The 230,686-nt window shown below is 47.2% G+C and carries 214 protein-coding genes, 4 tRNA genes and 3 pseudogenes (2 of these 221 running past the window's edge); 129 read left to right on the forward strand and 92 right to left on the reverse strand.

The window, feature by feature from the left end:
• The 10 genes from hemN to ccoN form a co-directional block, all read right to left on the reverse strand.
• Positions 1 to 625, reverse strand: partial view of an oxygen-independent coproporphyrinogen III oxidase gene (hemN, locus tag XMD579_RS04780; RefSeq protein ID WP_371815184.1) — the start only. It extends 761 nt beyond the left edge of the window; only the first 625 of its 1,386 coding nucleotides appear in the window; its start codon is at positions 623 to 625; the stop codon falls past the left edge of the window.
• 75 nt (positions 626 to 700) lie between these two features.
• Positions 701 to 1,354: a sulfite exporter TauE/SafE family protein gene (locus XMD579_RS04785; protein WP_173505956.1), complete on the reverse strand. Its 654-nt coding sequence runs from the start codon at positions 1,352 to 1,354 to the stop codon at positions 701 to 703.
• Positions 1,355 to 1,356: 2 nt separating this feature from the next.
• Positions 1,357 to 1,569, reverse strand: coding sequence for a cbb3-type cytochrome oxidase assembly protein CcoS (ccoS, locus tag XMD579_RS04790; RefSeq protein ID WP_173480781.1), 213 nt, complete (start codon positions 1,567 to 1,569; stop codon positions 1,357 to 1,359).
• Positions 1,570 to 1,575: 6 nt separating this feature from the next.
• A complete protein-coding gene (locus XMD579_RS04795) occupies positions 1,576 to 3,981 on the reverse strand; it encodes a heavy metal translocating P-type ATPase (RefSeq protein WP_173505957.1) in 2,406 nt (801 codons plus the stop codon).
• Positions 3,982 to 3,990: 9 nt separating this feature from the next.
• The gene (locus XMD579_RS04800; RefSeq protein WP_173482395.1) at positions 3,991 to 4,500 is read right to left on the reverse strand and encodes a FixH family protein; all 510 of its coding nucleotides are present in this window, start codon (positions 4,498 to 4,500) and stop codon (positions 3,991 to 3,993) included.
• Between the two features lie 90 nt (positions 4,501 to 4,590).
• Positions 4,591 to 6,012: a cytochrome c oxidase accessory protein CcoG gene (gene ccoG, locus XMD579_RS04805; protein WP_173505958.1), complete on the reverse strand. Its 1,422-nt coding sequence runs from the start codon at positions 6,010 to 6,012 to the stop codon at positions 4,591 to 4,593.
• Positions 6,013 to 6,120: 108 nt separating this feature from the next.
• Positions 6,121 to 7,014, reverse strand: coding sequence for a cytochrome-c oxidase, cbb3-type subunit III (gene ccoP / locus XMD579_RS04810; RefSeq protein WP_173505959.1), 894 nt, complete (start codon positions 7,012 to 7,014; stop codon positions 6,121 to 6,123).
• Positions 7,015 to 7,025: 11 nt separating this feature from the next.
• Positions 7,026 to 7,205: a cbb3-type cytochrome c oxidase subunit 3 gene (locus XMD579_RS04815; protein ID WP_173480786.1), complete on the reverse strand. Its 180-nt coding sequence runs from the start codon at positions 7,203 to 7,205 to the stop codon at positions 7,026 to 7,028.
• 6 nt (positions 7,206 to 7,211) lie between these two features.
• On the reverse strand, positions 7,212 to 7,832 hold the full coding sequence (gene ccoO, locus XMD579_RS04820) for a cytochrome-c oxidase, cbb3-type subunit II (protein ID WP_173505960.1): 621 nt from the start codon (positions 7,830 to 7,832) through the stop codon (positions 7,212 to 7,214).
• 20 nt (positions 7,833 to 7,852) lie between these two features.
• Positions 7,853 to 9,292, reverse strand: coding sequence for a cytochrome-c oxidase, cbb3-type subunit I (gene ccoN / locus XMD579_RS04825; RefSeq protein WP_173480788.1), 1,440 nt, complete (start codon positions 9,290 to 9,292; stop codon positions 7,853 to 7,855).
• A 392-nt stretch (positions 9,293 to 9,684) separates the two neighbouring features.
• Between ccoN and rlmM the strand changes: the two genes are divergently transcribed.
• Positions 9,685 to 10,749, forward strand: coding sequence for a 23S rRNA (cytidine(2498)-2'-O)-methyltransferase RlmM (gene rlmM, locus XMD579_RS04830; RefSeq protein WP_173505961.1), 1,065 nt, complete (start codon positions 9,685 to 9,687; stop codon positions 10,747 to 10,749).
• On the opposite strand, the gene XMD579_RS04835 is transcribed toward rlmM, so the two are convergent.
• On the reverse strand, positions 10,750 to 11,031 hold the full coding sequence (locus XMD579_RS04835; protein ID WP_173480790.1) for an antibiotic biosynthesis monooxygenase: 282 nt from the start codon (positions 11,029 to 11,031) through the stop codon (positions 10,750 to 10,752).
• 139 nt (positions 11,032 to 11,170) lie between these two features.
• On the opposite strand from XMD579_RS04835, the gene tusA reads away from it, so the two are divergent.
• From tusA to trxC, 3 genes are all read left to right on the forward strand, one after another.
• Entirely contained in the window at positions 11,171 to 11,410 is a 240-nt protein-coding gene (gene tusA / locus XMD579_RS04840; RefSeq protein ID WP_173480791.1) for a sulfurtransferase TusA, read from the forward strand.
• A complete protein-coding gene (locus XMD579_RS04845) occupies positions 11,407 to 11,967 on the forward strand; it encodes a ProQ/FINO family protein (RefSeq protein WP_173505962.1) in 561 nt (186 codons plus the stop codon). The genes tusA and XMD579_RS04845 overlap by 4 nt, the downstream gene beginning before the upstream one ends.
• Positions 11,968 to 12,067: 100 nt before the next feature.
• Positions 12,068 to 12,493, forward strand: a complete 426-nt coding sequence (gene trxC, locus XMD579_RS04850) for a thioredoxin TrxC (RefSeq protein ID WP_173505963.1) — start codon at positions 12,068 to 12,070, stop codon at positions 12,491 to 12,493.
• 1 nt (position 12,494) lies between these two features.
• Here trxC and XMD579_RS04855 read toward each other — a convergent pair whose 3' ends face one another.
• The 4 genes from XMD579_RS04855 to XMD579_RS04870 form a co-directional block, all read right to left on the reverse strand.
• Positions 12,495 to 13,550 (reverse strand): DUF3080 family protein, encoded by a 1,056-nt coding sequence (locus tag XMD579_RS04855; protein ID WP_173482400.1) that lies wholly within the window; start codon positions 13,548 to 13,550, stop codon positions 12,495 to 12,497.
• Complete coding sequence (locus tag XMD579_RS04860) at positions 13,516 to 14,883, reverse strand: MATE family efflux transporter (RefSeq protein WP_173505964.1); 1,368 nt, start codon at positions 14,881 to 14,883, stop codon at positions 13,516 to 13,518. The genes XMD579_RS04855 and XMD579_RS04860 overlap by 35 nt, the downstream gene beginning before the upstream one ends.
• Before the next feature lie 23 nt (positions 14,884 to 14,906).
• Entirely contained in the window at positions 14,907 to 15,284 is a 378-nt protein-coding gene (locus XMD579_RS04865; RefSeq protein WP_173480796.1) for a carboxymuconolactone decarboxylase family protein, read from the reverse strand.
• A 78-nt stretch (positions 15,285 to 15,362) separates the two neighbouring features.
• Positions 15,363 to 17,105 (reverse strand): alpha/beta hydrolase, encoded by a 1,743-nt coding sequence (locus XMD579_RS04870; protein WP_173505965.1) that lies wholly within the window; start codon positions 17,103 to 17,105, stop codon positions 15,363 to 15,365.
• Between the two features lie 142 nt (positions 17,106 to 17,247).
• Here XMD579_RS04870 and XMD579_RS04875 point away from each other — a divergent pair, with 142 nt between their 5' ends.
• Positions 17,248 to 17,496, forward strand: coding sequence for a glutaredoxin family protein (locus tag XMD579_RS04875; protein WP_371815186.1), 249 nt, complete (start codon positions 17,248 to 17,250; stop codon positions 17,494 to 17,496).
• Positions 17,497 to 17,539: 43 nt separating this feature from the next.
• Here the strand turns inward: XMD579_RS04875 and XMD579_RS04880 are convergent, their stop codons facing one another.
• Positions 17,540 to 19,342: a transglycosylase SLT domain-containing protein gene (locus tag XMD579_RS04880; RefSeq protein WP_173505966.1), complete on the reverse strand. Its 1,803-nt coding sequence runs from the start codon at positions 19,340 to 19,342 to the stop codon at positions 17,540 to 17,542.
• Positions 19,343 to 19,543: 201 nt separating this feature from the next.
• On the opposite strand from XMD579_RS04880, the gene XMD579_RS04885 reads away from it, so the two are divergent.
• Positions 19,544 to 21,433 (forward strand): ATP-binding cassette domain-containing protein, encoded by a 1,890-nt coding sequence (locus XMD579_RS04885; protein WP_173505967.1) that lies wholly within the window; start codon positions 19,544 to 19,546, stop codon positions 21,431 to 21,433.
• Here XMD579_RS04885 and XMD579_RS04890 read toward each other — a convergent pair.
• Positions 21,430 to 21,864 carry a universal stress protein gene (locus tag XMD579_RS04890; protein ID WP_173480801.1) on the reverse strand — a complete coding sequence of 145 codons (435 nt, stop codon included), beginning with the start codon at positions 21,862 to 21,864 and terminating at the stop codon, positions 21,430 to 21,432. The genes XMD579_RS04885 and XMD579_RS04890 overlap by 4 nt on opposite strands.
• Positions 21,865 to 21,924: 60 nt before the next feature.
• Between XMD579_RS04890 and XMD579_RS04895 the strand changes: the two genes are divergently transcribed.
• The 4 genes from XMD579_RS04895 (at position 21,925) to XMD579_RS04910 (ending at position 25,952) form a co-directional block, all read left to right on the forward strand.
• The gene (locus tag XMD579_RS04895; RefSeq protein WP_173480802.1) at positions 21,925 to 22,431 is read left to right on the forward strand and encodes a hypothetical protein; all 507 of its coding nucleotides are present in this window, start codon (positions 21,925 to 21,927) and stop codon (positions 22,429 to 22,431) included.
• Positions 22,431 to 22,646, forward strand: coding sequence for a DUF1653 domain-containing protein (locus tag XMD579_RS04900; RefSeq protein ID WP_173505968.1), 216 nt, complete (start codon positions 22,431 to 22,433; stop codon positions 22,644 to 22,646). The genes XMD579_RS04895 and XMD579_RS04900 overlap by 1 nt, the downstream gene beginning before the upstream one ends.
• 157 nt (positions 22,647 to 22,803) lie before the next feature.
• Complete coding sequence (topA, locus tag XMD579_RS04905; RefSeq protein ID WP_173505969.1) at positions 22,804 to 25,443, forward strand: type I DNA topoisomerase; 2,640 nt, start codon at positions 22,804 to 22,806, stop codon at positions 25,441 to 25,443.
• Positions 25,443 to 25,952, forward strand: coding sequence for a DUF6586 family protein (locus tag XMD579_RS04910; protein ID WP_173495446.1), 510 nt, complete (start codon positions 25,443 to 25,445; stop codon positions 25,950 to 25,952). Before topA ends, XMD579_RS04910 begins: the two co-directional genes overlap by 1 nt.
• 2 nt (positions 25,953 to 25,954) lie before the next feature.
• On the opposite strand, the gene XMD579_RS04915 is transcribed toward XMD579_RS04910, so the two are convergent.
• The 3 genes from XMD579_RS04915 to lexA all read right to left on the reverse strand — a co-directional run bounded on the left by XMD579_RS04915 (position 25,955) and on the right by lexA (position 27,579).
• Positions 25,955 to 26,422, reverse strand: a complete 468-nt coding sequence (locus XMD579_RS04915; RefSeq protein WP_173482408.1) for a thioesterase family protein — start codon at positions 26,420 to 26,422, stop codon at positions 25,955 to 25,957.
• A 129-nt stretch (positions 26,423 to 26,551) separates the two neighbouring features.
• Positions 26,552 to 26,956, reverse strand: a complete 405-nt coding sequence (locus tag XMD579_RS04920; protein ID WP_173505970.1) for a SulA-like leucine-rich domain-containing protein — start codon at positions 26,954 to 26,956, stop codon at positions 26,552 to 26,554.
• 11 nt (positions 26,957 to 26,967) lie between these two features.
• The gene (lexA, locus tag XMD579_RS04925) at positions 26,968 to 27,579 is read right to left on the reverse strand and encodes a transcriptional repressor LexA (protein ID WP_173480808.1); all 612 of its coding nucleotides are present in this window, start codon (positions 27,577 to 27,579) and stop codon (positions 26,968 to 26,970) included.
• Between the two features lie 151 nt (positions 27,580 to 27,730).
• Here lexA and dinG point away from each other — a divergent pair, with 151 nt between their 5' ends.
• The 7 genes and pseudogenes from dinG to XMD579_RS04960 all read left to right on the forward strand — a co-directional run bounded on the left by dinG (position 27,731) and on the right by XMD579_RS04960 (position 34,886).
• Positions 27,731 to 29,848 (forward strand): ATP-dependent DNA helicase DinG, encoded by a 2,118-nt coding sequence (dinG, locus tag XMD579_RS04930; RefSeq protein WP_173482410.1) that lies wholly within the window; start codon positions 27,731 to 27,733, stop codon positions 29,846 to 29,848.
• Positions 29,849 to 29,872: 24 nt separating this feature from the next.
• Positions 29,873 to 31,186 (forward strand): annotated as a pseudogene (locus tag XMD579_RS04935) (DEAD/DEAH box helicase); the annotation flags it as partial.
• A 269-nt stretch (positions 31,187 to 31,455) separates the two neighbouring features.
• Complete coding sequence (locus tag XMD579_RS04940) at positions 31,456 to 31,665, forward strand: hypothetical protein (protein ID WP_173505971.1); 210 nt, start codon at positions 31,456 to 31,458, stop codon at positions 31,663 to 31,665.
• 14 nt (positions 31,666 to 31,679) lie between these two features.
• Positions 31,680 to 32,702: an NAD(P)H-dependent glycerol-3-phosphate dehydrogenase gene (locus XMD579_RS04945; protein ID WP_173505972.1), complete on the forward strand. Its 1,023-nt coding sequence runs from the start codon at positions 31,680 to 31,682 to the stop codon at positions 32,700 to 32,702.
• A gap of 2 nt (positions 32,703 to 32,704) precedes the next feature.
• Positions 32,705 to 33,160, forward strand: a complete 456-nt coding sequence (locus XMD579_RS04950) for a histidine phosphatase family protein (RefSeq protein ID WP_173480813.1) — start codon at positions 32,705 to 32,707, stop codon at positions 33,158 to 33,160.
• Positions 33,161 to 33,190: 30 nt separating this feature from the next.
• Complete coding sequence (locus XMD579_RS04955) at positions 33,191 to 34,039, forward strand: alpha/beta fold hydrolase (RefSeq protein WP_173505973.1); 849 nt, start codon at positions 33,191 to 33,193, stop codon at positions 34,037 to 34,039.
• 25 nt (positions 34,040 to 34,064) lie between these two features.
• A complete protein-coding gene (locus tag XMD579_RS04960) occupies positions 34,065 to 34,886 on the forward strand; it encodes a DUF4892 domain-containing protein (protein WP_173480815.1) in 822 nt (273 codons plus the stop codon).
• Between the two features lie 52 nt (positions 34,887 to 34,938).
• Here the strand turns inward: XMD579_RS04960 and folE are convergent, their stop codons facing one another.
• Together folE and XMD579_RS04970 are read right to left on the reverse strand one after the other, a co-directional pair.
• Positions 34,939 to 35,478 carry a GTP cyclohydrolase I FolE gene (gene folE / locus XMD579_RS04965; protein WP_173480816.1) on the reverse strand — a complete coding sequence of 180 codons (540 nt, stop codon included), beginning with the start codon at positions 35,476 to 35,478 and terminating at the stop codon, positions 34,939 to 34,941.
• A gap of 84 nt (positions 35,479 to 35,562) precedes the next feature.
• A complete protein-coding gene (locus XMD579_RS04970; RefSeq protein WP_173505974.1) occupies positions 35,563 to 36,138 on the reverse strand; it encodes a Smr/MutS family protein in 576 nt (191 codons plus the stop codon).
• 54 nt (positions 36,139 to 36,192) lie between these two features.
• Between XMD579_RS04970 and prmB the strand changes: the two genes are divergently transcribed.
• From prmB to phaR, 8 genes are all read left to right on the forward strand, one after another.
• The gene (gene prmB, locus XMD579_RS04975) at positions 36,193 to 37,107 is read left to right on the forward strand and encodes a 50S ribosomal protein L3 N(5)-glutamine methyltransferase (protein WP_173482416.1); all 915 of its coding nucleotides are present in this window, start codon (positions 36,193 to 36,195) and stop codon (positions 37,105 to 37,107) included.
• Positions 37,108 to 37,143: 36 nt separating this feature from the next.
• Positions 37,144 to 38,241 (forward strand): chorismate synthase, encoded by a 1,098-nt coding sequence (aroC, locus tag XMD579_RS04980; protein ID WP_173505975.1) that lies wholly within the window; start codon positions 37,144 to 37,146, stop codon positions 38,239 to 38,241.
• Between the two features lies 1 nt (position 38,242).
• On the forward strand, positions 38,243 to 39,340 hold the full coding sequence (nspC, locus tag XMD579_RS04985; RefSeq protein ID WP_173484481.1) for a carboxynorspermidine decarboxylase: 1,098 nt from the start codon (positions 38,243 to 38,245) through the stop codon (positions 39,338 to 39,340).
• Positions 39,341 to 39,374: 34 nt separating this feature from the next.
• Positions 39,375 to 40,616, forward strand: a complete 1,242-nt coding sequence (locus tag XMD579_RS04990; RefSeq protein ID WP_173482419.1) for a saccharopine dehydrogenase family protein — start codon at positions 39,375 to 39,377, stop codon at positions 40,614 to 40,616.
• 66 nt (positions 40,617 to 40,682) lie between these two features.
• The gene (locus XMD579_RS04995; RefSeq protein WP_173482420.1) at positions 40,683 to 41,312 is read left to right on the forward strand and encodes a LysE family translocator; all 630 of its coding nucleotides are present in this window, start codon (positions 40,683 to 40,685) and stop codon (positions 41,310 to 41,312) included.
• Between the two features lie 2 nt (positions 41,313 to 41,314).
• Complete coding sequence (locus tag XMD579_RS05000; RefSeq protein ID WP_173505976.1) at positions 41,315 to 42,469, forward strand: MFS transporter; 1,155 nt, start codon at positions 41,315 to 41,317, stop codon at positions 42,467 to 42,469.
• A gap of 80 nt (positions 42,470 to 42,549) precedes the next feature.
• Positions 42,550 to 42,801, forward strand: a complete 252-nt coding sequence (locus XMD579_RS05005; protein WP_173480824.1) for a DUF6489 family protein — start codon at positions 42,550 to 42,552, stop codon at positions 42,799 to 42,801.
• Between the two features lie 16 nt (positions 42,802 to 42,817).
• A complete protein-coding gene (gene phaR, locus XMD579_RS05010; RefSeq protein WP_173505977.1) occupies positions 42,818 to 43,270 on the forward strand; it encodes a polyhydroxyalkanoate synthesis repressor PhaR in 453 nt (150 codons plus the stop codon).
• A 69-nt stretch (positions 43,271 to 43,339) separates the two neighbouring features.
• Here phaR and XMD579_RS05015 read toward each other — a convergent pair whose 3' ends face one another.
• The 4 genes from XMD579_RS05015 to XMD579_RS05030 form a co-directional block, all read right to left on the reverse strand.
• Complete coding sequence (locus XMD579_RS05015; RefSeq protein WP_173505978.1) at positions 43,340 to 44,383, reverse strand: alpha/beta fold hydrolase; 1,044 nt, start codon at positions 44,381 to 44,383, stop codon at positions 43,340 to 43,342.
• Entirely contained in the window at positions 44,376 to 45,209 is an 834-nt protein-coding gene (locus tag XMD579_RS05020; protein ID WP_173505979.1) for a hypothetical protein, read from the reverse strand. The genes XMD579_RS05015 and XMD579_RS05020 overlap by 8 nt, the downstream gene beginning before the upstream one ends.
• Positions 45,210 to 45,258: 49 nt before the next feature.
• Entirely contained in the window at positions 45,259 to 46,140 is an 882-nt protein-coding gene (locus tag XMD579_RS05025) for a LysR family transcriptional regulator (RefSeq protein ID WP_173482426.1), read from the reverse strand.
• Positions 46,141 to 46,220: 80 nt separating this feature from the next.
• Positions 46,221 to 46,382, reverse strand: a complete 162-nt coding sequence (locus tag XMD579_RS05030; protein WP_173480830.1) for a carbon storage regulator — start codon at positions 46,380 to 46,382, stop codon at positions 46,221 to 46,223.
• Between the two features lie 229 nt (positions 46,383 to 46,611).
• Between XMD579_RS05030 and leuC the strand changes: the two genes are divergently transcribed.
• The 17 genes from leuC to XMD579_RS05115 all read left to right on the forward strand — a co-directional run bounded on the left by leuC (position 46,612) and on the right by XMD579_RS05115 (position 65,585).
• On the forward strand, positions 46,612 to 48,036 hold the full coding sequence (gene leuC, locus XMD579_RS05035; RefSeq protein ID WP_173482427.1) for a 3-isopropylmalate dehydratase large subunit: 1,425 nt from the start codon (positions 46,612 to 46,614) through the stop codon (positions 48,034 to 48,036).
• A 20-nt stretch (positions 48,037 to 48,056) separates the two neighbouring features.
• The gene (leuD, locus tag XMD579_RS05040; protein WP_173505980.1) at positions 48,057 to 48,704 is read left to right on the forward strand and encodes a 3-isopropylmalate dehydratase small subunit; all 648 of its coding nucleotides are present in this window, start codon (positions 48,057 to 48,059) and stop codon (positions 48,702 to 48,704) included.
• Positions 48,705 to 48,839: 135 nt separating this feature from the next.
• Positions 48,840 to 49,925: a 3-isopropylmalate dehydrogenase gene (gene leuB / locus XMD579_RS05045; protein WP_173480833.1), complete on the forward strand. Its 1,086-nt coding sequence runs from the start codon at positions 48,840 to 48,842 to the stop codon at positions 49,923 to 49,925.
• An 84-nt stretch (positions 49,926 to 50,009) separates the two neighbouring features.
• Complete coding sequence (gene asd, locus XMD579_RS05050) at positions 50,010 to 51,122, forward strand: aspartate-semialdehyde dehydrogenase (protein WP_173482429.1); 1,113 nt, start codon at positions 50,010 to 50,012, stop codon at positions 51,120 to 51,122.
• A gap of 57 nt (positions 51,123 to 51,179) precedes the next feature.
• Positions 51,180 to 52,145 (forward strand): Asd/ArgC dimerization domain-containing protein, encoded by a 966-nt coding sequence (locus XMD579_RS05055; RefSeq protein WP_173494410.1) that lies wholly within the window; start codon positions 51,180 to 51,182, stop codon positions 52,143 to 52,145.
• A 108-nt stretch (positions 52,146 to 52,253) separates the two neighbouring features.
• The gene (locus XMD579_RS05060) at positions 52,254 to 54,902 is read left to right on the forward strand and encodes a FimV/HubP family polar landmark protein (protein WP_173482430.1); all 2,649 of its coding nucleotides are present in this window, start codon (positions 52,254 to 52,256) and stop codon (positions 54,900 to 54,902) included.
• A gap of 3 nt (positions 54,903 to 54,905) precedes the next feature.
• Entirely contained in the window at positions 54,906 to 55,742 is an 837-nt protein-coding gene (gene truA / locus XMD579_RS05065) for a tRNA pseudouridine(38-40) synthase TruA (protein ID WP_173480837.1), read from the forward strand.
• 94 nt (positions 55,743 to 55,836) lie between these two features.
• The gene (locus tag XMD579_RS05070; RefSeq protein WP_371731704.1) at positions 55,837 to 56,463 is read left to right on the forward strand and encodes a phosphoribosylanthranilate isomerase; all 627 of its coding nucleotides are present in this window, start codon (positions 55,837 to 55,839) and stop codon (positions 56,461 to 56,463) included.
• A complete protein-coding gene (gene trpB, locus XMD579_RS05075; protein ID WP_173482431.1) occupies positions 56,447 to 57,661 on the forward strand; it encodes a tryptophan synthase subunit beta in 1,215 nt (404 codons plus the stop codon). The genes XMD579_RS05070 and trpB overlap by 17 nt, the downstream gene beginning before the upstream one ends.
• Positions 57,662 to 57,673: 12 nt before the next feature.
• A complete protein-coding gene (gene trpA, locus XMD579_RS05080) occupies positions 57,674 to 58,477 on the forward strand; it encodes a tryptophan synthase subunit alpha (RefSeq protein ID WP_173484486.1) in 804 nt (267 codons plus the stop codon).
• A gap of 21 nt (positions 58,478 to 58,498) precedes the next feature.
• The gene (gene accD, locus XMD579_RS05085; protein WP_173480840.1) at positions 58,499 to 59,374 is read left to right on the forward strand and encodes an acetyl-CoA carboxylase, carboxyltransferase subunit beta; all 876 of its coding nucleotides are present in this window, start codon (positions 58,499 to 58,501) and stop codon (positions 59,372 to 59,374) included.
• Between the two features lie 22 nt (positions 59,375 to 59,396).
• A complete protein-coding gene (gene folC / locus XMD579_RS05090) occupies positions 59,397 to 60,668 on the forward strand; it encodes a bifunctional tetrahydrofolate synthase/dihydrofolate synthase (protein WP_173505981.1) in 1,272 nt (423 codons plus the stop codon).
• Positions 60,650 to 61,240, forward strand: coding sequence for an SPOR domain-containing protein (locus XMD579_RS05095; protein ID WP_217363888.1), 591 nt, complete (start codon positions 60,650 to 60,652; stop codon positions 61,238 to 61,240). The genes folC and XMD579_RS05095 overlap by 19 nt, the downstream gene beginning before the upstream one ends.
• Before the next feature lie 84 nt (positions 61,241 to 61,324).
• Positions 61,325 to 61,846, forward strand: a complete 522-nt coding sequence (locus XMD579_RS05100; protein WP_173480842.1) for a CvpA family protein — start codon at positions 61,325 to 61,327, stop codon at positions 61,844 to 61,846.
• A gap of 19 nt (positions 61,847 to 61,865) precedes the next feature.
• Entirely contained in the window at positions 61,866 to 63,386 is a 1,521-nt protein-coding gene (purF, locus tag XMD579_RS05105; protein ID WP_173495526.1) for an amidophosphoribosyltransferase, read from the forward strand.
• Positions 63,387 to 63,395: 9 nt separating this feature from the next.
• Positions 63,396 to 64,625 (forward strand): O-succinylhomoserine sulfhydrylase, encoded by a 1,230-nt coding sequence (locus XMD579_RS05110; protein ID WP_173495527.1) that lies wholly within the window; start codon positions 63,396 to 63,398, stop codon positions 64,623 to 64,625.
• A gap of 12 nt (positions 64,626 to 64,637) precedes the next feature.
• Entirely contained in the window at positions 64,638 to 65,585 is a 948-nt protein-coding gene (locus XMD579_RS05115; protein ID WP_173482435.1) for a tRNA-dihydrouridine synthase, read from the forward strand.
• A 205-nt stretch (positions 65,586 to 65,790) separates the two neighbouring features.
• Here XMD579_RS05115 and XMD579_RS05120 read toward each other — a convergent pair whose 3' ends face one another.
• From XMD579_RS05120 to cysD, 11 genes are all read right to left on the reverse strand, one after another.
• Positions 65,791 to 66,204, reverse strand: coding sequence for an Hsp20 family protein (locus tag XMD579_RS05120; protein WP_173480846.1), 414 nt, complete (start codon positions 66,202 to 66,204; stop codon positions 65,791 to 65,793).
• Positions 66,205 to 66,400: 196 nt separating this feature from the next.
• Positions 66,401 to 66,811 (reverse strand): DUF2185 domain-containing protein, encoded by a 411-nt coding sequence (locus XMD579_RS05125; protein ID WP_173480847.1) that lies wholly within the window; start codon positions 66,809 to 66,811, stop codon positions 66,401 to 66,403.
• 8 nt (positions 66,812 to 66,819) lie between these two features.
• Positions 66,820 to 67,455, reverse strand: coding sequence for an endonuclease III (nth, locus tag XMD579_RS05130; protein WP_173480848.1), 636 nt, complete (start codon positions 67,453 to 67,455; stop codon positions 66,820 to 66,822).
• A gap of 3 nt (positions 67,456 to 67,458) precedes the next feature.
• The gene (locus XMD579_RS05135) at positions 67,459 to 68,169 is read right to left on the reverse strand and encodes an electron transport complex subunit E (protein ID WP_173480849.1); all 711 of its coding nucleotides are present in this window, start codon (positions 68,167 to 68,169) and stop codon (positions 67,459 to 67,461) included.
• Complete coding sequence (rsxG, locus tag XMD579_RS05140; RefSeq protein WP_173480850.1) at positions 68,159 to 68,815, reverse strand: electron transport complex subunit RsxG; 657 nt, start codon at positions 68,813 to 68,815, stop codon at positions 68,159 to 68,161. Before rsxG ends, XMD579_RS05135 begins: the two co-directional genes overlap by 11 nt.
• 2 nt (positions 68,816 to 68,817) lie before the next feature.
• Entirely contained in the window at positions 68,818 to 69,870 is a 1,053-nt protein-coding gene (locus XMD579_RS05145; RefSeq protein WP_173505982.1) for an RnfABCDGE type electron transport complex subunit D, read from the reverse strand.
• A gap of 9 nt (positions 69,871 to 69,879) precedes the next feature.
• Positions 69,880 to 71,952: an electron transport complex subunit RsxC gene (gene rsxC / locus XMD579_RS05150; protein WP_371815187.1), complete on the reverse strand. Its 2,073-nt coding sequence runs from the start codon at positions 71,950 to 71,952 to the stop codon at positions 69,880 to 69,882.
• Positions 71,949 to 72,542, reverse strand: a complete 594-nt coding sequence (rsxB, locus tag XMD579_RS05155; RefSeq protein ID WP_173505983.1) for an electron transport complex subunit RsxB — start codon at positions 72,540 to 72,542, stop codon at positions 71,949 to 71,951. The genes rsxC and rsxB overlap by 4 nt, the downstream gene beginning before the upstream one ends.
• A gap of 9 nt (positions 72,543 to 72,551) precedes the next feature.
• Entirely contained in the window at positions 72,552 to 73,133 is a 582-nt protein-coding gene (gene rsxA / locus XMD579_RS05160) for an electron transport complex subunit RsxA (RefSeq protein ID WP_173480853.1), read from the reverse strand.
• A 116-nt stretch (positions 73,134 to 73,249) separates the two neighbouring features.
• Positions 73,250 to 74,905 carry a sulfate adenylyltransferase subunit CysN gene (cysN, locus tag XMD579_RS05165; RefSeq protein WP_173505984.1) on the reverse strand — a complete coding sequence of 552 codons (1,656 nt, stop codon included), beginning with the start codon at positions 74,903 to 74,905 and terminating at the stop codon, positions 73,250 to 73,252.
• A gap of 10 nt (positions 74,906 to 74,915) precedes the next feature.
• Positions 74,916 to 75,833 (reverse strand): sulfate adenylyltransferase subunit CysD, encoded by a 918-nt coding sequence (cysD, locus tag XMD579_RS05170; protein ID WP_173498938.1) that lies wholly within the window; start codon positions 75,831 to 75,833, stop codon positions 74,916 to 74,918.
• A 230-nt stretch (positions 75,834 to 76,063) separates the two neighbouring features.
• Here cysD and XMD579_RS05175 point away from each other — a divergent pair, with 230 nt between their 5' ends.
• From XMD579_RS05175 to XMD579_RS05205, 7 genes are all read left to right on the forward strand, one after another.
• Positions 76,064 to 76,849 carry a sulfite exporter TauE/SafE family protein gene (locus tag XMD579_RS05175; RefSeq protein ID WP_173488908.1) on the forward strand — a complete coding sequence of 262 codons (786 nt, stop codon included), beginning with the start codon at positions 76,064 to 76,066 and terminating at the stop codon, positions 76,847 to 76,849.
• 32 nt (positions 76,850 to 76,881) lie between these two features.
• A complete protein-coding gene (locus XMD579_RS05180) occupies positions 76,882 to 78,537 on the forward strand; it encodes a nitrite/sulfite reductase (protein WP_173505985.1) in 1,656 nt (551 codons plus the stop codon).
• Positions 78,524 to 79,003, forward strand: a complete 480-nt coding sequence (locus XMD579_RS05185) for a DUF934 domain-containing protein (protein ID WP_173498935.1) — start codon at positions 78,524 to 78,526, stop codon at positions 79,001 to 79,003. Before XMD579_RS05180 ends, XMD579_RS05185 begins: the two co-directional genes overlap by 14 nt.
• The gene (locus tag XMD579_RS05190; RefSeq protein ID WP_173482440.1) at positions 79,000 to 79,623 is read left to right on the forward strand and encodes a phosphoadenosine phosphosulfate reductase family protein; all 624 of its coding nucleotides are present in this window, start codon (positions 79,000 to 79,002) and stop codon (positions 79,621 to 79,623) included. Before XMD579_RS05185 ends, XMD579_RS05190 begins: the two co-directional genes overlap by 4 nt.
• Positions 79,624 to 79,633: 10 nt before the next feature.
• Positions 79,634 to 81,067 carry a siroheme synthase CysG gene (cysG, locus tag XMD579_RS05195; RefSeq protein ID WP_173505986.1) on the forward strand — a complete coding sequence of 478 codons (1,434 nt, stop codon included), beginning with the start codon at positions 79,634 to 79,636 and terminating at the stop codon, positions 81,065 to 81,067.
• Between the two features lie 163 nt (positions 81,068 to 81,230).
• The gene (locus tag XMD579_RS05200; RefSeq protein ID WP_173505987.1) at positions 81,231 to 84,209 is read left to right on the forward strand and encodes a hybrid sensor histidine kinase/response regulator; all 2,979 of its coding nucleotides are present in this window, start codon (positions 81,231 to 81,233) and stop codon (positions 84,207 to 84,209) included.
• A gap of 38 nt (positions 84,210 to 84,247) precedes the next feature.
• The gene (locus XMD579_RS05205) at positions 84,248 to 84,511 is read left to right on the forward strand and encodes a GIY-YIG nuclease family protein (RefSeq protein ID WP_173505988.1); all 264 of its coding nucleotides are present in this window, start codon (positions 84,248 to 84,250) and stop codon (positions 84,509 to 84,511) included.
• A 218-nt stretch (positions 84,512 to 84,729) separates the two neighbouring features.
• Here the strand turns inward: XMD579_RS05205 and nhaD are convergent, their stop codons facing one another.
• The 4 genes from nhaD to XMD579_RS05225 all read right to left on the reverse strand — a co-directional run bounded on the left by nhaD (position 84,730) and on the right by XMD579_RS05225 (position 89,567).
• Positions 84,730 to 85,974: a sodium:proton antiporter NhaD gene (nhaD, locus tag XMD579_RS05210; RefSeq protein ID WP_173505989.1), complete on the reverse strand. Its 1,245-nt coding sequence runs from the start codon at positions 85,972 to 85,974 to the stop codon at positions 84,730 to 84,732.
• Between the two features lie 181 nt (positions 85,975 to 86,155).
• Entirely contained in the window at positions 86,156 to 87,913 is a 1,758-nt protein-coding gene (locus XMD579_RS05215) for a DEAD/DEAH box helicase (RefSeq protein ID WP_173480864.1), read from the reverse strand.
• Positions 87,914 to 88,075: 162 nt separating this feature from the next.
• The gene (locus XMD579_RS05220) at positions 88,076 to 88,696 is read right to left on the reverse strand and encodes a glutathione S-transferase family protein (protein WP_173480865.1); all 621 of its coding nucleotides are present in this window, start codon (positions 88,694 to 88,696) and stop codon (positions 88,076 to 88,078) included.
• A gap of 4 nt (positions 88,697 to 88,700) precedes the next feature.
• Positions 88,701 to 89,567 carry a hypothetical protein gene (locus XMD579_RS05225; protein ID WP_173480866.1) on the reverse strand — a complete coding sequence of 289 codons (867 nt, stop codon included), beginning with the start codon at positions 89,565 to 89,567 and terminating at the stop codon, positions 88,701 to 88,703.
• A gap of 118 nt (positions 89,568 to 89,685) precedes the next feature.
• On the opposite strand from XMD579_RS05225, the gene smrA reads away from it, so the two are divergent.
• Both smrA and XMD579_RS05235 read left to right on the forward strand, forming a co-directional pair.
• Complete coding sequence (gene smrA, locus XMD579_RS05230) at positions 89,686 to 90,261, forward strand: DNA endonuclease SmrA (RefSeq protein ID WP_217364085.1); 576 nt, start codon at positions 89,686 to 89,688, stop codon at positions 90,259 to 90,261.
• The gene (locus tag XMD579_RS05235) at positions 90,261 to 92,189 is read left to right on the forward strand and encodes a GNAT family N-acetyltransferase (protein WP_173480868.1); all 1,929 of its coding nucleotides are present in this window, start codon (positions 90,261 to 90,263) and stop codon (positions 92,187 to 92,189) included. Before smrA ends, XMD579_RS05235 begins: the two co-directional genes overlap by 1 nt.
• On the opposite strand, the gene XMD579_RS05240 is transcribed toward XMD579_RS05235, so the two are convergent.
• Both XMD579_RS05240 and XMD579_RS05245 read right to left on the reverse strand, forming a co-directional pair.
• Positions 92,157 to 92,960, reverse strand: coding sequence for an MOSC domain-containing protein (locus XMD579_RS05240; RefSeq protein ID WP_173480869.1), 804 nt, complete (start codon positions 92,958 to 92,960; stop codon positions 92,157 to 92,159). The genes XMD579_RS05235 and XMD579_RS05240 overlap by 33 nt on opposite strands.
• 6 nt (positions 92,961 to 92,966) lie before the next feature.
• Positions 92,967 to 93,428 (reverse strand): DnaJ domain-containing protein, encoded by a 462-nt coding sequence (locus XMD579_RS05245; protein WP_173480870.1) that lies wholly within the window; start codon positions 93,426 to 93,428, stop codon positions 92,967 to 92,969.
• A gap of 105 nt (positions 93,429 to 93,533) precedes the next feature.
• Here XMD579_RS05245 and XMD579_RS05250 point away from each other — a divergent pair, with 105 nt between their 5' ends.
• On the forward strand, positions 93,534 to 93,845 hold the full coding sequence (locus XMD579_RS05250; RefSeq protein WP_173480871.1) for a DUF6482 family protein: 312 nt from the start codon (positions 93,534 to 93,536) through the stop codon (positions 93,843 to 93,845).
• 43 nt (positions 93,846 to 93,888) lie between these two features.
• Here XMD579_RS05250 and XMD579_RS05255 read toward each other — a convergent pair whose 3' ends face one another.
• From XMD579_RS05255 to metG, 3 genes are all read right to left on the reverse strand, one after another.
• Positions 93,889 to 95,283: an NAD(P)(+) transhydrogenase (Re/Si-specific) subunit beta gene (locus XMD579_RS05255; RefSeq protein ID WP_173480872.1), complete on the reverse strand. Its 1,395-nt coding sequence runs from the start codon at positions 95,281 to 95,283 to the stop codon at positions 93,889 to 93,891.
• Between the two features lie 11 nt (positions 95,284 to 95,294).
• Positions 95,295 to 96,860, reverse strand: coding sequence for a Re/Si-specific NAD(P)(+) transhydrogenase subunit alpha (locus tag XMD579_RS05260; protein ID WP_173480873.1), 1,566 nt, complete (start codon positions 96,858 to 96,860; stop codon positions 95,295 to 95,297).
• A gap of 310 nt (positions 96,861 to 97,170) precedes the next feature.
• A complete protein-coding gene (gene metG, locus XMD579_RS05265) occupies positions 97,171 to 99,195 on the reverse strand; it encodes a methionine--tRNA ligase (protein WP_173505991.1) in 2,025 nt (674 codons plus the stop codon).
• 151 nt (positions 99,196 to 99,346) lie between these two features.
• Here metG and trmA point away from each other — a divergent pair, with 151 nt between their 5' ends.
• From trmA to XMD579_RS05290, 5 genes are all read left to right on the forward strand, one after another.
• Entirely contained in the window at positions 99,347 to 100,441 is a 1,095-nt protein-coding gene (gene trmA / locus XMD579_RS05270; protein WP_173480875.1) for a tRNA (uridine(54)-C5)-methyltransferase TrmA, read from the forward strand.
• 64 nt (positions 100,442 to 100,505) lie between these two features.
• On the forward strand, positions 100,506 to 101,333 hold the full coding sequence (gene apbC / locus XMD579_RS05275) for an iron-sulfur cluster carrier protein ApbC (protein ID WP_371731518.1): 828 nt from the start codon (positions 100,506 to 100,508) through the stop codon (positions 101,331 to 101,333).
• A gap of 74 nt (positions 101,334 to 101,407) precedes the next feature.
• Positions 101,408 to 101,974, forward strand: a complete 567-nt coding sequence (gene dcd, locus XMD579_RS05280; RefSeq protein WP_173480876.1) for a dCTP deaminase — start codon at positions 101,408 to 101,410, stop codon at positions 101,972 to 101,974.
• A 1-nt stretch (position 101,975) separates the two neighbouring features.
• On the forward strand, positions 101,976 to 102,620 hold the full coding sequence (locus XMD579_RS05285; RefSeq protein ID WP_173480877.1) for a hypothetical protein: 645 nt from the start codon (positions 101,976 to 101,978) through the stop codon (positions 102,618 to 102,620).
• A gap of 1 nt (position 102,621) precedes the next feature.
• Positions 102,622 to 103,410: a hypothetical protein gene (locus XMD579_RS05290; protein WP_173505992.1), complete on the forward strand. Its 789-nt coding sequence runs from the start codon at positions 102,622 to 102,624 to the stop codon at positions 103,408 to 103,410.
• Positions 103,411 to 103,420: 10 nt separating this feature from the next.
• Here XMD579_RS05290 and arsJ read toward each other — a convergent pair whose 3' ends face one another.
• The 3 genes from arsJ to XMD579_RS05305 form a co-directional block, all read right to left on the reverse strand.
• Positions 103,421 to 104,620, reverse strand: a complete 1,200-nt coding sequence (gene arsJ, locus XMD579_RS05295; RefSeq protein WP_173494418.1) for an organoarsenical effux MFS transporter ArsJ — start codon at positions 104,618 to 104,620, stop codon at positions 103,421 to 103,423.
• 4 nt (positions 104,621 to 104,624) lie between these two features.
• Positions 104,625 to 105,908: a TolC family outer membrane protein gene (locus XMD579_RS05300; protein ID WP_173494419.1), complete on the reverse strand. Its 1,284-nt coding sequence runs from the start codon at positions 105,906 to 105,908 to the stop codon at positions 104,625 to 104,627.
• Positions 105,909 to 106,037: 129 nt separating this feature from the next.
• Positions 106,038 to 107,222, reverse strand: a complete 1,185-nt coding sequence (locus tag XMD579_RS05305) for a pyridoxal phosphate-dependent aminotransferase (RefSeq protein WP_173484498.1) — start codon at positions 107,220 to 107,222, stop codon at positions 106,038 to 106,040.
• Positions 107,223 to 107,356: 134 nt separating this feature from the next.
• Here XMD579_RS05305 and uvrB point away from each other — a divergent pair, with 134 nt between their 5' ends.
• Complete coding sequence (gene uvrB, locus XMD579_RS05310; RefSeq protein ID WP_173505993.1) at positions 107,357 to 109,387, forward strand: excinuclease ABC subunit UvrB; 2,031 nt, start codon at positions 107,357 to 107,359, stop codon at positions 109,385 to 109,387.
• A gap of 135 nt (positions 109,388 to 109,522) precedes the next feature.
• Here uvrB and XMD579_RS05315 read toward each other — a convergent pair whose 3' ends face one another.
• On the reverse strand, positions 109,523 to 110,494 hold the full coding sequence (locus XMD579_RS05315) for a TauD/TfdA family dioxygenase (protein WP_173495540.1): 972 nt from the start codon (positions 110,492 to 110,494) through the stop codon (positions 109,523 to 109,525).
• A gap of 245 nt (positions 110,495 to 110,739) precedes the next feature.
• Positions 110,740 to 110,816: transfer RNA gene (locus tag XMD579_RS05320), tRNA-Val, on the reverse strand.
• Between the two features lie 148 nt (positions 110,817 to 110,964).
• Here XMD579_RS05320 and XMD579_RS05325 point away from each other — a divergent pair.
• The 7 genes from XMD579_RS05325 (at position 110,965) to recD (ending at position 125,207) form a co-directional block, all read left to right on the forward strand.
• Positions 110,965 to 113,850, forward strand: coding sequence for a chemotaxis protein CheB (locus tag XMD579_RS05325; RefSeq protein ID WP_173505994.1), 2,886 nt, complete (start codon positions 110,965 to 110,967; stop codon positions 113,848 to 113,850).
• A gap of 88 nt (positions 113,851 to 113,938) precedes the next feature.
• Positions 113,939 to 114,355, forward strand: a complete 417-nt coding sequence (locus XMD579_RS05330; protein ID WP_173484500.1) for a DsrE family protein — start codon at positions 113,939 to 113,941, stop codon at positions 114,353 to 114,355.
• A 36-nt stretch (positions 114,356 to 114,391) separates the two neighbouring features.
• Positions 114,392 to 115,528 carry a sensor histidine kinase gene (locus tag XMD579_RS05335; protein ID WP_173480886.1) on the forward strand — a complete coding sequence of 379 codons (1,137 nt, stop codon included), beginning with the start codon at positions 114,392 to 114,394 and terminating at the stop codon, positions 115,526 to 115,528.
• Positions 115,518 to 116,255, forward strand: a complete 738-nt coding sequence (locus XMD579_RS05340) for a spermidine synthase (RefSeq protein ID WP_173505995.1) — start codon at positions 115,518 to 115,520, stop codon at positions 116,253 to 116,255. Before XMD579_RS05335 ends, XMD579_RS05340 begins: the two co-directional genes overlap by 11 nt.
• Before the next feature lie 57 nt (positions 116,256 to 116,312).
• A complete protein-coding gene (gene recC / locus XMD579_RS05345; protein ID WP_173505996.1) occupies positions 116,313 to 119,711 on the forward strand; it encodes an exodeoxyribonuclease V subunit gamma in 3,399 nt (1,132 codons plus the stop codon).
• Entirely contained in the window at positions 119,708 to 123,376 is a 3,669-nt protein-coding gene (recB, locus tag XMD579_RS05350; protein ID WP_173505997.1) for an exodeoxyribonuclease V subunit beta, read from the forward strand. Before recC ends, recB begins: the two co-directional genes overlap by 4 nt.
• Positions 123,363 to 125,207: an exodeoxyribonuclease V subunit alpha gene (recD, locus tag XMD579_RS05355; protein WP_173494424.1), complete on the forward strand. Its 1,845-nt coding sequence runs from the start codon at positions 123,363 to 123,365 to the stop codon at positions 125,205 to 125,207. The genes recB and recD overlap by 14 nt, the downstream gene beginning before the upstream one ends.
• Here the strand turns inward: recD and XMD579_RS05360 are convergent.
• Positions 125,204 to 126,070: a ribokinase gene (locus tag XMD579_RS05360; protein WP_173484506.1), complete on the reverse strand. Its 867-nt coding sequence runs from the start codon at positions 126,068 to 126,070 to the stop codon at positions 125,204 to 125,206. The two genes, recD and XMD579_RS05360, sit on opposite strands and share 4 nt — an antisense overlap.
• 41 nt (positions 126,071 to 126,111) lie before the next feature.
• Complete coding sequence (locus tag XMD579_RS05365) at positions 126,112 to 126,336, reverse strand: DUF2798 domain-containing protein (RefSeq protein ID WP_173488886.1); 225 nt, start codon at positions 126,334 to 126,336, stop codon at positions 126,112 to 126,114.
• A gap of 183 nt (positions 126,337 to 126,519) precedes the next feature.
• Between XMD579_RS05365 and XMD579_RS05370 the strand changes: the two genes are divergently transcribed.
• Entirely contained in the window at positions 126,520 to 127,185 is a 666-nt protein-coding gene (locus XMD579_RS05370; RefSeq protein WP_173488885.1) for a GntR family transcriptional regulator, read from the forward strand.
• A 180-nt stretch (positions 127,186 to 127,365) separates the two neighbouring features.
• Here XMD579_RS05370 and XMD579_RS05375 read toward each other — a convergent pair whose 3' ends face one another.
• From XMD579_RS05375 to XMD579_RS05400, 6 genes are read right to left on the reverse strand one after another with little or no spacing between them, the layout of a single operon-like run.
• Positions 127,366 to 128,208 carry a class III extradiol dioxygenase family protein gene (locus tag XMD579_RS05375; protein WP_173480894.1) on the reverse strand — a complete coding sequence of 281 codons (843 nt, stop codon included), beginning with the start codon at positions 128,206 to 128,208 and terminating at the stop codon, positions 127,366 to 127,368.
• Positions 128,201 to 128,557, reverse strand: a complete 357-nt coding sequence (locus XMD579_RS05380; protein WP_173480895.1) for a protocatechuate 3,4-dioxygenase — start codon at positions 128,555 to 128,557, stop codon at positions 128,201 to 128,203. The genes XMD579_RS05375 and XMD579_RS05380 overlap by 8 nt, the downstream gene beginning before the upstream one ends.
• A 9-nt stretch (positions 128,558 to 128,566) precedes the next feature.
• On the reverse strand, positions 128,567 to 129,439 hold the full coding sequence (locus tag XMD579_RS05385) for an amidohydrolase family protein (protein WP_173480896.1): 873 nt from the start codon (positions 129,437 to 129,439) through the stop codon (positions 128,567 to 128,569).
• Between the two features lie 15 nt (positions 129,440 to 129,454).
• Positions 129,455 to 130,513, reverse strand: a complete 1,059-nt coding sequence (locus tag XMD579_RS05390; protein WP_173494425.1) for a 4-oxalomesaconate tautomerase — start codon at positions 130,511 to 130,513, stop codon at positions 129,455 to 129,457.
• Entirely contained in the window at positions 130,506 to 131,183 is a 678-nt protein-coding gene (locus XMD579_RS05395) for a 4-carboxy-4-hydroxy-2-oxoadipate aldolase/oxaloacetate decarboxylase (protein WP_173480898.1), read from the reverse strand. The genes XMD579_RS05390 and XMD579_RS05395 overlap by 8 nt, the downstream gene beginning before the upstream one ends.
• A gap of 10 nt (positions 131,184 to 131,193) precedes the next feature.
• Positions 131,194 to 132,201, reverse strand: coding sequence for an amidohydrolase family protein (locus tag XMD579_RS05400; protein WP_173480899.1), 1,008 nt, complete (start codon positions 132,199 to 132,201; stop codon positions 131,194 to 131,196).
• A gap of 143 nt (positions 132,202 to 132,344) precedes the next feature.
• Between XMD579_RS05400 and XMD579_RS05405 the strand changes: the two genes are divergently transcribed.
• Positions 132,345 to 133,556, forward strand: a complete 1,212-nt coding sequence (locus XMD579_RS05405; RefSeq protein WP_173505998.1) for a LysR family transcriptional regulator — start codon at positions 132,345 to 132,347, stop codon at positions 133,554 to 133,556.
• Positions 133,557 to 133,682: 126 nt separating this feature from the next.
• Positions 133,683 to 134,627: a Gfo/Idh/MocA family oxidoreductase gene (locus XMD579_RS05410; RefSeq protein WP_173480901.1), complete on the forward strand. Its 945-nt coding sequence runs from the start codon at positions 133,683 to 133,685 to the stop codon at positions 134,625 to 134,627.
• Positions 134,628 to 134,800: 173 nt separating this feature from the next.
• Here XMD579_RS05410 and XMD579_RS05415 read toward each other — a convergent pair whose 3' ends face one another.
• Complete coding sequence (locus XMD579_RS05415) at positions 134,801 to 135,736, reverse strand: AEC family transporter (RefSeq protein WP_173505999.1); 936 nt, start codon at positions 135,734 to 135,736, stop codon at positions 134,801 to 134,803.
• A gap of 110 nt (positions 135,737 to 135,846) precedes the next feature.
• Here XMD579_RS05415 and XMD579_RS05420 point away from each other — a divergent pair, with 110 nt between their 5' ends.
• Together XMD579_RS05420 and XMD579_RS05425 are read left to right on the forward strand one after the other, a co-directional pair.
• The gene (locus XMD579_RS05420; RefSeq protein ID WP_173506000.1) at positions 135,847 to 137,652 is read left to right on the forward strand and encodes an EAL domain-containing protein; all 1,806 of its coding nucleotides are present in this window, start codon (positions 135,847 to 135,849) and stop codon (positions 137,650 to 137,652) included.
• Between the two features lie 80 nt (positions 137,653 to 137,732).
• Positions 137,733 to 139,358 (forward strand): alpha-D-glucose phosphate-specific phosphoglucomutase, encoded by a 1,626-nt coding sequence (locus XMD579_RS05425; RefSeq protein ID WP_173506001.1) that lies wholly within the window; start codon positions 137,733 to 137,735, stop codon positions 139,356 to 139,358.
• 189 nt (positions 139,359 to 139,547) lie between these two features.
• On the opposite strand, the gene XMD579_RS05430 is transcribed toward XMD579_RS05425, so the two are convergent.
• On the reverse strand, positions 139,548 to 140,126 hold the full coding sequence (locus XMD579_RS05430) for a 2-hydroxychromene-2-carboxylate isomerase (RefSeq protein WP_173506002.1): 579 nt from the start codon (positions 140,124 to 140,126) through the stop codon (positions 139,548 to 139,550).
• A 63-nt stretch (positions 140,127 to 140,189) separates the two neighbouring features.
• Positions 140,190 to 141,398, reverse strand: a complete 1,209-nt coding sequence (locus XMD579_RS05435; RefSeq protein WP_173506003.1) for an MFS transporter — start codon at positions 141,396 to 141,398, stop codon at positions 140,190 to 140,192.
• A gap of 96 nt (positions 141,399 to 141,494) precedes the next feature.
• On the opposite strand from XMD579_RS05435, the gene XMD579_RS05440 reads away from it, so the two are divergent.
• The 3 genes from XMD579_RS05440 to purK all read left to right on the forward strand — a co-directional run bounded on the left by XMD579_RS05440 (position 141,495) and on the right by purK (position 144,053).
• On the forward strand, positions 141,495 to 142,388 hold the full coding sequence (locus XMD579_RS05440; RefSeq protein ID WP_173506004.1) for an AEC family transporter: 894 nt from the start codon (positions 141,495 to 141,497) through the stop codon (positions 142,386 to 142,388).
• 103 nt (positions 142,389 to 142,491) lie between these two features.
• Complete coding sequence (gene purE / locus XMD579_RS05445) at positions 142,492 to 142,980, forward strand: 5-(carboxyamino)imidazole ribonucleotide mutase (protein WP_173506005.1); 489 nt, start codon at positions 142,492 to 142,494, stop codon at positions 142,978 to 142,980.
• 2 nt (positions 142,981 to 142,982) lie between these two features.
• Entirely contained in the window at positions 142,983 to 144,053 is a 1,071-nt protein-coding gene (gene purK / locus XMD579_RS05450; protein ID WP_217364086.1) for a 5-(carboxyamino)imidazole ribonucleotide synthase, read from the forward strand.
• A gap of 74 nt (positions 144,054 to 144,127) precedes the next feature.
• Here the strand turns inward: purK and XMD579_RS05455 are convergent, their stop codons facing one another.
• Positions 144,128 to 144,625 (reverse strand): phasin family protein, encoded by a 498-nt coding sequence (locus XMD579_RS05455; RefSeq protein WP_173480909.1) that lies wholly within the window; start codon positions 144,623 to 144,625, stop codon positions 144,128 to 144,130.
• Between the two features lie 189 nt (positions 144,626 to 144,814).
• Here XMD579_RS05455 and murI point away from each other — a divergent pair, with 189 nt between their 5' ends.
• Positions 144,815 to 145,627, forward strand: a complete 813-nt coding sequence (gene murI, locus XMD579_RS05460) for a glutamate racemase (protein WP_173506006.1) — start codon at positions 144,815 to 144,817, stop codon at positions 145,625 to 145,627.
• On the forward strand, positions 145,624 to 145,917 hold the full coding sequence (locus tag XMD579_RS05465; protein WP_173506007.1) for an HlyU family transcriptional regulator: 294 nt from the start codon (positions 145,624 to 145,626) through the stop codon (positions 145,915 to 145,917). The genes murI and XMD579_RS05465 overlap by 4 nt, the downstream gene beginning before the upstream one ends.
• Here XMD579_RS05465 and XMD579_RS05470 read toward each other — a convergent pair.
• Positions 145,895 to 146,875 carry a diguanylate cyclase gene (locus XMD579_RS05470; RefSeq protein ID WP_173506008.1) on the reverse strand — a complete coding sequence of 327 codons (981 nt, stop codon included), beginning with the start codon at positions 146,873 to 146,875 and terminating at the stop codon, positions 145,895 to 145,897. The genes XMD579_RS05465 and XMD579_RS05470 overlap by 23 nt on opposite strands.
• 142 nt (positions 146,876 to 147,017) lie before the next feature.
• On the opposite strand from XMD579_RS05470, the gene XMD579_RS05475 reads away from it, so the two are divergent.
• The 3 genes from XMD579_RS05475 to XMD579_RS05485 all read left to right on the forward strand — a co-directional run bounded on the left by XMD579_RS05475 (position 147,018) and on the right by XMD579_RS05485 (position 151,637).
• Positions 147,018 to 148,073 carry an efflux RND transporter periplasmic adaptor subunit gene (locus XMD579_RS05475; protein WP_173506009.1) on the forward strand — a complete coding sequence of 352 codons (1,056 nt, stop codon included), beginning with the start codon at positions 147,018 to 147,020 and terminating at the stop codon, positions 148,071 to 148,073.
• Positions 148,063 to 151,278: an efflux RND transporter permease subunit gene (locus tag XMD579_RS05480; protein ID WP_173506010.1), complete on the forward strand. Its 3,216-nt coding sequence runs from the start codon at positions 148,063 to 148,065 to the stop codon at positions 151,276 to 151,278. The genes XMD579_RS05475 and XMD579_RS05480 overlap by 11 nt, the downstream gene beginning before the upstream one ends.
• Before the next feature lie 110 nt (positions 151,279 to 151,388).
• Positions 151,389 to 151,637 carry a hypothetical protein gene (locus XMD579_RS05485; RefSeq protein ID WP_173480915.1) on the forward strand — a complete coding sequence of 83 codons (249 nt, stop codon included), beginning with the start codon at positions 151,389 to 151,391 and terminating at the stop codon, positions 151,635 to 151,637.
• A gap of 183 nt (positions 151,638 to 151,820) precedes the next feature.
• Here the strand turns inward: XMD579_RS05485 and XMD579_RS05490 are convergent, their stop codons facing one another.
• Both XMD579_RS05490 and XMD579_RS05495 read right to left on the reverse strand, forming a co-directional pair.
• Complete coding sequence (locus XMD579_RS05490) at positions 151,821 to 153,002, reverse strand: Fic family protein (protein WP_217364087.1); 1,182 nt, start codon at positions 153,000 to 153,002, stop codon at positions 151,821 to 151,823.
• 152 nt (positions 153,003 to 153,154) lie between these two features.
• The gene (locus XMD579_RS05495) at positions 153,155 to 153,775 is read right to left on the reverse strand and encodes a tyrosine-type recombinase/integrase (protein WP_173506011.1); all 621 of its coding nucleotides are present in this window, start codon (positions 153,773 to 153,775) and stop codon (positions 153,155 to 153,157) included.
• Between the two features lie 243 nt (positions 153,776 to 154,018).
• On the opposite strand from XMD579_RS05495, the gene XMD579_RS05500 reads away from it, so the two are divergent.
• The 7 genes from XMD579_RS05500 (at position 154,019) to XMD579_RS05530 (ending at position 160,556) form a co-directional block, all read left to right on the forward strand.
• Entirely contained in the window at positions 154,019 to 154,324 is a 306-nt protein-coding gene (locus XMD579_RS05500) for a helix-turn-helix domain-containing protein (protein WP_173506012.1), read from the forward strand.
• Positions 154,325 to 154,637: 313 nt separating this feature from the next.
• On the forward strand, positions 154,638 to 155,858 hold the full coding sequence (locus XMD579_RS05505) for an HlyD family efflux transporter periplasmic adaptor subunit (RefSeq protein WP_173506013.1): 1,221 nt from the start codon (positions 154,638 to 154,640) through the stop codon (positions 155,856 to 155,858).
• Positions 155,855 to 157,027: an FtsX-like permease family protein gene (locus XMD579_RS05510; protein WP_173506014.1), complete on the forward strand. Its 1,173-nt coding sequence runs from the start codon at positions 155,855 to 155,857 to the stop codon at positions 157,025 to 157,027. Before XMD579_RS05505 ends, XMD579_RS05510 begins: the two co-directional genes overlap by 4 nt.
• Positions 157,028 to 157,039: 12 nt before the next feature.
• On the forward strand, positions 157,040 to 157,723 hold the full coding sequence (locus tag XMD579_RS05515) for an ATP-binding cassette domain-containing protein (protein WP_173484693.1): 684 nt from the start codon (positions 157,040 to 157,042) through the stop codon (positions 157,721 to 157,723).
• Between the two features lie 113 nt (positions 157,724 to 157,836).
• Entirely contained in the window at positions 157,837 to 158,424 is a 588-nt protein-coding gene (locus XMD579_RS05520) for a GNAT family N-acetyltransferase (protein ID WP_173506015.1), read from the forward strand.
• 378 nt (positions 158,425 to 158,802) lie between these two features.
• The gene (locus XMD579_RS05525; protein WP_173506016.1) at positions 158,803 to 160,131 is read left to right on the forward strand and encodes a patatin-like phospholipase family protein; all 1,329 of its coding nucleotides are present in this window, start codon (positions 158,803 to 158,805) and stop codon (positions 160,129 to 160,131) included.
• Positions 160,132 to 160,394: 263 nt separating this feature from the next.
• Positions 160,395 to 160,556, forward strand: coding sequence for a hypothetical protein (locus XMD579_RS05530; protein ID WP_173506017.1), 162 nt, complete (start codon positions 160,395 to 160,397; stop codon positions 160,554 to 160,556).
• Positions 160,557 to 160,702: 146 nt separating this feature from the next.
• Here XMD579_RS05530 and XMD579_RS05535 read toward each other — a convergent pair whose 3' ends face one another.
• Positions 160,703 to 161,059 (reverse strand): phasin family protein, encoded by a 357-nt coding sequence (locus XMD579_RS05535; RefSeq protein WP_173482481.1) that lies wholly within the window; start codon positions 161,057 to 161,059, stop codon positions 160,703 to 160,705.
• Positions 161,060 to 161,226: 167 nt separating this feature from the next.
• Here XMD579_RS05535 and XMD579_RS05540 point away from each other — a divergent pair.
• Both XMD579_RS05540 and mtnN read left to right on the forward strand, forming a co-directional pair.
• A pseudogene (locus XMD579_RS05540) lies at positions 161,227 to 161,958 on the forward strand (RluA family pseudouridine synthase); the annotation flags it as partial.
• A gap of 51 nt (positions 161,959 to 162,009) precedes the next feature.
• Positions 162,010 to 162,798: a 5'-methylthioadenosine/S-adenosylhomocysteine nucleosidase gene (gene mtnN / locus XMD579_RS05545; protein WP_173480920.1), complete on the forward strand. Its 789-nt coding sequence runs from the start codon at positions 162,010 to 162,012 to the stop codon at positions 162,796 to 162,798.
• Positions 162,799 to 162,817: 19 nt separating this feature from the next.
• On the opposite strand, the gene XMD579_RS05550 is transcribed toward mtnN, so the two are convergent.
• Positions 162,818 to 163,309 carry a TlpA disulfide reductase family protein gene (locus XMD579_RS05550; RefSeq protein ID WP_173506018.1) on the reverse strand — a complete coding sequence of 164 codons (492 nt, stop codon included), beginning with the start codon at positions 163,307 to 163,309 and terminating at the stop codon, positions 162,818 to 162,820.
• Positions 163,310 to 163,349: 40 nt separating this feature from the next.
• Here XMD579_RS05550 and XMD579_RS05555 point away from each other — a divergent pair, with 40 nt between their 5' ends.
• Positions 163,350 to 164,225, forward strand: a complete 876-nt coding sequence (locus XMD579_RS05555; protein WP_173506019.1) for an NAD(P)-dependent oxidoreductase — start codon at positions 163,350 to 163,352, stop codon at positions 164,223 to 164,225.
• An 81-nt stretch (positions 164,226 to 164,306) separates the two neighbouring features.
• Complete coding sequence (locus tag XMD579_RS05560) at positions 164,307 to 164,447, forward strand: hypothetical protein (protein ID WP_173480923.1); 141 nt, start codon at positions 164,307 to 164,309, stop codon at positions 164,445 to 164,447.
• Between the two features lie 39 nt (positions 164,448 to 164,486).
• Here the strand turns inward: XMD579_RS05560 and XMD579_RS05565 are convergent, their stop codons facing one another.
• A complete protein-coding gene (locus XMD579_RS05565; protein ID WP_173506020.1) occupies positions 164,487 to 165,353 on the reverse strand; it encodes a DUF1853 family protein in 867 nt (288 codons plus the stop codon).
• Between the two features lie 98 nt (positions 165,354 to 165,451).
• On the opposite strand from XMD579_RS05565, the gene XMD579_RS05570 reads away from it, so the two are divergent.
• From XMD579_RS05570 to XMD579_RS05600, 7 genes are all read left to right on the forward strand, one after another.
• A complete protein-coding gene (locus XMD579_RS05570; RefSeq protein ID WP_254443754.1) occupies positions 165,452 to 165,772 on the forward strand; it encodes a high mobility group family protein in 321 nt (106 codons plus the stop codon).
• A gap of 4 nt (positions 165,773 to 165,776) precedes the next feature.
• Positions 165,777 to 167,600, forward strand: coding sequence for an excinuclease ABC subunit UvrC (uvrC, locus tag XMD579_RS05575; RefSeq protein ID WP_173480925.1), 1,824 nt, complete (start codon positions 165,777 to 165,779; stop codon positions 167,598 to 167,600).
• Positions 167,601 to 167,614: 14 nt separating this feature from the next.
• Positions 167,615 to 168,181 carry a CDP-diacylglycerol--glycerol-3-phosphate 3-phosphatidyltransferase gene (gene pgsA, locus XMD579_RS05580; protein WP_173480926.1) on the forward strand — a complete coding sequence of 189 codons (567 nt, stop codon included), beginning with the start codon at positions 167,615 to 167,617 and terminating at the stop codon, positions 168,179 to 168,181.
• A 109-nt stretch (positions 168,182 to 168,290) separates the two neighbouring features.
• Positions 168,291 to 168,366: transfer RNA gene (locus XMD579_RS05585), tRNA-Gly, on the forward strand.
• Between the two features lie 4 nt (positions 168,367 to 168,370).
• Positions 168,371 to 168,445 (forward strand) — tRNA-Cys (locus XMD579_RS05590).
• A gap of 57 nt (positions 168,446 to 168,502) precedes the next feature.
• Positions 168,503 to 168,589 (forward strand) — tRNA-Leu (locus XMD579_RS05595).
• Between the two features lie 82 nt (positions 168,590 to 168,671).
• On the forward strand, positions 168,672 to 169,043 hold the full coding sequence (locus XMD579_RS05600; protein WP_173498043.1) for a response regulator: 372 nt from the start codon (positions 168,672 to 168,674) through the stop codon (positions 169,041 to 169,043).
• 22 nt (positions 169,044 to 169,065) lie between these two features.
• On the opposite strand, the gene XMD579_RS05605 is transcribed toward XMD579_RS05600, so the two are convergent.
• The 3 genes from XMD579_RS05605 to XMD579_RS05615 all read right to left on the reverse strand — a co-directional run bounded on the left by XMD579_RS05605 (position 169,066) and on the right by XMD579_RS05615 (position 175,296).
• Positions 169,066 to 170,787: a GGDEF domain-containing phosphodiesterase gene (locus XMD579_RS05605; RefSeq protein WP_173506021.1), complete on the reverse strand. Its 1,722-nt coding sequence runs from the start codon at positions 170,785 to 170,787 to the stop codon at positions 169,066 to 169,068.
• Positions 170,788 to 170,853: 66 nt separating this feature from the next.
• On the reverse strand, positions 170,854 to 172,626 hold the full coding sequence (locus XMD579_RS05610) for an EAL domain-containing protein (RefSeq protein WP_173506022.1): 1,773 nt from the start codon (positions 172,624 to 172,626) through the stop codon (positions 170,854 to 170,856).
• A complete protein-coding gene (locus tag XMD579_RS05615) occupies positions 172,627 to 175,296 on the reverse strand; it encodes an ATP-binding protein (RefSeq protein WP_173506023.1) in 2,670 nt (889 codons plus the stop codon).
• Positions 175,297 to 175,420: 124 nt separating this feature from the next.
• On the opposite strand from XMD579_RS05615, the gene XMD579_RS11495 reads away from it, so the two are divergent.
• The 6 genes from XMD579_RS11495 to XMD579_RS05645 all read left to right on the forward strand — a co-directional run bounded on the left by XMD579_RS11495 (position 175,421) and on the right by XMD579_RS05645 (position 180,312).
• Positions 175,421 to 176,290, forward strand: coding sequence for an NAD(P)-dependent oxidoreductase (locus XMD579_RS11495; RefSeq protein ID WP_173506024.1), 870 nt, complete (start codon positions 175,421 to 175,423; stop codon positions 176,288 to 176,290).
• 30 nt (positions 176,291 to 176,320) lie between these two features.
• Positions 176,321 to 176,656: a hypothetical protein gene (locus XMD579_RS05625; protein ID WP_173506025.1), complete on the forward strand. Its 336-nt coding sequence runs from the start codon at positions 176,321 to 176,323 to the stop codon at positions 176,654 to 176,656.
• 57 nt (positions 176,657 to 176,713) lie between these two features.
• Complete coding sequence (locus tag XMD579_RS05630; RefSeq protein WP_173506026.1) at positions 176,714 to 178,204, forward strand: hybrid sensor histidine kinase/response regulator; 1,491 nt, start codon at positions 176,714 to 176,716, stop codon at positions 178,202 to 178,204.
• Positions 178,205 to 178,246: 42 nt separating this feature from the next.
• Positions 178,247 to 178,894 carry a DNA-binding protein gene (locus XMD579_RS05635; protein ID WP_173506027.1) on the forward strand — a complete coding sequence of 216 codons (648 nt, stop codon included), beginning with the start codon at positions 178,247 to 178,249 and terminating at the stop codon, positions 178,892 to 178,894.
• A 14-nt stretch (positions 178,895 to 178,908) separates the two neighbouring features.
• Complete coding sequence (locus tag XMD579_RS05640) at positions 178,909 to 179,340, forward strand: response regulator (protein ID WP_173506028.1); 432 nt, start codon at positions 178,909 to 178,911, stop codon at positions 179,338 to 179,340.
• Between the two features lie 648 nt (positions 179,341 to 179,988).
• Positions 179,989 to 180,312: a zinc ribbon domain-containing protein YjdM gene (locus XMD579_RS05645; protein ID WP_173488863.1), complete on the forward strand. Its 324-nt coding sequence runs from the start codon at positions 179,989 to 179,991 to the stop codon at positions 180,310 to 180,312.
• A 46-nt stretch (positions 180,313 to 180,358) separates the two neighbouring features.
• On the opposite strand, the gene XMD579_RS05650 is transcribed toward XMD579_RS05645, so the two are convergent.
• Positions 180,359 to 181,210: a sulfurtransferase gene (locus XMD579_RS05650; protein ID WP_173488862.1), complete on the reverse strand. Its 852-nt coding sequence runs from the start codon at positions 181,208 to 181,210 to the stop codon at positions 180,359 to 180,361.
• A 92-nt stretch (positions 181,211 to 181,302) separates the two neighbouring features.
• On the opposite strand from XMD579_RS05650, the gene XMD579_RS05655 reads away from it, so the two are divergent.
• Together XMD579_RS05655 and XMD579_RS05660 are read left to right on the forward strand one after the other, a co-directional pair.
• Entirely contained in the window at positions 181,303 to 182,829 is a 1,527-nt protein-coding gene (locus XMD579_RS05655) for an FMN-binding glutamate synthase family protein (protein WP_173488861.1), read from the forward strand.
• Between the two features lie 87 nt (positions 182,830 to 182,916).
• Positions 182,917 to 184,314, forward strand: a complete 1,398-nt coding sequence (locus tag XMD579_RS05660) for a dihydrolipoyl dehydrogenase (RefSeq protein ID WP_173480939.1) — start codon at positions 182,917 to 182,919, stop codon at positions 184,312 to 184,314.
• On the opposite strand, the gene XMD579_RS05665 is transcribed toward XMD579_RS05660, so the two are convergent.
• Positions 184,311 to 184,703 (reverse strand): hypothetical protein, encoded by a 393-nt coding sequence (locus tag XMD579_RS05665; protein ID WP_173480940.1) that lies wholly within the window; start codon positions 184,701 to 184,703, stop codon positions 184,311 to 184,313. The genes XMD579_RS05660 and XMD579_RS05665 overlap by 4 nt on opposite strands.
• A 157-nt stretch (positions 184,704 to 184,860) precedes the next feature.
• On the opposite strand from XMD579_RS05665, the gene XMD579_RS05670 reads away from it, so the two are divergent.
• The 5 genes from XMD579_RS05670 (at position 184,861) to XMD579_RS05690 (ending at position 188,076) form a co-directional block, all read left to right on the forward strand.
• Positions 184,861 to 185,478: a TetR/AcrR family transcriptional regulator gene (locus XMD579_RS05670; RefSeq protein WP_173480941.1), complete on the forward strand. Its 618-nt coding sequence runs from the start codon at positions 184,861 to 184,863 to the stop codon at positions 185,476 to 185,478.
• Positions 185,459 to 186,436: an MDR family oxidoreductase gene (locus XMD579_RS05675; protein ID WP_173480942.1), complete on the forward strand. Its 978-nt coding sequence runs from the start codon at positions 185,459 to 185,461 to the stop codon at positions 186,434 to 186,436. Before XMD579_RS05670 ends, XMD579_RS05675 begins: the two co-directional genes overlap by 20 nt.
• Positions 186,437 to 186,439: 3 nt before the next feature.
• Positions 186,440 to 187,054, forward strand: a complete 615-nt coding sequence (locus tag XMD579_RS05680) for a DsbA family protein (protein ID WP_173483959.1) — start codon at positions 186,440 to 186,442, stop codon at positions 187,052 to 187,054.
• Between the two features lie 111 nt (positions 187,055 to 187,165).
• Entirely contained in the window at positions 187,166 to 187,606 is a 441-nt protein-coding gene (locus tag XMD579_RS05685) for a YeeE/YedE family protein (protein ID WP_173480944.1), read from the forward strand.
• A complete protein-coding gene (locus tag XMD579_RS05690) occupies positions 187,606 to 188,076 on the forward strand; it encodes a YeeE/YedE family protein (protein WP_173480945.1) in 471 nt (156 codons plus the stop codon). Before XMD579_RS05685 ends, XMD579_RS05690 begins: the two co-directional genes overlap by 1 nt.
• A gap of 7 nt (positions 188,077 to 188,083) precedes the next feature.
• Here XMD579_RS05690 and XMD579_RS05695 read toward each other — a convergent pair whose 3' ends face one another.
• The gene (locus tag XMD579_RS05695) at positions 188,084 to 189,913 is read right to left on the reverse strand and encodes an ABC transporter ATP-binding protein (protein WP_173506029.1); all 1,830 of its coding nucleotides are present in this window, start codon (positions 189,911 to 189,913) and stop codon (positions 188,084 to 188,086) included.
• Between the two features lie 122 nt (positions 189,914 to 190,035).
• Between XMD579_RS05695 and XMD579_RS05700 the strand changes: the two genes are divergently transcribed.
• The 3 genes from XMD579_RS05700 to XMD579_RS11500 all read left to right on the forward strand — a co-directional run bounded on the left by XMD579_RS05700 (position 190,036) and on the right by XMD579_RS11500 (position 192,755).
• Entirely contained in the window at positions 190,036 to 190,662 is a 627-nt protein-coding gene (locus XMD579_RS05700) for a TetR family transcriptional regulator C-terminal domain-containing protein (RefSeq protein ID WP_173482499.1), read from the forward strand.
• 76 nt (positions 190,663 to 190,738) lie between these two features.
• Positions 190,739 to 191,395, forward strand: a complete 657-nt coding sequence (locus XMD579_RS05705) for a response regulator transcription factor (RefSeq protein WP_173480948.1) — start codon at positions 190,739 to 190,741, stop codon at positions 191,393 to 191,395.
• A 1-nt stretch (position 191,396) separates the two neighbouring features.
• Positions 191,397 to 192,755, forward strand: a complete 1,359-nt coding sequence (locus XMD579_RS11500) for an ATP-binding protein (RefSeq protein ID WP_173482500.1) — start codon at positions 191,397 to 191,399, stop codon at positions 192,753 to 192,755.
• A 1-nt stretch (position 192,756) separates the two neighbouring features.
• On the opposite strand, the gene guaD is transcribed toward XMD579_RS11500, so the two are convergent.
• Genes guaD through xdhA form a run of 4 tightly spaced genes read right to left on the reverse strand, consistent with a single transcriptional unit; the run spans position 192,757 to position 198,480 of the window.
• Entirely contained in the window at positions 192,757 to 194,043 is a 1,287-nt protein-coding gene (gene guaD / locus XMD579_RS05715) for a guanine deaminase (RefSeq protein WP_173482501.1), read from the reverse strand.
• A complete protein-coding gene (gene xdhC, locus XMD579_RS05720) occupies positions 194,040 to 194,819 on the reverse strand; it encodes a xanthine dehydrogenase accessory protein XdhC (RefSeq protein WP_173480951.1) in 780 nt (259 codons plus the stop codon). The genes guaD and xdhC overlap by 4 nt, the downstream gene beginning before the upstream one ends.
• Positions 194,816 to 197,092, reverse strand: a complete 2,277-nt coding sequence (gene xdhB, locus XMD579_RS05725) for a xanthine dehydrogenase molybdopterin binding subunit (RefSeq protein ID WP_173506030.1) — start codon at positions 197,090 to 197,092, stop codon at positions 194,816 to 194,818. Before xdhB ends, xdhC begins: the two co-directional genes overlap by 4 nt.
• Positions 197,089 to 198,480, reverse strand: a complete 1,392-nt coding sequence (gene xdhA, locus XMD579_RS05730; protein ID WP_173506031.1) for a xanthine dehydrogenase small subunit — start codon at positions 198,478 to 198,480, stop codon at positions 197,089 to 197,091. The genes xdhB and xdhA overlap by 4 nt, the downstream gene beginning before the upstream one ends.
• 174 nt (positions 198,481 to 198,654) lie before the next feature.
• On the opposite strand from xdhA, the gene XMD579_RS05735 reads away from it, so the two are divergent.
• From XMD579_RS05735 to XMD579_RS05745, 3 genes are all read left to right on the forward strand, one after another.
• Positions 198,655 to 200,019 (forward strand): 8-oxoguanine deaminase, encoded by a 1,365-nt coding sequence (locus XMD579_RS05735; RefSeq protein WP_173506032.1) that lies wholly within the window; start codon positions 198,655 to 198,657, stop codon positions 200,017 to 200,019.
• Between the two features lie 9 nt (positions 200,020 to 200,028).
• On the forward strand, positions 200,029 to 200,523 hold the full coding sequence (gene gpt / locus XMD579_RS05740) for a xanthine phosphoribosyltransferase (RefSeq protein ID WP_173506033.1): 495 nt from the start codon (positions 200,029 to 200,031) through the stop codon (positions 200,521 to 200,523).
• Positions 200,524 to 200,729: 206 nt separating this feature from the next.
• Positions 200,730 to 201,764, forward strand: coding sequence for a diguanylate cyclase (locus tag XMD579_RS05745; RefSeq protein ID WP_173506034.1), 1,035 nt, complete (start codon positions 200,730 to 200,732; stop codon positions 201,762 to 201,764).
• Here the strand turns inward: XMD579_RS05745 and XMD579_RS05750 are convergent.
• Together XMD579_RS05750 and XMD579_RS05755 are read right to left on the reverse strand one after the other, a co-directional pair.
• Positions 201,761 to 203,191 carry a sigma-54 dependent transcriptional regulator gene (locus tag XMD579_RS05750; RefSeq protein WP_173506035.1) on the reverse strand — a complete coding sequence of 477 codons (1,431 nt, stop codon included), beginning with the start codon at positions 203,189 to 203,191 and terminating at the stop codon, positions 201,761 to 201,763. The genes XMD579_RS05745 and XMD579_RS05750 overlap by 4 nt on opposite strands.
• A gap of 24 nt (positions 203,192 to 203,215) precedes the next feature.
• A complete protein-coding gene (locus XMD579_RS05755; protein ID WP_173480958.1) occupies positions 203,216 to 203,614 on the reverse strand; it encodes an Hpt domain-containing protein in 399 nt (132 codons plus the stop codon).
• Positions 203,615 to 203,820: 206 nt separating this feature from the next.
• On the opposite strand from XMD579_RS05755, the gene XMD579_RS05760 reads away from it, so the two are divergent.
• From XMD579_RS05760 to XMD579_RS05785, 6 genes are all read left to right on the forward strand, one after another.
• Entirely contained in the window at positions 203,821 to 205,485 is a 1,665-nt protein-coding gene (locus XMD579_RS05760; protein ID WP_173498028.1) for a SpoIIE family protein phosphatase, read from the forward strand.
• A 97-nt stretch (positions 205,486 to 205,582) separates the two neighbouring features.
• Complete coding sequence (locus tag XMD579_RS05765; RefSeq protein ID WP_173506036.1) at positions 205,583 to 206,176, forward strand: AAA family ATPase; 594 nt, start codon at positions 205,583 to 205,585, stop codon at positions 206,174 to 206,176.
• A 73-nt stretch (positions 206,177 to 206,249) separates the two neighbouring features.
• Entirely contained in the window at positions 206,250 to 206,594 is a 345-nt protein-coding gene (locus XMD579_RS05770) for an STAS domain-containing protein (protein ID WP_173488850.1), read from the forward strand.
• A 3-nt stretch (positions 206,595 to 206,597) separates the two neighbouring features.
• Positions 206,598 to 207,104 (forward strand): hypothetical protein, encoded by a 507-nt coding sequence (locus XMD579_RS05775; protein ID WP_173506037.1) that lies wholly within the window; start codon positions 206,598 to 206,600, stop codon positions 207,102 to 207,104.
• Positions 207,105 to 207,112: 8 nt separating this feature from the next.
• Entirely contained in the window at positions 207,113 to 207,595 is a 483-nt protein-coding gene (locus XMD579_RS05780) for an OmpA family protein (protein ID WP_173480963.1), read from the forward strand.
• A gap of 12 nt (positions 207,596 to 207,607) precedes the next feature.
• On the forward strand, positions 207,608 to 208,771 hold the full coding sequence (locus XMD579_RS05785) for a WecB/TagA/CpsF family glycosyltransferase (RefSeq protein ID WP_173506038.1): 1,164 nt from the start codon (positions 207,608 to 207,610) through the stop codon (positions 208,769 to 208,771).
• Here the strand turns inward: XMD579_RS05785 and XMD579_RS05790 are convergent.
• The gene (locus XMD579_RS05790; RefSeq protein ID WP_173506039.1) at positions 208,716 to 209,270 is read right to left on the reverse strand and encodes a hypothetical protein; all 555 of its coding nucleotides are present in this window, start codon (positions 209,268 to 209,270) and stop codon (positions 208,716 to 208,718) included. The genes XMD579_RS05785 and XMD579_RS05790 overlap by 56 nt on opposite strands.
• 102 nt (positions 209,271 to 209,372) lie before the next feature.
• Here XMD579_RS05790 and XMD579_RS05795 point away from each other — a divergent pair, with 102 nt between their 5' ends.
• The 3 genes from XMD579_RS05795 to XMD579_RS11505 all read left to right on the forward strand — a co-directional run bounded on the left by XMD579_RS05795 (position 209,373) and on the right by XMD579_RS11505 (position 212,804).
• On the forward strand, positions 209,373 to 210,569 hold the full coding sequence (locus tag XMD579_RS05795) for a glycosyltransferase (RefSeq protein WP_173498025.1): 1,197 nt from the start codon (positions 209,373 to 209,375) through the stop codon (positions 210,567 to 210,569).
• A gap of 89 nt (positions 210,570 to 210,658) precedes the next feature.
• Positions 210,659 to 211,819: an O-antigen ligase gene (locus XMD579_RS05800; protein WP_173506040.1), complete on the forward strand. Its 1,161-nt coding sequence runs from the start codon at positions 210,659 to 210,661 to the stop codon at positions 211,817 to 211,819.
• Complete coding sequence (locus XMD579_RS11505; RefSeq protein WP_173506041.1) at positions 211,809 to 212,804, forward strand: acyltransferase; 996 nt, start codon at positions 211,809 to 211,811, stop codon at positions 212,802 to 212,804. Before XMD579_RS05800 ends, XMD579_RS11505 begins: the two co-directional genes overlap by 11 nt.
• A 41-nt stretch (positions 212,805 to 212,845) precedes the next feature.
• Here the strand turns inward: XMD579_RS11505 and XMD579_RS05810 are convergent, their stop codons facing one another.
• Positions 212,846 to 213,802 carry a hypothetical protein gene (locus XMD579_RS05810; RefSeq protein WP_173506042.1) on the reverse strand — a complete coding sequence of 319 codons (957 nt, stop codon included), beginning with the start codon at positions 213,800 to 213,802 and terminating at the stop codon, positions 212,846 to 212,848.
• A gap of 144 nt (positions 213,803 to 213,946) precedes the next feature.
• Here XMD579_RS05810 and XMD579_RS11510 point away from each other — a divergent pair, with 144 nt between their 5' ends.
• A complete protein-coding gene (locus XMD579_RS11510; protein ID WP_371815197.1) occupies positions 213,947 to 214,084 on the forward strand; it encodes a hypothetical protein in 138 nt (45 codons plus the stop codon).
• 389 nt (positions 214,085 to 214,473) lie between these two features.
• Here the strand turns inward: XMD579_RS11510 and XMD579_RS05815 are convergent.
• From XMD579_RS05815 to XMD579_RS05835, 5 genes and pseudogenes are all read right to left on the reverse strand, one after another.
• Positions 214,474 to 216,675 (reverse strand): annotated as a pseudogene (locus tag XMD579_RS05815) (SLBB domain-containing protein); the annotation flags it as partial.
• Positions 216,629 to 217,552, reverse strand: coding sequence for a hypothetical protein (locus XMD579_RS05820; protein WP_173480971.1), 924 nt, complete (start codon positions 217,550 to 217,552; stop codon positions 216,629 to 216,631). The pseudogene XMD579_RS05815 and the gene XMD579_RS05820, both read right to left, overlap by 47 nt.
• The gene (locus XMD579_RS05825) at positions 217,542 to 218,021 is read right to left on the reverse strand and encodes a hypothetical protein (RefSeq protein WP_173480972.1); all 480 of its coding nucleotides are present in this window, start codon (positions 218,019 to 218,021) and stop codon (positions 217,542 to 217,544) included. Before XMD579_RS05825 ends, XMD579_RS05820 begins: the two co-directional genes overlap by 11 nt.
• A gap of 68 nt (positions 218,022 to 218,089) precedes the next feature.
• Positions 218,090 to 219,289 carry a glycosyltransferase family 4 protein gene (locus XMD579_RS05830; RefSeq protein ID WP_173506044.1) on the reverse strand — a complete coding sequence of 400 codons (1,200 nt, stop codon included), beginning with the start codon at positions 219,287 to 219,289 and terminating at the stop codon, positions 218,090 to 218,092.
• A gap of 15 nt (positions 219,290 to 219,304) precedes the next feature.
• Positions 219,305 to 220,567 carry a lipopolysaccharide biosynthesis protein gene (locus tag XMD579_RS05835; protein ID WP_173506045.1) on the reverse strand — a complete coding sequence of 421 codons (1,263 nt, stop codon included), beginning with the start codon at positions 220,565 to 220,567 and terminating at the stop codon, positions 219,305 to 219,307.
• Between the two features lie 127 nt (positions 220,568 to 220,694).
• Here XMD579_RS05835 and XMD579_RS05840 point away from each other — a divergent pair, with 127 nt between their 5' ends.
• Genes XMD579_RS05840 through XMD579_RS05850 form a run of 3 tightly spaced genes read left to right on the forward strand, consistent with a single transcriptional unit; the run spans position 220,695 to position 224,300 of the window.
• The gene (locus XMD579_RS05840) at positions 220,695 to 221,585 is read left to right on the forward strand and encodes a DUF6492 family protein (RefSeq protein WP_173506046.1); all 891 of its coding nucleotides are present in this window, start codon (positions 220,695 to 220,697) and stop codon (positions 221,583 to 221,585) included.
• A gap of 1 nt (position 221,586) precedes the next feature.
• On the forward strand, positions 221,587 to 222,987 hold the full coding sequence (locus XMD579_RS05845) for a sugar transferase (protein WP_173506047.1): 1,401 nt from the start codon (positions 221,587 to 221,589) through the stop codon (positions 222,985 to 222,987).
• Positions 222,987 to 224,300: a hypothetical protein gene (locus XMD579_RS05850; RefSeq protein ID WP_173506048.1), complete on the forward strand. Its 1,314-nt coding sequence runs from the start codon at positions 222,987 to 222,989 to the stop codon at positions 224,298 to 224,300. Before XMD579_RS05845 ends, XMD579_RS05850 begins: the two co-directional genes overlap by 1 nt.
• A gap of 83 nt (positions 224,301 to 224,383) precedes the next feature.
• Here the strand turns inward: XMD579_RS05850 and XMD579_RS05855 are convergent, their stop codons facing one another.
• The 3 genes from XMD579_RS05855 to XMD579_RS05865 all read right to left on the reverse strand — a co-directional run bounded on the left by XMD579_RS05855 (position 224,384) and on the right by XMD579_RS05865 (position 228,583).
• A complete protein-coding gene (locus XMD579_RS05855; RefSeq protein ID WP_173506049.1) occupies positions 224,384 to 225,556 on the reverse strand; it encodes a nucleotide sugar dehydrogenase in 1,173 nt (390 codons plus the stop codon).
• A gap of 74 nt (positions 225,557 to 225,630) precedes the next feature.
• Positions 225,631 to 227,028, reverse strand: coding sequence for a mannose-1-phosphate guanylyltransferase/mannose-6-phosphate isomerase (locus tag XMD579_RS05860; RefSeq protein ID WP_173506050.1), 1,398 nt, complete (start codon positions 227,026 to 227,028; stop codon positions 225,631 to 225,633).
• Between the two features lie 55 nt (positions 227,029 to 227,083).
• Positions 227,084 to 228,583, reverse strand: coding sequence for a trehalase family glycosidase (locus tag XMD579_RS05865; protein WP_173506051.1), 1,500 nt, complete (start codon positions 228,581 to 228,583; stop codon positions 227,084 to 227,086).
• Positions 228,584 to 228,694: 111 nt separating this feature from the next.
• Here XMD579_RS05865 and XMD579_RS05870 point away from each other — a divergent pair, with 111 nt between their 5' ends.
• On the forward strand, positions 228,695 to 230,266 hold the full coding sequence (locus XMD579_RS05870) for a bifunctional GNAT family N-acetyltransferase/carbon-nitrogen hydrolase family protein (protein ID WP_173483982.1): 1,572 nt from the start codon (positions 228,695 to 228,697) through the stop codon (positions 230,264 to 230,266).
• A gap of 238 nt (positions 230,267 to 230,504) precedes the next feature.
• Here the strand turns inward: XMD579_RS05870 and XMD579_RS05875 are convergent, their stop codons facing one another.
• A protein-coding gene (locus tag XMD579_RS05875) for a HopJ type III effector protein (RefSeq protein ID WP_371815189.1) crosses the window boundary here: on the reverse strand, positions 230,505 to 230,686 show its 3' portion. The gene runs 157 nt beyond the window's last position; the window shows 182 of its 339 coding nt (coding positions 158-339); its start codon lies beyond the right edge, outside the window; its stop codon occupies positions 230,505 to 230,507.

Consider the following 230,686-nt stretch of genomic DNA (forward strand, 5'->3'; position numbering starts at 1 on the left):
AGCCCAGTTCACGCGCCTCTTTAAGAAGGTCCGTTGTCATCTCTAGAGATTGCACGCGGTTTACCTTGATTTGAACCGCTTCGTTAACATCCTGAACCCCTATGCTGATGCGGTTGAAACCTAATTCACGCAGCAGTTTTAAGCGGCCAGGTGTCATCTCACGAGGGTCGATCTCGATGGCGTAGTCACCCTGATCATCATCACGCAGTTTGAAGGCCTCTTTAAGTGCCTGCATTAAGCGAGCGGTCTGCTCATCATCGATAAAGGTGGGTGTACCACCGCCCCAGTGAAGCTGATCCACTTGTACGTCACTGCCCAGTTCAGAGCTGCGCAGTTTAATCTCTTTTAACAGCGTCTGAAGGTAGGGTTCTGCGCGGGAACGATCTTTTGTGACCACCTTGTTGCATCCGCAGTAGTAGCAGACGTGTGCACAGAAGGGGATGTGAATATAGAGTGATAAAGGCTTACGACTGTCGCGCTCACTGATCGCTTTAGAGAGCGTTTTGACACTGTCTGGAGTGTCAGTAAATTGCAGTGCGGTTGGGTAAGAGGTGTAGCGTGGACCTGCTAAATCATAACGGCGAATCAGGTCGGTATCCCACTGGATGTTGGTCTGTTGCAGCACAGTAATATTCCTTAATCATCAGATGTAAGAATATTAGGCAATAATAGAGGTTTATGTGTTGATACGGGTCAACCGCTACGCGCTTAGCAGTGTCCAAATGCCCATCATTATCAACAGCAGCCCCGAGAGTTTGCGTACCAAAGTGTGGGCGACCAGCTCGCGTAGTTGTTTAGCCAGTAGTCCAGTGGCGAGCATGGCTGGTAATGTACCCAAGCCAAAGCCCAGCATGAGTAGAGTGCTTTCTGTAACGCTCCCGGCGGCTGATGACCAGATCAAGGTGCTGTAGACCAGACCGCAAGGTAGCCAGCCCCAGCCAATGCCCAGTACTAGGGCTTTAAACGGGGTATCGGCAGGCATAAAGGGTTTAAGGAGAGGCGCTATCTGTTTCCACAATAGCGAACCAGCCTGTTCCAGTTTGGTTAAACCAAACCACCACTGTGCGATGTAGAGGCCCATGCTGATCAGTAGAAGGCCTGCAATCCAGCGAAGCGCAAAGGCTATCTCTGTCTGTTGTAGGGTTGCACCTAACAGACCAAGAATGGCACCCGCTGCACAGTAGCTAGCGATACGTCCAAGATTGTAGCTAAACAGACCTAATAGGGAGTTGGCTCGACCTGTTCCACCTATACTGAGACTCGAGGCAAGTCCACCACACATGGCTAGGCAGTGTGTTGTGCCAAGAAGGCCAATGATGAATGCCGAGGTGAAGCTAAGAGAGGCGGGCAGCATGCTCAATCTTTTGGTGTTTCAGAGGATGGAGCTTCAGGCTCTTTTTTGACGCGCGCGTCTTCAGGAATCATATCTTCATCATCGTCGTATAGAATGCGATGAGCAGGGGACTCTAGGTCATCAAATTGACCAGAATTAACGCTGTAGAAGAAAGCCCAGGTCGCAAAGGCTACCAAGATGATCGCGACAGGGATAAGTAAATAGACGATTTCCATAAAAACCTACAGCTGTTTGGTTAGACGAAGGGCATTGCCGACAACAATCAGCGAGCTAAGGGACATGCCAATAGCCGCCATCCAGGGGGCAATAAAACCACTTGCTGCTAAGGGTAGCGCGATTAGGTTGTATAACAAAGCCCAGCCAATATTTTGACGAATGATGTTTCGTGTTTTACGAGCCATGTTAAGGGAGCCAGGGATGCGTCTTAGATCAGAGCTGACCAACACAGCATCAGAGGATGTTTTGGCAAGGTCTGTCGCGCCGTTCATCGCAATAGAGGTCTGCGCACCGGACAGAACGGGAATGTCGTTGATACCATCGCCAATCATCAGGATGCGTTCACCGTCGTTTTGCATCGCCTTTACACGAGCTAGCTTATCTTCTGGCGACAAGTGCGCTTCAACATGATCGATCCCTAACTCAGAGGCGATGCGTTGTGCATTCGCTTCGCGATCACCGGTTAGCATGCCAACAGGTAATCCCAATGCTTGGATCTGCTTAACCGCTTCAATAGCCTCAGGTCGAAGTTGATCGTCAATCGAAAACCAGGCGAGAGGGCCGGAGCTATTACCCATCAGAAGAAAAATCCCAGTCCCTTCTGGGTGAGTGGGAGGTTGGTTTCCAAAGAGTTCGGATACAAACCCGGGTTTACCAATACGATAGGTGTTTCCGTTAATCCTTCCCTCTACGCCTCTACCCACATGGTTAGTGGCCTCTTCAACAGAGTATTCAAAGTAGGGAGCAAAAGCGGACGCGATGGGGTGCTCTGAGCGGCTCTCAATTGCTGCCGCTAGTTGATTGAGCTCATCAACGGACTGCTCACAGAGAGGGGTGGTCTCACGCAACGTCAGTTTGCCGGTGGTCAGTGTGCCGGTTTTATCAAAGTAGACGGCCGTGCACTGTGCCAAACTCTCTAATACATGCCCGCGAGTAACCAGCAGTCCCATTTTACGCAGAGAACCTATGGCTGCTGTTAAAGCCGTCGGTGTAGCCAAGGATAGTGCGCAAGGGCAGGTAACTACTAGGACAGAGAGTGTCACCCAGAAAGCGTCTGAAGGGGATATCTGCCACCAGATAAGACTGACAACGACAGCCGTTAGAAGAACACCAGCGACAAAATAGCTCGCAACCTTGTCGGCAATCTGAGCCGCCTTGGGTTTATCAGCCTGAGCACGATCCAATAGATTCAAAATGGAGGACATGCGCGACTGTTCAGCACTGCTGGTGATCTCCATCTCAATCGCTTGCTCCATATTGATGGTACCGCCTACTAAAGGGTCGCCAAGCGCTTTGCTGACGGGCAGAGGCTCACCGGTGAGGGCCGATTCATCAATGCTGGTGTGTTGCGTAAAGAGTATGCCATCAGCCGGTATGGAGTGACCGGGCTTAACCAGTACGCGATCCCCTGGATTGAGTTCCGATACAGGGACAAGCTGTTCGCCGGTCTCGGTCAATCGCGTAGCGCTGGCTGGAAGAATATTGGCCAACTCATTGCCAGCCATACCCGTTCTGTGGCGAGCTTTCATCTCGAAGAAGCGGCCAATCAACAGGAAGAAGGTGAACATCGAGACCGAGTCGTAGTAGACCTCGCCGCTCTGTGTGATCGTAGCCCATACGCTGGCTATATAAGCGCCACCAATAGCGATAGATACCGGCACATCCATACTGAGGTGTCGGGTGCGAAGATCCCGTCGGGCCGCGTTGAAGAAGGGGCGCGCGGCATAAAATACAACAGGGGTGGCAACAATGAAGCTGGTCCAGCGAATAAAGTTCTGGATGTGCTCCTCCATGAAGAAGGCGTCACCTAGGTAGAGTGCCGATGACATCATCATCACCTGCATCATGCCGACACCGGCCACACCGAGTCGGCGCATCGCCTTTTTTTGCTCCTGTTCGTAGAGCTTCTCTTCTTGGTTGGGCGTAAACGGGTGAGGTGTGTAACCGATCGAAATGATGGCGGCCATCAGTTCACTTAAGGGTTTCTCTGACGGGTTCCAAACGAGTCGAGCGCGGTGGTTGGTTAGGTTAACGGTAAAGCTAGTGACACCAACCTGTTCGGTCAGATGCTTCTCTAAAAGCCAAACACAGGCAGCACAGTGGATCCCTTCAATGACAAAGAGGGCCTCTTTGCGATCGGAGTCTATGGTTCTGACGAAGGGTGCTTGAATGGATTCATTATCATAGAGTGCGAGTTGATCTTCGGACTCTATTTCAGTGGGGCGTTCTTGCTGTTGATTGCCGCGGTGCTGGTAGTACTTCTCTAGACCTGATCCCAGTATTGTTTGGGTGACCGCGCGGCAGGCGGGGCAACAAAATGACTCTTGCTTTCCATCAATTGAAAGCTCAACCTTCACCCCCTTAGGAATAGGGGTGGCACAGTGAAAACAAGAGTCTTTTGGATTACTCATTTTGGTCTGTTAGAACTTACCCACCTTGAAGGTATTTTGATCGTAAGGGGGCAATATTTCGCGACGTAGACGCCAGTTACCCTCAGTGTTGGTAATGATCAGGTAGCGTTTGCCGGTTAGTGTGCTCTGTAAGTTGCCAACGTAGACGCCTGTACCGCCCACTGAGCGAACCGTTAGGCTTTGATCATACTTCTGGTGGGTAGGGTGAACCAGGTCAACGGATAGTTGATCACCCAAAAAACTGTTCGATTTAAGATCCAAGCGAATATCACCGGTCAGTGTGTCCAACAATACTTCACCATGAATGCCTAAGCGATCCGCTTCATCTGAACGGCTGGTGTCGACATTAGTACCACGTGCCTCTTTGTAGTAATCGTCTTTAACCACGCCATCCATAGTCGTAATAGCAAGATAGAGGAAGGTTGTTCCATAGATAACCACAGCGATCAACGGCGCCAATACAAACCATAGCCATTTCTGCTTGTACCAAGGGCCAATGTCGTGAGTCTGTTCAGTCATGTAAACCTCAAAATAGTGACTAAAATAAAGCGCGGATACCCCTAAGAATATCCGCGCGCGAGTATATCACAGATTCTCTGTGACACTGTCTTAACGCTTAGGCGCAGGACCTATGAAACGACTTTCTGATTCAGCTTCAACGCCTGAGCCATCAGTCGCTGTTACGATAAAATCGATCTCATAGTTTGCTCGCTCCATAGCGCGAGGATCCAGAATGATCGACAGGTTGTGATCGAGTAGTTCACCAACGGCTACGTTTACAAGGGTATCACCTTTGATGATGGCATCCTCTAACCCTTCAACACGGATCTCGTACTGGTAATCACGTTGTGATTTGTTTGCCAGTTTTAGTGTGTAGGTGTTACGGATCAACCCATCATTAGTAGTGCTGTAGAGCTGACCGCGTTCACGAATAACGTCCACCTCAAGCGGCACTCGTGTAAAGAGTACATAACTGAAGGCGATGAACATGGCACAGATCGCGACGAAGTAACCGATCAAGCGAGGGCGGAAGATATGGGTTTTTTTACCGTTAAGCTCATGCTCGGTGGTGTAGCGAACCAGACCTTTCTCATAGCCCATCTTCTCCATGATGTTGTCACAGGCATCGACACAGGCACCACAAGCGACACACTCATACTGAAGACCATCACGGATATCGATACCGACAGGGCAGACGTGCACACAGTGACCACAGTCGATACAGTCACCCAGGCCTTCAGCCTTGTGATCGATGTGGCGTTTACGAGCACCACGATTCTCACCGCGTTTCTCATCGTAAGAGATGATCAAGGTATCTTGGTCAAACATAACACTCTGGAAACGAGCGTATGGGCACATGTAGATACAGACCTGTTCGCGTAACCAGCCAGCCGCACCGTAGGTACCAACCGTAAAGAACGCCAACCACCAAAGTTCCCAAGGTCCAAGATTGAAGCTCAGAATGTTTGGAACCAGTTCGCGTACCGGTGAGAAATAGCCAACAAATGCAACGGCTGAAACGGCACCTATAGCAAGCCAGATAAGGTGCTTAGCCAGTTTGCGCAGAACCTTGTTCGCACTCCAAGGCGCTTTGTCCAGCTTCATGCGAGCGTTGCGATCACCCTCAGTTAGTTGCTCGATACGAATGAACAACCAAGTCCAGACAAACTGTGGGCAGGCATAGCCACACCAGAGACGACCGGCAAACACCGTAACAAAGAAGAGGGTGAAGGCCAGAATGATCAGCAGCCACGAAAGCAGCATGAAATCTTGTGGCCAAAACGTGAAGTTAAAGACATGGAACTGGCGGTTTGGCAGATCAAATAGCACGGCCTGTTTGCCATCGTATTGGATCCAAGAGAAACCGTAGAACATCAGCAGCATGATCGCACTTGAGATGTTTCGTAGATTCTTGAATAGGCCGGTCGTGTACTTGACGTAGATCTCTTCACGCTTCGCGTACAGATCGTAGGTTTCAGTAGCGCCAGAGCCCTTTTTTGGGGTGACATCTTTAACTGGGATATTAGACATGCAACTCGCCTGTGCTTATATGACTTGATTTAATTGTCTATTATAAATGGAATAAAAAAAAGGCGACTTGATATATATCAGGTCGCCTTTTCTTCTGCGGGGGGTCTATTAGTTGTTAGACAAGCTGTAGACGTATGCAGAGATCAGTTTGATCTTATCTTCTGAAAGAAGATCTTTGTGCGCTGGCATTACGCCTGCACGGCCTGCACGGATAGTGTGAGCGATCTGCTCAAACTTACCACCGTAAAGCCATACATCGTCAGTTAGGTTAGGTGCACCCAGTGCCGTCATACCTTTACCTGTTGGCATGTGACATGCCGCACAAAGTGTATTGAACTGAGTTTGACCACGTTCAGCGGCTGCTGCGTCGTGCTCTGAACCACTCATGCTAAGAACATAGTTAGTTACGTCTTGAACACCATCTTCACCCAGTACCGCACCCCAAGCAGGCATTGCACCGCGACGACCGTTAACAATCGTCATCATAATGGTTTGTGGCTCGCCACCGTACAACCAATCTTTGTCGGTTAGGTTAGGGAAGCCGTAAGCACCCTGACCGCCAGTACCGTGACAAACAGAACAGTTGTTGGCAAACATGCGCTGACCCATTTTTAGGCCTGCTTCGTTACCTGGTTGGTTTAGCTCTTCAATTGATAGCGAAGCGTATTTAGCGAAAACAGGTTTGTAGACCTCTTCTGCGTGTGCCACTTCCTCTTCCCACTGGTTAGCCGACGTCCAACCAAGCATGCCTTTGAAGTTACCAAGGCCTGGGTAAAGCGCTAGGTAACCGAGTGAGAAGATAACCGTACCAATGAATAGTTGGAACCACCAGCGTGGTAGTGGGTTATCAAGCTCTTCGATGCCATCGAATTCGTGGCCCGTAGTCGCTTCAGTTGTTTCTTTGTGTGTTTCACTTTTGCGCGTTGCTAGAAGCAGCCAAGTACAGCCGATAATAACGGCTAGAGTGATGACTGTGATCCATGCGCTCCAAAAAGCACTCATCTTTCTACTCCTTACTCGACGTCTTTGTCAGTTTTTCTGGTGCGTTCATCAATCTCCTCATCCTGGAAGGGGAGGTTGGCTGCATCGTCAAACCGTTTGCGGTTTTTCGGATTCAGTACCCAGATGAACAGAGCCAGAAACGTTACCAGCATTACTACTGGAATGTATGGACCGTAGACGTCGTAGCTCACTATTAATTACCGCTTGTTGTTGTACACAGTATGCATCTTGCCTAGCGCTTGTAGGTAAGCAACTAGAGCATCGATCTCATATTTGCCTTCTACGTTTTCACGCGCTGAAGCGATTGTTGCATCGTCAAATGGAACACCTAGCTTACGAAGAGCTTCCATCTTAGCTGCAGTGTCTTTACCAGTTACCTTGTTCTCAAACAACCATGGGTAAGCAGGCATTTTTGATTCAGGTACAACGTCACGTGGGTTGTATAGGTGAGCACGCTGCCAGTCATCTGAGTAACGACCGCCGACACGAGCTAGGTCTGGACCTGTACGCTTAGAACCCCAAAGGAATGGGTGCTCGTAAACGTGCTCGTTAGCAGTAGAGAAGTGACCGTAACGCTCAGTCTCCGCACGGAAAGGACGGATCATCTGAGTGTGACATACGTGACAGCCTTCACGGATGTAGATATCGCGACCTTCAAGCTCTAGAGCTGAGTAGGTGCGAAGACCTTCGATTGGCTTAGTCGTAGAGCTCTGGAAGAACAGAGGTACGATCTCAGCCAAACCACCACCACTGATCACGATGATGATCAGTAGGGCAAGGAGGCCGACGTTCTTTTCAATAGTATCGTGTTTAATCATCTTAATGTCTCCGGTACTAATTACGCAGTAGCTGCTGATGGATCTGGGTTTTCAGCTTTAGCTACTGTGCTGCCTGCACGTACGGTCTGCCATACGTTGTAAGCCATTAGAAGCATACCGGTTACGAAGAAGACACCGCCTAGGAAACGTACAAAGTAACCTGGGTGGCTCGCTTCTAGGGCTTCTACGAAGCTGTAAGTAAGCGTGCCGTCTTCGTTAACTGCGCGCCACATTAGACCCTGTAGGATACCGTTAACCCACATTGCACAGATGTAAAGAACTGTACCGATTGTTGCCAACCAGAAGTGAGTGTTGATTAGGCCGACGCTGTACATCTGAGCCTTACCAAACAGCTTAGGAATCATGTGGTAAACCGCGCCGATAGAGATCATTGCAACCCAACCTAGAGCACCAGCGTGTACGTGGCCGATAGTCCAGTCAGTGTTGTGAGACAGTGCGTTGACTGTCTTGATTGCCATCATTGGGCCTTCGAATGTTGACATACCGTAGAAGGATAGAGAGACAACAAGGAAGCGAAGAACTGGGTCTGTGCGAAGCTTATGCCAAGCGCCAGATAGCGTCATCATACCGTTGATCATACCGCCCCAAGAAGGTGCAAGAAGGATCAAAGACATAACCATACCGACTGACTGAGTCCAATCTGGAAGCGCAGAGTAGTGTAGGTGGTGACCACCAGCCCACATGTACGTCGCGATCAGTGCCCAGAAGTGAACGATCGATAGACGGTATGAGTAGATTGGACGCTCTGCTTGCTTAGGTACGAAGTAGTACATCATGCCTAGGAAGCCTGCCGTTAGGAAGAAGCCTACTGCGTTGTGTCCGTACCACCACTGTACCATCGCGTCGACAACGCCAGGGTAGACTGAGTAAGACTTCCAAAGTGTAACAGGCATAGAGATGCTGTTAACGATGTGAAGCACTGCAACAGTGATAATAAATGCCATGTAGAACCAGTTGCCCACGTAGATGTGCGACGTTTTACGGTTCTTAACGGTACCTAGGAACACGATTGCGTATGAGATCCATACGACCGCGATCAAGATATCGATAGGCCATTCAAGTTCAGCGTACTCTTTAGTGGTTGTCAGACCCATCGGCAGCGTGATTGCTGCTGCGACGATGACTGCTTGCCAACCCCAGAAAGTGAACGATGCTAAACCGTCAGAGATTAGACGCGTCTGACAGGTGCGCTGTACAACGTAGTAAGACGTTGCAAATAGTGCACATCCGCCAAAGGCGAAGATAACTGCGTTGGTATGCAACGGACGAAGACGTCCGAAAGAGAACCATGCAGTGTCGAAGTTAAGTGCCGGCCAGACTAGTTGTGCGGCGATGAGTACACCCATCGTCATACCAACTATGCCCCAGACTACAGTCATGATGGCGAACTGGCGTACAACTTTGTAGTTGTAGGTCGTGTTTGCTGTTGCAGTGCTCATTTCATGCTCTCATCAAAGCTAAGTGAATTGATAGTTTTTGAAACCGTTGCGAATTATCAGTTATGAGGCAAGATTTTTCAATGCAAAACGCCCTTAAATAGGGCGTTGTAGCTATCCATTAGTATTATCTAATAAGGCTATTGTCGTGAATTTTAAAAAGGCGGATATGATTCTTGGTTAGTATAAGTTACTGATATTTATTGATTTAATTGTTTATTACGATTGGTTCAAACTATATATCTGTTTATTATTTGTTCGATTTTAGTCAATTTGTTGATTCATCAAAAATAACGCTTTTTTGATATGTATCAATTTTCATGAATGTGACTGATTTTTGCTATTACGACGGCTAACTCGTTAAACTGTCGCCTCTGTTTTAGGGAGAGGTTCCTTTGAATCACATTATTATCTATTGTCGCAGTGGCTTTGAGAGTGAAGCCGCCAGTGAAATATCAGTGAAAGCGGCGGAGGTTGGAGTTTACGGTTATCCGAAGTTTGATGATTTGGCGGGTTATATAGAGTTTGTGATCAATTCCCCTCACAACGCACTGCAGTTGATGAGTAAGTTGCGCTTTCGCGACCTCATCTTTGCACGTCAATGGATCGCCTGTGAGCCTATGCTACAGGGCGTTTCGTCAAAAGATCGTTTAACACCCATCAGTGAAGCGGTTGCTAAGCTGCCCAAAGCCTCTGAGTTGTTGGTTGAGAGTGCTGATACTACTGATGGCCGCAACCTTAATGGTTTGGCTAAAAAACTCGGTAGTGCTGCAGCAGGCTTTTTACGACAGCAGGATCTTTTATTGCCGAGAAAATCGAAAGCGGATTATCGCCTACATATCTTCCTGCTCGAAAATAATCAGATTTGGGTCGGTGTCAGTCCGATCAATAACAGTTCCAAATGGGAGCAGGGGATTAAACGTCTTAAATTCCCAGCCGATGCACCGAGCCGCTCTACATTAAAACTTGAAGAGGCGTGGCACTACTTTATCCCACAAAAAGCCTGGGATGAGAGGTTGCAGCGCGGTATGAAAGCAGTGGATTTGGGGGCGGCCCCCGGTGGTTGGACCTATCAGCTGGTTAAACGCGGCATGTTTGTCACAGCGGTTGATAATGGGCCCATGAAGGGTGATCTAATGGAGACCGGTCAGGTTGATCACCAACGCGAGGATGCCTTTACCTTTGCCCCCGCTAAGCCAGTGGATCTGATGGTGTGTGATGTCGTTGATAAACCGACACGTGTCATTGAGTTGATGGCAAAGTGGGCCATTAATGGCTGGGCTGATCGTTTGATCTTCAACTTAAAGTTGCCAATGAAAAAGCGCTACATTGAAGTATCAGATCGAATAGAGCAGTTGGAGATGATTCTTCAGGAGCATGAAAAACCCTACCGTCTGGTCAGCAAGCATCTCTACCACGACCGTGAAGAGATCACTTGCTACCTGGAGTTAGACGTCTAATCAGTGCTCGTAGATTTTGATCAGCTCGTCACGCTCTAACATAGGGCGGAGTTTGTTCATCAGTTCAAGACGTTCTTGAGATTGATACCAACGCTCCCAGTCAGCCAGTGTGCTGTAAGTGGCAATGACTAAGCGGTGCTCTGGGTCATTGATGTCATGCATGACCTCACCTTTGATAAAGCCTGGTGAGCGCATAGACGCTTGCAGAGTCTCTTTAGCAATGGCCGTGTATTGTGGCTCTAGTTCGGCAGGAACCTTGCGGTTTATAAAAACCTTGATCATCGATTTGTCCTCTAACTACTTGTTATACCTTGAGAATAGCGCTCGGATTTGTCTAGGTAAAGGTGAATCGGGCTTAAACTCGTTGGAGTTTTTAAAAACTATTTGCGACAATGCGCGACTTGATTGAAAGGATAGTGCAATGAGCATTGAAAAACCCATTGAACAGCTGGATGCGCGCGGCCTCTACTGCCCAGAGCCAGTGATGATGTTGCATGGTAAAATTGCTCAACTTCAAACGGGTGATCTCTTTGAAGTGATCGCGACGGACCCCTCTACAGAGCGTGATATCCCAAAGTTTTGTAACTTCTTAGGGCACGAGTTGGTCAGTCATGAAGTGAAGGATGATCTTTTCATCTATCGAATACGGAAAGGTGGATGAGTAAAATCATTCAACAGATAGCCTCTGATACAGAGCGTCTTCTGCAAGAGGCAGAAGAGATTTTAATCAGAGTTGAACAACAAGTTGATCGAACTGAACCTCGTCAACTTCAAGAGAATAAAACAGTGACAGAACAGAACACAGCTAAGCCTCGCAATAAAAACCGTGAAGCTAACCAAGCCGCAGTCGAACTGCTTATTGCCGCTTACCCCAACACATTTAGCCTGGAAGAACCCAAGCCTCTGAAAATTGGTATTCAAGAGGACTTAGTGGCGGATGAAAAAGTAAGTCGCGGTAAGATTAAGCGTGCGCTAGCGACTTATGTTCGTAACCCACGTTACCTTCAGTCAATGGTTGTTGGCGCTCAGCGTGTCGATTTGACCGGTGCTGAAGTAGCTGAAGTGACTTCTGAAGACGAAAAACACGCTAAAGCTAAGCTAGACGAATACAAGCAGCGCCGTAAAGAGCGCCATCAAGAGGCTCGTAAACAACAACGCGTTGCTCAAAAAGAGGAGCGTCTTACCTCTAAACTAGAAGCTCTCGTTAAGAAGTTCTAATCGCTTAGCCAGGGCAGCGGTGCTCGCTGCTCTGTCTTGCTCTCCCCTTGAACTCTGAATTTCTGCCTATATATTAGTAGTTAATGATATAGGAGATGTTATGAGTCAATCAGTTAATCTCAGCTGCCCCCACTGTTTAGCAACCAATCGAGTGCCTAAAGATAAGCTCGATAGAGGGCCTGCCTGCGGTAAATGCCGAAAAGCGATTTTTACTCAGCAACCGATCGCCCTGAGCGAAGAGAATTTCGCTAAGTTTATTCGCAATACGGATATTCCCGTTATTGTTGATTTCTGGGCAGGTTGGTGTGGACCCTGTCGAATGATGGCACCCGCGTTTGCCGAAGTGGCAAAACGCACTGAACCAAACGTGCGCTTCGTTAAAGTTGATACCGAAGCCAATCAACAGTTGGCCGCTCGCTATAACATCAGAAGCCTACCAACCGTTGTCCGTTTTGAGGGCGGTAAAGAGGTTAAGCGTCAGTCGGGCGCAATGAACATCAGCCAGCTGCAGCAGTGGGTGGGTTAATTCAGTTCTGATTACCCGGACGAAGTCCACACTGATCCAAAATATTCTGCCAAGATTGGGTGTGGTTCTCTCGAGCTTTTAGATACCTAGACCAGACCTCTCCTTCGGGATGGGTATAGGTGTCTAGCCATCGGCTTTGAGGGAGGTTGAGTGACGCGATGATGGCTTGATGAAGGTTACTCCATTGGCGGCCTGTACGTTCAACCTGAGCGATGTAGGGTTGCAAACTGTTGACGTAAAACTTCATAAAGACGTTCCAGAGTATCTCTGACTTCTGGTTTTGCCTCTGATTAAAGCAGATCGGTCTGTCATTGAGTCTTTGGTTAATCGCTTCTGAGGTCTGCTCTAAAACCTGAGTTAACAGTGCCATGCTGGCGAGCCACTCTGATCCGAAATTGGATCGATAGAGCGTTTCGTAGTCACGCTCTAGCTCATTGGCAAAAGAGGGTGTTTGCCAGTCTGTATTGTTTTGGGTTTCAGCGATCTCAGCAAAGCGCTGCATTGTCAGCATTAACTCTGAGGTTGAGTAGTCTGCATCGGGTAACAGTGGTGCAGCCCCCAGTGAGAAGTGTTGTTCCATCTCTGGGCTGCTGTATAGGCTGTTCCATATCTGCTTTGGCCAGTTATCGCTCTTGATCTGATTGATCTCTTGAACACGCGCTAACACATCAGTTTGACTACTGTCACCTGTGAGCAGCTTCTGACAGCTGCGTAATTTTGGGATGAACCCCAGTTCGTAAATCAGTCGTTGTGAGCCACCGGCCAATTTGCCAAGGCTGGTGTTTCTCTGTGCGATTAGATCGATCAGCCCGCACTGCTTAAGATCGAGAACATCGATCAGGCCTTCGGTAATGGGTCTCAGGGTTTCAGTTCGCTCTCTTCGATCGGGAAGAATGGGGTAGAGCTTAGAGGTTTTGTTCAGTTGAAGATCAAAATCGATATCTATGGCTCGACTGGTCCGCTCGGCATAGGTCTCAACCAGGGACTGGGCTGGATCGGTATCGATACAGCCCGCGATAAAACTAGTTGAAATTAGGAGGGTTAACCAGTGCTTCATTGGATAGCTTATAGAGTCGTTTTATCAGTAGTACGGCGGCAAAGCTTAAGCCGATGAGTATGCCTAACCAGTAACCAACAGCCCCCATCTCTAAATGTTCGGCAATGATATACCCACTGGGTAGCCCAAGTATCCAGTAAGCGATAAACGCGATCAGCAGTGGGATTCGAGTATCCTTGTATCCGCGCAGTGCGCCATTCGCGGTCAGCTGGAGCGCATCGGAGAATTGGTAGAGTGCAGCGTAGCTAAGCAGGGTTGAGGCGATGGCGATGAGTTCAGCATCTTTAGAGAAGAGTGCAGCAATGCCATCGGACAGGATAAACAGAATCGTTGAGCTGAAGCAGGCGATCAAAAGGGCGATGCGCAGTCCCAGGAATCCTACTTGCTGGGCGTCAGCAAAGCGTTTAGCGCCATTGAGCTGGCCAACCCTAATGGTGACGGCCAAGCAGAGTGAGAGCGGCATCATAAAGATCAGGCTCGATATCGAGAGTGTGATCTGGTGAGCAGAGATCACCGTTGCACCGTAATCGGCCAAATAGAGCGCAATCAGGCAGAACATGGTGGTCTCAACACCAAGGCTCGCGGCAATCGGTATGCCAATAGAGAGCTGATGTTTGATCTTCTCTCTGTTCGGTTTGAGGGTCTGTTTGAAGAGGTTCAACGGTTTGAAATAGCGGCTGTAGATCAGATAAGCAGCACCGGCTATGAACATGTACCAGAATACAATCGTTGTCGCCCATCCACAGCCCACGCCGCCCATTTTAGGCATACCCAGTTTGCCGAAGATGAGTATGTAGTTGAGAGGTAGATTGAGCAGTACAGCGCTGATGCCAATTTTCATGACGATCTTTGTCTGCCCATGTCCCTCAGCAAAAGCCCTGATCGATTGATAGAGCAGCATGCCTGGTATGCCCCAGCTGATCGCAAACAGATAGTCATTGGCTGTGGATTTCAGAGCCGGTTCTACAGACAGTAGGGTAAGAATCCAGTCAGAGGCGCCATTGATGAAAAGCCAGCTGAGCACGCCGATCGCAAGTGTGATCAGAAGATTGTTAAACAATTCTGAGGCGGTCTCCTCTTCACGTTTTCCGCCAACATGATGTGCCACGATCGGAGTCAATGCCATCATAGCGCCTGCTAAGGATAGCGAGAGTGGCGTCCATATACTGGAGCCCAGAGCGATAGCTGCCAGCTCTTCAGCGCCCGCCCAAGAGGCCATCAGAGTATCGGATAGACTCATCGCTGTTTGCGAGGACTGAGCCAGCAGCATGGGCCAGGCAAGGTGTAGTAGCTGCTTGATCTCTACTCTGGAGTTGGGCGGAAAAAATGACATGCTATTTCTTGTATCAGGGGCGCTTAAAGCTCTCCTGCCTCCTCAAGCACTGTCCGTGCAATACGAAAGCACTCAACGGCTGCAGGCACACCGGCATAGATGCCGACGGCATGAATAGCTGCTCGAATCTCGTCAACACTGCAACCATTATTCAATGCGCCCTTGCAGTGGGTTGCCCATTCGTGACTTTTGCCCATGGCGCCAAGCATCGCTAGATTCATTAACGAACGTGTTTTGGGATCAATGGCATCATCGCCCCAACCAAATCCCCAGCACCAAGCGGTCATCGCCTCCTGAAAGGGGCGGTTAAAGTCATCAGCAGCGGCTAGGTTTTTATCAACGTATTCAGCACCCAGTGTGCTGCGACGCATCTCTAAACCCTTATCAAAAAAGTTATCCATGTTGATCTCCTGATCGTTTCAGTCACACATAAAAAAACCGGGCACACAGTGTCCGGTTTTTTACATCGATTTGGAAGATTAATCGATACGAACTTTTACATAGCTACCAGGTGCGGCTTCAAGCGGTTTGTTCTCTTTGCTACCCAGAGTTTTCGGTGCATCCACTTTTTTACCAGCACGACGACGAACCCACTCAGCCCAGTTTGGCCACCAAGAACCTTCAACTTTTTCAGAGGTTTCAAACCAGTGGTCAGCGCCTTGGCCCTGCTCACCTTTAACCCAGTAGTTGCGACGGTTTTTAGAAGCTGGGTTGATTACGCCGGCAACGTGACCGCTTGCGCCAAGGACGAACTCGATCTCTGAACCAAAGGTCTCTGTCGCTTTGAAGGTCGCTTTCCAAGGGGCAATGTGGTCTTCAATGGTCGATAGGAAGTAACAAGGGATCTTGATCTCGCCAAGATCGATCTTTTCACCACAGATCTCCAGTGCATTCGGCTCAACCAGTTTGTTCTCTAGGTACATCTTATTGATGTAGTAGGTGTACATGGCCGCTGGCAGATTGGTGCTGTCCGAGTTCCAGTAGAGGATATCAAACGGCGGTGGTGTCTGACCTTTTAGGTAGTTGTTAACAACGTAAGACCAGATGAGATCGTTCGAGCGCAGCATGTTGAACGACGTCGCCATTTCGCGTCCGTTTAGGAAGCCTGCTTGGCTCACTTTCTGCTCCAGCTGTTTGACTTGATAGTCATCAATGAAGACGCAGAGATCACCTGGATCAGAGAAGTCAGTCAGCGTAGTTAAGAAGGTCGCGCTTGCGATACTGGTGTCTTTACGCTTCGCCATTACTGCTAGTGCAGTTGCTGTTAATGTGCCACCGACACACCAGCTCACCGTGTTGATCTTATCGCTGCCAGAGACCTCTTTGGTCACACGAACGGCTTCGAAGATACCCTCTGATACAAGATCATCCCAGCTGAGGTTTGACTGTTCGGAGGTTGGGTTGCGCCAAGAGACTAGGAACGTATTTTGGCCCTGTTCAACACAGTACTTAACGAATGAGTTGTGTGGCTGAAGATCAAGGATGTAGAACTTGTTGATGCTCGGTGGAATGATCAAAGTCGGGCGAGTGTAAACCTGTTCACCCTCTGGTTTGTAGTGAATCAGCTGAATGACATCGTTCTGGAAGATAACAGAGCCTTCGGTTGTCGCAAGGTTCTCGCCCAGCGTAAACGCGCTCTCGTCAGTCATTGAGATGCGACCTTTCTCAAAGTCGGCTAGCAGGTTTTTCATACCATCAAGCAGTGACTGACCCTTAGTATCAAGTGCCTGTTGAAGAACTTCAGGGTTGGTTGCTGCAAAGTTGGTTGGCGACATAGCATCGATGAACTGGCGTGTGTAGAACTCCAGCTTGTTCTGCTCTTGATCCGATAGGTTCGCGCTCTCAGCCATCTGAGTCAGCATCTTAGAGCTCAACAGGTAAGACTGCTTGATGTAGTCGTAGATAGGGTTCGTTGACCACTCTTCAGCCTGGAAACGACGATCGCCACGCTCTGGCTCAGCAACCGGTGCTTCAGTAGTATTACCGGTTAACAAGTTGCGCCATAGGTTAAACTGCGCAGTCTGGTAGTCGGCGATTGCTCGCATCCACAGTGTTGGATCTTGCAGTGAACGCGTCGCAAGTTCAGTCCATGACTTGGTGAATTGAGAGAACATATCCTCAGCACCCTTGCCAGAGAAGTTTTCAAGCATCTTGCTTGTCTCTTGACTTACGTAGTTGATGAACTCTTGAGGATCAGTAGGTCCGTTACCTTTATTCGCCATGGTAAAACTCCAGTGTGAATGACGTTTAATGCAGTCAATGTTGCACCGCAAAATATTATCGTAGAATAACCCCAAGATTCGTAGGGAACAAGTTAGAGGTTAGTCTTACTCTATGGCTTTAATGTTAAGGGATTTTTAAATCGTGAAATTGTTGGAACTAATGACGACAGAGGGGTGCCATCTGTGTGATCAAGCACTCCCTCTGTTGGTCTCGGGTATCGATCCGTCAAAGTACGAAGTGGATCTGGTCGATATAGCCTTTGATGATGAGTTGATGAATCAATACGCCACCCGGATACCGGTATTGGTCGATCCTCAATCTAAGCAGTCACTCGATTGGCCGTTTGATGCTGAGCAGTTGAGTCAGTTTATTCAATCAGTTGAGTGCTAGTAGAGCCTGTTCGGTCGGTGTAAGCATCTGTCGTGGTTGGCCTTTACGCTGTGCGTAGATGACAGAGAAGCTGAGAACATTCTGCACAATAGGTACGCGTCTCATCAAAGGGGATGAGCTCTATGAATATCTCCAACGGCAAATCCTCACGGCCCTTTAGCCATCGGCTGACACGATGAGGCCCCGCATTATAGGCTGCCGTTGCATAGATCCGGTTCTTATCAAATTGACGATACATCTGCGCTAGGTAGGCCGTACCCAGCTGTACATTAAAATCGGGATCGTAGAGGCGGTTACTACTTTTATACTTCACCTTGATTGATTTGGCAGTTCGCTTAGCCGTTCTCGGCATAAGCTGCATGAGCCCTCTAGCACCAACACTGGATCGAGCCCAGGGGAATAGGGCGCTCTCCTGTCTAGCAAGAGCCTGTGCCCAGATAGGGTCTATATTTCGCTTATTGGCATGTTTGATAAAGAGACTCTCAAACCCCTCTGGGAAGCGAAGGTCCATATCATTCCAAAACTCATGGTAAGCGGCGGCTAGAATTCCCTGTTGGTACCAACCTAGCTCATTCATCAAGTGCGCGGCGTGTTGGATCTCATTCGAAGACATCGTCTCTATCCAACGATTAAACTCAGATCGTGAAACTGTATAGCGATCAAGCGCTGTCAGCTCTTTAATGCGCAGATAGTGTTTGGAGTCTCTTAATTTAGCTAGCAGGGTTGGATCAAGCGTGATCGGTTCATGATTCAAATCAGCGGGTTGCCCAAGATGATCAGCTGCTAGAAATCCGTAAAAACTGCGTTTGGTACGAAGTGTATCTAATATCTCTGTTCGCATTGGATTATTGGGGAGTGCGGCTAGCCAATATTGCCAACGAGGGGAGTCTTGCAGCTCTTTAGGGAGCTTGGCAATCAGGGTGGCGACCTCCTGCCAGTCCTGTTCAAGCAGGGCTAAGCGTATGCGCCATTCAGTGAGTTCAGCACTGGCAAAGGTTGGATCAAGCTTGGCGAGTTTGATTCGATCATGTGCATCAAGCTCCTTAGCGACCCTTACACCAACACGCGTGAGCTCTTGTAAATTATCCGCCAGACTCAGATCAAATCCTTTGCCCAGTTTTAGCAACAGATTTAACGCTTCATATGGGTCGTGACGATACGCACGTTCAATCGCAATGCGTTGAATTTTGGCGAGCTGCTTAGCTGAGTAACCGCTGCCCATTCGAAGGACTTTAAAGGGTGATCGATAGACCGATCGAGCCGCATCAGCAATGCGACGATCAGACTCTGACTTAACAAAGCGCAGCGCATAACCCGACAGTCCCCATTTGTTGGCATCCAACGCATTGAGAACCCGTTTGAGTGCGACATCGCTGGTCAGATCACCATTGGCTCTAAACAGTCTGAATAGATCATCACAACTGTCTGGCTGAGAGCGGCCCACACTCCAGAGTGATGCCGCAAGTTTAGAGGCTTCAGTTGTGCGCTTTTGTCGATAGAGAGCTTCGGCATAGCGACACTGCATCTCAGTATTAGGGGAATCGATCTCAGTGTAGTGGCTGAGGAATGCCCCCCAATCTCTCTTTTCCCCTAGATGCTCTGTGTAGTTGAAACGCAATAGCCCCTCTAAGTGTGAATCAGGGTACCGGTTGGCAAACTGTTGAATATCCTCTGGCTTGAGTCGATTCAGTTCGGCACTGTACTGATTGAAGACTAGGTAGGGGTAGAGAGGGTAAGACTCGAGCTGTTTAGCGGCGGGGTCATCAAGATCTAAGCGACCCAGTTTGGCGAGTCTCTCGGCTTTTAGAAATGCGAGTTGCTCTGCACTCTCTTTACCTTTGGCCATGGATTCTATGCTGATGGCAAAAGTGCTAAAGAGAATGGGGGCTAAGTATTTGTTCAATTTATTCGTTGTTAACAAAGCTCGCACTCAAATAAGTCTCTGCACTAACTATGGTTTAAATCTGCAAAAATTTCACCCCTTGTCAGGTTAATTTTTAGCAACTGAGTTAAACTACGCGACCAGTTTTACAATTAAGCGACTCACATGGCATTTATTCGATTTGATCAGGTCTCTCTGGCCTTTGGTACCCGAGCAATTTTAGACAACGCAAACCTGCAAATTGAGGCGGGTGAGCGAGTAGCGCTGGTCGGTATTAACGGTACGGGTAAATCAACCCTACTAAAAATCGTTTCGGGTGAAATGGACGTTGATAGCGGTGTCATTTGGCGCAGCCCAACCGCTCGAATTGCTCAGTTACCACAGAGCCTACCCGCGGCCGATGAACGATCGGTTCGCAGTGTTGTAGAAGCAGGTTTGGCTGATCTGGTTGAGTTGCGAGATCGCTACGAGACATTACTGGCTAACAGTAATGCTTCGCTCGATGAGTTGGAGCGTCTTCAGCATGATCTGGAAGCCCGTGATGCTTGGTCACTTGAGACGCGTGTGGATCGCATTCTTAGTCAACTTCAGCTACCTGGCGAAAAGCTGATGTCTGAACTCTCAGGTGGCTGGCGCCGTCGAGCTGCCTTAGGGGCTGCACTGGTTCAAAGCCCTGATCTGTTGCTGCTGGATGAGCCAACCAACCACTTGGATATTGAGACCATCGAGTGGTTAGAAGAGGTATTAGCCGCTTACAAAGGCGGGCTTCTATTTATCTCGCACGACCGTGCTCTAGTCGAGCGTTTAGCAACCCGTATTATTGAGTTAGACCGAGGTCAGTTGGTCGACTTTCCAGGCAGTTATGCAACCTACCTTACGCAAAAAGAGAAATTGCTCGAGGAGGAGGCCAAGCAGGCTGCTCTGTTTGATAAAAAATTGGCGCAGGAAGAGGCGTGGATACGTCAAGGTATCAAAGCTCGTCGTACCCGTAACGAGGGACGTGTTCGTGCTCTGAAGCAGCTGCGTGTTGAGCGATCCGAACGCCGTGAACGTCAGGGTAAAGCCAAGTTCGATGTGGAAGAGGCGGTTCGCTCGGGTAAGTTGGTGGCCGAGCTGCAGAATGTCTCGCTGAGTTATGCGGGACAGCCAGTCGTTAAGGATCTGTCAGTGCGTATTCAGCGAGGCGATCGCATCGGTCTGATTGGTCCGAACGGTATTGGTAAGAGTTCGCTGCTTAAGTTGATTTTAGGGGAGCAGGCTCCGGATCAGGGGGATGTGCGCCTTGGTAGCCAACTGGTGGTGGGTTATTTCGATCAGCTGCGTGGCCAAGTGGACCCCGAGAAGAGCATCATCGATAACGTCTCAGGCGGTCGTGAAAGTATCGATATTAACGGTCGATCACGTCATATCATCAGTTATCTTCAAGATTTCCTGTTCACACCAGAGCGTGCGCGCACACCGGTTAAAGCCCTGTCCGGCGGCGAGACTAACCGCGTGATGTTGGCTAAGTTGTTCAGTCAGCCCTCGAACCTGTTGGTGCTCGATGAGCCGACCAATGACTTGGATGTCGAGACACTGGAGCTGCTCGAAGAGATTCTGCTCGACTATCAAGGGACTCTTTTGTTGGTGAGCCATGATCGTCAATTCCTCGATAACATCGTCACCAGCACGCTTGCGTTTGAGGGTGAGGGTGTCATTCGTGAATATGTGGGCGGTTACAACGACTGGTTACGTCAGCGACCTAAAAATGTAGTGACTCAGAGTGTTGTACCAAAATCTGAGCCAGCTAAACCGGGTAAAAAGGAAGCTGCAGAGGCTAAAAAGCCCGTTAAACTCACCTATAAACTGCAGCGAGAGTTGGACATGCTTCCAGAACAGATGGAGCAGACTGAAGCGGCCGTTGAAGCGCAGCAGGCCGTTTGTGGTTCAGCGGACTTTTATCAGCGACCTCATGAAGAGGTCACCGCTGAACTTGAAAAGTTAAGCACTCTAGAAGCCCAGCTGGAGACGCAGATGGAGCGCTGGATGGAGTTAGAGGCGATGGCTGAGGGTTAATGCCCCAATCGTACGGCCAGAATATCGCACTCTGCGCCGTGCAGAACGCCATTGGAGGTGGACCCAAGTAACAGCGATAGACCATGGCGACCGTGAGAGCCAATCACGATGAGATCAGTTTTAAGATCTTTCGCGACGGCATGAATCTCTGAACCAGTGTTGCCCGTTGCGACAATCGCTTTATTAACAGGGTAGCCAAGGCTGGTGGCAAGGGCGCTCAGTTTAGACTCGGCGTGGTTCTCAATTTGAGTTTGGATGTCGGCAATGTCGACAGGGATCTCACCGCCATAGGCGTAGCTGACAATCTCGACCACATGAATCAGATTGAGCTCAGCTTGATTCTGTTCGGCTAGCAGTTTGGCTCTTTCAAGCACAACACCAGACTCTTCAGAAAGGTCGATGGCAACAAGAATACGATTGTAGTGACTCATGGTGATTCTCCCTGTTTAGTCCCTACTACTATTAATAGCAGACAAGAAGGTTTTTAACATATGAAGTGGGCAATTATTGTTCTGATCATGCTCTCTTTGATCGGTTCTATGATGTGGGTCATGCCAAGTCCTCGTCAGCGCTTCCAATCTAAGCTCAGACTAGAGGCACGCAAGCTCGGTTTTCAGGTGCAGCTATCGCGTCTAGAGATACCCAGAGCCAAGGGCGAGATGGAGTCAGAAATTATCAACATGGCGGCTTACCGTATGCTGCGTGGCAAATTGGATCGATCAGCAAAAGAGCAGTGGGTTGAGTGGATGGTGGCTCGAGTCGACGCCATGGCCGCTGATGGCCTTCCTGAGGGCTGGTCCTGGGCAAAGGGTGAAAGATCTTTGAGTCCTACTAAGCTGAAAGCGCTCAGTGATTGGCTTGATCAGTTGCCTGAAGAGGTCGTTGCGGTTGAATCAACCGCCATTCACCTGACGCTCTATTGGCGCGAACCCGAGCGGGCTGGCGCACTGGATGAGCTAGGTGAAAAGGCCAATCAACTGTTAACGGAGATGATTTAATGAGCGGCGAGTTAACCCCAGGGATTTACAGACACTATAAAGGCAATGACTACGAAGTGATTGGAACCGCCAGACACTCAGAGACAGAAGAGTTGATGGTGGTCTATCGAACACTCTATGGCAACTTCGATCTCTGGGTGCGTCCCTATGAGATGTTTGTTGAAAAAGTGCGTTTAGAGTCTGGGGAAGTGGTTGATCGATTTTCACTGATCTAAACAGCTCTCTTAGCACTTATTATTAAGGCGTTTATTTGCATTTATTTTTTAGCGCTGTATTGTTGCGCCGATAAATTTTTTGCAATGCTCACTTGACGCTGAAGTCAGTTTCCACGTATTTGTAAAAAAAGACAGAGTTTTGAATAGGTAGATAAAAATGGGTAAAACCCTGGTAATTGTGGAGTCACCAGCCAAGGCCAAGACGATCAATAAGTATCTTGGTAACCAGTACGTGGTTAAGTCCAGTGTTGGTCACATCCGTGATCTGCCGACCAGTGGTAGTGCCCAGAAGTCTGATCCTAAAGAGCGCGCTAAACAGGCTGCTTTGACACGCAAACTCTCGCCAGAGCAGAAGGTTGAGCATAAAAAGCGCAAACAGAAAGAGCAGCTTATTGCCCGTATGGGGATTGATCCCAACAAGGATTGGGCAGCTCATTATGAGATCCTTCCCGGTAAAGAGAAGGTCGTTGATGAACTGCGCAAACTGGCTAAGAGCGCTGATCAGATCTATCTCGCAACCGATTTGGACCGTGAAGGGGAGGCCATTGCATGGCACCTTCGCGAAGCGATTGGCGGTGACGATTCACGCTACCGTCGTGTTGTCTTTAACGAGATTACCAAGAAAGCGATCAATGAAGCGTTCGAAAAACCGAGCGATCTAGACCTAAACCGCGTTAATGCGCAGCAAGCGCGCCGTTTTCTTGATCGCGTTGTTGGTTATATGGTCTCTCCACTTCTTTGGGAGAAGGTCGCTCGTGGTCTGTCGGCGGGTCGTGTTCAATCCGTTGCGGTACGCCTGGTCGTTGAACGTGAACGTGAAATTCGTGCCTTTATTCCTGATGAGTATTGGGAGTTGCATGCGGATGCGCAGACTCAAGGTGATAAAGCGGTTCGTCTAGAGGTCGTTAAACAGGCCGGTGCGGCATTTAAACCGACCAATGAAGATCAGGCGATGGCTGCAGTCAAAGCGCTGCAAAGTGCCTCTTATGAGGTTGTTAATCGTGAAGATCGTCCAACCAGTAGCAAGCCCTCTGCGCCGTTTATCACCTCTACCGTGCAACAGGCCGCCAGCACCCGTCTAGGCTTCGGTGTTAAGAAGACCATGATGCTCGCTCAGCGTCTCTATGAAGCGGGTTACATTACCTACATGCGTACCGACTCGACCAACTTGAGTAACGAGGCGGTTGAAGCGGCACGAGAGTTTATTGGTTCTCAGTTTGGTGGTGAATACCTGCCACCTCAGCCGATTCGTTATAGCTCTAAAGAGGGCGCACAAGAGGCGCACGAGGCGATCCGTCCATCTGATGTCAATGTTACCTCTGACTCATTGAACGGTGTCGATGCCGACGCAGTTCGACTCTACGACCTGATTCGTAACCAATTCCTAGCCTGTCAAATGACACCCGCTCGTTACCTAAGTACCCGTGTCACAGTGAAAGCGGGTGCCTATGAGCTGACCACTAAAGGTCGTGTCTTGCAGTTCGACGGTTACACCCGTGTGATGAACTTCCGCGGTAAATCGGATGAAGATCAGATCCTACCTGACATGCAGGTGGGTGAATCACTAAAACTTAAAGCCTTGGACCCTAGCCAGCACTTTACGAAACCGGCACCGCGCTACACAGAAGCGAGTTTGGTTAAAGAGCTTGAGAAGCGCGGTATTGGTCGTCCGTCCACCTACGCAGCGATTATCTCGACAATTCAAGATCGTGGTTACGTCGAAGTTCAAAACCGTCGCTTCTATGCACAAAAAATGGGCGATATCGTTACGGATCGTCTGGCTGAAAGTTTCCCAGACCTTATGGACTTCAGCTTTACCGCGCGTATGGAAGAGAAGCTGGATGATGTGGCAGATGGTGACATCAACTGGAAGGATCTTCTTAACAACTTCTACACACAGTTCGAAGGCGAACTGGAAGCGGCTCAATCAGCGGATGGTGGCATGCGTGCCAATGATCCAACCGAGACCGATATCAGCTGTCCAGCATGTCAGCGCCCAATGATGATTCGTACGGCAACGACGGGCGTCTTCTTGGGTTGCTCTGGTTATGCTTTGCCACCTAAAGAGCGTTGTAAAACGACCATCAACCTGATTCCTGGTGATGAGGTTGTCGCAGTGGATGCAGACGATGAGGCAGAGTCACGTCTGCTTCTAGAGAAGCACCGTTGTGGTAAGTGTGGCTCCTCTATGGACTCCTACTTGATCGATGAGAAGCGCAAGTTACACATCTGTGGTAACAACCCAGATTGTGACGGCTTTGAGGTCGAAGAGGGTAACTACCGTATCAAGGGCTATGAAGGCCCTGTAGTCGAGTGTGATAAGTGTAGCGCTGAGATGCACCTTAAAACGGGCCGTTTCGGTAAGTTCTTTGGTTGTACCAACTCAGAGTGTAAAAACACACGTAAGCTGCTCAAGAATGGTGAAGTGGCTCCGCCTAAGATGGATCCAGTTCCGATGCCGGAGCTTAAGTGTCAGAAGGTTGACGATACCTACATCCTGCGTGATGGAGCCAGTGGTCTATTCCTGGCAGCAAGCCAATTCCCACGTAATCGTGAGACCCGTGCACCTCTGGTCAAAGAGTTGATTCCACATAAAAATGCGATTGACCCTAAATATCACTTCTTAATGGAAGGACCTCAGCAAGATGAGCAGGGTAACCCCGCTCAAATACGTTACAGCCGCAAAACCAAAGAGCAGTACCTTATGACGGAAGTTGACGGTAAGGCGACTGGTTGGAGAGCTTACTTCACCAATGGTATGTGGCAAATTGAAGCAGCCAAAGCTAAGAAGCGTTAATGGCTGACCTATACTCCCAGCGTGTGAATCAAACACTCGCGTTTGCACAATACGCGCTGGTGGGTATCAACACTGAGTTGACCGGTGAATCGACCAATCGTATGAAGCTTCGTGGCCTGCAAGAGGCTGCGCTGTTTCATTTAGACAGCGCCTATAAAGCCTATCTTAATGAGTTGGCTGAACGTGAGCGTGTCCTGCTGACCCAGTCGACACCCTCTGAATTGAGCAAGGCTTTTAAGCAACAGGGAATCCATTCCAGTGAGTTGGATGAGATGGAGCTGCTCTGTCAGGATTCCGGTAGTTGGTTGTCTAAGTTGATCAGTGCCATCAAAGCTATTCATAAACCCCTACCTCCCTCGCAAGAGAGCGCTAGCCAATCTGACATAGCAATTATAGATTTGGCCAAAGAACCAAACCTTGAGGAGCAACTGGAGACTCAGTTGCAGGGTTGGTTTGAGCAGTTACGAGCGATGATTCTAAGACATCGCTCTAACGCGCAAGAGTGGTAAACTCAGTTCATTCCTTTTGTTTCAACACCCTTCACAAAGAGATGATCATTCAGATAGTGTCTTGTTGCATCCGCAAGAGGGGCTGATTTGCGACTGCTCACATCCATCTGAACAATGGTCGTCTCTGCCGTCGCGACACAGACGTCATCTTGGAACAACACCTGGTAGAGCCCAAATGAGCTGGTACCCACCCGAGTTACACCGGTGCCAATATCCAGACGTCCTGGCCAAGTGATCTCACCTAGAAAGTTCAAATGCAGACTGGCAATGACAAATTCGCAATTGTCATTGGCCAGTGGGTCTTTTGGATCGTAGAGAAATTCGACACGGCCTGTCTCTAGGTAGGTACTGAATGCGGCATTGTTCACGTGGCCCTGACGATCGGTATCGGCATAACGGATCTTATCAAATGTTTGGATAGGGAAGTCGGTTAACTGATACGGCTGCTGATTTGGCTTGTGCGATCCCACACTATTCTCCTTGTAAGTGGTACTCCTCTATTGAGCCTATGATGGTTCAGGGTCTGATTCAAGCTAAATAAAAAAGCCGCTCAAAGAGCGGCTATGGGGGTCTTTGCTACAACGCAGCAAAGGGGGAGGCTAAATTTTTTTACGTACCAATAGACACTCTGTTTCGCTACAGATCTGAGTGCGTTTCAGTTGGCTGACTAACGCGTCATCGGCAGGGTCATTGTGCCAGCAGATCAGTGTGTGACAGGTTCCCGCTTGCAGTGCGCGCTGAGCCAGTTTGTCTAAACCATGGCGCTTATCACGACGAAGTATCCACACTTTTTTGAGGTCGACACCTGCATCCGCCAGCACCTGCTTAGTCAAAGATTTTGGCGGCTCTAACATAACCAGCCAGCTCTCTTTTTGACTTAATGCGGCAAGCATCGGCAGAAGCATGGTGTTCAGATTTACCTCTGAGGTGTGCTGAACCAGCTCAGTCAAAACCAGTGGTTTAAGACCCGCATCATTCTGTGCAAATTGATTGTAAGCAATCATGGTGATTACCTTTAAAAGTCATTCTGTTGACGAATTACGCCAACACCCAAGCCTTCGATGGTTAACTGCTCTTCACGAAGATCAACTTTAATCGGGTCGAACTCTTCGTTCTCTGCTATCAAGTAGACCATGTGACCATCGCGGTGGAATCGTTTTACCGTGACATCTTCACCGACACGAGCAACGACTATCTGACCCTCACGTGCTTCACGTGTTTGGTGAACTGCTAAGAGATCACCATCCATAATGCCGATGTCTTTCATACTCATGCCGCGGACACGGAGTAGGTAGTCTGCTCTTGGGCGAAAGAAGTCTGAGCTGATGGTGCAGTAATCATCGATGTGTTGTTCAGCGAGGATGGGTTCACCTGCGGCAACCTGACCGATGATCGCTAGGCCCTCCTGCTCCTCCTCTTCACCGACGATACGGATACCGCGAGAGGTGCCAGGGATCATCTCAATGGCCCCTTTACGTGCTAAGGCCTTTAGGTGCTCCTCTGCTGCATTGGCAGATTTAAACCCTAGATCGCGAGCAATATCGACGCGTGTAGGTGGAAATCCTGTTTCATCAATATGGCGACGGATGCAATCCAGCACCTCTTCTTGACGATTTGTAAGCTTCATAAACGCCCCCTATGACAGTACTGATTGGAATTTAAATGACTGTCTGTTTATTCAGTATTTGTATTTTTATACAGTATTTTAAATGTCGTCAAGTTTTTTCTGTTTGTATATCCAGTATTTTTGTATGATGGCCAACTAATTCGGAGGCGATGTGCTTAACAAAGAGACCCAAACCACCATACAGACAGCTTATCGCGCATTTCTAAATGCTCGCGATTTAAAGGCTCGTTATGCACAAAAGCATATGATTGCAGCGGTCGCACGGCAGTTGGGTGGTATCTTGTCGGACGATGCGGGTCAGCGTCTGGGTGAAAATCATCTGGTCGCCGTAGAGGCTGGAACGGGCACCGGTAAAACCATTGCTTATCTGCTGGCCGCACTTCCAATAGCGCAGGCTAAAGGTAAAACGCTGATCATTTCGACCGCTACCGTTGCGCTTCAGGAGCAGCTTTTATTAAAAGATCTTCCTGAGTTGGCTGAGCACGCCGGTATTGAATTTAAGTACGAAATTGCTAAAGGGCGTCGGCGCTACCTCTGTGTTAGCCGATTAGAGTCTCTTCTTAGTAATCAGCAGGATCTTTCACAGTCAGCCCTGTTTGAAGATGAGTTGGCCCAAGTTTTGGGGCCTGAACAGATCAAAGAGTACAGCGGCCTGTTGGATGAGTTTGCCAGTGGTCGTTGGAAGGGTGATCGTGATGAGCTAGAGCGCAACCTGGATGATGAGACCTGGATGCCGCTTACCTCAGACCATATGCAGTGTACTAATCGTCGCTGTGCGCATTTCAACGCCTGTCCGTTTTATCGTGCTAGGGCCGATATTGAGACAACCGATCTCTTGGTGGTCAACCACGATCTTGTACTGGCTGACTTGGCGTTAGGCGGTGGTGCGATTCTTCCTGAACCGGCCGATTCAATCTACATATTTGATGAGGCGCATCATCTGGGTGATAAGGCGACTAACCACTTCGCGCTCTCTATGCGAGTTAAAGCGAGTGAAAAGGCCTTCAAAACCCTGGAGCGTCAGTTAAAAGGGCTGTTGGATGAAGCGGATTCTGCATTGGTTTTGCAAGATCCAATCAGTCGTATTCAATCCAGTCTCAATGTGGTTCAGGGGCATTTGCAGCGTCTGGACGATCTAGTCTCTGAACAGTTTTTGCCACTCCCGGTGGATGAGCGCAGGTTGCGCTACCCGCAAGGCAGGGTACCCGACAGTTTGGCTAGCCTGACACGTGAATTGGCTCAGTTTTTATCACAGGTTGATCCTCAGTTAGAGAAGATTATTAATGCCCTTAAAGGGGCGATGGAAGATGAAGAGTCTGCACTCGATAAGGGTGTAGGGGAGCGCTGGTTGCCACCGCTAAGTACCCAGTTTAGCCGTGTCCAGAAGATGATGTGGCTGTGTAGAAGTTTTTCGCAAGATATTGAAAATGAAGAGGATAAAGTTGCAAGGTGGTTGGTTCGTCATGAGTCTGAAGCGGGTCGCGATATTGAACTTCACAGCGCCCCTGTCTCCGCTCAAAACCATCTTCAAGATCTGCTCTGGGATCAGTGTTACGGTGCGGTTTTAACCTCAGCAACGCTAACGGCCCTTGGGCGGTTTGATTCCCTCTTTACTCAATTGGGTCTCCCTTTGGATACGCCAGCACTGCGAATGCCTAGTCCTTTTGACTACGCCAATAAGGCCGTTTTGCATGTCCCGAAAATGAAGTTCGATCCTTCAAAAGCGGATCTTCATACCGAAGAGGTTGCTGATTGGCTTAACCGAGAGTTACCCAATTTAACCTCTGTATTGGTTCTGTTTACCTCTTGGCGCCAAATGCGTCGAGTCGAAGAGTTAATGGATACCAAACTGCTGTCGCGTTTAACGGTTCAAGGTGAACTCAGTAAGCAAGCGATGCTGATAGAGCACAAAGCGAGAATCGACCGTGACGAACCCAGTGTTATTTTTGGTTTGGCGTCGTTTGCAGAGGGTGTAGATCTACCCGGTCACTACCTAAAAGATGTTATCATTACCAAGTTGCCTTTTAGTGTTCCAGATGATCCTGTGGATGCGACCTTGGCTGAGTGGATAGAAGCCCGCGGTGGTAACCCTTTCATGGAGATAAGTGTACCCGCAGCCTCTATCAAACTAACTCAAGCGGCAGGCAGATTACTGCGTACGGAGAATGATTCCGGTCGTGTTGTTTTACTTGATAGGCGTGTCGTGACACGTCGTTATGGACAGCAGTTGATCGATGCGCTTCCTCCTTTTGCGCGCCATTTTGAATGATCTATTGATTGAGAGATCCCGATTTTGACTACAGATACCAACCCTGAACAGCAACAAGGTAATCAAGATTCAAATGAAAAGCGGCGTCGCACCCAGCGTCGTCGTCCCCGCAAAAGCCGTGACGACAAACCTCGTCGCTCGCAAGAGTGGAGCCTTGATCAGTTTGTTGTAGAGCCTCAAGAGGGTAAGGATCGTTTCCACGATTTCTATCTGCCAGACTCATTGATGCGTGGTATTCATGAGCTTGGCTTTGAGTACGCAACACCGATTCAAGCGGCAACGATTAAGCCGGCACTTCAAGGCCGTGACATCATTGGTAAGGCTCAGACCGGTACCGGTAAAACTGCAGCTTTTCTAATCGGGATCATTACCGATCTTCTCGACTTCAAGTTGGATGTTGAACCGCGCAAGGGTGAACCCCGTGCATTGATCATTGCACCGACACGAGAGTTGGCTCTGCAGATTGCAGCCGATGCAGAAGGCCTATGTAAATACACTGGTTTAAGTATCGTCTCGCTGGTAGGTGGCATGGATTATGACGTGCAGCGTGCAGCACTCGCCAAAGCGCCTGTCGATATTTTGGTCGCGACACCGGGTCGCTTGATCGACTTCGTCAGAAATCAGGATATCGATCTCTACAACGTAGAGGTGTTGGTGCTGGATGAGGCTGATCGTATGTTGAGCATGGGCTTCATTCCCGATGTGCGTACCATCATTCGTTCAACACCGCGTAAGGGCGCTGAGCGTCAAACACTGCTCTACAGTGCAACCTTCACCGATGAGATTATGCGTTTAGCGGCGCAGTGGACGCGTGATCCGGTCACGATTGAGATCGAATCAGAGCATCAAACTACGGATAACGTTTCTCAAACGGTATTTCTTGTCTCAAGTGATGAGAAGTACAACTTGCTGCGTAACTACTTACGTATCAATGGCGTCGAGAAAGCGATCGTATTCTGTAACCGTCGTCATGAGACGCGTAAGTTGGCAGAGCGTCTAGAGAAAGACGGTGTCAAAGCGGCCATGATGTCGGGTGAGATCCCACAGAACAAACGCATCAAAACCCTAGAGGGTTTCCGCAGTGGCAAGATCGAAGTCCTAGTGGCTACCGACGTTGCTGGTCGCGGTATACACATTGATGGTGTGAGCCATGTTGTGAACTATCAGCTTCCTGAAGATGCGGATGACTATGTTCACCGTATTGGTCGAACCGGCCGTGCAGGCGCTACCGGTGAATCAATCTGTTTTGCCTGTGAAGACGATTCGTTCCTTATCCCAGACATTGAGTCGATGACCGGTGTTAAATTGAACTGTATCCACCCTGATGCTGAATTGCTGGTTGATCCAAACAGTGTTGTAGTGGAAGAGGCTGTTGAAACAGAGTCGACCGAATTGGAAGCGACAGAGACTGAAACTGAAACCGTTGTTGACGCGCCAGTGGCGGAAGAGCCTCTAGCAAATGAGTCAGTCGACCTAACGGAAGTCTCATCAGAAGAGACGGCTGGCGAGATTGATGTGCTACCCCTTGAAACAGCTGCTGAGACAAGCGAAGAGCAGTTAGATTTAGAGATCAATGAAGAGAGCGACGATAAGGAGTCTCGCAGTTAATGAGTGGTGATCGTCACGGCCTAGCGGGTATTCAAAAAATAGTGGCCATGATTGTCAGTGCGTTCTTCGCAGTGATTGGCTTGCTAGGCTTTAGCAATAGTGGAGATCCGGTTCAGCTGATCCTCTTTTTCGTTGCAGCAATCATCTCTTGGTATGTGATTGGAATGCTGTTCAAGTTGGTTGAACGAATTTTAGACTCCTTAGGTTGAGTTAGGTAAAGGTAATGCAGACAGTGACTAAGGTTGCCGTGTTAGGCGGTGGGAGTTTCGGTACCGTCATCGCCAATATGACGGCTGAAAAAGGTATCCCGACCTCCTTGTGGGTACGTCGAGCTGAACTGGCTAATGATATTAACCAGCAGCGTTGTAACGATCGCTATGTGCCCAACTACCCATTAGCCGACTCCTTGGTTGCGACTGATGATATCGAGTCCGCATTAAAAGACGCTCAGGTTGTCTTTATTGCGATTCCAAGCAGTGGCTTTCGAGCGGTTCTGAATCAAGCTAAACCCTACCTCAGCGATGATCAATTGATCGTCAGTACGACTAAAGGCATTGAAGCCGTTAGCTTCAGTCTGATGAGTCAGATCATGGAGCAGGAGTGCCCAACACATCGATCTGGGGTGATCAGTGGCCCTAACCTGGCCAAAGAGATCGCCAAGCGTGAACTGACCGCTACGGTCATTGCCAGTAACGATGAGAATCTTCGAGAGACGGTTCAAGAGCTTCTTCAGTCTAGCTATTTCCGTGTCTATGCCAGCGCTGATACCTTCGGTGTGGAGCTCGGTGGCACCTTGAAGAACATCTATGCCATTGCGTCCGGCATGAGTGCTGCATTGGGTATGGGGGAAAACACTAAAAGCATGCTGATCACGCGCTCTCTAGCAGAGATGAGTCGTCTTGCGGTGAGCATGGGCGCTAATCCTTTGACCTTCCTTGGCTTAGCGGGTGTGGGAGATCTGGTCGTGACCTGTCTATCACCTCTGTCACGTAATTACCGAGTTGGTTATGCGTTGGGGCAGGGTAAGTCGTTGGATCAAGCAGTGGCTGAGCTGGGAGAGGTCGCTGAGGGTGTCAATACACTGAAGTTGGTGAGCGAGCACGCAGAGCAGCAAGATGTCTACATGCCTCTTGTGCGTGGCCTCTACGAGGTAGTCTTTAATCAGGCGCCCGTCAAAGTGGTCATCGGTAAGATGATGGAAGGTGCCCACAGTGCCGATGTTGAGTTTACACTCTCGGGTTCCTGAACATGCGAATCCTATTGATGCGTCATGCGGAGGCTGCCCCTGGCTTCCCAGACGAATCACGTCGCTTAACCCCTTATGGGGAGGCGTCACTGCAAAATCGCCCTGAAGGTCTACAGCCTTTCTTAGATGAATTGACCCACATCTTTGTCAGCCCCTATCAGCGTACTCAGCAGACATTAGCTAACCTTCTGCCCAATCGGGAGGCTCTGCTTCTTGATCTGATTACCCCTGAGGGTGAGCCTGAAGCCGTGTTTAACTATCTGCAATCTCTGCCCGATGAGAGCAGGGTTCTATTAGTGACACACATGCCCTTGGTGGGTCGTCTATTCAGCTCGCTCGTTGAGGGTGAAAGTCGCTTTGGCGTTGGGTTTATGCCCGCTCAAATCGAGGTGGTCGATTGTGATCTGCCTGCAGCGGGGCTGGGTCGCTCCATTGCTCAGTTTACTCATTACCCCTGAACCTACCGCTTACATTTGATAGAAAACAGCATGATTCATCCAAGAGAGATTAGGTTTACCGTTCACAGTCGAACCATTACTGCACTGCAGTGGGGTGAGGATGACCAACCGTTGATTTTGGCACTACACGGTTGGCTAGATAATGCCGAGAGTTACTACAAATTAGCGCCTCACTTGGCGGGTTTTCGTGTTGTCGCTATCGATATGGCAGGGCATGGTCAGTCAGATTGGCGCAGTGCGGATTCGGGCTATCCTGTTTGGGGTTATGTAGAAGATCTTCATGCGGTTAAGCGCCAACTTCAACCCGATGGGGCAATTCGAATACTGGCTCACTCTTTAGGTGCTGGTGTGGCGTCTCTCTACGCCGGGACATTTCCGGATCAGGTGTTAACACTTGGCTTGATAGAGAACCTAGCTCCGTTTACAAACGCCCCCGATCAATTTGCTGAGAATTTAAGCCAGTCGATAACGGATAACTTGTCGATTCAAAAACAGGCTTCTGCTAAATCCAAAGCATTGCTGACCAAGTTAAGAGCAACGGGTCGCTTCCCTGTGCCAGTGGATGCGGCTGAGCGCTTAGTGGTGCGCAGTAGTGAACAACTGCCCAATGGAGAGCTCAGAATACGAGTGGATCCCAGACTCAAATTGCGCTCTTCAGTACGTTTAACAGAAGAGCAGGTTCGCATCACTCTTGCTCAGATAGAGTCACCTGTTTTGGTGATTGCGGGTCAGTCAGGTTTGAGCCAGGAGCTGACCCAAGCACGCTTACCCTTCGTAAAAAATATCGAATTTAGATGGATGCCGGGTGGGCATCATCTACACTTAGAGGATGAGGTCGTGCCACAGATGGCTGCGGCATTTAATGAGTTTTTTGGTTGAGTGAGTGTGTTGAATGATTAGGCTAGTGTTACATCGACTGTTACCCCTGTTTCTATTCTCCTCCATGGCGTTTGCGAATGGGGCTGCTCCTCTGCCCAATGGCATCAGTATTGACCCATCCGCTGAGCTCGATAAACAGATCACTCAAACCGTTCGAGATTATCGCTTTCCTTTAGGCGCTGTCGTTAAGATCAATCGAGATGTTCGCATCGATAAAGAGCAGCAACTGTCGGGCCAACTCACGCGTACAACCTGGGAGATGCCAAAATCATTTGATCCCCATGAACTGCTGCAGGTGCTTCGTGATCAGGTAATTACCCAAAAAGGTGAAATCCTGTTTGAGTGTGATGGTAGAGATTGCGGAACCAGTAATATCTGGGCGAATGACCTATTTAATAATGCCGACCTCTATGGTCGTGATGACTACCAACGCTATTTTGCTGCTAAGCTGGATGATCAATACCTTGCGGCTTACGCGGTAAGACGGGGTAACCGACGTGTTTATCTTCACCTCGATCAGATCACTGAAGCGGAACAGGCGGTGCCTTGGTTGGTGCTACTAGAAGAACGTGGCTGGGTTAAATTACCCAACATCGAAGAGCCAACCCTTAAGCTGTTAGCTGATCATCTGCAGCAAAATCTTTCGCCAATTCGATTGGTCGGTCATCAGCAGGGCAGTGATCAAGGAATTGCTGAACAGGAATCAATGCGCTTAGTTGAACAGGTGAAGGCTTACCTGGATAGGGCAGGCGTAGCCACTGGCCAACTCGAAGTACACGGAATAGGGGCATTAGCACCCAGTGTGCTGGGTGCCGACCAATCTGCTGTGGTCGTGATCGCTAAATAGAAGATCCGATTGGGTGTCAGACTGGAAGTCAGACACCAAACAGCTGAGGTGACTAGTTTACCAGTGACAGGAATTCAGCACGTGTTGCGGGATTAGATCGGAAGCTTCCCAGCATCATTGATGTCTTCATCATCGCGTTTTGCTTTTCGACACCGCGCATCATCATGCACATGTGTTGCGCTTCAATCACAACGCCTACACCCAGAGCACCGGTCACCTCTTGAAGTGCTTCGGCAATCTCTTTGGTCATGTTCTCTTGGATCTGAAGACGGCGTGCGTACATGTCTACGATGCGCGCTATTTTCGACAGACCAATCACTTTACCCTGTGGAATATATGCAACGTGGGCTTTGCCAATGAAAGGGAGTAGGTGGTGTTCACACATTGAGTAGATCTCAATATTTTTCACGAGCACCATTTCAGAGTTGTCTGATGGGAAAAGCGCTCCGTTAACCACCTCTTCAAGCGACTGGTCGTAGCCTTTGGTCAGAAACTTCATCGCTTTTGCAGCGCGTTTAGGCGTATCTAACAAACCTTCGCGGTTAAGATCTTCGCCAATCGCTTCAATGATGTTTTCGTAGGCTTTTTCCATGACTCTATTCCTTTCTCGGGCCTATTTATGCCCGTTAACAACTAAGCGGGCAAACATACGCCAATGTCACCCTTGGGTAAAGGTTTACCGATTGGATTTATGACGCTCATCCGATTTAAGAAGCAGGTAGAGTGCTCCGGTTCCGCCATCTTTTGGCTGAGCAGAGCAGAACGCTAGCACGCCCTCTGTCTGTTGCAGCCACTCGCTGACGTAAGTCTTCAAAAGGGCAGGTTTGTTAGGGTCAGTATAGGATTTGCCATGAACAATCAGTATCGATTTGAGGCCCTGCTTACGACAATCCCTAATAAACAGATGCAACTCGTTGCGTGCTTGGTCGACGGTAAATCCGTGCAGATCAAGACCAGCATCCCAACCTAAGTGACCCGATTGCATCCGTTTGATTAACTTCAGTTGAACACCGGGTACTGCAAAAAGAATGCTCTCTTCGGCACTGAGTAATTCGTGATGAATAGAGTTTAGCCCATCGACGATAAGCTCCTCTTTTTCGGCGGCCGCCAGTCGACGATATTCAATCGATCCCTCATCGGGTTTGTTGACGGGGCGTTGAATATCAGCGCGATTCTGCTCAATCGGCGTCACATCCTTAAAAAGCTCCTTTAGAGAAGCGAAATCACTGATCTTATCACTCTTATCAGACATGTTGATTACAGGTAAACTATGGCAACTTTTGATTCGGATATTATCAGGTTAGCCATGAGCTCAGATCAAGCAGTGATCGAACAACTTCTCACTCTTCGCGATTACGTTCGCTGGACACTCAGTGAGATGAACCGTCACCAAGTCTATTTTGGTCATGGCCATGTAGACGCTTGGGATGAGGCGCTGCAGTTAGTGTTTAATGCGGTGGATCTTCCGTGGGATAGTTCAGCTGAACTGTTAGACGCAAAACTTCTGCCTTCAGAAAGAGAGCGTGTCATCGATTTTGTGCAGCAGCGCTGCCAGCAACGTAAACCACTACCGTACATCACCGGTGAGGCTTGGTTTATGGGACTGCCATTCACTGTTGATGAGCGTGTCTTGGTTCCGCGGTCGCCGATCGCACAGCTGATCGAACAGCAGTTCCAGCCCTGGCTTGGCGATGTGGATGTAGAGCGCGTTCTGGATCTTTGCACCGGAAGTGGTTGTATCGGTATCGCTTGTGCTTATGCATTTGATCAAGCTGAGGTAGATCTTGCCGATCTATCAGACGATGCACTTGCGGTGGCTAATATCAATGTGGCACGTCATGAGATGGAAGAGCGTGTGCGCGTTGTCCACAGTGATCTGTTTAACAATTTAGAAGGTGAGGTTTACGACCTAATCGTCACCAATCCCCCGTACGTTGATGCTCCGGATGTAGCCTCAATGCCTGCTGAATATCAGCATGAACCTGAAATGGCGTTAGGTTCAGGTGATGATGGTTTGGATATTACTCGCCGGATCTTGAGAGAGGCGGGTCGTCATCTGAGTGAACAGGGGCTCCTGGTGGTGGAAGTGGGCAATTCAGAGGTGCATCTAATGCAGGCTTACCCTGAGCTTCCACTAATATGGGTTGAGCTCGATCAGGGCGGTAATGGTGTCTTTGTTATTGATGCTCCCAGTCTTCGTGCACACCAAGAATTTATTTAATGACTGAGCTGAGGCTCAAACAGAAGGATTAGGACCATGTCCGGTAATACATACGGAAAGCTTTTCACAATCACCACCTTTGGCGAGAGCCATGGCCCAGCACTGGGTGCCATTGTCGATGGCTGTCCTCCTGGGATTGAGTTGTGTGAAGAGGATCTTCAGCTGGATCTTGATCGTCGTAAACCAGGAACCTCACGTCACACGACGCAGCGTCGCGAACCGGACCAAGTGAAGATTCTGTCTGGGGTTTTTGAAGGTAAGACCACCGGTACATCCATTGGTTTGCTGATCGAGAATACCGATCAACGTTCAAAAGATTACGGCAACATCAAAGATCAATTCCGTCCTGCTCACGCCGACTACACCTATCATCACAAGTACGGTATCCGTGACTACCGTGGTGGTGGTCGATCTTCGGCTCGTGAGACTGCGATGCGTGTAGCAGCCGGTGCTATTGCGAAGAAAGTACTAGCGAAGCAGGGCATTGAAATTCGTGGCTACCTGTCACAGCTCGGTCCTATCGCTATTGATCACACTCAGTTTGATTGGAATGAAGTGGGTAATAACCCCTTCTTCTCACCTGATGCTGATGCTGCAGCCAAAATGGAAGTCTACATGGACGAGCTACGCAAAGAGGGTAACTCAGTGGGCGCTAAGATCTCTGTTGTTGCTTCGGGTATTCCTGTCGGGCTGGGTGAGCCTATTTTCGATCGGTTGGATGCCGATCTGGCCCACTCACTGATGAGTATTAATGCCGTGAAAGGGATTGAGATTGGTGATGGGTTTGCATCGGTTGCGCAAAAAGGGACTGAGCATCGCGATGAGATGACGAAAGAGGGTTTTCTCTCGAATCACGCGGGTGGGATCTTAGGCGGTATCTCCAGTGGCCAAGATATCATTGCGCACATCGCGCTTAAGCCAACGTCAAGCATGCGTCTGCCTGGTCGCAGTATTGATAAGTTTGGTAATGAAGTGGAGGTGGTAACCAAAGGCCGTCATGATCCCTGTGTCGGTATTCGTGCCACACCCATTGCAGAAGCGATGATGGCACTGACTTTGGTTGATCATCTGCTGCGTCATCGCGGCCAAAATGCGGATGTATCGGTTGATACGCCGGTGCTGGGTCAGCTTTAAGATGTTAAAGACCCCTTACTACCTTATCGATCGATCGAAACTCCAGAAGAACCTGGAGAAGATCGCCTACGTACGTGAGCATTCGGGTGCTAAATCTCTGCTAGCACTGAAATGCTTCGCGACCTGGTCCGTGTTTGATCAAATGTCGCAATATATGGACGGTACAACCTCATCCTCACTCTATGAAGTTAAGCTAGGTCATGACAAGTTTCCCGGTGAAACACACGCTTACTCGGTCGCCTATGACGATCATGAGATAGAGGAGGTGCTCGCTAACTGTGACAAGATCATCTTCAACACCATCAATCAGTTTGAACGCTTTGAAGAGCAGAGCCGTGACAAGACGCGTGGCTTGCGCGTGAATCCGGGTATTTCAACCTCTGAGTTCATCATTGCCGATCCAGCACGTCCGTATAGCCGCCTGGGTGAATGGGACCCTGAGCGTATCGAAACGGTAGTCGATAAAATTTCTGGTTTCATGTTCCACAACAACTGTGAAAATGGCGATTTTGAGCGTTTCAGTGCCATGCTCAGTGATATCGAAGCGCGCTTTGGCCACCTGATTGCCAAAATGAAATGGATCAGTTTAGGTGGTGGTATCCACTTTACCGGGGATGACTATCCGCTTGATCAATTCTGTCAGCGTTTGAAGTCATTCTCTGAAACCTATGGTGTTCAGGTCTATTTAGAGCCTGGTGAAGCGGCCATTACCAAGAGTACAACGCTCGAAGTATCGGTATTGGATACACTCTACAACGGTAAGCACCTAGCGATTGTTGATAGCTCGATTGAAGCGCATATGCTCGATCTTTTGATCTATCGAGAGGACGCTCGTATGCCACCTTGTGATGGTGAGTACAGCTATCAGCTGTGCGGTAAGTCTTGCTTGGCAGGCGATATTTTTGGTGAGTTTAATTTTAATCATGAGCTTAAAGCCGGTGATCGACTCTCAATAGAGGATGCGGGTGGCTACACCATGGTTAAGAAAAACTGGTTCAATGGTGTGAAAATGCCCTCTATAGCCATTAAAGAGTTTGATGGTTCGATCAAACTTGTTCGTGAATTTGGTTATCAAGACTTTGTCGATAACCTCTCTTAATAGTGTTAAGTAACGCATCGGAGTGCGCGATCTTATGAAAAAGAATGTACTAATTATTGGCGGCGGTGGTGTTGCCCAGGTGGTGGCGCATAAATGCGCCCAACACAACGATATCCTCGGTGATATAGCGATCGCTTCAAGAACCAAATCGAAGTGTGACGCGATCATCGACAGCATCCATGAGAAGGGTGCAATGAAGGTGGATGGCAAGTTAACGGCTCATGCACTGGATGCAATGGATACAGCCGCGACGGTTGCATTGATCAAAGCGACGGGCTCTGAGATCGTGCTTAATGTCGGTTCAGCTTTCGTCAATATGTCGGTACTTGAAGCCTGTATCGAAACGGGTGTCGCTTATCTAGACACCGCTATTCACGAAGACCCACTTAAGATTTGTGAAAACCCACCTTGGTACGGTAACTACGAGTGGAAACGTCGCGAGCGCTGTAAAGAGACAGGCACCACGGCTATTTTGGGCTGTGGCTTTGATCCAGGTGTCGTAAACGCTTACGCTGCATTGGCTAAAAATGAGTACTTCGATACGCTCGAGTCAGTTGACATTATCGACATCAATGCGGGCGATCACGGTCACTGGTTCGCCACCAACTTCGACCCTGAGATCAACTTCCGTGAGTTTACCGGACGTGTCTACTCTTGGCAGAACAATCAGTGGCAAACCAACCAGATGTTTGAGATCAGTCGTACTGACGATCTGCCTGTAGTCGGTGAGCGCACAAGCTACATGACGGGTCACGATGAGATCCACTCTCTATCAGCCAACCTAGGTTGTCCTAATGTACGTTTCTGGATGGGCTTTGGGGAACGTTACATCACCGTATTCACGGTTCTGAAGAATCTGGGTCTTCTCTCTGAACAGCCAATCGAAACGGCTGAAGGGCAGAGTGTTGTCCCTCTTAAAGTGGTTAAAGCTTGTCTTCCAGATCCTGCGTCACTTGCACCCAACTACTCCGGTAAGACCTGTATTGGTGATCAGGTGAAAGGGACCAAAGATGGTCAAGAGCGTGAAGTGTTCATCTACAACGTTGCTGACCATAAAGATGCCTACAATGAGGTCGGTAGCCAGGGTATCTCCTACACCGCTGGTGTTCCACCGGTTGCAGCTGCGTTATTGATTGCAACAGGTGAATGGGATTGTAAAACGATGGTCAACGTAGAGGAGTTGGATCCACGTCCATTCCTGAATCATCTTAACCACATGGGTCTACCCACATGGATCCGTGATGAAAATGGAGAGCGTCCGCTCGATTTCTCATAATATCGACTAGCTCCCATCAAGCCCAGATGTTATAACGAAAACTTGTTATCCCACTGGGCTTTTTTAATGCTTGAACTCTTCCCTTGGGCCGCGTTTCTTGTGGCCATTACCCTATTAACACTAACCCCCGGTGTCGATACGATGATGGTATTGCGACGCTCTGTAGGCAGTCGAAGCCAGGGCTTTTTGGCCAGTCTTGGTATCTGCCTGGGACTGTTTGTGCACGGAACATTGAGTGCATTAGGCGTGGCTGCCATTCTGGCCAGTTCAGAAACACTGTTCTTTTACATGCAGATGTTAGGAGCAGGCTATTTGATCTTTCTTGCACTGAAAGCGCTTAAAGATCTATTCATAGGACGCGCATTTATTTTGGAATCTGTTGCTGAGCAAAGAGCTTTACGCTCGGCCTTCTATCAAGGTTTTCTCAACAATCTGTTAAACCCGAAAACCTTACTCTTCTATATGGCTCTGTTACCGCAATTTCTGGTATCGGGCTATTCACCACTCCTGCAGTCTCTGATGATGGCGTTAATCCATTTTTGTATCGCCATGGTCTGGCAGGGTGGTTTGGTATTGGGTGTCGATCGAGTACGTCATCTTCTGTTCAATAGAGGTGTGATCAGAGCTTTAGATGGCTTAAGTGGAAGCGTTTATCTGCTGTTCGGACTACGCCTGTTGCTTGGTGAGCGTAGTTAACGATGCGCCTTGAGCTAAGACTTTCACTCTTCTACTACACCTTCTTTTCACTGTTAGGCGTGGTGATGCCATTTTGGGCTCCCTATCTTAGCCATGAAGGTTTCAATGCTGAGGAGATTGGACTTCTATTAGGCGCGTTTCACCTCTCTAGGCTTTATGCTCCAAGTATTTGGGGCTATGTGGCCGATCGTCATATGGAGCGCATGCGGGTTGTTAAACTGGGTGCACTGCTGGCCGTATTAGCCTTTGTTCCGGTGCTGTTCATTGAGGGGTTTTGGCCGCTGCTGCTTGCGATGCTCTGCTTCTCATTTTTCTGGAATGCGATTTTGCCGCAATTTGAAGTAGTGACCTTAAGTCATCTAGGTGAGAAGCGAGATCGCTACGGGAAAATTCGTTTGTGGGGGTCCGTTGGGTTCATTGCGGCTACCTTGATCGGTGGTGAGTTGTTCATAGACGATCAGATCGAGTGGGTGCCTATTGGGTTGTTGGTGGTATTAATTGCTATCTACTTTGCAACCTGGACGGTTCCCAAGCCGGCTGCCGCACCGATCAATTCCGCCAAATCTGTCTCTGTTGCAAAGGTGATGAGACGTCCTGAAGTGATACAGTTCTTTGCACTGATCTTTTTTGCACAATTGGCTCACGGCCCCTACAACGGTTTTTACACCCTCTTGCTGCAGCAAGAGGGGTATAGCGGCTTATCCATAGGTTTATTGTGGTCTTTAGGCGTTCTGGCTGAGATAGCGATGTTCGCTGTGTTGCACAAATTGTGGCAACGCTTTTCGCTCGTAAGTGTCTTTATGGCGAGTTTAATGCTGGCAGTGCTGCGCTGGTTAATGATGGCAACCCTGTCTGACTCACTGCTAATTATCATACTCTCTCAACTGCTACATGCTGCCAGTTTTGCGGTGCTGCATGCCAGTGGCATTCGTATTGTGCAGCAGCTCTTTCCCGCTGGAAGCGAGGGCAGGGCGCAGGCTCTGCACTCTAGCCTCGGCTTTGGCTTAGGTGGTCTGTTTGGTTCCATCATTGCTGGCTACCTTTGGCACCACTTCGGTTCTGGCGTTAGTTTCATCTTTGCGGCGGCAGCCAGCTGCGTAGCTCTGTTGTTGATATCCTTCGGTAAGTTGCCGGCAAAAGTGCAGCAAAATAGCTAAAAAGGTTTTTTTGCAGTGCGAAAATAAACGCGTTATGCTCAAGCCTACAGGCTTCTTAAAAGTGCTGGATGGAGATCGTTATGAAAATCAGTGTAGATGTTGATTTAACCCCAGAAGAGTTTCGCCGCACCCTAGGTCTACCCGATGTGTCCGAAATTCAAAAAGAGTTAGTTGAACAGTTTAGACAGCAGATGCTTAATGGCGCAGATGGTTATGACGCTCTCTCTTTAATGCAGCCCTATCTAAATTCAGGCCTAAATTCGATGGAGGCCATGCAAAAGGCTTTCTTCGGAATGATGACCAGCAATACCAGTGATAAAAACGATAAATAATTGTTGAGGTACTTTTGTGCGCATTCTTCGTAAATATACAAACCGCCGTCTCTACGACACCTCTCGCAGCTGCTACGTGACCCTTGAAAATGTGAAGCAGCTGGTAATGAACGGTGAGACCTTTCAGGTTCAGGATTCTAAAACAGGCCAAGATTTAACGCGCAACATTCTCCTGCAAATTATCTCTGAGCAAGAGGCTGATGGGGGCGGTACCTTGCTAACCAATCAGGTGCTTCAGCAACTCATCCGCTTCTACGGTGATAGTATGCAGGGCATGATGAGCCAGTACCTAGAACAGAGCATCAGCGCCTTTCTAGAGCACCAAGATCGTATTCGAGACCAGATGGAGACGATGATGGGCGCCGCCAATCCATTAACGATGATGAACAAATTGACGGATCAGAACATGGCGTTTTGGAATATGTTCAATCCAGCGGCTAAGCAAGAGGGTGAGAAAGAGGAAAAATAGCGCTTTCTTTCGTTCTGCATACTTTAGAAAAGAGAGCCTGCGCTCTCTTTTTTTGTGTTCAAACTAAGCCTATTTTTGGTTCAAGTGCGTCTCGATGGCATCAATCACTTGGCCACGACAGCGATCACTGATGAAGGCGCCGATGTGACCGGCAGGAAGAGCCAACTCTTGGTAGGGGGTGTTGGGAGTAATGGCTGTTTGTAACGCTTGGCTTGAGGCAGGTGGTACCAAGTGGTCTTTAGTGCCAAATATATTCAATATGGGAGATCGGATGGACGTTAGTTTTACGGCTTTGGAGTCGACATAGAATGAGCCTTGAATCAGTCCATTCCCTTTAAAAAATGTCTCTGCAAACTCTACAGCGGCCCGGCCTGCTAGATCAGGACTGTCATTGATCCACTGCTCCATGCGCAAGAATAGCTCGGCGCTTGTCGGGTCTTGAATCGAGCGGCTCAGGCCCATCTCTTTTACGACACCCAGTTGCAGTGGTTTAAGCGCAGCGTAGATCTGATTGAGAAACTGACCCGGAAGGTTTCCATAGGATTTGACCAGCTGTTCAATGTTCGTCTCTCGGACCATTTCGCTAAGCGTAAACCCCTCGACATCAGTATCCACGGGTGTGACCAAAGTGACCAGTTTACGAACACGCTCTGGTTTTAAACTCGCATAAGCGAGAGAGAATACGCCACCCTGGCATATGCCCATTAGGTCAATCTGTTCAAAACCGGAACGCTCTATAACGCACTGCACGACGCTATCTAGATAGTCGCCAATGTAGTCATCAAGTCCAATATGTCGATCACACAGATCGGGATAACCCCAATCGATCAGATAGATATCACGCCCTTTGGCTCGTAAATCTTGAACCAGTGAACGGTCGGGGGCTAAATCGAGAATAGTGGGTCGATTAACCAGCGCGTAACAGATAATCAGCGGCGGCTGTCTGCGTCGTCCAGACTGTTTAAAGTGCAGCAGTCTCATCTTATCGAGGGTTAACAGCACCTCGGCTTTCAGTGAGCTATCCTCCAAAGGGGGGAGTTCACTGAGTACCGCCATAGCCTTAGCCAGCTCTTTTTGTGAATCGAGCAGGGCTTGGTTATAGCGATTAGCCATTGTGATCACCTGATTCAAGGGCAGAGAGTCGCTTCTCTAACTGTCGAATGCGTCTGCGTTGTTGATCGAGCTGTTCAATCATTCTATCGAGTTGCTCAGGTGAGGGGAGTCCCGCTTGCTCTGTAAGTTGCGTCAGAAGTTGTTTCCATGCCAGTTTTAGATCGGCCCATCCATTCAGCCACCCGCTTTGAGCTAGCTGCATCGAGGGCTCTTGGAATTGAACCTGGTAGGTGCTGTCGTAGATCTTACCCCAGAGCTCAATCTGATCCTTGGCAGAGAGTGAGTCATCGAATTGCTCTTGCCAGGTCTGGGTTGCCAACTCAGTAATCTGATTCATCTCTTCGGTCAGTGTTTGGCCTGCTTGCTGCCACTGCATAAAGGATTCAATCAGTTGGTTAAGTTTTTCAAACTGAGGAGTGTTCAATGAGGATTTTAACTGCTCAAATTTAGCGAGTTGCTCCTCATTAAACAGGGTCGATAAGTGGGTGTGAGTGAACAAGAGCGGTGCCATCTGCTGTGGCAAACTCGCCTGTTGCAGAAGAAGTTGGACGTTGAATTGGTGCAACTCTTCTCTTAGCTTTTTCAGTTGCTCGCTGGAGTCGGTCGCTTGATCCTGCAGTGCTTCAACCACACTCATCATCGCTTTGGAGTTTTGAGCAAGCGTTTTGATCCACTGGGCATGATTACTGGAGAGTTGTTCAGGGTGCGTTTGGAACTGATCCATTAGATGGTTCCACTCATTTAAACGAGTGGTATCGATAACAGATCCCGTCTGCTCGAACTGCTGCAGCCATTGATTGAACTGATCTAGAAGCGGATGGTTCACGCTAAGCCCTTATTTACTCTTTGAATCATAGTAATTCACCCTGATTCAGTTATGAACCCTTCTGCGCATCCTCTTTTAGTAGATTGAGCAGTTTGCCCGCCGCATTAGAGAGTGTTCTGTCACGGTGGTAGATAAACCCAAGTGGGCGTTCAATGGCGTCACTGTCGATCACCACCTTATGCAGGCTGTTATCAATCATCGACTCTGGAAGTAGGCTCCAGCCTAAACCAACACTGACCATCATACGAATGGTATCAAGGTAGTTGGTGCTGATACCTAAATTGGGTGTTAGACCTCGCTGGGCTAACTGTTCGTGCACAATCAGAGAGGTGAAGGTGTTCGGGGCAGGCAAAATACCCGGGTACTGGTTCAACGTTTCAAAATCGGTTGTGCCATGCTGAGCGATAGGGTGGTCGTTGGAGACACAGTAAAAGAGTCGATCTAACCACAATACTTCTGAGTGGAGACGTGGGTCTGACTCTGGCGAGAGTGTGATCAGTGCCAGTTCAATGTCACCATGCAATACCGCCTCATAAGCCACTTCTGACTCATAAAAGCGCAGATCTAGCTCTACGTCAGGGAATTGGGTGGTGAAGGTGCGCAGTGTGTTGGGAAGTCGGTGAAGGCTAATATGGTGGCTTGCTGCGACCGACAGGCGACCTGAGATATCACCCTTTATATTTTCAACGACGCGCTTGGCGTCTTCTAACTCCGCCAGAATGCGACGTGCCTGGGGGAGCAGTGCTTTACCGGCATCGGTCAATGCTATGGTTCGACCAATTCGATCAAACAGCCGAGCTCCAACCTGCTCTTCTAGCTGAGCCACGCGTTTGCTGACTGCTGACTGAGTTATAAACAGTCGCTGTGATGCTTGGGAGAAACTGCCTAGCTGAGCGGTTTCAACAAAAGCCTGTAGGGTAGAGGTATCCATAAGCCTAAGCTTACAAGAGAGCGGTTGAAATAGGCATAAAAAAAGCACCACAGAGGGTGCTTTTTGATCAAAGACTTATCTCAGGATTCGTCTTCTTCTAGTAGCTCTTCGCGAACAATGTGCACATCTTTTGGTGCTTCAATGCCGAGACGAACACTGCCGCCACCTGCTTCAACCACCATTACTTCAATGTTGCCATCAATAATCAATTTTTCGCCGACGTTACGTGTAAGTACAAGCATGGATAAGAGTCCCTTCTTAGGAAAAGTTAATCTGTTTTTTGTGTTACCAATGAAATGTAGACCATATTTTGAACTTTACAAAAAAAAGATTAATTTTTTTCAAAAAATTTAACTATTCTCATTTGGAATGGAAATTATAAATAATAAGAGTTTGTCTATTGAAAGAGGTGTGGATAAAATTTAGCCACTTTTAAATCCTTACGGATAGGTCACCAACCAGGAGAGAGAGATGGCTGGTAAAACACTCTATGACAAATTATGGGATGCCCATTTGGTGCGTCAGAACGAAGATGGCAGTTCATTAATCTACATCGATCGTCAAATTCTTCATGAGGTCACTTCACCTCAGGCTTTTGAAGGCCTGCGTATGGCGGGTCGTAAACCCTGGCGTATCGACGCTAACCTAGCAACACCTGATCACAACGTACCCACCACTGAACGTGCTGGTGGCGTCGATCAGATTGTCGATCCTGTTTCTCGTATTCAGGTAAAAACACTGGATGAGAACTGTGACGAGTACGGCATTGTCGAGTTCAAGATGCTTGATGAGCGTCAGGGTATCGTTCACGTTGTGGGCCCAGAGCAGGGTATGACTCTGCCAGGTTCTACCGTTGTCTGTGGTGACTCGCATACCTCTACCCACGGTGCTTTTGGTGCGCTAGCGCATGGTATTGGTACTTCTGAGGTTGAGCACGTTCTTGCGACTCAGTGTCTGATCGCTAAGAAGATGAAGAACCTTCTGATTAAAGTAGACGGTGATCTTGGTGTTGGTGTCACCGCTAAAGACGTTGTACTTCACGTGATTGGTGTTATCGGTACGGCCGGTGGTACAGGTTTTGCGATGGAGTTCGGGGGTTCGGCGATACGCTCGCTCTCTGTTGAGGGTCGTATGACTATCTGTAACATGGCGATCGAAGCGGGTGCTCGTGTAGGTCTTGTAGCGGTTGATGATAAGACGATTGAGTACTTTAAAGGTCGTCCATTCTCACCAACTGCGGATCAGTGGGAAGCGGCTGTAGCAAACTGGAAAAATCTAGTCTCTGATGATGATGCTCAGTTCGATAAGGTCGTTGAGATCAACGCCGCTGATATCAAACCTCAGGTGACTTGGGGTACCTCGCCAGAGATGGTGGTTGCTGTCGATGGCACTGTGCCAAATCCAGCGAACGCTAAAGATGCAGATGAAGCGAACTCTATTACTCGTGCGCTTGAGTACATGGGCTTGAACGCGGACCAGGCGATTACCGATATCAAACTTGATCGTGTCTTTATCGGTTCTTGTACTAACAGCCGTATCGAAGATATGCGCGCTGCCGCTGCAGTTGTTAAAGGCCGTAAGGTTGCAAGCACAGTGAAGCAGGCGCTTGTTGTTCCTGGTTCTGGTCTTGTAAAAGCGCAGGCAGAAGCGGAAGGTTTGGATAAGATCTTTGTTGAAGCGGGTCTTGAGTGGCGTGAACCGGGCTGTTCAATGTGTCTTGCGATGAACCCAGATAAGTTGGGTAATGGTGAGCACTGTGCATCAACCTCTAACCGTAACTTCGAAGGCCGTCAGGGCTTCGGTGGTCGTACCCATCTAGTGAGCCCAGCAATGGCGGCGGCTGCTGCGATTACAGGCCACTTCGTTGATGTGCGCGATTTTGAGTTGAACTCTTAAGTTAGGGCGGAGATAGAGATATGAAAAAGTTTACGACTCACACCGGTGTTGTTGCTCCGCTTGATCGCGTCAACGTTGATACCGATATGATCATTCCAAAGCAGTTCCTTAAATCGATTAAGCGCTCTGGCTTTGGTCCTAATCTATTTGATGAACTTCGTTACCTTGATGAAGGTCAGCCAGATCAAGACTGTTCTGGACGTCCTATCAACCCAGACTTTGTTCTAAACAAACCAGAGTACGCTGGTTCTAGCATTCTGTTAGCACGCAACAACTTTGGTTGTGGTTCTAGCCGCGAGCACGCTCCTTGGGCATTAGATGACTACGGTTTCCGTGCAGTGATTGCACCAAGCTATGCCGATATCTTCTTCAATAACTGTTTCAAGAATGGTCTATTACCGATCATTCTTACAGAGGATGAAGTGGAAGCGCTTTTCCAAGCCGTTGCTGCAGCACCCGGTATGAGCCTAACGGTTGATCTTGAAAATCAGAAAGTGGTTAGCCCAGACGGCAAAGAGTATAGCTTCGAAGTTGATGACTTCCGCAAGCACTGTCTGCTAAACGGTTTGGATGATATCGGCTTAACGCTTGAGCATGCTGATGATATCCGTGCGTACGAAGCGAAACGCCGTGCCGAAGCGCCTTGGTTGTTTGACGCGATTAAATAATTGATTTGTTCGCGGCTATTGATGGTAACTGGCTTTAGCCTGTCATCCGCTATTAATTTACGCTCGGTAGTCTGGAAGACGCTGAGAGAGTCGTGTCAGGCTGAAAGCCAGACACGGTAAATAAGGAATAGAAAAATGAACGAAAACAAAGTTTTGATTTTGCCAGGTGATGGCATTGGTCCTGAGATTGTTGCTCAGGCGCGTCGTGTGCTTGAACTGGTTAACGATCAAGATAACCTTGGTCTTGAATTTGATGAAGCACACGTTGGTGGTGCTGCGATCGATGCGACAGGTGTACCTCTTCCAGAAGAGACCCTAGCTAAGGCGCATGACTCCAAAGGCATCCTTTTGGGTGCTGTGGGTGGTCCTAAGTGGGATACAAACCCTGATTTTCAGATTCGCCCAGAGAAGGGGCTTCTAGGTCTTCGTACTCAGCTTGGATTGTTCGGTAACCTGCGCCCAGCGATTCTTTACCCACAGTTAGCTCACGCGTCTACTTTGAAGCCAGAAGTGGTTTCAGATCTAGATATTCTTATCGTTCGTGAACTAACGGGTGGTATCTACTTCGGTCAGCCACGCGGCATTCGCACCACTGAAGATGGCCTACGTGAAGGTTACAACACTTACGTATACAACGAAGATGAGATCAAGCGTATCGGTCGTGTCGCTTTTGAAGCGGCAATGGCACGTGGTAAGAAACTCTGCTCTGTCGACAAAGCAAACGTACTAGAAGTGACGGTGCTTTGGCGTGAAGTGATGGAAGAGTTGAGCGCTGAGTACCCTGAAGTTGAACTAAGCCACATGTACGTAGATAACGCTGCAATGCAGCTAGTACGTGCACCTAAGCAGTTCGATGTGGTGGTAACAGGTAACATGTTTGGCGACATCCTTTCAGATGCTGCTGCAATGCTGACGGGTTCCATCGGTATGCTGCCTTCATCGTCTATGAACGTGAAGGGTCAGGGTATGTTTGAACCTTGTCACGGTTCTGCTCCGGATATTGCGGGTCAAAACATTGCAAATCCATTGGCAACCATCCTGTCTGCCGCTATGATGTTGCGCTACTCGCTTGATAAGGGCGAAACTGCGGATCGAATCGAAGCCGCGGTAAGTAAGGTTTTGGATCAAAACCTGCGTACTGCCGATATCTTCTCTGAAGGCATGACGAAGGTTTCGACAACTGAAATGGGTGACGCGGTGATTGCTGCGCTAAGCGCATAATCAAACGTTAACCGAGAAGGCCGGTTAGATCCGGCCTTTTTTGATAGAGCTATTGAATAGCGAAAAAGTTTTTTGAGGGTAAATATGAATCGTGTAGGTTTTGTTGGCTGGCGCGGTATGGTGGGTTCCGTTCTTATGCAGCGTATGCAGGAAGAGCGTGACTTCGATCAGATCGTTGAACCGGTATTTTTCACCACTTCTCAGGTAGGTGCTGCTGGTCCAGACATTGGTAAAGAGATTGCTCCACTTAAAGATGCATCTGATATTGATGCGCTAAAAGAGATGGACGCGATTATTACCTGCCAAGGTGGCGACTACACGAAAGAGGTTTACCCTAAGCTTCGTGCTGCTGGCTGGAATGGCTACTGGATTGACGCTGCTTCTGCTCTGCGAATGGATGATGAAGCGATCATTGTTCTGGATCCAGTCAATAGCGATGTAATTGAGAAGGGTCTAGCGAAAGGGATCAAAACTTACGTTGGCGGTAACTGTACTGTCTCTCTCATGTTGATGGGTCTAGGTGGTCTATTTAAAGCGGGTCACGTTGAGTGGGTCTCTTCAATGACTTATCAGGCTGCATCAGGTGCTGGCGCACGCAATATGCGTGAGTTGATCACTCAAATGGGGCAGATTCGCGATGGTTCAGAAGCGCTTCTGAATGACCCTGCATCGGCAATTCTTGATATTGATCGTCAGGTTGTTAGCACCATGCGTAACGATCTAGCCGTTGATAACTTTGGTGTGCCGCTTGCGGGCTCGTTGATCCCTTGGATCGATGTACCTGTTGCCGATGGTCAGTCTAAGGAAGAGTGGAAGGGCTATGTTGAAACAAACAAGATTCTTGGCCGTAACTCTAACCCGATTGCTATCGATGGTACCTGTGTTCGTATCGGTGCAATGCGCTGTCACAGCCAGGCATTTACAATCAAACTGAATAAAGATCTTCCAATGGATGAGATCGAGCAGATGGTTGCTGAGGCGAACGACTGGGTGAAAGTGGTGCCTAATGATCGTCAGATCACTATGGAAGAGCTATCACCAACCAAAGTGACCGGTACATTGAGTATCCCTGTGGGTCGTCTTCGTAAAATGAAGATGGGCAAACAGTACCTAAACGCATTCAGTGTGGGTGATCAGTTGCTTTGGGGTGCTGCAGAGCCTCTTCGCCGAATGCTTCGTATACTTCTGGCTCAATAAGCGTAACGAATCAATTAACGGCCCGCTCATTTGCGGGCCGATCTTTTTGGAAAAGCTATGAAACTATTTTTTGTTGGTGTCTCATCTCTAGTAGCCGACCAGTTTTTTGAACTCTTCGAAGATCACCCTCTAGCGAGCGAAATTGAGCTCTCTTTATGGGATGACGAGAGCGAAGCGGGTCGTTCATTGATGATTAACGGGCACTCCACACTGGTGCGTCCCGTTGATCAAGCTCCGTTTGCTGAAGCGTCTGTGGTTATTCTGGCTCAACCTGAGGCGAGTGCAGATCTCTTGGAGCGCGCTTCCTTGGGTGCTACATTGATCGATCTCTACTCTAACCTGTCTGCTGAATCGTCTCAGTTGGCCGTCGCGGGTCGTGACCGTCTGGAGTCTGGCGAGTGGTATCAGCTCGCTGAGCCTGTGCTAGTAGCAGTCTACAAGTTCTGCCAGGCGATTAGCGCTAAAGTTGAGCCTCTTCGTATGCACATTGCCGCGACTTTGCCTGCCAGTGTTCATGATCGCAAAGGCGCTGAGGCTTTAGCACGTGAAACAGCCGCACTGCTTAATGGTCGTGAAGCGACAGAGCAGTTTTTAGATGCAACCCTAGCCTTTAATGCATTGGCTCAGCCGTTTGTATTGGACGAACAAGGTGAATCAGGGTTAGAGCGTCGTATTGCTGAGGGTGCTGATGCACTGTTTGACGATGCCGAAGTAACGGTATCAACCGTTCAAGTGCCGATGTTCCACGGTACCTCTGCAATGCTGATGGTTGAGACACAAGCGGACCAATCGGTCTCTGATCTAGTAGCGCTCATTGATCGAGATAATGCGTTGCGTTTCAGTCACAGCCCCAACGCCTCTACTCAATCGATGATTGGGCAGACTGAGTGTTTGGTATCGCGCCTGCGTGTCGATGCACGTGTGGACCAGACGATTCAAGCTACCCTGATGTTTGATGAGAACCGTTTCGGCCGTGCCTCAGCACTTTTAGAGCTGCTTGCTACATTGGTAACTAAGCACTAATTTAAAAAATCTGCCCGGTAAACTTGACCCATTACCGGGTAGCAACAATACTTCATTCAATAGAGAGAGATTAATCCTTTCGGATTAATAGAGTGGAGTGAAGTTATTGTGCGTCGTTTAGCACTCAGTATTGCCGTTTCATCCGCATTGTTAGCCAGTCAGGCTAATGCCCTAGGCCTAGGTGAACTCAATGTAAAATCTGCATTGAACGAGCCGCTTCAGGCTGAAATTCAACTGCTACAAGTTCGTGATTTAAAAGCATCCGATATTCGTCCTAAATTGGCTGATGATGACGCCTTCAGTCTGGCTGGCTTAAGCCGATCTGGCGTGTTGAGTTCGGTTGATTTTGACGTTGAGCTCAATGCCCAGGGTGGTGCTAAAGTCGTCATTAGTTCGGACACCCCTGTTCGTGAGCCCTTTATCAGCTTCTTGATGGAAGTGAATTGGCCCAATGGTCGTCTTGTTCGAGAGTACACCCTGTTGTTGGATCCTCCTCTGTTTGTAGAGGCTGCAGCTCAACCGACACCCATATCCGTGCCGTCCACTCCAGTAACTGACTCACTTCAGAAAGAGGGTCTTAAGGCTGAACCGGAAAAGGTTTTAAAAGCGAACCCGGCGCAAACTGTCCAAACCACACTGAGAACTGAGACCTCATCAGCGAATCAGGTTTATGTCGATGTAAATGATACCCTGTTTGCATTGGCTCAAAGTAATCTTCCTGATGAATCCGTCTCGGTCAACCAGATGATGCTGGCGATTCAGCGTCTAAACCCTAGTAGCTTTCCGACCAACAATATCAATGTTCTTAAAGCCGGTACGGTCGTCACGCTGCCCAATAGTGCGCAAGCGAATGAGCTATCAGTTAGGCAAGCGGCTATCGAAGTTCGCAAGCAGTATGAAGATTGGAAAAATGGCAGACGTTCCTCCGCTTCTGCAGCTATTGAGAAAGCGGACGTTACTCCAGTTGCTAAACCAGAGAGTGAAGCTCCCTCGGCTCAAACCTCTGAAGTGGTTAATCCATCAGAGGCTAAATTGAAGTTGGTCTCTGTTGACGAGACACAAGATCAACCTCTATCAACCAGCAGTTCAGAAGCTGAGGCTAGTCAGACGGTATCAGATTCAGTAGAGGTCCGAGCTGATAGCGAACCCTCTAACTCTGTGGTTGAAACTGAAGAGGAGGGAGCTTCTCTCTCTTTAGATCAAGATTCTGTTGCTACGCCCGTTGAATCAACGCCTCGCGAACAGGAGCTTCAAGCACTCAATCGAGACTTGGAAAATCAGCTGCTTGTAACTCAGGAGAGTGTCGAGAAAGTTGAACGTGACAATGCTGATCTCTCTGCAAAATTGGACTCTATAGCTGAGCAGCTACAGACCATGCAGCGTCTAATTGAGCTAAAAGATCAACAGGTTGCGCAACTGCAACAGCAGTTGGAACAGCAGATGCAGCTAGCTCAACAGCGTAATGAGGACCCAGTCGCTGCTGTGATCGACTATGTTCGAATGAATCCTGAAATCGTTGGTGGCAGTGCTGTAGCCTTTCTATTGTTGCTGCTGTTGTTAATACGATCTTCAAGAAAGCCTGCGCCTTATCGTGAACCCGCGAGCAGTGCGGCAAAAGAGGATGAGGTTATCTCTGAAGCGCCTCTAGTACCTTCAGCATCGTCGACCCCAACTATGGCTGTCGTTGAGCCATCAGCTGTTGAACCCGCTTTGGAAACGTCGATTGAGCCAGTCATCGATCCAAAGCCTGATTCTGATTCAGAGAGTATCGCTAAGGCTGAAGCTGAGATTCAGTCGATGATCGATGAGGTGCTTCGAGCTCGTGCCAGTGAGCAGGCGGCCCAAGCTGAGATGGAAGCGATCAGCGATGAGGTTGCTGAAGAGTCACCGCCAAATGAATCCGTTGATGAATCATCAAATACAGGTGATCTCGCTTCAGTTGAACCTCAGCCTGAGGTCATTGATGATAATGAACTGGAAACAGAAACAGAAACAAGTTCTGACGCTGATGATTTCCTCTCCAGAGCTAATGCAGCTATGTCATCACCTGAAGAGCAAGAGGCGATGGTTAACGAAGCCGATGAGTCGCAGCCGGAAGATGATGATTTAGAGGAGTTTCTTGACTCTGAGCTAGAAGCCTCACTGGCAGATGCCGATTCGGTTGAATCGATTGTGGAGCCTGTAGAAGAGGAGAGTGCAGAGCTGCAAGACCTCGATTTTGTTATCGAGCCGTTTGATTCAGAATCTGACGAAGAACCACAAGAGAGCCAAATTCCGGGCGTTGATATGCCGCAAGCAGACTCAACGGATGAACCAGCGCACACTGACTCCATTGATGAGGACCTGGTCGCTCTAGAGGCAATGATGGGCGATGCCAGCGTTCCCGATGAGGCATTTGATATCGAGGTGGATCAAGATGTTGAAGCTGACGGACAGTCTGACGATCATTGGGAATTTGTCGTAGAAGAGAGTGATTCTGGGGCGCTGGACGGGGAGATCGAAAAGATTTTCGATGAAGTTGATGGCGATCTAGAGGTGGTAGAAGAGATTAATGACACCGCAGAGTCAGAAGATTTTGATACCCACTTCTACAGTGGTGCAGATGAAAACGAAACCCGATTAGATCTAGCAAGAGCTTACATTGAAATGGATGATTATGAGGCTGCTCGTGATATCCTTGTCAGTATGAAAGACAAAGGCTCTTCTGCTCAGCAGCAGGAGGTCGCAAACCTCTTGGATCAATTGGATAAAGCTTAGTTAATGAGCGATATTGAAAACATCAAAGGGGCGACGGAAGTCGCCCTTTTTCGTTACGCCCTTGGGATTGAGTACGCTGGTGCAAACTATCATGGCTGGCAGATTCAGGCAGATGAAGGGGTTGTCACGGTTCAGGAACGTCTGCAGCAGGCGTTAGCAAAGATTGCGAATCACGATGTGCATCTGGTCTGTGCTGGCCGCACCGATACCGGGGTGAATGGCTGTTATCAAGTTGTTCACTTTGATACACCCAATCAGCGAATCGATCGTGCCTGGGTGATGGGTACGAATCGACACCTCCCTGATGACATTGCGGTGCTTTGGGCAAAACCGGTGTCGGATCAATTTCACGCCCGTTTTTCTGCTCAAGCAAGACGCTACCGCTATCTGATCTACTCGGCACCTGTTAAACCGGCGATTCTCTCTAGAGGGGTTACTTGGACTCACAAGAGTCTTGATGTTGGGCGAATGCAATCGGCAAGTCGTTGTCTGATCGGTGAGCATGATTTCAGCTCTTATCGAGCGGTTGCCTGTCAGGCGAACAGTCCCGTTCGTACGGTGCATGATCTGCAGGTTTATAAAAGCGGTGAGATCATTGTGATCGATATTCAAGCCAATGCTTTTTTACACCATATGGTTCGAAATATTGCCGGTGTGTTAATGAAAATTGGTTCTGGAGAGGCTGAGGTAGAGTGGGCGGCTGAGGTGCTAGAGGCCAAAGATCGTCGCAAAGGTGGGGTGACCGCTCCGCCTTGGGGACTCTATTTTTGTGATGTTGAATACCCTGAAGAGTTTGCACTGCCGAAGGGTGGTACAGGGCCATATTTCTTGGGCCATTAGACTGACTAACTCTCTCTGTTTTGGTAGACTTTCCAACCGATAAATTGAGTGATCAACTCAGTTGTCTTTAACGACCTAATTTAGAGCCTCTATTGTGCGAACTCGTGTAAAAATTTGTGGTATCACCAATATAGATGACGCGCTATCGGCCGTTGATGCTGGGTGTGATGCGCTTGGCTTTGTTTTTTACGCTAAAAGTCCGCGAGCTGTTACTCCAGAACAGGCTGCTGAAATTATTTCCAAGCTGCCTGCGTTCGTTACCAGTGTGGCTCTGTTTGTGAATGAATCTGCTGAGGTCGTTAATCAGGTTATCGCCACAGCAGGTGTTGATCTATTGCAGTTTCACGGTGATGAGAGTGCTGAGTTTTGTTCCAGATTCTCTCGACCTTACATCAAAGCGCTTCGCATGAAGCCGGAGTTAGATCTAACGGCTCAGTTTGAGACGTACGCATCCTCACAAGGGATTCTTTTGGATGCTTATACCCCTGGGATACCTGGGGGTACTGGTGAAATGTTCGACTGGTCCAGAATACCAACTGAACTGGCAACCAAGATTATTTTGGCGGGTGGCTTGTCGGCAGAGAATGTTGCTGAAGCCATCGCTCAGGTGTCTCCCTACGCTGTTGATGTGAGTGGGGGTGTTGAGGCATCTAAAGGGATTAAAGATTCAAATAAAATGACAGATTTTATGAACGAGGTTTACCGTGCCAACAACAGATAATACACAGGTGCAGCTACCCGATGAGAATGGACACTTTGGCCAATTCGGTGGTCGATTTGTCTCTGAAACGTTAATGGGTGCTCTGGAAGAGCTTGAAGAAGTTTACAAAAAACTCTCTAACGACCCAAACTTCCAAGAGGAGTTTGATAAAGACCTCGCTCACTACGTGGGTCGTCCCTCGCCACTCTATTTTGCTGAGCGCCTCACAGACAAAGTGGGCGGTGCTAAAATCTACTTGAAACGTGAAGATCTTAACCATACCGGTGCACACAAGGTGAACAACACCATTGGTCAGGCACTTCTGGCTAAGTTTATGGGTAAGCCGCGTGTTATCGCTGAGACAGGTGCTGGTCAGCACGGTGTTGCCTCGGCAACGGTTGCTGCTCGTCTGGGTCTTGAGTGTAAGGTCTACATGGGTGAAGAGGATGTTCGCCGACAAGCGCTAAACGTCTACCGCATGAAGCTGTTGGGTGCTGAAGTGATTCCAGTTACTTCGGGCACTAAAACGCTTAAAGATGCGATGAACGAAGCGATGCGTGATTGGGTAACCAATGTCGATAATACCTTCTACATCATTGGAACTGCTGCTGGTCCGCACCCCTATCCAATGCTTGTGCGTGATTTTCAGTGCGTCATCGGGCGTGAAACAAAACAGCAGTGTATGAATCAGATTGGTCGTCTACCGGATGCTGTTGTGGCTTGTGTGGGCGGTGGCTCGAACGCCATCGGTATGTTCCACCCATTCATTGAAGATGAGTCGGTTCGTATGATCGGTGTTGAAGCGGGTGGTCACGGTCTTGAAACGGGTGAACACGCAGCACCGCTAAGTGATGGTCGTCCAGGCGTACTGCATGGAATGCGTACCTACCTGATGGAAGATGATAACGGCCAGATTATCGGTACACACTCTGTCTCGGCCGGTCTTGATTACCCAGGTGTAGGTCCTGAGCACAGCTACTTGAAAGATATTAACCGTGCAGAGTACGTTGCGATCAATGATGACGAGGCACTCGATGCATTCCGTACGTTGACGCAGGTTGAAGGTATCATGCCAGCACTTGAATCCTCTCACGCGGTTGCTTACGCCATGAAGATGGCAAAAGAGATGAGTCCAGATCAAGTGATTGTTGTAAACCTATCGGGTCGTGGTGATAAAGATATACATACCGTCGCAGGCATCGACGGCATTGAGATGTAATTGGAGAGTTAAATGAGTCGTATTGAAGCCTGCTTTGCTGCCATGAAGGCAGAGGGACGTAAAGCGATTGTCCCTTATGTAACCGGTGGTGATTCAAACCCAAGCGTTACCGTGCCTCTAATGCATGCACTAGTTGAAGCGGGAGCGGATGTCATTGAGTTGGGTGTGCCTTTCTCGGATCCAATGGCCGATGGCCCCGTGATTCAGTTAGCCTGTGAGCGTGCCCTTGAGCACGGCACCAGTTTGACCGATGTATTGGCAATGGTTGCTCAGTTCCGTGAACAGGATCAGACAACACCGGTGGTTCTAATGGGCTACCTTAACCCTATCGAAGTGATGGGCTACGAAACCTTTTCTAAAAACGCTAAAGCGGCAGGTGTCGATGGTGTGCTAGTGGTCGATATGCCACCGGTTGAGTCTGCTGGCCTAATGGCGGCAATGAAGGCTGAGTCACTTGATATCATCTTCCTCATTGCACCGACAACCTCTCCAAAACGTCGTAAGGCGATCTGTGAGCAGGGCAGTGGTTATCTCTACTATGTATCCGTTAAAGGTGTGACTGGATCAAAAGCATTGAATGTAGATGAAGTAGGGGCCTACATCAGCGATATGCGCCAGGATACAGATCTGCCGATCTGTGTAGGCTTCGGTATCCGTGATGGTCAGTCTGCTGCAGCCGTCTCTAAAGTATCCGATGGTGCCATTGTCGGTTCCGTGCTGGTTAATCAAATTGCAGAACTGGCAAACACGCCAGGGAAGATTCCTGCTGCAGTTGCAGGTATAGTTAAAGAAATGCGTCAAGCGATCGACGCTTAAGTCGATCATTTAGGGAGTACCATGAGTAACTGGTTGGAAAAGATCGTACCGTCACTGGCACGTAATGATGAGAAAAAACGCAACAGCATTCCAGAAGGGCTTTGGGAGAAGTGTCCAAAGTGTGAAAGTGTGCTGTACAAGCCAGAGTTAGATAAGACCTTACATGTCTGCCCTAAATGTGATCATCACCTACGTATTGGCGCCCGTCAGCGTTTGAACTACTTCCTTGATGAAGGGTCAACGAAAGAGATTGCAGCTGATATTGAGCCAATCGATCGTCTTAAGTTCAAAGACTCTAAGAAATACAAAGATCGTCTAACGGCTGCTCAGCGCGATACCGGTGAGAAAGACGCATTGGTTGCGATGAAGGGTACCTTAGAGGGCAACCCAGTTGCTGCGGTCGCTTTCGAGTTCCGTTTCATGGGTGGTTCAATGGGTACAGTTGTAGGTGAGCGCTTTGTACGTGCTGCTGAAGTCTCATTGGCTGAGGGTATTCCTCTGGTCTGCTTCTCTGCTTCAGGCGGTGCTCGTATGCAAGAAGCGCTATTCTCCCTTTTTCAAATGGCTCGTACATCGGCCGTACTTGAAGAGATGCGTACCAAAGGTATCCCTTTCATCTCTGTGTTAACTGACCCTGTCTACGGTGGTGTCTCTGCCAGCCTTGCTATGCTGGGTGATTTGAACGTTGCTGAGCCTCGTGCACTGGTTGGCTTTGCAGGTCCACGTGTTATCGAGCAGACCGTTCGTGAAAAACTTCCTGAAGGGTTCCAGCGCAGTGAGTTCCTTCTAGAGCATGGGCAAGTTGATATGATTATTGAGCGCGGTGAGATGCGTAGCCGTCTTGCTAAAATGCTTCGTCAAATGCAGGGCCAGCCTGCTCAACAACTCGCCGACTAAGCGCTCAGAAGACGATTGGGTTATGAGCAAATTGAGCTCAACTAACAGTTTGGAAGAGTGGCTCGAAGTCATTGAGGCCGCTCATCCATCTGAGATTGATTTGGGTTTAGATCGTGTTGCTGAAGTGGCCGGTCGCCTGAATCTGGATTTTTCTCGCAGTAAAGTCATCACTGTAGCGGGTACCAACGGTAAGGGTTCAACCTGCGCGATGTTGGATTCTATTCTTCGCGCATCAGATTTTACCACCGGTGTCTACAGCTCCCCTCATTTTTTAAACTACAATGAACGGATAAAGATCAACGGATTAGATTCATCTGATGAAGTCATTGTTGATGCATTTTGTCGGATAGATCAAGCTCGAGAAGAGATCTCTTTAACCTACTTTGAGTACGGCACACTGGCTGCGCTGATCATCTTTTCAGACCTGGCTCTTGATTATGTGATTTTAGAAGTTGGGCTCGGCGGGCGATTGGATGCCGTTAACATTGTCGATGCTGACATCGCTGTGATTACCTCCATTGCGTTGGACCATATTGATTGGTTGGGCGACGACATCGAGTCCATCGCGCGCGAAAAAGCGGGTATTTTTCGACCTAATAAACCAGCGGTCTGTGCGATGTCACCGGCAGCTCGATCGATTGTTCAACACTCGGCTGAACTGAATGCTCCGCTCTACCAATTTAACCAAGATTATCGATTAGATGACGCTCAGAAGGTCTGGAACTGGTCGGGTGTCGATCTGAAGGGTGAGCATATCGCTTACTTTGATCTGCAAGTGCCTCCTTTGCCACTGATTAATGCTGCAACTGTTCTGCAAGTATTGACGTTGATTGCTCCTGACGTTTCCATTGAGTCGATCGCTAGTGGATTAGAGAGTGTACAACTCACCGGTCGCATGCAGAGTGAAACAATCGGTGTAACCGAGTGTCTTCTTGATGTGGCACACAATCCGCAAGCGGCTGAGTACTTAGCGGATCGATTGCAGCAACAGCCTAAGCCGTCGAAACGAACCCTAGTGCTGGGTATGCTTAATGATAAAGATCGACAGGGTGTGATTGAGGCACTGAGGCCGATCACCGATGAGTGGTACTTGGTTTCACTGCAAGGACCGCGCGCCAGTCAAGCTGAAGAGCTTGTGAATCTGGTTGGGGCAAACAACCCTCATCAATGTTTCGCGTCTGTATCCGAGGCGCTTGATCAATTATCAAACTCTACTTCAGAGAGTGAGCAGGTTCTGATCTGCGGCTCTTTTCTAACCGTTACGGAGGCCCTTAGTTGGCTCAAGACGCATTAATTCAGGCAAGTATTCGCCGTCGATTGTTAGGGTTGGGAGCGCTCTTGGTAATCTCACTCTCTATCGCTCCGCTGATCTTCGATGCCGCAGGCTATAAAGAGCGTAAAATTGTGGATCGTATTCCTCCTGCACCGACCTTGCCGCCCGTTATGGAAGCGGCTCCAGCGGTTGTTTTGGATGAGACAATCAACGAACCCGAGGTGATTAACGAGCCAGCGCCAGTGGCTCAGCCCGTTGTGATCAAAGCACCGCCAGTAGAGGTGGTCGAAAAGATGAAGCAACGTGCTCCTGAAGAGGTCTCGCCGGCAGAAGATATGCCAGCTTTGGATGAGAACGGAATTCCGGCGGCCTGGTCTTTGCAGTTAGCAAGTTTCAAAGATGAGCGAAATGCTAAGTCTCTTCGCGCTGATCTGACAAAAGCGGGATACAAGGTCTATATCCGTCGTGCCAACGACCTAGTTCGTGTCTACATCGGGCCAGAAATGCAACGTACCCGTTTAGAGTCGCTAAAAGAGTCGATCAAAGAGCAGTACTCATTGGATGGTATGATTGTGCGCTTTACAACTCAGTAAGCGATGATAAATAGATCAAGAGTTCATTGGGTAAACCGATCCACTCTGATAAAATGCAGCTGTTTTTAACTTTGGATAGAGAAGATGATCTGGACTGATTGGCTAATTATCGGCATCGTTGCCGTGTCCAGTCTATTAAGCCTCAAGCGTGGATTCGTGCGAGAAGCTCTATCACTTGTCACTTGGGTCAGTGCTTTTATAGTGGCGCGCCTGTTTTCAACCAGTCTGAGTACCTATTTGGTTGATTACATCGAGACCCCATCCCTCCGTATGTTGGCAGCCTTTGCCGCTCTATTTGTATTAACACTGATCGTGGGTGCTCTTGTCGGTAAATTGATTACCGCTTTGATCAGTGCGACTGGTTTGTCTGCAACCGATCGTATCCTTGGAATGGGCTTTGGTGCCGTTCGTGGCGGTCTGGTTGTTGTTGTCATTGTTGCTCTGTTGGGGCTAACCCCAGCCGTTGAGGATCAATGGTGGAAAGATTCTCAGCTCATTCCTCACTTCGTTTTGATGGAGGAGTGGACCAAAGAGACTGCAAAAGAGATAGGTGGTGTAATCTGGACACTCAGCAGTGATCCAGCCAGCGCCAGTGCCGTGAATTAGTTCGATATAGGTAGATCGGATGTGTGGAATAGTTGGCATCGTAGCCAAAACCTATGTTAACCAGACAATTTTTGATGCGTTAACAGTCCTACAACACCGTGGCCAAGATGCTGCGGGTATGGTTACTTGTGAAGGTAACCGCTTTTATCTGCGTAAGGATAATGGCTTAGTCAACGAAGTCTTCCGTACACGACACATGAAAAAACTGAATGGCGAGATGGGTATTGGCCACGTGCGCTACCCAACAGCCGGTAGCTCAAGCTCAGCAGAAGCTCAGCCATTCTATGTCAACTCACCTTACGGTATTGCGTTGGCACACAACGGTAACCTAACCAACTCTGAGCAGTTGGCTGATGAGGTGTTCCGTTCTGATCTTCGCCACATCAATACCACCTCTGATTCAGAAGTGTTACTGAACGTTTTTGCCCATGAGCTGCAGTTGTTGGGCAAGTTACACCCAACCTCTGAAGATATCTTCAACGTCGTGGAAACGGTCCATAAGCGTTGTCAGGGTGGTTATGCCGTTGTTGCGATCATCACCGGTCTGGGTCTGGCCGCTTTTCGTGATCCTTTTGGCATACGCCCACTGGTTTACGGTAAGCGTGAAACCGAAGCAGGCGTTGAATACATGGTGGCCTCAGAGAGTGTTGCGTTGGATACTGCCGGCTTCGAGATGGTGCGTGATGTGGCGCCTGGTGAAGCGATCTTCATTACTCAAGAGGGTGAGATCTTTACCAAGCAGTGTGTTGAAACACCCGTGCTTGCTCCTTGTCTGTTTGAGTACGTCTACCTAGCTCGTCCAGACTCGATCATTGATGAGACACCGGTTCACAACGCGCGCATGGCGATGGGTGTGAAATTGGCGGATAAGGTGCGCCGTGAGTTCCCAGAGCACGATATCGACGTCATCATTCCAATCCCTGATACCAGCCGTACAGCGGCACTTGAGATGGCGAAAAGCCTGAAAGTGACCTACCGCGAAGGCTTTATCAAAAACCGTTACATCGGCCGTACCTTCATCATGCCTGGGCAGACTCAGCGTAAGAAGTCGGTTCGTCAAAAACTGAACCCGATTCAATCTGAGTTTAAAGACAAAGTGGTTATGCTGGTTGATGACTCTATTGTACGTGGTACTACGTCCGCTCAGATTGTTGAAATGGCACGTGATGCAGGTGCGCGTAAAGTCTACTTTGCCTCAGCAGCCCCTGAAGTTCGTTACCCCAACGTATTCGGTATCGACATGCCCAGTGCCAGTGAGTTGATTGCACATGGTCGTACTGCGGAAGAGGTGGGTAAAGAGATCGGTTGTGATTGGATGCTCTACCAAGATCTTGATGATCTAAAAGCCTGTGTCACAGAACTAAACCCTGCGATTACTCAGTTCGATACCTGTGTCTTCAATGGCGAGTATGTCACTGGAACAGTGACCAGCAGTTACCTTGATAACATCGATGCTAAGCGCAACGACGGTGCTAAGGCGAGTGCTGATGATGAACAGACCGAAGGAAACGAGTCTACCAACCTACATAAAGCTTTTTAAGGATGAAGCATGGGAAGTAAGCAGTTCGAACGACCTGAAAGGATTCAGTTCAGTGATGATCACTACGCGGTAGAGACGCTCGCAGTTAGAGCGGGTCAGTGGCGTAGTGAAGAGGGTGAACACTCCGACGCAATCTTCCCAACCTCTAGTTTTGTCTACAGCTCAGCAAAAGAGGCTGCTGATACCTTTGCCGGCAACATCGAAGGCAATGTCTACTCACGTTTTACCAATCCAACGGTTCAGGCCTTTGAGCGTCGTATTGCGGCGCTAGAGGGTGGGGAGCGCGCCATCGCGACAAGTTCAGGGATGGCGGGCATTATGAGTCTCTGTTTGTCATTAATGAAACAGGGCGATCATGTGGTCTGTTCTCGCTCTGTGTTTGGTTCAACCGTATCACTGTTTGAAAAGTACGTGAGTCGAGCGGGGATCGAAACGACCTTTGTTGATCCTAAAGATTTAACCGCATGGCAATCGGCTGTGCGTCCAACAACCCGTATGTTTTTCCTAGAGACGCCCAGTAACCCTTTAGCCGAGGTGACGGACATACAGGCCGTTGCTGACGTGGCACATGCAGCGGGTGCTAAGTTAGTGGTGGATAACTGTTTTCTAACACCCGCTTTGCAAAAGCCACTGTCGTTGGGTGCGGATATTGTCATGCACTCGGCCACTAAACACCTTGATGGACAGGGGCGTGTTGTCGGTGGCGTTGTGGTTGGTTCAGACGCTGATATGGAAGAGGTGTTCGGGTTTATCCGAACAGCGGGCTCTTGTCTGAGTCCATTCAACGCATGGGTTTTCCAAAAAGGCTTAGAGACACTTCCACTGCGAATGAGAGCGCACAGCGAGGCTGCACTAGAGATTGCACAGTGGCTAGAGGCCCAGCCTAAAGTAGCCAGAGTCTACTACTCAGGTCTCGCTTCGCATCCACAACATGAACTGGCTGCTCGTCAGCAATCAGGATTTGGTGCGGTACTTGGATTTGAAGTTGCGAGCGATACCCTGAGCCAGCAAGAGGCGGCTTGGTCGTTTATCGACGCAACCGAAGTCATCTCGATTACCGGTAATCTAGGCGATGTTAAGAGCACAATCACTCACCCTGCAACGACGACTCACGGACGTATGTCAGCTGAAGCTCGTGCAGAAGCGGGTATTCAAGATAGCTTGATTCGTCTCTCTGTCGGCCTAGAGAACGTTGACGATCTCAAGCGCGATCTACAGCGTGGCTTAGACGCCATTTAAAATCGACTTTTTATGCGTCTGATTGTTGCCCCGATGGAGGGCGTTGTTGATTACAGCATGCGTCGCCTCATCGCTCGAGTGGGCGGAGCTGATCAGATGGTCTCCGAGTTTGTGCGTGTTAATGACACGCTGCTCCCCCCTAAAGTCTTTCATAAACTGATCCCAGAGCTGAAACAGGATTATTGCGGTTACGGCGATACCCCTCTGGTTGTTCAGTTATTGGGTTCTGATCCTGAATCCCTGGCTAAAAATGCTTTAACTGCACTTGAGTTGGGCGCGCCTGCGATTGATATGAACTTCGGCTGCCCCGCCAAAACCGTTAATAAGAGTAGGGGTGGATCGATTCTCCTTAAGGAGCCCGAGGTCGTTCATGATGCCGTTAAAGCGGTGCGTGATGCGGTTCCTAGCCATATCGAAGTCAGCGCTAAAATGCGCCTAGGGTATGAAGACAAATCATTGGCAATCGATAATGCGCAGGCGATCGAAGCGGCTGGTGCGAGCTATCTTACTGTGCATGCCCGCACAAAGGTAGAAGGGTACAAACCGCCGGCACACTGGGAGTGGATCGCCAAGATTCGAAATGCGGTCTCGATCCCGGTGATTGCCAATGGCGAAGTCTGGAACGTCGAAGACTATGACCGATGCCGAGAGGTCAGTGGGTGTGAGGATGTCATGATTGGGCGAGGCTGGGTCGCTAACCCACTGCTACCGCTTCAGATTAAAGATAGAAGCTACCCGACCGATTTGGATGAGTGTTGGCAGCTGCTAAAGCCGAATATCCTTGAGTTTTATGATGATGTCTTCTCGTTAATTGAAGAGCGTCATGTGCATGGTCGTATTAAACAGTGGTGCAATATGCTAGGCTGGCACTATCCGCAAGCCAAAGAGCTATTCCAAGAGCTAAGAACCGAGCGGGATGCTGTGAAGATTGGGGATGTTCTTAAAAGCCGACTCCAGTAATCAGTTTTGGCTTTCATAACAGATCGCGGTTTATCGCTTCGCGCTAATTCGCTCCTACATCTCGTGACGGTGACTGGCTTTCAGCCTGTCATCCGCTGGTAGATTTTGCTCTATCTTCTGGAAGAAGCGGCAAGGGTCGATGACAGGCTGAAGGCCAGTCACGGTTAAAAAACGCGGCAAATGCCGCGTTTTTTTAAGTCTATTCTTAGCTAATCTCAATCCGACGAGCTTTCATCGCTTCTGGAATTTCACGGATCAATTCAACGTGAAGCAGTCCATTTTCCATCGACGCATTTTCAACGCGGACGTGATCGGCTAGTTGGAATCTGCGCTCAAAGTTACGGGCTGCGATGCCTTGGTAGAGGTAGGTACGCTCTACTTGATCTTCCGCTTTGTTACCACGAATCACTAGGTTGCCGCTCTCGCTGGTAATCTCAATCTCTTCGCGAGTAAAGCCGGCTACAGCCATAGTAATGCGGTAAGAGTTCTCTCCGGTCGCTTCGATATTGTACGGAGGGTAAGCTGATTGTTCGCTTCGGTTAGCGGTATCAATCATGTTGGCTAGGCGATCGAAGCCAATTGCTGAACGGTATAGGGGTGTTAGGTCAAAATTACGCATGGTCATATCCTCAAATTAAGCAATATGTAGTTCAAAGTTAAACCACCCAAGCGGCGTGGTTAGGAAGTGCAGTACCTCATGGTCACTGCCTACATAGATTATTTGGGGATAGTAACTAGAAAATTCAAGAGCGGAATTTAACTGAATCGCGACCCAAGGGAGTAGGGTAAAAAGGGTCGCGATTAATAGAGATTAATCAGTGGGTTGTTTCGTTACCGAACTGATCCACATCATTGGTGATCTCGACATCGACGTTAGCACTTGGAATCTTATAGTCGTAGACACGCTCCCAGCCTTCGGATTCAGGTGCACGCTCCCAGACAGTGCCAGCGTTGTACTCAAGCAGGGGCTCTAAGGAGGGGTCTATTTTCACGACTTTCTCTGTGGGCATGGGAATCATATTCACCTGTTCGTTGGCTAGAAACTCATCATCTTCATACCCAGTGAATAGTCGCCATCCGGTATCATTTAGATGCTCAGGGACGGTTTTATACATAAAACGAACCGGCAACTTTTCATCAATTACTAAACGAGACATCAGTGTTAAAAAGCCATTTTTGGTCTGGTTGGTTTCACCTTGGTAGGGCTTGTTGTCATCGTTGCTCATAATGGATCCTAGTAGTCTGTTTTCTTTTTGAATTCACACAAATCTTCAATGTTACAGGCGCCACATCGAGGCTTTCTAGCGACGCAGACATAGCGGCCATGCAGTATCAACCAATGGTGGGCATCGATTAAATACTCCTTTGGCACAAGGCGCAGCAGTCGCTTCTCGACCTCTAATACATTTTTACCTGGGGCGATCCCGGTCCGGTTGGAGACACGGAATATATGGGTATCAACTGCCATGGTGGGTTGGCCAAAGGCGGTATTTAGAATGACATTGGCGGTCTTGCGTCCAACGCCTGGGAGCGCTTCAAGATCTTCTCGGTTGTCTGGAACCACTGAGTTATGAAGATCGACCAGCATATGGCAGGTCTTCATCAGATTCTCAGCCTTGGTATTGAATAGGCCGATGGTCTTAATTTTCTCTTTAAGCCCTTCAATGCCCAAATCAATGATCGCCTGCGGTGTGTTGGCGATAGGGAATAGCTTGCGAGTCGCTTTGTTCACTCCAACGTCAGTAGCCTGAGCCGATAGAAGCACGGCTGCCAGCAGCTCAAACGGCGAACTGTACTCTAGTTCGGTTGTTGGATGTGGATTGTCCGCTTTTAGTCGCTCGAAGATCTCGATGCGTTTTAGTTTGTTCATCGCTTAGCCTGTTACGCGGACCCGTTTCGAACCCGTACTTACGGGAGCTTCGGTTGGCTCAGGGATTGGTTGTCGCTCTTTGATTCGCTGATCAATCAGGTTTTTCAGTGCGATCAAAAGGCCTAAACCGAGGAATGCGCCCGGCGGTAGAATGGCAAATAGGAAGTTAGGGTAGTCATCTGCCAGTGTAATATGCCAGTTCGTTGCCATCTCTCCGAATAGAAGATCCATGTTGGCAAACAGAGCACCGGTGCCCAGTAGCTCACGCATCGCGCCGAGAATGACCAAGACCAGCATAAAGCCAATCGACATAAAGAAGCCGTCAATAAACGACTCTTTGATCGCATTTCGAGAGGCAAAGGCATCGGCGCGACCCATAATCACGCAGTTGGTGACGATGAGCGGAATGAAAATACCCAAAATGGTATAGAGTTCATAAGTGAAGGCCTGCATCAGTAATTCGATGGCGGTGACAAAGGCGGCAATAATCATCACGAAAATGGGTAGACGAACCGTTTCAGGTGTTAGCTTGCGGAACAGTGATACCGTCAAGTTGCTGCCGGTCAGAACGACCAGTGTCGCCAATCCAAGTCCTAGCGCGTTAACCACCGAGTTGGTGACGGCGAGTAGTGGACAGAGTCCAAGTAGTTGAACCAGGGCTGGGTTGTTAGTCCATAACCCATTCTTAATCAGTGTCTGTGTTTCACTCTGCATAGCTCTTCTCACGATTCGCGGGTGACAATAACAGATTCTTGTGGGTCTCAAAGTAGTCTAACGCAACGCTGGTTGCTTTGACGACAGCCCTAGGTGTGATCGTTGCACCGGTAAATTGATCAAATTGACCGCCATCTTTTTTCACGGCCCAGTTTGAATCATCTTGACCCTGTCGACGAGTCCCTCTGAAGCTTTCTATCCAATCTGATTTAGCTCTATCGATTTTATCGCCAAGCCCTGGGGTCTCTTTGTGGGAGATGACTCGCACACCAGCAATGGAGCTGTCCGCATTGATTCCGACAATCAGATCAATGTCGCCAGAGTAACCCTGAGAGGAGGTGACCGGTAAAATAACCCCCACTACCTGATCGTTTTGTATCGCTTGGTAACCAGTGGTCCCAGTCTCGACGTTCAGCTGTCCTGCATCCAGTTCAATGCGATGGTCATACAGCTGTTCATCAATGCTCGCAGGGAAGATCTCATAGAGTGCCTTCGATTCAGCTTCACGAACGTTGGCATCAATACGATCGACCGTCGTCACTTGGGTAATGGCGATCACAGCAGCCGACAAAACGGCAAATAGACCAATACCAACCGCGCTCTTAGAGATGGATTGAGTGGTGGTAGGGTTCTCATTGATCTCCATACTCACTCTCCTTTGGGTCCAAGACGTGCACGTTTATGGCCGTAACTACGCGGTTGGGTGTAGTGGTCGATCATTGGCGCCGCTAGATTCATTAGAAGAACCGAGAAAGCAACCGCATCAGGATAGTTACCCCAGGTTCGAATAATGAAAATTAACAATCCGATACCCATACCAAAAACGATTCGACCGCGGTTACTGGTAGCGGATGAAACCGGATCCGTAGCGATAAAAAACGCCGCTAACATAGTGGCACCCAGTGTTAGGTGATTAAACGGGTCAACAAAATTACTGGGATCGACACCATAAGCGATGGCACTCACCAAGCCTAGGGTGGCAAGAATGCTGACAGGGGTATGCCAAGTGAATACCTTTTTGTAGATCAGGTAGATGCCACCCATAAACCATGCGGCCGAAAGGGCGTGATAGGCTGCGGCACCCTCAATCAAGGTTTGATTGCTGCGCCACATCTCTTCTGTCGTAAAACCATCACGGTTGCGCAGAATATCCAAAGGGGTCGCCCCGGTGTAGGCATCCATCATCTCTGATGATCCGGCAAAGATCAGTGACAGTGACTCCGATATAGCTGGAATGGACCAACCCTCACTGCCACTTAATACGTAGGGAAGGTTCCAACTGGTCATCTGAACCGGGAATGAGACCAGCAGTAGGGCGTAGGCGACCATTGCTGGATTAAAGGGATTATTACCAATGCCGCCATAAACCTGTTTAGCAAATAGAATCGCAACAAACATCCCAACAATACCGATCCAGAGCGGTGCTGAGGGCGGTATAGAGACTGCTAATAGAAGTGCCGTTACCGTGGCGGAATAATCACCTAGGTAGCGTGAAATGGGCAGTCCGCGCATCTTCAGAGCAAGCGCTTCAAACGCGAGCCCTGAGGCTAGGCAGATCGCAACCTGAATCAAAGTACCCCAACCGAAGAAGAGGGTCAGCGCGAGTATGCCTGGAATCATCGCCAGAATGACTAGCTGCATGACACCAGAGCTGGTATTGCTGCGGGTAACGTGGGGTGAACTCATCCGTATCAGTGACATCTGTTAATCCTACTCGTACGGTTTAAGTTGTGATTCAAGTTGAGCGAAATGACTTTTGGCTGACTCAAGATCGGTTTTCAGAGCTTCTTGCTCTGTCACGTCATCACTCTTGCTGATCGCACGTTCAATCTTGGTTATGGCAACCTTCGCCATGGCAACATCAATGCGCAGCTGTTTAAGATCAATTCCTGCGCTCTGGGCCAGTTCAATCAGAGCATTGTCAGCATCAGTATGGGCTTTGCTTGCCTCTTCTAGGCGAGACTTCAACGCTTCGATTACGCTTTCGTCTTTCTCTTCGGCGGCTTCTGCCTTCTTCAACTTGGTGCGCATGATCGAAACTTGCTGCTTCAGCGCTTTTAGATCCGGTTTAGTCTCTTTCGGTTCGCTCTTAGTTGGCGTTGATTGGACTGCTTCCGTTGTAGAGCTGTTCTGAAGGGCCTGTTCAGCCTCAGTCGCTGCCTGTTTAAGTTTATCGACAGTCGCTTGCAGAGTTTCAACGCCATCCAGACCTTTATCTTGGGCATTTTTGAGGGCGATTTCGGCTTTCTTCAATTTGGTTCTGGCAACGGCCGCAGCTGTTTTCAGTGCCGCTGTGTCATCTTGCGCAGTTTCACTGCTGGACTGTTTCTTACGTTCTGCTTGAGCTTTAGCCGCTTCAGCCGCGCGTGCTTTACGTCGTTCCGCTTTCTCGATTGCCTCGCGTTCTAGGCGAGCTTGTCTCGCTTCGAATCGCTCACGAGCATGGTCAGCTTTGCGTTGTTCAAGTTCCTCTGCACGGATCTCAGATTTGGCAAAACGGTAGAATTGCACCAGAGGAATGCTGCTAGGGCAGACGTAGGCGCAAGCTCCGCACTCTATACAGTCAAACAGGTTATGGTTTTTCGCCTTCTCAAACTCTTTGCCTTTTGCAAACCAGTAGAGCTGCTGCGGAAGCAGTTGTGCAGGGCAGGCCTGTTCACACATTCCACATCGGATACAGGGCTGTGCCGCAGGCGCTTCGGGCATCTCGCTATCGGTCGCCGCGATCAGACAGTTGGTTGTTTTGATGACCGGAATTGAATCGGTTTCTGCGGCAACCCCCATCATTGGACCGCCCATCACCAGACGATGCATGGCGCCCGGTTTTAGATCAGCCGCCGAAAGCAGTTCTGAAAAAGGTGTTCCGATCAGTGTCCAGAAGTTCCCAGGGTGCTCAACTGCCTCACCGGTTACCGTCACAATACGTTGTATTAATGGCTCCCCGTGATTGATCGCGCGATGCAGCGCCTGAGCCGTCCCAACGTTTTGCACCACAATGCCAATGTCAGCCGGTATTTTGCCACTCGGTACTTCTACACCGGTTAAAAGCTGAATCAATTGGCGTTCACCACCGGAAGGGTATTTGGTCGGAACCACGACGAGATCCACATCGATATCAGTTTCAGCGAGCGCCTCATTGAGGGCGCGAATCGCGTTGGGCTTGTTATCCTCTATACCAATTAGGGTATGAGTTGGCTCCAACAGATGCTGAATGATTTTAATACCTTCTAATATTTCAGAGGCGTGCTCACGCATCAGCATATCGTCAGCAGTAATGTAGGGCTCACACTCAGCCGCATTGATAATCAAGGTGGTGACAATGTGATCTGAACCCAAGTTCAATTTCACATCGGTCGGGAAGCCTGCACCACCCATACCTGCAATACCCATTTGGCGAATCTGTTTAACCAGTGCAGAACGCTCTATGCCCTTATAATCAATTGCCTGATGTTCAATCCACTGATCTAGGCCATCTGATTCAATCACAATACACTCAGCGGTTAGACCCGACGCGTGCGGCACGGGTTGTGCTTCGATCGCGGTAACGGTGCCGGAAGTAGGTGCATGCAACGACGCACTTATGCGCCCTACGGGTTCAGCGATGATCTGTCCTTTAAGTACTTTATCTCCAACAGAGACAACAGGGTCAGCGGCTAGGCCAAGGTGTTGCTGGGTTGGAATGACCAAGTTTTTAGGAATGGGCATGGTCCGCACTGAAGCGCGAGTAGACTGCTTCTTATTTTCTGGCGGGTGAATGCCGCCGTGAAAACTGAATACCTTCACGATGGATTCTCCTCAAAGCGAGGCTGTCTATCCGTCGCAATCAGATTATTGGTTTGAGGTGGTTCTGGCCACTTCCAGTTCAGTGTTGTCGTCGCCACTGGCAGCATATCAATACAGTCGACAGGGCAGGGCTCAACACAGAGATCACAACCGGTACACTCATCGACAATGACGGTGTGCATCTGTTTTGCTGCACCTAAAATGGCATCGACTGGGCAGGCTTGAATACACTTAGTACAGCCAATGCACTCATCTTCACGAATGTAAGCGACCTTACGAACATCCTCGACCCCGTGCTCTGAGTCCAGAGGAATAGAATCAACGTTAAGCAACTCGGCCAATTGGTCAATGGTGGTCTGCCCACCAGGTGGACACTTATTGATCGCTTCACCTGCTGCGATACCTTCAGCGTAAGGGCGGCAGCCAGGGTGACCACATTGGCCACATTGAGTTTGTGGTAACAGGGCGTCAATTTGATCAACAATCGGGTCACCCTCCACTTTGAAGCGGACGGCTGCGAAGCCAAGAATGACACCAAAGATCAATGCCAGAATGGCGAGAACAAGAATGGCTAGTGCAACGCTACTCATGCGGCCACCTTAGAACTGAACCAGGCCAGCAAAGCCCATGAAGGCGAGTGACATAAGGCCAGCCGTAATCATACCGATGGCTGGACCTTTAAAGGCAACTGGCACCTCAGCAACAGCAATGCGCTCACGCAGCGCCGAGAAAAGAATCAGTGCCAACGAAAAGCCAACTGCAGCACCAAAACCATAACCAATGGATTCGATAAAGTCGTTCTGTTTGCGAATGTTCAACAGTGCTACACCCAATACCGCACAGTTGGTGGTAATCAGTGGCAGGAAGATACCCAGTAGCTTGTAGAGCAGTGGACTGGTTTTATGTACGACCATCTCCGTGAACTGCACAACCACCGCGATCACGAGAATGAAACTGACCGTCTGTAGATAGATCAGATCAAATGGCAGTAGCAGGTAGGTGTAGACCAAGTAGCTGCAGACAGAAGAGAGCGTCAGTACGAAGGTGGTCGCGAGCGACATCCCCATAGCGGTCTCTAGCTTGTTGGATACCCCCATGAAGGGGCACAAGCCTAGAAATTGAACCAGTACAAAGTTATTCACCAGTACGGTACTGATTAAAATTAATAGAAACTCAGTCATCGTCTATCGCTATGGCGTTGAAAGCAAAAAGAAGCTTAATAAAAACGGTTTAGAGTGTACCCTAAACCGCCTCTATAACCCAGTATCAACGGTTGTTTCAGGTCAATTAGACGTCGCTAAAGTAACTTTAGTTCAGTCAGTGACTGCAGAATCAAATCAACCTGTTTTTCGGTCGGCAGGGTGATATCGAGATAAACCTCACATTTTGCATGCGGTCCTATGACAATATCACTTCCATCTTCGATAGTACTGAGAACAACGGTGCCTGCCTCTTTTAACAGTACTGCATCGTCCAGTCGGCTGCTAACCGCCGGTAGAAGGCCTCTATCGAAGAGACATTTCTCCAGCGTGAACAGCACCGAATTTGAGACATTCGGTAGCCCAACTATCAGAGCGTTATGGCCCAGGCGACGAGCTCGAAGGCTAGCATCAACCACCGTTTCAGAGTGTATTTCGTTGTTCTCAATCGGCTGCTCAGCTTCAACCATCATGCCTGCGGCAATGGTTCTATTGGTTAAGCGGTCAATGACAACAAAGGATCCGGTCGAACCATTCTCTAGGTAGGGATCCATCTGAATCGCGCGATCGAGTTGCAGACTGACTTCGGCAATTTCATTAAGCGTCAATGAATCTGCAGGTAGAGCCTCTTGGCTATTCACATCCACTTTGAAATGAATATCAGTGACTCGGCCAGAGGATTTCGCTGCTGTTGTTTTAATGAGAAGGTTGTTGCCTAGCTTAAGGGGAGACTGGTCCATCCAGATCAGTTTGGCTCTAAAGGCGTTAATCGGCTCAACCTCATCTTTCGACATCACCAGAGTGTCACCGCGTGAGATATCGATTTCATCTTCAAGCGTCAGCGTGACGGCCATTGGAGCGAAAGCACGTTCAAGATTCCCATCCATCGTAACGATCGATTTAACCTTGGATTGCTTGTTACTTGGGAGGACCTTGACCTCTTGACCGACCTCTATGGAGCCTGACGCGATGGTTCCCGCATAGCCACGGAAGTTTAGGTTAGGGCGACTGACATATTGCACGGGGTAGCGAAAAGCCTCAGACGTTGCACGTCCAGTATCTACATCCTCTAGCAACTCCATAAGAGTAGGACCTGAGTACCATGGAGTGTTGATGGATGGATCGACAACATTGTCCCCCTGCAGTGCAGAGATAGGGCAGAAGTGAATATCGGATAAGCCCAGTTTATCGGTCAAAGCGAGATACTCTGACTGAATCTCGTTAAAACGATTCTGATCGAACTCTACGAGATCCATTTTGTTGATCGCGACGACAATGTGTTTAATGCCCAGTAGGGATACGATGTAGCTGTGGCGACGTGTCTGTGTCTGAACGCCGTATCGGGCATCGACCAGAATAATCGCCAAATCCGCAGTTGATGCGCCGGTCGCCATGTTGCGTGTGTACTGCTCATGGCCGGGTGTATCGGCGATGATGAACTTACGTTTTGCAGTAGAAAAAAAACGATAAGCCACATCAATGGTGATGCCTTGTTCACGCTCGGCCTGAAGGCCATCAACCAATAGCGCTAGATCAGGTTGATCGCCGGTTGTGCCAACACGCCTACTCTCTTTATTGATGGCAGCAAGTTGATCCTCATAGATCATTTTAGAGTCGTGAAGTAGACGGCCGATCAAAGTGGATTTGCCGTCATCGACGCTGCCACAGGTGATAAAACGGAGCAGCTCTTTATTCTCGTGCTGCTCAAGGTAGGCGTTAATATCACTGGCAATAAGGGATGATTGATGACTCATAATATCTATCCTAGAAATATCCTTCGATTTTCTTCTGTTCCATGGACCCTGCACCGTCATGGTCTATAGCGCGGCCCTGCCTTTCAGAGGTGGTCGCCAATAGCATCTCTTGAATGATCTCCGGCAGCGTTGTGGCTGTAGATTCAACGGCGCCCGTTAACGGATAGCAGCCTAGGGTTCTAAAACGGACCGATTTTTGTTCAGGTGCTTCACCGTCATTAAGTGGTAAACGCTCGTCATCGACCATGATGGTCATGCCATCTCTTTGAACCACTGGCCGTGGCTTAGAGAAGTAAAGTGGTACTAAAGAAATATTCTCTAAGTATATGTATTGCCAGATATCTAGCTCTGTCCAGTTCGATAAAGGAAAGACACGAATGCTCTCGCCTTTATTGATCTCAGTGTTGTAGATATTCCAGAGTTCTGGCCTCTGGTTCTTTGGATCCCAACGGTGGTTTTGGTCCCTAAATGAGAAGACGCGTTCCTTGGCGCGAGACGCCTCTTCATCACGACGAGCACCCCCAAATGCAGCATCAAACTGATACTTATTTAGAGCCTGCTTAAGACCTTGAGTCTTCATGATGTCAGTATGTTTTGCGGACCCATGGACAAAGGGATTGATGTTCATATCGACGCCCTCCTGATTGATATGAACCAACAGTTCCATACCCGCATCTTTTGCCATCTGGTCTCTAAACTCGATCATCTCTCGGAATTTCCAAGTGGTATCGACATGAAGCAGTGGAAAAGGAGGATTGCCAGGGTAAAAAGCCTTACGGGCTAAGTGCAGCATGACTGATGAATCTTTACCGATAGAGTAGAGCATAACAGGGTTATTAAACTCAGCAGCCACTTCACGAATGATGTGAATGCTCTCTGCTTCAAGCTGTTTGAGATGGGTCAAACGATCCGAGCTAATAAGATTCATAGCGCCTCCTTAATTTCGAAAACGCATTATGCATACAAATTTATATAACCCAAAAGAATATATAAAAATTAAGATAGTAGTTTTGGTTATATAAATTTAAACATCTATAAATATTAGCTATATAACTGATTCGGATAATATTACGTCTAAATATTATTTTGAGTTATATAGAAAGGTATATATATTCCATTTCGTAATTTCTATTCTTATCTTTATAACGGAGCAACCACATGGAATTTGGATACTCTTTTGCTGGCCTTTTGGTTGGTTTCGTTATTGGTTTAACCGGTATAGGTGGTGGCGCGTTGATGACGCCTATATTAATTGTCGGTTTTGGTGTGCCTTTAATAGTGGCTGTGAGTACGGACCTTCTATACGCAGCATTTACTAAAGCGGGTGGCATCATTAATTACGCAAAGAGACAGTTGGTCGAGTGGCGTGTAGCGGCATTGCTGTTGTTGGGGAGTTTGCCAAGCTCATTTTTGACGCTGATTCTCCTCAGTCAGGTTGATTCGGTGGCAACTCTCGAATCAACCATCAACTTAACGCTTGGGATCTCTCTGTTACTCACCTCTATTGCAGTCTTCTTTCGTGAGGCAATTCGTCGTTTTTCAGACAAGCAGTCCGATACGCCTTTTGCGCAAACACTTGTAAAGCTGCGTCCCTATCTAACGGTGTTATGTGGTCTCTTTTTAGGTGGGTTGGTCACACTTTCATCAGTAGGGGCAGGTGCGCTTGGAACCGCCATGCTGATCTTACTCTATCCGCGTTTTTCTATGGGTACGATCGTTGGAACGGACTTAGTCCATGCCGTTGTGCTTACGGCTTTCTCAGGGTTTGGTCACATGCATATGGGTACAGTGGATTTGGAGCTTTTGGCCTACCTATTAGTGGGCTCACTGCCCGGGGTTTGGTTAGGCAGTCGATTAGGGGCGAATCTATCTCCTAAATTGATGCAGCCGATCATCGGCAGTCTGTTGATGGCGATAGGTATCCGTTTCGTTTTAGCGGTTTAAAAGAATATTTCAGTAAAGGGTTAGGGTAGACGATGTATATCTATAACGACGTTGATCAAAAGATCGTTGATGAGCGTGTTGAACAGTATCGCGATCAAACCAAGCGGTATTTAGAAGGGCGCTTGAGTGATGACGAGTTTCTGGCACTCCGTCTGATGAATGGTCTCTATATCCAGAGACAGGCACCTATGCTTAGGGTGGCTATTCCCTATGGAACGATGACATCGACTCAGTTAAGAGCTTTGTCTGCGATCTCTAGAAAATATGATAGAGGCTATGGTCACTTTACGACGCGTACCAATATTCAATTTAACTGGCCAAAACTTGAAGAGGTGCCTGATATTTTGGCGGATCTCGCAAAGGTTCAGCTGCATGCGATCCAGACTTCAGGCAACTGTATTCGAAATACGACCACTGATCACTTTGCCGGCGTTTCCGCAACTGAAATTTCTGATCCTAGACCCTGGTGTGAGCTGATTCGACAGTGGTCGACTCTGCATCCTGAATTTGCCTATCTTCCACGAAAATTCAAGATCGCCATTACCTCAGGGCCAGAAGACCGTGCAGCCACTCAAGTTCATGATGTTGGGTTGCACCTCATTAAGAACGCTCAAGGCGAGCTAGGCTTCGAGGTATTAGTTGGCGGTGGTTTAGGGCGCACACCGAAAATAGGTAAGGTGATTCGTCAGTTCTTACCCGCTAATGAGGTGATCTCGTACTTGGAGGCAATCCTAAGGGTTTATAACTTAAAGGGGCGTCGTGATAACAAGTACAAAGCTCGAATTAAGATATTAGTTGATGCGCTGGGTGCTGATGCGTTTCGTGATCTTGTCGAAGAGGAGTGGCTGCATCTCAAAGGGAGTGATTTGCAAATTACTCAAGAGGAGATTGAACGGGTCAGTGACTTTTTCACGCCACATGACTACAACACTGAAGCTGCTGCTGACACGACATTGGATCACTATCTTGAGACCCATTCAGAGTTTAAACATTGGTATCAGAGAAATACGCATCAGCACAAAGTGCCTGGCTATCGTGCAGTGACCGTCTCCCTTAAGCCGCAGTTGGGAGCGCCGGGGGATATCACAGCCTTGCAGATGGATCTTGTGGCAGAGTTGGCGGATCGTTTCTCCTTTGGACAGGTTCGTTCAACGCATCATCAAAATCTTCTATTGGCCGATGTTGATCAGAGAAATTTGTACTCCGTTTGGGTAGCCCTCAGAGATGCAAATTTAGCTCGTGCCAATATCGGCACGCTAACCGATATGATTGTCTGCCCCGGTTTTGATTTCTGTTCTTTGGCCAATGCAAAAACCCTGAACATTGCTCAGCAGATTAATGATGCCTTTGATGATGTTGATTATCTGCATGATCTTGGTGATATACGCCTCAATATGTCGGGATGTATTAATGCCTGTGCCCATCACCATGTGGGCCATATCGGTATCCTAGGTGTCGATAAGAAGGGTGAGGATTGGTATCAAATCACACTGGGAGGATCGAGCGAAGCCGATGCATCACTCGGTAAAGTGCTGGGACGCGCTGTCGCTGCTGATGAGGTGGCCGATACGTTAAAGCGTCTTCTGGAAACCTATGTGGAACTACGAAAGGGTGATGAGCTGTTTATCGATTGCGTGCGCCGACTAGGTGTTGAGCCGTTTAAGGAGAGAGTCTATGCCGTTGCTTAAGCATAAAACCTTAGTCAGTGATGATCCTTGGGTTTTTCAGGAAGAGTTTTCAGACATTACAGAATCATCCATCGTTGTGCCATTCACTCAGCTTCTTCAGCAAGTGACGATTGCACAACCTCAGGAACGATTAGGCGTCAGACTCAGCAGTGAGGAGTCACTGGATGATCTGATTCCACATTTAAATCAGGTATCGCTGGTTGAAATCTATTTTGAAGCGCTACGCGACGGTAGAGGCTTCAGTTTTGCTCGCCTGTTACGTCGAGAGGGTTTCCAGGGTGAGATACGTGCCAGCGGTGAGGTGAGCCGTGATCGACTGGATTATCTCTATCGGTGTGGCTTTGACTCGGTGCTGTTGCAGGCTCCGATCGATGCTGAGCAGGCCCAAACGGCCTATCAAGAAATTTCCGTGCACTATCAGGCTGATGCGCGAAACGACCAACCTATCTATAGGCAGACATTATGAGCTTAGATATTAATAAGGCTAATCAACAACTCGCCGGCGCAACCCCTCAAGCGATTGTCGAGTGGGCACTAGAGCAGGGCGATAACCCAATTATTACGACCAATTTTCGTCCCTATGAGTCGGTCATTCTGCATCTAGTGACCTCAGTTAAACCGGATATTAAAGTGCTTTGGGTCGACTCAGGATACAACACCTCGGCGACCTACCGCTTTGCCGAAAAACTGATACAAGACCTAAATCTTAATGTGATTACCTATGTGCCAGCACAAACAGCAGCGCATCGAAATGTGGTCATGGGTGGCATCCCTGACGTGGATAGCCCACTGCATGAAACCTTTACACAGCAGGTCAAAATCGAGCCATTTCAGCGGGCTCTAGCCGATCTAAAGCCGGACGTATGGTTTAACGCCATTCGCAAAGATCAGACCGAGTTTAGACAGTCACTGGACGTCTTAAGCCAATCAAAAGATGGTGTGCTGAAGGTGGCCCCACTCTTTGAGCTGACTGAGGCTCAACTTGAGTCCTATCTGCTAGAACATAATTTGCCGAATGAGCATGACTATTTCGACCCAACCAAAGCGCTAGAGACCCGTGAATGCGGACTTCATACGCAACTGTAGAGCCACTCTAATGGAATATTTACCGCTCTTTTTTGATCTTAAAAACCGACCTGTTCTACTGGTAGGTGGCGGCGACGTGGCTTTGCGTAAAGCACGGCTATTAACACGTGCTGGCGCGCTCATTCATCTTATTGCACCAGAGGTGTGTGAAGAGGTGAAAATGCTGGTTGAGCAGAAGGGTGGTCAGATTGAGCTGGGTAAGTATCGTAAATCTCTACTGCAAGGCAGAGTCTTGGTCGTCGCCGCGACCGATAATCAATCGCTCAATGAGTCGATCTCTTTTGACGCGCGTTCTGCTAATGTTCCGGTCAACGTCGTAGACAGTCCTGCACTCTGTACGTTTATCTTTCCGGCTATTGTCGATCGATCCCCAATCGTTGTCGGTATCTCCTCGGCGGGTAAAGCACCGGTCTTAGCGAGAAATCTTCGAGCACGATTGGAGACTCTCATCCCTCAAGGCTATGCCGATTTAGGTGCTTTGGTGGGACGATTTAGACAGCAGGTGAAACAGAAATTTTCCACCGTTGATGGTCGTCGCCTATTTTGGGAGAAGATACTGTCAGGCCCTGTCGCCGAAAAGGTATTTGCAGAACAGCAGGATGAGGCTGAGCAGTTACTTAGGTCGGCGATTGAAGCGGCCGAAGATAAAGCACCAATGGGTGAAGTCTATCTGGTCGGCGCGGGGCCAGGGGATCCTGAACTACTGACCTTTAAAGCACTGCGTTTGATGCAGCAGGCCGATGTGGTGTTGTATGACGCCTTGGTCTCGCCGGAAGTGGTGGATCTTTGTCGTCGAGATGCCGATTTAATCTATGTGGGTAAACGCCGTGATCAACATACCTTGTCACAAGAGGGGATTAACGAGCTGCTAGTCAAACATGCGAAACAGGGGAAGCGAGTGGTCCGCCTAAAAGGGGGGGATCCGTTCATCTTCGGTCGAGGCGGTGAAGAGCTTCAAGCCTTGTCAGAGCAGGGAGTGCCTTTTCAGGTAGTGCCTGGCATTACAGCGGCCAGTGCCTGCAGTAGTTACTCTGGCATTCCATTGACTCACCGTGATTATGCTCAATCCGTTAGATTTGTAACCGGGCAGTTGAAGAGCCGACAAGCAGAATTAGATTTCTCAGATCTATTAGCTACGAATGAGACGTTGGTCTTCTATATGGGATTGCACACTTTGCCAGATATCTCTGCGGGATTGATGGGTGCGGGTCGTTCAGCCTCTACACCGGTCGCCATCGTCTCTCGCGGTACCTGTAAGGATCAAAGAGTGTTGACCGGAACCTTGTCGACGATATCCGATCTACAAGAGAGTGCACAACTGCCCGCTCCATCCATCATCATCGTCGGCGAGGTAGTTAAGCTTCATTCAGAACTGGCCTGGTTTGGTGAGGTTCATCAAGAGGCTAATCATGCTTTAGAGCAGGTACAGCAACTTTCCGCTTAAAAGTTTGTATGTTGGCATGGCATTTGCTTAATCCACAGTAGATAGGCATCTATGTTAATGATGCTCGAAACTGTTTAGGTTAGGTGTTGGATTGATCATGCTGAACTCTTGTTTTTATTTATGCGTCGCGTTTTGCAAATTTTTTGCAAAAACCAAATCCCAGTTGTTGTTCTCTCTACTGATCTCAATTCCATTAACGGCGACTTCGGCGTCTGACAAGCCTGTGGATCCTAATCGGATATTGATTCTGTTTACTGGCCACGAACAGATCCCTTTTCAGCAAGAGGTTTTTCAGGGGTTTATTGATGAGCAGTATCAGCTACTCTTTGATCAATCTGAGTTATTCACAAAAGAGGTTTACATCCACCGATTGGATGCTTTCAGAAGTGAGCCCGAATACCTTCCGCAAAAAATCGAGTCTATTTATAAAAATTACCCTAAACTACCCGCAACGATCATCGCCGAAGGCAATTTTGCCCTGCGAGTTGCTCAAGGACTTTCTAGCAAACAACCCAACGAGATAAATATTTTTGCTGTCAACACCAGCATGGCCGCTCTTCCCGGATTTTCGAAAGGGGAGCTGTTTGATAAAGAGGCAACACTTGATTTGATACCTGAGTTGTTCCCAAACATCAAAGAGTTGGTTGTGCTTGCCCCAGGCTCACGTCGAGTAGAGGTTGAAGATCTATGGGATCTTAACTTTGCCGATCAATTTGATTTAACCCTTCTTGATGAGTCGTTAAGTTTTGACGAGACCCTATCTAGGTTAAAACAGCTTCCTGCAGATCGAGTCATTCTATGGTTAGGGCGTGGTACTGGGTCGGTCTCTGAAGATGGTTTGCCGATACAGCTAACTAAACAGATTGTTGAACTTGATGTGGCCCCCTTGATATCGATGCAGAGCTCAACTCTTAAGGCTGGTGGTTTGGGCGGTTATATGACTCCTTCTAGAGAGTTGGGCCAAAAGATAGCACAGCTGGTTTACGGTCAATCTGAAGGGTTTGAACCACCTCAAAAGCGCTATATTTTGGATTATAACGAGCTAGAGCGTTGGAAGGCTGATACGTCTAATCTTAAGGGGCCAATCTCGATCATCAATGAGCCTCTCTCTATATTTACCGAGAGACAAGTTCAGACATACATCGGCCTACTTTTATTGATGGCTGCACTGTTGTCAGCTCTGTTTGCCTGGTGGATCTGGCATCAGTTAACCCTTCGAAATCGCCAGCTATCGAAGATAGAGTCTCTAGATAGACAGCTCCATTTAGCTTTAACTACCTCTAAATTAGCGCTAATAGAGGAAAACGTTAATCATCAGACGGGTCAATGGATAATTGAACCCCCTAATGAGAATGTTGCTCCGCTTGTCGGTGAGGCTAGATTAAATGCTACTGAGCCTGGATATCGCAATCAAATTACAGACGCGCTTGCTCAAATAGGAGCGGTCGTTGAGTACCCGCTCTTCATAGAGGCGTTGAATAGAACTAAATGGGTTAGAAACTCGACGATTGCGGAGCACACCAATGCAAAGGGTGAGCTGATTCGAATTCAGCTGTCACAGGATGTAACGGACATCAAAGAGAAGGAACTGGCGCTTGCTGAGTCGGTAAAACGGACCGAAAAAGTACTGCAGCAGCTTAACGATGTGTCTGAATATGGTGATATAGGACTCTTTCACAGTGATTTGATCAAGGGGGTCGTCACGGCGAATGATGTCTTTAGATCCCTCTATGATCTCCCAAAAGATCAGTATCCGACGATTACTCAAGAGGATATCAGCACACGTATCGCTGCGGACAGTGGAGAGGATCAGCTTAAAAATCAACTCCACAATTGGCAATCAAATAATTTTCAAAAGATTCAGAGAGAGTTGTTACTCCCCTCTGGTGAGAGGCGTTATCTTGAGTTAAATGCACGCCCTGAAGTGAAAGAGGATGTGTTGCAGGGGTTTAGCGGCGCAGTCATCAATCGTACTGATGATGTTCTGCTCAGGCATCAACTGGAAGTTACGCTTTCTGAGCGCAGTCAGGCTGTTAAGCGGTTAGAAGAGACACTGCAAAAACAGAAACAGATGTTTGCGGTGATTGGTCATGAACTTCGAACACCGGCTGCGGCACTGAATATGATGTTGGAAGCGGACGATGCGGCGATTACAGAGTCGTTTGGTGATATTCGCTCAACCAGTCAGCACCTGTTAGCGGTATTGGATGATTTACGATCGGTGGTTGAACCAGAACTGATTCAAGAGAGAGCGCTCTCTAATGCTCGTCCAATAGAGATAATAGAGCGATCACTGACACCACTTAAAACGATGCTCGATAATAAACAGATTCGATGCTCGGTAAAATCGAATGATATGGCAGGTCATCAATTCAATCTCGATCAGCGGGGTATTCGACAGGTTTTAACCAACATGGTTAAGAATGCCGTTGTGCACGGGCAAGGATCTACGATTCAAGTTCAGGTCGATGTGATGGCTCCTATATCAGCCAATGAGGAGACTATGCATCAGCTTCGTATCTCGGTTGAAGATGATGGTCGTGGAATTCCTACCTCTCAGTATGAGTCGATTTTTGAACCCTTCGAAAGAGGTGACACAGAAGCCGATGGAACCGGATTAGGGCTCTCAATCTGTCGTGAGATCATTCAAGCTAATGGCGGTACGCTCAATGTTAAAGAGAGTGTAGCGCTAGGAGGTGCCTGCTTCATAGTTGATATTCCGGTTGAGCCTAGGCAGTCAGCAACCCCGGATGAGACTGCATCGATGGTATCACTAGAGGGATTGAGTGTTTTGATGGCAGAAGACAATCTGATGCTCAGAAAGCTTAGTGAAAACTTACTGCAAAAATTGGGGGCTAACCCCGTTCTTGTGGAAAATGGCCAACTGGCTCTAGATCTGTTTAATGAACAAAAATGGGATCTGATCATAACGGATATCTTTATGCCGGAGATGAACGGTTATGAATTGGTCGAAGCGATTCGTGCGACAGGAAGTGGTGTGAAGGTGCTAGGGGTAACCGCTGCAACGGTTGGTAACGAACGAGACCTGTTGTTAAAGGCTGGCGCTGATGTCGTTATGGGTAAGCCCATCACATCAGATTCTTTGCAAAACGCTCTGTTGCAGTTACAGCTAAGGGTGTGATTATATCTAGGCTTTAATGTTTATTAAGAGCGTTTGGCTTGTCTCACTGGTTTGTTTACGTCGTTCGTTGTTCCGATAAAACCCTTTATACAGGGGTAAGCACGGATCCAGCTAGACGACTCCGTCAACACAATGGTGAACTGGTTGGCGGCGCTAAATACACACGAGCTAGACGACCTGTGGAGCTGATCTGGCATGAGCAACATGCAGATCGTTCAAGTGCCATTCAGCGCGAGTACGCAATTAAGCGGATGACTTTACAGCAAAAAAATCAATTAATAGGGTTGTGTCAGTTAGGATGATCTTAGCTTACTGAATGGAATTTTTTTCAGTTGAACTCCAGACCCATGGGTCTAAACTAAATCGTGAAAAGTCTGAAGCTGATATCCAGTGGTTGGCTTACCTGGCCCGGGTTTGAAGGGTATTACGAGTCGAAATATTGCTTTCGGCCAAGCGGGCGGCAACTCACTGTTTAGAAGTTATGGTTAACAGTAAGAGTGTCGCCCGTTTTCATTACGCGTTAGACGAAATAGCTACCTAAAAGATAACTACTAAGGTAACCGACTAAAAACGCAATCGATAGATAGACGACGTAGCGTGCATAGCTTCCGAAATTTAGGATATCCACTTTAGACATTGCAACGATGCCGGCTGCTGACCCAATTGCCAACAGCGACCCCCCAACACCCACAGAATAAGTTAAGGATAACCACTCGGCTTTAGACATCTCTACTCCAGATTTGAGCAGTGCCGCTGTCAAAGGTACGTTATCGACAAAGGCTGAGAAGACACCCATCGCAAAGTTTGCAACGGTGATGGGTAGGACCTGATAGATGCCTACTAAACTGTCTAGGGTTCCAATCTCTTTGAGCATCCCCACCAATAGCAAAATACCCAAAAAGAACATCAATGTATCGAACTCGATGCGTCTAACGTAGTCCAACAGGTTTTCACGAGTGTCCTCTTCGTAGAGAAAACGGCCCAGCAGAAACATGGTGGATAGTCCAAAAAGGAAGGTCAAAACCGGTGGGATGCCCGCAACAATATTGAGAATAATGGTCGAAATAATGGTTGCTAGAAATATAACCGCAATGGCTTTACCGACCTTGTCGTCCTTGCGAGGGGTAGGGGTAATAATCACCTGACCTACCAAGGGTCTAGAGAGCATGGCCGCTAACAGCATGGTGCTTACGAAGGCTGGTACTGAAAGTAGCAGTAGGTCAGTAATCTCTACCTTGCCGGCTAGAAATACCATTAATGTGGTCACATCGCCGGTAATCAGCGATACACCACCAGAGTTGACTGCAAATACAACCAGTACAGAGAGTCTAAGGGTTTTACGTCTCTCTAAACCAAGCGATAGTACCAAGGCAATGGAGACCAGGGTGGCTGTGATGTTGTCACAAAGACTTGAAAAGACAAAGGAGAAGATGCCAACCAGAAAGATGAGTTTGCGTTCACTGATTTGACTGGGCAGTAGTCTATATATAAGCGTCTCAATCAGTCCTTGATGGTTTAAAAAGGCGACAAAGGTCATCGCGGACATTAAAAATAGCCAAAGCCCTGCGATATCTAAAAGGTTTTCATTGAGCATACCCCTGAGTTGCTCAGGCGTAACACCTTGTTCAGGAAACAGGAAGATCAATATCCAAGAGAGCGTGCCTAGAAACAGAGTCGATTTCGCTTTGTTCAGATGAATCAGCTCTTCAAACACAATGGCTAACAGAGCAATCAGAGCAAAAGCGATGAGAGTGTAGTGGAGCATAGATAATCCTTATCAGATATTGGCAAAGTTGTGCCTCTAAAGGATCGTCAGTTTACTACTTTAGTTGGATTTGATTATTAATAAATCAACGTATTAGGTCGGTTTTTAAGACTGGTTTTGCATAAGCTTATAGTTGGGTAAAGTAGGATACTCAGCCCCTTAGGCTGAGTATCGGATACCGTTAGGCTTTTTCTGCGCGTGGTTTGCGATTGCCTTTAGGTTTGCTGTTGCGGTCGCGCGGTGGTCCTTTACGACGCGTTGGTTTACCTGACATCTCATCCTGCCATGGGCGAATCGACAACTGCTTGCCGCAGACACGAGCATCAGCAATTTTCTTCAATTGTGCATGCTTAAGATCATTTGGAAGATCAATCGTTGAGAAGTTCTCACTGATGCTGATTCGTCCAATCAGATCGCTGCTGATATTCGCTTCGTTTGCGATCGCACCGACGATGTTACCCGGCTTAACGCCTTGTTGGTGGCCAACGCCGATCCAGTAACGGGTCTTACCTTCGTCTGCACCAGAGTCACGACGAGGTTTACGATCACCTCTTTCACCGCGCTCGCCACGATCAGAGCGTTCACGACGTGGGCGCTCTTTAAAGCTGGGCTCTTTCTCATCAAGATAGAAGGGCTTATCTTTGTAGATAAGCTGAAGTGCAGCAGCGGCCAGGGCAGAGGCTGTGATACCGCTCTCTGTCACTAGTTCAGTGATCAGGTTATGGAAGTCAGCCGTCTGTGGTTTATCAATCGCATTAACAAGACGCTCTTTTAGGCGCTGTGAACGCAATTGGTTCAGAGCTTTAGCATCGGGAAGTTCAAGTGTTTCAAGTGTTGAACGCGTGTGGCGTTCAATCGACTTAAGCAAGCGGCGCTCACGATGAGTCACAAAAAGAACCGCATCACCTTGACGACCTGCACGTCCTGTACGACCAATTCGGTGTACGTAAGACTCAACATCGTAAGGGATATCGAAGTTAATAACGTGGCTAATACGCTCAACATCCAGACCGCGTGCTACGACATCGGTCGCCACGACAACATCAAGTTTGCCAGACTTTAGACGGCCTACAACGCGTTCACGTTGTGCTTGCTGAATGTCACCGTGCAGTGCAGCTGCATAGAAGCCTGCCTGAATAAGCTGTTCTGATAGCTCTTCAGTCGCTGTCTTAGTTCTAACAAAGATCAGCGCTGCATCGTGCTCGTGCATCTCGAGTAGGCGAGTTAGAGCTTGGAACTTAGAGAGGCCACGAACTTCCCAAACGCGCTGGCGAATGGTGCTGGCTGTCTCAGTCTTGCTTTGAATCTTTACGTGCACAGGGTTTTGTAGGTAACGCTCAGTGATCGTTTTGATTTCACGTGGCATCGTCGCCGAGAACAGTGCGATCTGACGAGTAGGTGGCGTGTGCTCAAGCACCCACTCTACATCGTCAATAAAGCCCATGCGTAACATCTCATCCGCCTCATCCAGTACCAAACACTTTAGTTTGTCTAGGCTAAGAGTGCCGCGACGAACATGGTCCATGACACGGCCTGGTGTACCAATAATGACATGCACACCCTTACGTAGAGAGCGAAGTTGTGTGTCGTAACCCTGTCCACCATAGATTGATAGTGTACGTAGACCAGGGATGTACTTAGAGTACTTTTCGCAGGCTTCAGCTACCTGAATGGCGAGTTCGCGAGTTGGAGCAAGTACCAATACCTGTGGGTGGATCTTGCTAGTATCGACGTTCTGTAGAAGCGGCAGAGCGAAGGCGGCTGTTTTACCAGTACCCGTTTGCGCTTGCCCTAGAATATCACGGCCATCAAGAAGGGCTGGAATAGCGCCGGCTTGGATAGGAGAAGGTGTTTCATAGCCTACGTCAGAGAGTGCGTCGAGAATAGGCGTGCTTAAGCCAAGATCACTAAATGTGATCGGCTGATCAGTATCAGACATCAGATTTCCTGCTTTTAGGGGATCCCGTTACCCGCGGCCCATAAGTCAAAAGCAGGTGGAGGATCGTTGAAAGAGGCGCAAATTATACAGACTTTAGGCTAATAAGCCAGCTGTTTATTTTTTAAACAACAAAAAGGCCCGCCATGAAAGCGGGCCTGAACATTATGTGCTAGGCATCTCTAGCCCTTTAGAGACAAAGTCAAAGGACTTCATTCGCTCAATATAAGCGGCCACATTGGGGTATTGATCAGGTTCTATTTTTTGAAATTCAAAGCGATTTGCCCATGGAAAGATTGCGAAGTCAGCAATCGACAGTTGATCACAAACAAAGTCGCGTCCTTCCAATTGTTTATCCAGAACACCCCAAAGACGATGCGCCTCTTTGCAGTAGCGATCAACCGCGTAGGGGATAGGTTCCGGTGCAAATTTATTGAAGTGATGTGCCTGTCCAAGCATAGGTCCAAATCCACCCATCTGCCACATTAGCCACTGCATCACTTGCCAGTAGGCTTTAGGTTCTGTGGGCATAAACTGGCCACTTTTCTCGGCGAGATAGAGCAGGATAGCACCGGTTTCAAATAGGGAGATAGCCTCGCCATTAGGACCATCATGATCAACGATGGCGGGTATCTTATTGTTGGGACTGATGGCTAGAAATTCAGGTTTGAACTGTTCATCGTTAAGAATATCGACTCTATGGAGTTGATATTCGAAACCACAGGCTTCAAGCATGATTCGGATCTTATGGCCGTTTGGTGTGCCCCAGGTGTAGAAATCGATCATCTGATTAGCCTCGTGTGAAGTGTTGGTAAATTTTAATCAGCTCCTCTTCACTATAACTAACAATCACCAACTGTTGACCGGGTTTAATCAGGTCTGGATCCTGACCCAGCATTCCCTGTTGGTAGTTGTAAATGTAGATGTCGTTCACCTTAGAGTAGAGGAACTCGCCTAAGAAAGAGGAGCGTTGATTCTCAAGCACTTCGTCAGCAAGTTCTGGAATCTCTGCGATGAGCGTTTGTCCGTTCTCACCACTGAGCTTGATCCCTTCACGGAAGGTGTTGGTAAGGCCACGCTGCAATATGCCCCAGAGCCCTTGCATGTCGTTGGGGGTTACCGCATGAATGTAGAAGACACTGCCGGCAGCGATGTCGGGATTAGATAGAAGCTCTTTAAGACGAATTTTGTCTCCGGGTGACAGTGTTTTGGTATTGATAACATTGTCTTCAGAGATGAGTTTCATCATCTGATCAGGCTTCACCGATTCATTGCTGACGAGTGGCTGCTTCACAACAAGGGTTGAGGTTTGTACACCCTGGGTTTGAGCCTCATCAGCGGCCTCCATAGCTGTCTGAATGGTCTCTACTTGAGCGGCCTCACTCTTCATGTTGGGTAGTTCTAGCAGTTGATCACCGGTAACAAAGTTATTCGCTTGTTTAATATCGAGCGCTTCATCTTTGGTCTCTTCGGTCAGTGTTTTAATGACCTTTTTGGCCGCTTTTTCTGTCTCTGCAAGGGGCTGTTGTGAGGGGGTGCTTTGTGGTTGCACACTTTCGCCGGTTTGGGAGTCAGTGGATATTTCCGGTTTGTTCAGGAAAAGGTAAGTCGATACTGCAATGATAATCAGAATAAGAGCGATAATGACGCGTTGCATAGTGGTGTGTCCTTAACAGGCGACTGATTCGAATCAGGGTTGTTATTCGTTATTACAGCAACAATAATCACTTTATTGACCGGTTTAAAGTCTTTCTGCCGGTTTTGAGGTAATGAGTGTGTCTGATCAAGAGATTACAAACGATTTCACATCGTTAATGCTAGGTGAAGGAGTTAAACCGATTAAGGCAGAGGCTAAGGTCTCTGCGCGCGAGCACTTAAGACGTGGTGATATGCAGGCTCTTGAACAGCGTCGACGTGAGGCCGAAGGGGTTGATGAGCGCTTTCGATTTACTGACAATCAACTGTTGAACCCCTTGGACCCTGTCGAGTGGAAACGCGATGGCGTTCAAGAGGGGGTCTATCGCAATCTCCGTTTGGGTAAATACACTGTCGATGCGCGCCTTGATTTGATTAACAGAACGCTCTCTGAGGCCTGTGAAGAGGTGCCTAATTTTGTAAAGGAGTGTTACCGATTGGGTCTACGCACAGTCATGATTACCCATGGACGTGGCAAGCATCTGCAGGCACCTCAGAACAAGATGAAAAGTGCACTGACACTCTGGCTGCCAAACATTGATGAGGTGTTAGCCTTTCATAGCTGTCAGCCCCAGTATGGGGGGCTTGCAGCGATCTATCTGTTGTTACGTAAGAATGAAGAGCAGCGCCTCGCCAATCTAGAGCGTCATCGATAGTGGCCATCAACGATCGAAAACTGGTTTGGCTTCAGTGTGAGTCAGAAGTAGAGGCAGGTCAGGCGATCAATCAGCTTAAGGATCAACTCCCTCTCAACTCTATGAAAGGGTTGTTAGTCGGTCAGTCGCAAGAGGGTTTTAGTTCGATTAGAGCCGATCGATTAGCGACAGAGCTTGGTCAATCCATTGACTACCTTATCTTCAATGCTTTTGACGGCTTCACACCTAATGCTCTGGCCCAAGGGGCGGGCCTTGTTCGGGCTCCTGGTGTACTGATTTTGATCACTCCTAAAGCGTCTGTTTGGCCCAATTATGCTGATCCGTTTTTACAAGCCTTGGGGCAGTCTGAAAGTTATTATTCAAACTACATACAATTATTAATCAATAGTTTAAATCATAGTAGTAATATTATTTGTGATATTGACGCCGTCGAGCTCAATAGTACAACTAGCACTCAATTATCTGAATCAATAGCCCTAACTGCTGACCAACAGGCTGTGGTGGATAACCTGCTTGATGACTGGTCTCTATCGACCTCTACCAGAGTTATTACAGCAGACAGAGGTCGCGGCAAATCCTCAGCTTTGGGCCATGCGTTAAAACAGTCTGATTGGGAGTCCAATCAGGTCATTGTGACGGCACCGGATAAGCGCGCCGTTTACTCTCTCTATCAGCAGAGCGATGAGTTTCAGCCGCGCTTCCTCCATCCTGCTGAAGCCTTACAGGAGCTGCGTACCAACCCCGATATTCGACTGTTGGTGATTGATGAAGCCGCCGCGATTGCAACGCCTCTGCTTGATCAACTGGTTGAAATTGCCAATCATCTAGCAGTCTCGACAACGGTTAATGGCTATGAAGGATTTGGGCGTGGTTTCTCTCTTCGTTTTCTACAACGTTTGGGTCTACAGCGAGAGGGTGTTAACTACTCCCAGCTGGCTGAACCGGTTCGATGGTCTCAAGGGGATCAGCTTGAAGAGACGATCAATGAACTGCTGTTTCTGACTGAAGGCGAGCCGTCTAAGGCGTTCTCAGGCTTTGATGACTGCGTGTATGGTTTAGAACTCGATGGCCTTGTTAGCCATCCTGATCGATTACAGGCGATCTATCAGCTTCTACACCTAGCTCACTACCGAACCTCACCCAACGACCTACGAGTTCTACTCGACTCCCCAGGGCAATCTATTTTCGCGACAGTGCAGGGCGGAGTGTTGGTTGGTGTTGCGTGGATTTCAGAAGAGGGTGAGCTGTCTGCTGAGCTCTCTGAGGCGATCGCTCAGGGTGTTCGACGGCCAAATGGCAATCTACTTCCGCAAACACTCATATTCTCTGAGGGTATGGTCACACTAGGTACCAAGCGCTTCTGGCGAATTGCACGTATTGCGGTCGTGCCAGATTTCAGAAGATCAGGCATTGCCGCAGCTATGCTCCGTTCTATTGAAGCGAAAGCGATTGCGTCTCAGATCGACTTCATGGGAGCTAGCTTTGCTGGATACCAAGAGGTGTGGCAGTTTTGGAACGCTTCTGGCTACAGAGCGATTCGTATGGGCGATCGTATCGATCCGGTGGCGGGTGAGCCCGCATTGCTGGTTATGAAAGCGTTAAACGCCAACGCCACAGACGATATTCAGTTTCTATGCGAGCAGGCAGTTTCTCGTTATCAATTTGAGATTGAGAGAGAGTTGAGGTCGGCAATGCCAGTTGGTTTTGAGGCTCTACCTAAAACGCTTGAGCAGAGAGCTTTATCGTCTCATCAGATTGAGTCTTTAAAGCGCTTTGCTCAGGGCAGTGCGCCACTCACACTAGTAAGACCTTGGATTGAGTTGTTAGATAAGGGGGTTGCGCATAACGAGGTTGGTCACCTTGAACTTAAACCGAACAAGCATCAACTCAAGGCTTTACGACATAGGGTGTCCCAGTTCATCGACTAGGGTCACTTTATCCCCAAGAGAGACCTTTCCAGGCTTTACCAAGCTAATATTTTGGCCAAAGTTGATCTCCCCATTCGGTCCAGAGTGAATTGCCTGCAGTGTGCGGAGCGGTTCCTGATGGCTATCTTTCAATCCAGTGATGGGATCGCGTGTGACTAAAACACAGCGTTCGCATGGCTTGCGACGTTCAAATATGGCCTCTCCGATTTGAAACCGACTCCAGCTATCTTCAATCCAGGGTATTGAACTGTCGATGACAAGGTTAGGTCTAAATCGAGCCATTTCAAACAGCCCGCCTGATGCATGGTTAAGTGCATCCAGTGAGGCGGTATTGGTCAGTAGAATAGGGTAACCATCACTGAGTATTGGGCCCCACTCATAGCGCTTTTCTGCAAGTTCTGTTGCCTGACTGTCGTTAAACACTAGGCAGACTTTGCGTTCGAACAGGGAATCCAGCGTCTTATTATTGAGCCTGATTCGTTGTACTGAGGTAATCCGACTCCAAACAGTCACGCTGAGTCTCTCCGATGAGCTGAAATCACCCTTCGCAATCATCTTGTTTTTGTAGAGGATAGAGAGAGTCTGACCGTCTGACTCGATGTTCAGATCCAGCAGAATCGGATCTTTTCTAGCTGTTATAAACCGCCCATCCTCTTCCGCTAGCATGAAACGACGGTCGCCAACGATCCCTTTAGTTTCTATGTTCGCTTGCTCTAAATGCACGGCCTGACCCGACTTGATCGGGTAGCGGATGATGTCGACGAGTTTCATCTCTGGTTAGTCCTTTAGAAGCGTCTCTTTGGCCGAGTTAATGCGAGAGGCAAGCCAATCACTGCCACCGCGATCAGGGTGGGCTTTTTGCATCAATCGCTTATGCGCAGCAAGGATCTCCTCTTTTGATGCTCCCTCTTTAAGACCCAATATTTCATAGGCCTCCTGTTTGCTTGGGTTTCCGGAGGGTTTAGGGCTGTTCTTTTGTTGCTGGCGTCGAGCCCTTAGAAAAGGGAGTAGGCGCAGCAACCAGGGAAACGCACTTTTAACAAAGGGAAGTAGGCCGGCAATCAGAGCGCCTAGCCAGTGCATCCTGCCGGTAATGGCTAAAAAGAGCATCACCAGCGCTAGGGTGATGAGTCCGGCTTGAAGCCAAGCTCTGCGTCGATGCTCTTTGGGTTTAGATCTCACCCAGCCGAGTATCAGCAGAATCAGTATAACGACAGCAATAAAAGAGATTGGATTCACAAGGTCTTGTCTCTGTACTTATATTGGGTTTGAAGGTTTGGCATGAATGCTTGGTCCGAAAGAGTATAGCTGACGTAACCTGAAAAGTAGATTTAAGGAAGCCATATGAAAGTAACTATCGAGCAGCTCAATCGTGAGCGTCCGGTTATATCTGAATTGAGATTGAAGTCCTTTGAATGTGAACACTATCTGGTTCAATTAACGACTGAGACTGGGCAATCAACCCTAGTTGACGACACTGGGCGCCCTCAGGTGTTTCGATCTCAGCTAGCGGCCAAGATTCCGTTCAAAGGATTAAGGGTTGAAAGGGCGGTGCTAGAGCATCAATCCTATTATGACGAAATGATTGGGTTGCAGGGCGACAAGGTTGAACCTCTGCTGGTTGATATCAGCCTTCCTGATAATGATTACTCATAAAAAAAACGGCACCCGAGGGTGCCGTTTTAGTATCAACTCTGGATTAGCTAATCGCTTTAAGGATTTGATCCAAACGCTCTTTAGCATCACCGAATAGCATGCGTGTGTTCTCTTTGTAGAAGAGTGGGTTATCGACACCCGCATAACCAGTACCCATAGAACGTTTCATGACAATGGTCTGTTTACCGTTCCAAGGCTCAAGTACAGGCATACCTGCGATAGGGCTGTCTGGTACTTCCTGTGCTGCAGGGTTGACGATGTCGTTGGCACCGATAACGATAGATACGTCAACGTTAGGGAAGTCTTCGTTGATCTCTTCCATCTCGTAAACGATGTCATAAGGTACTTTCGCTTCAGCAAGCAGTACGTTCATGTGACCAGGCATACGACCCGCTACAGGGTGAATACCAAAGCGAACGTTGATGCCTTTGTCGCGAAGTTTCTTAGTGATCTCGAATACGGTGTGTTGAGCCTGAGCAACCGCCATACCGTAACCTGGTAGGATCATGACCTCTTTAGCGTTAAGAAGCATGTCTGCCGCTTCATCCGATTCAACCGAGCGAATGTCTTCAGCATTACCCGCAGGGCCTGCTGGACCACCGCTTGAAGCTTTCTGACCAATACCACCAAAGATTACGTTTAGGAACTTGCGGTTCATCGCCTTACACATGATGTAAGAGAGGATAGCACCACTTGAACCGACTAGAGCACCGACGACGATGAGTAGATCGTTACCTAGCATGAAGCCCATCGCTGCAGCAGCCCAACCTGAGTAGCTGTTCAGCATTGAGACTACAACAGGCATATCAGCACCACCGATCGCTGCCACCATGTGCACACCAAATACCAGTGCGATGATGGTCATAACCGTCAATTCAAAGACACCGCCAGTTGCCGCTGTATCCATGTACTGAATCATGAAGTATAAAGCGATCACACCGAGTGCAATGTTGAATAGGTGACGACCTGGTAGTTGAAGAGGGCGTCCGCCAATCTTCCCGCTTAGTTTCAAGTAAGCCATGACGGAACCAGAGAAGGTCATCGCACCGATCAGAATGCCAAGGTAGGTTTCAACGGCGTGAATCGACTGAGCAACACCGGTGAGTGGTGCATGCTCTAGAGCATTCGCCCAACCCACAAATACGGCTGCTAGGCCCACAAGGCTGTGAAGAATCGCCACTAGCTCAGGCATAGAGGTCATTTCTACACGTTGCGCCAGAATGTAGCCAATGATACCACCGACAACAATACCACCGACCAGAAGTCCGTAGTTGTTAGAGACTAGGCCAACGATGGTAACACCGACAGCAATCGCCATACCCAGCATGCCATAGAAGTTACCGCGACGTGCAGACTCCTGATGCGCAAGACCGCCTAGTGCCATGATAAACAGGGCGCTGGCTGCAATGTAGGAAGCTGTAATAATTCCTGAAGTCATCGATTATCTCCTTACTTCCTAAACATGCGAAGCATGCGTTGTGTTACGGCGAAACCGCCCACAATGTTGATGCTGGTAATGAACACAGCCAATCCGGCAAGCGCCATCACCACTGGATTGTCACTTGAGATCTGAATTAAAGCGCCAATCACAATAATGGAACTGATTGCGTTGGTGACAGACATCAATGGTGTGTGCAGTGAGTGCGATACGCCCCAGATAACCATGTATCCGATAAAACATGACAATACGAATACGGTTAGGTGGCCAATGAACTCAGGTGGAGCAACAGAACCCAATCCAAATAGAGCGCCACCGGCGATCAGTAGAGGGATCAGGAACGCAAGTGGGTGAGCCGGTTTTTCAACCTCTGGCTCAAGCTCTTGCTTCGCTTTAAGGCCGACGTCCTCTTTAGGTGCAAGCGAGATACGAGGCGCTGGTGGTGGCCAAGTGATGTTGCCCTCTTTGACAACCGTCGCACCACGAATCACCTCGTCTTCCATGTTGATGTCGATTTCGCCGTTTTTCTCTGGGCAAAGTTCAGTCAACAGGTTCAACATGTTAGTTGCATAGAGCTGAGAGGATTGCGCTGCAAGACGGCTCGGTAGGTTGGTGTAGCCGATGATAGTGACATCGTGCTTCTTAACCACTTCGTTAGCGACGGTAAGTTTACAGTTACCACCCGCTTCCGCTGCAAGGTCAACAATGACAGAGCCAGGCTTCATGTTAGCGACCATACGCTCAGTGATCAGCTCAGGTGCCTCTTTGCCAGGGATCAGTGCGGTAGTGATAATGATATCCACTTCTGCAGCCTGAGCCGCGAATAGATCCATCTCTGCTTTGATGAACTCAGGGCTCATGGTCTTAGCGTAACCGCCAGAACCGCTGCCATCTTCGTCATCTTCGAAATCGAGCATCAGGAATTCAGCATCCATCGACTCAACTTGCTCTTTAACCTCAGGGCGAGTATCAAATGCACGAACAATGGCACCCATGCCTTTCGCAGCACCGATAGCGGCAAGACCGGCAACACCGGCACCGATAACCAGTACTTTAGCTGGGTTGATTCGACCTGCTGCGGTGATCTGACCAGTGAAGAAGCGACCGAAATGCTGCGCTGCTTCAACAACAGCACGGTAACCCGCGATGTTAGCCATTGAAGATAGGGCGTCCATCTTCTGTGCACGTGAAATACGTGGTACAGAGTCCATAGCCAGTGCATTGATACCATGATCAGCCATCTCTTTGAGCATCTCAGGGTTCATCGCTGGGTATAGGAAGCTGATGATGGTTTGATCCTTCTTCATCAACTCTACGCCATTGAAACCAAGTTCAGGGTGGGCTTTAGGTGGGCGAACCTTCAGGATAATGTCTGAATTACCCCATAGCTCTTTAGGATCTTTAATGATCTCTACACCAGCTTTCTCATACTCTTCGTCCGCATAGCTAGCATCTGCGCCAGCGCCGCTTTCCATCGAGATGTCGAAACCCAGCTTTTGCATTTTAACTGCAACGTCTGGAGTGAGGGCGACGCGTTTTTCGCCTTCTTCGTTCTCGCGGGGTACACCGATTCTCATCGATTTCACCTCTCTTATAGTATCCACCCGAGGATGGCTGTTGATAACCCTGGCTCAGCATAGAAGCTAAGCCTATATAATATGGCCATTCCATAACTAAATAGAATTAACCTAAAACTAATCTTTATAATCTACTACGAAAGTTATTAATAACCAAACTGAATTAACTTATACGGATTATTAAAATTTTTCAGGATGCTTAAGATTTAGCTTAATTCTCTTCTTATTGGGATGTAATTTAATCAACAAGAGGTAATAAAAAAGGAGCCGAAGCTCCTTTTTAAAAAGACGCACTGTTCGAAAACAGGGCTTACATGATGCGCATTCCTGGCTGAGCGCCGGCATGGGGTTCTAATATCCAAAGATCCTTACCGCCAGGTCCAGCCGCTAGTACCATCCCCTCAGACATTCCAAACTTCATCTTACGCGGTGCAAGGTTAGCGACCATAACGGTCAGTTTGCCTTCCAAGTCTTCTGGAGCATAGGCCGATTTGATACCTGCAAAGACATTGCGTGTCTCATCGCCTAGATCAAGCGTCAATCGAAGGAGTTTGTCAGCACCTTCAACATGCTCAGCTTTAGCGATGCGAGCGACACGAAGATCGACTTTGGCAAAGTCTGGAAATTCGATGGTCTCAGCAATGGGCTCTTTACTAGGCTCAGCCTTTTTAACAGGCGCAGCGGCTTGTAGATTCTGTTTTGAATCTTCGATGACCGCCTCGATCTTTTCAGGCTCTACACGCTGCATAAGCGGCTTGAACTTGTTGATCTTTTGGTCCAGTAGAGGTGTTTGAATCTCATCCCAAGCAAAGCTTTCAATATTAAGGAAGCCTTTAGCTTGTTCAGATACCTCTGGAAGAACTGGAGTTAAGTAACTAATGATCACTCGGAATAGGTTAATGCCCATGGTACAGCAGGCTTGAACCTCAGCCTCTTTACCTTCCTGCTTAGCCAATACCCAAGGCTCAGCTGCATCAATATACTGGTTGGCTTTATCGGCTAATGCCATGATTTCGCGCATCGCTTTGGCGTACTCGCGCTTTTCATAAGCATTTGCAATCGAATCACCAGCGGCAACTGCTTCGTTATAGAGCTCTGGTTGAGCCAGTGTGCTATCCAGTTGGCCATCAAACTTCTTAGTGATAAATCCTGCACAACGGCTCGCAATGTTGATGACTTTGTTAACTAGATCGGCGTTAACACGAAGACGGAAGTCCTCTAAGCTTAAGTCGATGTCATCAATACCTGAGCCCAGTTTCGCTGCAAAGTAGTAGCGTAGATACTCTGGACGTAGGTGTTTCAGGTAGGTCTCGGCCATAATAAAGGTGCCACGAGACTTAGACATCTTCTGTCCATCGACTGTCAGGAAACCGTGACAGAAAACCCCTGTTGGTGTTCTAAATCCTGCACCATGCAGTTCAGCAGGCCAGAATAGGGTGTGGAAGTAGGCGATGTCTTTACCGATGAAGTGATAGAGTTCAGCGCTGCTATCTTCTGACCAGTACTCATTGAAATCGACGCCATTTTTATCCGCCCAATTTTTAAAGCTAGCCATGTAGCCGATGGGAGCGTCCAACCAAACGTAGAAGTATTTGCCAGGGGCGTCAGGAATCTCAAATCCCCAGTAGGGCGCATCACGTGAGATATCCCACTGTTGAAGACCGGATTCGAACCACTCATTCAGCTTGTGTTTCATCTGATCCTGAACGTGTGTGTCTACCCAGCCTTTAAGGAAGGATTCGAAATCTTCAAGCTTAAAGAAGTAGTGCTCAGACTCTTTCTCGATCGGTTTTGCACCTGATACAGCAGAGTAGGCATTTTTCAGTTCAGTCGGGGCATAGGTTGCACCACACTTTTCACACGAGTCGCCGTACTGATCTTCCGCACCACATTTTGGACAGTCACCTTTGATGAAACGATCCGGAAGGAACATCTCCTTTTCAGGATCGTACGCTTGAGTGATGGTGCGACGAGCAATGTGACCTTTATCTCGTAAACGCGTGTAGATCAGTTCAGAAAACTGCTTGTTCTCTTCCGAGTGCGTCGAGTAGTAGTTGTCGAAGTTGACCAAAAAACCTGAGAAGTCACGCTGGTGCTCTTCACTGACTTTGTCGATCAATGCTTGAGGTGAGATACCCATCTGATCCGCTTTCAGCATGATCGGTGTACCGTGAGCATCATCTGCACAGACGTATGTACATTGATGGCCGCGCTGCTTTTGGAAGCGAACCCAAATATCGGTTTGGATGTATTCAACTAGGTGGCCCAGGTGAATAGGTCCATTAGCGTAAGGCAGGGCACTGGTAACAAGAATCTTGCGATTAGAATCAGTCATCTAGGTTAATCACTATCTACTACGAAAAAATTGAGCGTCGATTTTACGCGTTTACTTCGATTGATTAAAGGTCTCAGGTTTGGTCACTACTCAATGCACTGTTACACTGCGCCCCAATTACTCTTTTTAGACGTTTAAAGGCACCCATTGCATGTCATCTTTACCGGTTATTGATCCTGCCCTCTACGAACAGCAACTTGCTGAAAAAGCAGAAACAATGCAGCAGTTATTCTCAGAGTTTGATCTTCCCGAGCTCGAGCTGTTTCGCTCCCCACCAGAGAACTACCGTATGCGAGCAGAGTTTCGAGTTTGGCATGATGGTGATGAGATCGACTACGTGATGTTTGAACCGGGAGATAAGCGCAAACCGGTCAAGGTGACAGAATGCAAAATGGTCGATACGCGCATTGAATCGATGATGTTCGATTTTCTCGAGCGTTTAAAAGGTGACGTTGAGCTGCGTAAACGTCTATTTCAAATAGATTTCCTAGCGACCTTAAAAGGGGAGCTGTTGGTCAGCATGCTCTACCACCGCGCGATCGGAGAAGAGTGGATTGAGGCGGCAAAACCCCTTCGTGAAGAGTTTGGCATTGATATTGTAGGCCGTTCACGTAAAAACAAGATTGTGTTGGATCGTGATTTTGTTATTGAAACGATTCAGATCAATGGTCAGCCCTTCACCTACAAACAGACCGAAAACAGTTTCACCCAACCCAACGCTAAGGTGTGTGAACAGATGATCGAGTGGGCGTTGGATGCAACTCAAGATGCTAGGGGCGACCTGGTGGAGTTCTACTGTGGTAACGGTAACTTCAGTCTGCCGCTAGCGCAGAACTTCGATCGAGTTGTCGGTACTGAGATCTCTAAAGAGTCGGTACGCAGTGCGCAGTACAACATTGAGGTAAATGGTGTTGAGAACGTCTCTATTTTGCGCCTCTCTTCAGAAGAGTTTACTGAAGTACTTCAAGGCACTCGTACTTCTCGTAGAACCGAAGGGTTGGATCTGACCAGCTTTGATTTTCAAACCGTACTGGTTGATCCGCCTCGTGCAGGTTTAGATGCAGAGACCGTTAAGCAAGTGCAGACCTACCCGGCGATTGTCTATATCTCCTGTAACCCTGAAACCTTAAAAGAGAATTTAGAGATACTGTCTCAGACTCACGACGTGCAGCGTTTTGCTCTGTTTGATCAGTTCCCATACACCCATCATGTCGAATGTGGCGTATACCTTACTAAGAAGGTCTAGTTAATCGATCCTCTTTTTGAAATAATCCTACTAAATTACTTGGTTATTATGTTTGGGTGGTACCGTGTCTCAGAAACTTGAAAATCTTGCGGGTGTTAAAAAAATTGTCGCGATCTCCTCTGGTAAAGGCGGAGTGGGTAAGTCGACGGTCACAGCTAACCTGGCAGCTGCTCTATCTGTACAGGGTCTTCGTGTCGGCGTGTTGGATGCTGATATTTACGGTCCCAGCCAAGCAATGATGTTTGGTGTACCTGCAGGTACTCGCCCGAAAACAGCTGAAGAGAAGTACTTTATTCCCGTCGTCGCGCACGACATTCAGACTATGTCGATCAGTTATTTGATCGATGAAGATACACCTATGGTGTGGCGTGGTCCCATGGTAAGTAGTGCGCTTCAGCAGCTGTTGATGCAGACACAATGGGATGATTTGGATCTTCTGCTGATCGATATGCCGCCTGGTACAGGTGACATTCAATTGACGCTGTCGCAAAAGGTACCGGTCGATGGTGCCATCGTCGTAACCACGCCTCAGGATATTGCGCTGCTTGATGCCAAGAAGGGCATTGAGATGTTCCGTAAGGTCGATATTCCAGTGCTAGGCATCATTGAAAACATGAGCGTGCACGTCTGTTCAAACTGCGGTCATGTTGACCCCATTTTTGGGGAAGGTGGCGGTGATAAGATGGCAGAGCAGTATCAAACCAAGCTCTTGGGTCAGTTACCTTTGGCAATGCCAATTCGCGTGCAGGCCGACTCGGGCACACCCATCGTCATTGCCGAACCTGAATCTGAGTATGCCAGCCTCTATCAAAGGGTTGCGGCTTCCGTCAGTGAAGTGCTTGCCAATCACACACAGGCTGAGGCGCCTTTCATCAACATCATGGATGATTGATGTGTAAAGAAAAGGCTCTATTTCTGGAGCCTTTTTTGCTATTATTTCGCGGTTTTCTTTTTAGGTGATAAGTAATGGGTATCAAAGCCGATAAGTGGATCCGTCGCATGGCGGAACAGCAACAGATGATTGATCCGTTTGAGCCGGGTCAGGTTCGTGAAGTGAATGGTGAAAAGATCGTCTCATACGGTACGTCTAGCTACGGCTATGATGTTCGTTGTGCTGACGAGTTTAAAATCTTCACCAACATCAACTCATCGGTTGTCGACCCTAAAGACTTCAACAGCGAGAGCTTTGTTAATGTGAAGTCGGATGTCTGTATCATCCCGCCAAACTCCTTTGCACTGGCTCGCACTGTTGAATACTTCAAGATCCCCCGTGATGTGCTAACAATCTGCTTGGGTAAAAGTACCTACGCACGTTGTGGCATCATTGTGAACGTCACACCGCTCGAACCAGAGTGGGAAGGTCACGTGACACTTGAGTTCTCTAATACCACGCCGCTGCCTGCTAAGATCTATGCCAACGAGGGTGTAGCTCAGATGCTCTTTATTGGCGGTGATGAAGTGTGTGAAGTCTCCTACGGTGATCGTGGTGGTAAATACCAGGGTCAAACGGGTGTGACCTTACCACGCACTTAATATGCAAGAACAAGTCGATAGTATTAAAGCCTTTTGGGATGATCTTGCGATTACCCTAGATGCCCTTCAACACGCCACGCTCGAGCAGCTCGCTGAGCAAGGTGAGCGTGTGCTTATGGATTACAGACCGACACTGAAAGAGATCGACTCTAACCTGACGTTCCATTTTGAGCGTAATCAAGAGGATGGTCCTGTTCAGTTGGTCTTTGGTTGTGATGGCTACCCAGAGTCGATTCACAGTGTGTTAACACTGGTCGGTGCTGCGCCTAAACTGAATGGCTTCCAAGTACGCGCCTTCAATGAGCGTCATGATCCTGTGCCACGCACCGTCGATCTGGGCGGAGAGCTCTGTGAGATCAACGACTACTGGTATTCACTGCGCACCATCAATGGCAAGTTAGAGCTCGCAATCTACATGGAAGATGCACCGACCGTGCTCGATATGGATCCGCGAGTTGAGGCAGTCATGATTCTACTGGATGCGCTGATTGGTGAGTACGAGATTATGGTGCGAATTTGGGCCTTGGATTGGTATGAACTTCCAGCCTGTCCACGTGATTTTGGGCTATCGCCGCTATCCCAGCTCAGATCTGAATTTGATCAGATTAAATCTGACATTAAACCCATTGGTATCAATCTGCACTAATATGAGTGACAAGTTGACCGAACTGCTTGATGACCTTCGCGAAGCCTATCTCAAAGAGATGGAGGCTAACGGCCACAGCTACCCCTTTAAAACGGCTCACCAGCTTGCTCATAGGCGTTTAGCCTTGCCAGCTGACGAGTTAGTAGAGCTCATTCAATCAGCGCCACGCCTGTTGGCTTCACGTGCCGGTGATCTGATCGAGAGTGAAGAGGAGGGTGCAAACCCGACCATCGGAGCGATCATCAGTGCCAATCTTGTGGCGGCGGGTATGGATGGTCTAATGATGGTTGCGACCAAGCGCGACTGGTTAGAGCGTGATGAGCATGGCGATCTGTTGGTTGATGCGCATGAACTGGACCTCTGCAAACCCGTTTTAGGTGTCGATTACACGAAAACCCCTAAAGAGTTCGTTCCGCAAAGTGGACGGAGTCAGCTCTCTGATCTGTTCGCTGCGGCTGAAACAGCCTTCGAAAGTGCGCTGAGCAGTGAGACGATGGATGCCTATCAGCTCAGTCTTAAAATTGCGTCGGACTATGCTGTTTTTGCTCCAGATGATTTGGCACCGCTGTTGGCCGAAAACCCTTTAATGTTGGGGTTACGAAACGATGGATTGGTGGATCCCGAGATGTTCAATCAAGATCCACCCGCTGGCATGATTCTTAGTGCACATCTGACTGAGATGATGGTAGCTCAAATGGTGGATCATGCCATTGAAAAGGGCGCCATCGGAATGGATTCAGAAGGTCAGCCTCTATTTGTCGATGATGAAGAGCCACCGACACTGCATTAATAAGGTTGGGTTAGATTGGCAGTTTTCGGCTGAGCAGCGCCGCTGCTAAAACCATAATCGCAGATCCAGCAAGGCAAGCCACTAGCCCCGCAACGCCTAATCCAGTCCACTGAAACAGTGCACCCGATAGCAGGGTGCCGATCAAGCGCCCCATGGCATTAGCCATGTAATAGAACCCCACATCTAACGAGACACCGTCTGCTTTGGCATAGCTAACAATTAAATAGCTGTGAACGGCTGAGTTGAGGGCAAAGATCAGCGCAAACAGCGCTAAACCCACCATTATGACCCAGGTGGGCTCGACCTCTGCGAAGAGTAGAGCAGCAATCGCGGTTGGAACTAGGGTTAACAGGGCTGCTAGTGTGACGGCTCGGTCACGACTGGGTGGGTGCTCTCTGTTATTCAGCAGTTTTGGCGAGGATGCTTGAATAATACCGTAGCCAATAATCCACATTGCCATAAACGCCCCAGTTGCCTCTTCACCCCAGTTAAGGGTATCGGCAAGAAAGACGGGCAGTGCAATCACAAACCAGATATCTCGTGCACCGAATAGAAAGAACCGGGCAGCAGAAAGTCTATTAACGGAGTCACTTTTAGAGAAAATCTCTCTGAATTTAGGTTTGTAGCTCGCTTTACCTAACTCCTTTTTTAGCAGCAGTAGAGAGCTGATCCAGACAATCAGTAAGACCGCGGCCATCGCGGTAACCGCCCCTTGAAACCCTAGCCAGACTAGCAGGGCACCACCCATAAAGAAACCCACACCTTTTAGCGTGTTTTTCGATCCTGTAAGCAGTGCGACCCATTTAAACAGTGAGCTTTCGGCGTTTTCAGGAACCAGTTGCTTGATGGCACTTTTCGCACTCATTTTATTCAGATCTTTAGCAATGCCGGAAAGCGCTTGGGCGGCCATCACCCAGGGAATGGTGAGATAGGCTGAAGGAACTGCTAGCATGGCTAGTGCGCCAATCTGTAAGGCGAGCCCAATGTTCATGGTCCTATTCAGGCCAATACGAGCTCCGAGCCAACCACCAACTATATTGGTGACGACCCCAAAGAGTTCGTAGAAGAGGAATAGAAAGGCGATCTGAAGAGGAGAGTAACCGAGTTGGTGGAAATAGAGCACCACCAACATACGAAGGGCGCCATCCGTGAGGGTGAACGCCCAGTAATTACCCGTAATTAGCAGGTACTGACGGACAGCACCATTCATACACTTAACCTTCTAGCCAGCTATCAAGAGACTCAATGTCTGCAGGGCTAAGTGTACCTAGAGTAGATTTCATTTCTGTGACAAGCGCGATGTGATCGATACGCGCTTCAGCGTAGTCTGTTTTAGCAGCGTAGAGTGCGGTTTCAGCGTTAAGTACATCAACGATGTTACGTGTGCCGACTTCAAACCCTTGTGAAGTTGCTTCTAGAGCTTTTTCACGAGATTCCAGTGCGACTTTGCGAGCTTCAACGGTTTTAACACTCGCTTCGATGTCACGCAGTAATTTGCGGGTGTCGGCTTTAACCGTTTTAACTTCACCTTCGTAAGCGAAAAGTGCTTCGGTGTGTTTGTAGGCGTACTTGTCTTGGTTCGCAGTCGTTTCAAAACCGCTAAAGATCGGAATGCTTAGCGTTAGTGATGTGTTGTAATCACCACGTGTTTCATAAGCAGTATCACCGCTCAGTGCGTTGTAACGGAATGATAGAGTTGGCAGGTGAGCAGATGCATAGGCTTCTGCTTCATAGCCGGCTGAAATCTCTGACAATTTCTTCAGACGAAGGGCGATATTACCCGCCAACGCTTTCTCTACCCACTCTGATTCTGACCCTTCAGTAATGCCCTCGATAGGGTAACTCGCTTTAATCTTCTTAAGATCGACACTGCTAACGCCCGTCATCTTCTCCAACGAATCGAGAGCACTTTCGACACCGCTCTGTGCTGTAAACAGGGATGCGCGCGCATCATCATAAGAGGCGCGAGCTTCTAGCACATCGGTAATCGCAATTAAGCCCACTTCGAACTGTGCGTTCACCTGATCTAGACGGCGTTTCAATGCTCGCTCCTGCGCTTCAGCGACCTCTAGACCGTTTTTGGCTTTAAGAGCACCAAGATAGGTCGAGACAAGGCGGAACATCAAGCCCTGATCAGCAGCCTCTATAGAGAGCTGAGTGATCTCTGGCAGCTGATTGGCTGCTTTATAACCGTACCAAGCGGGCATACTGAAAAGAGTCTGATCGATCGTCAGAGTCATGCCTTTAGTCGTAGAAGAGTTGCCTGAAGGGTTCGATGTAGATCGAGTAGCGGTCATACCAACCGTTGGGTAGAGATTAGACAGTGCGATGTCATACCCAGTCTCTGTTGCTAGTGCAGATGCGCGACTCTCTTGGTAAGAGGCGTCATTTTTAAGGGCGCTGTTGTAAAGATCGGTCAAAACACCAGCCTGTGTTGACGCTGAAATCAGGGTGGCAATCGAAATCGCAAGTGACTGCTTTGCAAAGCGAGCGTTCATAAAAGATCCTGTTTAATTCGTTAAATGGTCATTGAAGGCTATATTAGCAACTTCTAAATTAATAACAAAGGTCTGTACATAAAAAAACCGGATACGAGATCCGGTTTAGTGTAGTTCAGTTAGACCTGTTTAGGCGAGTGCTTTCGCGATTCGCTCTATCGCATCGGCCAGTATCTCTTTGCTAGTTGCAAAGGAGAGGCGCATATTGCCAGGCGCGCCGAATGCAGAACCAGGTACCAGTGCTACACCAGCTTCCTGAAGTAGGTATTCAGCCAGTTCAATATCATCATTGATATCTGAACGAGCATCGATGACACCTTGGAAGCTTGGGAATGCGTAGAAAGTGCCATCGGCAGGGATGCACTCAACACCTTCGATTTTGTTCAGTTCTGAAACGACAAATTCATGGCGCTCTTTGAAAGCAACAACCATCTCAGCAACACAACCCTGATCGCCTTCCAGTGCAGCACGGGCCGCTTCCTGTGCAATTGAACAAGGGTTTGAAGTCGATTGAGACTGCACCTTTTTCATCGCGCCGATGAGTTTAGCGGGACCTGCGGCATAACCGATACGCCAGCCCGTCATAGAGTAGGCCTTAGAGACACCGTTCAAGACGATGGTGCGATCGTAAAGCTCTGGTGCTGCATTAAGAATGTTCACAAAAGGTTGGTCATTGAAACGAATGTGCTCATACATATCATCCGTCGCAATCAGAACCTCTGGGTACTCTTTCAGTACGTCAGCCAGCGCTTTCAGCTCATCAAGCGTGTAAGCAACGCCTGTTGGGTTTGAAGGGCTGTTAATAACAACAAGACGAGTCTTGTCCGTTAGAGCCGCTTTTAACTGCTCAGCAGTCATTTTAAAACGCTGTTCCTGAGTCGTTGGAACAATGACCGGCACACCGTCAGAGACCAGAACCATATCAGGGTAAGAGACCCAGTAGGGTGCTGGGATTACTACTTCATCACCTTCATTGATCAATGCCAGTGATAGGTTGAAAAAGCTCTGTTTACCGCCTGATGAGACCAGAATCTGGTTTGGCTCGTAAGAGAGGCCGTTGTCTTTTGAGAACTTCTCAATAATCGCTTTTTTAAGCGCTGGTGTACCATCGACAGCGGTGTATTTGGTCATACCCTTGTTAATGGCTGCAATAGCAGCGGCTTTGATGTGTTCAGGAGTATCAAAGTCAGGTTCACCTGCACCTAGGCCAATAATGTTTTGACCAGCAGCACGAAGCTCAGCAGCACGGTTAGTGACAGCCAGAGTAGGTGACGGCTTAATGTTGTTGACGCGGTTAGAGAGTCGAACGTCCAATCGAAATATCCTCAAAAAACGAAATGTTCGTGTGGCTTTTATAAAGCGTTGCACATTATATAGGAGTTTGAGTTCCGTTATAATCCCCTGAAACCCTTATAACTCCGCGTTTTTTAATATTTTAGGTCTGATGAATGAAAACTCCGTTTAAAGTCTCATCCAAATTTGAACCTGCAGGGGATCAGCCAACGGCGATTGCAGGCCTAGTGGATGGTTTGGAGTCGGGTCTTGCGTCGCAGACTCTATTGGGTGTGACCGGTTCGGGTAAGACCTTTACCGTTGCCAACGTCATTGCTGAAGTTCAACGACCTACGATCATATTGGCGCACAACAAAACCCTAGCGGCCCAGCTATACGGTGAATTTAAGGAGTTTTTTCCAAATAATTCGGTAGAGTATTTTGTCTCCTACTACGACTACTACCAACCTGAGGCCTATGTTCCATCGTCGGACACCTTCATCGAGAAAGATGCGTCGGTTAACGATCACATTGAGCAGATGCGACTCTCTGCAACCAAGGCTCTGTTAGAGCGAGACGATGCCATCATCGTGGCCACCGTCTCAGCCATTTACGGTTTGGGTGACCCTAAATCCTATTTGGCGATGATGCTCCATTTAGACCGGGGCGATCGAATTGATCAGCGCGGGTTACTGCGTCGACTGGCGGAGCTCCAATACACACGAAACGATATTGATTTGCACCGTGGTACCTATCGCGTCCGAGGGGATGTGATCGATATCTACCCAGCAGAATCGGATCGTGATGCGCTTCGCATTGAACTGTTTGACGATGAGATTGAGGAGCTCGCCTGGTTTGATCCGTTAACCGGTGAAGTATTGCGTCGCGTGCCGCGTGCAACGGTCTACCCTAAAACCCACTATGTTACTCCGCGCGAGACACTGCTTGAGGCGGTCGAGCATATCAAAGAGGAGTTGCGAGAGAGGCTCAAGCAGCTTCGCGACAACAACAAGTTGGTGGAGGCGCAGCGGTTAGAGCAACGCACGCTCTATGATATTGAGATGATCCTCGAGCTAGGTTACTGCTCAGGTATTGAAAACTACTCGCGTTACCTGTCAGGCAAGCCTGCCGGTGCACCGCCACCGACACTGTTCGAGTACCTTCCAGATAATGCGTTGTTGGTGATCGATGAGTCTCATGTCACCGTTCCGCAGTTGGGTGCTATGTATCGTGGTGACCGTTCACGAAAAGAGACGCTGGTTGAGTACGGTTTCCGCTTACCCTCAGCGCTGGATAACCGACCGCTTAAGTTTGAAGAGTGGGAGCATCTAGCGCCCCAAATGATTTTTGTCTCTGCCACGCCCAGCAAATATGAAGCGGCTAATGCTCAAGCGATTGTTGAGCAGGTGGTTAGACCGACGGGCTTAGTCGATCCAGTGGTTGAAGTGAGGCCGGCTCAAACGCAGGTCGATGACTTGCTTGGGGAGGTACGGAAAACCGTCGCTAAAGGTGAGCGAGTTATTGTAACTGTGCTGACTAAGCGGATGGCCGAGGATTTAACAGAGTATCTAGCGGAACATGATGTCAAAGTGCGCTATTTACACTCTGATATCGATACCGTGGAGCGTGTTGAGATCATACGAGATCTTCGAATAGGGGAGTTTGATGTCCTTGTTGGTATCAACCTGCTGCGTGAGGGTATCGACATGCCGGAGGTCTCTCTAGTGACGATTCTTGATGCCGATAAAGAGGGCTTCTTACGATCGGATACCTCTATGATTCAGACCATTGGGCGGGCCGCGCGTAATGTAAATGGTCGTGCGATTCTCTATGCTGACCGAATTACCGGTTCTATGCAGCGCGCGATGGATGAAACCGCGCGCCGTCGTGAAAAGCAGATCGCTTTCAACGAAGAGCACGGCATTACGCCAAAAGGCATTCAGAAGTCCGTTGCTGACATAATGGAAGGGGCAACCATTCCAGGTAAGAAGGTGGGTAAACAGTCGGCTCGTAAAGCGGCCGAACCAACCCCAGAGTACCAGCTCTCTGCCAAAGCGATGTCGCCTAAAGAGCTCTCTAAAGCACTGTCGACACTGGAAGATAGAATGTATGAAGCTGCGAAAAACTTGGAGTTTGAAAAGGCGGCTCAGCTACGCGATCAGTTGGAACAGTTGAAGCACTCGGCAATTGATACCGGACAAGACTAGCCTCTAAAATATTGGATCGGTCTGTTGGAGCGGTCTTGCAAAGGCCGCGATGGGTTAATCATCTCATCTTCGACAAGACTCCAACAACCAATAAAAAACCCCGCAAAAGCGAGGTTTTTATAACACAGAGACCGACTATCGCTTAGCGATACCCTCTTTACCAGGGAAGTCAGGTGCACACTCTCGTGCGTTCGGCATCTTCAGCCAAAGTCGTAGGAGATGACGCTTCTTATCTTCCTCTTCGTAATCTTCAAAGCCAGTACGAGAGTGGAAAATTGTATAGTTATTAGCAAACTGAATATCACCCGGTTCCATCATCATATCCAAGCGGATATCGGGGTCATTCAAGATCGAATCAACCAGATCAAAGGCTTCTACCTCTACTGGTGACAGTGGCAGTCCAGCTTTCTCTTGTGCAATTTCAATGTACTGGCGCAGATGCATCGCACTCAGTTTGCCTTTGTAGTAACTGAAAATTGGTACCGGGCCGGCATCACCATTATTGATGTGCTCCATTAGGAAATGGCGGTGCAACAGGCCAAGGTACTCGGTATGGTTTTCTAGAATCTCATTGAAAAGAGTAATGGCGCTAGACAAGCTGCTCATGCCGCCGGATTTGGCTTTGCGAAGACTTAATAGTCCGACAACGTCAGAGAGGTCTGCGTGGTAGGGTAGATACTCATTGGTTTCATAAACACGGACCGATTTAGGATCTTTTGCACCGATATCTTTCACGTGGCCGATCATATCGCCTTTGATGTTCTGTGATACAGGGATACCCATATGAAGGCCAAGGCCGTAGTAGATAATTGCGGTCTCTTCGTCAGTGTAACGCTCAATAGGTAGGCCGCGGATAAGTATGAAGCCTTTGCCATCCTCAAGCTCGGTATTGAAGTAGTTGATCTCTTCCGCAAGCTCGGTGATCGGGAAATCTTCTTTAGTGAAGTTAGGTGTAGTTAGGCCTTTCGCTTTGACTGCGGCAAGTCCTTTTTCAAGAATGGCGATTGACTCATCGGACCAGTGGTAGATCCAAGATCCATCATCTTTTATATCTTTGCCTTTCCAAGCTGATGGGCCTTCGAATTTCTCTTTAAGAATGACTGACACTCTAAATTCCTCTGTACGAAATAGTATTAATTATTGTGATAAAGCTAAGGCCAATAGATTAGGCCAAGTATTAGAAATAACTGCTGTTACAATTATGATTGTTTAAGTCTATAACAATATTCAACTTTTGTATGGGGTATAAGTTGGAGCGGTCTTGAAAAGGCCGCGATAGGGTATCGTCTCATCTTCGATAAGACTCCAACAGAAGAGCACAAAAAAGCCCCGCTGATGCGAGGCTTAATGTCTGGTACGACCGGGCAGATTCGAACTGCCGACCCCTACCATGTCAAGGTAGTGCTCTAACCAACTGAGCTACGGTCGTATTTGGCTGCGTATTTTATGGTGTGAAATTTATTCTGCAAGTAGTAAAGTGACGGATGCAGATTATTTTTTTATAACTTTCCCTTTTTTACATGATTCAACTATTCTGAATCTATAAACACTGATACTAGAGGTCTGTTTTGGATAATGTGAATGATTCTCGGCGACCTGCCGAGTTGTCTGATGGTTTAATTGTTGTAGCTTTGGGGGCATCTGCTGGTGGCCTTGAGGCGATTACAGCCCTTCTAAGAAGCTCCCAACCCAATAACCATTTAGCCTTTGTTATTGCCCAGCATATGGCGCCTCAGCATCGCAGTCTGTTGGTTGAGTTGCTCTCTAAAAACTGTGATTACGAAGTGGTTGGCGCTGAAGATGGGGTCGAGATTAAACCCAGCACTGTCTACGTTAATACTCCCAATACCGATATCTCAGTGGTTGATGGTCGATTACATATCTCGTTACCTTCTGATGATGTGGGTGCTAAGCCCTCTATCGATAAGCTGTTTAAATCCTTAGCCATCAATTATGGTAGCCGTTCCATTGCGGTGGTTCTCTCGGGTACCGGCTCTGATGGTACGCAGGGTTTTCGTGAAGTGCGTGATGCAGGTGGTATTACAATTGCTCAACAACCGGATACGGCTAAGTACAATGGCATGCCAAATTCAGCGATCCGTGCGCGTTTGGCTGATCTAATCCTTTCCCCAGAAGAGATTGCTAATTACCTATCCGACAGTCACCACCGTCCTGAGGTGTTGAAGTCTGTTGGTAAAGATGAAGAGACGGTTGTCTCAGTCGACACTCTTATTGAGCGTATTTTGACAGAGACTGGCCTGGATTTCCGTCAATACAAACGCGCAACGCTTGAGCGCCAACTTCAGCGCCGTATGTCAGCGTTAAGGCTCAACTCTATCGATGATTATTTTGCGCATGTAGACAAAGACCCTGATGAGTTGGAGGTAGTTCAGCGTAGCTTTCTGATCTCAGTCACCAGCTTCTTTCGTGATGAAGAGGCGTTTGAAGCACTTGGTAAAGTTCTTGATAACATCATTAAACAAGCAGAACAGAGTGGTTCCATTCGTATTTGGGTTCCTGCTTGTGCTACCGGTGAAGAGGTCTACACCATCGCCATTATGTTGGCGGAGCGTCTAGGGGCAACTCTAAGAGGATTTAACGTTAAAATCTTTGCTACTGATATCAATGAGCTCAATCTAGATGTCGCTAGGCAGGGTGTCTATGTCGATGCTGCGGTAGAAAACCTTACACCTGAAGTGTTAAGTACCTATTTTGATCTAGAGGCTAATAAGTATCGGATTAAAAAGTGGGTTAGAGACATGTGTATGTTTGCTAGGCATGATCTAGTAAAAGACCCCTCTTTCCTCAGAATGAATCTTGTAAGTTGCCGTAACTTAATGATTTATTTGAATAACCCTCTGCAGGATCAGTTGGTCAATAATTTCCACTACGCTCTTAACCCTGGTGGCTACCTATTCTTAGGAAAGTCTGAATCCATAGGTTCAACGGGTGACAAACTGTTCGATTTTGTAGATAAATCGAACAAGCTCTACAAGCGTAAACCAGGTGCCGTCTCTTATGGTCGCTTCTCTGGTGCATTGGTGAAAGGTATTAACAATACGGTTCAGTCATTAAAAAACACCAATAATCCAACGCCAGCTCACCGGATAGAGGAGAAGGTCTTTTCAGCACTGATCGACAGTTTTGCCCCTCCTAGTATCCAGTTGAGTGATCAGTTCCAACCAATTAAGTACTTTGGGGATATCTCTCCCTACCTAAAAATCAATCCAGGTAAAGCTAACTTTGACATAGTCAGTCTGTCACATCCTCAGATACAGACCGAGGTTCGCGCTTTGATCAATAGGGTCTCCCGTGGCGAGCAGGACAAAATTGATCACATCGTGCGATTTAAGTTTCCTGATGATGTTACCTCTACCGTTAATATTTCGGTTCAACGCGTGGTTGATAACATCAGTGAAACTCAGGCCTACCTCATGAGTTTCAACCGTATTGTAGAGACTCCTGCCGTCAGCACCGATAATCCACCTAAGGCTTCTGCGGATGCGGGAGTGGTTGAAGAGTTAGAAGAGGAGTTACAACGTACTCGCGATCACCTTCAGGCTGTTGTTGAAGAGCTAGAAACCTCAAATGAAGAGCTTCAGGCTCTAAATGAAGAGTTGCAAGCGTCGACCGAGGAGCTGCAGGCTTCTAATGAAGAGTTGGAAACGACTAACGAGGAGTTGCAAGCCACCAACGAAGAGTTAACTACCGTTAACGACGAGTTACAGGCTAAATCGATTCTGTTGACTGACAGTAATGAAACCTTAGTGAATATTCAGCGCTCATTGGATATGGGTTTGATCGTGGTGGATACTGATCATCGCGTCGCTCGATTCACACCGCAAGCCGTTCGACTCTTCGGTATTTTGCCGGACGATGTAGGCCATAAGTTGACTAAGCTGCCTCGTCACATTGATGTTCCAGATTTTGAAAAGCTTCTGGATAATGTCATCCAGTCAGGCTCTCCTGTGCGCCGGGAGTTGGAAAGTAAAGGTGAAAAATACCTTATGAACATCAGCCCATATCGCCGTGATCAAGGAATTATTTCGGGTGCTGTACTGACCTTTACCGAAACCACCAAATTGAGTGAATCGATTGATCATGCCTCTCTCGTAGATGCCATGTTAAATGAGGTCGGTAAAGTTATTTCAGAAGGCGTTATGATCCTAGCACCAGGCTTTGCAAAGATCCTGCATGTATCTCAGCGCTTAGAGCAGATCACAATGCGTAACTCTGATGTTCTCTTAAGAGATTCTGAAACCTTCCTAGATATCGTTGATCATGGTGATAGGGAGCGTGTCGCTAATCACTACAAGGACAGTGAGACGCAAGGCTGGGACATGACCTACAAGATCAAACGTCGAGATGGCTCAATCGTCAAAGTTCATGACGTTGCTAAACGTGAAGAGGTTGATGCCCATGAGCACGATATCATCACTTCAATCATTAGGGTTATTGACTAGTGCTTGACTAATTAACCCTATGATTCTAAAAATGAAAGCCTCGGCAGTGCCGGGGCTTTTTTATAACTAAAAAAAACAGGGTTTTACCATGAAAAAAACACTTCTACTCGCTGCAGCTTTAGTTTCAACTTCAGCGTTCGCTGACACTCAACGTCTCGCAATTCATGTTGATGAAAACGATCCTAAAGTAATGAACTTAGCACTAAACAATGCGCAAAATGTTAAAGCTTACTATTCAGCGAAAGGTGATGATGTGATTGTTGAACTGGTTGCCTATGGCCCTGGTTTAAACATGTATCTTGAAAATTCGCCGGTAAAAGAGCGTCTGGAAACTCTAGGTATGGATGAGAGTTTCAAGTTTTCGGCGTGTAATAACACTTATACAAAAATGAGCAAGAAAGCTGGCAAGGATTTGGTGTTGCTGAGTGAAGCCAAAAAAGTACCCTCTGGCGTCGTGCGTTTGATGGAGCTTCAGAAAGAGGGTTATGCTTACTTACGCCCTTAACGCTAAGGGGCTTCGGCCCCTCTATTGAGATTTCACATGCAGCTTCTGATTGCTGATGACAGCCCAACGTTTAGGGCGCAGCTTGAATTTGTAGCCAGACAAATTGGCCATAACCCTAGTGTTTTTGAAACCGGTGACCAGTTGTGGGAGCACATTCAATCACATGGGCTCACTCCCTCTCTACTACTACTCGATTGGGAGATGCCAGGTCTGTCAGGCCCAGACCTCTGTGAAAAGATACGCTTAGCTTATCCCCATCTAGCAATTCACATCATTCTTGTAACCAGTCGAGACGAGACAACCAGTCTTGTTGATGGTCTCTCTTCAGGGGCCGATGATTACGTAACCAAACCGATTAATCGTGATGAGCTAGCGGCTCGCTTGTCCGTTGGGCAGCGAAATATTCTGCTTAGACAGCAGTTGCTAACCATTAATGAGCAACGCATTGCCGCTGAAAAGCTTTCCTCTGTAGCACAGCTAGCCAGCGGGGCGGCACATGAGATCAATAACCCCTTAGCGTTTGTGCGATCTAATTTGGATTATGTTTCGAGTCAAACATCACTACTATCAACACTGAATGAGCTGCTTAACTCCTCTGAGACCAGCTTGCCTCAGTTAAGAGATTGGTTTAACAGGCACCACTTCTCTGAATTGATTGATGAACTCGAAGAGGTTTCCCGTGAGTCACTGCAGGGGGTAACCAGAATACAATCGATAGTCGAGGGGTTGCTCAGATTCAACTCCGAACAGGGTTTGCAGCGACAGTCTGTTGATCTGAATAGTTTGCTGACTCAGCTTCTACCTAAAGGAGCTACATTGTCGCTTCCTGAAGCCTTGTTTGTTGTGGCCGATCCAAAACAGTTAGAGAAGATGTTTGCCGCTGTAATAGAGAATGCTGTGTTGGCGTCTCAAGAGGTGAGCACGATCAGGATACAAGGTCGCTTAGTGGGTGGTGAGATAGAGATATCGGTTAAAGACAGCGGTGTTGGCATTAGTGATGAGCAGAGAGCGAGAGCCTTTGATCCCTTCTATACCACGCGATCTATTGGATCTGGATTAGGGTTGGGGTTGAGTTTGGCGCAGGGTATTGCACGACAACACAATGCTGAATTAACGCTAGACAGTCAGTTGGGCATAGGTACTACCGTGATCTATCGTTGTCATGCTGCCTAAAGAGATCTATCGCGGCCATGATGAGTTTGGCACTGTCATTGTTTTGGATGATGGAAACTGTCGCTATTTGAGCTTTGGTGAAACCGATGAGCAGAGCTGTATCCTTAAACAGTCTCCAGAAGTGCCTCAATATGCCTTTATAAGGGCGATGATCTATCCTCTTCTATATCTTTCTCCTAACCGTGCTCTCTCGCTAGGTTTGGGAGCTGGCTCTCTGAATGGGGCGCTTCACTCCATTTTGCCAAATGTGAAACAGGAGATTGTTGAGATCAGTCCTGAGGTGGTTGAGGTTGCTCACAGGTACTTCTATCTGCCTCGGTCTAAACGAATCAACATTGAGGTGTCTGATGCCTATGAATATCTGCAAAGACCAGTAAAACGTAAGTTTGATCTGATCACTGCGGATTTATACACCTCTGAGGGATTAAATGAGATTCAAGTTGAAGCGGTGTTTATCGATGCGGCAGTGGCACGAATGACTCAAAAGGGTTGGTTGGTGCTTAACTGCTGGAGTGATCATCGTGAAGTGGAGATTTTAGACAGGCTGCGTGAACGATTCGATTCTCTTTTTAGTTGTACTACGGGCGATGGTAACTGGGTTCTTTTTGCGACGAACGGGCCCGTTGATGTTAGCAGCTCTCAGATGAAGAGTCGGATTAAAGAGCTGAGTTCACGTGCTGGCTTTGCTGTAAACACCATCGCTAAACGAGTCAGGCAAATCGTCTAAATGCTTGTTTTTTCTATCCTGATTGAGACAATGGGAGATCTTTATCAGGGAGAGTGAATGGATCAGTCATACGCCAGTCAAAACCGACCAGAACCGGGTTTGGTTATGCTTCACTCAAACCGTCAAGAGACTCTGAAATCAGTCTTGGTTGAGTGGCTTGCCAATCATCCGTTGGATCTTTTCGATAAAGAGGAGATGCTGGTTCAAAGCAACGGTATTGGACAGTGGATTAAGTTTGCCCTAGCTGAAGATAGAGAGCAGGGCGGTGTGGGTATTGCCGCTAACATCCAATTCTCTCTACCCTCTATGTTTATCTGGCGCGCTTATCGAGCGGTACTGGGTGAAGAAGCCGTTCCTAAAGTCTCTCCATTTGATAAACCACGCTTAAGCTGGCGTCTATTCAGATTACTCAATCGCTTACCTCAAACCGCACCTTTCGAACCTCTCATTCAGTTTCTGAAGGACGACACTGATCAACAGAGGCGTTGGCAGTTGGCACAGCAGTTGGCGGATCTTTACGATCAATATCAGATCTATCGTGGCGATTGGCTGAACCATTGGGCAGAGGGTGGTGAGCAGGTTACTGACGCCCAAAATCGTTCATTACCCCTTGCGGCGGATGATTGCTGGCAGTCGCTTTTATGGCAACTCATCTGTGACGATTTGGGTTTAGAACAATCACTCTCTCGTCCTGTTGTACACCAACGCTTTTTGCAAATCTGCTCAGAAGGTCATGTTGATCGGACAAAACTGCCTAAACGATTGATCATATTTGGCGTCTCGTCGCTGCCTAAACAAGCCCTAGAGGCGATTGATGCCTTATCACAGCATATCCAGATTCTTTTCTGTGTTCTTAATCCTTGTAAGCACTACTGGGCCGATATCATTGATGGTCGCGACCTGTTAACGGCTAAGAATCGAAGACAGTTAGAAAAACCTGCAGAGGATCTATTCGCCATTGAGCATCCATCCCAGCCACTGCTAGCGGCCTGGGGTAAACAGGGGCGCGATTTTGTTCGTCTGTTGGATCTCTATGATGAGAGTCACTCTTTCCAGAGTCAGTTTGGTTTAAATCGAATCGATCTGTTTGAAGATGAAGCCACACCTAACAGTTTGTTGCACCAAATACAGCATGACATACTCGAGCTTGAGTCACCTCAGTTCGAACCAAGGGTATTAACCAGTGGTGATCAGAGTTTGCGTTTTGTTGAAGCTTACAGCGCACAACGCGAGGTAGATATCCTGCAAGATCAATTGATCGGCGCGTTGAGGGATGATCCAAGCTTACGTCCGCGCGATATCTTGGTCATGGTACCGAATGTGGATGATTATCGTGCTCAGATCGAAAGCGTGTTTGGCCGACTTTCAACCAGTGATGAACGCTTCATCCCCTTTAGCATTAGCGATCAAAGTCGCTCTTCAACCCACTCAATGATCGGTGCACTCGAGCGTCTCTTGACACTAAACACCCAACGCATGGGCGTTACGGTCCTATTTGAGTTGTTAGATGTGCCTTCAATACGGCGCAAGTTCCAATTTGATACTGAGTCTTTAGCGACACTTCAAGAGTGGATCAATGATGCGGGTGTTCGATGGGGATTAAATGCACAACATCGATCTCTATTGGGTGTCACTACTGGAATAGAGCAGAACTCTTGGTTGTTTGGCTTGCGCCGATTGCTGACCGGTTATGCCTTAGGCGAATCTGACGGGGTCAAAGGCGTGGTGCCTCTGACGTCAGTTAAAGGGGTCAGTGCCAATGCCGTAGGATCGCTGGCGCAACTCTTAAGGGTGTTCTCTGAGTGGGCCAGTTTTATCGAGAATCACCATACACTTGACCTGTGGGTGGAACGAATTGAGCGCCTGATGACGCAGATATTCGATTGCATCGAACCTGATGAGCAGATGATTGAGTCGTCGCTGTTGACTGAACTTAAGGCGATACAGGAGCGATCCGCCTCAGCTGAAGTATCAGAACCTGTCCCGCTCCATCTGTTCAGTCAGCTTCTGCTTGATGCTTTGGATGCCCCTGATCTTAACCGTCGGTTTATGTCCGGCGGCGTCACTTTTGCGACCCTCATGCCAATGCGTGCGATTCCCTTTAAACGGATCTATCTACTGGGTATGCAGGACGGCGCTTACCCTCGACCCCAGGTTAGAAACGACTTTGATTTAATGGCGCGCTCGTCACTCTTTAGACCGGGTGATCGTTCTCGCAGGGACGATGATCGATACCTCTTTCTTGAAGCCTTGCTATCAGCGAGGGAGTCGCTTTCAATCAGTTGGGTAGGGCGCAGTGCGGTGGACAATAGTGAACGACCACCCTCGGTCTTGGTTGCTCAGCTGCGAGATTTTATTGATGCGCATTGGGTCAATCCTGACATGGCAGTACCTATATTAGACCTGTTAACGGACAAACACCCTCTGCAGCCATTCGCACAGGACTATTTTGATCAAAACTCTGCCTTAAACACCTTTGCTCATGAGTGGCTAGCAGTGCATCAGCCTGATTCAGACCTGAGCTCTGTTGCAGCATCGGTTCAGCTAGATCTGCAGCTGTCCATTGACGAGCTCAATCGTTTTTACAAAGCACCTGCCCGATACTACTACCATTCACTGATTGGAACCTCACTGCCACAACCGAAAGAGCAGTCGCAGGAGAGTGAACCCTTCGTGATCTCTAAGCTTGATGATCATCTGCTCAAGTCGGCAGCCTTAGAACTGCTCGGATACCCCAACAAAGAGGATCGTGAGGTCAAGATAGAGTCTGTTGTTGATCGGTTGAAAGATCTAGGTACTTTACCCTGGGGTGGTTACGCGGAAAAACCTGTTAGGGCTATAAAGAGCCACCTGGGATCGATCTGTCGACATCTTGATTGGCTCATCGATCGATACGATTGGCAGCAGCTGGACAGTCTTAAGCTTCATCTTGCGTTGAGTGGTGCGACTATTACCGGTGAAACTGGTGCTCTTTACCAGCTAGAAAAGCAGTGGGCCACTGTGGTTGAGCTTAGCGGAGCAGCCATTGAGAAAGGAGCGGTCAAACAGGATCGCATGTTGGGCAGTTGGCCAAAACACCTTCTCTTAAATGCCTGCTTAGGGCCTACGACCACTTATTTCATTGGTCCTGATGCTGTGACCTACCTTAGAGTAGTTGAGTCTCATGAAGCGATCCGGTTGCTTGAAGCCTTAGATCAAGCGCGTCGAGAGATGCTTGAAAGCCCCAAACCGATCGCGGCTAGAACCTCGCTGGCTCTGTTAAATAAGGGCGAGTCACAGGCTGCCACTCAGTTTGAGGGTGAGTTCACCTTTAATGAACGGCAACGTGAGCCTGAATTGGCTCAACTCTGGGAGAGTTTTGAACAGATCAAAGAGGCTGGATTAGCGGATTTTGCGGCGCGCCTCTACTCGCCACTGATTGATTACAGTGATATTTGGCGCGAGGGTAGCCGATGATTCCTATGCCACTGAACCCACTAGAGTTCCCATTCTCAGGCGCATCCTTGATCGAAGCGAGTGCGGGTACTGGTAAAACCTATACCTTGGCGGCCCTCTATGTTCGCTTGGTGCTTGGTCATGGCGGCGATCAGGCTTTCACAAGAGAGCTACTACCACCCGAAATTTTGGTCGTAACCTTTACCAATGCCGCGACTCTCGAATTGCGAGACCGTATTCGCAGTAACTTAAGCACGACAGCACGGGTGTTTAGGGAACTAGAGCAGAGTGACGATCACTTTACCTCTGCATTGATGCAGAGTTATCCCCCTGAGGAGTGGGAAGGCTGCGCATTGAAATTGGAACGCGCCGCTGACTGGATGGATGAAGCGGCAATTTTCACCATTCATGGTTGGGCGCAGCGCATGCTGACAGCACATGCGTTCGACTCTAATACTCTGTTTGATCTCCAACTGGGTGATGATGGCTTGTCCCAACTCGAAGAGGCGTGTCGAGATTACTGGCGTATTCACTGTTCAGTGTTAGAGCCCAGAGTGGCTGAACAGATAGGGATGCTCTTGAAGTCACCAGAGGCTCTCTACAGTTGGATCTATCGATCACTGTCAAGCGATGCCAAACTGCACTGGAAAGGGGAGCCTATTGATAAGAGTGTTGATCCTCGCACTGTCGCTCAGTCCATCAATGAGTGGCTTAACGACTTAGAGAGCTGTAGCACTAAACTGCTGACTATTTGGCGCGACAATATTGATCAGATTGAAGCATCACTGAGAGGCCAGTTTGAGGCTAAACACTTTAATGCTGGGCGAGTTAAAGAGCCTGGTTTCAGTGATCAGCTTCTGGCGATGCGACAGTGGGCCGTTGATGGAGAGGTGCCTGACAGTCCGGATTCATTGATTCAATATTTGACCTTTGAAGGCAAACTAAACAAAGGCAAGCCTCTGCCTGATCACCCAGCAGTGGATCTACTTTCTGCCTATACAGACCGTCTTCAGTGTCGCCCAAAACTCGAACCCATTTTACTGCACGCCTTAGACTGGGTATCAGAGCGTTTTACAACCCTCAAGGAGAGCACAGGTGCCCTCGATTTTGATGATCTTTTAGTCCTTCTAGAGAGGGGGCTTAAAGGGCCACTAGGGAGTAACTTAGCTTCCAGAGTGCGTGCACAGTATCCAGTTGCGTTGATTGATGAGTTTCAAGATACCGACCCATTGCAGTTCAGTATATTCAGTACGCTTTATCGAAATGTCGATGGTTGCGCGTGGATCATGATTGGAGATCCAAAACAGGCCATTTACAGTTTTAGGGGGGCCGATATTCATACCTATCTCGAGGCGAGAGAGGAGAGCCAAGATAAACTCTATACCCTTGGCACCAACTATCGTTCGAGTGAATCGGTCATTTCTGCGGTTAATGGACTCTTTGTCGATGCTGATCTCAAAGAGAAGGGGGCTTTTCTCTTCAGAGACGTCCATGGTGTGAATCATCTGCCGTTTTATCCGGTTAACGCCAACGGCTTAAAGAGCAGCCTAACCTCAAATAATCAGAGGCTCGATGGTCTACATCTGTTCTGCTTGGACGATGGCGAGTGCATTAATAAGCCTCGTTATCATCAAGCGCTGGCCACTCATACCGCAAGCAAAATCGCTTCGTTACTGAACCGGTCAGATGCTGGCGAACTATCAATGGGTGATGAGCCTATACAGCATGACGATATTGCCGTGCTAGTGAGAAATTTCACTGAAGCTAAAGTGGTAAGAACAGCACTCGATCAATCAGGTATCTCTTCAGTCTATCTGTCTGATAAAGAGAGTGTGTTTGAGTCACAAGAGGCGGAAGATCTTTGGCGAATTCTAAATGCCATAGCTCATCCACGGTCAAAATCGTTAATCATGGCTGCGTTAGCCTCGCCGGTTCTCTGCTTAACACGTGACCAACTCTTGCATCTGAATCAATCTGAGTCTGAGTGGGTCGATATTAGTCAGATCTTTGTTGAGCTCAATCAGATCTGGAAGCGAACTAATATTGCGGCCGTCATTCGAGCTCTGATCACCGAGTTTGATCTACCTCGTAAATTGAGAGCGACTCGAGGCAATAGGGTAGAGAGAAGTTTAACGAATCTATTGCACCTGGCTGAATTGCTTCAGAAACAGGTATCGGTTGTGGATGGTGAGCTGGGTATTATTCGTTACCTAGGCGAGCAGATCGTCAATCCGAGCGGTACAGGTGAGGAGCAGCTCATTCGCATGGAATCGGACTCCGGGCGAGTTCAAGTCATCACCATGCACAAATCCAAAGGGCTAGAGTATCCGATTGTATTTATCCCCTTTGGTGTCAGCAGCCAGTCCATAAAGGTGAGTGATAAGGGCTTAACCTATCGTCTTAATGGGCAAAAAGTTCAAGAACTGAATAAAGATACTCAGAAACACGAGAAGCCATTCAGTGAACGGGAGATGCTTGAAGAGGAGGTGCGGCTAATGTACGTCGCACTCACTCGAGCAAAATATGCCTGTTGGATAGGCTTGGGTGCCGTTGACGGTTTTGAGAAATCCGCAATGGCAAGCCTTCTTGGAATCAACGAGGCACTTCCTAAAAAACCGTCCAAAGAGGATCTCTACGACGCACTCAGTCAGGCCATTCTCAATGTGACCCAGCGAGATGGGGTTTTTCTGGAATCGGTCTCTGATCAAGTTGAACAAAGAGAGGTTAAAACGGATCGTGTGTTCTCACCTGAATGCCAACATTTATCTCTACCCGTTAATCGTGAATCTTGGTGGATGACCAGTTACTCTGCCATCGCAAGTCGCACTCAATCTCATGCAGTCGACTCTAAGATCGAAGAGAATTTGTTGGATCAATCGATTGCTGAAATGGAGCCGTTCGATCATTTAATTCGCTTTGATCAAGCCAAGACCGGAACCATTCACGCCTTTGAGCGTGGTGCGATTCCAGGTAATTTTTTGCATGAAGTATTAGAGCGAGCAGCAGAGCAGAGTTTTTCTCAAACCGCGACCCATTCCGAACTCATAAAGAGTGCCGTATGCATTGAGCAACAGCCAAGTCGATGGCATCAGAGTGGATTGATGATAGAGCAATGGCTTGAATCGATGCTAACCACACCCATTGTTCTTGGCTTTGAGCTGACACTTGCAGGCTTATCTCACTACCAAGCTGAGATGGAGTTTATCTTCAGTGCCCATCATCTCTCTGTCGCGGAACTGGATCAGCTCTGTATTGAGTCAATCTATCCTGAGTTAGAGCGGCCGAGATTGGAACAGCAGACGATCAATGGCCTGTTAAAAGGGTTCATTGATCTTACATTTGAAGTGAATGGGCAGTACTGGGTATGTGATTATAAATCCAACTGGCTAGGACCTGATGCCTCCTATTACACTGAGTCCAAGATGCAAGAGGCACTGGTGGAGCATCGTTATGATCTGCAGTTGATGATCTACCTGCTCGCCCTGCATCGACAGCTGTTGGCCCGCGATGTTGAATATAGAGAGAATCCAGTCAAAGGATTTAATGAGAAAGTGGGCGGGGCACTCTACCTCTATCTTCGTGGCGTGCCAGAGGGAGAGGGGTGTTTAGCAATCAAGCCAAGCTATGAACAGATCGAGCGTTTGGATCAGTTGTTTAAACAGGGAGCAGACAGTGCAGCAAGTTGATTTATGGTCTGACTCAAACACTGATTTGAATCTAAATCAGATCTTAGAGCTTTGGTTGGAAGCAGGTTGGATTCGTTCTATTGATATGGAACTCGCACTTCACCTATCGGAACTGTATGACAATCAATCGGCATGGGCGGGTTTAGCCTTAGTCTTAGTCAGTCATCAGCTAGGGCGTGGGCACAGTTGTGTCGATGTTCACTCCCTCTATAAGGATCCTGATCGTTACCTGGCACTTCCACCGGAGTTTGCAAAATTAGCCGGTATACCGTTACCCAGTGAGCTGTTTAAGCAATTAACAAAGAGTGAGTGGCTTGACGCAGTTCATCAGAGTCCGTTGATGGGCCTGCCCGATGAGAATACCCCCCTAATATTTGATCATGAGCGTCTCTACTTAAGGCGCATGTGGCAGGTAGAGTCTCGCGTTGCAGAGCGGTTAAAACAGCGTCTATCGAAACCCTCCAGCAACACGGACTCGTTAGAAAAGTATCTGAACCAACTGTTTCCGAACGATGACGCCAGCATTGATTGGCAGCGAGAGGCCTGTGCAAAGTCTGCAATTAAGCGTTTTTCAGTTATTACCGGTGGTCCAGGTACCGGTAAAACGACGACAGTGGTTAAATTGCTGGCGCTACTTAAACGTCTAGCGGATGACCAAGGTGATACCTTTGACATTGCACTTGCAGCGCCAACTGGCAAAGCGGCGGCACGTTTGTCATCCTCAATTGGGAGTGCACTTGAGCGCCTTCCAGAAGGTTTTGGAGAGGGGTTACACGCTCAAGTTGATACGGTCCACCGACTCATTGGTGTCTCTTCGGCTGGTCGAAGAAATCGTTATCATAAGGGGCATACTTTGGCGGTTGATCTGTTGATTGTAGATGAAGCATCCATGTTGGATATTGAGCTGTTCGATGCGCTGCTTGATGCATTGAGTGATCGCACACAGCTTATTCTATTAGGCGATAAGGATCAGTTAGCCTCAGTTGAGGCAGGCTCTGTCTTGGCAGACCTCTGCCGTGTTGAGAGTGATACAAACCCAGAAGGCTTTGTTAGCCAACTTAAAATCAGTCACCGCTTCAACAGTGAGTCTGGCATTGGTCAGCTAGCCAAGGCCGTCAACCAGGGGTCTTTAACTGACTACCAAGCTGTTTGGCGACAGACCTACAGCGATATTCACTATCAAACGGGAGCTGACCTGCGTCAGCAGATCGCTGATCGAGTCTTAAGTAGCGATCCACAGATACCGGGTTATACGAGCTACTTAGGAAAACTCACTCAGCCATGTTGCGACCCACTTGAGGTGCTTAGGCTGTTTGACCACTTTAGGTTATTGACCCCTCTGCGTCGCGGACCAGAGGGTGTTGAATCGCTTAACCATATTTGTGAGACCCTATTAGCCAGAAAAGGGCTAATCGATCTGAGTCAAGAGTGGTATATCGGCCGTCCAGTAATGGTTACTGCCAATGATTACGCGGTAGGTCTAGCGAACGGAGATGTGGGTGTCTGTTTAGAGCGAGAGGGCAAGCCTAGTGTGGCGTTTATCAACGAATGCGGAGATGCGGTACGATGGATCGACCCCCTTCGTTTAGAGTCGGTAGAGACGGCTTACGCCATGACGGTGCACAAATCACAAGGCTCGGAGTTCAAGCACGTTGCGTATCTGTCACCTAGTCGAGCGAATCCTGTACTGAGTAGAGAGCTTCTCTACACCGCCATTACACGTGCCAGTTCACAATTTACTCTTATCGAGATGAACAGCAGTGTGACACAGCAGACAATCAGTACACAGACCGATAGAGCCAGTGGGCTTTATCATCGCTTAACCGATTAAAGGGCTAATTCAATCTCTTCTAAAGAGGGAATAGCATCCGCTGTCCCTGGGCGTGTCACCTGTATCGCCGCACCGGTAACCGCAAAGTGAAGTGATGCTTTAAGATCCCCGGTTTGGTCATAGCGCGCGAGGAAAAGCCCCAGAAATGTGTCACCGGCCCCGGTCGTATCAACGGCGTCGACAGTGGGTGAGGGCAGTATAAACTCATCCTCTGAGCCTATATATCGAACACCACGACTACCCAGTGTCACTAGAATATGATCAACGCCGCACTCTTTAATCGGGCGGTTCAATGCGCGCTCTAAATCCTTGGCCTCAATCTCATTGACGACCAACATATTGATTAACGGGAGCATCACTAGGGTCTTATCTGCGTCGAAGGGGGCTGCTGAATAGCAGAGCTTCATCCCTTTAGCCTTTGCGCATTTCATGAAGTGTTCAGTTTGCGAGGTCTCGTTTTGACAGAGCGCCCAATCAGACGCGGTTGCATCCTTTAAGCCCTCATCTACCATCTGTTCGGTAATAGCAAAGTTAGCACCTGGGTAGACAAGGATTTGATTCTCAGCCGACTCTTCATCGACCATAACAATGCCATGACCTGTTGGCGTTTCCGACATAAATAGGTGGGTCGTATCGATATTTAACGCTTCTAATTGGTCGAAGTATCGTTTATCTGCAGGGTGCATCGCACCTATATGCTTAACGCGACCACCCGCTTTAGCAATGGCAACACTCTGGTTGGCACCCTTGCCACCCAACCCCTGTGTAAAGTTATTGGCTGCGAGTGTTTCACCCGGCCTAACTAGGTGGGGCAGTGAGTAGAAGTAATCTATGTTGACTGAGCCTAGGTTGTAAATGGCCATTCACGAATCCTTAATGAGTTCAGCCAACGATATCTAAAAACCTACTTAGTGCAAAGCTTTTGAGTCAATGCAGCGACTCGGCGACCAAAAATTAGGATCACAGAGAAGGCAATCGGCCAAGCAACCAGATAAGCGTAGCCCCAACGAGCCATAAAACCTTCATCTAAACCGGTATTCACCGTGGTAATCACAAAGGTCATGATCGTTACCATCACCAGAGACATTAACACTGATTGAACAAGAGGAGCGCGTTTTTTAGGAAACATAGATAAGCCTATTAATTAGTAAATTCTAATATTGGCAATGATACGGGATTAGCTTGTAAATATTAAGAGCAGAATTCTACATATCTAAGAGATTAAGACCTACTTAAACAGTTAAATGCTCAATAGCTTTAATTTTCAAGATAAGAGAAAATATAGGCTAATAGATACAAATGGAGCCTAAGGGTGGAAAACCAAGAAACCCCGTCAACCTACCAACAACTGCGTACCGATATTTTAGAGGGCAATATAGAGCCTGAATCGAAGTTATCGATTGCTGTCTTAGCTAACCGTTATGGATCCAGTGCGGCTCCGGTTCGTGAGGCACTCTCAAGGCTCGCCGCAGAGGGGTTGGTAACTCGTCGTGGTCAGCGTGGTTATTGGGCTGCACCTATTTCAGCGGATGAGTTTGTTGAGGTGAGTCGTCTGCGGGAAATGCTTGAAGTGGATGCTTTTAAGCAGTCGATCAAGCTAGGTGATCTCGATTGGGAGGCGGCCATTGCAGGAGCACGCCACCGCGAATTAGCGGTTAAGTCACAGTCTGCTGGGCAAGAAGATGATCAGGTACTTGCGCGTACTCGTGAGAATCGCCGTTTTCACATGGCACTCATTAGCGCCTGTCCCTCTGAGTGGCAGTTACGCTTCATATCGACGCTGTATGATCAGGGTGAACGCTTTCGCCGTTTGGCATTAACCAGCCAGCCATTGAATCAACCATCAGGTAAAGATGAACACGAAGAGCTTATGAATGCCGCATTTGCGCGAGATATTAAAACGGCTACAGAACTGCTTAGACTGCACATCCGTTCATCCAATGAGAAGGTGATGAATACGCTCTTTCCAGAGCGGTAAAAGCAAGTCGCGGTTTGTCGCTTCGCTCCAATTCGCTTCTACAGAAGAGCTACGTAGATAATTTTTTCCGAAGTCCTACTGTAGGAGCGATCTCAGCCCAGCTGAGACCGCGAAAATAATCCGAATCATTTCGGCAAGAAAAAAGCGCCAACAGGCGCTTTTTTAGACCATCACGCAGAATCAATCTTTAGGCACAAGAAGCTGTACACCAGCCGCAGTGTTTGATATTGGAGCGATCAAGACGTTAACCAACTCATCAACAGGGCCAGAACAAGCACCGCGCATTGCTAACCACATGGCGAGCTCGACACCCTGTGCACCGGCAATTTCCGTGAGTTCATCATTGGTGTAGTGGGTCAGTGACTCTGGATCAGTGACCAGTTTATCCATACACATCTGGTCGAACTCAGTATTTAGGTAGCCTGCACGCTCGCCATCTAGCTGGTGCGATAGACCGCCAGTACCCAGAACAACAACTGTCTGGTCACTATCCCAAGAGCGAATGGCATCACCTATCGCTTTACCAAAAGCATATGAGCGTGATGGTTTAGGCATAGGGTGACGTTCACAGTTAATGGCGATGGGAATCACCTTAGTGCCTTTGTAGGTATGGCCTGGGTAGAGGACAGACATAGGAACTGTCGCGCCGTGATCCACTTTGATGTCCTGACAGACAGTTGGATCAAAGTCGTTTTCGATCAGGTGGTTAACGATGTGCCAAGATAGATCTGTTTCACCCGTTAGAGGTGGAATTGGTTTGATACCCCAGCCCTCATCAGCGTTGCAGTACTCGTCTGCACAGCCGATAGAGAAGGTTGGTTTCTTATCCAAGAACATCTCAAGACCGTGATCGTTGTAGAACAGTACAGCGATGTCTGGCTTGTTCTCGTTGATCCATTCGCGAACTGGTACATAAGCAGCGAATAGGTCTTTCCAGTAAGGGGTGTCCTCAATGCCGCGATCAACTGCTACACCAATAGCAGGAACGTGTGATGTGCCGATAGCACCTAAGATTTTAGCCATTCGTTTTGCCCACTCCCTGACTGTCTAAATATGCTTGGAACTCTTCAGTCGTTTGGCCGGTCATGATGCCGCCAACGTCCTGTACGTTAAGCCCAAGCGTGCCTGCAAATTTTGCAAGGTAGTAGATACTGCCGCCATTACGAAGTAGAGCGATGATGTCGCGTTTTAGGATCGCCTCTTTCTGTGCAGGGTTCAGCTTAAACTTATCGCAGTAAGCCGCTTCGTCTTGACGAAACTCTTCGCGACAGCTCTCCTCGTTGAAAGAGAAACACATCTTATTGAGGTTGTAGCCGAGTTTTGCTGCTACGCCATCAAATTTGTATGTTCCTTCAATGATCGGTTCAATCATAAGAACTCCTTATCGTTCCCAGTACAAACGCATTGGGTTGTCGATCAATAGTTTACGCTGTAGCTCTTCAGTTACGGCAATCTGTGGAATCACGTCAACCAGTGCACCATCATCAGGTGTGTGTGATTTCATGTTCGGGTGCGGCCAGTCTGTACCCCAAAGTACGCGATCTGGGAAAGCTTCAACGAGTGCACGCATGAACGGCACAACGTCAGAGTAGTCCGGTGCCTGTAGCGTCAAACGCTCAGGACAGCTGACTTTCGTCCACACCTTATCGTTGTTACGCATAAGATTCATGAAACGCTGGAAGTCAGGGTGATCAACACCATTAGCCACGTCTGGACGACCCATGTGGTCAACCACGATGGTTGTGTTTAGCTCGTTAAGGAACGGGATTAGATCTTCTAGATCTGGCGCTTCAAAGTAGACAACGATGTGCCAGCCTAGTGGTTTGATCTTCTCAGCGATCGATAGGAATACCTCTTTAGGGGTTGTATCGACTAGACGTTTAACGAAGTTAAATCGAACACCGCGGACACCCGCTTTATCCATCGCTTCAAGTTCTTCTACCGTGATCGCTGGGTCAACGACCGCTACACCGCGTGCTAGATCGCCTGCAGTCTCAAGTGCGTCAACCAGTGCTGCATTGTCTGTGCCGTGACAAGAAGCCTGAACGATCACGTTACGACTGAAACCAAGGTAATCACGCAGAGCAAAGAGTTGATCTTTAGATGCATCGCAAGGTGTGTATTTACGCTTGGGGTGGTATGGGAATTTATCCGCAGGACCAAATACGTGGCAGTGTGCATCCACTGCACCAGCAGGCGCTACAAAGTCAGGCTTTTTAGGGTTGTCGTGAAACGGGCGGTAATCTGCATCCATGTTCTTTATTCCTAATTATTCAGCGAAAACTTCGCCATCAAATAGTTTTCGCGCTGTGCGTAATAGTGCAGCGCTTTTCGGTTGGCCATCCTGATCGATATCAATAACGACCGTCATTTCTCCGATCGGGTGCTCAACGGCTAAGGTTTTTCTAGTGCCTTCAGGTAGAGTGGCCACTGAAGCGGCAGGTGAGTTCGGCAAAATAGCTGCCGTAGCAACGCTGACTGCACCCAATACACCGATAGAGGCGTGGCAGCGATGAGGGATGAATGTACGTGTAGATAGCGCACCACCATCGGTTGCTTCGCTCACCATACTCATCTTAGGTACAGACTTCTCAGTCACATCGCCGAGATTCATCATTGGACCCGCTTGTAAGCGAATGGCTTCAAGCTTGGCGCGAAGGTCGCTATTAGCTTCTAACTCTTCACGAGACTCACTGCCTGTAATACCCATATCCGATGCCCGCATTACGACTACTGGCATGCCGTTATCGATCAGGGTGCATTCAACACCGTCGATCAGATCAACTGCGTTACCGGTAGGAAGAAGGGCGCCACAAGATGAACCCGCTGTATCAAGGAACTCTAGAGGGACCGCAGCCGAAGTGCCTGGTACGCCATCAATCTTTGAGTCGCCTTTATAGGAAACCTGGCCGTTTGGTGTAGCTACTGTCGCGATAGCGATCTGGCCCGTGTTCTCCATAAAGATACGAACCTGAGTCTCATTGCCCGTTGCTTGAACTAGGCCACGCTCAATGGCGAAGGGACCGATACCTGCCAAGATATTGCCACAGTTCTGCGCATCGGTAACGATTGCTTGATCAACAAATACCTGTAAAAAGAGGTAATCGACATCGGCGTCGTCACGATCAGAAGCGCTAACAACGGCAACTTTCGAGGTCAGTGGGTCAGCACCACCGAGACCATCAATCTGGCGTGGATCTGGAGAACCCATCATGCCAAGAAGAAAAGCGTCTCGTGCGGTAGTATCTGAAGGTAGGTCGCTCTTTAGGAAGTAACCGCCTTTAGATGTACCGCCGCGCATCCACATGCAGCGAATGCCATTAGACATACTTAAGGCCTTTCTCTTCAAGGCGAGGGCGCATGTTGTAGATATCAAGACCTAGCTCACCATTCGCCATGCGAACACGCTTCTCCTCTTCACGAGCTTCACGCGCTAGCGCCTCTTTAAGAACCTCTTCGGCTTCATCGCGGCGAACAACACAGACGCCATCATCGTCAGCAACAATGATATCGCCTGGGTAGATCAATGCTTCAGCACAGACCAGAGGGATGTTCACTGAGCCCAGAGTCTCTTTGATGGTGCCCTTGGCGTAAACAGCTTTAGACCAGACTGGGAAATCCATCTCTTTAAGGATAGCAGTATCACGAACACCGCCATCAATGATTAGGCCCTGTACGCCACGCGATTTAGCTGAGGTCGCCAGTAGATCACCAAAGAAGCCATCTACAGAAGGTGAAGTTGGCGCAAACACCATGATGTCGCCGGGTTTACACTGCTCAATAGCAACATGCATCATCCAGTTATCACCGGCAGCACCAGAGATTGTCACTGCACTGCCTGCAATAGAGCGACCTGAGTAGATTGGGCGCATGTAGTGCGCTAATAGACCGCGACGACCCTGAGCTTCATGAACGGTTGCAACGCCCAATTTAGCTAGACCTGCGATTACTTCTGAATCAGCACGTTCAATATGTTGAACAACTACGTTCTCTGCCATAATCCTCTCCTTAAACCTTCAAACGACTGAATACACGTTGAGCATTGCCAGAGAAGATCATCTCTTTCTGCTCAGCATTCACTTTAGTTGTCGCGTCGATGTATTGTTTAGTGTCATCAAAGTAGTGACCTGTCTCTGGATCGATACCACGAACCGCGCCGATCATCTCTGATGCGAAAAGGATGTTTTCAGTTGGGATGACATCTAGAAGGCAGTCGATACCTTTCTGGTGGTAGACACAGGTATCGAAGAAGACGTTATTCAATACGCGCTCTTCAAGTTCGAAACCTTTATCCAATGCCATCCCGCGGAAACGACCCCAGTGGTAAGGAACTGCACCGCCACCATGAGGGATGATGATCTTAAGTGTTGGGAAGTCTTTAAATACATCAGACATCATCAACTGCTGGAATGCCGTGGTATCAGCACCTAGGTAGTGTGAACCTGTCGTATCGAAGTTGTGGTTGCAGGCAGCTGATACGTGGATCATTGCTGGAATGTCGTATTCACACATCTTCTCGTAGATAGGGTAGAACTCTCGAGCCGAAAGGCGGCTGCCATTCCAGTGGCCACCTGATGGATCTGGGTTAAGGTTAATACCAATAAAACCCATCTCTTCAACGGTACGAACGATCTCTGGTACAGATTTAGCTGGATCAACACCTGGAGATTGAGGCAGCTGAGCAACAGGAACAAAGTTCTCTGGGAATAGGTCACAGACACGACGAATGAGATCGTTTTGGTTTTCAGTCCAGAATTTAGAGGTGTGTTCATTACCCACATGGTGAGCCATCCAGCTAGCACGAGGTGAGAAGATAGTAAGATCAGTGCCACGCTCTTGCTGAAGTTTTAACTGATTGTTGATGATCGACTCGCGGATCTCATCATCAGTAACACCAAAGTCGCCTTTTTCACCAACAAAATCTGGATTCTTTTCTACTTCTGCTTTTTGAGCTTCACGCCAAGCGCCAACACCAGGAGGTGTGGTTGTGTAGTGACCATGGCAATCGATAATCATGTCTCAAACGTCCTTTTATAATGAATTGGATTTCTATTTTTCTATCCTCTCTATATCGCCTTTTTTAAGCTATTTAGTTTTTACTTTTTAGGTATTTGTTTTTGATATAGGTATTTAAATCACATCAGGTTACAATGACCCTTATGTTCAAGAATCTTCCTAACATACGACATCTTCGGGTATTCATTGAGGTCTCCAATGCAGGAGGTATAAGTCAGGCTGCAGAGCGTGTCTTTCTCTCTCAACCTGCGATGACTCAAGCCATTGCGAAGTTAGAACGCTTGCTGGGTGTAAAGCTGTTTGAACGCCAGTCCAGCGGGATGTATCTGACTGAAGCTGGTGGCGTCTGGGAAGCGAGGGTCAACAGCGCCTTTGCTATTCTAAGATTAGGTCTGGCCGATGCACTGTCGTCCATGTCGAATCGTCGTATGGAGACGATTGAGCGCATCATGACGCAGCTGACGACGACCCAATTAAAAGCACTAGTAGCGGTTACCGATGCGCAAAACTACAGCGTTGCAGGTCGTAATCTGGGTGTATCACAATCTTCACTGCATCGATCAGCTCGTGAGCTCGAGTCACTCATGGGGCTGTCGCTGTTCGAAAAGACCAGTACTGGCATTGCGGCAACACGAGCGGCCAAAGTGTTCTCCAAATCAACCAAGTTGGCCATTTCAGAGATTCATCAGGGGCTTCAAGAGTTGTCAGGCCTTGGTGATGGTCGTGAAGTGGGACGGATGCGCATCGGCAGCATGCCACTAGCACGCACCTCTCTGTTGCCCAAAGCGATTAATGAATTTACCAAAGTTTATCCTGGTATCACTTTAGAGTTGGTTGATGGGCCCTATGAAGATCTTTTAGCCCATATCCTTCAGGGGGATGTGGATCTCTTGGTCGGTGCGTTGCGTTTCCCGATCCCAACCAGTGATATTGTTCAAGAAGAACTCATAGCGCCTCCATTAGCAATTGTGGCACGCAAAGGGCATCCCGCTCTCAATATAGATCAGATTACTCGAGAGGACCTTCTTAACTACGGTTGGGTTATCCCAAGAAGTGGGGCGCCAACCCGCAACCTATTTGAAGAACTGATTCTGCAAGGTGAGGAGAGGGAAGGTCTATCCATCGTCGAAACCAGTTCCCATGTGCTGATTCGAGAGCTGTTACTTGGCGGTGATCGACTCACATTAATCTCTCAGCATCAGTTGGAATTTGAGTTATCCAAAGGGGATTTGGCGGTGCTTCCTTTTGAGATGTCAGGCACTAAACGCCCAATCGGCATTACCCGTCGCAGCTCATGGAACCCCACTAATGCCCAGCAAAAATTTATTGATCTACTGCGGCTGGCCGTATCTTAGAAGCGGTTTTGTCTAAGCTTACATTCACATTTTTGAATGACGTCTAGAATTTTTAACGGTTCTATGAAAGATCCATTTTGATAATCTTAGGGACAATATTTATCCATTCGAATTAGGGAGACACTAATGAGAGTTTGTGTTGCAGGCGCTATGGGCGCATTTGGTCTAAAACACTTAGATGCATTGAGTAACATTGAGGATGTTGTTGTGACGTCAGTCGTTGGTACTAAACCTGATGCCATTGCTGAGTTTGCTAAAGAGCGTGGTATCGCTCACGCAACAACAGATCTTGCTGAATCGCTTGCGCGCGATGATGTGGATGCGGTCATTCTTGCAACACCGACTCAAATGCACGCCTCTCAGTCTATTCAGTGTCTTGAGGCAGGCAAGCACGTCATGGTTGAGATTCCGATGGCGGATAACATTGAAGACTCAATCAAACTGGTGGAGGCACAAAAGCGCACGGGTTTGGTAGCCATGTCGGGTCAGACTCGCCGCTTCAACCCAAGCCACCAGTGGATTCATAACAAAATCCAAGCGGGTGAGCTTAAGATTCAACAGATGGATGTTCAAACTTACTTCTTCCGTCGTTCTAACAAGAACGCTCTGGGTAAGGCGCGCTCATGGACGGATCACCTGCTTTGGCACCACGCTTGTCACACCGTGGATCTATTCCAGTACCAGACTGGCGAGAAGTGTACAAAAGTACAAGCGATGCAGGGTCCGATTCACCCAGAACTTAACATTGCAATGGACATGTCGATTGGTATGAAATCAGAGAGCGGTGCACTGTGTACACTCTCTTTATCTTTCAATAACGACGGTCCATTTGGTACTTTCTTCCGTTACATCTGTGACAAGGGTACCTACATCGCCCGTTACGATGATTTGGTTGATGGTAACGAGAACCCAATTGATCTCTCTGGCGTTGCTGTTTCTAACAACGGCATCGAGCTTCAGGATCGTGAGTTCATTTCTGCAATTCGCGAAGGCCGCGAGCCAAACTCAAGCGTTCAGCAAGTATTGCCTGCGATGGAGACACTACACCAGCTAGAACAGCTTTTGGATTAAGTGTTGGCTTGTCGTTAAAAAGGCCGCTGTAGCGGCCTTTTTGTTGTCTTCTTCACTGGAAGACGCTGAGAGAGCAGGTGACAGGCTGAAGGCCAGTCACTGGCACGAAGATGTCAAGGCAAGCACCGGTGACTGGCTTCAGCCTGTCATCCGCCCTCAAATTACGCTCCAACCTACAACACAAACGCCAAAACAGTGTTTAGCGTCGCGTAAGACGCGACCGTAGTCAGCAGCAATGAGCTGGAAGCCGTCTTTGCTGCGCCATAAGGTGCAGCGAGAATAGGGTAGATGGTGAACATGGGTGAAGCGGTGATGACAATTAGAGCTATCTGCCATTGTCGATCAAAGTCCCACCAGAGGGTAATCAGCAGAAGGGCTAGAGCAGGTTGAATCAACAGTTTTGCCCCTGCAATCATTCCTAAAGTACTCAAATCATCGCGAATAGAGTTTCCTACTAAAGATCCTCCAATAACGATCAGTGCTGCGCCACCAGCCGCTTTTGCGAGAACCCCTAAGCTTTCGTCGATGAACAACGGCAGCTGAAAGCCGCTTAACGATAAGATTAAGCCAACCGCTATTGCGATGAGTATGGGATTGTTGATCAGGCGTTTAAAAATAGAGCTTAGTGAGCCTAACAGCGTTTTGTCTTTATGATCAGCTGAGAAGTATTCAGTGGTCAGGAGCGCTACCGGTAGCACCACTAGATTTTCGACCAGTATACAGACAACCAGTACTTGAGCGGCCATATCGGGCATGACCTGGAGCAGAATAGGGTAGCCAACAAAAATACTGTTGGGCATAGCGGCCCCAATGGCTAATGCTGATGACTGTTTAGCATCACCTTGTCTGACGCTCCGAATCAGACCCAACGAAATGAAGAAGGTAGCGACTGCAGCAATAGCGTATATCGATACGTAATCGCTATTAAAGATATCAGCAGGGCTATTCTTAGATAGATTGCCGACAATGATCGCCGGTATGCAAAATACCAAAACAAAGCGGGCTATTCCAGGGATAGCCTCTTTAGACAGTGCGTTATATTTAACGGCTAAAAACCCAAGAGCCATTAACGTAAAGAGCGGTGCGGTAATCCCGAGAACGTTCATCATCTAAACCTGTCATGAAAGAGATTCTATCTTATCGATCCCTGAGACTTGGTGGTAGCGATTCGCCCCTGATTACCATAAAATCAATAATCTATTCGAAAAAGTGATAGCTAATGCAAGTTCGAGACTACAACCGCAATAACTGGTTCAAGAACCGTCGAAGCCTGTTTAGGTTGCTGATTAATGCGTTGTTGTTGATTTCATTAGCACTTTCACTTTTAACTCTGCTTCAGCAGCTTTTCACAGATTCATTGACGGGCTCCTACTTTTACCCGCTCACTCTCTCTTTGTTAGTCATCCAATATTTTGTGCACCGTATTCATTTAAGCTGGGGTGGAGCTGTAGCTTTCCTTACTATGGGAGGTGGTTCAATATCGCTAGCCTTAGTGTCGGATGATATAGCATTAGCCTATTTGTCAGGTGCGCTTTTGCCAGTATTGCTTCGCTTTGTATTGGCTCAAAAATGGGTATTACTCTTCATACCTATCTGGCTCTCTCTCCTCTTATTTATTCACTCCTATCGAGTACAAGAGGAGCTGATTTCTGAGCTCTATACCCATCTAATAACGCTCTCTTACTCCTTGCTGGTCTATGGTTCAGTAGCGGTGCTGTTTAATCGTATCTACTCTCTTGTTTTTGATAAAGAGTGTAAAGAAAACAGCGACTTAACGTCTGAATTTATAGACAATTATCAAATTCATCAGCATTTTGATTGGCTCAAAAATAAGAATCCTGACGGTGTTGTAAGAGTCTATGGTGTCTACATTAAAAATATCTTGGATAGTGTAGGAAAAAGTTCAGAAAGTTCGATTGAATTTAAAGAGAGCGTTACTCAATTTAATCAGTTGTTAAGGGAAGTTTGTCCTGCAGGTGCATCCATTGGCAGGCTTGATAACGGGGTTTACGTTCTGATGTCAGAGCGACGGTTTTGGGACGCATTTGAGCGTGGACTTCGTCAGTTAAAAAAAGAGGCAACGGATCTCTCGCCGATTGTTGTTTCAACCGATACCCCTAATGAGTCAACTGATCTGGATAGTGCGCTGCATAACTTGGATACAGTATTTGTGCGTGCCACCAAAGAGAAGACAGATTTTGCTCGATTCAATTTGAAAGATCGTGATCATCTTAACGGTCAAACAGATATTCAATCTTATGAAGTCTCTCAGGCATTTGCTAACCATGAGATACAGATGTTCTTTCAGCCTAAGGTCGATATTAAAGATAACAATAGACTGGTAGGTGCGGAGGCACTGGTCCGCTGGATTCACCCTGAGAAGGGCTTGCTAACACCAAAAGATTTTGTCGATCTTCTTGAGTCCTCCCCATACAGGCTTACATTTATAAACAGTGTCATTGAGCAATCCGCACATTTTTGTGAAACGATGAAACAGTCGGGTCTACCGATCTCGGTTTCATTTAACTTAAGCGCTAATGATCTTCAGGATTTGCGTGTCACCTACGAGTTGAGTCAGGTCCAAGAGAAGTACGGTTTTAGTGCAGGTGAGTTACAGATTGAGCTATCTGAACAGGAGACAGACGTCTCTTTGGATAACTTAAAGCGCTCCTTAGATGCTGTGAAAGAGCTTGGTTACTCAATCGCTTTGGATGATTTCGGTACCGGTATGAGCTCACTCGCCTATTTTCAAAACCTACCCGCCGATACCATCAAACTAGATCGAGCCTTTATCAAAGACATTCATCTAAACCCCTCGTCGGAGCATTTAACGAAAATGGTCGTTGGTTTGTCCAAAGCGGAGGGGCTGACAGTCGTAGCAGAAGGGGTTGAGAACGCCTCGGAGGCAGATAGACTGCTTAAATTAGGTGTTGATCAGGTGCAGGGGTACCTATTTGGTAAACCTATGCCGGCTACTGAGTTTCTTCAATATTACGGCTTAGAATTAATTGAAGATGATGATTAAAAAGCGGCATATATCTTGCTAGTTTTTATCTAACTCTTACCAATCGTTAATGGTTTAAACCTAATCTATATGTGGTCTTAATGAATAGAAATGTCATCACAACAACACCGTACTCTGGTCAGAAACCAGGTACGTCTGGCCTTCGAAAAAAGGTTAAAGTATTTCAGCAACCTAACTACTTAGAGAATTTTGTACAGGCTGTTTTTGACTCTTTAGAGAGCTGCCAAGGCCAATCACTCGTGATCGGTGGTGACGGTCGTTATTTTAACCGTGAGGCGATTCAAACCATTATTAAAATGGCGATTGCCAATGGCTTTGAAACCTTAATCGTGGGTCAATCAGGAATTCTGTCAACGCCAGCAGCCAGCTGTGTGATCCGTAAATATGGTGCAGTCGGTGGACTGGTGCTATCAGCCAGTCACAATCCAGGCGGCCCTGATGAAGACTTTGGCATTAAATTCAATCGTGCCAACGGTGGTCCTGCAAGTGAGACCCAGACGGACAGTATTCACCAAACGACGGAAACCATTACTCGATACTTTACGATTGATGCTGAACCTGTAGATCTTGATAGTGTTGGAGCGGTTAGCATAGGAAATGTGCTGATTAAGGTGATTGATCCTGTCACAGATTATGCCGATCTGATGGAGGAGTTGTTTGATTTTAAAATCATGAAACAGCTCTTGAGCGGTTCCAATTTCACATTTCGTTTCGATGCAATGCATGCCGTGACTGGGCCTTATGCACAAGAGATATTCATCAACCGGTTGGGTGCACCAAAAGAGAGCGTTATTAACGCGATTCCAAAAGAGGATTTTGGTGGTCATCACCCCGACCCCAATCTTGTTCATGCAGCCGAACTGGTCAAACAAGTCAATGAACAAGGGTTAGATTTCGGTGCCGCTTCGGACGGGGACGGCGATAGAAATATGATCATTGGCAACCATTTTTATGTAAACCCTTGTGACAGTTTGGCTGTTTTAGCCGCGAACGCACAAAAGATTCCCGCCTATGAAGATGGATTAAAGGGTGTCGCTCGCTCAATGCCAACCAGTCGTGCAGTTGACCGTGTGGCTGAAAAACTCGGTATCAACTGTTATGAGACTCCTACCGGTTGGAAATTCTTTGGCAACCTGATGGATGATGGCCGTATCAGCTTCTGTGGTGAGGAGAGTTTTGGTACCAGTTCAGATCATGTTCGCGAGAAAGATGGACTTTGGGCTGTTCTATGCTGGATCAATATTCTGGCCGCGACCGGTCAATCGGTCTCTGAACTGGTTAAGGATCATTGGTCTCTATTCGGAAGGGATCTATTTACTCGCCATGACTATGAATCAATCGATTCAGACAGTGCAGCCAATATGATGCAGCAGCTAACAGCCTCTTTAGGTAGTCTTGCAGGAGGGGCATTTGATGGCGTTACCGTGACTCTGGCAGATCAATTCAGCTACTCAGACCCTGTTGACGGCTCCGTCAGTCATAATCAAGGTGTGCGTATATTGTTCGATAACGGAGGTCGTATCGTTGTTCGGCTATCTGGAACCGGCACGGCCGGTGCTACGCTCCGTGTCTATCTTGATCAGTTCACTCAGGATGAGTCGATTACAGACACACAAGCAGCTTTGAAACCTTTAATCGAGTTGGCGAATCAGTTGATCGGTATTAAGCAATTTACAGGACGCACAGAACCTGACGTTATTACTTGATAGAAGGTGTGGCCCTATGGATCGCGGTTTGTCGCTGCGCTCCAATTCGCTCCTACAATTTAACGCTCCGTTTGTAGGAGCGAATTGCCCGAAGGGCAAACCGCGATTGACACCACAGTTTAACTTCGTTGCGAAGATGCACGGATTTATATGTAGGAGCGAATTGCCCGAAGGGCAAACCGCGACAATTTAACTTTTGGCTCTTTCGATCGCTTGTTCTAGACGATCTTGTCCCCAGAACGGCTCATCATCAACGATGTAGAAGGGGCTACCAAACACACCGGCTTCAATCGCTTCATCGGTCTCTTTGTCCAGTTGATTATCTAAGTTTTTAGACTGCTCAAGTAGAGCAGAATCGATGTTCAGCTCTTCCAGTATTTGTGCCAGAACTGACATATCAGCAATATTCAGATCCCGTTGCCAGACAGCTTGTAAAAGCGCCTGTGACAAGCTGGCAATATCTTCACCACTGTCACGGACCGCAAGCATCAATTTGGCAGCAGGTCGGCCATCTACGGGGAAGAACTGAGGCTTAAGATTGATGGTTATGCCACGTTGCTTTTGAATTCGGCCAAGTTCAGCTAAACGATAAGCTTGACGCTGTGGCGAACGCTGAGGAACAGGTACACCGCCTGTCGCAGCAAACAGGCGACCAATATCGAATGGGTGATAGACCACCTCGGCAGGAGCCTCTCTCTCTAATAGATTGCCTGCTAGACAGGTAAACGGCGAGATTGGTGATAGGTAATAATGAATGGTATGACTCATAAACGAATCCTTTTGTTTTACTGAGTTACGAATAGCAAGTCGTTGCGGATCTTAATTTAACCCTTAGCTCTCTTTAGCCACAAATGCAGGGTGTGGTTTTTCATCAATTGGCCAGTGAAGTAGTACAGCCATCAAACCAAAGAAGATACCGGCCCACCAGATGTACTCATAATGGCCATAGGTTTCATAGAGATAGCCACCTAACCAGACGCCAGAGAAGCTACCCACTTGGTGGCTAAAGAATACGAAGCCATAAAGGGTGGCCATGTATCGTGTACCAAACATGTTCATAACGATGCCGGAGGTTGGAGGAACAGTGGCCAGCCAGAGAAGCCCCATCACAGCACTGAAGATAAGTACCGATGTGAGCGTGATAGGGAATATCAAGAATAGGGCGATAGCAATTGTTCTTCCACCGTAGATTGCCACAAGTAGCTTCGATCGTGAGTGCTTGCGACAGATATTGCCGGCCCAGAACGCCCCAGCGATATTGAACAGACCAATCAATGAGAGAGACCAAGCACCGACCTGATGCGCGAAGCCTAAATCTGATAAGTAGGCCGGCATGTGCGCCGTAATAAAGGCAACGTGAAAGCCACAAACAAAAAAGCCAAACACCAGAAGCCAGTAGGATTTGTGACCAGCGGCTAATCGCACTGTTTCAGCGAATCCTTGATCAGTCTCTGTAATGACAGAACTTTTTTTAGCATTCAGAGGAATGGCTAACAACATCATCAACAGGGCGATAGCCGTTAGAATATGCAACGAGTTGATCCAGCCAAAATCAGAGATAAACATCTGAACCAATGGAACAAGCGCAAATTGACCTGCAGAGCCACAAGCAGTGCCCAAACCAAGTACCCAGTCACGTCGTTCTGGTGGAACGGATTGAACTAAAGCAGGAAGAACGATGCCAAACGAAGTACCGGCGACGCCAGCACCCACAAGAAACCCTAATCCTGCATTAAGCGTGAAAAGATCCGACACACCAGCTGTTAGATAAACACCTAGGGCATAGACCAGTGCGCCACCAAACAGGACGTTGCGATTTCCGAAACGGTCGGCAAGCCCGCCAGTGAAAACCGACATAATTCCCCAGCTAAGGTTTTGCAAGGCTAGGGCAAAGCCTATGATGTCCCGCCCCCAGTCGGTTGAAGCCTCAATAGGGCGCATGTACAAACCATAACTCGACCGTATACCAAAGGAGATCATCAATAATAGGCAGCCACTGGCGATCAGGAAAATCGTTGAAGGGGAGAGTCTCTGAGTCATGTTTGATCCAGCATAAAGAAGAATCGCTCAATGATAGTTGCCTATCTATTTTCGGACAACTGTATAATCATCATCCAACATTAAGATAGTGACTCCATGTTTACAGCTTTTATCTCTGCTATTACTCCGGTTTTTTTGATCGCTGCGCTTGGTTTCTTTCTGGCACGAAAAACGGACTACCTAGAACACCCTGGGTTGGCTATGCTCTCCAGCCAGATCGCCTTGCCCGCTCTGGTGTTTACCTCGGTGACTCAGATGAAAGTTCCCGTCACAGAGATGGGGTATTTGATGGGAGTGACCGCTCTCTGCTTAGCGGTCGGTGCTACTCTGATAGCCATTTTTTGCAAGCTGCTTAACACCTCACCGCGCTTCTATCTCTCGACACTGGTCAACCCCAATACGGGCAATTTAGGTATTCCACTGGTCTTTGCACTGTTGGGGCCTGAGGCTCTGGCATCTGCGGTCATCATTTCAACAACTGTGACGCTTAGTCACTGGACATTAGGAACCACCGCCATGTCAGGCCAATACAATTGGCGCTCACTGGTCACCAATATGCCTCTGTTAGCACTCTTGTCAGGTGCAATCGTGGTATCGATGGATTTGACGATTCCTGTGCCTATCAGTCGTGCTTTAGATTCTATCTCCGGTATAGCCATACCGATTATGGTCATGTTGTTAGGCCTCTCATTAGCCCGTTTAAAGATAGGGGGTGCCCGTCAGGTTGGCATCATTGCAGGTTTATCCATCTACCGACCCTTGTCGGGTTTTTTGATTGCCTGGCTGGTTGTATCCCTAATTACTATCGATACCACTGCAGCGCTCTCACTGCTGATTCAGATGTCGATGCCAGTTGCTGTAATGAGTTATGTTTTAACCGTTCGATATGGTGGCCCAGTCGATCGTATTGCCGCGCTTACCATTACCAGTATTCCTGTTAGCCTTGTAATACTGGTGTTGATCTTCAACTTTCAGTCAGCACTCCTTTAAAAGGGTAGGTCTGGCTGACTCTTTTTTGTTATAATTTCACGCTTATTTTTTTGTCGATACCGACTGCCTGTTTTTCGAGATCTAACTCGATATGGAGAGATGAATGAGCGCCCGCGTCGCAATAGTTATGGGGTCTAAATCAGACTGGCCAACCATGGAAGAAGCAGCCAAGATGCTGGACATCTTGGGTGTTGAATACACTGCTGAAGTGGTGTCAGCACACCGTACCCCTGACAAGATGTTCCGTTTTGCTGAACAAGCAGCCAATAATGGCATCAAAGTCATTATTGCCGGTGCCGGCGGTGCTGCTCACCTCCCAGGTATGATTGCCGCTAAAACGATTGTTCCTGTGCTGGGTGTACCTGTGCAGAGCAAAGCGTTGAGCGGTCAAGACAGTCTTCTATCCATTGTTCAGATGCCACGTGGTATTCCTGTTGGAACCCTGGCTATCGGTGGAGCAGGTGCATTTAATGCCGCGCTACTGGCCTCTCAGATGCTAGCAACAACCGATGCAGAGCTCGCCGTTCGTCTGCAAAATTGGCGTAATGAACAGAGCCAAACGGTTCTAGATAATCCAGATCCACGAGGTTAAGCATGCAGTTGCCACGTATTGTCATTGCCGGTAATGGTCAACTAGGTCAAATGCTTCAGCAAGCAGGTGCACCCCTGCAGCTTGAAGTACAACCTATTCACCCGATAGGTGATCAACTGGTCGAGTTGAATGACGACGACGTTATCTCGGTAGAGATTGAGCACTGGCCTGAGAACCCTGTCGGTAATCAGCTTAAATCTCACCCAAACTTTCGCAACGATGCGGCTCTATATCAGGTCATTGATCGTTTTCGTCAGAAATCGACCTTAGATCGCCTTAATGTCCCAACGGCCCCTTGGGTTGATTTAAACAGTGCCGATGCATCCATTGCCGAGTCGCTATCCTCTCTGGGTGAGCGTGCCGTCGTAAAGGCTCGTATGGGTGGTTACGATGGGCGTGGTCAATGGCGCTGGACGCAGGGTGATGAGATTCTTGCTGAATGGGATGGCATTGCCATCGCTGAAGCGATGATCCCGTTCTCACATGAGGTGTCGTTAGTTGGCGCACGAAATGCACAGGGTGAGAAGGTCTTCTACCCATTGACGCGTAACTGGCATCAAGACGGCATTTTGCGTGCGAGTATTCCTGGGTTAGATAATGACCCTGCGATGCAAGCAAGTGCTGAAGGTTGGCTGGGATCGATCATGGATGACTTTGACTACATCGGCGTCATGGCGATGGAGTGTTTTGTTGTCGATGGTGAATTATTGGTTAATGAGTTAGCGCCACGTGTCCATAACTCCGGACACTGGAGCCAAGAGGGTGCTAGTGTCAGTCAGTTTGAATTGCACCTAAGAGCGCTTGCTGGTTTACCTTTGATCACCCCTGAGTTTCGTGGTGTCTCTATGATGTATAACTTGCTTGGACGAGACTGGAAACCAGAGTGGCTGGCGGTGCAGGGCGCTCATGTGCACTGGTACGGTAAAGAGATCCGTCCTGGTCGTAAGGTGGGTCATCTCAACATCGTTAGACCGACTGTTTCTGGATTGTTTGAAAGCCTGTCCGAACTCGAGGCTCACTTGGATGAGGGTGAAGCAGTCGTAGTTGACTGGGCAAAAGCTCAGCTTAGCTAATTTAACAAGCTAATCTCAAAAACTAAAAAGCCGCTTGAGGTATCTCAAGCGGCTTTTTTGTATCGACTGATCGATTAAGCAGTTGCTTTTGGAGCAGCCGCTTTACGAGTTGTTTTTGCAGCTGGTTTAGCCGCTTCAACTGAAGGCATGAAGTTTGAAAGATCAAAGTTTTTCATGTCGAATTTAGAAAGGTCGAACTGTGCTAGATCGAATTTCGCTAGGTCGAACTTAGAGAACTGAGCCATCGCTTCTTCTGTCATCTCTTGTGTAGACTTTTCGAAGATTTCAGTGAGTTCAGCTTTTGCAGCCATTAGAGCAGAGATCTCTTCTTCAGCAACAGTGTTTAGTTTTGCTTCCATCTCTTTAAAGAAAGCAACCTGAAGTTCTAGAGCAGCTTTTGGCTCTTTTGATTCAGTCAATGCTTTAACATGCTCAAGACCACGGTTTAGCATCTCTGTAGCAACAGTTTGCTGCATGCCGAATAGTTTTTCAGCAGTTTGTTTGTTGATTTCAGCTGCTTTAGTGAAAGGAGCCATCTGTGCTTTGAACTGGTTCATCATTTCGTTGTACATGGTGACCTCCGAGGTCTTTAAGTTTCTATCTAAAAAGTTTGTTGCACTGCAACATTTGACGCCATATTAGACATTGACTAAAAAACAATCAACACTTTTTTGTGCATTGCACAAAAATAATTATTCTGACCATCTCATATCATTCTGCGTTAAACTTATTCGTAACTTTAGATCTGTATTTGACGATTAATGAATCCATATGAACACGCTCCGATTGGAGTCTTTGATTCAGGAGTGGGCGGGTTAAGTATCTTATCCGCTTGCCTTAACAACCTACCCAATGAGTCCTACCTGTATATCGCTGACAGTGGCTATGCACCCTATGGTGATAAGAGCGATGCAGTGATCCGTGAGAGGGTGGTTCAGATCGTCTCTTACCTCATTGAGAAGGGCGCCAAGGCGATTGTGATCGCGTGTAATACAGCAACCGCTGCTGCTGTTCACGAGTGCAGAGAGCTATTCTCCTTACCGATCATTGGTGTTGAACCCGGACTAAAGCCTGCCATTAAGATGAGTCAGTCAAAACGCGTTGGCGTTCTGGCAACTCAATACACGGTAGAGAGTCAGAAGTTCCAACGATTGGTCTCCCAGCTTAAACAGCAAGCAGAGTCGATTACAGCACTTGGCTGCCCTGGATTGGTCGAATTAATTGAAAACCCAAACACCACCAATCAACAACTCAGCACACTACTAACCACTTATATTGATCAGTTTGAAGCAGCCGATATTGATACCTTAGCGCTTGGATGTACGCATTATGGATTTGTTGAGAAAGAGATCAGCGAGTTGTTCAGTCATCCAGTTAAGGTGATCGACACATCGGAATCGATCGCGCTCGAAGTTAAACGTCGTTTAACTGAACAGAAATTACTCTCTCTCTCCAATCAAGCGGGTAAATTAGAGATACTGACCACAGGACGAGACAGAGAGGCTCTCTCTGAGTTATCTAAACGTTTAATCCAATTTGAGGGGGTCGTCACCCCTGTAGAGGTATCCAGGTGATTGAGTTTATAAAAAAACTTCTCCGTTCAGACCCTGTTGAAGAGCCGGTGGCTTCGGAGTTTGAATACAAAGGGTTCAAGGTTTCAGTCAAACCGAGAAAAGTGGATGGCGGCTATGGTGTGGGTGGCATGATCTCCAAGGAGATTGATGGCCAATGGTTGGAACAGCCGTTTATTCGTGCTGACAGCATGGCATCAAAAGAGATCTGTGTAGAGGTCACCACGAACAAAGCAAAAATGACGATTGATCAGATGGGGGATGCTCTGTTTAGCAAATCTGGCCATCGATAAGGAGCTCTTCAGATTTTTCAGAGTCAGAGTGTATTACAGAATCATACATCACGACCTGATTTCGGCCTGAGTGTTTGGCTGCGTAAAGTGCTTTGTCACTATCGCTGATCAGCCCCAGCATGATCTCTTTTGTTGTCATTGTGCTGATGCCATCAAAGGTCGCAATTCCGACACTGACGGTTACTCCTAAAGAGAGATCGCTCTCTAAGAAGGGCGTTGATTCAATCACCTCTCTGAATCGCTCGAAAATCGCTTTAGGATCTGATTCAAGCGCCGTACAGCAGACAACAAACTCTTCACCGCCGTATCGTGACACTAGATCATAGGGTCTAAATGTCTCTTTCATTCGATCAGCAAACTCTTTAAGCACTCTGTCGCCAACGGGGTGTCCATAGGTATCGTTTACCCGTTTAAAAAAGTCGATATCGCAAATGGCCAGTGCTAATGGCTCACCGGTTCGTTTAGTTCGTTCAATTTCATTATCAAGATGCTCGATCAGAGAGGCGCGATTTTGCAAACCGGTCAGCTCATCATGCTCTGCCTTGTAGGCGAGCATCTCATTGGCAATATTGAGTCGATTTTGCAGCTCTAAAGTTCGTAAACCAACGCCCAGACGTGCGCGCAACTCAACGGGTTTAGTGGGTTTGCTGATGTAGTCGTTAGCTCCGGCTTGCAGTGCAGTTGCCAAGTGCTCTTGATCGGAGTGTGCAGTGACCAACACAATGTAGGGTGGGTCATTACTCTCAAGCGCTCTGATTTTACGACAAAGCTCTATGCCATCCAGATTGGGCATCTCCCAATCAAGAACGAGCATACGTGGAGGTTCTGCTTGTGTTGTCAGAATTTCAAATGCCTCTTCACCATCCTGCGCGGTCATTACGTCAAAGCCCCAACCCTGAAGTTGACGCTCCATCAGCATTCTTAAGACTTTATCGTCGTCGGCAATCAGTACTTTCATAATCTCTATTAATAGATTGAATTTCATTCATTGTAGCAGGGCATTCAGAAAGTACAGAAAATATTAAAAAATCTTTTATATTAGTTTTACCTAATATATTATTACCGGAACTTAACCCTTATAAACGAATAGAGTGTTTGATATGCAGATCAGAAAGGCCGTTAACCTAGCAGTGACCGCGTGCACCCTAGTGACAACCATTTCACTAACGCAACTTGCTTCAGCCCAAGAGCTAGCGTTAACTGAGACCAAAATTATTCAGCAACCGATCAAGGTCGAATTCGACGGGACTGTGGAAGCGGTTAATCGAGCTATTGTTGCCGCACAAACTTCTGGTCGTATTCTAGAATTACCTTTTGATTATGGCGATTTTGTTGAGCAGGGCAGTGTGATAGCTCGCCTAACACAGAGTGAACAGCGCGCAGGGCTGGATGCTGCAAGAGCTTCTCTCAATGAAGCACAAACCGCTTTTGATGAAGCTACTCGTCAATTGGATCGTTTAACCGCACTGTTTGAGCGCAAATTGGTCGCGATCGCGCCTGTAGACAGCGCTCGCCAACAACGTGATGCAGCCAAAGCAAGACTTGATGCAGCAAAAGCTCAGGTTTCTAATGCCCGTGCTCGTTTTGATTACACTGAGGTAATCGCGCCCTATTCAGGTGTAGTGGTTAACAAGCTAGTTTCTGAAGGGGAGACGGTACAACCAGGTACACCATTGATAGAGGGGATTGCACTGGATAGATTACGTGTTCGAGTTCAAATCCCGCAAGCCAACCTGGTCGATGCCAAACAGAGTCAGTTTGTTAATGTTGTGTTGGGTGATCAGGTTGTAGAACCTGTCGATCAACGCTTAATTCCGACAGCCGATCCACTAAGTCATACCTTTACACTGCTTCTAACGTTACCAGCGGGTGACCCTGCTCAAATGCCGCTTCCAGGTGAGTTAGCACGTGTTCAATTTACCATTGATGAAGAGCCTGTGCTGACTCTGCCTAAGTCATCTATAGCGACTCGTGGTGAAGTGGAAGGTGTTTATGTGGCTTCAGGCGATTCAGCTCTCCAATTTAGATACATCAGAACCGGTCAAACTGCTGGTGAACAGGTAGAAATTATCTCTGGTCTCGCAGAGGGCGAAACCGTAGCACTTGATCCTATTAAAGCGGCCTCAATTTATAAGGAGGCGAATCGTGCAGAGTAATGACACTCAAACACTGGGCATATCGGGACGAATTGCCAAGAGTTTTTTAACGACTGAAATTACCCCGCTACTGGCGATCGTGGGTCTTCTGCTAGGTCTTTTTGCCGCGCTGGTGACACCGCGTGAGGAGGAACCACAGATCAACGTCACCTTTGCCAACGTGATGATTCCTTTTCCAGGCGCAAGTGTTGCAGAGGTAGAGTCGCTTATCACCACATCTGCTGAGCAGGTGGTTTCAGAGATCAGCGGCGTCAAAAACATCTACTCTGTTTCCAGCCCAGGCATGGCGATGTTGACGGTTCGTTTTGAGGTCGGCGAGCCAAGAACTGATGCGATTGTCCGTCTCTATAACGCATTCTACTCGAACAGAGATATCTTCCCGCCGAATATGGGTATTGGTGAACCGGTCATCAAACCTAAGGGCATTGATGATGTGCCGGTTCTCGCTGCGACCTTATGGAGTCGTGATGAATCAGTTAGCAGTGCCGATCTATTGAACGTCGCTCATACGATTCAGTCAGAGCTTCAGCGAGTTGAAGGAACCCGCGATATCACAGTGATTGGCGGTGCTAACCGTGCCATTCAGATCGATTTCGATCCAGTTAAGATGGCGGCACTCTCAGTTACTTTGGATGATGTGCGAGCTAAGCTGCAATACGCCAATGTGACGGCTGATACAGGTGATCGCGTTAAAGCGAATAGCGCCATCCGAGTTCAGGCAGGTCAGCTGCTACAAGATGTCTCGGAGGTTAAAAACCTAGTCATTACGGTTCGTAACGGTGCACCTGTCTACCTTCGTGATATTGCAAATATCTACGATGCACCAGAGCAACCGAACCAATACGTCTCTTTTGGTACTGGTCAAGCTGCAGCAGAACAAACCTCTGTAACCCCAGCTATCACTATTGCTGTGGCAAAGAAACCGGGTGAGAACGCGGTTGAAGTCGCGGACGCATTGATCAAACGATTTGATGCGATTCAAGGCATCTATGTACCGGATAACATTGAGACAACGATTACCCGTAACTATGGTGAGACGGCGGATGACAAGGCTAAAACGCTGATAAAAAAACTAATCTTTGCAACGTTATCGGTCATCGTCCTAGTGCTGTTTGCACTGGGTGTTCGTGAAGCCATTGTGGTGGGCATTGCCGTTATCGTAACCTTGGCTATTACACTCTTTGCGTCATGGGCGTGGGGCTTTACCCTTAACCGAGTGTCGCTATTTGCGTTGATCTTCTCGATCGGCATTTTGGTTGACGATGCCATTGTCGTTGTAGAGAACATACACCGTCATATGTCGATGGGGGTTAAATCACTTCGTGAAGCGATTCCCCTAGCAGTCGATGAAGTGGGTGGCCCAACAATATTGGCAACCTTTACTGTCATTGCAGCGCTGCTACCCATGGCTTTTGTCAGCGGCTTGATGGGCCCTTACATGTTACCGATTCCGATCAACGCCTCAACAGGTATGTTGATTTCACTAGCCGTCGCCTTCATTTTGACACCTTGGCTCTTTTTGAAGCTGTTTAGACGTCATGTTGAATCTGGTCGTTCAGCTGATCACAGCCACTCTGAATCTCGATTCAAAGGTCTCTTTGTTAAGCTACTGACACCGATGCTACGTCAAGGCAAAGGTGCGTTGAACCGTTACCTATTGCTGGTATCGATTCTTGCGATGATCGGTGGATCGGTCTACTTAGTTGTTAATCAGTCGGTCATTCTTAAGATGCTACCCTTCGATAACAAGAGTGAGTTCCAGGTCATCGTTGATATGCCAGAGGGAACTTCTCTAGAGCAGACGCAGCGTGTCTTAACTGAATTGGCAGATGATCTACAGGCACTTCCTGAGCTGAAAGATTTCCAAATCTACTCAGGGTCTGCCTCGCCGATTAACTTCAATGGCTTAGTTCGTCAGTACTACCTGCGTTCAGCACCTCATATGGGTGACATTCAAGTTAACCTCAGTGATAAGGCGTTGCGTGATCGTAAGAGCCACGAAATAGCGCTTGAAGCACGTGCTCTGCTTGCCGACACGGCTAAGCAATTCAACGCCAACGTGAAGGTTGTTGAGATGCCGCCAGGGCCACCGGTTATGGCACCGCTAGTGGCAGAGATCTATGGTCTGGATAAGCAGGGTCAAATTGACGTAGCCAAACAAGTTCGCGCGCAATTTGAGTCTACCGAAGGGGTAGTCGATGTCGATGACAGCATTGAAGCCCTACAGACTAAAGAGATCTTCGCGATTGATCGCGTTCGTGCAGCGCACTTTGGTGTAGCAGATGCGACCATTGTTGCTGCACTAAACAGTGCGATCCGCGGTGAAAGCTTGGGATACCTGCATGATGACAACTCACGCGTTCCCGTGCCATTAACGCTTAAGCTAGGTGACCAAGATAAGGCAAACCTCGCTAAGATTGAGTCTATTCAGGTTCGATCAGATAAAGGCACCTTGGTCTCTTTAGCTGATGTTACTCAGCGTATCGATACACAAGTAGAGCAGAGTGTTTACCACAAAGATCTACTGCCTGTTGTTTACGTCACCGGTGATGTGGCAGGTGATACTGATAGCCCGCTCTATGGTCTGTTTGAGATTGAATCGAAGCTGGATGACGTCGCACCCAGTGGCAATCCTATTGAGCGTTTCTTCTTCTCAGAACCTTCTGATCCCTATGAGTGGAGCTTGAAGTGGGATGGCGAATGGCAGATCACCTTTGAAACCTTCCGTGATATGGGTATTGCCTACTCAGTCGGTCTGATCATGATCTACCTACTGGTGGTTGCTCAGTTCCGTTCATACGGTATTCCATTAATCATCATGGCACCAATTCCATTGACGATTATCGGTATCATGCCGGGCCACGCGATACTTGGACAGCAGTTCACTGCACCTTCTATGATCGGCATGATCGCACTTGCGGGTATCATCGTCCGAAACTCCATACTGCTGGTGGATTTCATTCAGCAACAAGTGAAAGAGGGCATGAGCTTCCAAGAAGCAACGATTAACGCAGCAGCGGTTCGTTCATTGCCTATCGCGCTAACCGCTGTCGCAGCAATGATGGGTGGCTTCTTTATCATTGATGATCCAATCTTCGGTGGCCTAGCGGTATCGTTGATCTTCGGTTTAATGATCTCAACTATCCTGACCCTAGTGGTTATCCCGGTGGTCTACTACCACTACCACTGGAAGAAACACGCTTAATTGATGTTTGAATTGAAAACCCGGCTTTTGCCGGGTTTTTTATTTTGCAAAAGTTGGCATACCATTTGCTTAACCTAATCAATCGCACCAACAATAATAAGGGGATTGATATGCAACTTTCACAAAACGATTCAAATTACTTAGCAAGCTTCGAACTAGAAACGCTGATGATGGACGCTAAGGATCTTAAAGAGGCAATGTCTAAAGAGATCGCCATTCTTAGTGATAAGGGTAACTACTCGTTAAGAGCCATTAAACGAAGCTCACTGCGCCTATTAGCTTACCAAACAGCTTTGCACAGCCAACAAAATTCGATAGAACGATATGCACGCGTTCATGCACCACTATTGGTGCATTAAGTCTGGCTGGCAATTAACGACCCTTCTCGGCCATTTATTGCCTGATCAAAGAGCGCTTCTCAAGCCTACTTGGCTAGCCTAAATGGTGTATTTCGTGCGGGGTGTTTTCGTGTTCATACTGTGAGCAGACGGAGTTTAAAACTCCAAGTTAATGTCTCGGTGGTGCTCAACCGGCATAGACAATTACCCCTGTTCTGGGAAAAGCGCTGGCATCCAGCGATTGGCTAGATTCGCCGGAAACGCTATCTGCAACGGAGCGCGGGTGGATTTAGATTGTATAACGCCAAACTGTTTAAGCTCCGACACATATCGTCGTGCTTGTCGGTCTGTTGTGCCTACAATGTCAGCGATTTCTGCTCTGGGCAGCTCTCCTCGGTATAGCAGGGCCTGCAGAATTTTGGGTGTCGGCTTTGAAAGGTTCCCAAGGCTAACTTCGTCTTTGGCCCAGGCCATAATTCGTGTGTTCAGGCGGCTGGGTTCGATCAGTTCGCTCATGAACGCTACCTGATCAATACAAGTCTTCAGAAAGAACTCGGTAAAGCGCACGAGCGCTCTTTCGCTTCTTGCGCCTCGGCCGTCAAAGTCACCTTGGCGAACAAGATCGCACTCAACGAGATGGGATTTGTACTGAGCGTGTTGCCGGGCAAGCCCTCTGGATATCGACCAAATGCCACCGCTGTTTAGTCCATCCAGAAGCGTTGCGTAGGACATTAAACGAGCAACACGTCCATTCCCGTCTAAAAATGGGTGGATCCAAAGTAGTCGATGGTGGGCAGCAGCGGCAGATAAAATTTGCTCTACCTTACTCGTTGTACAGTAGACCTGCTCAAACCTCTCCATAAAGCGGGGGATTATGTCAGGGCGTACCGGTATATGATTTCCCACTTTGACGTACTGCTCACGTAAGATTCCGGGGCTTACCTTAATTCGGTCGCCGGTCTCTGGATTAGAAATCCACAGCAGGTCTTCAGGGAGGTGTTCATAAAAGCGACGATGGATCTCACATATTCCGTCGAGAGTAGTGGAGCGATCCCGCAAACCACCCTGATCAATCCACTGCTGTACTAGTACGTGTGCGCGAGCTTCCAGCTGAAGGTCTCGTTTCTCCCGGTCCTCACTGTAGTCATTTAATAGTGCACGCTCGATATCGACCGGATGGGTATTGTGCCCCTCAATCAAATTCGAGTAGTAGCAGTTCATAGCTCGCACGAGATCAGACAGGGCATCTAGCAAGGGCTCCGGAAGGCTGCTTCGAAGTTCGGCCGAGCTACGAGTGAGCTCAAATGCCAGTTCGGTAAGTTCTGGGTGCTTACCATCAGGGATTCGCATGGGCTCCATGAGCGCTATGTGCTCAGTATCGTGCATCACTTTTGTCCGATTTGATGTCCGTTATTCTTTTTCATAATGACATGAATCTATTGATAAAAATATAAATAATCTGAATTAATAGTCCTTTGAATGTCCGGTTTTAAGTCCGGTTAATGAAGGGCTGTAAGGCCCTTCCGTTATTGTAGATGTTAGATTTCAGTCTCCTCAGCCAATACCAGCGCGTCGTCGATATCGACACCAAGGTAGCGTACAGTGCTTTCGATTTTGGTGTGGCCTAGCAGCAACTGGACCGCGCGCAGGTTGTGAGTGCGTTTGTAAATCAGTGAGGCTTTGGTTCGACGAAGGCTGTGAGTCCCGTAATCCTCTGGGTCTAATCCGATCGATTCAATCCAGCCGTTTACGATACGCGCATATTGACGGGTCGAGATGTGGTCCGAGTGCTTGGTGCGACTTTGGAAAAGAAAGTCATTGAAACCCAAGCGAGCCTCCTCGATCCACAATGTCAGGCTTTTGCGGGCTTCAGTCGCAATCTCAAAGGTTACTGGCTTGCCGGTCTTCTGTTGTATGACAGTGGCACGCTTGGAAACACGGCCGCCATGCATAACATCGCTGACTCGCAGTTTGACCAAATCACACCCTCGAAGCTTGCTATCGATCGCTAGGTTGAACATCGCAAGTTCTCGCGCGCTAGGTTTCAGTTCTAAGTGAAATCGCACTTTCAGAATCTCAGGCAGTTTCAGGGCCTTTTTCTGACCCGTAAGTCGTCCCTTATTCCAGGGAATCCTCTCAGTCTGTATCTCTATGCTCATCACATACCTCCTTTTAGTGGCTTGATATGACGTAAACAGTGGCTAATGTCATAGCCCTGCTTTGAGCTCTACAGTAGTAAATATAGATCATTTCCTATATCGCACATTGATTAAGTGTGTTTTGGGGTAGTACCCTCAAGGTCGAATCAATGAATCCACACTAACGACAGGGTGGCGCATCAGCGCAAGTTTGTGATGGCTAACGGCATATTTGGTAACGCTTAAGCGTCATCTGAGGACTAAATGACGGCACCTACACACGAGCAGATAATGGCAACTGAACAGGCTGAGATTAGCGGCGCTGCGCAAGAAGTTGAGAAGGGAGTTCCGCTTGGCATTCATTTAGCTGCGCTAAGAGAGCATATGGATCTTACCCAAACAGAGCTAGCAACTGCTCTCGGCGTGAAGCAGCCAACGATCTCTGATATGGAGAAGCCTGGTCGAGATATTCGACTATCATCACTGAAGCGTTACGTAGAAGCCTCCGGAGGAAGGTTACGCGTGGATGTGGAGTTACCGGACGGCACGCACTTTCTTCTCTCGATCTAAATTCAACCTTTAGCAGAAATTGCGCATTGAGAATTTTCCGTTGCTGCAACTGGCGAAAGTTCTATTTGCGACTATAGTGACAGCGTATAGCTAGAGCGATGATTGGTGAATTTCGACCCATAAGAGACATTCGTAGAGAGACTCTAATTGGTGTATAGCGTTTTTCTTGGGAAGAAGGTGCTTGATAGTATTGAATATTAGAATTATCTAATATAAAGTATCCGCAGTTGTGAAGTTCTAGCGATTAAGCGGTATATTGCTTGTACATTCGCAGAAACATTATTTGAAATCTTTATAAAGATGAGAAGGCGCTATGGTTAAGCAACAAGATTCGGATCTGCCCCTACAAATCAATTACCCAGAAAATGCCCCTAAAACTCCAAAGATGAGTTTTAAAATGAAATATTTAATCATTCTGATTCTCCCTTTATTTATGTTTTTAGGTGCTGTCTTAGGAATGTATTTCCAGCCACCAGGGCTTCAAAAATTTTACATTTTGACAGGCTTAGAGCCTGGTGCAGGATCTAAGTCACCAATTGCAATTCCTCCAGAAATCAACCTTCCTAAAGAAATGGAACTAACCTTACTTCCCAGTGATGTGGTTGGTTTAGCTAAAATCATACCTCAAGGTGATATTGCGATAGTTGCATCTCCATACGGTGCAGGTGATGCACGAGTTGCAAAAATTAATGTCTCGATTGGTGATGAAGTATCTAAGGATGATCCCTTAGCATATCTCGATAATAGAGATACTCTTGAAAGTGCAGTATTACTTGCTGAAGCTGGACTGGCTGTTCGGGAAGCTTCAGTTATACAAACTAAACACGCTGTTCAAGCCAGTAGAGATGAAGCTCAAGCGAGCTTAGATCTGGCTAGGGCTTCAGCTATAGATGCTCAAGCCAATTTTGAACGTACACAGGCATTAAAAGATAAAGGCTTAACAACCGCTGCCGCACTTGATTCTGCTAAATCTCGCCAGCTTGAAACACTGCAATCAGTCACTCGTGCGGAGGCCACATTGGCTAGATTTTCATCGATAGACATTGAAGAGCAACCTGATGTAGTGGTTGCAAAACGAAATTTTGAATCTGCAAAAGCTGAATTGGCACGAGCTAAACTAGATCTAAATCGTTCCGTTGTTCGAGCGCCTATAGAAGGTACCATTCTGGATATTCATGTAACTCCAGGTCAGCGCCCGCCTGTCGATGGGATAATGGAAATGGGGAACACGAGACAAATGATGGCTGAAGTTGAGATTTGGCAAGATCGTATTGTTGAGGTAAAGGTTGGACAGCCTGTGGAGCTGACTGCAAATTCTTTAAAAGAAAAATTACTAGGAACAGTCCAACAGATTGGTATAACTGTTGGACGACAGGGACTTATATCAGATGACGCTGCCGCCAACTCTGATGCCAGAGTGTTTACAGTGTTGGTTAAGCTTGACCAAGCATCTTCTAAAATAGCTTCCCGTTATACCAACCTTGAGGCTATAGCTCGTATTGATAGCGGAGCAAGTATTAGGTTGGATAAATGAGTAGCTTACTTCAGCGAATACTTGGTCGACTACCTGTAGGGTGGTTACAGCTAACTTATAAGCGTAGCCGATTTGCTTCAGCACTAGCTGGTGTGGCCTTCGCAAATGTTCTGGTGTTCGTCCAACTAGGCATTATGAATTCTGTGGAGATTGCCACATTAAGACCTTATGAGTTTTTTCAAGCGGACATTATGATTTCTGCTGTTGATGCAAATTCACTAACTGAAGGTGGAAATGTCGCTCGTCAATGGATGCTGAAAGCCTTATCAGATTCTGATGTAGTAGGCGCTACAGGATTGTTTGTCGGCAATGTTCCTTGGGATAGGCGAGAAAAATCAATTTCACTGACTACGTTTGGTGTTGACCCTCTTAAACCCGATTTTATTTCAGATGATGTTTCTAAAGATTTAAGGTTGCTTCAGATTCAAAATTCAGGAGTTTTGGATCGATTGGCGAGAGGGTTGTCTTCTGAAGAGGCAGCTGCAATCAGACCGCAAACACCACTTAATTTTGAAACTCTTAATAAAACACTTACGGCTATTGATACATTTTCAGGGGGTGGTGGATTTGGTGGTGATGGTTATATGTTTGTATCTGACCAGACGTTCCTATCCCTTTTTTCATCTCGGAGTTCGTCAGCGCCCGATCACATCTTACTGAAACTTCGCGCAGGAGCTGATACCGAAGTAGTTGTAGGTCGATTAAAAACTCTAATCTCAGATAAATCCCTCAGATTGCGTAGTTACTCAGAAGCCTCAAATGAGGATGTTCAATACCAGCAGACTCAGAAGCCTACAGGTCTGATCTTTGGCTTTGGTGTTTTGATAGGTGTGTTGGTTGGAATAGTGATTGTTTATCAGGTTCTATCCGCTGATGTTGCAGACCACTTGAGAGAGTATGCAACGTTTAAAGCGATGGGCTATGGTAATAAGTTCTTCCAAAGCATTATTGTTGAAGAGGCAGTAATTCTAGGTCTTTTTGGTTTTGTGCCAGGGTTAATTGTAGGGACTTTCATTTTAACTTTCATGGGGAAAATGACGAATCTACCATTGACCATGACGCCTCTAATGGCGGTATCAGTGTTTATTGGTACTGTAATTTTCTCAATTTTTTCTGGTTTGATCGCCACTAGGCGTCTAGCAGCTGCTGATCCAGCCGACTTATTTTAAGGGGAAATCATTGTGGATAAGCCAGTCGTTGCTGTTAAAGATCTGAACTTTTGGTTCGGGAGTGGTGAGGCAAGTAAGCAAGCTCTCTTTGATATTAATTTAGAGTTACCAAGGGGAAGCTTAACTGTATTGATGGGGCCATCAGGCTCAGGAAAAACAACGTTATTGACATTGATAGGTTGTTTGAGATCAATTCATGAGGGATCAATTAACTTACTTGATCAAGAGTTAAATGGAGCTTCCCATGAAAAACTAACTTCAATTCGTCAGCGTTTAGGTTTTATTTTTCAGGCTCATAACCTGCATGAAAGTTTAACAGCGATCCAAAATGTTGTTATGGGTGTTCAAGTTCGTTCGGGCGTGTCTGATGAATTAGCATACAAAGCCGCTGAACAAGCGTTACATTTGGTAGGTTTATCAAGTCGGTTACATTATCTCCCTGCCAATCTTTCAGGTGGACAAAAGCAAAGAGTGGCTGTGGCAAGAGCATTGGTAGGGAATCCTACATTGGTACTTGCAGACGAGCCTACTGCGGCATTGGATAAAGATAGCGCATCAGATGTGGTTGACCTTCTTAAGCGGCTTGGTGCAGCTAGAGGAACAACAACACTTCTAGTTACACACGATGATAGGATTTTGGATCGTGCAGATCGAATCCTTAAGTTAGAAGATGGAAAAATCGTAGATATAGTATGAGCTGATGCTATGTGCCGATAACCGAAGCCTAGCTGAGTAGTCAAAGACGACCCTTATCGGTCATCTTGAAATACTGATAAACTCTTAACGCCTTCCGTTATGAGAGAGTCCCGATGTCTTTTGTATCTCCAGTTGTGTTGAAAGGAGCGAACGTGCTCTTAGAACCGCTGTCACCAAATCATCTCGATGAATTAATTGATGCTGTTTCTGACGGGGAGCTATGGAAACTCTGGTTTACAACGATTCCAAGCCCAGACGGAATGGCAACCGAGATAGAAAGACGGTTAAAACTTCAGAACGAAGGATCAATGCTGCCGTTTGTCGTCCGTTTTATCGAAAATGGGAAGCTATGCGGTATGACAACTTTTATGAATATCGATGGGGCCAACAAAAGAATGGAAATCGGTTCGACTTGGTATTCTAAAAGCGTCCAGAGAACCAGCGTGAACACTGAGTGTAAGCTTTTGATGCTTACACATGCGTTTGAGCATCTGGAGTGCATAGCTGTGGAGTTTCGCACTCATTTTATGAATCAGAGATCCCGTAACGCGATCACCAGACTAGGCGCTAAGCAAGATGGAATTCTCAGGAATCATCAGCAGCTGGCAGATGGATCGTACAGAGACACAGTGGTTTACTCGATTATCGCTCAAGAGTGGTTAGCGGTGAAAAATCATTTGACCGGTAAACTCAAGCTCTAGAGGCGAACGGCGACTTTGTGCCTTTCGGAGAAGGAGTACGTTTCGGCAGAAACCGACCCTTTTGAGACCTTAAGTATTCTCTAATGCAACTACGTGCCGGATATTTCACTCAATGGCTTTGGGAGGATTACACTATGGTTTCCTTCTTGATGGATTCGCTGGGGTGGTTATATTGTATTTATGCAACGCGTAACTTCATTGCTGGCTTACGTTTAGTCTCTGCTGCATCGGCCATCGCATCAAGACTTGCTCTAGCCACGTTCATACGCGCGTTCCACCTCTGCGGGCGATTAAAATATCCGCATACGGCTGTTCAGATCTTTTTTTTTTTTATAATTTGTACTTCTTGCAGTTAAACGAGTTTCCGAGCAGAGGGTTATGGTGTACTTACGCTATACAGTGTTATTGCTGGTGATGATTCTGAGTGGTTGTGCTTCCACTGTTGTGATTCAAAACGAAGCACAAGAGCTTACGCTGTCTGAGTCGAGTTACTCATTAAAAGAGGTCTACGGTCAACGAGAAGATACCGGCGTCAGTATCATCCTCGCGTTTTCCGGAGGGGGTACAAGAGCGGCCGCGCTTTCGTACGGTGTACTCTTGGAGCTCCGCGATACTGTTTCCAGTGCGGGTAATGGCCAGCGTCAACTGCTCGATGATGTGAAAGTGATCAGCGCTGTATCGGGTGGCAGTTTTACGGCCGCTTACTATGGTCTTTACGGTAATCAGATCTTTACCGATTTCGAATCGAAGTTTCTATACCGTAACATCGAAAAAGAGATCACAGACCGGCTGCTGAGCATAAATCGCGTGCTTTCGCCTCAAAGTCGTGGCGAAACAGCCAGAAATGTCTATCGAGAGTTTGTGTTTGGTGATTCAACCTATGCCGATATGCGTCGCGTCAATGCACCGATGATCTTGATCAATGCGTCGGATCTTAGCACTGGCGCACGCGTCTCATTCGTTCAGGATTTCTTCAATCTGCTCTGCTCGAATTTGAATTCCATGCCTGTTGCAAATGCGGTTGCGGCATCGGCGGGTGTACCTGTTCTCTTTGAGCCTGTCGTTGTAGAGAATTACGATACCTGTGACATATCGCCGCTAGTCAAAACAATGGAGCGTGCAAAGGATAACGTCGATAACCAGGAGATCAGTCAGGCTCTATCCGGTATCGTAAAACTGGCACAAGACAAAGAACATTATCGTTATCTTCACCTCGTCGACGGTGGGATCACCGACAACCTTGGATTGAGGTCGTTATATGAAGTGGTTGAGCTTCATGGTGGTATAAAATCGTTTTTCAAAGAGATGGGCCGGCGCAGCGACTCTAAATCGGTTTTGATATCAGTGGATGCGTCGACTGATGCGACGTACGGCATTGGGTTGTCAGAAAAAGAGCCAAACCTTCAGCAGACGTTAAATGCGTTGACCGATATCCAATTGCATCGCTACAACGCCTCTACCATTGAGTTGATTCGAAAACTCTTTAAGTCGTGGAACGACGCGTTATCGACGCGCGATCATAGAGTCGATAGCTATTTTGTAACGGTGGCGTTAGCTGATATTGAAGATATGGAGGATCGGGCTTTCTTCAACCAGATTCCAACCAGCCTGAACCTGATGCCAGAGGAGGTCGATAGACTTATAAAAGCGGGCAGATCTCTTTTGCGAAACAACGCTGAGTTCCAACGATTGGTTAAATCCTTATAGGACGCGATTCTTTGTGATAGGAGCATCCTTTGGCCATCAGGTTTAAACCTTGTACCTATAAAGGGGGCTCAGCCTGTTCTGACTACATTTAAGAAAATGTTTGTTCTGTGTCGTTGAACGAAGTGCCCCAAGCGGAGCAGAACAGACCCAAGTGATCAAGTCTATATTTCTATATTAAACCTTGTTGAATGCAATCTATATTAGTCTCCAATAGAATTCTAGAGGAATTGCGTTTGTTTAGGGACTCTTTCAGTTTATGCATTATGATTGCAGTCGGTTTGGCGCCTATTATTGGTCTTTTGTTAAACGCATCTATCGTTGATTACTACGAAAAATACCTACTGTTATGTGTCGCTGTGACTGCATTTGCAACGGTGGATCAGCTCTATCTACTTCATCGAGATAGTCACAATGAACGCGATTAGATAGACTTGGGACGTCAATTTAACCGTTATCTATCAAGTTAGAACTGCTGCTTTGTGCCGTTAAGAGACAAAAAAGAGAGCCGTAGCTCTCTTTTTTAAAATCACAGCATTCTGCTATGCAAAGTGCAGTGATGTTTAGTTGCTCATTATGCTTTAGCAGACATGAACTTTTTTAGTTCTTCGAACATTGGAGCTGAAGCGTAATCTTCTACACTCTGTTCCATCAGTTCAGTCAATTCAGCTTTAGCGGCTGCAAGTGCTGCGATCTCTTTCTCAGCAACTTCAGTCATTTTAGCTTCAGCTTCTTTCAAGTATTTAACTTGAAGTTCTAGAGCTGCTTTTGGATCTTTAACTTCAGTTAGAGATTTCATCTGTGAAAGAGATGCGTTAACAACCTCTGTTACATAAGATGATTGAAGACCAATTAGGGCTTCAGCAGTCTTCTTGTTGATCTCAGCCATCGCCATCATTGGCTTCATGCTATCTTTTAGTTCGTTCATCATGAGTCATACTCCTAATTTAATTTATTGTGCACTGCACCATAGGGTCAATATATTGTGGTTTTTGCTAACTGTCAAACCTTTTTGTGCACCGCAACAAAAATATATTTAGAAACTCCCACTGTGGTTTTTTTCACGAATAGGTATCATGGCGGCAACACAAGGAAACCGACATGCAACTCTCTATACTCTTCGAAGATGACTATCTTATAGCAGTAGATAAACCCTCGGGTTTATTGGTTCATCCGAGTTGGATTACAAAGCCTGATGAACCCACCTTAATGGGCCTGCTGAAAGAGCACTTTAATGCTGAAAAGCTGCATACTATCCACCGACTTGATAGGGCAACTAGTGGGGTTATGTTGGTTGGTAAAGAGCTTGAGTCATCGAAAACAATGCAAGAGCAGTTTCAGGCCAGAGGTGTAAAAAAAGAGTACGAGTGTCTTGTAAGAGGGTGGTTTAGTGAACCCCAGGGCAGAATTGATCATGCATTGGTGCCCAAATACGATAAATATGCAGATCCCCTAGCAAGCCAGGATAAAGAGGCCAAAGAGGCGGTAACCGACTTTGAAGTCATCGCGCAAACTGAGCTGGATATTCCGGTTGGGCGCTACTCAACATCCCGCTACAGCCTTGTAGCCTGTTTCCCGCACACAGGGCGTAAGCACCAAATTCGCCGTCACATGAAGCACCATCTTCACCCCATTATTGGCGATACCAAATACGGAGAGGGGCGTCATAATCGTATGTTTCGAGACCATTTCAACCTTCATCGATTGGTATTAATGGCGAGATCGATTCAGTTTTCCCATCCAGTGACTGATGAACTGATGACAATTCATGCCGATCTACCTGTTGATATAGAGCGGTTATACGAAGCGATAGGGCTGAATAAGTCCTAATAAATCGTGTTAGAATTTACACCTTATTAGTCCAAACCTTAAGAGTTCCTGATGAGCCGTCCTGACGATATCAATGCCAAGATCCAAACTGACAATGCCACTTCATCCAGTTTAGAGAGCGCACTTAAAAATAGCCCCGTCATCGCACTGATTGGTGCCATGGATCAGGAGATTGAACGCCTAAAAAACAGTATTCAATCTTTACAAGTAAGTGAAATCGCAGGCTTTACTTTTTTTTCAGGGCAGATCGACGGTGTCGACGTGGTGCTGCTTAAATCGGGCATCGGTAAGGTCAATGCTGCAGTGGGTACCACCTTGCTGTTAGATCACTTTAAACCAAGCTGTGTGATTAACACAGGTTCTGCTGGTGGCTTTGATCCAACGTTGAAAGTAGGGGATGTGGTGATCTCTGATGAGGTTCGTCACCACGATGTTGACCTAACCGTATTTGGCTACGAGATCGGTCAAATGGCTAGAATGCCTGCCGCTTACCTAGCGGATGAGTTGCTACTTAAGGTGGCTGAAGAGTCTATAGCTCAGTTTGAAAACACCGCATGTCAGCGTGGTTTAATCGCGACCGGTGATGCCTTTATGAGCGATCCAGAGCATGTTGAGAAGGTTAGAGCCAACTTTCCTACGATGAAAGCTGCAGAGATGGAAGCGGCTGCCATTGCACAGACCTGTTACCGCTTTGAGGTTCCGTTTCTAGTTATTCGGGCGTTGTCGGATATCGCAGGCCAAGAATCTAATGTCAGCTTTGATCAGTTCATCGAAACGGCATCAGAAAATTCGGCTCAGATGGTTTTAGCAATTGTTGCCAGACTTGCAAAACTAAGCTGATCCGAAGAGTCGCTGGTTGCTATTCAGCAGCCAGCTCTTTCAGATAGTTGACGACCGATTCACTGTCCCATTCGCGCTCACCGATCACCTTATCAATCACTTCGCCCTCTTTATCGAGCACCAATGTCATGGGTAATCCCTCAAGACGCAGAGTCATAAAGGCCGCTCCCGGCTCATCCAGCCAGATTTCGGGTTCTGCGCCATCAAAGTTCTCCAATACGAAGGCCTCCACCTGATCACTCATATCACCTACATTGATAGCTACCACTCGCGCGTGACCTTCAACAGCCTCCTCTAAACGCCCTAATGCAGGCATCTCACGAATGCAGGGCGGGCACCAGGTTGCCCAGAAGTTAATCAAGCGTACTTCACCTTGGTACGCATCAAGCGTGATAGGGTCACCCTCTAGGGTTTTGAAATCCAGCGGTGGAAGTTGCGCGGCCTGTGAAGTGACCGAACTAATCGATAAAAACAATCCTAGCGTATAGGACTTAATACTGTGTAAGCTCATAGTCATTATTACGAATCATATAGAGAATAAGGATCATATCATGGCAAACGTTGCTTTTATTGGCTTAGGTACAATGGGTTACCCAATGGCAGGGCATCTTACTAAGGCAGGACATGAAGTCACTGTCTACAACCGAACCTTTGCTAAAGCAGAAGCCTGGGTCAGCGAATACGCGGGTAAAGCAGCTAAAACCCCACAAGCAGCCGCTGAAGGCTGTGACATTGTATTTGTGTGTGTCGGTAATGATGATGACCTGTATCAGGTTACTACGGGCGAAGAAGGTGCGATTAAAGGCATGAAGCCTGGTGCAATACTCGTTGATCACACAACAGCATCTGCTGAAGCGGCGAGAACACTCAATGCGGTCTGTGGTGAACAGGGATTGGGATTCATTGATGCCCCTGTGTCCGGCGGACAGGCGGGCGCTGAAAATGGCGTGCTTAGTGTGATGTGTGGTGGTGATTCAGAGGTCTACAAACAGGTTGAGCCTGTTATTGATGCTTATGCAAAATCACAAAGCTTATTGGGTGATGCTGGAGCAGGGCAGCTGGCTAAGATGATGAACCAGATCTGTATTGCTGGTTTGGTGCAGGGGTTGGCTGAAGCGATCCACTTTGGCCAGAAGAGCGGGCTTGATGTTGCCGCCGTTATTGATGTTATACAGCACGGGGCAGCCGGTTCTTGGCAGATGGTTAATCGTCACCAAACAATGATCGACGAAAAGTATGACTACGGTTTCGCTGTTGATTGGATGCGCAAAGACTTAGGAATTGTCCTTAATGAAGCGCGCAGCAATGGCGCACGCCTTCCTGTGACAGCGATTGTTGATCAATTCTATTCGGAAGTTCAGGCGCTGGGAGGCAATCGTTGGGATACCAGTAGCCTTCTCAAACGACTACAGTCGATGGATAAATAGTTGTATATATCTTGCAGGAATTGATTTAGATCAATAAAATGCAACCTGTCTTAAATAAACAAATTAATGAGGTTTAGTCTGATGGGCTCAATCGATAAATACAACATGATTTCTCTAGCTCCAAGCCTAGTGATCATCGGTGCAATGCTTGTTATGACAGTAGTCGGCATTAAGCTTCTAAAAGGTGCAATTGCTAAAGATGCGGCGAAAGCTGGCGAATAAGCGCCCTTGTTAAAAAAACCGCCTTCATTGGCGGTTTTTTTATGTCTGATTGATCATCGACTCTGCTTTATCTACCCAGGCCTCTGGCACAATAAACAGCCTTTCCACTAACTGTCTTGAACGGCCTTCACCCAACACCACGAACAGTTGTTGTGGTCGGTCGATCACACACTCTGCTCTCTTTAACAGGTTGCTTTTACTCACTTCGATGTCATGGATATGTGAAGGGGAGATCAACCACTCAGATCTCGATGGTATTAAAAAACGAACTGAGTCTGGGTATTCATCTAAAAAGCCTTCCAATTCGTTGACGCAAAGCCAGCGGCCACGAGGATGCTGTGGGTGAATGTTATTCGGTATCTTCGATTGGTTATCGCTGACATGGTAGAAGAGCCAGCCAAATATTTGTGCATAGCTCTCCACCGCCGAATCGACTCCTAACGATTGCAGAGTGCGTTTTGCTGGCTCAGACTCAAGAAGCTTTAACTGCTTGTTTTCTATATGTTTGATTTTTCTATCCAGAGAGTCCGTCAGACTAGGACCTAAATAGTCACTCATCTGGCCGCTACTCCCAACACGAAGATAAAATTTTATGGCGACCTCTATATGCTGCCAAGCGCCATCTTTGCAGACTAGAAAATCTGCTTCGCCTAAGGTTTTCTTATTCTCAATTATTTGAATATGACTTTTTAAATCAGTAATTTGAGGAAATGTTTTAAGATGAAGCTCGAATAGATCCTCAAAGTGAACACCTAGCCTGTGATGATGTTTAAGCTTCGAAATCAAGGAAGCGTTAATAGCGAGAGGGTCACGTCTAAACTGGTTTTCACCCACCAGTGTTTGGGCTTGGCTTAACCAGGCAAGTTCACTCACTGTCTGCTCTGTTGTGTAGACGATCTTTTTCATAAAACACGCTGGCTGAATTTTAAATTCAAATTAACATTCTAGCGGCCAATACGGTACTCTATAGTCTCAATTTTAGTGAGCGAGTTAAGGAGCAGGGAATGGCTTTAATGACGAAACGTCAAGCTCAAGAGGCTGAAGCGGAAGCACGAATGGAGAAAACCACTCGTAGTCCACGTCTCTCTGATACGGATATTAATTACATACTCATCAACGGTGCTCAAATTGCATTGAGCAAAATGAAACGTGCCGATGCCTATGATGATCGTCTCTACTATCATGCGCAAATCAGTGCTTACCTTGAGGTGTCACTATCACGCGGTGCAGGGATCACCGACGATACTCGCGATGATTTAAACAACCTCTACAAAGAGGCCACTTACATCTACATGGAATCGAAACGTAACCGTGCCAGGGATTAATTGATTGACGACGTTTGATCCTAAAGCCTTCTTAGCAACACTCCCTAACAAAGCTGGCTGTTATCAGATGTACGACAGTTCTGGTGAGCTGTTGTATGTCGGTAAAGCAAAGAACTTAAAGAACCGGGTCTCAAGCTATTTCAGAGAGACCGGTCTCTCTATTAAGACCCAAGCATTAGTCAGCAAAATCCAATCCATTGAGATTACGTCAACCGGTTCTGAGACAGAAGCACTGCTGCTAGAGCAGAATTTAATTAAGCAGTATCGACCGCCTTACAACATATTGTTGCGTGATGATAAGTCTTACCCCTACATATTGATCACCGATAAAGACGAATTTCCAGCCGTTAGATATCAACGCGGAAAACGTTCTCCCAACGGCACTCTATTTGGCCCTTTTCCTAGCGGTGGCGCGGTAAAAGAGAGTCTGAATCTTCTACAGAAGCTGTTTAAAGTACGTCAGTGTGACGACAGTTTTTTCCGTAACCGTTCTAGACCCTGCCTGCAGTACCAAATAGAGCGCTGCAGCGCTCCCTGTGTGGGTTTAGTTGACGATGCGGATTACCAGCGTGACGTGCGTCATACCAAGCTTTTTTTGCAGGGTAAAAACCCAAAAGTGATGAGTGAGCTCGCATCCGAAATGGAGGCTGCCTCTCGTCAATTAGCGTTCGAAAAAGCCGCTCAGCTTCGGGATCAATTGGCTCGCTTGCAGCACGTACAAGAGCAGCAGACCGTTATCGGTCAAAAAGGTGAGGCGGATGTCTTTGGCGTAGCCGTTCAACCTGGCGGCGTTTGCGTACACGTTCTTTTTGTCCGTCAGGGGCGAGTTATTGGCTCCAAAGTGTATTATCCCCGAATTGCTATCGAAGACAGTGCAGAGGATGTCTTAAGCGCTTTTATTGCTCAGTTTTACTTGGCTGGCGGGCGCGAGATACCAGAGTCTATTATTACGGCGATTGAACTGCCCGAGTCTAACCTTCTCAGTGAAGCTCTTAGTCAAATGCGCGAACGTAAAGTCTCTATTACTAGTAAAGTGCGTTCTGATCGCAACAGTTGGCTTAAGTTAGCTCAGCAAAATGCCGAACAGAATTTACAGTCACAGCTGGCCAATAAACAAAATATCTATAACCGATTCCTAGATCTTCAGTCAGCGCTAGGCATGGAGGAGATCCCCTCAAGACTTGAGTGTTTCGACATCAGCCACTCCAGTGGAGAGGCTACTGTGGCCTCTTGTGTAGTGTTTGATCGCAATGGCCCGCTGAAACGTGACTATCGTAAATATAATATCGAAGGTATTACTGGGGGTGATGACTACGCCGCCATGAACCAAGCCTTGCACCGTCGTTTTGAAAAGGCGACCAGTGCGGATGCAATACTCCCTGATATCCTGGTTATTGACGGGGGTAAAGGACAGGTAGCTCAGGCTGTTGAGGTGCTTAATGAGCTCAATATTCAAGGGATCAAGGTAATTGGTATCGCGAAAGGCCCAACACGTAAAGCGGGCTTTGAAATTCTGATTGATGCCGAAACAGGCAGCGAGAATATATTGCAGTCTGACTCTCTTGCGCTTCATTTGTTGCAACACATCCGTGACGAATCCCACCGATTTGCCATCACGGGTCACCGTGCGCGTCGTGCTAAAGCGAGAAAGCAGTCACTACTCGAAGGCATTGATGGCGTCGGCCCTAAACGCCGTAGAGAGCTACTGAAACATTTCGGAAGTGCGAAAGCGGTTGAGTCAGCAAGTGTTGAAGAAATCGCAAAAGTCTCTAGTATTAGTAATAGTCTTGCAGAGACGATCTATCTCGCTCTGCACCCCGATAGCTAAAGGTGCTTCTCTGCATGAATCTACCCAACGTATTAACTCTGTTACGTATTGTTTTAATTCCATTTTTCATCATTGCATACTACTGGCCGACACCTTTTGCCGGTTGGATATCAGCAGGAATCTTTGCCTTAGCGGCCGTTACTGATTGGTTGGATGGTTATCTCGCTCGCAAATGGCAGCAAGAGAGCAGCTTTGGGGCATTCCTTGACCCTGTGGCCGATAAGTTAATGGTCGCTGCGGCTTTGATTTTACTGGTCGATACCTATGGACGTCTCTTTTCTGATTGGCCTGCCATTCTCTCGATTCCAGCCATCATCATAGTCGGTCGTGAAATCGTGATCTCTGCATTGCGTGAATGGATGGCTGAAATAGGGGAGCGCGCTCAGGTTGCCGTCTCTATGATTGGTAAAGCTAAAACAGCCCTTCAAATGCTAGCCATCTTTATCATGATTGGTGCTGCGCCCGGAACGACTCTGGCCTGGATCGGGGTCGGTATTCTCTATGCTGCTGCGCTACTAACGCTATGGTCTATGTTTGTCTACCTGCGTGCTGCTTGGCCACACCTTAAACCTAATCAGTGATAGGCCTTAAAGTCGAGTAAGTGGTTATTTTTTAAGCAGATCTAATTTCAATCTAGCGATTGACAGGGTGGGTGAAGCGTCTATAATACGCGCCACTTGTTCAGCAAGTGCGGGAATAGCTCAGTTGGTAGAGCGCAACCTTGCCAAGGTTGAGGTCGCGAGTTCGAGCCTCGTTTCCCGCTCCAATATGGCGAGTTGGCAGAGCGGTGATGCAAATGATTGCAAATCATTACTAGGCCGGTTCGACTCCGGTGCTCGCCTCCATATTCTCTTCCTAAAGATCTCTCTTTAGGGATGTATCAAACGATACACATCATCAATGCCCTGGTGGTGGAATTGGTAGACACAGCAGACTTAAAATCTGCCGGCCGTTAGGCTGTACCGGTTCAAGTCCGGTCCGGGGCACCATTTTTATCTACTTTTTCTTGTCTACTTTCAACTTCTTGCTAAACTGAATTTACTTTTAACATTCTTATTAAGCAGTTGAGATATGTCCAAAAAAACCATCCTTTGCATTGACGATGACTCGTTTACCCTTGCTCAGATCCGTGATGCTTTGGAGTCTGATTATAAATTGGTCTGTGCAGTTGATCCTGAAGTGGGACTTTCGTTAGCGGTCAAACGCCAACCCGATCTGATTCTGCTTGATGTCAATATGCCGGGAATGAATGGATTAGAGTTGGCTGATCTGCTCGACAAAATCACTATGACCAGCAATATACCCGTGATTTTCCTGAGTGCATTTGCTAGCCCTGAGATACAGGAGCGTGCAGAGCAGTTAGATGCGAAGGCGTTTTTAACTAAGCCATGTAACGGTCGTTACATTAAAGAGATGGTCGCTAAGTTTTTAGAGACTGAGTAGATACTTTGTTAGATCGCACTCTCTAAGCTGAGTAGCGATCTAACATCTCCTGCGAACTTAACGGTTTGCTGAAATAGTAGCCTTGAATGTAATCGCAACCCAGCTCTTTGAGAGCAAGCAGTTGCTCCTCTTGTTCCACACCCTCAGCGATCACTTTGATTCCTAGCGATTTTGACATCTGAATAATCGCTTTACAGACGGATAGGTTTCGACTGTTTTCGGGTAGTCCGTCGATGAATACTTTATCGATTTTCAAATAATCAATTTTAAAGTCCAGTAGATAAGATAAGGCAGAGTAACCGGTTCCGAAGTCATCCAACGCCAGCTCAATCTGATTTTGTGAACAGTATCCCATTAAATCATTGAGCTTTTCAGACGGAAGAAAGAGCGAGCCTTCAGTCAATTCAAGCCGTAACTTGAGCAGTTTTCCATGGTTTAAGTTAGAGAGGAGATTGATGATATCTGAACTACTATTTTCACCAGTATTAAGGCTTCGTGCAGAGACGTTCACAGAGAAAACAGGCAAAGGGTCGATAACGGTTTGCCACTGCTGAGCGGCCTCAATCATCTTATGAAAAACTCGCTCATCCAACTGCGCAATAATACCTATCTCTTCTGCAATTTGAATAAACTCATCTGGTGAAATCTGGCCATAGTAGGGGTGATGCCACCGCGCTAAGGCTTCAACACTGTATAGCTGCTCTGTATCACAACTAATAATTGGCTGATACATCACCTCAATTTGTTCGTCTGCAACCGCCTGTTTTAGATCTGCGATCAGTGTTTGACGCCTAATCGAAGCGGTCGTCATTTCAGGTGAATAGAAAACAAATTGATTGTCTCCGAGCTGTTTTGCTCGATAGAGCGCCTGCTCAGTAAACTTCAGCAGGTCGGTTGCATCAAGCGCATCTGATGGAAATTCAGCCGCACCAATACAGCAGGAGATATCGTATTGCTGATTTTGATAGAAAAATGGTGCTTGAATGTTGGATCGAATTTTAATCGCTAAATCGACTATGTTGGTTTTATTCTTTTGATTATCGATGAGCAACAGGAACTCATCACTACCGACTCGCGCCACTATGTCATGGTCAGACACATTATTATGAATGCATTCAGCAACATGAATCAGTATCGCATCGCCGCAACCATGACCGTAACTGTCATTAAACGATTTAAACCGATCTATATCCAGTGCAAGTAGTGTGTAGCGGTGCCCAGTATTAGCCTCGTGAATAGATGAATTCAAACAACCCACAAAGTAATTACGATTAGGTAGTCCAGTCAGGGCATCATAGTTTGTGTGTTGCCAGATGAGCTTTTCACGACGCTTATCTTTGGTGATGTCTCGACCAAAACCAATCAACCCGACAATGTTTCCATCACTGTTCCTAAGGGGTAACTTTGAACAAAGATTAAATGTCTCACCGCCCTTAGGCCAGGTTTCAGTATAGAGTTTGGCAAGCAGTGGCTCACCAGTCTGCATAAGGTCCAACTCTTCCTGTCTCATCGCTTCTGCATGTTCAGCAGTGTAAAAGTCAAAATCACTCTTGCCCAGTATTTGGTCAACCTCTTTTAGCCCATAATGTAGGGCTAGGTTCCTATTTGCGTAAATCAAGGTTGACGAGAGATCTTTAATAAATACCTGATCGAAACAGTTTTCTAGTATCACGTTCAACAGTGGCTGATCCCTGAACCACTCAGTCGTTAGGGAATCCACAATTTGTGTTGTGTAGCGCGACATATAATCAGCCTTGATGGTTAACTACCTTAAGCATAGTCGATTATTAGAAAGTTGCTTACCTCTTTGCTAAGAGAAAGAGTATTGTCTATTCGCGCTGGTCACTAATGGCTGCGGTGGGAACTCATTTGGTAGTAGGGGTGCATCAAATAGATAACCTTGCCCCTCGTCACACCCCATATTTACGAGCATTCTGTACTGCTCTTTAGTCTCTATACCCTCAGCGACTACCACCAGATCAAAGGTATGCGCTAAAGCAATGATTGCTTGAACTAAGCGTCGCGATTTTTCAGAAAAAGTCATCTGATCGATAAAGCATCGATCAATTTTTAACGTATCCAAAGGTAAATTTTGAAGATAAGAGAGAGAAGAGAAACCTGTCCCAAAATCATCCATCGCAATGGATATGCCTAATTGACGAATCTCATTAAGAACTGAGATTGCATAGTCGACATTAGAGATGAACATAGACTCTGTAATCTCAATTTGAATTTGAGAGGGTGAGACGCCATGTTTGACCAATGTTGATTGCACAAATGATATAAAGTTTGGGTTGAATAGCTGAATAGGCGATGCGTTTATCGCCAATGTAAAGTCCATGCCGACTCGTCCCGATTTAAGCCAGCTGTTAAGTTGTTTGACTGACTCATCAAACGCCCATTCACCAATTTCATTGATCATGCCAATTCGCTCAGCAATTTGAATGAACCGATCTGGGGAGATATTGCCAAGGTTGGTATTTTCCCATCTTAATAACGTTTCAGCGCCGATGACAGATCCCTTGCTGATCGAAACCTTTGGCTGGTAGGTTAGATAGAGCTCTTTATTGATGATGGCACGTCTCAGTTCAGATTCAATCTTTGCTTCGTGATTGTTAGAGTCATCCATCAGCTGGTCGTAGGCATTATAATCTAGGCCGCTATTAAGGCAGGGAACAGCCAATACCGCTCTTCGGATTAATTCACCAGGTTGTTTAATCAGTCCTTTAGATCCAGCAAAGCCAATTCGTACAGAAAGTTTATAGTGCAGTGTGCCGATTTCATGAATACCGGTTAACAATCGATGCATGCGACTTGCGAATTGCTCTTCGAAAGCTGGGTCAATTTCTGTCTCTTTTATCGCGACAAATTGATTGGCATTCCAAGCACCGATCATTGCGACCTGATTAGCAGGTGACTCCGATATAAGCTTGGCGAGCGTTTGCATGGCTCGGTCGTATATCTCATAGCCGTATGTTTTTGCTAAAGCATCCGCTCCATCTATTTCAATAAAGTAGGCCGTTAAGTCCTTCTCTAGCGCAAACTCTTCAAAGATATGTTTCTGAATTGCTCTTCGGTTAGGCAATCCAGTGGTTTCATCGGTGTAACCCAGGGCTTTCAGAGAGGCAATATCATCATCCGCTATGTAAGCATTGATATAAGTTGAGTCAGAGGCTGTTCTAACCGAACCCAATGTCGTTTTTAGAATATTGCTGATGCGTTCAATAATCAGCTGATGATCAAAGGGTTTGTTTAAAAACTCGACCGCCCCTAATGCCAGCGCTTTTGTGCGGGTCTCCATATCAGTTTGCGCGGTTAGCACTATGATGGGAGGCCGTTTGTTGGGCATTGCTTCGTCCAATTGTTGCATGACTTCAAAGCCATTCATGCCAGGCATTCGAATATCTAGAAGTATCAGGTCTGGCAGGCTCTGTTTTGTCTCTTGAAGAACCTGTAAGGGGTCTGTTAAAGACCTTAGGTGGGTAAAACCCTGATCCTCTAATAGATCTTCTAAAAGAAGTACGTTCGCTTCGTTGTCATCAACTATGAGGATATTGGCGTCAAGAATGTTTTCGCGGCTCATTTAATTTACCTCCTCAAAGTAGTCATCAATTAGGTCGTAAAATTTAGGTATATCGATCGGCTTGGTTAGGTAGTGATCAAATCCCTCGTTTAAGCCTCGTTTAACATCGTTTGGCATAGCATTGGCCGATAGCGCGATGCAGGGAGTGCCCTCCAAACTTGGCTCCTGTTTGAGGCGTTTTAATAACTGAAATCCATCCATTCCCGGCATATTGATATCAAGAATAATAAGATCAGGCCGATGGGTTTTAGCCATCTCTAAACCCAGGAAGGGCTCATGAGCAACGACAAGATTTATGCTTTCAAAATCTTCAAAAATATCCTGCATGAGTCGCTGATTGGCTGGATTATCTTCAACGTAAAGAACAACCTTTTCTGATTGGCTGGTTAGATCAGTATTGAGTTGATCATTTTGTACCTTGCCGGATGTGAATGAGTCACTCTTAACCTGGCAGTTAGCCAGTGGTAGCGTTACAGTGAAGGTACTTCCGGTGTGATCGCTTTTCACATCGATCGTACCATTCATATATTCGACAACCTTTCTTGTTAGCGCTAGCCCGACACCGGTTCCCTCTATGCCAGAGTTTTCTGCATTGCTTCGATTGAATGGCTCAAATATATGATCAATCTGATCATCGCTGATACCGATCCCGGTATCCTGAACATGCACGAGTACTGATTGGTCAACCACCTCCCAAGACAATTCAACTGAACCTTGTTGGCGGTTGTATTTAATGGCGTTGGAGAGCAGGTTGATCAGTACCTGTTTGAGTCTGGTGTAGTCTGCCATCGCCTCAATATGCTGTGCGTTAGCTTTAACCAGAATAGAGATACCACTCTTGTCCGCTAGTGGCTGCAGCACCTCTAGGGTTTCATTGGCAACGCTATCGACCAGCGTAGGTTCTAGTGAAATTGAGAGCTTACCCGCTTCAATTTTGGCAAGATCTAAAATGTCATTGATCAGTGTCAGAAGATGCTTACCACTCGAGTTGATTTGGTGCACCTGTTTTGACTGCTTCTCATTGAGAGGGGTCTTTCTATTAGCTTGGAGCAGTTCTGAGAAGCCAATGATTGAGTTCAGTGGTGTTCTTAACTCATGGCTCATAGAGCTTAAGAATTCACTCTTAGCACGGCTTGCATCTTCGATTAGATCCTTCGCTGCTTCAAGCTCCGCTGTGAAACGTTCCCGCTCATTCATCTGACGGTAGAGCTGAATCAGTAAAGAGCAGGTGGCAACAAAGGGTTCTAACCAATTGACCAGCTCATCATTCAGCTCTGATTCTGAGTTGGCAATGGCGATCATGCCTAGCGTTTTATCACCTTGTTTAATAGGCATTCCTAGCAAATTATGCAGAGGAGGGTGTCCATCAGGTAGACCGCGTCGACCCGGTGCTGTGGCGGGTGATTCTGTTAAGACCACCTCGCCTTGAGCAAACACACGACCTAACAGGGATTTCGTGTTAGTTACCCGACTCGAACCTGCTAAGAATTTTTGCATCAAACTTTTCGACTCTTTATCCCAGGAGAGATCAGTTAAAGAGTGAACGATCAGTTCAGGTTCTGACTTGCTTGGATCCACCTCACCAATCAGCGCATATTCGCTATTGGTTAACTCGCGTAATGACTCCTGCAGAAAAGACCATATAGAGTTACCACTGATCAGCGCTTCATAATCAGTTAGACCTTTATGAAGCTTATCCAACAGCATGCTTTGTCGCTCTAACTCACGCTCTTTGCGCTTAGTTTCACGAAGATCCGTCACTATCCCAATGAACTCATTTTGAGATTGGTCATCAATAACCACTTCACTGACGGCCAGATGTATGGGTATCAGCTCGCCACTTTTACTGATGGCTGATACTTCACGACCTTCACCGATCACCGAACTGTTGTGAGTGGCATTTTGGCGCTTATCACGGTCGTAATGTTTTAGGTATCCATCATGGTGTTTAGCAATATCCTTAGGCATCAACATTGATATGTTTTGACCTACAAGCTCGTCGATAGAGTAGCCAAATAGAGATTCAGCTTTTTTGTTAGCATCCTCGATAATGCCGCGGTGACTGATCCGAATAACGGCAGCGGCTGCATTCGATACAAGGCTTGATTGCCTAGCCAATTCACGGCGAAGAAGATCACGTGAACTAATAATCTCTCTGTTTTTCTCTTCGTTATCTTTTTGTCGCACATGTAAGGCGATGAGAGCCTCAGCCTGCAGGGCAAAAGAGTTTAGAAGCTCCTTCTGCTCCTCAGTAAACTGGCGTGGCTTTGTATCAATGACACAGAACGAACCTAGACAGAAACCATTAGTGTCGTGTATTGGGGTGCCGCAATAGAAGCGTATGTTTGGCGCTCCGATCACCAGTGGATTATCATGAAAGTCAGGATGTTCAAGGGCATTACGCACCTCGAGTAGTTTGTGATCGTGAACCACATGGGAACAAAAAGCTTCATCACGACCGGTTTCACAAACATCTAATCCGTAAATGGATTTAAACCACTGTCGCTTACTATCTATTATTGAGACAGCGCAGATAGGGGTATTAAAAATATGAGCCGCCTGAGCTGTAAGCTGATCGAAATAGAGGTCACTGGGCGTATCGAGTAGACCAATGGATTTTAAGCTAGCAATGCGTTGAGTTTCATCTTCAGGGTGAGCGGCGATTCTCATAAAACACCTTTTATCAATCGGTTTAAAGTTCACCCAAACTGCATGTGTCGTAAATTCACATATAAGGTGTTTATTAACAAATTAGTACAAAAATAAACAAGTGCTAAAAAATTTTGAGGTAATTATGTCTAAGATCTCTCTTCTTGGGATTGGCCTAATGGGCTTGCCTATGGCAAAGCGCTTGTTGAGTGAGGGTGTAGAGTTAACCGTCTGGAACAGAACGCAAGAGAAATGCTTGCCCTTAAAAGAGGATGGCGCCGCTGTTGCCGAAGACCTTAGCGAAGTCGCACAGAGCGATATCATTATTACCATGCTAGCTGATGGCCAGGTCGTCGAAGAGGTTATCTCTATGCTACTGCCTCAACTCACGAAACAGCATCTGGTGATCGATATGAGCTCAACATCGCAAAAAGAGGTCATCAGCATCGCTGACAAAGTTGAATCAACCGGTGCACGTTTCATAGACGCACCTGTGTCAGGAGGAGTGAAAGGCGCCGAAGAGGGTACACTGGCCATTATGGCAGGAAGTCGTGATGAGCGAACATTCGAAGAGGCCAATGTCGTTTTTTCATCAATGGGGCGAGCCACAAGAGTAGGGGATGTAGGATCTGGTCAGCTATCTAAACTGGCCAATCAGGCTATAGTAGGCGGTACCATCTCTATTGTATCGGAGGCTGTATTGCTGCTGGAACGAGCAGGCGTTGATTCTGAAGCCTTTAGACGCGCACTGTCAGGCGGGTTTGCTGATAGCACCATCCTTCAGTTACACGGTAAGCGTATGAGCGAACGAACATTTGAACCGGGCGGCAAAGTCACAACTCAACTCAAAGATGAGAAAAATGTTCTCGAAGCTGCGCAATCATTGAACTTAGAGCTGCCTGTTACAAAAGCCATTTATGAGCGGTATCAAGATCTTTCTGAGAATATGGGTAAAGGTGACTTAGATCACTCTGCGCTTTTCCTACAGTTACTCAAAATTAATAATTTAGGCTAGAATGCAATAAAACACTCTAGGGGAAATAGCATGCAGGGCAGTAAAGTCGTAAGTAAAAGCGCTTTGAAAGTGTATGTCCGTATGCATGATGGGGCCCGTCTAGTCGGAGCATTCTATCTAGCCCCAGGGGAGCGACTTCAAGATATTATGAATGATGACCGCTCCTTCATCCCACTCTACCTAGACGACACAAAAGAGAACAACCCGGTTGTGATGATATCTAAACGTTATGTCTCTCAAGTTGAAGAGATAAAGGACAGTAGAGACAATTCATCAACAACCACGAACACCAATCGTCCGATGAACTTTACCCTAGCGGATGAGCAAAACTCGCCTGACTCAATAAAAAAATTAGAGCTCGAGTAGCGATTGGCATAATTCCTGCTATGTTTTAACTAAAGTTATTAGTTAAAGCAGTGACCATTGAAGCAGAATCGATCAAACAATCATCAAATCGAGTCAGACACGCAATATACAAAGTTGTGTAAAGCCTTTGATTCACTCGATGAATCTCAATTTGATATTGTCATAGACTCTAGTACTGAGAAGGTTCATTTAGATGCCAGGGCTCAGCAGTTTTTTGTCTTATCAACACCTCTACCTCTGAATCAGTTCGACGCTTATTTCACCCCAGCTAATAAACTCATTGAAACGGCACCAATACGGTCTGGCACCAACTTTCGATACAGAGGAATTGAAAAAGAGGTGCATCATCTGTCAGCCTATGAAACGAGAACAGAAACTGCGCCTCATTTAAAACATATTCGCTTTAAGCGTATCGATCTCTTTGATCCATCAAAACTGACCGAAATCGAAGAGAAATTGATCAATCAGAGACAATTGTTCGCCATCATCTCTCACGAGATGAGAACGCCTGTCGCTACCCTGCAAATGCTTATTGAAGATCTAGAGCAGGGTGCTCCTAGTTCAAAACATACAGAACAGATGAAAAATACCGTTGATCATCTGATGTCTGTACTGCAGGACATGACGCAAGCCGTTAATCCTGAAAGGGCGCTGCCAATAAGCAAGACAGCATTCCATCCTAATCAGCTATTAATCGATGCTCACTCACAGATGACAAGGTTAGCTGAGCTCAACGGCATGGTTGTGAAATTAGAGCTCATCGATAACGAAAATATAAGGCTTGAGTCAGATAAACAACGCATAAAAATCATAGTGTTAAATCTGATAAAGAATGCAATACATCACTCTAAAGGCAGCACAATTAATGTGAAGGTTGAGTGGATACAAAGAGTAGATAAGGGTTACTTGGTGCTCACTGTATCTGACGATGGCCAAGGAATACCGAAAGAGGCAACCAATAAGATATTTGAGCCGTTTGAAAGGCTGGGCACAAAGGTTGATGGCAGTGGCCTTGGTTTGTTTATTGTAAGGCAATCACTCAACGAGCTGCATGGCGACGTTGATGTCGATCGAAATGAGCAGGGTGGCGCTCGTTTTGTTGTCAAGATACCTATGGTTGATCTTAATGCAAAGCAGTCTGAGCCAGTGTTTAGACAAGAATCTAAAGATACTGGAGATCTGCTTAAGCGCCTTAACCTACTGGTCGTTGAGGACGACCCCATCATAAGAATGGTCTCTAAAAACCTACTGGGTAAATTAGTAAACCAGGTGGATGTCGCGGAAAATGGCCATCTAGGATACGAAATGGCGACTCGCAAAGAGTATGACCTCATTCTAAGTGATTTCTTTATGCCGGTACTGGATGGCCGGCAAATGATCCAAAAGCTAAGAAAAGAGGGTGTGTCTGTACCCATAGTGGCAGTGACTGCCGCCGTCATGGGGCAGGAGTCTGAGGCACTACTCGATGCCGGTGCGAATAAAGTCATCGCAAAACCCATATCAATGAATACCTTTCTGGAAGTTGTTGAGCAGTGTGTTGCTAGATAACAGCTCGTCTTATCTATATAGTACGTATTTTAAATATGTATTATGTATCAAATGACCAGTATAACACGCGAACAAGTCTACGAAATTGCCGACGAACTGCTAAGGCAGGGCATCAAACCCACCCAACAAAATGTCAGAGACAGACTCGGGTCTGGCTCATTAACCACAATTAACAAAGCACTCAATGAGTGGTGGAGCGGGTTAGGGCAGAGATTAGACGCGCAAGCCAGTGGCTACGATCTTCCAGAGCCTGTTATTAAGCTCGCCAGCAAGATCTGGACGGATGCGATTGCCTACGCAAACCGAGCCAGTGAAAGCAAGCACAAAGAGGCTGACGAAGAGCGCAAGAAACTCACAGAAGAGCTGTCAACAATTGACAGTAAATATACCCAACAAATAGTTGATTTAAATACTATTATTAGCGAAAGAAATAACGAGATCAGCAAGCTTAAAATGGAATTGAACCAGGCTGTAACCAATCTTGGTAATGAGCGAGATCAGTCATACAGGGCAGCCAAAGCCTTAATGGATGCTGAGACCAAGCTAAAGCAATCCGAAGCGGGCGTACACAACAATGAGGGCTTGCTTGAAGCACAAGTACGGTTGAAAATACAGGCCGAAGAGATTGCGCGCCTTAATGCTGAAGTGTTGAGATTATCGACAGAAAACGCGCAGCTGAAGCTTAAATAGAGACCGGAAATAGCATGCTCATTCACGTTAAACCCTGTGCGGACACCGATAAGCTCAAGAAAATTGTTACGAACAGCAATCCTGGAGACAATATCAATGTCTCTAGCTTGCAGCAATTTGAGCAGCTCAAAGGTCTAATCATTGATGCAAGGGCGATAGATCTTAAGCTATCACTGATTGATGATGATGGTTATGTGCTAAAACAGATCTCCACTAAGCGTCGAGATATCCAGAGTAGCGCCGCAAAGAGCCCAGGCTTCACAGCACGTCAAATGTCCGTTATCTCTGCGCTAGAGCGCGTCATGATGCTTCTCGACAAGGAGGGGATCAACCTAATCGGCTACAGTGACGAGCTGGTCGCAACCATTGCAGATGACTCATCATTGCAAACTGGTGAGCTTGCTATCGACATAGACACCAAGGGCATCTACAAAGGCGCTTTGTAAGGTTCTTATTCGCTTTGTGGCAAAAGATAGAGGTAGGGATCTCCTGCCTTTTATTTATAATACTATATTTAACATAATATATATTATACGTATCTTTATATATCGTTATTGCGGTAGCTATGTTTAGGTAATTATTCGCTAACCTATTACTGAAAGACCGATAAAAACCATCAGATCAACACATCTAATAGCGCCTAAAAAGAATCAATCACCACCCTTAAGGCTTAATAAGCACTGAAAACCGATTGACCCCAACCAAACCATTGGCTGTTGATAGTTGTGTTAATCAATCTGAGGATCACTTGTGTGCAAACAATCACATTCAGAGCTTGTAGCGCCTTCCGTCATATATTTGCGTAAGGGTTAAAAACAGTTGAGCTTATCTAACCTTTAACGAAAATTGCCTTATCTCCTTTATTTAAATATTTAAAAACAGCTGTTTACCGAACAAAACAATAATCAACCTTATTTTTATACCCCTTTATCTTCGCGCGTATCTAAGCCTGCTAACCGCCGTTATTTGGCTCTATTAAAATGATTCATGATGCTTTTAGGTGAGGATTGATGCGGTTTTTCAGTGTGGATAACTTTTATGAACTGCTTTAAATCAGGTATGATTAATCCCTTATTTTTATTAAGGAATTTCCGATGTCAGACTCATACCCAGCTTGCCCTGAATGCTCCTCTCCATATGCCTATGAAGATCAAGGACAACTTGTCTGCCCTGAATGCGGACATGAGTGGGATCCCAATGCAGCGGCTGAGTCTGAAGACCTGCTGATTGTTAAAGATGCAAACGGTAATCAGCTGCAAGAAGGTGATTCTGTAACCTTGATTAAAGATCTTAAAGTCAAAGGTGGTGGTACAGAGAAAGTTGGCACTAAATTCCAAGTGCGACGTTTAGTAGACGGGGATCACAATATCGATTGTGGCAAATTGATGCTGAAATCAGAGTTCGTTAAAAAGGCCTAAAGTATTAAGGTGTCAGGCTTTTGGCCTGACACCCTGCCCTGACTGTTTAGTTCCCAGTTTCAACACCCCTATTGGGATCTCTAATCCACTCAGACCAGGATCCTGGGTAGACACTGACTGGTGGCAATCCCGCCAACTCAATGCAGAAACGACTTAAACAAGCGGTTACACCAGAACCACACATCAGGATTGGGTCCTGCGCTTTATAGTCACCCAGCTTGTGGCGATAGATCTGTTGTAGTTGGTCTGCAGATAGAAATTGTCCTTCAGCGTCGTAGTTATCAGACAGTGGAATGTTCTTTGCGTTTGGAACATGCCCTGCGACCGGATCAATGGGTTCTACCTCACCTCTGAAGCGCTCGGCTGCACGTACATCCGCAATAATACGATCCTTCAGTTTAGAAGCCTTAATAACATCATCAACATCAACAACGGATTCCAAACTCTCCTTAACCGTCAAATCACCCTTTTGATTTATATTAGGCGCTTCTGTTGTGACCTTTCCGCCCTGCTGTTTCCAAGCGTTAATGCCACCCTCAAGAATAGCCACTGATTCATGGCCTATCCATCGACACATCCACCAGAAACGAGCCGCAAACAGACCAGCCGAATTATCATAGGCAACCAGCTGTGTATTCTCAGAAACACCGCAGGACCTTAGAAACTGTGCGAACGACTCCTTTGATGGCAATGGGTGTCTTCCGCTTGTGGATGTGATTGGAGAGGACATAACCTCATCTAAGTTAACGTAAATAGCATCTTCAATATGCCCTTCATCGTACTCTTGCTGCCCTGTTTCTGGAGTCATCAGATCAAAACGGCAATCAAAAATAACCGTTTCACAATCCAATGAAATCAACTCTCTCGTACTCATTAACGTCGTCAAAGGGTTAGTCACTTTCTGTTCCCTGCTCTATGATAAATGGATAAGAAATTTAACATTTGATTAATCTCTTCGTGTTAAGTTAAAGCAAATAGATTGAGGTGTATATGGGTATTATTACTGGTTTTTTTGATTTCATTCTGAGCTATCTACCGGGCGTTATCCTTCTGATTTTTGTCTCTGGCCTTATCTTGCTTTATGTCAGTGATCGTCATCAGGTTGACCACACCATTCGTCGTAACTACCCCGTTGTTGGGCGACTACGTTACATGTTTGAGGAGATGGGCGTCTTTTTCAGGCAGTATTTCTTTGCTCAAGATCGTGAGGAGATGCCCTTTAACCGTGCCGATAGAACTTGGGTTTATCAGGCGGCTAAGCAGGAATCTACTCTTCAAGCCTTTGGTTCTACGCGCCTTCAACATGAAGGGGATGTTCTCTTTGCGAACTCGGTCTTTCCCTACACGGGCAATGAAGAGCCTCAACAACAGGTATTTGGCCCCTACTGTCCCAACCCCTACGCCACAGACAAGGTGTTTCATATTTCAGGTATGAGCTTTGGTGCTATTTCAAAACCCGCTGTCAAAGCGCTCGTTGCAGGCGCACGTGAAGCCGGTATCTGGATTAACACGGGTGAAGGAGGAGCTTCCACAGAGCATCTTCAAGGTGGAGCGGATGTGGTCTACCAAATTGGTACCGCAAAGTATGGCGTACGTAACTCAGATGGCTCATTAAGTGAAGAGAAGCTGAAGGTGGTTGCAGAAAACTCAAATGTGAAAATGTTTGAGATTAAGCTCTCTCAGGGCGCCAAGCCCGGCAAAGGCGGCATACTGCCGGCTGACAAAGTGACTGCAGAGATTGCTGCACAGCGAGGCATTCCTGAGGGTAAAGCCAGCATTTCGCCTCCTACCCATCAAGAAATTCAGAGTTATGACGACCTTTACAATTTCATAAGGCACGTCAGATTAGTGACCGAAAAACCTGTAGGTATCAAACTCTGTGTGGGTAATATTTCAGAGTTCAGGGAGATGCTTACCGCCTTAACGAGTAGAGCTTCGGCGGCTGCCGCAGATATAGCTGATAGCCAATCAAAGCAAAGCGCGTTTGATGATGTGATTAACGCCTATGCCCCTGATTTTATCACTCTAGATGGGGGTAACGGCGGTACAGGGGCAGCGCCCATGTCTCTTATCGATGCCGCGGGTATGAACTTGCAAGAATCACTCCCCTTAGTCTCTAACATTCTGACTGAGTTAAACCTAAAAGAACGGATAAAATTGGTCGCCTCAGGCAAGTTGATTACTCCTGTTGATGTAGCTTGGGCCCTTTGTGCCGGTGCAGATGCTGTCACAACAGCCCGAGGCTTCATGTTCTCGTTGGGATGTATACAAGCTTTGCAGTGTCATAAAAACTCCTGTCCAACCGGAATCACGACGCATGATAAGCGACTTCAAGCGGGTCTAGATCCCGTCAACAAATCAGTTCGTGTTGCTGCTTATGCTAAAGAGATGCACAAAGAGCTTGAGACCATCGCTAAGAGCTGTGGGGTCTCTTCCCCCTCTAAACTGAGCCGAAAAAATGCTCTGATCTACACCTCTAATCAACACGCTAAGCCAATGGATGAAGTGTATCGATAGTTTTTGACCTGATATTGATTTTGATCATACATCTAATCCTTGATACACATTAGAATTATCTAATATTAATCAATTAAAGGGATTTTTATGTCGAATCGCAAAGTCGATACCGTCATCATTGGTGCTGGAACGGCTGGTTTATACGCTCTTTCAGAAGTCAAAAAGAGCGGTCGTTCCTGGCTGTTGATTCAGGGTGGTGAAGATGGAACCACTTGCGCTCGCGTTGGCTGCATGCCTTCGAAAGTACTGTTAAAAACCGCTGAGTTATTCAGTAGTAGAGATCAGTTTGAAAGCCAAGGTATTTTAGGCAGCTCGCATCTTGAGTTGGATCCTGTCGCTGTAATGACGCACCTTCGGAAGATGCGCGACATGTTCACAAATGGTGTACGCGGACGCACCACTGAGAGAATGGATGATAACCATTTAATCCGTGGTTATGCTGAATTCACAGGTAAAAATAGCCTTAGGGCTAACGGCCAAGATATCACGTTTAATAATGCTATCGTCGCTACTGGGTCATCCCCTGTTATACCTAAACCTTGGCAGGACTTTGCTAACCTATACACGACAGACACTTTTTTTGAGATCGAGAAACTCCCCTCATCAATTGCCATCATAGGGATGGGTGCTATAGGCCTAGAAATGGGTCAAGCTTTAAGTCAATTGGGTGTTCGTGTTGCAGGTTTTGATCAAGCTCAAACGGTTGCCGGAATTCAAGATAATGAACTACTCGAGGATGCACTAGAATCACTCTCCACGTATTTCCCAATCCACCTTGGGGAGCCCGTGACCCTTAATCAAAATGATTCTGGCGGTGTCAATGTTATATGCAACGGCATTGAAGAGTCGTTTGATGCGGTCTTGCTCGCACTGGGTCGACGCTCAAACAGTTTGAAAATGAACCTTGAAGCAGCGGGAGCAGCTATCTTAGATGGACAGGTGAGCTTTAATGAGCAGACAATGGGCGTCGAGGGTACATCACTTTATATTGCAGGTGATGCAACCTCAGAACGCGCGGTTATGCATGAAGCTGCTGATGAAGGTCTGATTGCAGGCTATAACGCTAATCAAACAACCGCTAAAAGGTTTAAACGCAAAACAGCGCTTGGCATTGTCTTTACACAGCCAAACATTGCACGTGTCGGCAATTTAGTCGAGGATGAAACGACTCTCTCTTCTCTCGTTAAACTGACAGCTAACGGGCGAGCAAAGGTTAAACACGCCACTGTTGGCGGTATAAAGATAATCGCAGATAGAGAGACAGGGACTATTAGAGGGGCCGAGATTGTCTCGGTTGATGGTGAGCATCTGGCCCATTTAATGGCCTGGGCGATTGAGCAAAAACAGACAGCAATGCAGCTATCCAAAATGCCGACATACCATCCTGTGGTCGAAGAGGCTCTATCAGCCTGTATCGACTCACTCACTCATCAATTAAATCCTAACAAGAGCATAGCCGAGCAAAAATTAAGCATTTTGGATTAATGGGTTGTTCTATGCAGTTCAGATACCCTCTCCTCTAAGGTTTGGGTATCTATCTGCATCAACAGATCCCAGCTTAAGCGGCGGTACTTGTAAGTCGGTAGTTTAAAGCCATATTCATCAAGAATGTGCCCATTCATAATCGATGGCTGTGAGCGGTAGTCGGCCCATATTTTACCGGGGCAGTTTGGATCAAAACGAAAATTGATCTGAAGTGCGAATTTCGCTCCCTCGCCATTCACCCATGAAGATATAGTCGTCAGGATATCTTTACCATCTTCATCGATCTGCTCCGTGATCCATACATCGTTCAGGTTACATTGGCTGTTAGTTAAGCTATCAACATTAAAAACCGCTTGATCCGTTAGCGACTCACAGATTTGTCTATTCATAATGCACCCTTAAATTCGTCCAATATCTCTGTTGATCTATACAACCCATCAACTAGCAATCAGCGTGCCAACTTTAATTATTTAAAGAGGACTAGAACTGATTGACGCTCTAGACCGTTCGGTCTAGTATGGCTAAAAATTGGCTATACACTTTGCTATGAATGACTTAAGCGCTAAAGAGAAGCTGTTACGAATAGGCACCGAGTTAATGACCTCACAGGGTTTTGCCTCAACGCCGCTCGACAAGTTACTTAAACAGTCCGGGGTACCAAAGGGCTCTTTCTATCACCACTTTGGTTCTAAAACTGGCTTTGGGTTAGCGGTAATCGAAAGTTACAACGAATTCTTTAAGCATCAACTGAATAAGCAGTTTCTAAATGCCGATCTATCCCCTATTGAGCGATTAAAAGCCTTTGTTACCTCCGCCGCTAATGGAATGCAGAAGTACAACTTTCAACGCGGCTGTTTGATTGGCAATTTAGGGCAAGAGATTAGCGCGTTGGATAATGATTTTCGTAATGCGATTGAATCGATTTTTAATCAATGGGCTGATTTAACAAGTGATCTATTTGAGCTAGGTAAACAAGCGGGACAAGTTGTTCGAAGTGCCGATTCTTCTCAACTCGCTCAAGCGTTTTGGATCGGTTGGGAAGGTGCTGTGTTGCGAGCAAAACTTCAGCAGTCAGCCACCCCGCTCTACCTGTTTTTTAATCAATTTATATCCAGTCGAACCTTTCTAGAGGAGTATCCATTCGATGAAAGCCATTCTCATTAACAAAGACGAAACAGCTGGTTACACCTGCAAACTCTCTGAGGTAGATGAAGCGCAGCTTCCAGAGGGTGATGTTCTGGTGCAAGTTGAGTACTCAACCCTTAACTATAAAGATGGTTTAGCCATTACGGGTAAAGCGCCTGTAGTCCGCCGCTTTCCAATGGTTGCCGGAATTGATTTTGCAGGCACCGTTATCGAAAGCACAAACAGTCGTTTCCAAGCCGGCGATCAAGTCATTTTGAATGGCTGGGGTGTTGGCGAAACCCACTGGGGTGGTCTAGCAGAGAAAGCGCGAGTGAAAGCCGATTGGCTAATCAAGAAACCTGAAGCACTCAGCGCAGCCCAAACAATGGCCATTGGCACGGCAGGTTACACTGCAATGCTCTGTGTACAAGCGATTCAATCAGCAGGTATTACACCCGAGTCGGGTACGGTGCTGGTGACGGGTGCCAATGGCGGTGTCGGTAGCTTTGCGCTTCGCATTTTGAAACAACTTGGGTACACCACCTGTGCATCAACAGGACGCCCTGAAGAGGCTGAGTATCTTAAATCATTGGGCGCATCTGAAATTATTGATCGTGCCGAGCTCTCTGAGCCGGGCAAACCTCTGCAAGCTGAACGCTGGGCAGCGGTTATCGATAGCGTGGGTAGTCATACTTTGGCGAATGCCTGTGCTCAAACCCAGTGGGGTGGCGCTGTGGCTGCCTGTGGCCTGGCACAGGGCATGGATCTGAAAATGACCGTTGCTCCGTTCATCTTGCGCGGGGTATCGCTTTTGGGTGTCGACAGTGTGATGCAACCTATCGCTCAACGTGAATTCGCTTGGGCGGCTCTTGCAGAGATTATCAATCAAGATGATCTTAACACCATGACCAACGAGATCACTCTAGATCAGGTCATCGAAACAGGGGCTGCTCTACTGGAAGGTAAAGTGCGTGGCCGCGTTGCAGTGAAGATTTAAAACATGGAAAACAGATCACTCATCTATGTTATGGACCCGATGTGCTCCTGGTGCTGGGCCTTTTCAAAGACGTTAGATAACTGGCTGCAACAGCATCCCGATCTCGACGTACTTTGGGTGATGGGTGGTCTGGCACCAGACTCTGATGAGCCTATGCCGCAATCGATGCGTGAGGCGATCGCATCGACCTGGCAACGGATTGAGTCTCAAACAGGTACTCGCTTCAACTACGATTTTTGGACTCGCAATACACCAAGACGTTCAACCTACCCTAGCTGTCGAGCCGTCATAGCGGCAGGTGAGCTTCATCCAGAGGGTCGGCAATTGATGAGCCAAGCCATTCAAAAGGCCTACTATTTGGATGCTAAAAACCCCTCTGAAACAAGCACCCTGCTTGAGTGCGCAGAATCGATTGGGCTTGATGCTAGCCAGTTCGCTGAATTACTCAGCAGCGATAGGATAGAATCAAAACTGAACAGTGAACTGGAGTTTTGTAGAACCCTTGGCATTCAAGGATTTCCTGCCCTACTTCTGGTCAACGACGAGGCGGTAATACCCTTAGCCTTAGGTTATTCAACCCTCGATAAAATCGAGAAGCGTTTCCGAGAGACGCAATAAGCGTTCAATATCATCTAAGACTCTAACCCTTTAATCTACCAAACTTCTAGCTAAAACGACTCATCTCCATTAGCATTATCGATCGCGAAATTTCAGACTCTTTTATTACCCATGGAAATTATTAATTTCACACCTTACAGTGCACTCCTTGGTGGTGCCTTAATTGGCCTGTCGGCTGCCGTTCTTCTGCTTTTTAAAGGGAGGATAGCGGGTATTTCAGGGATAGCCGGTGGTGTTATTCTTCCCGAAAAAGGTGATATCCCATGGCGTATTCTATTTTTAGTCGGCTTAGTTGTAGGCGGTGTGCTTTACCAATTATTTGGCATCTCACCTGGTGTAGAGAGCATTCAGCCCGTTACTGGAAAAGTGGGTTTGATCCTTGCCGGTCTTTTGGTCGGCATCGGCTCAGCACTTGGCACTGGCTGTACCAGCGGCCATGGCATATGTGGTTTGGCTCGTAGAAGCTTTAGATCTCTTGTAGCAACGCTGATCTTTATGCTGACAGCGATGATAACAGTGTTCATTGTTCGCCATCTTGTAGGGGGCGCTTAATGAACATTAAATCCTTACTAGTCGCTTTGATATCAGGCACCCTATTTGGTCTTGGTCTCTCTGTAGCCCAGATGATCGATCCCGCCAAGGTGGTCAACTTTCTTGACGTTACAGGGCAATGGGACCCCTCATTAGCCTTTGTCATGGCAGGAGCCTTAGCTGTAAACATAGTGGCTACACCCTTGATTCTAAAGCGAAATAAACCGGTCTGTGACACACTATTCAGAACGCCACTTAAAGAACAGATTGATCGCCGCCTGATACTTGGCGCGGCTCTGTTTGGCGTGGGTTGGGGAATCGCTGGCTACTGCCCAGGCCCAATGATCACCGCGGTCAGCTTTGTTAACAGTGATATTTTGATCGTGTTAACAGCTTACGTTATCGGCACACTGTTAACACGCCTGTGGATGCGCAAACGAGAATCACACCTGTCTGAGCAAGAGCGACAAGCTCAATCCTGTATTGAGTAGTAGATATTTACTCTAAACCCAGGAAACCGCCGGTTTGATGGGCCCAGAGTTGCGCATAGATCCCACCGGAATTGAGTAGCTCTTGGTGTGTCCCCTGCTCCACAATTTGCCCTTCATCGATCACAATCAGTCGATCCATTGCTGCAATGGTTGATAGACGGTGCGCAATGGCGATGACGGTCTTACCTTGCATCAATTGGTAAAGACTCTCTTGAATAGCGGCCTCCACTTCAGAGTCCAAGGCGGACGTTGCTTCGTCTAGGACCAAAATAGGCGCATCTTTAAGCAGCACACGCGCGATGGCGATGCGCTGACGCTGCCCGCCGGATAGTTTGACGCCACGTTCACCCACTTGCGCATCCAAACCACGATTACCCTCAGGGTCTGTTAGGTCATTAATGAACAGATCCGCTTGAGCCTGCTTTAAGGCTTTCAACAGCTCCTCCTCACTGGCATCAGGGCGTCCATAGAGAATGTTCTCGCGAATCGTTCGGTGCAGTAGAGATGTATCTTGAGTGACCATGCCAATCTGCGCTCGAAGCGAGTCTTGCGTCACATCGGTAATGTCGACACCGTCAATTTTAATCTGACCAGAATGCAGGTCGTAAAACCTCAACAGGAGATTAACCAGCGTTGATTTACCGGCACCTGAGCGCCCCACAATACCGACTTTCTCTCCCGGATTGATGTGTAAGCTCAATTTATTCAGCACAGGCTTTTCGACATCATAGTTGAACTGAATCGCATCAAACTCAATCTCGCCATTCACGAGCGCCAATTCAGACGCGTCAGGCTTGTCAATGATATCGATCGGTTTAGAGAGCGTTCTCATGCCGTCAACTGAGCTTCCGATATTCTCAAACAGCATGCTGATCTCCCACATAATCCAGTGAGAGATGCCACTTAATCGCAGAGAGAGACTCACCGCGATCGCTATCGCACCCACTGTAACAATTGAGTCTGACCAGAGATAAATGGAAACGCCGGCAACACTAAAGGTCAGAAGGTAATTGATGAGGTTAACCAGCACGTTAAACCCGGTCCCTAAGCGCATTTGGCTGTAGACCGTTTTTAGGAAGCCATCCATGCTCTCTTTGGCATAATCTGACTCACGCTGAGTGTGGGCAAACAGCTTTACCGTGCTTATGTTGGTGTAGCTGTCGACAATACGGCCTGTCATCACTGAACGAGCATCGGCCTGCTCAGTCGCAACCCGCTTTAACTTAGGAATAAAAAAGAGTTGAATGCCGATGTAGCAGATCAACCAAACCAGCATGGGAATCATTAGGCGCCAGTCTGATTGAGCCACCAGCACCAACATACTGATAAAGTAGACCAGCACATAGACCATCACATCCATGAGTTTCATCACTGCTTCCCTAACGGAGAGCGCTGTCTGCATCACTTTGGTCGCTATACGACCCGCAAAGTCATTCTGATAGAAGCTGACACTCTGTTTAAGCAGGTATCGGTGAGACAGCCAGCGAATCGCCATTGGATAATTACCCAACAGTGATTGGTGCATCACCAAAGAGTGGATTAGCGTTAGCAACGGGAACAGGATCAATAGCACAGCTGCCATCATCCAGAGTTCTGAGCTCTTTTCAGAGAGCAACTCAGCTGGTGTCATGGTCGAAATCCAGTCAACCAAATCACCCATAAAACTGAATAGAACCGCCTCTAGAATCGCAATGGAAGCGGTACTTAACGACAGGATTAACAGCGGAATCTCAAACCCTTTGGTATAAAAACGCATGAACGCAAACAGCGTTGAAGGGGGCTGTAATTCACCCTGTTCTGGGTAGGGCTGAGTAAAACGCTCAAAGAGTCGAAACACAGTAAAAACCTTAAGCTAACAGATTGAGATCGGTAAAAACTTGACCCACAAGATCAAGTCGTTAGAGTAACAGAACAGCCCATCAAACGGGTGGTATTTATACCCTTCAGTAGAGATCTACTATGAACCAAGATTCAAACACCGGCGCCATTCGTCAACGTAACCGCCAACTCATTATTAACGCTGCGGTACGTGAATTTGCCCAAAAAGGATTTTCAGGCACCACCGTTCAATCCATAGCGGATAGAGCCGAGCTTCCAAAGCCCAATGTACACTACTACTTTGGCTCTAAAGAGGCTCTCTACCAAGAGGTGTTAACACACATTCTTTCACTTTGGGATGGATCCCTCGATCTACTGGTCGCCGAAGATGATCCTAAAGCCTTCATCACGGAATATATCTCTAAAAAGATCACCTTTTCACGCGAAAACCCAGAAGCTTCGCGTATCTTTGCAGCGGAAGTGATCAACGGCGCACCGCATATGAAAAAACGCTTCGGTAAGCAGTACCATGAGTGGTTTACCGGCCGTTGTGACATCATCAAACAGTGGCAATCAACAGGCAAGGTTAATCCTGACCTCTCTGCAGAGCATCTACTCTTTATCATCTGGGCATCTACCCAACACTACGCCGATTACGAACTTCAAGTGAAGGCCGCTCTGGGGCAAAGACGACTCAATTTAGAGGTCTATGATCAGGCTGAGAAAACGCTAACGGCATTGGTTCTTGCAGGTATGCAGATCAGCTAAACGCCTTAGTTAAGGTTGTTTTCATTCTCTTTTGGCCCAATAACCAAATTGAGCATTCACTACCAGGGAGCTGGCCATGCGCGTACTACTCGTCGAAGATGAATTGGCATTAGCTAACGCTTTAACAGAGCATCTGGAGCTTTCAGGCATGGCAGTTGATGGTTTCGATCATTTGCGCCAAGCCGAAACCGCTCTACTAACAACAGAGTACGATATTGTTCTTCTCGATCTACAGCTGGTAGACGGCGATGCCATCCCATGGCTTAAAAAGCGTCGCCAAGCAGGCCTTACAACCCCTGTCATCATCCTGACAGCGCGTGATCAAATCAGCGATCGAATTGCCGGTCTTGATGCCGGTGCCGATGACTATGTGATCAAGCCTTACGATTTGGATGAGGTCAATGCCAGAATTCAGGCGGTAACACGCCGAGGAGCCGGATTAGCGACCAATGCGGTCACCTTTGGTCGAATCACAGCCGACCTTCAAAAACACTCACTGCAGGTCGACGAGCAAGATGTCGAGCTGACGGCTCGTGAGTGGAGTATCTTAGAAACACTGATTAAACGACCCGGACACATTGTCAGCAAAGAGCAGATCGAAGATCGTCTCTACGCCTTTGGACATGAGGTAGAGAGCAATACCGTCGAGGTCTATATCAGTCGCTTACGCAAGAAACTGGGTAAAGAGCTGATTAAAACGGCACGTGGCCTTGGCTACCGTTTAGAGGCCTAGCGTGTTTCTAAAACCCAAAACCTTAGCCGCTCAGCTCGGCGTACAAATTGCACTGAGCTTGGTGCTGGTTTGGTTATTGGCAACGGTGGTCGCGCTATGGGTACTCGTTAAGGAGCTCAATTCAACCTACGATCAAAGCCTAAAAGAGACCGCACAACGTGTTTTGCCTCTCGCTATATCCGACTACCGACTTAACCAATTCGGCCTGCTTGATCTAAGACCTGAGCTAAGCTTACTGGGCACGCTCAATCTAAGCGTTGGTCCAAGAATTTTGGGCGATCAACCCGAATACCTGATGTATCAACTGCGTGACTTTAAGGGGCGAATACTGGTGCGTTCGAATAATGCGCCCATGACGCCAATGCTTGATAGTTTGCAGACAGGCTTTACCCATGGCAAAAATTTCAGCATTTATACAGCTTCATCGCTAGATGGTCGCTACCATCTTCAGGTCGCGGAGACCGTCGATCACCGCTACGGCGTCCTATTTGATACCGCCCTGCTCTTTTTACTGGTCTTTACCATTGCGCTACCATTGAGCGTTTTGCTGGTCTACATCGCAGTGAGACGACGTTTAGTGCCCGTTCAACAGTTTGCTGAGAATATGGCGACACGTAGCGGCAGTAATTTAGAGCCAATCGCACAAGCTGAGCTACCACAGGACTTTTTAGAGGTTCAAAGGGCCACTAATGCCCTACTTGATCGACTTAGAACCGCTCTGGTAGCGGAGCGTGAGTTTGCGGCCAACAGTGCACATGAGTTAAGAACCCCACTGGCTGTAGCGTCCGTTCAACTGCAGAGACTCTCTGATGAGCTTGGTTCGACGGATCAAGCTGAGCGACTCAAGATTGTTCAATCCAGCTTAGCACGCCTAACTCGTCTGATTGATAAGCTGCTTCAACTCGCACGTGCCGAATCGGTAACCCTATACAAGGGTGAGCCAACCAATCTTGAGCTCATCGTTAAGATGATTGCTCGCGAGCTAGACCCTCGTAATGATCGAGTCGAAATCATCAGCGAATCACCGCCCCTGTTAGATATCGATCCTGACGCCTTAGCCGTCATACTCAGTAACCTAGTCGAAAACGGCTTGAAGTATGCGCCTAATGAGAGCCCCGTCATTATTCGATTAGAGTCGAACGGTGCCTTTAGTGTTGAGAATTTGGCACCCGATTTAGCGCCAGAAGATCTAAACGGATTGAAGCAGAGATTTGTTCGCGGTAATCAGCGATCGCAACCAGGCAGTGGTTTAGGCTTGGCCATAGTCGGTGCTATGGTTGATCAGTTAAATGGCGATCTGGATTTAAAAATCGCTGGAGAAGGTCGCGGCAAGCGGTTGATAGTAAAAGTAAAGATATAACCTAAAGGGCAGGCTCGCCCATCACATAGGTCTGTGCGATTGATCGATCATCCCCCAGAATAGAGAGTGCAAATAAGACATCTTCAATCTGATCAGCCCGTTTCATCCGCTCTTCGATCACCGGTGTAGAGGCCAAGTCGAGCAACACCATATCGGCCTCAAACCCTTCTGCTAAAGCGCCAATTCGATCATCCAGCCCCAATGCCTTAGCACCGGCCAGAGTGGCCATATAGAAGGCTTCTAAAGGTTTAAGAAGATGTCCCGCCATCTGCTGAATTTTATAGGCGTCACCTTGGGTGCTCAGCATAGAGAGCGACGTACCACCCCCAACATCAGTACCCATAGTCACATTCACGCCAGCCTGTTGCAGACGCTTCAAAGGAAATAACCCCGATCCTAAGAAAAGATTGGAGGATGGGCAGTGACAAATAGCGGAGCCACAGTCATGAAGACGTTGCATCTCAGCGTCATTGAGGTGAATGCCGTGAGCAAACACCGAACGATCGGTCACGAGTCCAAAGTGATCATAGGTATCTAAATAGCCCTGGCGATCAGGAAATAACTCCCCTACCCATGCGATCTCATCGACATTCTCAGAGAGATGGGTGTGTAGGTAGACATCACTATTCTCTTTCATTAGAGCACCAGCGACCTCTAATTGCGCGTCGGTCGATGTGGGTGCAAAGCGAGGTGTTACCGCGTAACCCAACCGTCCACTACCACGCCATTTGTCAATTAACGAACAGGAGTCGTCATAGGCCGATTGAGGGGTATCACACAGATCATCTGGTGCATGCCGATCCATTAAAACCTTGCCGCTGACCATACGTAGATTACGACGTAGGGATTCTGCAAAAAAGGCATCCACTGAGTTAACCGAAGAGGTCGCAAACACCAGGGCGGTTGTCGTTCCGTTCGCCAATAACTGGTCGAGAAACCGTCCAGCCTGCTCTGTCGCGTAATCAATATCGCGATACTTTAATTCCACAGGGAAGGTGTATCGATTCAACCAATCCAAGAGTTGAGTCCCGTAAGCACCGATCATTTCAAGTTGTGGGTAGTGAACATGGGTATCGATAAATCCAGGAATCAGTAGATGCCCAGGACGATGCTCGATTTGAAGATCAGAGGGGATATGCTCTCTTAGATCAGTGTAACTGCCTACCCGTTTAATCAATCCATCGACTATCCAGATAAGCCCATCTGAGTGATAGAACCACCCTTCATCATCTTTAGGTTGAGAAGTACAACTCAGGATCTGACAACGTAACGCCCAGGATTGACTCATAATTCACCCCGCTGTTGCTGCAGCCGAGTCATGACATCAGCCGCAACCGAAATCGCAATCTCTACCGGCAATTTAGTATGCAAATTCTGCAAGCCTATAGGCGAGTGAATGGAGTCAATGATTTCCTGAGAGATACCCCGCTGAGCAAGACGCTGTCTGAATTTCAATGCCTTAGTTTCTGAGCCTATCATGCCAGTATAGGTCGGCAGACCTCCATCGATAGCTGCCAGTAGAAGATCCAGATCCAGTTGATGATCATGGGTCATAATCAACATCCATGCATCATTCGGAATATCTCGCGCCACATCAATGGGATCACGTTCAATGCGGGTCACACCATCTGGAATAGGCTGAACAAAGAGCTCATCTCGGTCATCCACCCAGTTAACGGCAAAATGCAGTTGCGCGAGCAGAGGCACTAACGCTTGAGCTATGTGGCCGGCACCAAATAGGTAAAGAGGCTGTAGAGAGGTATTAAAAACCTCAAACAGCACCCTAACCTCTCCACCGCAGCACTGCCCAAGATTACCGGCCAGAGTGTACTCAAGTTCGTGCAGACCATCTTTCTGCTCTGTCAGTAGCTGTCGTGCGAATTCAATCGCCTGATGCTCAAGATTACCCCCACCGAGTGAATCCACCGTGGCGTTACTGGTGACCAACATCTTGGCACCTGACGAACGTGGACTGGAGCCTCTCTCACCGACCTGTGTGATTAAAACAACCGGTTGCCCCCGCTTTAACAGCTCAGCAAGTTTGTAGCTCCAACGTTGAATCACAGAGAGTCCTCAAGGGTAGTAATGGCGTTTAAAATGGCCTCAGGGGTTGCCGGTGCATCTAAGGTAGGCGATATACCATAGCCGGAAATACTCGAAATTGCATCGCGAATTGCACACCAGACAGAGATGCCAAGCATAAAGGGTGGCTCACCGACTGCTTTAGATCTTGCTATGGTTGCCGCACTGTTCGGTTTATCCAGCAGTTCGATACTTAGCTTAGTGGGTCGATCACTAATCGCTGGGATCTTATAAGTAGCTGGGGAGTTTGTCAGTAGACGCCCTTCGTCATCCCACTTAAGCTCCTCACTGGTTAACCAACCCGCTCCCTGAATAAACCCTCCCTCTATCTGACCCTTGTCCAAGGCTGGATTCAATGAGTTACCCGTATCGTGCAATATATCGACACGCTCGATATGAGTGGCGCCCGTTAATCGGTCAATAATGACCTCCGAACAGGCGGCCCCATTAGCGTAGTAGAGAAATGGGTTGCCTTGTGCAGAAGCTCTGTCATACCAGATATTGGGCGTTTTGTAGAAGCCTGTGGCAGAGAGCTGAACACGATCCATATAGGCCGCTTTTACAGCCTCGGCAAACGTGATTGAACTGGCACCCCAGCTCAACAGCCCCTGTTTGAATTCAATCTCTTCGGCATTAATCGATTCGCGATTGGCAATGAATTCTGCAATCCGACTTTTCAGTGTGGTCGCTGCGTCATGGGCTGCCATACCATTCATGTCGCTACCGCTTGAAGCAGCCGTCGGTGACGTGTTGGGAACCTTGTCAGTTCGAGTGCTGCTCATCTTCACTCGATCGATCTCAATGCCCAATACTGAGGCAACCACTTGAGCCACTTTAGTGTAAAGTCCCTGCCCCATCTCAGTACCCGCCTGACTGACCAGAACGGAACCGTCTGTATAGATGTGAACAAGCACGCCCGCTTGATTGAGATGCTTAACGGTAAAGGAGATACCAAACTTGACCGGGGTTAACGCCAGCCCTTTAAGATAACGAGATGAGGCTAAGTTATGTTTAGCAATTTTCTGTCGACGACGGTCATAGTCAGCACTCTCTCTAAGGCGGGTCATGATCTCCCGCAGCGTTGTTCCGTCGACGGTTTGACCATAGTGTGTCTGCTGACCTGAATAGAGGTTCTTAAGCCGTGTATCTAAAGGATCCTGTTTACAGGTGCGTGCAATATCGTCCAGCATCGCTTCTGCCGTGATGACCCCCTGAGGCCCACCAAAGCCACGAAACGCCGTGTTGGAAACCTTATCGGTTCGCCAACGCTCACCAGTGATTTTTGCAGCTGGGTAATAGTAGGCGTTGTCACTGTGGAACATCGCGCGATCCACAATGGCATCACTTAGATCTGGAGAGCAGCCACAGTCGCCATTAATGTCGATCTGTACCGCTTCGATTTGACCATCATTACGGAATCCCACTTGATATTGGTTAATAAAGGGGTGTCGTTTCCCCGTCACCGTCATATCCGTTGATCTAGGTAGACGAAGTTTTACCGGTTTACCTAGCTTGTGCGCCGCCAGTGAGGCTAAACAAGCCCAAGGAGCTGCCTGTGTCTCTTTACCGCCAAAAGCGCCTCCCATGCGTCGTACTTCAACAACCACCTCATGAAAAGGAAGGCCCAACACTTCAGAGACTAGGGTTTGCACCTCAGTTGGGTGCTGAGTAGAGCAGAGAAGATGAATACCTCCCTCCTCTGTTGGCACTGCCAAAGAGGCCTGCCCTTCAAGATAGAGATGTTCTTGACCGCCAATTCGCAATTCACCAGAGATCTGATTTTTAGATCTGTCCATTGTGGACAGATCGCCTCTCTGCATCACATGAGGAGGACGTACTCGATACGCCTGGGACTTGGCCTCTTCAATAGAGAGGATTGGCTTAGACTCTTCGTATTGAACCTCAGCCAAGAATGCCGCAGAGCGAGCTTGCTTCTCATCCGTAGCCACCACAAGAAAGATCGGTTGACCGTGAAAAAGCACGTCGCCATCCACTAAAAGTGGGTCACCCGGAAAGACAGGACCGATATCTTTGATTCCAGGAATATCACTGGACGTCAGCACGGCAATAACACCTGGAGCCTCTTGCACTGCACTCAGATCCAAAGATAACAGACGGCCTCGGGAGATGGATGCTTGCCCGATGGCAGCAAACAGGGTGCCTTCAGGTAAGGGAGTATCATCCACATATCGTGCTCTACCCGTCACATGCAACAACGCACTGTCGTGAGTGACTGAAACGCCTACAGGTTTCATACAGACTCCTTCGCACTGATTAGATGGAAGTGAATGACACGGGCACAGGCTTTGAGGCGATAATCAGCACTGGCCCTGAGGTCTGATAGAGGTGTTAACTCGCCTAACGCATCAGTGACCTGATCCAGGGTAATGGATGAGGGTTCTTTACCTTCAAAAGCAGCCATCACACCCAGTGCCAAAACCGGAGTGGCCGCCATACCTCCTAACCCTATTCGCAAAGAGGTTAACTGTCCCTCATGCATCCTGTAATGAGTCGCTACAGCGACGGCAGAGATATCATCATCCAGGCGCTTGGACACCTTCTCAAAATGCACTTGGGCCTGATCAGCAAGGTTGAAGTTAATCTGACTGATCACCTCATCCGAACTCAACGCGGTCTGCTTATAGCCTAAGAAGAAATGTTTTAGCGCAACCCTTCGCTCTTGTTGAACAGAGCTCAAAACCAACTCTGCATCTAAAGCGAGCATCAACGGAGCTAAATCGCCAATTGGAGAGGCATTTCCGATAGAACCACCCAAGGTCGCGCGATTACGGATCTGTTGTGATGCAAATCGACTGAGCAACTGATCAAGAGCATGAAAACCAGACGCTTTTGCCTGATCTTTAATTCGACTCAAAGAGACCGCTGCACCGACTGACCAGTGCCCAGCCACAAGGGTTAACTGATTTAAGCCGGCAACCCTATCAGTACTGATAAGCGTCTCGACCTGTTCAAGCCCCTGAGTCGCCCGCAGCATCCAATCAGTACCACCGGATAACAAAATGGCCTCTGGATGCTCCGATTTCAATTCACAAAGGGCTTCTAATGTTCGAGGTTGATGGAAACCGACAACGGATGCCGTTGAGTTTTGTAGCTGCTTTAGGGAGTTGATTAACTCAACTTCACACTGAGCAAATCGATCTTGGCTGCAATCGGCCAACTGAACCGCTTTAACAATAGGTGAGTAGCCGGTGCATCGACAGAGATTACCGCCTAGGGCTTCATCGATCGCCTCCACATCAGGATTGGATTCATGCTTTTTCAAAGCAAGAGCAGAAAGAATGAACCCTGGGGTGCAAAATCCACACTGCGATGCGTGCTGATCTATAAACGCCTGTTGCAGAGGGTGTAGATCATCGCCTTGCGCTAGATCTTCAATCGTAATCAGCGCTTTACCAGCCAATTCCGCAACCGGCATCAAACAGCTATTGACCGCTTCATACTTAAGCCTTTCATTATCATCTAGAGAGACAAGCACAACCGTACAGGCACCGCAGTCACCAGAGGCACACCCCTCTTTGGTCCCTGTGAGACGTTTAGATTCACGCAGGAATTCCAATAGAGTCTCGGTATTGGAAAGCGGACTATCCTGCTCAATGGAACCATTTTTCCAGTAACTGATCATATGAATGCTGCCTGAAGGGTCATATATAATAGACTTATTGTGCTAAAACCTAACCAATCGGTCAAATAAATAAACTGACCTTGAAGTTAATTTTTATTTGATTTTTGAGTCAAATATTGGGTTCAATAGACGACTATTTTTCAATTATTAACAAGCTTTGAGATCCGCCAAAGTATGACAGACAACCTTCGCATCTGGTTATCCAATCCATTAGCCATCTACACGGGAAACGATGAGGATGCTTCTGGCGGTATTGTTGTCAGTGGCAAGGCGATCGTAGAGCTGGTTGCCAAGGGCGAAACACCCGTTAATATTGATCAAACGATTGATGTCAGTGATCAGGTTCTGATTCCCGGTCTGATCAACACCCACCACCATTTCTATCAGACACTGACTCGCGCACTGCCCGCAGCACTCAATAAAGAGCTTTTTCCTTGGCTTCAGACGCTCTACCCTGTCTGGGCGAATTTAGATCCTGAGATTCACCGAGCCGCCACAAAGCTGGCACTGGCCGAGTTACTGTTGTCCGGCTGCACAACCGCTTCTGATCACCACTATCTGTTCCCAGCCAATCTCACTGACGCCATTGATCATCAGATCGAAATTGGTCGTGAGATGGGTGTGCGTATGGCGATGACCCGAGGTTCTATGAGTCTTGGCCAAGACCAAGGTGGATTACCGCCTAATACCGTGGTTCAAACAGAAGATGAGATCTTGCAGGATTCTGAACGTCTGGTCTCCCGCTATCATGACAGAGAACCCTATTCGATGTCACAAATCGCCTTAGCACCCTGTTCTCCCTTCTCTGTGACGACCGAGTTGATGCGTGACACAGCCAGTCTGGCCAAACAACTCAATGTACGACTCCATACGCACCTAGCAGAGACCATCGACGAAGAGAACTTCTGTGAACGCTCTTTTGGTATGCGAACGGTAGATTACCTAGAGTCTGTTGGTTGGCTATCCAGTAACACTTGGTTGGCGCACGGCATACATTTTAATGACGAAGAGATTGCCCGATTGGGTAAGGCTGGCGTCGGAGTCTGTCACTGCCCAAGCTCGAACATGATGCTCGCATCGGGCATTGCTAAAGTGAAGGAGCTTGAAGCGGCCGGTTCACCCGTGGGGTTGGGTGTCGATGGTTCTGCGTCGAACGATTGCTCGAATATGATTCAAGAAGTTCGCCAAGCCATGTACATCCAGCGCCTGCGTTACGGATCCTCTGCGGTCACCCATTTTGACGCCTATCGTTGGGGTACCAAAGGCTCAGCACAGGTATTAGGCCGTGACGATATTGGTGAGCTCGCGGTGGGTAAAGCTGCCGACCTAGCTCTATTTAAGCTTGATGAGCCGCGCTTTAGCGGTGCACACGATCCATTAGCCGCCCTGCTGTTGTGTGGGGCGCATCGCGCAGAAGCCGTTATGGTGAATGGCGAGTGGCGCGTTAAAGCCGGTGAGTTAGTCGGTCAAGATATTGAACGGATCATGCATGAACATAAAGAGGCTGCAAATACACTTGCGGCTCGTGCGATTTCTTAGGAGAAGATAATGACACCCAACAGCAAAGACTTTCCCGTAAGCTGGGATGAACTGCACCGAAATGCACGAGCGCTGAGCTGGCGCCTTCTAGAACAAGGGCCTTGGAAAGGCATTATTGCCATCACTCGCGGCGGCTTAGTACCAGCAGCCATCCTAGCTCGAGAGATGGATATTCGTATGATCGATACGATCTGTGTCCTTAGCTACTCAAACTCAGACACTGGTGAAGCTTCTGTTCAGGGGCAGATAGAAGTACTTAAAGGCATAGAAGGTGATGGCGAAGGGATGATTTTGGTCGATGACCTGGTTGATACCGGCCGCACCGCAAAATACGTTCGTGAAATGCTTCCTAAAGCGCACTTTGTAACACTCTATGCAAAACCGGCTGGCAAACCACTGGTTGATACCTTTATTACCGAGGTCAGCCAAGATACTTGGATTCGTTTCCCTTGGGATATGGTGCAAACCTTTGCACAACCACTATCAGAAGTTATCGATAAGTAACTGATTTCAAATAAACTATTATTTTGATTGGACGTTCTGTTTTACATAAATTAAACGTCTAAAAAAATCCTGCAAAATCAAAATCCTCTGCTAGGCTTAAGCTTTCATTATGTTTGGAAGAGTTTTGTATGGGTTTTAGTTACCTAGTTTCCTGCCTATCTTTGTTACTCATTAGCCAACCTCTTTGGGCTAATGAGAGCTCTCTAATGGCTGAGATAAGACTCCACCCCGTCATCTTTTTAGTCTCTGTTACCCTTATCATCATTGTGCTGGCCACAATGACTCGAACCCTGCAGCTTCTTCGTTCACGTGGACATAAGCAGTTTAGACAGCTTAAGCGTGAGCGTCACAAGACACAGCGACATCTTGCCATCATCGACAAACACATCTTAATGGTGAATACCGATCCAAACGGCAAGGTGACTAAGGCATCTAGCGCCTTTTGCGATCACACGGGATATACAAAAGAACAACTTAAATCAGGCACATTAGCTCGTTTAATTCCAGACGAAAACAGCGCACGCCTTTTGCAACAACGATATCAAGAGGCAAGTCAGAAAGGGGTCGTGAGTGTTGAAACCCAAGAGAAAAATGCCTACGGTGGACTCTATTGGGTCAAGCTTCAGATCGAGCCTCAATACGACCGAAACGCTAATCTGATTGGATTCACCGAGATTCGCGAAGACATTTCGACTCAGAAAAAACTGGAAGAGCTATGGATGACGGACCAGTTAACCGGCCTCTACAATCGTTCGAGGCTAGATGAGCTATTTGAAGCAGAGCTGCGACGTGCAAACCGATACGGCACTCAATTTTCGCTGTTGCTGTTAGATATTGATCACTTCAAACAGATCAATGATACCCACGGGCATCTTGTAGGCGATGACGTTCTCTATGCCGTCGCTAACCTACTTCAGAATAATATTCGTGATGTGGATATATTGGGTCGCTGGGGCGGTGAAGAGTTTATGATCATTTTACCCAACACCAACCAATCTGAAGCGTTGATTCTTGCAGAAAAACTTAGAAACACACTAAGAGATCACCCATTCACACCCGTGAGTAAGGTAACGGCTAGTATCGGTATCAGTAGTTTTATTGCCGGTGTCGAAGCAGATGAGCTATTTAAACGGGCGGATGATGCGCTCTATCGAGCCAAAGCAAAAGGAAGGGATCGGGTAGAGTTAGGCATGGTCAGCATACCTAACCCTAATGAACAGAGTCGCGATCGCAGCGCTTAACTCCAACCCTTTATTTTGCGGTAGAGTGTAGAGGGGCTAACCTCAAGTAACGCGGCCGCTTTAGGGACATTGCCTTTACAGAGTTTGACGGCATTTTCGATGATTTTTCGCTCTAATACATCCAGAGGTTCAATCTCGTCTAAACTCTGAGCCATCACTTTCGAATAGGGTTTAGACTTCTTAGCGGATTTACTCGTTTGAACCTCTTCTGGCTCTTCTGTTTTGACGGGTTGTGGTGCCACAATCTCCTGCAGCGAATTTAACGGGGCCGGGAAATCGGCCACACCGACCATACCCCCCTCGTTTAATACAACGACATTACGAATCACATTCTGAAGTTCGCGGACATTACCTGGCCAGTGGTACTCCAGCAGTCTACGCTTAGCTTCATCTTCAAAGCCCTCGAAATACTTGGTCTCTTCACGCGCGTAACGGTTAAGGAAGAATTCGGCAATCATTAGAATATCATCACCGCGATCCCGTAACGGCGGCAGGTGAACAGGAATCACATGCAGGCGATAGTAGAGATCCTCTCTAAAACGACCCGCTTGCACCTCAACCAGAGGGTCTCGGTTCGTTGCGCAGATGAATCGAACATCGACCACCTCATCTGAATTACTTCCTACTTTTTGGATAATGCCGGTCTGAATGAATCGTAGCAATTTGGTTTGCAAATCAAGACTCATTTCACCAATTTCATCTAGAAAAAGTGTACCGCCATTGGCTTTGCTGGCTGCGCCCTCACGATTGGCACTGGCCCCAGTAAACGCACCCTTCACATGGCCAAAGATCTCACTCTCCATAAGATCTTTAGGAATAGCGGCACAGTTAATAGCAACGAAAGGACCTTCAGAACGCGCGCTCTGCTTATGCAGGGCTTCTGCAGTGAGCTCTTTACCTGAGCCACTCTCCCCTGTCACAAAGACAGATGCCTTACTGGGGCCCGCACGCTCGATAAGATGATACATATCTTGCATCGCAGGACTGGCACCAATAAAGCTATGGAAGGTCTCACGCTCCCTCTTCTCTGCCAAATCGACAGGAGCAAAGTTGAGTTTTGCCACCTGTGCAAATGCTGAGCTGATCGCTACCTTTAGTCGACGCGCATCAAAAGGTTTTTCTAGAAAATCATAGGCGCCTACACGAATGGCATCGACGGCCACATCGATCGAGCCATGCGCGGTCATAATGATCACCAAAGAGTTAATCTGATGCTCAATAATTCGTTTAAGAAGCTCAAAGCCATCACCATCAGGCAGGCGCAGATCCAGAAGAACGACCTGATAAACCTTGGAATCAAGTGCGGTGTGAGCTTCAGCCAGTGTGGCGGCGGCATCAACTAATACCCCCTCCTTCTCAACGTACTGTGCATAGATACGTCGCAGACTGGCACTGTCTTCAACAATTAATACTTGATTCTGAGACATCAGAAATTTCCTCAATTAACTCTATTAAGCCGATAGCGATGATGAAAACCGGTTCAACTCTGCAAGGACAGATTCCAGCTGCGAGGGTACAGAAGGCACAAACTGATCAACCGTCGCTTGATCGCCAGATTTGGCTGCTTTTTCTATGCGCTCGGCGGTAGAACGAAGCGTTTCGGCACCAAAGGTTGCTGAGGTACCTTTCAGTGAATGTGCTTCGATACCTAATGTCGCTAAATCATTTTCAGACATCGCTTTACTGATGTTCTCTAAACGCTGTGAAGATTCTGATTCGAACACTTCAATAAGGCTTGGCAAGAAATCGATCGACGTGTCCTCTAAAAGACGCTCCAGTACTGCAAGATCCAGTACTTCAGAAACCTTTGAAGCAACCGCCTGATCCATTGAATCGATGATTTGTCCCATTTAACTATCTCCTTAAAATAATCCTTCTAAACAGTGAAGGCACATCAAGAGAAAGCAAGGTCCATGCCAACTCTTCTTACCGCTTATAAAAAGATCTATTCATAGTGATTCGCAAAATGCAAAAAGTCTAGATATTTGATTCAGAGCTGTTGGCACGGTTTGTGCTTACCCTCATGCAATAGGAACTAAACAGACCGAGTTTTAAAATGAATATTGCAGTATCAGTTAAGAGTAGCGAACAAGACCATTTTGATATCAATAGAATCCTAATGGTTGATGACAGCCCTACCGAACGAGCTCGCCTTGGCGCGATGTTAAAAGACCTAGGCTATGAAGTCGTTGAGGCCTGTGATGGTAAAGAGGCACTCGCACTGCTGGAGAGAGACCAATTTCAATTGATCCTCTCAGATCAAGTGATGCCAGAGATGGATGGCAAAACACTCTGTCGCACTCTGAGAAGCAACGAGCGTTACGGATCACCCTACGTCGTTATGCTGACCGCAGAGAATGATCAAAATGAGCTGGTCACCTGTATGGATGCAGGCGCGGATGATTTTTTGCGTAAACCCGCTGTTAAAGAGGAACTTCGTGTACGGCTGGCTGCAGGAGCTCGCTTGGTAAGCATGCGTAAAAGTGTCACCGACCAGAACGAGCAACTCAACGAAACCGTGACTGCACTGGAAGCTGCGCAGAAGCAAAATGAGGAAGAGTTGCAATTTGCGACGCATCTTCAAGAGGAGTATGTACCAAAGAATCAGTGGTTATCACCCACCCTAGAACTCGCTACACACTTTAAAACAGCACGTGGCATTGGTGGTGATTCAATGGGATATGTCACAACCAATAACAATCAAGTACTGATCTATCAGATCGACGTAATGGGACACGGGGTCGCATCGGCTATGCTCTCCTTTACCTTACAAAATGCCATTCAACAGATGCTGGGTTACTACATCAATCAAAGTGTCTTGCCACCACTTCATCAAATCGTTCGCAGACTGAATGAGCGCTTTCCTAGTGAGCGTTTTTCAGGCCTCTACTTCACTATGTTCCTTGGCATGATAGATGAACAAGCCAATACCCTAAGGTACTGCCAAGCAGGACACCCTCACCCCTGCGTGTTAAGCGAACAGGGTGATATGATGCAGATAAGCCGCGGCAGCTTTCCAGTTGGAATGTTTGAGTTTGCCGACTTTGAAACACGATCCCTTCCCTTTTTACCAGGTTCTTCATTGCTGTTAAGTAGTGATGGACTGTTTGATATTGTTGATGAAACAAACTCAGCCATAGGCCGTAATGCGATCGAAAACATACTGAAACGTGAACGCAGTAAAGATGCCGCAACTCAGTTAGATATCATTAAGCAATTTGCCTATGATTGGGGTAACCAAGAGACCCCAGAAGATGATGTATCGGTCATGTTGATTAAACGCTCCTCGGAAAACAACCAAGAGACAGAGTTGAACGTCCAGCCATTTCTGACCAGTTTACGCCCTACAGAGAGCGACGTAGAAAAGACACTGGATCATATCTATCTTCACTTAAAACTGCTTAATACCGATGATCTAATCCTCTCTAAGATCAGAACCGCGCTAGCTGAACTACTGAACAATTTTGTTGAACATACTGTTTGGCCTGAAGATTATGTGGAGCTTCCAATAGAGATCATCACAACGACCTCTAAAAGCTGGATTGAGTTCAATATTCAAGAATATTCCGTTGAGCTTCCTCATCTATGCCCACCTAAGCCCTATTCAGGTGAATCAGAGTCAGGGCGTGGCCAACACATCATGATGAGTTGGATCGATCAAATCAGCTGTAAGCGTGCCAATGATGCAAACCTATGGCGACTGCGTTTTAAAAACAGCTAATAAAGTCACTCAAAATAAGCCGCATCTATTGCGGCTTATTCATTTCCAGCACTGATCTCTCTATAATCTGAGCACATTTTGAACCGATGGAATTGACGTGAAACCTCTTTTGATTGCCGTTGCCGGTGCTTCTGGATCTGGGAAAACCACCGTAGCTAACGCCCTGTTGCAGGGCATTCAATCACAGGGATTAACGGCCACGCTGTTTAGTCAGGACAATTTCTACAACCCTATTGGTCACCCGCTCAGTAATTACGATGAGCCTCAAGCGCTAGAGCTTGATCTATTGGCCAAAAAACTCAACGAGCTTAAACAGGGGTTGGCGACCGAAATTCCGACCTATGATTTTGTCGTTCACAGACGCCAGCATGAGACTTTGATCATTGAACCACTCGATGTGATCCTGGTTGAAGGTCTTTTTCTACTGTCACAACCGAATTTAGTCTCAGCCTTTGATATCAAAATCTACTTAGATGTCCCTCAAGAGATCTGCTTCCAACGCCGTTTTGAACGAGACCAAATTGAACGAGGTCGTGAACCTGACGACATTCGTCGTCAATACAACGACCAAGTGCGACCTGGATTCGAACGTCACATTGCCCCATATCGCGATCAAGCCGATATTAGAATTGACGCTCTCCCCTCAGATGTAAAAAGTTTTATTAAAAATAGACTAAAACTGCCTCGATAATCGGAACAACCCCCTAAGTTGGCACACCTATTGCTAAGGATATATAGGTACATAATTAACTTAGGAGTTACCGATGAGTTTTACAGTCAGTTCTTACGATTCAGCTAACGTCGTTCACATGCCAGAGAAACTTACTATGGCTAATGCGAACAGCGTTAAACAGCAGCTTACCGAGATGATCGAACAGGGAAAAACCAACCTTGTCATCGATTTGGCAGGCATGAGCTTTACCGATTCAAGTGGTTTAGCCGTGCTAGTCGCTGTCTACAAAAACATTCAAAAATTGGGTGGTTCAGCGGTGATCTTGTCGCCTCAACCAGCCGTGCAATCTCTGTTAGAACTGACACGCCTTCAAGAGCTATTCGAGATCTATCAAGATCCGAATGCTGCCATTGAGCGAGTCAGCAAAGCAGCTTAACCAATGTACGAGGCCCTTCGAGAACACCTAGACTCCGCCGTGCTTACACTGGCGGAGTCAAAAGGATCAGAGCTGCCCAATGCACTTATTGAGTCGCGCATCACCTCAATTATCTTCTATAAGGCGGCCATTGAGTTGATTGAACGGTTCAATAATGGACAGATAAACATCCTGGAAAAACTTCCAGAAAATATCCGTCGTTCGCTCCTCACGCCCAACTGCATGATGAGTTATGAGCACTGGTTAGATGCCATCTCTAATCTGCATCTTGAGCTAGAGAAGGTCTACTACAGTGACACCCATTTAACGCACGAATCTTTGGCTGATATTCACCGCAATGCGATCGATATTGAGCAGTTTGTACTCAGTGCGCCCTTTAGCGGCAGAGCCAACCTGTTAATGCCGGGTTTAATAAAACGGGACCAGAAACTTAAGTGTTTAGCGGCACCCTTTTTAGTCTTTAAGAGACTAGGTTTACTGACCCCGTTGAAATCGGTTGTGAACGGATAGGAGTGATCATGAAAAAATATGACGGCCTCATGCTAGGGTCATTGGTCAGTTTACTCCTGTCTGGTTGCAGCCAACAACCGATACAAAACGAAAACGAGACAATCTATTTTTCGCACTCGTTGCCGAATATCGCCACGCCTTTACAGCCTCAAGCAGTAGTCAACATTGTGCTACCGATCATCTACTTCGCCAACGACAGTCATGAAGTGACGCCAACCGAAAGGGTCAAACTCAAAGAGTTTGTTAAGACACTGGGTGAGCAGCGTCCGTCAATCATTTTGAATGGGCATACCGATTGGAATCGAAGTGAACAATACAATGATCAACTGGGGTTAAATCGATCCGAGTCCGTCCTACTAACACTGGTTGATATTGGCTATCCAGCTGAAAAACTGGCCACAGCCTCCATGGGCGAATCCCAACCCGTTGCAAATAACCGAACCGAACAGGGCCGTCAACTGAATCGACGAGTCACTCTATCACTATTCTAATAGAGCCAAATCATGACACGAGAAGAAGCGATTGCACGTGATCTAACGCGAAATGTATGGACCGTTATGGGCCTGCCGTTTGACTGCACAACAGAGCAAGAGACGACAGATCATCTGATTGATGCGATGCTAAAAGAGGAGCGCTGCTTCTTCACTACACCGAACCTAAATTTTGCAATCACTGCACAAAATGATTCGCAATTTAGAGATTCAGTCATCAACTCAGATTGGGTGGTCGCAGATGGCATGCCGCTTATCTGGATTGCAAAAACTCTAGGGATTCCTTTGCCGGAACGTGTCGCCGGTTCTTCAGTGTTTGAAAGGATTAGGCAAGAGTATGGAAACCCAGATCGCCCCATCCGAGTGATCTTTTTTGGTGGCCCTGATGGAACCGCATCTGAAGCGTTTAAAAAGATCGCGGTAGATAACAGCAGCATGGAAGTCGTTGGTTTTTACAGCCCCGGCTTTGGATCCATGGATGAGATGAGCGACCCCAAGGTTATTAAACAGATCAATCAGGCAGATGCGGATCTTTTAATTGTTGCGTTAGGCGCAAAACGAGGCCAGCAATGGATCGAACTAAACCGTGACCAACTGGAAGTACCAGTCATTTCACACCTGGGCGCGGTCATCAATTTTGTTGCAGGAACGGTTAACAGGGCCCCTCTTTGGATACAACGTAGCGGTTTAGAGTGGTTATGGCGTATATGGGAGGAGACGAGTCTATTTAAGCGGTATTGGCATGATGGTCGCGCATTTATTTGGCAATACCTCACAAAAATACGTCCCTATAAAAAACTAATGCAGAAGCAGTCTCAGCTACCGCAGATACCTTTGGAGTTTAGTTATCTAAACGACTCAAACACCCTACAAATATCGGGTGATGCACTTCACAGAAACTTATCAAATCTTAGAAGTGCATTAATTGAGTTAATTGAAGAGGAGAGAGTTCGGGTCATCGATCTCAAAGGCCTATCTCGGCTGGATGGTTCATTCATCGCCCTGCTACAACTGGTGCAAAAGCAGATCAATATAAACGGTCACAGCTTGACGCTTAAAAACCTTGATTCAGTTCATCTGCAACAGTTTGAATACGCTTGCGTATCTGATCAATTCACTATTATTCAACATCCAAGCCCAGTGGATGACGCTTCACTAGCGCCCACTCAATCATAGCGATCAATAACACCAGTGCAGTTGAGATAAGATAAACGTTTACGACCATATCAAGATGGGTAAAAGGGTCTTTCTCCTGTAAAAACTCTACCAATAAGATCACTGCGACAATCCCAACTCCGGGCAACCAAGAGTAGGCTAGATTTCTTAGCAGTCGATAGAGTCTGAACCGAACTATCTTCTTAGAGGGGTTTATTAGGGCAAAGCAGAGGTAATAACTGAATGTGTGGAACGCGCCAACACTGAGCATCAGCAGGCCAAGGTAATCCAGATAGTAGGTTTCATAAATTGCCTTCCCTACAACGAATTCGATGCCAAAAAAGATAAGCAACAGCATCGCCGATCTCATTAAGTATTCAACAATCAGCACAACGACCAATGGCTGATTCTTCAACTCACCAGCCTCCGCTTTTTCCGTAGTCTGTAGATTAGACGCTCGAGGTGGTCCGATGACGGATAGATATCCTAGAATGAATAAAAATTTCGACAGAGCTCTCATCTAATTCCTCTCTATGTGGCACACAAATTGCATTAACTAACTGGGTGAAAACCCATTACTTGCGAAGTGATAAGCAATTTACAGGCCAACTTGAGAAATATTATGAGTAAACAGACACTGTTAATGATCAGCATAGAGCTTCCCTACCCCGCTAATAGTGGTGGGCGAGTCAAGAGTTGGAATATGCTGAAGTACCTAACCAACCACTACTCTGTTGCCCTGGCCTGCCCACTTAAATATGGGAGTGAACATGTAACTGAATTTTCGCAGTTGGTCGATCTAGATAAGTTACTCTACGAAAAGGTTGAAGAACCCCGTTCGCCTAAAAACTTGATTAAGAGCTATCTTAAAGCGATCCCTCTTAATGTCTTAAGATCAGGCTCAAAAAAATTGAAAGAGCGTATTGCAGAGATCGCGAACGATTACGAAGTCATGTTGATTGATCACTACGAAGCCGCTCAATACATACCCGACCATTTCAGAGGCAAAGTGATATTTCATGCTCATAACGCCACCTACCTAATGTGGGATCGTTATGGCAAAGAGGGTAATAATTGGGTTATGCGTACCATCGCAAATTGCGAAGCCAAACGCGTTGCAAAGTTTGAATCTGAAATCTGTCGTCGATCTGATCTATTTTTTGCATCACCCAACGATATAGACAATCTCTCCAAAATTGGTGCAGATACCAATATTGCAAGAGAGACCTACCACCTTGGGGATGACACACAACTTGCTCTCCCTAGCATCAAATTTGAAGAGACAGAGAAGCGACTTCTCTATGTAGGCACACTCAGTTGGGAGGCTAATGTTGATGGCTTACTCTGGTTTATTGAACAAGTGTGGCCAGAGATAAAGGCCAACAATCCTAACCTGATTCTAGACATCGCCGGTGGTAACCCTGCACAACGTCTTGTCGACAGAGTTGCACAGGTCCAAGGCATTCAATTGCTAGGCTTTGTCGATGACCTAGAGCCACTGTTCAAGCGCTCTCGTGTGTTTATTGCACCGCTTACTTTTGGCTCAGGTATAAAAGTCAAAGTGCTCAACTCAATGTGCAGAGGACTTCCCATTTCAACCACATCGGTGGGTGCCGAAGGCATTGATGCGGACCACTTAACCCACCTATGCATAGACGATACCGCTGCAGATATGGCGAACTCAATTGATCGTTTGCTGCATGATCAAAAGCTATGGGAGACACTGGAACAAAAGAGTCGTGAGCGGGTACGTGAAAAGTACACCTGGGATAGGGTTCTAGGTTTCATGGTCAACGAAATTAACCTGCTATCGGCTTAATCAACCCTGTGTTCATCTCGACTCGAGCCCTTATCACCTTTGCACTGGTTGTCATCTTCTATACAGCGTTTAAGGGTGCCTATTACTTCATGGCCAATAGATTGCAGGAGGTCGGTTTATTACTCACCATGATTTTGTTTTGTTACTCTGCATTAGTAGCGGCACTTAATGTTAAAGAAAAAAACCTAGGATGGAGTAAATGGGTATTCACAACATTAATTTTTGTGGGGTATACATTTGTACTTCCAGCCTATCAATTTTCCGCAAATGCAAATGTATCGATGTTACCAAGTATGATGGCATCAAGAGAGTTTTTAATAGTATTCATTTGCCCCACTTTGTATTTTCTTACAAGAATCGGATATCAAATTGAGACTATAAATAAAATAATAATTTATACATTAGCAGCAGTAACTTACTCTTATGTTTTTCATTATTTTCGAATAGATTTAGCAACTGCATACAACTCTTCAGACCCAACAATCAAGGGAATGGTTACTAATGATCATCGAGGGTATAGATTAAAAGCACCGGGCACGGCTATTTTTTTAACTACAATAATTTCTGGATATCTATCAGTAACAGAAAAGAATATTAAAAATAAGGCCTTTTGGGTATTAACATTTTTGGTTTGTTTATGGTGCCATTCCGTTATTCAGTCAAGAGCAGGAATAGCTCTTCTTATAATTGGGGTGATTTTTTACAATGCTTGGTTTTCAAGAAAAAATAGAATTAATATATTTTTATTATCACTAACCCTATTAATACCAATATATGCATTTGCAATAATTAAATATTTTGAGTTTATGGAAGCTTCGGATGGCGGTGTACGTTATAAATCTTATATGATTGCTATTGAAACAATTATAAATCACCCCGCTTTCGGCTTTGGACAACAAAGTGCTGCAACCATAACCGAACAAGAATTGTTCTGGTATAAATTTTATAGCTCAGACCTTGGAATAATCGGAATTGCATTTCGTTACGGTATTGTTGGGGCTACATTCTACATAGTGATGCTAATAATTATTCTAAAAAAATCAGTAACAACTTGCTGGACATCAAGAGATGTTGACGGAGCCATAAATGCTTTGATGATGGCGTCAGTTGTTAGGTTGTCTGGTGACGTTTTCAATACTTTACTTGCTATAAAATATGCATCAATACAGGGATTGACGCACGCATCAATAATAATTGCATTTTGCGCGGTTTACAAAATCAAAAATAAGAGAAATCTATATGAAAAATGAAAGAAATATAAATCTAGATATCTTAAGATTTTTAGGCCTGTTCATAATAATGATTGCGCACACAGTGCCGCCGGGATGGTTATTTCAATTAAGAAATTTCGGAACCCCTTTGCTAGTGTTTAGCTCAGGTCTGACCTACGCATATATATATCGGCGTAGAGAAATACATGCTTTCAATTTTGTTAAGAAAAGAACTTTTAATCTTATATACTCTTCGTGGCTTTTTCTTTTGCTATTTTTTATGTTTTTCATGCTAACAGACTATATGGGATTCAGCAACACACAATTTAATATGAAAATAATTACAGATTCATTTTTATATAAAGGTGGGATAGGATATTTATGGATATTCAAGATCTACTTAATATTAGCCATATTTACACCCCTCTGCATAAGAGTAAATAATTCAAAAATATCGAATTTTAAAATTGGCTTAATTATTGTCTTTATATATGCATTATATGAGCTTGCTCTTAGCTTTCAAAAGCTAAAAACAAGCATGGAAATATTTTTTAATTTCATACCTTATCTATTGATTTATATTTGCGCATTTAGATTCAACACCTTAAGAACAAAAGATATTTTAATTATTAGCAGTATTTCCCTATTTATTTTCATTTACTTTTTGATAACTTTGTATCTAAAAAACGGACATTTCATTCCTACTCAAGAGTACAAATACCCCCCAAGACTTTACTACTTAAGCTATGCAATGTTTTTTATAACACTATTGTACGTCACAACAAGGTATTTAGTGATAAAAAAAGATTCAATTATCGCTTTAGTAAAGTGGCTTTCAGGAAATTCTCTAAAATTTTATTTATGGCATATTTTTATACTTTATGCCTCAACAGAAATATTTAATTATGAATACAGTACGAGCAACTTCCTCAGATCTTTATTGATGGTTATTTCATGCACACTGATTGCAACATACTGTCATAACAAGACCAAGGAATTGATGTCAAAAACAAAGTTTAAATAGCTTTTATTAATAGAGGTATGAATTAATAATAAATATTTATATCAGTTATCAATCCAAATATCTTCACTCTGATTTAGATTTTTAGAGTTTCGATCTTTTTTGTACAGAGAGATCGCCGTCTTCATCTTTCCAAAGATCACATTACCGACAACAAGAAACAGACCAAAAAAGAACACACCAAAAAATGTTAAAACTGTCCATTTTTTTCTGGAAGGGTAAGATTTGAATAGCGGAGAGGTCGCCGGCTGTATTATTTCTAATGGATAGTCATTTCTAGCATGAATGATTGACTCCATACCCAATTGCGCTTCAAGCAACCTATAAATTGATCTTTGCACTTCAATATTAGAAACCTCCGACAACCTTTTTTCTAAGTACCCCCTTCTCACGTTCATTGAATCCACAGTTTTATTTTTTAAATAACTATTAAAACTAATTGGAATTACGTTTGAAATTTTTGCCGACAAGTCAGGACTTAGCGATGTAAATTTAACTTTTAACAAACCGCTCTTTTCATCATAATCAAGTATTAAGTATTCGTCTTTTAGAATTTTTGACGCTAATCTATAGTCTGGTTCAAAATCATCTATCCATTCATTATTTGCCACATCCCATTTATCTTTAAAGATAATTTGTAATAGATTTTCTTTTACAATAAACGTTTTAATAAATTCAAATCCATTTATTTTTGCTAAAAGTCTATCTATTTCATTACTTGGCGCTGCATCTATAAGGAACTCATGCTCTAGCAGTCCAATTGTGTCATTTCCTCTATAACTCTCAGGTGATACACCACCAGGGTTTTCATTTATATTAATTGCAACAATTGATGTAGCTGTATACTTATCATCCACAAACTTTGATAAACCAAAGACAGCAGCTGCTGCAAAAATGGCCGCGATCATCAGACGATATTTCGAACGAAGAATAGCGTCTAAGTACTCTAAAAGATCCACCTGTTGATCGATATGAATAGGTGGTTCATTTGTGTTCTTCATAATTAATTACCGTTAAAAAGATAACTGACGCTTGAGGCTGATAACGTCAATTTATAGAACAGATCCACCCAAGATTGTGTGAACTCTCGACCATTGATTCGATCGACACTCAACGGCACATAGATAGTAGACCCTGGTGTCACTTTGACGTTTGAAGCACTACCTAACCATCCCCAACTTGATGCTTTAGAACGAACACTCATCACCTCTCCATTAGCTTGTACCACAAAAGCGTGCTCATGCTGTGCTAACTCTTTCATACCACCGCTTAGATTGATGTAGTCCAATGAGGCTCTATCTTTTCGATATTTATGGGACGTTGGAAAATAGACCTGACCGACGACAGAGACTTCATCTTGGTATTTTGGAACCCTAATGCGATCTCCAGACTCTAGAACGACATCGGACAACTCTGAGCAGTTTTTAACAGCACTCTCCATATCAACCACCATACGTCCTACTGCACGCTTAGGCGCCAGTTGTTTGATAATCTTCAAGGTCTCCGCAGCACCGTTATTATCAGGTTGTTTATCCTGCTTTTGATAACCTGGTGAGAGGTGTACATCCGCTAACAGATCATCAAGCTCGCCCATCATGCGATCCAGTGCCTGTTGTTCACGAATGCGAACAGATTCACGGGTGAATACCGTACCAAACAGATAAGCGTCCTCTGTAAAGCCACCGGCTCTCTGCAGCAAACCACACAGTGTTTCACGCTTATCAACGGTGTATGTGCCCGGGAATAAAACTTCACCTTCAATGGTCACCTCTTTACGGTTACTTATCCATTCAGGTTTTTGTCTGATGACCAGATGATCCGAGGGTATCAACACAGTGGTTAAATCTTCGCTTATACCTTCTCTCTGAGTTAAAGAGACATCGTATTGATCTATGCGTGAATAATCGCCCTTGATTATTGAGCGACGGGCTAGCGTCGCCTCTGAGTTATATGCTTGCTCTTTTAAGCCACCTGCTGCAACCACAAGATCCTCAATACGCATTCCAGCCACTAAGGGATAGAGGCCTGGCGCCCTAACGGATCCGCTCACTTTAACCACTTGTGTAGGCGTATTGATCGAAGCTTGCTGTCGAAGTTTCTCAAGTAGACCTTTTAAAATCTCAGATCGGTTACTGTCTCGGCCAAACAGGTAGACTTCATCCCCTGCTTTCAATTTAGGATTGTATCGATTGTCTGTTAAATCCAATGCCGTCACATCCACCTGTAAGCTGTCTGCATCGGTGCGCGACAAAATCACATAGGAACGATCACTACCTACCTGGAAGCCACCGGCATACTCAATCAAATCGGTTAAGCGCATCTCATTAGCGATTGGATAGGTTCCGCCATGACGAACGAATCCTTTGATCCGAACCAGAGGTGAAAGCTCTGATGCAGACGCTTCGCGCTCCATTCTCTTAACCAGATTATTGAGTTGATCTGCACGCTGATCGTGCGTATTAAATACGACAATCCGATCGCGTGCCTGCAGAGTCAGATTATCTTCTGAAAATGGGTTAGAGAGAGCGTTACCTAAATCAAAATAGAGGACTTCCGTTCTCTTACTAACAGGATTTTCCCTCTCAACCAGTGCGGTTGATAAGTCAGCGCCCTGTTTAAGGGTGGCAACATCCTTAATCAGATCAGTGACTTTAATACCGCTTTGCCACTGCATTGCACCGGGTTTAAGCAGATGACCATCAAGCAACACAACATTTTCAACACGATCTATCACCGGTAGCACCTTAACCAGATCGCCATTGATCAGACGAATATCCCCACCCTGCTTCGTCATATCTGCAGAGATCAATTCATAGGACTCGTTTGAACCTATACGTTCTATCATAACCGTGCTTTTAGCAGCCGTCGGTAACAGCCCACCAGCTAGTTTGAGCAAGTCGGTAACGCTCTGTTCTTCCTCGATTTCATAAATTGCTGGTCGATGCACTTCTCCCGCAATACCTGCCGTCATTCCGATAGGTTTGATAAAGATGATGTCCCCTTGGCGCAGATAAGCATTTCCGCTGTCATCACCCCGTAGAAGCAGATCATAGAGATCAAAATCTGCAACAACCCGCCCCTGACGCTTCACCTGAATGGAGCGCAGTGAGCCGGTTCGTTTAATACCCCCAGCCTGAATCAACGTATTCAGTAGAGAACTCATACCACTCACCGTGTAGGTGCCTGGTTGATTGACTTCACCGACCATTAGAACCTGAATGGAGTGAAGCTCAGCTAGCGTTACGATACTTTTCACACCGACTCGGACGCGATCAATGGACTCTTTGATTAACAGTTTAGCGTCTGAAAAATTGAGACCCGCAACTTGAATGGCGCCAATTTCTGGAACCAGGATTTGACCCTCACGAGTGACGACAAGTCGATACTCCAAATCGGTCACACTGAAAATCTGCAGCACAAAGGTATCACCTGGCCCAATGATGTAATCTTCAGGAACAGGAATACCTGCAACGGGTGCAAAGGTTGTGGCAAGCGTAGTGAACATGTCATAGCCAAATTGCTCAAGCGAAGGCTGAGTTTTCAAATCGCGGCTTTTCTCCGTTAACTCAACCGGCTTCAGCGTCTCTGCAATCTTTTTCTCTATCTCAGAAGGCTCTTGTAACTCATCGATGATTAAGCTTTTCACAACCCCCAAAGGGACCTCCTCTAAGGGTAAGTCCTGACCGGTTGGCGCCGCATTAATCGCTGCTTGACGCTGCTGACGCTCGGGCAGTGAATTGGCCGACGCGTTATTGACCGTGAATGCCATTAACAGACAGAGAGCGCTCAGAACAGAGCTATTCGTGTTAAACATATTCATTACCCTCTTACTCATCAGCAAACTTCTCGCAACCGTTAAAGTTGACCAGCGCATTTAAAGCGGTGCTTGGACACTGATCTTTGTAATCAAAAACACCATCGCCATCACTATCTTTAGGTCCTTTATAAAGTACTCTCTCAACAAAATGCGCCATTTGTTCAGGCGGCATTATTTTGTCTGCAGCACTTGAAAAACCACAGTCTCCGATCTGATCTATAAGCGATCTTGATAAAGAGTTACTGATTCCAATCAAATAGATACAGCTACCTTTTAACTCTTTTGGCGACATCCATTTAGGCGTTTTTGATTGAATAAGGTGGCCTTCTGGGTAGCGATATGCCTGACGCAATCGATTAATGGCATTGACTAAATTTTCATCAACGACACTCCAATCCGTCAGAATCACTATCGTTTGAAAACCCCTCACCTGTGCAGACTGTTGATGTAAAGCGTTTAGCAGAGAGATCAAATCCTCAGCGACGAACTGAAATTGCTCACTATCTAATTGATAAGGATCGAGCTTAGATAGTGGCTTAAAGCTGAAGTCCGAGGAGAATTGCGCCAGGTCATTGGCAGCTAGCAAACGGCTTTCAAGGTTTGTCTTGGGTGCCGTTACCAGAAAACGACGCACGACCTCTTCGGCATAATCTGTACTGGGCACACCTCGATACTCTTTACCCTTTAGGGTTGTCCAGTCAGCAATCAGGGTAAATTGGTCAGCTCTTCTCTCAAGCTGAAGTTGATTAACCCGCGGCTCAATATTGAGTGGATCAAAAATATGCAGTGAGCGTTTATTCAATGAAGTGTTGTATTCGTCAATCGACGTTAACAGTGTTCTCTCTGGTACATCGATGGTTCGTTCAAAACCAGAACAACCCGCTAAAAACAGCGTTGTTATCGGTAACAAAAGCTTCAGTAGATCACTTTTCATTTGACGTTCCTTTGAGACCTAACAGGTCCTTAGCCTCCTGAAACAGATCAAAAGGCAGATAATCACTAAGATGAGAATTGGGCATCAAATCGATACCAGCAAAGCTTTTGATTAGATAGAGAGCTGCAGCCAATACAATAAGAGCGGTCATCATTAAACTGCCAGACACCAGCAGGTAGACAGTTCGTCGTAAACCAATGGGCAAACGCTCGATCCGGTTCAACTCTAAATTGTGTGTTTTACGTCTTCGATCACGACCTGCAAACAGAACGAGATAGTAGGCTCTAAAAAAAAGCGGGAGTCGAATGCGGATATCTAGACTGTGTCGTGTTTCGGTGGACTGAGCGACCAGTGCCGACCTGACGTCGTTGAGTTGTTCAACACTGAGACTAGAGAGAGTTTTATGAGGAATTCGACTGATCGTAAAATCAGCAAATACTTCACTACTCTCTCGGGTTTTATCCTGCACACTGCTACCTAATCATTAATTCTCAGATAGCAATAAGCAAAAACCTTGCCAGTTTTGCAAAGTGCAAATCAAATAGCCTGATAGAGTTCACTGTATTTAGAGAGCATTTCTCGGTTAGAGTAATTTTTTGCTTGTTCTAAACAGTGCCTAGAGAGTGTTTCGTAATCCAACTGACCAAAGGTTTGCAGTGCTGATTCAAACTCTGATTGGCTGTTAATATCTATGACAAGACCTGTCTCCCCCTGCCTGACCAGTTCGAGCAATCCACCAGCCCCATGAACCATTACCGGTATGCCATGGGCATAGGCCTCAATAACAACACGCCCCATAGGCTCATACCATAAGGAGGGAACAATCAGCACATCGATCTCTGCAAAAAAATCAGCAGGTTTAGTAAATCCTCTGTAATCAATGGCAGGATCACTATCCAGCTGTGACTCAATCCTTTTCTCACCGGTTCCGGCAAAAACGAAGCGGTAATCACCCCCTTCAGGTAATTGTTTCACGCGATCAACCAACTGCATTACACCCTTGTCGTACTCCATACGACCAATGTAACCAAAGACTTTCGCCTCACTTGACCGAGGACATTGTGACTGTTCTTCAAAATTGTCATTAGGGGAGATGCTGTTATAAATAACTCGCTGATGACTCTTCTTAAAGTAACCGTCTTCAGTGTGGCTATTTAAGATGAAATTGCTAATCCCTACGATGCCATCGACTCGCTCAGATCCCCACTTTTTTGGCATCGAATAGCATTTACACTCTTTGCAAATTGCTTCGCAATTTATCTCATTTTTTCTTCTCGACTCTCGATGACACTGTATGTAGTAATCCCGCAAGGTATGAACGACCTTGCAGCCTCGTTGCTTAGCAATCTTCCAAACCAATACACTGATTCCTTTAAGATTGTTGGTATGCACAATGTCTGGCTGAAACTGATCAATGACGGACAAAATATCTTTTCGATAACGAAAATTACTAAGATCCAGAAGACGTTGTGCAAGCTTCTGAGCAACACGTTTAACTTTGTTGGGTGTTTCTAGCGTTACGAAAGGCCAGTAGATGTTTCTATCTGGGAAGTAGAAGGCTGTTACGCCATTTTCTAAACGCCGAGAACCAACCAAGCTGGGATCTTTCACGATACTGGCTACTGCCACCTCATAACCCATGGAGACTAGGCCATCCGCTAAGTTATAAACGGACTGTTCAGCACCTCCCAGTTTGGTAGGAAAGAAGACAGAATTAAACAGCAGAATTTTCATCATTGGGTTCCTGTTAAATCAACTACAGCGTTTGGATTTTTGGTAGACAAACAGGATTAAAGTCCCGTAGAGAAAACCGTTAGCAATGCTTAAATAGATGATCGATTGAAGGGGGCTTTGTTCTAACACGCCAAGGTAGATGGCTAACACCCGAACAGAGAGTGAAACGATCTCATGAGCAAGCAGATGAGCTTGCAGACCTAGAACGGGAACTGATGCAATGGCAGGTCTTGAGGCCAGCATCATCAATAACCACAGGGCAATCCATTGTGCAAATTCTCCCGACGTTTTCCACTCTTCGCCGTAAAGCAGAGCGAAAATGCTAGGTCCAAACAGAGCGATGAAACCAAAAGGAAATATGCCCAATAAGAATAAATTTCTCGTCGTTCTATTAAGAAGTGCGGTGATAGTCTGTTTTTGCTCTACCCTATCAACAACCTCTTTGTAGAAGACGTCCCCTACACTTTTCCCCAACAAGGTTGCAGGTACAGTCAACAACGCGAAGGCAATGGTGTAATAGCCTGCAGCCGCTGATCCGAACGCCCAGGCAAACATCAACGTAGGCGCAGCCAACGAGACTGAGTTTAATAACACCTGTGGTGCGCGATAGATTGGAAAATCGGAATAGCGTTTGAGCAAATCACGATAGGAATCTTTAGTGACATACTCAGTGGATAGACCAGATCGCTTCGCTAGATAGAGGTTTTGAATCATCATACCCAGGGTATAAAACACCACTAACCATCCACCGGTGGCTTTAATCAAACCCATCAAGGTTTGACTCATTCCAATAAACAGCGCCCTAATGTTGAGTGATTTTGCCAGGTTGGAGAACTTCTTAGTTCTAATCTGCCACTGTTCATTAACCTGGAATATCGCAGCAATAAAAATAGCCACAGGTAGTAGCCAACCCAAACCAATAAGGGACTCGGCATTTATTAACGTCAGGACCTCTTTTTCAAAGATCAGCAAACTTATGAGTAGAGTGGTCGAGAGAGATAAACTTATAAACAGTGATAGCTTAGCCAATTTCCAGGCCTCGGCATCGCTTTTCGCCAGCACGATAGACATAGGTAAGGTCAGAGCAATGGCAGGTGCAAACATATAAATTGAAGAGGTGAAAACACCTAAATATCCATACTGTTCAGGACCATACAGTCGTGTAATGACCAATGAAAATAGGAGCGTTAAAGCATTAGACAGCGCCGTGCCACTGGCCAGCACCAGTATATTTTTTAAAAAAGCATCCTTATTAAGAAAGTGCTTAAGTCGAGAAATCATCAGTCGTAAACCCAAACATTGATCGATTGAACCTCTACAGCATATTTCGTGCCAATGTATTCATATAAATGAATATAAGTTGGCACGATTAATGCTAATCACCAGTAAATGCATACTGGAGTGAGTAATGAGTTCAAACTCTCAATCTGATCAACTGGCGCTTATCACCTGTTCGTATGGTCCGGACTTGGATCGTTGTAAACGATTGTGTGAATCGGTGGATAGATTCGTTGATTCAATCTACGAACATGTCTTGATTGTTCCTAAACGTGATCTCAAAAAGTTTTTAACGCTCGCAAACGAGCGACGCAGAGTAGTCAGTGTTGAATCTGTCGTACCAGACTCATTTATTCAAATCCCATTTTCGAACAAGTGGTGGTTGGGGGCTTGGGGTTTTCCAACACGCGGTTGGGTCATGCAACAGATTACAAAACTAAGCGCAGGCTTCTCCACTAAGGCTAAAACCTTAATGTTTGTGGACTCAGATCTACAATTCATACGCCAACTTGACCTCTCTTTAATTGAACAGTCAGGACGCACACGTCTGCACTCTATTCCAGGGGATATGGACTACGGTGTTCACCTTAAATGGCATGCGAAAGCTGGAGAATTGCTCGGCTGCGACACAGCTTATGCGGGTTCTGATTACGTTGGACAGTTGATCACATGGGATCGAGAGACGTTGATGGCTATGTTAAGGGACATTAGCAGAGAAACGGCTACTCACTGGACGAGAGCAATTGCGCGTTCTTTGACCGTGTCTGAGTACATTCTGTACGGCATGTATGTGACACGAGTGCTGGGTATTGACCGATCAAACCACTACGAAACAAGCAAAGATCTTTGTCACTGTTGCTGGGATTCTGAGGCCGCTAAGGCAGTTTCCAATGGAACCGCAAAGGTTGACCCATCGGCTATCGCCGTTCTGATTCAATCAAATTTAAGCTTCACAACGGATGAAGAGGCCGAATTGATTGAGAAGGCCTCAAACATTTCAAACGCAAAGGTTGGTGCATGATATGCAGATATTAGAATCAATCACCCCAATCAATGAATCAGATTTTCGTCAGTACATTGAACTCGCACTTCGCCAAAGCAGTGGCAGTCAAACAGTCTCTTTCATTGACGCTGCAGGGCTTTCAATGGCGAATGAGCAGGCAGATCTCAAGCAGGCATTTTCATCAGTCGATCTGCTCATCCCTCGCGGGCGTGGTATCAATGTATCGATGAACCTGATTAATCGTGGACAAATGCCGTCAGCAAAAAGCTCATCACTCTATCGAGAGCTACTGCTATCACTTGAAGCGTTTGAAAAACCGGTCATTTTGTTCACAGACAATAAAAAAGCCGCACATAAAACAGAGCTCGAGATTACTAAACTTTACCCTAACCTAAATCTCCAGATCACTATTTGCGATACACAATACGATAAAAGCACACAATGGTTTTTAGATAAGATCAACGAGAAAAACCCAAGCTCAGTACTATTCGCTCTCGATACTCCCCTTCAAGAGCGTTTAATGTCTCGAGTAAAATCAAAGTGTGAAGTACCTCTGTTGGTCACTCTGGGGCATCCGCTGTTTGATGCTATTTTTGAGGTGAGTGAGGGCTTTAAATTATCTCGTCTAAGACACAGCGTCCTCTTCTCTCCAATGCGGTTTTTTAAAACCTTCGTAGGAACGCTTTATCAAACCCCTAACAGTGACGAGAAACGAAACTCACGTATCAATACGATTTTAAGACAGTGGGGATGGTCAACCCGCATTAAGCGCCTATCAATACGAACCAAGTCATCTCTGTGGCTATTGCGATGCAAAATGCAAAGCATTTTAAAACGATCTATTGACTTATTAGGCGCCGGTTTGGGGCTGCTATTTCTATTACCGCTGTTGATTCCTGTTGCTCTAGGAATAAAAGTCACTTCGCCAGGACCTCTCTTTTACTCTCAAGTCCGGGTAGGACACCGAGGCAAGCTGTTCAGAATGTGGAAGTTCCGTTCAATGTATATAGATGCCGATGCACGCAAAGCGGCACTGATGGAACAGAATGAATCATCGGATGGTGTCATTTTCAAAATGAAAAAAGACCCTCGCATTACTCCGATAGGTCGCATCATTCGTCGACTCAGTATTGATGAACTACCACAACTCTATAACGTGTTGATCGGTGATATGTCGCTGGTAGGCCCAAGACCTGCTCTAGAAGCTGAGGTCGCTCAGTACCCGGTGCTAGCCCGTGCTCGTTTGGAAGCTATGCCGGGTTTAACAGGTCTGTGGCAAATCTCAGGTCGATCAGACCTCCCCTTTGATAAGCAGGTTCTTTTGGACACTGCCTATGTTAACCAGCAATCAGCAATGAATGATGTAAAGCTGATCGCTAAAACCATACCTGCTGTAGTTAGCGGTAAAGGAGCCTACTAATGACCATTGAACGTGCCATTCTTTTCGCTGATCGCAAAGGGAAAGAGCTAACTCCTCTCAATGATCGCTACCCTATCTGTTTGCTACCCATTGCTGGTAAAACACCCCTAGAGTTCTGGCTTGAGCAGCTCTGTGATATGGGTGTTAAAGAGGTAGATATTGTGATCAATCAGTTCGCTGATCTGATTAAAAAAGCGGTACCCAATGGTGATCATTGGGGGCTAAAACTTAACTACCATTTATCAACCGGTGAAGAGCCGCCTATCGCTTTTTGGAGTAGGATGCATTTTTCAACGACAGGTAAGATGATTGCTGCCCGTGCCGATGTTTTGCCCGCCAAAACAGAACAGGGAGCGATTAGTAATCTTTTAACGCTGGACTCTGACTCGGTTGAACAGCTAAACACCCTAGAGTGGAATCGAAGTGAAGATAGACAGAGTGATTCCAACTCACTCGCGTCACTGGATGCATACATAAAAGCCTATTTTGCTCTGCTAAACGGCGATTATTCTGGCCTAGTTCCTAGGGGTTTGCGTGCAGACGATGACAAATGGCTAGCGACACCCACCTTCAGTTCAAGTCGCTCAGACTCAATTGAAGGACCTCTCTACATCGGCAGAGATGTAATGATTGATCAGAACGCAACCTTGTCTCAAACCGCGGTTGAGGCAGGCTCTATGGTCGATAAAGGCGCTCAACTTAATCGAGCTATTGTATTTCCAGGTACCTATGTTGGACAGGACGTCAGTTTAACGGACTCAATTGCGATGGGCAGTTTACTGGTCGACTTGAAACACCAGAGTGTTATACAGATTGCAGATCCTGCATTAATTAGCCCAATTATACCCAGCAGTTCACTGGTTAAAACGAATACCAGCGAACGATTAGTGGCATCTATGCTTATGATCTTATCAGCACCCGTCGCATTGCCACTGGCATTATTTACTCAAAAATCGGGGATTTTAAATAGAGAAGATCAGCTCTCAAATCGAGGATCTCGTCTACACCCGCTCTGGTTTACCAAACTCAACTTCACATCAAATATTGGCTGGGTAAAACGTTGGCCTGAACTTTTAGGGGTGATCGATGGGGATCTAAAGCTATTTGGAAGCGAGTATGAGTCCATCGAAGATGAGCGTCCCATAACAGACCTTCCAATTTCACAGGGTCTGTTTACTCCTCAATCGGTGTTTAAAAATCAATCACTCGATGAGTTTGAACGACAACTTTGGGGGTTAGAGCTGGCGAACGAGAAGCTTGGTCCTTTTCGACTCTTTGCAAGAGCCATCAAAGTAAGCTTAAAGAATATCTAAATAGGACCACTCTTTAACCGGTCCAGTAACAACAAAAAAGGTGGCAAGCTATTTAGCTGGCCACCTTTTTTATTAGTTAAAAACTAACTGTCGCTATTGAATATATCGCGGGTAAAGACTTTATCAAGAACGTCTTCTAACTCTTCATCCATCCGGTTACAGACGATGACATCAGCATCCGCTTTGAATGCATCCAAGTCTTTGTAAACGATGGAGTTGAAGAACAGATCCTCTTCAAGGACCGGTTCGTAGACAACGACCACTATGCCTTTTGCCTTCAGGCGCTTCATCACCCCCTGAATGGCCGATGCGCGGAAGTTATCAGAGCCAGATTTCATTACCAAACGATACAAACCAACTGTTTTTGGATTGCGCTTAAGAATAGAGTCCGCAATAAAATCTTTACGGGTGGTGTTGGACTGAACAATCGCACCGATTAAGTTACTGGGTACGTCATTGTAGTTAGCCAGTAGCTGCTTGGTATCTTTTGGCAGGCAGTAACCACCGTAACCAAAGCTTGGGTTGTTGTAGTGAGTGCCGATACGCGGGTCTAACCCTACCCCTTCTATGATCTGTCGCGTATCCAAGCCGTGTGAAAGCGCGTAGGTGTCCAACTCATTGAAATAGGCCACGCGCATTGCAAGGTAGGTATTGGCAAAGAGTTTGATCGCCTCAGCTTCGGTACTACCGGTAAATAGCGTGTCGATATCCTCTTTTAGAGCCCCCTCAACGAGCATTGCAGCAAACTTCTCTGCACGCTCAGAGCGCTCACCTACCACGATACGTGATGGGTATAGGTTGTCGTACAGAGCCTTACCTTCACGTAAGAACTCTGGCGAAAAGATAATATTGGGTGAATTGAACTCTTCACGCAGATTTCGAGTGTATCCGACAGGAATGGTCGATTTAATGACGATCGTCGCTTCCGGGTTAATGCGAATAACATTTGAAATCACCGCTTCAACTGAGCGAGTGTTGAAGAAATTAGTCACCGGATCGTAATCGGTGGGTGTCGCGACAATGACGTATTCAGCACCCGTATACGCTGTTTCAGGATCCGTTGTTGCAACCAGATTTAATGCTTTTTCGGCTAAATAGTGTTCAAGTTCAGTATCTTCAATAGGCGCTTTGCGGTCATTGACCAGTGCTACCCTATTCTCATCAAGATCTATGGCTGTCACTTCATTATGTTGAGCCAAAAGAACGGCGTTGGACATGCCCACATAACCAAGGCCTGCAACCGCTATCTTTGTCATATAAAAATCCTAATCGTTAAGTCTGTCTCTCTGCTAACAGCTAGTTAGAGTCACACACTCAAATTACAAATGCGTTAAGAACGGCCGTAGAGATCTTCAAAACGGACAATATCATCTTCACCTAGGTAAGAGCCTGATTGTACTTCAATCAACTCCAGTGGGATCTTGCCTGGGTTCTCTAACCAGTGAACACAGCCAACCGGGAGATAGACCGACTCATTCTCGGTTAGCATGATCTCTTCGTCATTGCGCCCGACACGAGCCGTACCCGACACAACAATCCAGTGTTCAGCACGGTGGTGGTGCATCTGAACCGAGAGTTTATTACCCGGCTTCACGGTAATGCGCTTAACTTGGTAGCGTTCGCCGTTATCAATGGAGTCGTATTTACCCCATGGACGATAGACTTCACGGTGCAGCTCATACTCACTGCGACCCTCTGCTTTTAAGCGCTCAACGATCTTTTTAACGTCTTGCACCTGATCCTTGCCTGCCACCAACACTGCGTCTTTGGTTTCAACCACAACAATATCTTTAACACCGACAGTCGCAACCAGTTTACTGGTCGATTTGATCAAGGAGTCTTGGGTGTTGTGGGTCATGACATCACCACTGACGGCATTGCCGTCGCCATCCTTAGGGGTAACTTCCCAAAGCGATGACCAGGCACCCACATCATTCCAACCGGCATCCATTGGCACGACTACAACATTGTCAGCTTTCTCCATCACCGCATAGTCGATCGACTCATCCGGACAGGCTTTAAACGCCTCTTCATTAATGCGCACGAAATCTAGATCCGGAGTAAGAGTTTCTAATGAAGCGGTGCAAGCATCTAGGATATCTGGACGGTGTTTACCCAACTCTTCGATGTAACGTGACGCTTTGAATAGGAACATACCGCTGTTCCAGTAGTAGTCACCCGAATCTACATAAGCTTGCGCACGTTCAAGATCTGGTTTCTCAACGAATTCCGCTACCTGATAGCCTTCTGCTTCAGCAGCGCCACGACGAATGTAACCATAGCCGGTTTCAGGACCCGTGGCGACAATACCAAAAGTCACTAAAGCACCCGCTTCAGCAAGGGGTTTAGCTCTGTTTACTTGCTGCTGGAAAACCTCGACATTCTCAATGACATGATCCGCCGCTAACACCAGTAGCAAAGGGTTATCTTCGGTAGTCAGTGCCTGCAGTGCAGCCAATGCAATGGCCGGTGCCGTATTGCGACCGACTGGCTCCAATAGAATATCGGCCTGGGCATCCATCGCACGCATCTGTTCTGCAACGATGAAGCGGTGCTCCTCATTACAGATCACCAACGGCTTTCCATCGCTGATACCGTCCACACGTGAAGCCGTTGTCTGCAGCATGGTTTGTTGGCCTGCCAAGGCTAGAAACTGTTTCGGATAGAGGGAGCGAGACAGTGGCCATAAACGTGAACCGGAGCCACCGGCCATAATTACAGTTTTCATTTAATCCATTCCTTTTATGATCTATCCAAAACACTAAGCAATGATTGTGCCAAAATTAAGTCTCCATTGCGCGCTTTAGTGCCAAATAAGTCCCATTCGTCCAACCGAAACCATCTTGAACGGCATATTCACCGCCACCGGCGATCTCACCGGGTGTGACTACATTGTACTTCTCCAACATTTTGCCCGTTTGGCTAAAGACTAGCTCTAGGGTGCTCAGCCAGCGTTTAGCGCCCTCTTCTGCCAACTCATCAAACTGGTAATGTTTTAAACCTTGGAAACAGATCCACTGCAAAGGGGCCCAGCCATTCGGCGAGTCCCACTGTTCTCCCGACTCAACATTGGTCGTTACCCAACCGCCCGGTTTTAAAAACTCTTCATTTAACTTAGCAACGACGCAAGCGGCTCTCTGTGGTGATGCAATACCTGCAAATAGCGGGAAACTCATCGCCAGTGACTGATGGTCTCTCAGTTTAAACCCATCTAGGTCCAAATCGACATAACAACCAAGGTCGTCATTAAAGAAGTAGTATTCAATCGCATCGGTACGCTGATTAGCCAACTGCTCATAGTGGCTGGACAGTTCTGGTAAACCTTTGATCGACGCTGCTTTTGCAATGACTCTCTCTACCATGACCAATAGCGAGTTAAGATCCACAGGAATAATGTTTGACGTTGAGATGGAACCGAGATCCTCACCATTGAACCATCGAGATGAGAAGTCCCAACCCGATTCAGCCCCCGCTCTTAGATCTCGATAAAGGGTCTCTTCATCTCTATCAGAAGCCTTAGCAAGCGACTCATCCTCTCTGAAGCTCTCCTGACGCGGTGTGGCGGCGTCATCCCAGTAGCGGTTCAATGGCCCTTTTTCGGTCATAACAACACGACGATTGGATTCACCAACAGAGAGGTTTGCAGCGCCATCCATCCAGAAGAGAAGATGCTCACGCATCATATGGGGTAGAAATTCAGCCAATACCGATTCATCGGTTTGATTCGCTAGCAGATCGACCATCAAAGCAAAAAACGGTGGCTGACTTCGTGTGGCAAAGTAGCTTCGGTTGCCGTTGGGTATAAAACCGAGTGTCTCGATAAGATGTGCAAAGTTCTCCACCATATGGCGAACAGTTTCCACGTCACCTGACTCTACTAAACCCAGCTGGGTGAAGTAGCTATCCCAGTAGTAGATCTCATTAAATCGCCCACCCGGCACGATGTAGGGATTAGGCAGTGGGATACAACTACTGCCCTCTACATGCTGATCTGACGGGCGCTTCAACACAGACCAGAGCTGTTCGATGTGCTCATGAGGATTGATACTCCCCCGCTCTGATACCGAGGATTCAAGGGCTTCTCGCTTAAAGAAACGTGGAATAAAGTCAGCCAGCTCAAACCCAACTTCACTCTTACACTCTATGAATGCTTGGTTTATTTCATCAGATGAGGCCATAGGCACTAGATCAACAAAGGTTTTAGAGTCAGGAAATAGACCTGAACGTTGAATGGCAAGAAAGAGTTCCGGAAACATAGCGTCCGGTGGGGTTGGCAATGACACAGTATCCCTCCAATAATCACAAACGCCATTGTAAATAAAACTTCGAGAAAACCCATAACAGGTCTATGCTTAAGTTATCTAAACAGTGCTTAATTTGTTCGAGAGACCTTTATGAGCTACGAAAACCCGAAAGATCTTCAACTGAAACTGCGCAACCTAACCCTGGACGATCTGGATCAACTGGTCGAGTTGATGGATCGCGTCTACGATGATCTGGGTGGCAGTTGGCCAAAAGAGTCCCTTGCTCTTCTTCTAAAACAGTTTCCTGAAGGGCAAATTGTCATTGAAGATCGCGGCACCATTGTGGCTGGCGCGCTCTCTGTTCAATGTGCTTATAACCGCTTCACTCGAGCCCACACCTACGACGATTTGATCGGTCGACGTGAGACCTTCCAACACGATAAGAAAGGCGATGCACTCTACGGTTTGGACCTATTTGTGCACCCAGACTATCGTGAATATCGATTGGGCAGAAGATTATATGATGCTCGAAAAGAGATCTGTATCCAATTGAATTTACGATCAATTTTAGCGGGTGGGCGCATCATAAACTACTACAAGCACGCTGAAGAGATGACGCCTAAAGAGTACATCGAAGCGGTGCGCAAACGTGAGGCTTATGACCCCATTCTAAGTTTCCAGTTTGCTAACCACTTTGAAGTGAAACGTATTCTTCGAAACTACCTGCCAGAGGATGAGCGATCTAAAGGGTTCGCGACTCTGCTGGAGTGGATCAACATCGATTACGAACCAGAAGATGAGTCTCTGCAAGCCGAAAACTTCAGAAAACGATCCGTTCGCGTCAGCGCCATACAGTGGCAGATGCGCACCACAGAATCCTTTGAACACTGGTTAACCCAGGTTGAGTACTTTGTCGACTCTATGGCCGACTACACGGCCGACTTCATTATGTTCCCAGAGTTCTTTAACGCCCCGCTCATGGGGCTCGGCAATCAAGAGAATCAATATGAGGCGATCAGATTCCTAGCAGGCTATGCCGAGAGAACCATTGAAGCGATCTCTGGCTTTGCCGTCGCTTATAACATCAACATCATCTCGGGCAGCATCCCGGTACTGGAAGGTGACACTCTCTACAACAATACCTACTTATGCCGTCGTGATGGCAGCATAGAGGTGCAACCGAAGCTCCACATCACACCGCACGAGCGTCGTGACTGGGTCATTGAGGGTGGTGACACACTGCAGGCCTTTGATACTGATGCGGGTCGTATCGGTATTCTGATCTGTTACGACGTTGAATTTCCTGAGTTGGGTCGACTGTTGCGTGATGAGGGCATCGACATTCTTTTTGTCCCTTTCTGGACAGATACAAAGAACGGATTTCTTAGAGTACAGCGATGTGCACAGGCGCGCGCTATTGAGAATGAGATCTATGTTGTCATCGGAGGCAGTGTCGGCAACCTACCGCAGGTACACAATGTCGATATCCAATATGCTCAGTCGGCTGTCTATTCGCCGTCTGATTTCGCCTTCCCGCACGATGCGATCATCGCGGAGAGTACACCTAATACTGAGATGGCACTGATAGCCGATTTAAACTTGGATTCGTTGTACGACGTCAGGGAGAAAGGGTCAGTGACCAACGGAAAGGACCGTCGAACCGACCTCTACTCCTTGGTGTTACGTAAAAAAGCGACCGATGCGCTGAAAGAGAGTGAATAAACTTGTTGGAGCATCGCGGCCTTTTCAAGACCGCTCCAACATGCCAACCTTATTGTAGGAGCTAGCCCAAAGGGCGAAGCGACCTGTTGGAGCCTTATCGAAGATGAGGCGAACAGGTGTCAAGCTTAGCAAGAAACCTTGAAGGAGAGCATCGCGGCCTTTTCAAGACCGCTCCAACAGGAACAGCCATGTTTCGACGCAACCTGTTGGAGCCTTATCGTAGATGAGGCGAATTAACCTACTTAGCCGTCAACACACCTTCAGGCAACTGAACACCAGTCCAACCAGACTTCATAAAATTACGAATATTGCCGTGATCGGTTCCTTCGGGATTACCCAACACATCATCACGGTAATACGTACCAAAACAGGCCAGTGTCTCTGATTCAGAAAGATTATTCAGTTTAGCAAAGCTCAAAA

This window comes from Marinobacterium sp. xm-d-579, from assembly GCF_013282935.1.
Classification (GTDB): Bacteria; Pseudomonadota; Gammaproteobacteria; order Pseudomonadales; family Balneatricaceae; genus Marinobacterium_E.

Bases quoted from the DNA above. Each gene is read 5' to 3' on its own strand.
- XMD579_RS04785 (WP_173505956.1), bottom strand. From the start codon at position 1,354: ATGCTGCCCGCCTCTCTTAGCTTCACCTCGGCATTCATCATTGGCCTT.
- ccoS (WP_173480781.1), bottom strand. From the start codon at position 1,569: ATGGAAATCGTCTATTTACTTATCCCTGTCGCGATCATCTTGGTAGCC.
- XMD579_RS04795 (WP_173505957.1), bottom strand. From the start codon at position 3,981: ATGAGTAATCCAAAAGACTCTTGTTTTCACTGTGCCACCCCTATTCCT.
- XMD579_RS04800 (WP_173482395.1), bottom strand. From the start codon at position 4,500: ATGACTGAACAGACTCACGACATTGGCCCTTGGTACAAGCAGAAATGG.
- ccoG (WP_173505958.1), bottom strand. From the start codon at position 6,012: ATGTCTAATATCCCAGTTAAAGATGTCACCCCAAAAAAGGGCTCTGGC.
- ccoP (WP_173505959.1), bottom strand. From the start codon at position 7,014: ATGAGTGCTTTTTGGAGCGCATGGATCACAGTCATCACTCTAGCCGTT.
- ccoO (WP_173505960.1), bottom strand. From the start codon at position 7,832: ATGATTAAACACGATACTATTGAAAAGAACGTCGGCCTCCTTGCCCTA.
- ccoN (WP_173480788.1), bottom strand. From the start codon at position 9,292: ATGAGCACTGCAACAGCAAACACGACCTACAACTACAAAGTTGTACGC.
- XMD579_RS04835 (WP_173480790.1), bottom strand. From the start codon at position 11,031: ATGATCAAGGTTTTTATAAACCGCAAGGTTCCTGCCGAACTAGAGCCA.
- tusA (WP_173480791.1), top strand. From the start codon at position 11,171: ATGAGCATTGAAAAACCCATTGAACAGCTGGATGCGCGCGGCCTCTAC.
- XMD579_RS04845 (WP_173505962.1), top strand. From the start codon at position 11,407: ATGAGTAAAATCATTCAACAGATAGCCTCTGATACAGAGCGTCTTCTG.
- trxC (WP_173505963.1), top strand. From the start codon at position 12,068: ATGAGTCAATCAGTTAATCTCAGCTGCCCCCACTGTTTAGCAACCAAT.
- XMD579_RS04855 (WP_173482400.1), bottom strand. From the start codon at position 13,550: ATGAAGCACTGGTTAACCCTCCTAATTTCAACTAGTTTTATCGCGGGC.
- XMD579_RS04860 (WP_173505964.1), bottom strand. From the start codon at position 14,883: ATGTCATTTTTTCCGCCCAACTCCAGAGTAGAGATCAAGCAGCTACTA.
- XMD579_RS04865 (WP_173480796.1), bottom strand. From the start codon at position 15,284: ATGGATAACTTTTTTGATAAGGGTTTAGAGATGCGTCGCAGCACACTG.
- XMD579_RS04870 (WP_173505965.1), bottom strand. From the start codon at position 17,105: ATGGCGAATAAAGGTAACGGACCTACTGATCCTCAAGAGTTCATCAAC.
- XMD579_RS04880 (WP_173505966.1), bottom strand. From the start codon at position 19,342: ATGGCCAAAGGTAAAGAGAGTGCAGAGCAACTCGCATTTCTAAAAGCC.
- XMD579_RS04885 (WP_173505967.1), top strand. From the start codon at position 19,544: ATGGCATTTATTCGATTTGATCAGGTCTCTCTGGCCTTTGGTACCCGA.
- XMD579_RS04890 (WP_173480801.1), bottom strand. From the start codon at position 21,864: ATGAGTCACTACAATCGTATTCTTGTTGCCATCGACCTTTCTGAAGAG.
- XMD579_RS04895 (WP_173480802.1), top strand. From the start codon at position 21,925: ATGAAGTGGGCAATTATTGTTCTGATCATGCTCTCTTTGATCGGTTCT.
- XMD579_RS04900 (WP_173505968.1), top strand. From the start codon at position 22,431: ATGAGCGGCGAGTTAACCCCAGGGATTTACAGACACTATAAAGGCAAT.
- topA (WP_173505969.1), top strand. From the start codon at position 22,804: ATGGGTAAAACCCTGGTAATTGTGGAGTCACCAGCCAAGGCCAAGACG.
- XMD579_RS04910 (WP_173495446.1), top strand. From the start codon at position 25,443: ATGGCTGACCTATACTCCCAGCGTGTGAATCAAACACTCGCGTTTGCA.
- XMD579_RS04920 (WP_173505970.1), bottom strand. From the start codon at position 26,956: ATGATTGCTTACAATCAATTTGCACAGAATGATGCGGGTCTTAAACCA.
- lexA (WP_173480808.1), bottom strand. From the start codon at position 27,579: ATGAAGCTTACAAATCGTCAAGAAGAGGTGCTGGATTGCATCCGTCGC.
- XMD579_RS04940 (WP_173505971.1), top strand. From the start codon at position 31,456: ATGAGTGGTGATCGTCACGGCCTAGCGGGTATTCAAAAAATAGTGGCC.
- XMD579_RS04945 (WP_173505972.1), top strand. From the start codon at position 31,680: ATGCAGACAGTGACTAAGGTTGCCGTGTTAGGCGGTGGGAGTTTCGGT.
- XMD579_RS04950 (WP_173480813.1), top strand. From the start codon at position 32,705: ATGCGAATCCTATTGATGCGTCATGCGGAGGCTGCCCCTGGCTTCCCA.
- XMD579_RS04955 (WP_173505973.1), top strand. From the start codon at position 33,191: ATGATTCATCCAAGAGAGATTAGGTTTACCGTTCACAGTCGAACCATT.
- folE (WP_173480816.1), bottom strand. From the start codon at position 35,478: ATGGAAAAAGCCTACGAAAACATCATTGAAGCGATTGGCGAAGATCTT.
- XMD579_RS04970 (WP_173505974.1), bottom strand. From the start codon at position 36,138: ATGTCTGATAAGAGTGATAAGATCAGTGATTTCGCTTCTCTAAAGGAG.
- prmB (WP_173482416.1), top strand. From the start codon at position 36,193: ATGAGCTCAGATCAAGCAGTGATCGAACAACTTCTCACTCTTCGCGAT.
- aroC (WP_173505975.1), top strand. From the start codon at position 37,144: ATGTCCGGTAATACATACGGAAAGCTTTTCACAATCACCACCTTTGGC.
- nspC (WP_173484481.1), top strand. From the start codon at position 38,243: ATGTTAAAGACCCCTTACTACCTTATCGATCGATCGAAACTCCAGAAG.
- XMD579_RS04990 (WP_173482419.1), top strand. From the start codon at position 39,375: ATGAAAAAGAATGTACTAATTATTGGCGGCGGTGGTGTTGCCCAGGTG.
- XMD579_RS04995 (WP_173482420.1), top strand. From the start codon at position 40,683: ATGCTTGAACTCTTCCCTTGGGCCGCGTTTCTTGTGGCCATTACCCTA.
- XMD579_RS05000 (WP_173505976.1), top strand. From the start codon at position 41,315: ATGCGCCTTGAGCTAAGACTTTCACTCTTCTACTACACCTTCTTTTCA.
- XMD579_RS05005 (WP_173480824.1), top strand. From the start codon at position 42,550: ATGAAAATCAGTGTAGATGTTGATTTAACCCCAGAAGAGTTTCGCCGC.
- XMD579_RS05015 (WP_173505978.1), bottom strand. From the start codon at position 44,383: ATGGCTAATCGCTATAACCAAGCCCTGCTCGATTCACAAAAAGAGCTG.
- XMD579_RS05025 (WP_173482426.1), bottom strand. From the start codon at position 46,140: ATGGATACCTCTACCCTACAGGCTTTTGTTGAAACCGCTCAGCTAGGC.
- XMD579_RS05030 (WP_173480830.1), bottom strand. From the start codon at position 46,382: ATGCTTGTACTTACACGTAACGTCGGCGAAAAATTGATTATTGATGGC.
- leuC (WP_173482427.1), top strand. From the start codon at position 46,612: ATGGCTGGTAAAACACTCTATGACAAATTATGGGATGCCCATTTGGTG.
- leuD (WP_173505980.1), top strand. From the start codon at position 48,057: ATGAAAAAGTTTACGACTCACACCGGTGTTGTTGCTCCGCTTGATCGC.
- leuB (WP_173480833.1), top strand. From the start codon at position 48,840: ATGAACGAAAACAAAGTTTTGATTTTGCCAGGTGATGGCATTGGTCCT.
- asd (WP_173482429.1), top strand. From the start codon at position 50,010: ATGAATCGTGTAGGTTTTGTTGGCTGGCGCGGTATGGTGGGTTCCGTT.
- XMD579_RS05055 (WP_173494410.1), top strand. From the start codon at position 51,180: ATGAAACTATTTTTTGTTGGTGTCTCATCTCTAGTAGCCGACCAGTTT.
- truA (WP_173480837.1), top strand. From the start codon at position 54,906: ATGAGCGATATTGAAAACATCAAAGGGGCGACGGAAGTCGCCCTTTTT.
- trpA (WP_173484486.1), top strand. From the start codon at position 57,674: ATGAGTCGTATTGAAGCCTGCTTTGCTGCCATGAAGGCAGAGGGACGT.
- accD (WP_173480840.1), top strand. From the start codon at position 58,499: ATGAGTAACTGGTTGGAAAAGATCGTACCGTCACTGGCACGTAATGAT.
- folC (WP_173505981.1), top strand. From the start codon at position 59,397: ATGAGCAAATTGAGCTCAACTAACAGTTTGGAAGAGTGGCTCGAAGTC.
- XMD579_RS05100 (WP_173480842.1), top strand. From the start codon at position 61,325: ATGATCTGGACTGATTGGCTAATTATCGGCATCGTTGCCGTGTCCAGT.
- purF (WP_173495526.1), top strand. From the start codon at position 61,866: ATGTGTGGAATAGTTGGCATCGTAGCCAAAACCTATGTTAACCAGACA.
- XMD579_RS05110 (WP_173495527.1), top strand. From the start codon at position 63,396: ATGGGAAGTAAGCAGTTCGAACGACCTGAAAGGATTCAGTTCAGTGAT.
- XMD579_RS05115 (WP_173482435.1), top strand. From the start codon at position 64,638: ATGCGTCTGATTGTTGCCCCGATGGAGGGCGTTGTTGATTACAGCATG.
- XMD579_RS05120 (WP_173480846.1), bottom strand. From the start codon at position 66,204: ATGCGTAATTTTGACCTAACACCCCTATACCGTTCAGCAATTGGCTTC.
- XMD579_RS05125 (WP_173480847.1), bottom strand. From the start codon at position 66,811: ATGAGCAACGATGACAACAAGCCCTACCAAGGTGAAACCAACCAGACC.
- nth (WP_173480848.1), bottom strand. From the start codon at position 67,455: ATGAACAAACTAAAACGCATCGAGATCTTCGAGCGACTAAAAGCGGAC.
- XMD579_RS05135 (WP_173480849.1), bottom strand. From the start codon at position 68,169: ATGCAGAGTGAAACACAGACACTGATTAAGAATGGGTTATGGACTAAC.
- rsxG (WP_173480850.1), bottom strand. From the start codon at position 68,815: ATGGAGATCAATGAGAACCCTACCACCACTCAATCCATCTCTAAGAGC.
- XMD579_RS05145 (WP_173505982.1), bottom strand. From the start codon at position 69,870: ATGTCACTGATACGGATGAGTTCACCCCACGTTACCCGCAGCAATACC.
- rsxB (WP_173505983.1), bottom strand. From the start codon at position 72,542: ATGAGTAGCGTTGCACTAGCCATTCTTGTTCTCGCCATTCTGGCATTG.
- rsxA (WP_173480853.1), bottom strand. From the start codon at position 73,133: ATGACTGAGTTTCTATTAATTTTAATCAGTACCGTACTGGTGAATAAC.
- cysN (WP_173505984.1), bottom strand. From the start codon at position 74,905: ATGAGTCATCAATCATCCCTTATTGCCAGTGATATTAACGCCTACCTT.
- cysD (WP_173498938.1), bottom strand. From the start codon at position 75,833: ATGAATCTTATTAGCTCGGATCGTTTGACCCATCTCAAACAGCTTGAA.
- XMD579_RS05175 (WP_173488908.1), top strand. From the start codon at position 76,064: ATGGAATTTGGATACTCTTTTGCTGGCCTTTTGGTTGGTTTCGTTATT.
- XMD579_RS05180 (WP_173505985.1), top strand. From the start codon at position 76,882: ATGTATATCTATAACGACGTTGATCAAAAGATCGTTGATGAGCGTGTT.
- XMD579_RS05185 (WP_173498935.1), top strand. From the start codon at position 78,524: ATGCCGTTGCTTAAGCATAAAACCTTAGTCAGTGATGATCCTTGGGTT.
- XMD579_RS05190 (WP_173482440.1), top strand. From the start codon at position 79,000: ATGAGCTTAGATATTAATAAGGCTAATCAACAACTCGCCGGCGCAACC.
- cysG (WP_173505986.1), top strand. From the start codon at position 79,634: ATGGAATATTTACCGCTCTTTTTTGATCTTAAAAACCGACCTGTTCTA.
- nhaD (WP_173505989.1), bottom strand. From the start codon at position 85,974: ATGCTCCACTACACTCTCATCGCTTTTGCTCTGATTGCTCTGTTAGCC.
- XMD579_RS05215 (WP_173480864.1), bottom strand. From the start codon at position 87,913: ATGTCTGATACTGATCAGCCGATCACATTTAGTGATCTTGGCTTAAGC.
- XMD579_RS05220 (WP_173480865.1), bottom strand. From the start codon at position 88,696: ATGATCGATTTCTACACCTGGGGCACACCAAACGGCCATAAGATCCGA.
- XMD579_RS05225 (WP_173480866.1), bottom strand. From the start codon at position 89,567: ATGCAACGCGTCATTATCGCTCTTATTCTGATTATCATTGCAGTATCG.
- XMD579_RS05240 (WP_173480869.1), bottom strand. From the start codon at position 92,960: ATGAAACTCGTCGACATCATCCGCTACCCGATCAAGTCGGGTCAGGCC.
- XMD579_RS05250 (WP_173480871.1), top strand. From the start codon at position 93,534: ATGAAAGTAACTATCGAGCAGCTCAATCGTGAGCGTCCGGTTATATCT.
- XMD579_RS05255 (WP_173480872.1), bottom strand. From the start codon at position 95,283: ATGACTTCAGGAATTATTACAGCTTCCTACATTGCAGCCAGCGCCCTG.
- XMD579_RS05260 (WP_173480873.1), bottom strand. From the start codon at position 96,860: ATGAGAATCGGTGTACCCCGCGAGAACGAAGAAGGCGAAAAACGCGTC.
- metG (WP_173505991.1), bottom strand. From the start codon at position 99,195: ATGACTGATTCTAATCGCAAGATTCTTGTTACCAGTGCCCTGCCTTAC.
- trmA (WP_173480875.1), top strand. From the start codon at position 99,347: ATGTCATCTTTACCGGTTATTGATCCTGCCCTCTACGAACAGCAACTT.
- dcd (WP_173480876.1), top strand. From the start codon at position 101,408: ATGGGTATCAAAGCCGATAAGTGGATCCGTCGCATGGCGGAACAGCAA.
- XMD579_RS05285 (WP_173480877.1), top strand. From the start codon at position 101,976: ATGCAAGAACAAGTCGATAGTATTAAAGCCTTTTGGGATGATCTTGCG.
- XMD579_RS05290 (WP_173505992.1), top strand. From the start codon at position 102,622: ATGAGTGACAAGTTGACCGAACTGCTTGATGACCTTCGCGAAGCCTAT.
- arsJ (WP_173494418.1), bottom strand. From the start codon at position 104,620: ATGAATGGTGCTGTCCGTCAGTACCTGCTAATTACGGGTAATTACTGG.
- XMD579_RS05300 (WP_173494419.1), bottom strand. From the start codon at position 105,908: ATGAACGCTCGCTTTGCAAAGCAGTCACTTGCGATTTCGATTGCCACC.
- uvrB (WP_173505993.1), top strand. From the start codon at position 107,357: ATGAAAACTCCGTTTAAAGTCTCATCCAAATTTGAACCTGCAGGGGAT.
- XMD579_RS05330 (WP_173484500.1), top strand. From the start codon at position 113,939: ATGAAAAAAACACTTCTACTCGCTGCAGCTTTAGTTTCAACTTCAGCG.
- XMD579_RS05335 (WP_173480886.1), top strand. From the start codon at position 114,392: ATGCAGCTTCTGATTGCTGATGACAGCCCAACGTTTAGGGCGCAGCTT.
- XMD579_RS05340 (WP_173505995.1), top strand. From the start codon at position 115,518: ATGCTGCCTAAAGAGATCTATCGCGGCCATGATGAGTTTGGCACTGTC.
- recC (WP_173505996.1), top strand. From the start codon at position 116,313: ATGGATCAGTCATACGCCAGTCAAAACCGACCAGAACCGGGTTTGGTT.
- recB (WP_173505997.1), top strand. From the start codon at position 119,708: ATGATTCCTATGCCACTGAACCCACTAGAGTTCCCATTCTCAGGCGCA.
- XMD579_RS05360 (WP_173484506.1), bottom strand. From the start codon at position 126,070: ATGGCCATTTACAACCTAGGCTCAGTCAACATAGATTACTTCTACTCA.
- XMD579_RS05365 (WP_173488886.1), bottom strand. From the start codon at position 126,336: ATGTTTCCTAAAAAACGCGCTCCTCTTGTTCAATCAGTGTTAATGTCT.
- XMD579_RS05375 (WP_173480894.1), bottom strand. From the start codon at position 128,208: ATGGCTAAAATCTTAGGTGCTATCGGCACATCACACGTTCCTGCTATT.
- XMD579_RS05380 (WP_173480895.1), bottom strand. From the start codon at position 128,557: ATGATTGAACCGATCATTGAAGGAACATACAAATTTGATGGCGTAGCA.
- XMD579_RS05385 (WP_173480896.1), bottom strand. From the start codon at position 129,439: ATGGATGCAGATTACCGCCCGTTTCACGACAACCCTAAAAAGCCTGAC.
- XMD579_RS05390 (WP_173494425.1), bottom strand. From the start codon at position 130,513: ATGTCTAATGGCATTCGCTGCATGTGGATGCGCGGCGGTACATCTAAA.
- XMD579_RS05395 (WP_173480898.1), bottom strand. From the start codon at position 131,183: ATGGCAGAGAACGTAGTTGTTCAACATATTGAACGTGCTGATTCAGAA.
- XMD579_RS05400 (WP_173480899.1), bottom strand. From the start codon at position 132,201: ATGATTATCGATTGCCATGGTCACTACACAACCACACCTCCTGGTGTT.
- XMD579_RS05405 (WP_173505998.1), top strand. From the start codon at position 132,345: ATGTTCAAGAATCTTCCTAACATACGACATCTTCGGGTATTCATTGAG.
- XMD579_RS05410 (WP_173480901.1), top strand. From the start codon at position 133,683: ATGAGAGTTTGTGTTGCAGGCGCTATGGGCGCATTTGGTCTAAAACAC.
- XMD579_RS05415 (WP_173505999.1), bottom strand. From the start codon at position 135,736: ATGATGAACGTTCTCGGGATTACCGCACCGCTCTTTACGTTAATGGCT.
- XMD579_RS05420 (WP_173506000.1), top strand. From the start codon at position 135,847: ATGCAAGTTCGAGACTACAACCGCAATAACTGGTTCAAGAACCGTCGA.
- XMD579_RS05425 (WP_173506001.1), top strand. From the start codon at position 137,733: ATGAATAGAAATGTCATCACAACAACACCGTACTCTGGTCAGAAACCA.
- XMD579_RS05430 (WP_173506002.1), bottom strand. From the start codon at position 140,126: ATGAGTCATACCATTCATTATTACCTATCACCAATCTCGCCGTTTACC.
- XMD579_RS05435 (WP_173506003.1), bottom strand. From the start codon at position 141,398: ATGACTCAGAGACTCTCCCCTTCAACGATTTTCCTGATCGCCAGTGGC.
- XMD579_RS05440 (WP_173506004.1), top strand. From the start codon at position 141,495: ATGTTTACAGCTTTTATCTCTGCTATTACTCCGGTTTTTTTGATCGCT.
- purE (WP_173506005.1), top strand. From the start codon at position 142,492: ATGAGCGCCCGCGTCGCAATAGTTATGGGGTCTAAATCAGACTGGCCA.
- purK (WP_217364086.1), top strand. From the start codon at position 142,983: ATGCAGTTGCCACGTATTGTCATTGCCGGTAATGGTCAACTAGGTCAA.
- XMD579_RS05455 (WP_173480909.1), bottom strand. From the start codon at position 144,625: ATGTACAACGAAATGATGAACCAGTTCAAAGCACAGATGGCTCCTTTC.
- murI (WP_173506006.1), top strand. From the start codon at position 144,815: ATGAATCCATATGAACACGCTCCGATTGGAGTCTTTGATTCAGGAGTG.
- XMD579_RS05470 (WP_173506008.1), bottom strand. From the start codon at position 146,875: ATGAAAGTACTGATTGCCGACGACGATAAAGTCTTAAGAATGCTGATG.
- XMD579_RS05475 (WP_173506009.1), top strand. From the start codon at position 147,018: ATGCAGATCAGAAAGGCCGTTAACCTAGCAGTGACCGCGTGCACCCTA.
- XMD579_RS05485 (WP_173480915.1), top strand. From the start codon at position 151,389: ATGCAACTTTCACAAAACGATTCAAATTACTTAGCAAGCTTCGAACTA.
- XMD579_RS05490 (WP_217364087.1), bottom strand. From the start codon at position 153,002: ATGCACGATACTGAGCACATAGCGCTCATGGAGCCCATGCGAATCCCT.
- XMD579_RS05495 (WP_173506011.1), bottom strand. From the start codon at position 153,775: ATGAGCATAGAGATACAGACTGAGAGGATTCCCTGGAATAAGGGACGA.
- XMD579_RS05500 (WP_173506012.1), top strand. From the start codon at position 154,019: ATGACGGCACCTACACACGAGCAGATAATGGCAACTGAACAGGCTGAG.
- XMD579_RS05505 (WP_173506013.1), top strand. From the start codon at position 154,638: ATGGTTAAGCAACAAGATTCGGATCTGCCCCTACAAATCAATTACCCA.
- XMD579_RS05510 (WP_173506014.1), top strand. From the start codon at position 155,855: ATGAGTAGCTTACTTCAGCGAATACTTGGTCGACTACCTGTAGGGTGG.
- XMD579_RS05520 (WP_173506015.1), top strand. From the start codon at position 157,837: ATGTCTTTTGTATCTCCAGTTGTGTTGAAAGGAGCGAACGTGCTCTTA.
- XMD579_RS05525 (WP_173506016.1), top strand. From the start codon at position 158,803: ATGGTGTACTTACGCTATACAGTGTTATTGCTGGTGATGATTCTGAGT.
- XMD579_RS05530 (WP_173506017.1), top strand. From the start codon at position 160,395: ATGATTGCAGTCGGTTTGGCGCCTATTATTGGTCTTTTGTTAAACGCA.
- XMD579_RS05535 (WP_173482481.1), bottom strand. From the start codon at position 161,059: ATGATGAACGAACTAAAAGATAGCATGAAGCCAATGATGGCGATGGCT.
- mtnN (WP_173480920.1), top strand. From the start codon at position 162,010: ATGAGCCGTCCTGACGATATCAATGCCAAGATCCAAACTGACAATGCC.
- XMD579_RS05550 (WP_173506018.1), bottom strand. From the start codon at position 163,309: ATGAGCTTACACAGTATTAAGTCCTATACGCTAGGATTGTTTTTATCG.
- XMD579_RS05555 (WP_173506019.1), top strand. From the start codon at position 163,350: ATGGCAAACGTTGCTTTTATTGGCTTAGGTACAATGGGTTACCCAATG.
- XMD579_RS05560 (WP_173480923.1), top strand. From the start codon at position 164,307: ATGGGCTCAATCGATAAATACAACATGATTTCTCTAGCTCCAAGCCTA.
- XMD579_RS05565 (WP_173506020.1), bottom strand. From the start codon at position 165,353: ATGAAAAAGATCGTCTACACAACAGAGCAGACAGTGAGTGAACTTGCC.
- XMD579_RS05570 (WP_254443754.1), top strand. From the start codon at position 165,452: ATGGCTTTAATGACGAAACGTCAAGCTCAAGAGGCTGAAGCGGAAGCA.
- pgsA (WP_173480926.1), top strand. From the start codon at position 167,615: ATGAATCTACCCAACGTATTAACTCTGTTACGTATTGTTTTAATTCCA.
- XMD579_RS05600 (WP_173498043.1), top strand. From the start codon at position 168,672: ATGTCCAAAAAAACCATCCTTTGCATTGACGATGACTCGTTTACCCTT.
- XMD579_RS05605 (WP_173506021.1), bottom strand. From the start codon at position 170,787: ATGTCGCGCTACACAACACAAATTGTGGATTCCCTAACGACTGAGTGG.
- XMD579_RS05610 (WP_173506022.1), bottom strand. From the start codon at position 172,626: ATGAGCCGCGAAAACATTCTTGACGCCAATATCCTCATAGTTGATGAC.
- XMD579_RS05615 (WP_173506023.1), bottom strand. From the start codon at position 175,296: ATGAGAATCGCCGCTCACCCTGAAGATGAAACTCAACGCATTGCTAGC.
- XMD579_RS11495 (WP_173506024.1), top strand. From the start codon at position 175,421: ATGTCTAAGATCTCTCTTCTTGGGATTGGCCTAATGGGCTTGCCTATG.
- XMD579_RS05625 (WP_173506025.1), top strand. From the start codon at position 176,321: ATGCAGGGCAGTAAAGTCGTAAGTAAAAGCGCTTTGAAAGTGTATGTC.
- XMD579_RS05635 (WP_173506027.1), top strand. From the start codon at position 178,247: ATGTATCAAATGACCAGTATAACACGCGAACAAGTCTACGAAATTGCC.
- XMD579_RS05640 (WP_173506028.1), top strand. From the start codon at position 178,909: ATGCTCATTCACGTTAAACCCTGTGCGGACACCGATAAGCTCAAGAAA.
- XMD579_RS05645 (WP_173488863.1), top strand. From the start codon at position 179,989: ATGTCAGACTCATACCCAGCTTGCCCTGAATGCTCCTCTCCATATGCC.
- XMD579_RS05655 (WP_173488861.1), top strand. From the start codon at position 181,303: ATGGGTATTATTACTGGTTTTTTTGATTTCATTCTGAGCTATCTACCG.
- XMD579_RS05660 (WP_173480939.1), top strand. From the start codon at position 182,917: ATGTCGAATCGCAAAGTCGATACCGTCATCATTGGTGCTGGAACGGCT.
- XMD579_RS05665 (WP_173480940.1), bottom strand. From the start codon at position 184,703: ATGAATAGACAAATCTGTGAGTCGCTAACGGATCAAGCGGTTTTTAAT.
- XMD579_RS05670 (WP_173480941.1), top strand. From the start codon at position 184,861: ATGAATGACTTAAGCGCTAAAGAGAAGCTGTTACGAATAGGCACCGAG.
- XMD579_RS05675 (WP_173480942.1), top strand. From the start codon at position 185,459: ATGAAAGCCATTCTCATTAACAAAGACGAAACAGCTGGTTACACCTGC.
- XMD579_RS05680 (WP_173483959.1), top strand. From the start codon at position 186,440: ATGGAAAACAGATCACTCATCTATGTTATGGACCCGATGTGCTCCTGG.
- XMD579_RS05685 (WP_173480944.1), top strand. From the start codon at position 187,166: ATGGAAATTATTAATTTCACACCTTACAGTGCACTCCTTGGTGGTGCC.
- XMD579_RS05690 (WP_173480945.1), top strand. From the start codon at position 187,606: ATGAACATTAAATCCTTACTAGTCGCTTTGATATCAGGCACCCTATTT.
- XMD579_RS05700 (WP_173482499.1), top strand. From the start codon at position 190,036: ATGAACCAAGATTCAAACACCGGCGCCATTCGTCAACGTAACCGCCAA.
- XMD579_RS05705 (WP_173480948.1), top strand. From the start codon at position 190,739: ATGCGCGTACTACTCGTCGAAGATGAATTGGCATTAGCTAACGCTTTA.
- guaD (WP_173482501.1), bottom strand. From the start codon at position 194,043: ATGAGTCAATCCTGGGCGTTACGTTGTCAGATCCTGAGTTGTACTTCT.
- xdhB (WP_173506030.1), bottom strand. From the start codon at position 197,092: ATGAAACCTGTAGGCGTTTCAGTCACTCACGACAGTGCGTTGTTGCAT.
- xdhA (WP_173506031.1), bottom strand. From the start codon at position 198,480: ATGATCAGTTACTGGAAAAATGGTTCCATTGAGCAGGATAGTCCGCTT.
- XMD579_RS05735 (WP_173506032.1), top strand. From the start codon at position 198,655: ATGACAGACAACCTTCGCATCTGGTTATCCAATCCATTAGCCATCTAC.
- gpt (WP_173506033.1), top strand. From the start codon at position 200,029: ATGACACCCAACAGCAAAGACTTTCCCGTAAGCTGGGATGAACTGCAC.
- XMD579_RS05745 (WP_173506034.1), top strand. From the start codon at position 200,730: ATGGCTGAGATAAGACTCCACCCCGTCATCTTTTTAGTCTCTGTTACC.
- XMD579_RS05750 (WP_173506035.1), bottom strand. From the start codon at position 203,191: ATGTCTCAGAATCAAGTATTAATTGTTGAAGACAGTGCCAGTCTGCGA.
- XMD579_RS05755 (WP_173480958.1), bottom strand. From the start codon at position 203,614: ATGGGACAAATCATCGATTCAATGGATCAGGCGGTTGCTTCAAAGGTT.
- XMD579_RS05760 (WP_173498028.1), top strand. From the start codon at position 203,821: ATGAATATTGCAGTATCAGTTAAGAGTAGCGAACAAGACCATTTTGAT.
- XMD579_RS05770 (WP_173488850.1), top strand. From the start codon at position 206,250: ATGAGTTTTACAGTCAGTTCTTACGATTCAGCTAACGTCGTTCACATG.
- XMD579_RS05775 (WP_173506037.1), top strand. From the start codon at position 206,598: ATGTACGAGGCCCTTCGAGAACACCTAGACTCCGCCGTGCTTACACTG.
- XMD579_RS05780 (WP_173480963.1), top strand. From the start codon at position 207,113: ATGAAAAAATATGACGGCCTCATGCTAGGGTCATTGGTCAGTTTACTC.
- XMD579_RS05785 (WP_173506038.1), top strand. From the start codon at position 207,608: ATGACACGAGAAGAAGCGATTGCACGTGATCTAACGCGAAATGTATGG.
- XMD579_RS05790 (WP_173506039.1), bottom strand. From the start codon at position 209,270: ATGAGAGCTCTGTCGAAATTTTTATTCATTCTAGGATATCTATCCGTC.
- XMD579_RS05795 (WP_173498025.1), top strand. From the start codon at position 209,373: ATGAGTAAACAGACACTGTTAATGATCAGCATAGAGCTTCCCTACCCC.
- XMD579_RS05800 (WP_173506040.1), top strand. From the start codon at position 210,659: ATGGCCAATAGATTGCAGGAGGTCGGTTTATTACTCACCATGATTTTG.
- XMD579_RS11505 (WP_173506041.1), top strand. From the start codon at position 211,809: ATGAAAAATGAAAGAAATATAAATCTAGATATCTTAAGATTTTTAGGC.
- XMD579_RS05810 (WP_173506042.1), bottom strand. From the start codon at position 213,802: ATGAAGAACACAAATGAACCACCTATTCATATCGATCAACAGGTGGAT.
- XMD579_RS05820 (WP_173480971.1), bottom strand. From the start codon at position 217,552: ATGAAAAGTGATCTACTGAAGCTTTTGTTACCGATAACAACGCTGTTT.
- XMD579_RS05830 (WP_173506044.1), bottom strand. From the start codon at position 219,289: ATGATGAAAATTCTGCTGTTTAATTCTGTCTTCTTTCCTACCAAACTG.
- XMD579_RS05835 (WP_173506045.1), bottom strand. From the start codon at position 220,567: ATGATTTCTCGACTTAAGCACTTTCTTAATAAGGATGCTTTTTTAAAA.
- XMD579_RS05840 (WP_173506046.1), top strand. From the start codon at position 220,695: ATGAGTTCAAACTCTCAATCTGATCAACTGGCGCTTATCACCTGTTCG.
- XMD579_RS05845 (WP_173506047.1), top strand. From the start codon at position 221,587: ATGCAGATATTAGAATCAATCACCCCAATCAATGAATCAGATTTTCGT.
- XMD579_RS05850 (WP_173506048.1), top strand. From the start codon at position 222,987: ATGACCATTGAACGTGCCATTCTTTTCGCTGATCGCAAAGGGAAAGAG.
- XMD579_RS05855 (WP_173506049.1), bottom strand. From the start codon at position 225,556: ATGACAAAGATAGCGGTTGCAGGCCTTGGTTATGTGGGCATGTCCAAC.
- XMD579_RS05860 (WP_173506050.1), bottom strand. From the start codon at position 227,028: ATGAAAACTGTAATTATGGCCGGTGGCTCCGGTTCACGTTTATGGCCA.
- XMD579_RS05870 (WP_173483982.1), top strand. From the start codon at position 228,695: ATGAGCTACGAAAACCCGAAAGATCTTCAACTGAAACTGCGCAACCTA.